The sequence below is a fragment of the Arthrobacter sp. 10T419 genome, assembly GCF_056394105.1.
This window is the reverse complement of the sequence record NZ_JBFTHF010000003.1, coordinates 222852-447353: the sequence shown is the minus strand read 5'-3', so window position 1 is coordinate 447353 and position 224502 is coordinate 222852. Positions and strand designations below refer to the sequence as shown.

General features: G+C 67.3%; 220 protein-coding genes and 4 tRNA genes (2 of these 224 running past the window's edge). 129 read left to right on the top strand and 95 right to left on the bottom strand.

The features are described 5' to 3' along the window. From AC1DBD_RS08435 to AC1DBD_RS08395, 9 genes are all read right to left on the bottom strand, one after another. Positions 1-351 carry the 5' portion of a hypothetical protein gene (locus AC1DBD_RS08435; protein ID WP_476981836.1) on the bottom strand. It extends 36 nt beyond the left edge of the window, so the window shows 351 of its 387 coding nt (coding positions 1-351); the start codon lies at positions 349-351; its stop codon lies off the left edge, out of view. A 131-nt stretch (positions 352-482) separates the two neighbouring features. Further along, positions 483-644, bottom strand: a complete 162-nt coding sequence (locus AC1DBD_RS08430; protein WP_476981835.1) for a hypothetical protein — start codon at positions 642-644, stop codon at positions 483-485. Positions 645-734: 90 nt separating this feature from the next. Then, the gene (locus AC1DBD_RS08425; protein WP_476981834.1) at positions 735-944 is read right to left on the bottom strand and encodes a helix-turn-helix domain-containing protein; all 210 of its coding nucleotides are present in this window, start codon (positions 942-944) and stop codon (positions 735-737) included. Positions 945-1110: 166 nt separating this feature from the next. Beyond that, a complete protein-coding gene (locus AC1DBD_RS08420) occupies positions 1111-1455 on the bottom strand; it encodes a hypothetical protein (RefSeq protein ID WP_476981833.1) in 345 nt (114 codons plus the stop codon). Next, positions 1452-1616 (bottom strand): hypothetical protein, encoded by a 165-nt coding sequence (locus AC1DBD_RS08415; protein ID WP_476981832.1) that lies wholly within the window; start codon positions 1614-1616, stop codon positions 1452-1454. The genes AC1DBD_RS08420 and AC1DBD_RS08415 overlap by 4 nt, the downstream gene beginning before the upstream one ends. A gap of 2 nt (positions 1617-1618) precedes the next feature. Then, positions 1619-1933 (bottom strand): hypothetical protein, encoded by a 315-nt coding sequence (locus tag AC1DBD_RS08410; protein WP_476981831.1) that lies wholly within the window; start codon positions 1931-1933, stop codon positions 1619-1621. A 169-nt stretch (positions 1934-2102) separates the two neighbouring features. Next, complete coding sequence (locus AC1DBD_RS08405) at positions 2103-2798, bottom strand: hypothetical protein (RefSeq protein ID WP_476981830.1); 696 nt, start codon at positions 2796-2798, stop codon at positions 2103-2105. Positions 2799-2948: 150 nt separating this feature from the next. Continuing rightward, positions 2949-3200 (bottom strand): hypothetical protein, encoded by a 252-nt coding sequence (locus AC1DBD_RS08400; protein WP_476981829.1) that lies wholly within the window; start codon positions 3198-3200, stop codon positions 2949-2951. Continuing rightward, positions 3197-3577 carry a hypothetical protein gene (locus AC1DBD_RS08395; protein ID WP_476981828.1) on the bottom strand — a complete coding sequence of 127 codons (381 nt, stop codon included), beginning with the start codon at positions 3575-3577 and terminating at the stop codon, positions 3197-3199. Before AC1DBD_RS08395 ends, AC1DBD_RS08400 begins: the two co-directional genes overlap by 4 nt. Before the next feature lie 259 nt (positions 3578-3836). Between AC1DBD_RS08395 and AC1DBD_RS08390 the strand changes: the two genes are divergently transcribed. The 17 genes from AC1DBD_RS08390 (at position 3837) to AC1DBD_RS08310 (ending at position 13915) form a co-directional block, all read left to right on the top strand. After that, complete coding sequence (locus AC1DBD_RS08390; RefSeq protein WP_476981827.1) at positions 3837-4217, top strand: hypothetical protein; 381 nt, start codon at positions 3837-3839, stop codon at positions 4215-4217. A 309-nt stretch (positions 4218-4526) separates the two neighbouring features. Next, a complete protein-coding gene (locus AC1DBD_RS08385; RefSeq protein WP_476981826.1) occupies positions 4527-4889 on the top strand; it encodes a hypothetical protein in 363 nt (120 codons plus the stop codon). Between the two features lie 54 nt (positions 4890-4943). Next, positions 4944-5807: a hypothetical protein gene (locus tag AC1DBD_RS08380; RefSeq protein ID WP_476981825.1), complete on the top strand. Its 864-nt coding sequence runs from the start codon at positions 4944-4946 to the stop codon at positions 5805-5807. A gap of 142 nt (positions 5808-5949) precedes the next feature. After that, entirely contained in the window at positions 5950-6561 is a 612-nt protein-coding gene (locus AC1DBD_RS08375; RefSeq protein ID WP_476981824.1) for a hypothetical protein, read from the top strand. A 5-nt stretch (positions 6562-6566) separates the two neighbouring features. Continuing rightward, positions 6567-6929 (top strand): hypothetical protein, encoded by a 363-nt coding sequence (locus AC1DBD_RS08370; protein WP_476981823.1) that lies wholly within the window; start codon positions 6567-6569, stop codon positions 6927-6929. Positions 6930-6983: 54 nt separating this feature from the next. Continuing rightward, positions 6984-7475, top strand: coding sequence for a hypothetical protein (locus AC1DBD_RS08365; RefSeq protein WP_476981822.1), 492 nt, complete (start codon positions 6984-6986; stop codon positions 7473-7475). Between the two features lie 1762 nt (positions 7476-9237). After that, positions 9238-9477: a hypothetical protein gene (locus AC1DBD_RS08360; RefSeq protein ID WP_476981821.1), complete on the top strand. Its 240-nt coding sequence runs from the start codon at positions 9238-9240 to the stop codon at positions 9475-9477. Continuing rightward, positions 9474-9767: a hypothetical protein gene (locus AC1DBD_RS08355; protein ID WP_476981820.1), complete on the top strand. Its 294-nt coding sequence runs from the start codon at positions 9474-9476 to the stop codon at positions 9765-9767. The genes AC1DBD_RS08360 and AC1DBD_RS08355 overlap by 4 nt, the downstream gene beginning before the upstream one ends. Before the next feature lie 97 nt (positions 9768-9864). Next, a complete protein-coding gene (locus tag AC1DBD_RS08350) occupies positions 9865-10362 on the top strand; it encodes a nucleoside triphosphate pyrophosphohydrolase family protein (protein WP_476981819.1) in 498 nt (165 codons plus the stop codon). Between the two features lies 1 nt (position 10363). Beyond that, complete coding sequence (locus tag AC1DBD_RS08345; RefSeq protein ID WP_476981818.1) at positions 10364-10699, top strand: hypothetical protein; 336 nt, start codon at positions 10364-10366, stop codon at positions 10697-10699. Further along, positions 10696-11265, top strand: a complete 570-nt coding sequence (locus tag AC1DBD_RS08340; protein WP_476981817.1) for a hypothetical protein — start codon at positions 10696-10698, stop codon at positions 11263-11265. Before AC1DBD_RS08345 ends, AC1DBD_RS08340 begins: the two co-directional genes overlap by 4 nt. Positions 11266-11479: 214 nt before the next feature. Next, the gene (locus AC1DBD_RS08335) at positions 11480-11695 is read left to right on the top strand and encodes a hypothetical protein (protein WP_476981816.1); all 216 of its coding nucleotides are present in this window, start codon (positions 11480-11482) and stop codon (positions 11693-11695) included. Then, positions 11692-11949 (top strand): hypothetical protein, encoded by a 258-nt coding sequence (locus AC1DBD_RS08330; RefSeq protein ID WP_476981815.1) that lies wholly within the window; start codon positions 11692-11694, stop codon positions 11947-11949. Before AC1DBD_RS08335 ends, AC1DBD_RS08330 begins: the two co-directional genes overlap by 4 nt. Continuing rightward, positions 11946-12506, top strand: coding sequence for a hypothetical protein (locus AC1DBD_RS08325; RefSeq protein WP_476981814.1), 561 nt, complete (start codon positions 11946-11948; stop codon positions 12504-12506). Before AC1DBD_RS08330 ends, AC1DBD_RS08325 begins: the two co-directional genes overlap by 4 nt. Next, entirely contained in the window at positions 12506-13441 is a 936-nt protein-coding gene (locus tag AC1DBD_RS08320; protein ID WP_476981813.1) for a phosphoadenosine phosphosulfate reductase family protein, read from the top strand. Before AC1DBD_RS08325 ends, AC1DBD_RS08320 begins: the two co-directional genes overlap by 1 nt. Further along, entirely contained in the window at positions 13438-13587 is a 150-nt protein-coding gene (locus AC1DBD_RS08315; protein WP_476981812.1) for a hypothetical protein, read from the top strand. Before AC1DBD_RS08320 ends, AC1DBD_RS08315 begins: the two co-directional genes overlap by 4 nt. Continuing rightward, on the top strand, positions 13574-13915 hold the full coding sequence (locus AC1DBD_RS08310; protein WP_476981811.1) for a hypothetical protein: 342 nt from the start codon (positions 13574-13576) through the stop codon (positions 13913-13915). The genes AC1DBD_RS08315 and AC1DBD_RS08310 overlap by 14 nt, the downstream gene beginning before the upstream one ends. A 190-nt stretch (positions 13916-14105) precedes the next feature. On the opposite strand, the gene AC1DBD_RS08305 is transcribed toward AC1DBD_RS08310, so the two are convergent. The 3 genes from AC1DBD_RS08305 to AC1DBD_RS08295 form a co-directional block, all read right to left on the bottom strand. Next, positions 14106-16085 carry a penicillin-binding transpeptidase domain-containing protein gene (locus AC1DBD_RS08305; RefSeq protein ID WP_476981810.1) on the bottom strand — a complete coding sequence of 660 codons (1980 nt, stop codon included), beginning with the start codon at positions 16083-16085 and terminating at the stop codon, positions 14106-14108. A gap of 77 nt (positions 16086-16162) precedes the next feature. Further along, positions 16163-16819: a response regulator gene (locus tag AC1DBD_RS08300; RefSeq protein ID WP_476909572.1), complete on the bottom strand. Its 657-nt coding sequence runs from the start codon at positions 16817-16819 to the stop codon at positions 16163-16165. Then, entirely contained in the window at positions 16816-18087 is a 1272-nt protein-coding gene (locus AC1DBD_RS08295; RefSeq protein ID WP_476981809.1) for a sensor histidine kinase, read from the bottom strand. The genes AC1DBD_RS08300 and AC1DBD_RS08295 overlap by 4 nt, the downstream gene beginning before the upstream one ends. 199 nt (positions 18088-18286) lie before the next feature. On the opposite strand from AC1DBD_RS08295, the gene AC1DBD_RS08290 reads away from it, so the two are divergent. Both AC1DBD_RS08290 and AC1DBD_RS08285 read left to right on the top strand, forming a co-directional pair. Continuing rightward, a complete protein-coding gene (locus AC1DBD_RS08290) occupies positions 18287-19384 on the top strand; it encodes an ABC transporter permease (protein WP_476981808.1) in 1098 nt (365 codons plus the stop codon). Positions 19385-19443: 59 nt separating this feature from the next. Then, positions 19444-20142, top strand: coding sequence for an ABC transporter ATP-binding protein (locus tag AC1DBD_RS08285; protein ID WP_476981807.1), 699 nt, complete (start codon positions 19444-19446; stop codon positions 20140-20142). Here AC1DBD_RS08285 and AC1DBD_RS08280 read toward each other — a convergent pair. The 5 genes from AC1DBD_RS08280 to AC1DBD_RS08260 all read right to left on the bottom strand — a co-directional run bounded on the left by AC1DBD_RS08280 (position 20139) and on the right by AC1DBD_RS08260 (position 26098). Further along, complete coding sequence (locus tag AC1DBD_RS08280; RefSeq protein WP_476981806.1) at positions 20139-21611, bottom strand: phytoene desaturase family protein; 1473 nt, start codon at positions 21609-21611, stop codon at positions 20139-20141. The genes AC1DBD_RS08285 and AC1DBD_RS08280 overlap by 4 nt on opposite strands. Further along, positions 21604-23085 carry a glycosyltransferase family 87 protein gene (locus AC1DBD_RS08275; RefSeq protein WP_476981805.1) on the bottom strand — a complete coding sequence of 494 codons (1482 nt, stop codon included), beginning with the start codon at positions 23083-23085 and terminating at the stop codon, positions 21604-21606. Before AC1DBD_RS08275 ends, AC1DBD_RS08280 begins: the two co-directional genes overlap by 8 nt. 149 nt (positions 23086-23234) lie before the next feature. Next, the gene (locus AC1DBD_RS08270; RefSeq protein WP_441419147.1) at positions 23235-23375 is read right to left on the bottom strand and encodes a hypothetical protein; all 141 of its coding nucleotides are present in this window, start codon (positions 23373-23375) and stop codon (positions 23235-23237) included. Between the two features lie 665 nt (positions 23376-24040). Further along, the gene (locus tag AC1DBD_RS08265) at positions 24041-24625 is read right to left on the bottom strand and encodes a histidine phosphatase family protein (protein ID WP_441419146.1); all 585 of its coding nucleotides are present in this window, start codon (positions 24623-24625) and stop codon (positions 24041-24043) included. Continuing rightward, positions 24626-26098, bottom strand: coding sequence for a CCA tRNA nucleotidyltransferase (locus AC1DBD_RS08260; RefSeq protein WP_441419145.1), 1473 nt, complete (start codon positions 26096-26098; stop codon positions 24626-24628). It abuts the gene before it with no gap. 170 nt (positions 26099-26268) lie between these two features. On the opposite strand from AC1DBD_RS08260, the gene AC1DBD_RS08255 reads away from it, so the two are divergent. The 5 genes from AC1DBD_RS08255 (at position 26269) to trxA (ending at position 32266) form a co-directional block, all read left to right on the top strand. Next, positions 26269-26817: an NUDIX hydrolase gene (locus AC1DBD_RS08255; protein WP_441419144.1), complete on the top strand. Its 549-nt coding sequence runs from the start codon at positions 26269-26271 to the stop codon at positions 26815-26817. Positions 26818-26934: 117 nt separating this feature from the next. After that, complete coding sequence (gene murJ / locus AC1DBD_RS08250) at positions 26935-29028, top strand: murein biosynthesis integral membrane protein MurJ (protein WP_476981906.1); 2094 nt, start codon at positions 26935-26937, stop codon at positions 29026-29028. A 171-nt stretch (positions 29029-29199) separates the two neighbouring features. Further along, complete coding sequence (locus tag AC1DBD_RS08245; protein ID WP_476981804.1) at positions 29200-30756, top strand: ABC transporter substrate-binding protein; 1557 nt, start codon at positions 29200-29202, stop codon at positions 30754-30756. 189 nt (positions 30757-30945) lie between these two features. Next, on the top strand, positions 30946-31902 hold the full coding sequence (trxB, locus tag AC1DBD_RS08240; RefSeq protein ID WP_476893475.1) for a thioredoxin-disulfide reductase: 957 nt from the start codon (positions 30946-30948) through the stop codon (positions 31900-31902). A gap of 37 nt (positions 31903-31939) precedes the next feature. After that, positions 31940-32266, top strand: a complete 327-nt coding sequence (gene trxA, locus AC1DBD_RS08235) for a thioredoxin (protein WP_441419141.1) — start codon at positions 31940-31942, stop codon at positions 32264-32266. Positions 32267-37726: 5460 nt separating this feature from the next. Here the strand turns inward: trxA and AC1DBD_RS08230 are convergent. From AC1DBD_RS08230 to rpmH, 8 genes are all read right to left on the bottom strand, one after another. Further along, complete coding sequence (locus AC1DBD_RS08230) at positions 37727-39049, bottom strand: ParB/RepB/Spo0J family partition protein (RefSeq protein WP_476909580.1); 1323 nt, start codon at positions 39047-39049, stop codon at positions 37727-37729. A 67-nt stretch (positions 39050-39116) separates the two neighbouring features. Next, complete coding sequence (locus AC1DBD_RS08225; protein ID WP_441419139.1) at positions 39117-40184, bottom strand: ParA family protein; 1068 nt, start codon at positions 40182-40184, stop codon at positions 39117-39119. Between the two features lie 85 nt (positions 40185-40269). After that, on the bottom strand, positions 40270-40920 hold the full coding sequence (gene rsmG, locus AC1DBD_RS08220; protein ID WP_441419138.1) for a 16S rRNA (guanine(527)-N(7))-methyltransferase RsmG: 651 nt from the start codon (positions 40918-40920) through the stop codon (positions 40270-40272). Positions 40921-40937: 17 nt separating this feature from the next. After that, positions 40938-41549, bottom strand: coding sequence for a Jag family protein (locus AC1DBD_RS08215; protein WP_476909581.1), 612 nt, complete (start codon positions 41547-41549; stop codon positions 40938-40940). Then, entirely contained in the window at positions 41549-42523 is a 975-nt protein-coding gene (gene yidC / locus AC1DBD_RS08210) for a membrane protein insertase YidC (RefSeq protein WP_441419136.1), read from the bottom strand. The genes AC1DBD_RS08215 and yidC overlap by 1 nt, the downstream gene beginning before the upstream one ends. 16 nt (positions 42524-42539) lie before the next feature. Then, positions 42540-42947, bottom strand: coding sequence for a membrane protein insertion efficiency factor YidD (gene yidD / locus AC1DBD_RS08205; protein ID WP_476981803.1), 408 nt, complete (start codon positions 42945-42947; stop codon positions 42540-42542). After that, positions 42940-43350: a ribonuclease P protein component gene (gene rnpA, locus AC1DBD_RS08200; RefSeq protein WP_476909583.1), complete on the bottom strand. Its 411-nt coding sequence runs from the start codon at positions 43348-43350 to the stop codon at positions 42940-42942. Before rnpA ends, yidD begins: the two co-directional genes overlap by 8 nt. A 41-nt stretch (positions 43351-43391) precedes the next feature. Further along, positions 43392-43529, bottom strand: coding sequence for a 50S ribosomal protein L34 (gene rpmH / locus AC1DBD_RS08195; protein WP_003800212.1), 138 nt, complete (start codon positions 43527-43529; stop codon positions 43392-43394). Positions 43530-43995: 466 nt separating this feature from the next. Here rpmH and dnaA point away from each other — a divergent pair, with 466 nt between their 5' ends. The 12 genes from dnaA (at position 43996) to AC1DBD_RS08135 (ending at position 57350) form a co-directional block, all read left to right on the top strand. Next, positions 43996-45417 carry a chromosomal replication initiator protein DnaA gene (gene dnaA, locus AC1DBD_RS08190; protein ID WP_441419134.1) on the top strand — a complete coding sequence of 474 codons (1422 nt, stop codon included), beginning with the start codon at positions 43996-43998 and terminating at the stop codon, positions 45415-45417. A gap of 589 nt (positions 45418-46006) precedes the next feature. Continuing rightward, a complete protein-coding gene (gene dnaN, locus AC1DBD_RS08185; protein WP_175323034.1) occupies positions 46007-47131 on the top strand; it encodes a DNA polymerase III subunit beta in 1125 nt (374 codons plus the stop codon). A 126-nt stretch (positions 47132-47257) separates the two neighbouring features. Then, positions 47258-48142, top strand: coding sequence for a phosphogluconate dehydrogenase (NAD(+)-dependent, decarboxylating) (gene gnd, locus AC1DBD_RS08180; protein ID WP_476981802.1), 885 nt, complete (start codon positions 47258-47260; stop codon positions 48140-48142). 22 nt (positions 48143-48164) lie between these two features. Continuing rightward, positions 48165-49367: a DNA replication/repair protein RecF gene (recF, locus tag AC1DBD_RS08175; protein ID WP_476981801.1), complete on the top strand. Its 1203-nt coding sequence runs from the start codon at positions 48165-48167 to the stop codon at positions 49365-49367. Further along, positions 49364-49921 (top strand): DciA family protein, encoded by a 558-nt coding sequence (locus tag AC1DBD_RS08170; protein ID WP_476909585.1) that lies wholly within the window; start codon positions 49364-49366, stop codon positions 49919-49921. The genes recF and AC1DBD_RS08170 overlap by 4 nt, the downstream gene beginning before the upstream one ends. Before the next feature lie 421 nt (positions 49922-50342). Further along, complete coding sequence (gene gyrB, locus AC1DBD_RS08165) at positions 50343-52430, top strand: DNA topoisomerase (ATP-hydrolyzing) subunit B (protein ID WP_441419130.1); 2088 nt, start codon at positions 50343-50345, stop codon at positions 52428-52430. Positions 52431-52488: 58 nt separating this feature from the next. Then, positions 52489-55197 carry a DNA gyrase subunit A gene (gene gyrA / locus AC1DBD_RS08160; protein ID WP_441419129.1) on the top strand — a complete coding sequence of 903 codons (2709 nt, stop codon included), beginning with the start codon at positions 52489-52491 and terminating at the stop codon, positions 55195-55197. Beyond that, the gene (locus AC1DBD_RS08155; RefSeq protein ID WP_441419128.1) at positions 55194-55820 is read left to right on the top strand and encodes a DUF3566 domain-containing protein; all 627 of its coding nucleotides are present in this window, start codon (positions 55194-55196) and stop codon (positions 55818-55820) included. Before gyrA ends, AC1DBD_RS08155 begins: the two co-directional genes overlap by 4 nt. Positions 55821-55918: 98 nt before the next feature. Beyond that, positions 55919-55992, top strand: a tRNA-Ile gene (locus tag AC1DBD_RS08150). A gap of 32 nt (positions 55993-56024) precedes the next feature. Continuing rightward, the gene (locus AC1DBD_RS08145) at positions 56025-56168 is read left to right on the top strand and encodes a DLW-39 family protein (RefSeq protein ID WP_175322972.1); all 144 of its coding nucleotides are present in this window, start codon (positions 56025-56027) and stop codon (positions 56166-56168) included. Positions 56169-56239: 71 nt separating this feature from the next. Beyond that, a tRNA-Ala gene (locus tag AC1DBD_RS08140) sits at positions 56240-56315 on the top strand. A 120-nt stretch (positions 56316-56435) separates the two neighbouring features. Continuing rightward, the gene (locus AC1DBD_RS08135; protein ID WP_476981800.1) at positions 56436-57350 is read left to right on the top strand and encodes a DMT family transporter; all 915 of its coding nucleotides are present in this window, start codon (positions 56436-56438) and stop codon (positions 57348-57350) included. A gap of 42 nt (positions 57351-57392) precedes the next feature. On the opposite strand, the gene AC1DBD_RS08130 is transcribed toward AC1DBD_RS08135, so the two are convergent. Together AC1DBD_RS08130 and AC1DBD_RS08125 are read right to left on the bottom strand one after the other, a co-directional pair. Further along, positions 57393-58268 carry a glycosyltransferase family 2 protein gene (locus tag AC1DBD_RS08130; protein ID WP_441419126.1) on the bottom strand — a complete coding sequence of 292 codons (876 nt, stop codon included), beginning with the start codon at positions 58266-58268 and terminating at the stop codon, positions 57393-57395. A gap of 155 nt (positions 58269-58423) precedes the next feature. Continuing rightward, complete coding sequence (locus AC1DBD_RS08125) at positions 58424-59362, bottom strand: hypothetical protein (RefSeq protein ID WP_441419125.1); 939 nt, start codon at positions 59360-59362, stop codon at positions 58424-58426. A 154-nt stretch (positions 59363-59516) separates the two neighbouring features. Here AC1DBD_RS08125 and AC1DBD_RS08120 point away from each other — a divergent pair, with 154 nt between their 5' ends. Further along, positions 59517-60062, top strand: coding sequence for a peptidylprolyl isomerase (locus tag AC1DBD_RS08120; protein ID WP_441419124.1), 546 nt, complete (start codon positions 59517-59519; stop codon positions 60060-60062). Between the two features lie 8 nt (positions 60063-60070). Beyond that, positions 60071-60964 (top strand): rhomboid family intramembrane serine protease, encoded by an 894-nt coding sequence (locus tag AC1DBD_RS08115; RefSeq protein WP_441419123.1) that lies wholly within the window; start codon positions 60071-60073, stop codon positions 60962-60964. 1003 nt (positions 60965-61967) lie between these two features. Here the strand turns inward: AC1DBD_RS08115 and AC1DBD_RS08110 are convergent. Both AC1DBD_RS08110 and AC1DBD_RS08105 read right to left on the bottom strand, forming a co-directional pair. Further along, a complete protein-coding gene (locus AC1DBD_RS08110) occupies positions 61968-62573 on the bottom strand; it encodes a DNA-3-methyladenine glycosylase I (protein WP_476981799.1) in 606 nt (201 codons plus the stop codon). A gap of 129 nt (positions 62574-62702) precedes the next feature. Continuing rightward, positions 62703-62957, bottom strand: a complete 255-nt coding sequence (locus AC1DBD_RS08105) for a cell division protein CrgA (protein ID WP_441419121.1) — start codon at positions 62955-62957, stop codon at positions 62703-62705. Between the two features lie 180 nt (positions 62958-63137). Here AC1DBD_RS08105 and AC1DBD_RS08100 point away from each other — a divergent pair, with 180 nt between their 5' ends. Both AC1DBD_RS08100 and AC1DBD_RS08095 read left to right on the top strand, forming a co-directional pair. Then, complete coding sequence (locus AC1DBD_RS08100; RefSeq protein ID WP_476981905.1) at positions 63138-63953, top strand: class E sortase; 816 nt, start codon at positions 63138-63140, stop codon at positions 63951-63953. 170 nt (positions 63954-64123) lie between these two features. Continuing rightward, positions 64124-64765, top strand: a complete 642-nt coding sequence (locus tag AC1DBD_RS08095) for an anthranilate synthase component II (RefSeq protein WP_476981798.1) — start codon at positions 64124-64126, stop codon at positions 64763-64765. Between the two features lie 13 nt (positions 64766-64778). On the opposite strand, the gene pknB is transcribed toward AC1DBD_RS08095, so the two are convergent. From pknB to AC1DBD_RS08060, 7 genes are read right to left on the bottom strand one after another with little or no spacing between them, the layout of a single operon-like run. Beyond that, entirely contained in the window at positions 64779-66764 is a 1986-nt protein-coding gene (pknB, locus tag AC1DBD_RS08090) for a Stk1 family PASTA domain-containing Ser/Thr kinase (RefSeq protein ID WP_476981797.1), read from the bottom strand. A 6-nt stretch (positions 66765-66770) separates the two neighbouring features. Beyond that, a complete protein-coding gene (locus tag AC1DBD_RS08085; protein ID WP_441419117.1) occupies positions 66771-68594 on the bottom strand; it encodes a protein kinase domain-containing protein in 1824 nt (607 codons plus the stop codon). Next, positions 68591-70048 (bottom strand): peptidoglycan D,D-transpeptidase FtsI family protein, encoded by a 1458-nt coding sequence (locus AC1DBD_RS08080; RefSeq protein WP_476909592.1) that lies wholly within the window; start codon positions 70046-70048, stop codon positions 68591-68593. Before AC1DBD_RS08080 ends, AC1DBD_RS08085 begins: the two co-directional genes overlap by 4 nt. After that, a complete protein-coding gene (locus AC1DBD_RS08075) occupies positions 70045-71502 on the bottom strand; it encodes an FtsW/RodA/SpoVE family cell cycle protein (protein ID WP_476893468.1) in 1458 nt (485 codons plus the stop codon). The genes AC1DBD_RS08080 and AC1DBD_RS08075 overlap by 4 nt, the downstream gene beginning before the upstream one ends. Next, a complete protein-coding gene (locus tag AC1DBD_RS08070; RefSeq protein WP_476981796.1) occupies positions 71499-73166 on the bottom strand; it encodes a PP2C family protein-serine/threonine phosphatase in 1668 nt (555 codons plus the stop codon). Before AC1DBD_RS08070 ends, AC1DBD_RS08075 begins: the two co-directional genes overlap by 4 nt. A 2-nt stretch (positions 73167-73168) precedes the next feature. Then, positions 73169-73651, bottom strand: a complete 483-nt coding sequence (locus tag AC1DBD_RS08065; RefSeq protein WP_056736728.1) for an FHA domain-containing protein FhaB/FipA — start codon at positions 73649-73651, stop codon at positions 73169-73171. Further along, positions 73648-74391, bottom strand: coding sequence for an FhaA domain-containing protein (locus AC1DBD_RS08060; RefSeq protein WP_476981795.1), 744 nt, complete (start codon positions 74389-74391; stop codon positions 73648-73650). Before AC1DBD_RS08060 ends, AC1DBD_RS08065 begins: the two co-directional genes overlap by 4 nt. 386 nt (positions 74392-74777) lie before the next feature. Here AC1DBD_RS08060 and AC1DBD_RS08055 point away from each other — a divergent pair. Beyond that, positions 74778-74860, top strand: a tRNA-Leu gene (locus AC1DBD_RS08055). 111 nt (positions 74861-74971) lie between these two features. Here AC1DBD_RS08055 and AC1DBD_RS08050 read toward each other — a convergent pair. Continuing rightward, positions 74972-75661, bottom strand: coding sequence for a TetR/AcrR family transcriptional regulator (locus AC1DBD_RS08050; protein ID WP_476926362.1), 690 nt, complete (start codon positions 75659-75661; stop codon positions 74972-74974). 168 nt (positions 75662-75829) lie between these two features. Here AC1DBD_RS08050 and AC1DBD_RS08045 point away from each other — a divergent pair, with 168 nt between their 5' ends. The 4 genes from AC1DBD_RS08045 to AC1DBD_RS08030 all read left to right on the top strand — a co-directional run bounded on the left by AC1DBD_RS08045 (position 75830) and on the right by AC1DBD_RS08030 (position 80353). Next, complete coding sequence (locus AC1DBD_RS08045) at positions 75830-77215, top strand: flavin monoamine oxidase family protein (protein WP_476893466.1); 1386 nt, start codon at positions 75830-75832, stop codon at positions 77213-77215. 74 nt (positions 77216-77289) lie between these two features. Then, positions 77290-78204, top strand: coding sequence for a universal stress protein (locus AC1DBD_RS08040; RefSeq protein WP_476981794.1), 915 nt, complete (start codon positions 77290-77292; stop codon positions 78202-78204). Further along, entirely contained in the window at positions 78201-79730 is a 1530-nt protein-coding gene (locus AC1DBD_RS08035) for an APC family permease (protein ID WP_441419109.1), read from the top strand. The genes AC1DBD_RS08040 and AC1DBD_RS08035 overlap by 4 nt, the downstream gene beginning before the upstream one ends. A gap of 140 nt (positions 79731-79870) precedes the next feature. Next, entirely contained in the window at positions 79871-80353 is a 483-nt protein-coding gene (locus tag AC1DBD_RS08030; protein WP_476981793.1) for a pyridoxamine 5'-phosphate oxidase family protein, read from the top strand. Positions 80354-80389: 36 nt separating this feature from the next. Here AC1DBD_RS08030 and AC1DBD_RS08025 read toward each other — a convergent pair whose 3' ends face one another. Together AC1DBD_RS08025 and AC1DBD_RS08020 are read right to left on the bottom strand one after the other, a co-directional pair. Next, the gene (locus AC1DBD_RS08025; protein WP_476893464.1) at positions 80390-81028 is read right to left on the bottom strand and encodes an NADPH-dependent F420 reductase; all 639 of its coding nucleotides are present in this window, start codon (positions 81026-81028) and stop codon (positions 80390-80392) included. Next, the gene (locus tag AC1DBD_RS08020; protein WP_476981792.1) at positions 81025-81642 is read right to left on the bottom strand and encodes a hypothetical protein; all 618 of its coding nucleotides are present in this window, start codon (positions 81640-81642) and stop codon (positions 81025-81027) included. Before AC1DBD_RS08020 ends, AC1DBD_RS08025 begins: the two co-directional genes overlap by 4 nt. Positions 81643-81776: 134 nt before the next feature. Between AC1DBD_RS08020 and AC1DBD_RS08015 the strand changes: the two genes are divergently transcribed. Further along, a complete protein-coding gene (locus tag AC1DBD_RS08015; protein ID WP_441419105.1) occupies positions 81777-82154 on the top strand; it encodes a VOC family protein in 378 nt (125 codons plus the stop codon). Positions 82155-82240: 86 nt separating this feature from the next. Here the strand turns inward: AC1DBD_RS08015 and AC1DBD_RS08010 are convergent, their stop codons facing one another. Beyond that, positions 82241-82645, bottom strand: a complete 405-nt coding sequence (locus AC1DBD_RS08010; protein ID WP_138767873.1) for a DUF5997 family protein — start codon at positions 82643-82645, stop codon at positions 82241-82243. 133 nt (positions 82646-82778) lie between these two features. Between AC1DBD_RS08010 and AC1DBD_RS08005 the strand changes: the two genes are divergently transcribed. Then, positions 82779-83516 (top strand): LysR family substrate-binding domain-containing protein, encoded by a 738-nt coding sequence (locus tag AC1DBD_RS08005; protein WP_476909597.1) that lies wholly within the window; start codon positions 82779-82781, stop codon positions 83514-83516. Positions 83517-83550: 34 nt separating this feature from the next. Here the strand turns inward: AC1DBD_RS08005 and AC1DBD_RS08000 are convergent, their stop codons facing one another. From AC1DBD_RS08000 to chvE, 4 genes are all read right to left on the bottom strand, one after another. Beyond that, a complete protein-coding gene (locus AC1DBD_RS08000; protein ID WP_441419103.1) occupies positions 83551-83886 on the bottom strand; it encodes a hypothetical protein in 336 nt (111 codons plus the stop codon). Positions 83887-84019: 133 nt separating this feature from the next. Continuing rightward, positions 84020-85327: a multiple monosaccharide ABC transporter permease gene (gene mmsB, locus AC1DBD_RS07995; protein ID WP_476981791.1), complete on the bottom strand. Its 1308-nt coding sequence runs from the start codon at positions 85325-85327 to the stop codon at positions 84020-84022. Positions 85328-85332: 5 nt separating this feature from the next. Then, entirely contained in the window at positions 85333-86862 is a 1530-nt protein-coding gene (gene mmsA, locus AC1DBD_RS07990; protein WP_441419101.1) for a multiple monosaccharide ABC transporter ATP-binding protein, read from the bottom strand. A 103-nt stretch (positions 86863-86965) separates the two neighbouring features. Beyond that, on the bottom strand, positions 86966-88090 hold the full coding sequence (gene chvE, locus AC1DBD_RS07985) for a multiple monosaccharide ABC transporter substrate-binding protein (protein ID WP_441419179.1): 1125 nt from the start codon (positions 88088-88090) through the stop codon (positions 86966-86968). Positions 88091-88363: 273 nt separating this feature from the next. Here chvE and AC1DBD_RS07980 point away from each other — a divergent pair, with 273 nt between their 5' ends. The 8 genes from AC1DBD_RS07980 (at position 88364) to AC1DBD_RS07945 (ending at position 97438) form a co-directional block, all read left to right on the top strand. Then, positions 88364-89386: a LacI family DNA-binding transcriptional regulator gene (locus AC1DBD_RS07980; RefSeq protein WP_441419100.1), complete on the top strand. Its 1023-nt coding sequence runs from the start codon at positions 88364-88366 to the stop codon at positions 89384-89386. Positions 89387-89520: 134 nt separating this feature from the next. Continuing rightward, positions 89521-91236 (top strand): ribulokinase, encoded by a 1716-nt coding sequence (araB, locus tag AC1DBD_RS07975; RefSeq protein WP_476917291.1) that lies wholly within the window; start codon positions 89521-89523, stop codon positions 91234-91236. Next, a complete protein-coding gene (locus AC1DBD_RS07970; protein ID WP_476981790.1) occupies positions 91233-91943 on the top strand; it encodes an L-ribulose-5-phosphate 4-epimerase in 711 nt (236 codons plus the stop codon). Before araB ends, AC1DBD_RS07970 begins: the two co-directional genes overlap by 4 nt. A 36-nt stretch (positions 91944-91979) precedes the next feature. Further along, positions 91980-93500 (top strand): L-arabinose isomerase, encoded by a 1521-nt coding sequence (araA, locus tag AC1DBD_RS07965; protein WP_441419097.1) that lies wholly within the window; start codon positions 91980-91982, stop codon positions 93498-93500. Beyond that, positions 93497-94399 carry an aldose 1-epimerase family protein gene (locus tag AC1DBD_RS07960; RefSeq protein ID WP_441419096.1) on the top strand — a complete coding sequence of 301 codons (903 nt, stop codon included), beginning with the start codon at positions 93497-93499 and terminating at the stop codon, positions 94397-94399. Before araA ends, AC1DBD_RS07960 begins: the two co-directional genes overlap by 4 nt. 90 nt (positions 94400-94489) lie before the next feature. Then, entirely contained in the window at positions 94490-95632 is a 1143-nt protein-coding gene (gene galT, locus AC1DBD_RS07955; RefSeq protein WP_441419095.1) for a galactose-1-phosphate uridylyltransferase, read from the top strand. Further along, on the top strand, positions 95629-96810 hold the full coding sequence (gene galK / locus AC1DBD_RS07950; protein ID WP_441419094.1) for a galactokinase: 1182 nt from the start codon (positions 95629-95631) through the stop codon (positions 96808-96810). Before galT ends, galK begins: the two co-directional genes overlap by 4 nt. A 100-nt stretch (positions 96811-96910) precedes the next feature. Beyond that, positions 96911-97438 (top strand): hypothetical protein, encoded by a 528-nt coding sequence (locus tag AC1DBD_RS07945; RefSeq protein ID WP_476893460.1) that lies wholly within the window; start codon positions 96911-96913, stop codon positions 97436-97438. Positions 97439-97468: 30 nt separating this feature from the next. Here AC1DBD_RS07945 and AC1DBD_RS07940 read toward each other — a convergent pair whose 3' ends face one another. Beyond that, complete coding sequence (locus AC1DBD_RS07940) at positions 97469-98155, bottom strand: GntR family transcriptional regulator (RefSeq protein ID WP_476926361.1); 687 nt, start codon at positions 98153-98155, stop codon at positions 97469-97471. A gap of 108 nt (positions 98156-98263) precedes the next feature. On the opposite strand from AC1DBD_RS07940, the gene AC1DBD_RS07935 reads away from it, so the two are divergent. From AC1DBD_RS07935 to AC1DBD_RS07915, 5 genes are all read left to right on the top strand, one after another. Beyond that, complete coding sequence (locus AC1DBD_RS07935) at positions 98264-99037, top strand: LamB/YcsF family protein (protein ID WP_476893459.1); 774 nt, start codon at positions 98264-98266, stop codon at positions 99035-99037. A gap of 95 nt (positions 99038-99132) precedes the next feature. Continuing rightward, entirely contained in the window at positions 99133-100494 is a 1362-nt protein-coding gene (locus AC1DBD_RS07930; RefSeq protein ID WP_476981789.1) for an MFS transporter, read from the top strand. A 30-nt stretch (positions 100495-100524) separates the two neighbouring features. Then, the gene (locus tag AC1DBD_RS07925) at positions 100525-102231 is read left to right on the top strand and encodes a 5-oxoprolinase subunit B/C family protein (RefSeq protein WP_476981904.1); all 1707 of its coding nucleotides are present in this window, start codon (positions 100525-100527) and stop codon (positions 102229-102231) included. Further along, positions 102231-104012, top strand: a complete 1782-nt coding sequence (locus tag AC1DBD_RS07920) for an acetyl/propionyl/methylcrotonyl-CoA carboxylase subunit alpha (RefSeq protein WP_476981788.1) — start codon at positions 102231-102233, stop codon at positions 104010-104012. Before AC1DBD_RS07925 ends, AC1DBD_RS07920 begins: the two co-directional genes overlap by 1 nt. A gap of 211 nt (positions 104013-104223) precedes the next feature. After that, a complete protein-coding gene (locus AC1DBD_RS07915) occupies positions 104224-104520 on the top strand; it encodes an antibiotic biosynthesis monooxygenase family protein (protein WP_476981787.1) in 297 nt (98 codons plus the stop codon). Between the two features lie 14 nt (positions 104521-104534). On the opposite strand, the gene AC1DBD_RS07910 is transcribed toward AC1DBD_RS07915, so the two are convergent. The 3 genes from AC1DBD_RS07910 to AC1DBD_RS07900 all read right to left on the bottom strand — a co-directional run bounded on the left by AC1DBD_RS07910 (position 104535) and on the right by AC1DBD_RS07900 (position 106856). Beyond that, positions 104535-105134 (bottom strand): DUF6919 domain-containing protein, encoded by a 600-nt coding sequence (locus AC1DBD_RS07910; protein WP_476981786.1) that lies wholly within the window; start codon positions 105132-105134, stop codon positions 104535-104537. Between the two features lie 221 nt (positions 105135-105355). Then, entirely contained in the window at positions 105356-106366 is a 1011-nt protein-coding gene (locus tag AC1DBD_RS07905; protein WP_476981785.1) for a bile acid:sodium symporter family protein, read from the bottom strand. Between the two features lie 70 nt (positions 106367-106436). Beyond that, positions 106437-106856 (bottom strand): MerR family transcriptional regulator, encoded by a 420-nt coding sequence (locus AC1DBD_RS07900; RefSeq protein WP_476909607.1) that lies wholly within the window; start codon positions 106854-106856, stop codon positions 106437-106439. 174 nt (positions 106857-107030) lie between these two features. Between AC1DBD_RS07900 and AC1DBD_RS07895 the strand changes: the two genes are divergently transcribed. Further along, on the top strand, positions 107031-108554 hold the full coding sequence (locus AC1DBD_RS07895; protein ID WP_476981784.1) for a SulP family inorganic anion transporter: 1524 nt from the start codon (positions 107031-107033) through the stop codon (positions 108552-108554). Between the two features lie 24 nt (positions 108555-108578). Here AC1DBD_RS07895 and AC1DBD_RS07890 read toward each other — a convergent pair whose 3' ends face one another. Continuing rightward, positions 108579-108872: a DUF4287 domain-containing protein gene (locus AC1DBD_RS07890; RefSeq protein ID WP_441419084.1), complete on the bottom strand. Its 294-nt coding sequence runs from the start codon at positions 108870-108872 to the stop codon at positions 108579-108581. Between the two features lie 128 nt (positions 108873-109000). On the opposite strand from AC1DBD_RS07890, the gene AC1DBD_RS07885 reads away from it, so the two are divergent. Next, positions 109001-109441, top strand: a complete 441-nt coding sequence (locus AC1DBD_RS07885; RefSeq protein ID WP_476893453.1) for a protein-tyrosine phosphatase family protein — start codon at positions 109001-109003, stop codon at positions 109439-109441. A 37-nt stretch (positions 109442-109478) separates the two neighbouring features. Here the strand turns inward: AC1DBD_RS07885 and AC1DBD_RS07880 are convergent, their stop codons facing one another. Further along, positions 109479-110585, bottom strand: coding sequence for a GTP pyrophosphokinase (locus AC1DBD_RS07880; protein WP_476893452.1), 1107 nt, complete (start codon positions 110583-110585; stop codon positions 109479-109481). 206 nt (positions 110586-110791) lie between these two features. Here AC1DBD_RS07880 and AC1DBD_RS07875 point away from each other — a divergent pair, with 206 nt between their 5' ends. The 4 genes from AC1DBD_RS07875 (at position 110792) to nhaA (ending at position 115183) form a co-directional block, all read left to right on the top strand. Beyond that, positions 110792-111586, top strand: a complete 795-nt coding sequence (locus AC1DBD_RS07875) for an alpha/beta hydrolase (RefSeq protein ID WP_476981783.1) — start codon at positions 110792-110794, stop codon at positions 111584-111586. 79 nt (positions 111587-111665) lie between these two features. Beyond that, complete coding sequence (locus AC1DBD_RS07870; RefSeq protein ID WP_476981782.1) at positions 111666-113057, top strand: TrkH family potassium uptake protein; 1392 nt, start codon at positions 111666-111668, stop codon at positions 113055-113057. Beyond that, positions 113050-113745 (top strand): potassium channel family protein, encoded by a 696-nt coding sequence (locus AC1DBD_RS07865; protein ID WP_476893449.1) that lies wholly within the window; start codon positions 113050-113052, stop codon positions 113743-113745. The genes AC1DBD_RS07870 and AC1DBD_RS07865 overlap by 8 nt, the downstream gene beginning before the upstream one ends. A gap of 76 nt (positions 113746-113821) precedes the next feature. Further along, positions 113822-115183 (top strand): Na+/H+ antiporter NhaA, encoded by a 1362-nt coding sequence (nhaA, locus tag AC1DBD_RS07860; RefSeq protein WP_476981781.1) that lies wholly within the window; start codon positions 113822-113824, stop codon positions 115181-115183. Positions 115184-115200: 17 nt separating this feature from the next. Here nhaA and AC1DBD_RS07855 read toward each other — a convergent pair whose 3' ends face one another. Beyond that, positions 115201-116394, bottom strand: coding sequence for an MFS transporter (locus AC1DBD_RS07855; RefSeq protein WP_441419177.1), 1194 nt, complete (start codon positions 116392-116394; stop codon positions 115201-115203). A 174-nt stretch (positions 116395-116568) separates the two neighbouring features. Here AC1DBD_RS07855 and AC1DBD_RS07850 point away from each other — a divergent pair, with 174 nt between their 5' ends. From AC1DBD_RS07850 to AC1DBD_RS07830, 5 genes are all read left to right on the top strand, one after another. Next, positions 116569-117534 (top strand): carbohydrate kinase family protein, encoded by a 966-nt coding sequence (locus AC1DBD_RS07850; RefSeq protein ID WP_441419080.1) that lies wholly within the window; start codon positions 116569-116571, stop codon positions 117532-117534. Positions 117535-117543: 9 nt separating this feature from the next. Then, positions 117544-118041, top strand: coding sequence for a YbhB/YbcL family Raf kinase inhibitor-like protein (locus AC1DBD_RS07845; protein ID WP_441419079.1), 498 nt, complete (start codon positions 117544-117546; stop codon positions 118039-118041). A 138-nt stretch (positions 118042-118179) separates the two neighbouring features. Further along, positions 118180-118998, top strand: coding sequence for an HAD family hydrolase (locus AC1DBD_RS07840; protein ID WP_476981780.1), 819 nt, complete (start codon positions 118180-118182; stop codon positions 118996-118998). A gap of 111 nt (positions 118999-119109) precedes the next feature. Continuing rightward, positions 119110-119355: a hypothetical protein gene (locus tag AC1DBD_RS07835; RefSeq protein ID WP_441419077.1), complete on the top strand. Its 246-nt coding sequence runs from the start codon at positions 119110-119112 to the stop codon at positions 119353-119355. Between the two features lie 46 nt (positions 119356-119401). Beyond that, entirely contained in the window at positions 119402-120202 is an 801-nt protein-coding gene (locus AC1DBD_RS07830) for a glycerophosphodiester phosphodiesterase family protein (RefSeq protein WP_476981779.1), read from the top strand. A gap of 36 nt (positions 120203-120238) precedes the next feature. On the opposite strand, the gene AC1DBD_RS07825 is transcribed toward AC1DBD_RS07830, so the two are convergent. Continuing rightward, the gene (locus AC1DBD_RS07825) at positions 120239-121132 is read right to left on the bottom strand and encodes an NAD(P)H-hydrate dehydratase (RefSeq protein WP_476981778.1); all 894 of its coding nucleotides are present in this window, start codon (positions 121130-121132) and stop codon (positions 120239-120241) included. Beyond that, positions 121116-121886, bottom strand: a complete 771-nt coding sequence (locus AC1DBD_RS07820; protein WP_476917277.1) for a histidine phosphatase family protein — start codon at positions 121884-121886, stop codon at positions 121116-121118. The genes AC1DBD_RS07825 and AC1DBD_RS07820 overlap by 17 nt, the downstream gene beginning before the upstream one ends. Before the next feature lie 154 nt (positions 121887-122040). Between AC1DBD_RS07820 and AC1DBD_RS07815 the strand changes: the two genes are divergently transcribed. After that, the gene (locus AC1DBD_RS07815; protein ID WP_476981777.1) at positions 122041-123165 is read left to right on the top strand and encodes a glycerate kinase; all 1125 of its coding nucleotides are present in this window, start codon (positions 122041-122043) and stop codon (positions 123163-123165) included. A gap of 25 nt (positions 123166-123190) precedes the next feature. Here AC1DBD_RS07815 and AC1DBD_RS07810 read toward each other — a convergent pair whose 3' ends face one another. Together AC1DBD_RS07810 and AC1DBD_RS07805 are read right to left on the bottom strand one after the other, a co-directional pair. Further along, on the bottom strand, positions 123191-123853 hold the full coding sequence (locus AC1DBD_RS07810) for a DUF6766 family protein (RefSeq protein ID WP_476893444.1): 663 nt from the start codon (positions 123851-123853) through the stop codon (positions 123191-123193). Positions 123854-123904: 51 nt separating this feature from the next. Next, positions 123905-124396, bottom strand: a complete 492-nt coding sequence (locus tag AC1DBD_RS07805) for a DUF6328 family protein (protein WP_476981776.1) — start codon at positions 124394-124396, stop codon at positions 123905-123907. A 224-nt stretch (positions 124397-124620) separates the two neighbouring features. Here AC1DBD_RS07805 and AC1DBD_RS07800 point away from each other — a divergent pair, with 224 nt between their 5' ends. Further along, positions 124621-125151: a hypothetical protein gene (locus tag AC1DBD_RS07800; RefSeq protein WP_441419070.1), complete on the top strand. Its 531-nt coding sequence runs from the start codon at positions 124621-124623 to the stop codon at positions 125149-125151. Positions 125152-125243: 92 nt separating this feature from the next. On the opposite strand, the gene AC1DBD_RS07795 is transcribed toward AC1DBD_RS07800, so the two are convergent. From AC1DBD_RS07795 to AC1DBD_RS07780, 4 genes are all read right to left on the bottom strand, one after another. Then, the gene (locus tag AC1DBD_RS07795; RefSeq protein ID WP_441419069.1) at positions 125244-126599 is read right to left on the bottom strand and encodes a uracil-xanthine permease family protein; all 1356 of its coding nucleotides are present in this window, start codon (positions 126597-126599) and stop codon (positions 125244-125246) included. Between the two features lie 58 nt (positions 126600-126657). Then, positions 126658-127071, bottom strand: coding sequence for a class I SAM-dependent methyltransferase (locus AC1DBD_RS07790; protein WP_476981775.1), 414 nt, complete (start codon positions 127069-127071; stop codon positions 126658-126660). Between the two features lie 72 nt (positions 127072-127143). After that, positions 127144-128379, bottom strand: coding sequence for a multicopper oxidase domain-containing protein (locus tag AC1DBD_RS07785; protein WP_476981774.1), 1236 nt, complete (start codon positions 128377-128379; stop codon positions 127144-127146). Positions 128380-128606: 227 nt separating this feature from the next. Beyond that, on the bottom strand, positions 128607-129623 hold the full coding sequence (locus tag AC1DBD_RS07780; protein WP_476981903.1) for an NAD-dependent epimerase/dehydratase family protein: 1017 nt from the start codon (positions 129621-129623) through the stop codon (positions 128607-128609). Positions 129624-129715: 92 nt separating this feature from the next. On the opposite strand from AC1DBD_RS07780, the gene AC1DBD_RS07775 reads away from it, so the two are divergent. Together AC1DBD_RS07775 and AC1DBD_RS07770 are read left to right on the top strand one after the other, a co-directional pair. Beyond that, positions 129716-130501 (top strand): GNAT family N-acetyltransferase, encoded by a 786-nt coding sequence (locus AC1DBD_RS07775; RefSeq protein ID WP_476981773.1) that lies wholly within the window; start codon positions 129716-129718, stop codon positions 130499-130501. 40 nt (positions 130502-130541) lie between these two features. Then, complete coding sequence (locus AC1DBD_RS07770) at positions 130542-131174, top strand: class I SAM-dependent methyltransferase (RefSeq protein WP_476981772.1); 633 nt, start codon at positions 130542-130544, stop codon at positions 131172-131174. Between the two features lie 60 nt (positions 131175-131234). Here the strand turns inward: AC1DBD_RS07770 and AC1DBD_RS07765 are convergent, their stop codons facing one another. Next, positions 131235-132863, bottom strand: a complete 1629-nt coding sequence (locus tag AC1DBD_RS07765) for an HNH endonuclease signature motif containing protein (RefSeq protein ID WP_476981771.1) — start codon at positions 132861-132863, stop codon at positions 131235-131237. Positions 132864-132950: 87 nt separating this feature from the next. After that, on the bottom strand, positions 132951-133421 hold the full coding sequence (locus AC1DBD_RS07760) for an N-acetyltransferase family protein (protein ID WP_476981770.1): 471 nt from the start codon (positions 133419-133421) through the stop codon (positions 132951-132953). 168 nt (positions 133422-133589) lie between these two features. On the opposite strand from AC1DBD_RS07760, the gene AC1DBD_RS07755 reads away from it, so the two are divergent. From AC1DBD_RS07755 to AC1DBD_RS07735, 5 genes are all read left to right on the top strand, one after another. Further along, complete coding sequence (locus tag AC1DBD_RS07755) at positions 133590-134153, top strand: flavodoxin domain-containing protein (RefSeq protein ID WP_476981769.1); 564 nt, start codon at positions 133590-133592, stop codon at positions 134151-134153. Between the two features lie 218 nt (positions 134154-134371). Then, positions 134372-135112, top strand: coding sequence for a phosphotransferase (locus tag AC1DBD_RS07750; protein ID WP_476981768.1), 741 nt, complete (start codon positions 134372-134374; stop codon positions 135110-135112). Positions 135113-135239: 127 nt separating this feature from the next. Further along, a complete protein-coding gene (locus AC1DBD_RS07745) occupies positions 135240-135845 on the top strand; it encodes a malonic semialdehyde reductase (protein ID WP_476981767.1) in 606 nt (201 codons plus the stop codon). 82 nt (positions 135846-135927) lie between these two features. Continuing rightward, positions 135928-136455 carry a 2'-5' RNA ligase family protein gene (locus AC1DBD_RS07740; RefSeq protein ID WP_476981766.1) on the top strand — a complete coding sequence of 176 codons (528 nt, stop codon included), beginning with the start codon at positions 135928-135930 and terminating at the stop codon, positions 136453-136455. A gap of 138 nt (positions 136456-136593) precedes the next feature. Then, positions 136594-137727, top strand: a complete 1134-nt coding sequence (locus AC1DBD_RS07735; RefSeq protein ID WP_476981765.1) for a GGDEF domain-containing protein — start codon at positions 136594-136596, stop codon at positions 137725-137727. 20 nt (positions 137728-137747) lie between these two features. On the opposite strand, the gene pgm is transcribed toward AC1DBD_RS07735, so the two are convergent. Then, positions 137748-139409 carry a phosphoglucomutase (alpha-D-glucose-1,6-bisphosphate-dependent) gene (gene pgm, locus AC1DBD_RS07730; protein WP_441418163.1) on the bottom strand — a complete coding sequence of 554 codons (1662 nt, stop codon included), beginning with the start codon at positions 139407-139409 and terminating at the stop codon, positions 137748-137750. A 132-nt stretch (positions 139410-139541) separates the two neighbouring features. Between pgm and AC1DBD_RS07725 the strand changes: the two genes are divergently transcribed. After that, a complete protein-coding gene (locus AC1DBD_RS07725) occupies positions 139542-140006 on the top strand; it encodes a DUF4190 domain-containing protein (protein WP_476981764.1) in 465 nt (154 codons plus the stop codon). On the opposite strand, the gene AC1DBD_RS07720 is transcribed toward AC1DBD_RS07725, so the two are convergent. From AC1DBD_RS07720 to AC1DBD_RS07705, 4 genes are all read right to left on the bottom strand, one after another. Continuing rightward, complete coding sequence (locus AC1DBD_RS07720) at positions 139996-140856, bottom strand: phosphotransferase (protein WP_476926047.1); 861 nt, start codon at positions 140854-140856, stop codon at positions 139996-139998. The two genes, AC1DBD_RS07725 and AC1DBD_RS07720, sit on opposite strands and share 11 nt — an antisense overlap. Before the next feature lie 5 nt (positions 140857-140861). Then, positions 140862-142331 (bottom strand): peptide MFS transporter, encoded by a 1470-nt coding sequence (locus AC1DBD_RS07715; RefSeq protein WP_476908863.1) that lies wholly within the window; start codon positions 142329-142331, stop codon positions 140862-140864. Positions 142332-142457: 126 nt separating this feature from the next. Next, positions 142458-143570 carry an alcohol dehydrogenase catalytic domain-containing protein gene (locus AC1DBD_RS07710; RefSeq protein ID WP_441418159.1) on the bottom strand — a complete coding sequence of 371 codons (1113 nt, stop codon included), beginning with the start codon at positions 143568-143570 and terminating at the stop codon, positions 142458-142460. An 83-nt stretch (positions 143571-143653) separates the two neighbouring features. After that, the gene (locus AC1DBD_RS07705; RefSeq protein ID WP_476981763.1) at positions 143654-145123 is read right to left on the bottom strand and encodes an amidase; all 1470 of its coding nucleotides are present in this window, start codon (positions 145121-145123) and stop codon (positions 143654-143656) included. Positions 145124-145232: 109 nt separating this feature from the next. Between AC1DBD_RS07705 and AC1DBD_RS07700 the strand changes: the two genes are divergently transcribed. The 3 genes from AC1DBD_RS07700 to AC1DBD_RS07690 all read left to right on the top strand — a co-directional run bounded on the left by AC1DBD_RS07700 (position 145233) and on the right by AC1DBD_RS07690 (position 146865). Further along, the gene (locus AC1DBD_RS07700; protein ID WP_175323936.1) at positions 145233-145559 is read left to right on the top strand and encodes a rhodanese-like domain-containing protein; all 327 of its coding nucleotides are present in this window, start codon (positions 145233-145235) and stop codon (positions 145557-145559) included. 14 nt (positions 145560-145573) lie between these two features. Further along, positions 145574-146554 (top strand): prephenate dehydratase, encoded by a 981-nt coding sequence (gene pheA / locus AC1DBD_RS07695; RefSeq protein WP_476981762.1) that lies wholly within the window; start codon positions 145574-145576, stop codon positions 146552-146554. A 92-nt stretch (positions 146555-146646) separates the two neighbouring features. Next, a complete protein-coding gene (locus tag AC1DBD_RS07690) occupies positions 146647-146865 on the top strand; it encodes a hypothetical protein (protein WP_175323934.1) in 219 nt (72 codons plus the stop codon). A 25-nt stretch (positions 146866-146890) separates the two neighbouring features. Here AC1DBD_RS07690 and AC1DBD_RS07685 read toward each other — a convergent pair whose 3' ends face one another. After that, positions 146891-148018, bottom strand: coding sequence for a diacylglycerol/lipid kinase family protein (locus AC1DBD_RS07685; protein WP_476926044.1), 1128 nt, complete (start codon positions 148016-148018; stop codon positions 146891-146893). A 78-nt stretch (positions 148019-148096) separates the two neighbouring features. Between AC1DBD_RS07685 and serS the strand changes: the two genes are divergently transcribed. Both serS and AC1DBD_RS07675 read left to right on the top strand, forming a co-directional pair. Further along, positions 148097-149377 (top strand): serine--tRNA ligase, encoded by a 1281-nt coding sequence (gene serS / locus AC1DBD_RS07680; RefSeq protein WP_476981761.1) that lies wholly within the window; start codon positions 148097-148099, stop codon positions 149375-149377. Between the two features lie 93 nt (positions 149378-149470). Beyond that, complete coding sequence (locus AC1DBD_RS07675; protein WP_441418154.1) at positions 149471-150319, top strand: HAD family hydrolase; 849 nt, start codon at positions 149471-149473, stop codon at positions 150317-150319. A 36-nt stretch (positions 150320-150355) separates the two neighbouring features. Here the strand turns inward: AC1DBD_RS07675 and AC1DBD_RS07670 are convergent, their stop codons facing one another. Then, entirely contained in the window at positions 150356-150955 is a 600-nt protein-coding gene (locus AC1DBD_RS07670; RefSeq protein ID WP_441418153.1) for a hypothetical protein, read from the bottom strand. A gap of 186 nt (positions 150956-151141) precedes the next feature. On the opposite strand from AC1DBD_RS07670, the gene AC1DBD_RS07665 reads away from it, so the two are divergent. Then, on the top strand, positions 151142-153559 hold the full coding sequence (locus AC1DBD_RS07665) for a phosphoketolase family protein (protein ID WP_476981760.1): 2418 nt from the start codon (positions 151142-151144) through the stop codon (positions 153557-153559). 20 nt (positions 153560-153579) lie between these two features. Here the strand turns inward: AC1DBD_RS07665 and AC1DBD_RS07660 are convergent, their stop codons facing one another. From AC1DBD_RS07660 to AC1DBD_RS07650, 3 genes are all read right to left on the bottom strand, one after another. Then, positions 153580-154341, bottom strand: coding sequence for a DUF429 domain-containing protein (locus tag AC1DBD_RS07660; RefSeq protein WP_476981759.1), 762 nt, complete (start codon positions 154339-154341; stop codon positions 153580-153582). Positions 154342-154397: 56 nt separating this feature from the next. Further along, positions 154398-155720: a carboxylesterase family protein gene (locus AC1DBD_RS07655; protein ID WP_476981758.1), complete on the bottom strand. Its 1323-nt coding sequence runs from the start codon at positions 155718-155720 to the stop codon at positions 154398-154400. A 138-nt stretch (positions 155721-155858) separates the two neighbouring features. Then, the gene (locus AC1DBD_RS07650; RefSeq protein WP_441418149.1) at positions 155859-156347 is read right to left on the bottom strand and encodes an inorganic diphosphatase; all 489 of its coding nucleotides are present in this window, start codon (positions 156345-156347) and stop codon (positions 155859-155861) included. Between the two features lie 153 nt (positions 156348-156500). Here AC1DBD_RS07650 and dacB point away from each other — a divergent pair, with 153 nt between their 5' ends. The 14 genes from dacB to panC all read left to right on the top strand — a co-directional run bounded on the left by dacB (position 156501) and on the right by panC (position 170199). Then, on the top strand, positions 156501-158015 hold the full coding sequence (gene dacB, locus AC1DBD_RS07645) for a D-alanyl-D-alanine carboxypeptidase/D-alanyl-D-alanine endopeptidase (RefSeq protein WP_476981757.1): 1515 nt from the start codon (positions 156501-156503) through the stop codon (positions 158013-158015). A 148-nt stretch (positions 158016-158163) separates the two neighbouring features. Beyond that, the gene (locus AC1DBD_RS07640) at positions 158164-159300 is read left to right on the top strand and encodes a zinc-dependent metalloprotease (RefSeq protein WP_476981756.1); all 1137 of its coding nucleotides are present in this window, start codon (positions 158164-158166) and stop codon (positions 159298-159300) included. A gap of 98 nt (positions 159301-159398) precedes the next feature. Next, the gene (gene tilS / locus AC1DBD_RS07635; protein WP_476893012.1) at positions 159399-160436 is read left to right on the top strand and encodes a tRNA lysidine(34) synthetase TilS; all 1038 of its coding nucleotides are present in this window, start codon (positions 159399-159401) and stop codon (positions 160434-160436) included. Positions 160437-160465: 29 nt separating this feature from the next. Beyond that, complete coding sequence (gene hpt, locus AC1DBD_RS07630; RefSeq protein ID WP_146336115.1) at positions 160466-161017, top strand: hypoxanthine phosphoribosyltransferase; 552 nt, start codon at positions 160466-160468, stop codon at positions 161015-161017. Between the two features lie 212 nt (positions 161018-161229). Next, a complete protein-coding gene (gene ftsH, locus AC1DBD_RS07625; RefSeq protein ID WP_441418144.1) occupies positions 161230-163296 on the top strand; it encodes an ATP-dependent zinc metalloprotease FtsH in 2067 nt (688 codons plus the stop codon). A 9-nt stretch (positions 163297-163305) separates the two neighbouring features. Beyond that, positions 163306-163962 (top strand): GTP cyclohydrolase I FolE, encoded by a 657-nt coding sequence (folE, locus tag AC1DBD_RS07620; protein ID WP_476981755.1) that lies wholly within the window; start codon positions 163306-163308, stop codon positions 163960-163962. Positions 163963-163974: 12 nt separating this feature from the next. After that, entirely contained in the window at positions 163975-164922 is a 948-nt protein-coding gene (gene folP, locus AC1DBD_RS07615) for a dihydropteroate synthase (protein ID WP_476908872.1), read from the top strand. Between the two features lie 12 nt (positions 164923-164934). Then, a complete protein-coding gene (gene folB, locus AC1DBD_RS07610; RefSeq protein WP_476893009.1) occupies positions 164935-165294 on the top strand; it encodes a dihydroneopterin aldolase in 360 nt (119 codons plus the stop codon). Beyond that, positions 165291-165845 (top strand): 2-amino-4-hydroxy-6-hydroxymethyldihydropteridine diphosphokinase, encoded by a 555-nt coding sequence (folK, locus tag AC1DBD_RS07605; protein WP_476981754.1) that lies wholly within the window; start codon positions 165291-165293, stop codon positions 165843-165845. Before folB ends, folK begins: the two co-directional genes overlap by 4 nt. Next, positions 165842-166366, top strand: a complete 525-nt coding sequence (locus tag AC1DBD_RS07600; RefSeq protein ID WP_441418139.1) for a DUF3180 domain-containing protein — start codon at positions 165842-165844, stop codon at positions 166364-166366. The genes folK and AC1DBD_RS07600 overlap by 4 nt, the downstream gene beginning before the upstream one ends. Further along, entirely contained in the window at positions 166347-166859 is a 513-nt protein-coding gene (locus AC1DBD_RS07595; protein WP_476981753.1) for a PH domain-containing protein, read from the top strand. The genes AC1DBD_RS07600 and AC1DBD_RS07595 overlap by 20 nt, the downstream gene beginning before the upstream one ends. 74 nt (positions 166860-166933) lie before the next feature. Beyond that, a complete protein-coding gene (locus AC1DBD_RS07590; protein ID WP_476981902.1) occupies positions 166934-168397 on the top strand; it encodes a PH domain-containing protein in 1464 nt (487 codons plus the stop codon). Then, a complete protein-coding gene (locus AC1DBD_RS07585) occupies positions 168390-169310 on the top strand; it encodes a Rossmann-like and DUF2520 domain-containing protein (RefSeq protein ID WP_476981752.1) in 921 nt (306 codons plus the stop codon). The genes AC1DBD_RS07590 and AC1DBD_RS07585 overlap by 8 nt, the downstream gene beginning before the upstream one ends. Position 169311: 1 nt before the next feature. Then, a complete protein-coding gene (gene panC / locus AC1DBD_RS07580; RefSeq protein WP_476981751.1) occupies positions 169312-170199 on the top strand; it encodes a pantoate--beta-alanine ligase in 888 nt (295 codons plus the stop codon). Here the strand turns inward: panC and AC1DBD_RS07575 are convergent. Beyond that, positions 170196-170651: an SRPBCC family protein gene (locus AC1DBD_RS07575; protein ID WP_441418135.1), complete on the bottom strand. Its 456-nt coding sequence runs from the start codon at positions 170649-170651 to the stop codon at positions 170196-170198. The two genes, panC and AC1DBD_RS07575, sit on opposite strands and share 4 nt — an antisense overlap. A gap of 270 nt (positions 170652-170921) precedes the next feature. On the opposite strand from AC1DBD_RS07575, the gene AC1DBD_RS07570 reads away from it, so the two are divergent. Next, the gene (locus tag AC1DBD_RS07570) at positions 170922-172424 is read left to right on the top strand and encodes an MDR family MFS transporter (RefSeq protein WP_476926034.1); all 1503 of its coding nucleotides are present in this window, start codon (positions 170922-170924) and stop codon (positions 172422-172424) included. 11 nt (positions 172425-172435) lie between these two features. Here AC1DBD_RS07570 and AC1DBD_RS07565 read toward each other — a convergent pair whose 3' ends face one another. From AC1DBD_RS07565 to AC1DBD_RS07555, 3 genes are read right to left on the bottom strand one after another with little or no spacing between them, the layout of a single operon-like run. Then, positions 172436-173269 carry an alpha/beta fold hydrolase gene (locus AC1DBD_RS07565; protein WP_441418133.1) on the bottom strand — a complete coding sequence of 278 codons (834 nt, stop codon included), beginning with the start codon at positions 173267-173269 and terminating at the stop codon, positions 172436-172438. Between the two features lie 46 nt (positions 173270-173315). After that, positions 173316-173942 (bottom strand): thymidine kinase, encoded by a 627-nt coding sequence (locus AC1DBD_RS07560; RefSeq protein WP_441418132.1) that lies wholly within the window; start codon positions 173940-173942, stop codon positions 173316-173318. Between the two features lie 45 nt (positions 173943-173987). Beyond that, a complete protein-coding gene (locus tag AC1DBD_RS07555) occupies positions 173988-174986 on the bottom strand; it encodes an alpha/beta fold hydrolase (RefSeq protein WP_476981750.1) in 999 nt (332 codons plus the stop codon). Between the two features lie 77 nt (positions 174987-175063). On the opposite strand from AC1DBD_RS07555, the gene lysS reads away from it, so the two are divergent. The 4 genes from lysS to AC1DBD_RS07535 all read left to right on the top strand — a co-directional run bounded on the left by lysS (position 175064) and on the right by AC1DBD_RS07535 (position 180103). Then, positions 175064-176593 carry a lysine--tRNA ligase gene (gene lysS, locus AC1DBD_RS07550; RefSeq protein ID WP_175323910.1) on the top strand — a complete coding sequence of 510 codons (1530 nt, stop codon included), beginning with the start codon at positions 175064-175066 and terminating at the stop codon, positions 176591-176593. 2 nt (positions 176594-176595) lie between these two features. Further along, entirely contained in the window at positions 176596-176784 is a 189-nt protein-coding gene (locus AC1DBD_RS07545) for a hypothetical protein (protein ID WP_441418130.1), read from the top strand. A gap of 137 nt (positions 176785-176921) precedes the next feature. Further along, positions 176922-177248 (top strand): histone-like nucleoid-structuring protein Lsr2, encoded by a 327-nt coding sequence (locus AC1DBD_RS07540; RefSeq protein ID WP_175323908.1) that lies wholly within the window; start codon positions 176922-176924, stop codon positions 177246-177248. Between the two features lie 362 nt (positions 177249-177610). Beyond that, complete coding sequence (locus AC1DBD_RS07535; protein ID WP_441418128.1) at positions 177611-180103, top strand: ATP-dependent Clp protease ATP-binding subunit; 2493 nt, start codon at positions 177611-177613, stop codon at positions 180101-180103. 138 nt (positions 180104-180241) lie between these two features. Here the strand turns inward: AC1DBD_RS07535 and AC1DBD_RS07530 are convergent, their stop codons facing one another. Further along, positions 180242-180685, bottom strand: coding sequence for a Rieske (2Fe-2S) protein (locus AC1DBD_RS07530; protein ID WP_476893002.1), 444 nt, complete (start codon positions 180683-180685; stop codon positions 180242-180244). Between the two features lie 125 nt (positions 180686-180810). Between AC1DBD_RS07530 and AC1DBD_RS07525 the strand changes: the two genes are divergently transcribed. The 5 genes from AC1DBD_RS07525 to dhaM all read left to right on the top strand — a co-directional run bounded on the left by AC1DBD_RS07525 (position 180811) and on the right by dhaM (position 186215). Further along, positions 180811-182937 carry a S9 family peptidase gene (locus AC1DBD_RS07525; RefSeq protein WP_476981749.1) on the top strand — a complete coding sequence of 709 codons (2127 nt, stop codon included), beginning with the start codon at positions 180811-180813 and terminating at the stop codon, positions 182935-182937. Between the two features lie 69 nt (positions 182938-183006). Further along, the gene (locus tag AC1DBD_RS07520) at positions 183007-183516 is read left to right on the top strand and encodes an amino-acid N-acetyltransferase (RefSeq protein WP_441418125.1); all 510 of its coding nucleotides are present in this window, start codon (positions 183007-183009) and stop codon (positions 183514-183516) included. A gap of 397 nt (positions 183517-183913) precedes the next feature. Then, the gene (dhaK, locus tag AC1DBD_RS07515; protein WP_441418124.1) at positions 183914-184915 is read left to right on the top strand and encodes a dihydroxyacetone kinase subunit DhaK; all 1002 of its coding nucleotides are present in this window, start codon (positions 183914-183916) and stop codon (positions 184913-184915) included. Between the two features lie 2 nt (positions 184916-184917). Continuing rightward, on the top strand, positions 184918-185544 hold the full coding sequence (gene dhaL / locus AC1DBD_RS07510) for a dihydroxyacetone kinase subunit DhaL (RefSeq protein WP_476892999.1): 627 nt from the start codon (positions 184918-184920) through the stop codon (positions 185542-185544). Continuing rightward, positions 185541-186215, top strand: a complete 675-nt coding sequence (gene dhaM, locus AC1DBD_RS07505; RefSeq protein WP_476981748.1) for a dihydroxyacetone kinase phosphoryl donor subunit DhaM — start codon at positions 185541-185543, stop codon at positions 186213-186215. Before dhaL ends, dhaM begins: the two co-directional genes overlap by 4 nt. A gap of 17 nt (positions 186216-186232) precedes the next feature. Here the strand turns inward: dhaM and AC1DBD_RS07500 are convergent, their stop codons facing one another. Then, on the bottom strand, positions 186233-187069 hold the full coding sequence (locus AC1DBD_RS07500; protein WP_476981901.1) for an HhH-GPD family protein: 837 nt from the start codon (positions 187067-187069) through the stop codon (positions 186233-186235). Between the two features lie 255 nt (positions 187070-187324). Here AC1DBD_RS07500 and AC1DBD_RS07495 point away from each other — a divergent pair, with 255 nt between their 5' ends. Next, the gene (locus AC1DBD_RS07495; protein WP_476981747.1) at positions 187325-188017 is read left to right on the top strand and encodes a hypothetical protein; all 693 of its coding nucleotides are present in this window, start codon (positions 187325-187327) and stop codon (positions 188015-188017) included. Positions 188018-188115: 98 nt separating this feature from the next. Here AC1DBD_RS07495 and disA read toward each other — a convergent pair whose 3' ends face one another. Continuing rightward, entirely contained in the window at positions 188116-189192 is a 1077-nt protein-coding gene (disA, locus tag AC1DBD_RS07490) for a DNA integrity scanning diadenylate cyclase DisA (RefSeq protein ID WP_441418120.1), read from the bottom strand. A gap of 332 nt (positions 189193-189524) precedes the next feature. On the opposite strand from disA, the gene AC1DBD_RS07485 reads away from it, so the two are divergent. Next, entirely contained in the window at positions 189525-191138 is a 1614-nt protein-coding gene (locus AC1DBD_RS07485) for a peptide chain release factor 3 (protein ID WP_476981746.1), read from the top strand. Between the two features lie 192 nt (positions 191139-191330). Continuing rightward, positions 191331-192689, top strand: coding sequence for a protein kinase domain-containing protein (locus AC1DBD_RS07480; RefSeq protein WP_476981745.1), 1359 nt, complete (start codon positions 191331-191333; stop codon positions 192687-192689). Positions 192690-192726: 37 nt separating this feature from the next. Here the strand turns inward: AC1DBD_RS07480 and AC1DBD_RS07475 are convergent, their stop codons facing one another. Continuing rightward, positions 192727-193929, bottom strand: coding sequence for a PucR family transcriptional regulator (locus AC1DBD_RS07475; RefSeq protein ID WP_476908876.1), 1203 nt, complete (start codon positions 193927-193929; stop codon positions 192727-192729). 98 nt (positions 193930-194027) lie between these two features. Here AC1DBD_RS07475 and AC1DBD_RS07470 point away from each other — a divergent pair, with 98 nt between their 5' ends. Both AC1DBD_RS07470 and AC1DBD_RS07465 read left to right on the top strand, forming a co-directional pair. Beyond that, positions 194028-195101: a ferredoxin reductase gene (locus AC1DBD_RS07470; protein WP_441418116.1), complete on the top strand. Its 1074-nt coding sequence runs from the start codon at positions 194028-194030 to the stop codon at positions 195099-195101. A gap of 14 nt (positions 195102-195115) precedes the next feature. Further along, positions 195116-196318 (top strand): fatty acid desaturase family protein, encoded by a 1203-nt coding sequence (locus AC1DBD_RS07465; RefSeq protein ID WP_441418115.1) that lies wholly within the window; start codon positions 195116-195118, stop codon positions 196316-196318. Between the two features lie 32 nt (positions 196319-196350). On the opposite strand, the gene AC1DBD_RS07460 is transcribed toward AC1DBD_RS07465, so the two are convergent. The 7 genes from AC1DBD_RS07460 to AC1DBD_RS07430 form a co-directional block, all read right to left on the bottom strand. After that, the gene (locus AC1DBD_RS07460) at positions 196351-197061 is read right to left on the bottom strand and encodes an EAL domain-containing protein (RefSeq protein ID WP_441418114.1); all 711 of its coding nucleotides are present in this window, start codon (positions 197059-197061) and stop codon (positions 196351-196353) included. A gap of 193 nt (positions 197062-197254) precedes the next feature. Next, positions 197255-197827: a class I SAM-dependent methyltransferase gene (locus AC1DBD_RS07455; protein ID WP_476981744.1), complete on the bottom strand. Its 573-nt coding sequence runs from the start codon at positions 197825-197827 to the stop codon at positions 197255-197257. Between the two features lie 67 nt (positions 197828-197894). After that, positions 197895-199991 carry a copper-translocating P-type ATPase gene (locus tag AC1DBD_RS07450; RefSeq protein WP_476926026.1) on the bottom strand — a complete coding sequence of 699 codons (2097 nt, stop codon included), beginning with the start codon at positions 199989-199991 and terminating at the stop codon, positions 197895-197897. Positions 199992-200104: 113 nt separating this feature from the next. Then, positions 200105-201598, bottom strand: coding sequence for a multicopper oxidase family protein (locus AC1DBD_RS07445; protein ID WP_476917268.1), 1494 nt, complete (start codon positions 201596-201598; stop codon positions 200105-200107). Next, entirely contained in the window at positions 201598-201933 is a 336-nt protein-coding gene (locus AC1DBD_RS07440; RefSeq protein ID WP_441418110.1) for an SHOCT domain-containing protein, read from the bottom strand. The genes AC1DBD_RS07445 and AC1DBD_RS07440 overlap by 1 nt, the downstream gene beginning before the upstream one ends. Before the next feature lie 95 nt (positions 201934-202028). Next, positions 202029-203402 (bottom strand): DNA repair protein RadA, encoded by a 1374-nt coding sequence (gene radA / locus AC1DBD_RS07435; protein ID WP_441418109.1) that lies wholly within the window; start codon positions 203400-203402, stop codon positions 202029-202031. Positions 203403-203464: 62 nt separating this feature from the next. After that, positions 203465-204592 (bottom strand): FUSC family protein, encoded by a 1128-nt coding sequence (locus AC1DBD_RS07430; protein WP_441418108.1) that lies wholly within the window; start codon positions 204590-204592, stop codon positions 203465-203467. A gap of 260 nt (positions 204593-204852) precedes the next feature. Between AC1DBD_RS07430 and pstS the strand changes: the two genes are divergently transcribed. The 4 genes from pstS (at position 204853) to pstB (ending at position 208976) form a co-directional block, all read left to right on the top strand. After that, positions 204853-205971: a phosphate ABC transporter substrate-binding protein PstS gene (gene pstS, locus AC1DBD_RS07425; protein WP_476892992.1), complete on the top strand. Its 1119-nt coding sequence runs from the start codon at positions 204853-204855 to the stop codon at positions 205969-205971. A 136-nt stretch (positions 205972-206107) separates the two neighbouring features. Then, positions 206108-207040, top strand: coding sequence for a phosphate ABC transporter permease subunit PstC (gene pstC / locus AC1DBD_RS07420; protein ID WP_441418106.1), 933 nt, complete (start codon positions 206108-206110; stop codon positions 207038-207040). Continuing rightward, positions 207041-208150: a phosphate ABC transporter permease PstA gene (gene pstA, locus AC1DBD_RS07415; RefSeq protein WP_476908880.1), complete on the top strand. Its 1110-nt coding sequence runs from the start codon at positions 207041-207043 to the stop codon at positions 208148-208150. A 46-nt stretch (positions 208151-208196) separates the two neighbouring features. After that, positions 208197-208976, top strand: coding sequence for a phosphate ABC transporter ATP-binding protein PstB (gene pstB / locus AC1DBD_RS07410; RefSeq protein ID WP_441418104.1), 780 nt, complete (start codon positions 208197-208199; stop codon positions 208974-208976). A 17-nt stretch (positions 208977-208993) separates the two neighbouring features. Here pstB and AC1DBD_RS07405 read toward each other — a convergent pair whose 3' ends face one another. The 3 genes from AC1DBD_RS07405 to AC1DBD_RS07395 form a co-directional block, all read right to left on the bottom strand. Continuing rightward, the gene (locus AC1DBD_RS07405) at positions 208994-210010 is read right to left on the bottom strand and encodes an inorganic phosphate transporter (protein ID WP_441418103.1); all 1017 of its coding nucleotides are present in this window, start codon (positions 210008-210010) and stop codon (positions 208994-208996) included. Between the two features lies 1 nt (position 210011). After that, positions 210012-210629 (bottom strand): DUF47 domain-containing protein, encoded by a 618-nt coding sequence (locus AC1DBD_RS07400; protein WP_476892990.1) that lies wholly within the window; start codon positions 210627-210629, stop codon positions 210012-210014. A 386-nt stretch (positions 210630-211015) separates the two neighbouring features. Continuing rightward, positions 211016-211672 (bottom strand): hypothetical protein, encoded by a 657-nt coding sequence (locus tag AC1DBD_RS07395; RefSeq protein ID WP_441418101.1) that lies wholly within the window; start codon positions 211670-211672, stop codon positions 211016-211018. Between the two features lie 203 nt (positions 211673-211875). On the opposite strand from AC1DBD_RS07395, the gene AC1DBD_RS07390 reads away from it, so the two are divergent. From AC1DBD_RS07390 to AC1DBD_RS07375, 4 genes are all read left to right on the top strand, one after another. Then, positions 211876-211948: transfer RNA gene (locus AC1DBD_RS07390), tRNA-Lys, on the top strand. Between the two features lie 147 nt (positions 211949-212095). Next, complete coding sequence (locus AC1DBD_RS07385) at positions 212096-212599, top strand: MarR family winged helix-turn-helix transcriptional regulator (RefSeq protein ID WP_476926024.1); 504 nt, start codon at positions 212096-212098, stop codon at positions 212597-212599. Positions 212600-212705: 106 nt separating this feature from the next. Then, positions 212706-213008, top strand: a complete 303-nt coding sequence (locus AC1DBD_RS07380) for a hypothetical protein (protein WP_441418099.1) — start codon at positions 212706-212708, stop codon at positions 213006-213008. Then, positions 213005-213928 carry a serine/threonine-protein kinase gene (locus AC1DBD_RS07375; RefSeq protein ID WP_476926023.1) on the top strand — a complete coding sequence of 308 codons (924 nt, stop codon included), beginning with the start codon at positions 213005-213007 and terminating at the stop codon, positions 213926-213928. Before AC1DBD_RS07380 ends, AC1DBD_RS07375 begins: the two co-directional genes overlap by 4 nt. A gap of 123 nt (positions 213929-214051) precedes the next feature. Here the strand turns inward: AC1DBD_RS07375 and AC1DBD_RS07370 are convergent, their stop codons facing one another. After that, entirely contained in the window at positions 214052-217108 is a 3057-nt protein-coding gene (locus tag AC1DBD_RS07370; protein ID WP_476981900.1) for an alpha-amylase family glycosyl hydrolase, read from the bottom strand. A gap of 305 nt (positions 217109-217413) precedes the next feature. On the opposite strand from AC1DBD_RS07370, the gene AC1DBD_RS07365 reads away from it, so the two are divergent. Beyond that, a complete protein-coding gene (locus AC1DBD_RS07365) occupies positions 217414-218244 on the top strand; it encodes a putative protein N(5)-glutamine methyltransferase (protein WP_476917266.1) in 831 nt (276 codons plus the stop codon). Positions 218245-218254: 10 nt separating this feature from the next. Here the strand turns inward: AC1DBD_RS07365 and AC1DBD_RS07360 are convergent, their stop codons facing one another. The 5 genes from AC1DBD_RS07360 to AC1DBD_RS07340 form a co-directional block, all read right to left on the bottom strand. Beyond that, positions 218255-218776 carry a hypothetical protein gene (locus tag AC1DBD_RS07360; RefSeq protein ID WP_476917265.1) on the bottom strand — a complete coding sequence of 174 codons (522 nt, stop codon included), beginning with the start codon at positions 218774-218776 and terminating at the stop codon, positions 218255-218257. Between the two features lie 121 nt (positions 218777-218897). Then, on the bottom strand, positions 218898-219161 hold the full coding sequence (locus AC1DBD_RS07355; RefSeq protein ID WP_175322464.1) for a GlsB/YeaQ/YmgE family stress response membrane protein: 264 nt from the start codon (positions 219159-219161) through the stop codon (positions 218898-218900). 205 nt (positions 219162-219366) lie between these two features. Further along, positions 219367-220338: an aldo/keto reductase gene (locus AC1DBD_RS07350; protein ID WP_476917264.1), complete on the bottom strand. Its 972-nt coding sequence runs from the start codon at positions 220336-220338 to the stop codon at positions 219367-219369. Positions 220339-220356: 18 nt separating this feature from the next. Beyond that, on the bottom strand, positions 220357-220566 hold the full coding sequence (locus tag AC1DBD_RS07345; RefSeq protein WP_175322466.1) for a dodecin: 210 nt from the start codon (positions 220564-220566) through the stop codon (positions 220357-220359). 89 nt (positions 220567-220655) lie between these two features. After that, a complete protein-coding gene (locus AC1DBD_RS07340; protein ID WP_441418180.1) occupies positions 220656-221477 on the bottom strand; it encodes an SGNH/GDSL hydrolase family protein in 822 nt (273 codons plus the stop codon). A 201-nt stretch (positions 221478-221678) separates the two neighbouring features. On the opposite strand from AC1DBD_RS07340, the gene AC1DBD_RS07335 reads away from it, so the two are divergent. From AC1DBD_RS07335 to AC1DBD_RS07320, 4 genes are all read left to right on the top strand, one after another. After that, positions 221679-221936 carry a metal-sensitive transcriptional regulator gene (locus tag AC1DBD_RS07335; RefSeq protein WP_138767747.1) on the top strand — a complete coding sequence of 86 codons (258 nt, stop codon included), beginning with the start codon at positions 221679-221681 and terminating at the stop codon, positions 221934-221936. A gap of 120 nt (positions 221937-222056) precedes the next feature. Further along, positions 222057-223388 carry an acyltransferase family protein gene (locus AC1DBD_RS07330; RefSeq protein WP_476981743.1) on the top strand — a complete coding sequence of 444 codons (1332 nt, stop codon included), beginning with the start codon at positions 222057-222059 and terminating at the stop codon, positions 223386-223388. Continuing rightward, on the top strand, positions 223385-223729 hold the full coding sequence (locus AC1DBD_RS07325) for a GNAT family N-acetyltransferase (protein ID WP_441418093.1): 345 nt from the start codon (positions 223385-223387) through the stop codon (positions 223727-223729). The genes AC1DBD_RS07330 and AC1DBD_RS07325 overlap by 4 nt, the downstream gene beginning before the upstream one ends. 83 nt (positions 223730-223812) lie before the next feature. Then, on the top strand, positions 223813-224502 hold the 5' portion of the coding sequence (locus AC1DBD_RS07320; protein WP_476917263.1) for a hypothetical protein. The gene runs 120 nt beyond the window's last position; 690 of the gene's 810 nt are visible here — the first part of the coding sequence; its start codon is at positions 223813-223815; its stop codon lies beyond the right edge, outside the window.

The following is a 224502-nucleotide window of genomic DNA, read 5'->3' as shown; positions in this document are numbered from 1 at the left end:
GGCGAGGTGGTCAACGCAGAAGTCGATGGTCTGCTCGCAGGCCAGCTTCAGGGCCTCGCGGTTGGAGTCCGTGTTAGGGACATCGAACCAGAACTCCAGGTCACCTTCATCGACCCGGGCCGCTTGGGCGTAGGCCCCGCACAGCTGGTCATAGGCGCCGGACGGGACATCGGTATCCAGCATGTGTGCCAGCCAGTGCTTGGCCGGTGAGCCGCCGTCTTCGAGGTAGCGGTCTCCGGTGGCCCGGACCAGCAGGGCGACGCGCTCCCTGGTCATCGAGCCGATTACTTCATCTGCCGGGCCGGGCTGCGCCTGCTGGGCTGCCCTCCGTGCCAGTGTTGCTGCACTCATCGGTTGCTCCTAAGTGTGTGTGGTTGTGTGGATAAAGACCACTCTACACACCCCTGTAGGAGAGTCAACGGTTTTTCAAAAATAAAGGGCCGAGCACCTTTCGGTACTCGGCCCTGTTCACCCTGCCGGGACTACGCTGCCATCAACATCTGCCCTCCGGCGACACCGTAGACAACGGACATCTCGATCCGCTGGACCTCGATGTCCTGGACGAAATGCCCGGCCCCGTAGGAGGCCACCTTCTCCGATTCCTGAAGAACGAGGTAGCCGTCCCCGAGGTCTTCGAGGATCACACCCTCATCTTCGCTGACCCATGCGCCACTGGCACACGGAGCCACCCAAACAGACTGTCCAGCGGTGAAACGCCCCATGATTCCCCATTGCTATCTCTTGCGGGAGACCAGCACCTTCAGGCTGACACCGAGAGCTACTGCATAGCGTTCGATGGTCGAGAGGCGGAAGTCTCGGTTGTGGTATTCGATGTTTTGCACGAGGGACTGCGAGCAGGCCATTCGCTCAGCGATGCACTTCTGGGTGAGACCCTGGCGCTCCCGTTCGGCTTTGAGGGCTTCTCCGAGCTGCTGTGTAAGCATCCTATGTCCTGTCTCTGTCATTTTGTCTACTTCTGGGAAAAATTATGAATCTGTGACTAGCAATGCGGAAATCCTGCGCTGATGTCGGGACTTTAGGCCCTAGACGGCCCGATTCTCGATGCTCATGCCCGGGACGTGCATTGCACGGATGCGCTCGGCCACGTCCTCACGGACGTTGATGGCGGCGTAGATGCCTGGTGGGCAGCGTCTCAACCGAGGTCACGCCCAGCATGATCGGGGTCGGCTCCTTGGTCCCGGTCTGGGTGAGCAGCTGGGCATCGTCGGGCTCCCAGCCCTCCACCTCGCTGCCGCAGTCCTCGCAGACACCCTGGGTGTCCGCCTCGGCGTGCTCGCAGGTGGCGTCCTCGATGGGCGCAACATACGAGGGCTCCAACAAGCCTGCCCGAACTACGCGGGCGAAACTGGCCTCCGCTTCCTTGCGCAGATCGGCCTCGGCCTGCTCGGGGTGATCCCCGGCCCAGTCTGCCCAGTCCTCGTAGTGCTTGCTCATTTGAAGCTCACCACTTTCCAGTTCTCGTTGCCTTCGCTCACGAGGCTGTGCGCGAACGCCTTCACGTCCTCACGCAGCCCTTCGGATACGCCGTAGTCCCTCAGCCAGCCCTCTTTGTCCACTTCGAGGGTGACAGCGATGGTGACCCTGACCTTCGCCATGCCTACAGCCCTCCCTGGTCCACGATGGCGGCAATGCGGTAGTCCCAGTCGATGCCAGCCTCCTGGCAGTCCTTGTTCCACTTCTCAGCGTCCTCGATGGCTTCCTGCTGAGTGGCGAAGTTGGTCTGGGTGAGCCTGCCGTCCTGCCCCACCAAGGTGTAGCCGTAGACGGTCATCTCCTCCTGCTCGACCTCGGGCGCCTTGGGGATGAGGGCGAGGAGTCCCTTGATGACTTCCTTGTGGTGAGCCTCGACGGCGTTTGCCGCCTCGCTGTCCACGGCTGCGTTGGCCTCTGTCAATAGCTCCTGCTTGTTCATGCTCTGCTCCTTGTGTGGTTGGTGTCTTGCCTTACTCCAGACAGTACACCCGTATTCGAGGGTGTGCAAGACTTTATTTCCACAGACTTCTCAACAGGCCTACAGACCTGTGGGCAAAGGGAAGCCCCGCATCCTTCTGGGGGTTGAGGATGCGGGGCTTCCGGCGAGCCTAGCTGGTGTAGGGGTTGTCCACCAACTTGACGCGCCCGGTGTAGGTCTCATCGAGCAGGGATTCCAGGAGCTTCACCTTCCTGGTTATCTCGCCCTTGGGGGTCTCGTCCAGCAGCTCTTGGCTGCCAGCGATCAGGAGCCTCTTGGTGGAGTAGTCCGTGACAAACCACTGACCCTCGAAGTCGGAGCCCTCGGCCCCGTAGCGCTTGACCAGCGTGCGGTCATCGGAGATGAGCCAGCCGATCACACCCTGGTGGTTGTGGGACAGCCACTTCACCCCGCTGAGGTCCGGCCCCTGCTCGGGCTCCGGCTCCTCGGATTTCTCGGAGGGGGTGTAGGTGTTGACGTTGACCTGCTCCGGCAGCGCTCCGGCTGCCTGCAGCTGGCCCCGCAATTCGTAAATCCAGACCGTGTTGTTGGAGCCGAGCTCCCGCAATATGGACTGCGCCGAACGTCCTTCCGGGCCGGACATGGCTGCCTTGACTGCCTCGTCCCGTGCCTGCTGAAGGTTGATCTTGTCCTGGCGCCACTTGTCATCGAAGTCGGAATTCCTCTTGATGATGGCTTCCCGCAGCCGTGCTATCTCTGCGTTGTCCCTGTCATCCTGCTCCTGAATGATGCGCTTGGCCTTGGCCCTATCAGCAGAAAACGCCCTCCAACGCCTCTGCAGCTCGATCATGCTGTTACCGGACATACTCTGTGTGCTCCTTGGTTGTCTCCTTGGTTGTATAGCTTCTGGTTTCTCGATATTGGCACACGCTCATAGACATAGCAATGGATTTTACCGGCAAGTAATCGATTTTCTGTGATTGAGTGGAAATTATCAGAGGGGGTGTGGGTCTGCTCAGTGGTTGGCGCAGCCCATTGCCTTGGCCAAGTCGCGGGGCTCGAAGCCCGCGAGGGCAGCGTTGCCCATTGCCTCGTAGAGGACCGAGTTCGCGGCCCAGATGAACGGGTTGTGCTTGGCGGCGAGCTCTGCGGTCGCCTTCTCCACGTCCGCGCTGTAGAGACGCAGCGCTTCCTCGTAGGCCTTGTGTGCCCGGTCCAGTTTCAGGAGGACATCATCGTCGGGTGTGATTTCCGGCATGGCGCTCATGCCTGGGCCTGCGCTTTGCGGATCGCGCTGGACAGGGCATCGGCGGTGCGCGTGTCGAGCTCGTAGATGGCGCTCTCGGGGACTCCGGCCATGAAGGCGAAGTAGACGGCGTGTTCGAGTTCGGCGGTGAGCTCTGCCTCCTCGGCTGCCATCTCGCGCTCGAAGCGTTCCCTGCGCTGGGCGAGCTCCAGTCGCTTGACGCAGTGCTCGCTGGCCAGTGCCTCGACCTCCTCGATGAGGAGGGAGTTGCTGCACGGCGTGACGTTCAGGACTTCGGGCTTGCGCAGGTCAGTGCGAAGTTCACGCTCCAGGTCGCCCACGGCAATGCGGGTGGCCCGACGTGCGCGGTGCTTGTCGATGCTCGTGACTGTGTTCATTTGTAATTACCCCTTTTGTAGTAAGTGAGACCTTACATGTGGTTGCTGCTTGCATCTGTACTCTCTCACACGAAAACACGAACGTACAGACCCCACGCGCCACAATTTTCCCCCGCTCCCCGCCTGCCCCGATTTTCCCCCCACATTTTTTGCCCGAGACCTTCTTTACCCCACCGGCCCCGTTTGGCCTGGAGGCCTCCTGCGGCGCCCTGGACCCACCTGGCCGACCTGGACCACTAATGAGAACCATTCTCACCTCATGCCTGCCGATTTTGCTAATGAGAATCATTCTCAATTAGCAAAATCGGCCTGGTTGGTGGCCTGGCTGCCTACCTGTGCATGGTTATGCAATTTGCTCGCTTGGTCGGTAGCCAGCCAGGAAAACATGGGTACACAGGAAGCGCTTTTGATGCTTGACTGGCCTCACGTTCTCCCCTTCAAACCGAAAGGCCTGGCCATGTTCCAGAAATTCGCAACCGCTCCCAGCTCCGCATCGGCCCAGATCAGCGAAACTGATTCCTTCATTGCGAAGGCCTGGGGAATCACTTCGGAAGGCTGGCAGCTCCTCACCCATGAGGAGCGCATCAGCTACCGTCTCCGCGTTTCCCGCGCTCCCTACCTGCACACCTCGGCATCATGACCGAATATGGCGCCAGGCTCCCCAAGTCAGGAAATGTCTACATGACAGGAACGCTGGCAGCAGTGGCAGCCTGGCTGGCAGAATTTAGCAGCGTGGCGAGCTTGGAGCTCGTGGCACGAGAGCGCAGCGAGTCAGGCTCAGGAAGCTGGCAGCATGTCTAGCGCTCGGAGCAGGGCAGCTGTTCGGAGCTTCTGGAATCGGCCCAGCGTGGCACGATTGGCGAGGCTTCTGGATTGGCTCGCAGCCTGCGCAGGTGTGCTAATCCTTCTCACTCTCGGTTCTCTCAACTTCTAACGAAAGGCAGGCATCATGCCACGCAATATGAATTGGTCAGATCAGGAGCGCGTAGCGCTTTGGCTGTCAGCACGAGCCACGCGAAACCCTATTACCGAGTATTTGCGAGATGGTTTCGACTTCGGAGACTGCTACGGCTCGACAGTCACCGCGTTGTTTGCCATCGCTGATGTGATTACCGAAATTGACTCGGCTCTAGTTCCGAGTGAATGGGAATTTCGTCAGTCAATGGCTGGCAGTGATACCGAGTCGAGCGACTACCAAGCCATCATTGAAGCCATGCGCAACGAGGGAGCAACGCTTGAAGACCTGCTACACGCTGGCAAGGTCTTCTCTCGGCTCGACAGGCTAAACAGGCTCGCTGGCCTCGACTACTGATCTACCGACCAACCACACAACCACACAACCACACAACCAACAGGAGCAAAAACCGTGAAAGATGACAGCAGCGCAACGCAGGCCAACGACATCGCAGGCTATGAATACCGAGGGCAGCTGTACTGCTCCGAGCACATCATTTCCCAGCTGCCGATGGGAGAAGGCCAGGAGTTTGATGGCTGGCAGCTGGCGCCAGGTATCACGATGGCAGCCGAGCAGCAGCTCTCAGAAATCCGCGCATCGTTCTATTTCGCTACCGATCCGGCAGACATCAGCAGCGATGATTTCCCCAAGGCCATCACCACAGCAGCGATGCCTTGGGACAGCGTTTGTGCTGTCTGCGCTGGGGAGCTCGAAGCAGTCCAGTCGTTGCCTGATTTCCTGGACTTCGATGGTGTTGCATCGTTCAACGCTGCCGAGCTGGGTCTGGAAAGCCTCGGCATGGTTTCGATGGTGGATGTCTCCAAGATCGAAGATGAGCCAGGCCAGATGCCAGGAGACCTGCCCAGGCTGGCTGTTACGGTCTACGTCTCCGAGGAGCTGCAGTTTCATGGGGAGCTCGAAGCAGACAGGCTGGCCAATGGCTGGAAGGCCTATAGCGAGCTTGGGCGCCTGTTCACTTCCAAGGATGGGGAAACCTGGGAAACCACTGAAGCAACCTGGGCCGACCTCGTGCCGATCCTCGAAACGCGCTACGGTGCTGAGTCAGTAGAGGAGGAAGGCGGAGTGCTGCGCTTCAATCTGCGCTTGACTGTCTCCGAGTCGCTGCCCTTGGATCAGCTCGGCGCCGCCATCTGGGAGGAATCCAAGCTTGTGCAGTTCAGCAACGAAGCAGATCCAGGAACGTTTGGTTCTCCCTACCTTTTCGGCTCGGTACTCTCCGAGGCTCGGAAGGCTGGGGAAACCGATGCTTCCTGATTTCAAGGCCATATGCGGCGTTTTCTTCCTGCTCCTGTGTTTTCTTCTCCCCTTTTTCAGCTAAACCCTTCACACTCGAATTCGAGTGTGCTTAGATGTAGGTAGTTAGTTTCGATAGCTTGACCAAACAGGAGGAAACACAGTGAACCTTTACCAGATTTTCAAGGATGGCGAGCCGATCACAGGAGCGCTGAGCTACGAGGAAGGCATGAGGAAGCTCGCCAGCTTCAAGCGAGCCGATGGCGAGAACGCAACTGCCTACACTCTGGAAATGTGGATGCCCAACCGAGCGAAGGCAGCAGAGGAAGCCTCAGAGCTCGAAGGCCTGGCCACCATCGAAGGCAGCCTCGAAGATGGCGAGCTCACCAACCACGAGCAGCGCAGCAACGCTGCCACCTATTGGGAGATGGAACTCGGAGGCCTGGCAACCACAGGCGCCGATGATGTTGTGAAGGTTGCCTTCCGGACCAAGTACACAGATACGAAATGGCTGCGCCTCACTCCGGAGCAGTACGAAAAGCTCGAAGCCTTCCTGCTGTCCATCGAAGGCGCCGAACCGACTCCCGAGCGCTTCTCGAAGTACGCAGCAGTACAGGGCAGCATCAAAGCTGGCCTGATGACTGGCGATTTCATCGCTTGCACAGGCAACAGCGAAACGGGAGAGTTTCGCATCACAACCACAGGGGAGCCGTTTACGGTTCGCCTAACTCGCAACGCAGACCGAAGCATCACAACTACCAAGATTGAAGGCTAGAGACCATGAGCAAAGCAAGCGAAGCGAAGGCAGCGAAGATCGAAGCGCGGGAACAGTTGGTTTCTCGCTGGCGAGATGAGCTCTTGAAGCCTTCCACACTGCTGCAAATCCGTACTGAGTACGGAAAGGGAGAGACCGATTACATCGAAGTTCACTGCTACTACATCGGCAGCGAGGGCAAGCTGTGCCACTTCGATCTAACCTCCCTGACTGCCAAGGCCTGGGGAATGAAGCTCAGGGAAACCAACTACCGGCGCCAGATTGTCGAGGGAGGCGGAGGCGTCTCGAAGTCTTACAAGATCGGAACCATGCTGTTTCAAGTCCTCGGCATCGAACATCGGGAAACCGACATCAATTGGGAATACTGAGCAGTTCCCAGCAGCAACCACAGCAACCACCAACAGCCAGGAAGGCTAGAGACCATGAGCAGCTTCACTTTTCAGACAGCGACAGACAACCACAATCCGAGCCGAGCCTACGCAGCTGGCACACTGTCCACAGGCCAGGGAGCCGAGGGGAAAACCACGGTTCTCGAATGGGCAGAAGGCCAGGAGCCGAAAGGCTCCCAGGAAGCTGTTTATCTGCTCGACACTGGCAGCGCTGTGCAGGTTCTCTACGTTGCTGGCTGGTTTCCTGCTGGCCATGCGGAGGCAGGCAAGCTGTTTTTGCAAGCCTTCCCTACCAACCACATCGGCGCCGATGGACAGCCTGTGGACTTCGGTAACTGGCAGCTGGGACCGCGCAAGGCCTTTCACTTGAAGGCCAGCATCACAGAAGGCGCCGAGAGCAGCGCTGATCCCTGGCAGCACGCGCGCGAGCATTTCGCAGACTATGAAGACTGGCGCTATGAAGTCCGGAATCAGGAGACGCTCCTCAGCTTCGCTGCTTGGCTGGCTTCTCGGCAGCAAGGTTAGGCCAGCCAGTCATGAGCCGAAAGCCTGTACTGTCTCCGAGCTTCTGCGCTTGGGTCTTCTCCCTCCCCATCAGCACAACCACGAAAGCGAGTAACTAAGATGCCTGCTCCCAAAGCCACCAACGGCGATCCACTCTCCACAGGCTCATGGTCGATCAAAGACGCTGGCGCCTTCCGGGTCGGTAAGTCCCAGACGATCCACAAGCCTAAGAGCTTTCCCACAAGTGCCACAGTGATCGGCGCCTGTGGAGTCATGGGGAGAACTGCCCATGATGAGGACAGCAGCAGAGATGCTGATTGGGCAGCTGGCGCAATCAACTGCCCTACCTGCCAGGAGCGCTGACCAGTGAACCACTCCGAGCGCGTTACCTTCCCCAGCAGGCCTGCTGCTGGCCTGGTCCCTCGTGGCCTGGTCGGTACTGAGTACACATCCGGCCGGATCGTCTGGGGAGCCAGCAGGGGAGACCTGATCCAAGCGCATCGGCGCCACATCGCTACGGCTCGGTACTTCCGTACCTACCATGCCTACCTGGGCAGCGCTGGGAGCCTCGAAGCGCTCGAAGACGCAGCCACCATTCGGCGCCTGCTCTCCCCTGCCAAGGCTCGGAGCATTCTGCCTATCATCCGAGAGCAGGCCTAGGCCATGCCTAACTGGGCCGATCCTGCGCCTTGGCTGCATACCCAAGGGGAAACGGTACGCAGTACCGACCCAGCGGAGGGAGCTATCTACGCTCCCAGGAGCAGGAAGGACTACTGCGCAGACACAGAGCAGCCTTACCCAGAGGAGGCAGACCAGCGCTAACCACAACCAAACAACCCAGACCCAGCCAACCAGCAGGGCAGCAGCTCACCTAGAGCAGCTGCCCTGCTTTTGTGTGTCCGGAGCTCGGCCCAGGGTGGGCAGTGTGCTATATGCCCTGCCCTGTGGAGGCTGGTCTCTGCTGTGTCCCTTGCCTGGGCCGGTATGGGCAGCAGCGAGGGCAGCGAGGAGGGCAGGAGAGGCTACCGAGGGCAGGCTGGGCAGGAGTGGCTGGGAGGGAGGGCAGGAGCTAAGAGCAGGCAAGGAAGGCCAGCCACAGGGGAAGGCCTAAAACCCTGTGTTTTGTGTGGATGCTGGGGAGAAACATAGGACGGATGTGTGTCATCCGTAGGGATACGTTACAAAACGGCATGTTTACGAGGTCCATTCTCTAATTTCTATCTATGTGTCTATGTCTGTATCTCTGTCTGTACTCCCGAAAAGATACAGGGGTCGGTACAGACAGGCCGATTCCGTCGAAACGAGACTAGGCCACTTGAAAACAGGCCGTTTTGAAACACATTCCTCCGAATGGAACGCATCCTTCCTGTGTTTCCCTCGGGAGCTCGGCAGATATACAGGCCTGCCCTGCTGCTGCCCTCCTGGGTCTGTCTGCCCTCCCTCTACATACTGGGTATGTCACAGCTTGGTAACGATTGTGATGCATAGGCATACGCACCCATGCATGGACCTGTGGAGGTTGTGTAGGCTGCGCAGCCTCTCCGCTTCACCAGGGCAGGCCGGAAACCTGGGCCGACTGAATCAGTTTCAGTGAATGGGCCGTAACCCGAATGGGTGCGCCTTCGACATACTTTGACCGCCCCACTTTTTTCCCCCAGGTCCAGCCTCCCCCGATCCCGTTCCCAAAAATCGCGGCGCTCAAATTTCGGCCAGGTCGCGCCTTCCCCTGTAGTTACATTGGTGATATTCTTTTCCTACACACCAACACACGAAGGAGCACGACATGGCAAAATCAACAGGGCCGATCACCGTCAAGGTGGAACTGCCCGATCTGACAAAGAAGTTGCTGGGCGCCGTCAAGGCGGTCATGAAGCTTCCCAAGGAATGGACCAACGAGGCCACGATCACGGTAGGGGAACTCGCCACCGCTGTGGGCAAGGCGCTGCTGCCGGACGGAGAGCACAACGAGGAAGTCTGCTCCACCGGCATCGCGGTCTGCGAAGAATGTGTGACAGCCCAGTGAGCGCCAACCCGCACTACGAGGCCGCACGGAACTGCTTCGGCGCCGCCAACTCGAACGCCGAGAAGGAGTTCAACGATGCCGTCCGGGCCGACGCACTGATCCAGGCCACCCTCGCCGTGGCATGGGAGACCGGGCGGCTGGCCGACGAGCAGCGCACCGCCAACCGGATTGCCTCGCTGCAGCCCGTCAAGGTCGGCCCGACCCGGTTTGTCCACAGCAAGGAAGCAATCGCCATCGAGCGGCTGGGCGCCCTCAGCGATGAACTTTTCCCCGAAGGAGCAGCCCAGTGACCTGGCTGCGCGGCTTCATCGCCCGCCACATCATCGACACCGACCCCAACCCGCAGTATTCCCGCCTCGACCTACTCGACCTTCAAGGAGCAACCAAGTGAAGACCAATCAGCAGCGCACCATCGAAGACGGCCTCGGAGCCCTCGTCCACGCCGCAGGCACCAATTCCCGGGACCACGGCTTTCACGACGACTGGCCGACCGAGGAGCGGCGCGACTTCGACAAGGCCAGCTACGACCGGGAGCTCGGGCTTGCCGTCACCGAGAAGCTGGCCCTGATCCACGAGGAAATCTCGGAGGCGCTGGGTGAAATCCGCTCCGGCCACGTCCCCACCGAGGTCTACTACACCCGGACCACCAAGGATTCCGTTGGGCAGATTATCGAGAAGTTCGAGGAGCAGGTCTACGAGATTCTTGAAGGCTCCGATGTGCCTGTCCCGTTGCTGAAGCCGGAAGGCTTCGGGGTCGAGCTGGCCGACGCGGTGATCCGCATTGCCGACCTGGCCTACCTCACCGGCATCAACCTCGGCGCCCTCGTGATCGAGAAGGCTGCCTACAACGCCACCCGCCCCCACAAGCACGGACGGAAGTTCTGACATGGGAGCCTTCAAGGAGCCGCAGCCGCGCAAGAAGTCTGTCGAGAAGGACGCCGAGAAGGTCATCGGCGGACAGTGGCCCCCGTACCAAAGGCTCGGGGACGAAGCCCGCTGGGACGCACGCAATGAGAAGGCCAATGCCGACCTCGCGGAGGCCCGCGTGTGGGAACCGGAGCAGGCCCCCATCATGGTGGTCCCGGACTACAGCCCCTTCGAGCTCCGCAAGGCCGCGCTGGAGGCAGCCTGCGCGCTGTATGTGGGAAGGAACGACTTCGACTCCTTCTGGCCCAACATCGAGACCTTCGAGGACTACCTGCGGGACGGGACCAAGCCGTGAACGTCCAGACAGCAGAGCAGAGTATGGGGAAAGCTTTGGCCAATGCCAGTGCGCCGGATCGGAGTGCCACAGACTTCTTCCCCACACCAGCCCCGGTGACCGAGGCATTGTTGCGGTTCCTTGACCTGCCTCCTCTAACAATATGGGAGCCTGCGTGTGGCGAAGGGCACATGTCCAGGGTCTTGGAGGCAGCAGGGCACGAGGTAATTTCCACCGACCTCTATTCCTCGGACTACACCGAAGGCGGGGTTGATTTTCTGGCAACACACCGCAGTGACATGGACATGGTGATAACCAACCCACCGTTCAAGGCTTCAGAGGCCTTTATTCGCCACAGCTTCGATCTAGGCGTTCCGTTCGCCATGTTGCTGAAGTCGCAGTATTGGCACAGCAGCGGCAGGCGGCGCCTTTTTCATGACAGGACGCCTCGATTTGTTTTGCCTCTGACATGGAGGCCTGACTTCCACTTCGGGTCCAAGGGAGGTTCGCCAACTATGGAAGTGCTCTGGACGGTATGGAACGCGGACCCATCTGAAACAACATTCGTCCCTCTGGAGCGCCCGTGACGGAGAAGAAAAACCCCATCCACCGCCCCGGCAAATGCGGGAAAAACGCAGGCTGGAACCTCCACCAGAAGAACGGTGAGGCCCAGTGTGCCCCGTGCCAGCAGGCACACACCGACTACATGCGGGACTACCGGCGCAAGACAGGCCGGACCAAGAGCACGCTCGTACCACTCACTCAGGAGGAGAAATGCACTTTTTCGGGCAGGAAGCAACAGTGTCCGCACCACCCACGGCGGTGGAGAGGCCGATCAGGAAGTTCACCTTCCTCGACCGGGAGGGCCAGAGGTGCAGCGTCGAGGCGCAGTTCATCGAGTTCAAGCCGGATCACGTCGCGTTCTGGCGTGAAGGCCCGGACCCGGACTTCCAGGGCACGCTCATCCTGGCCGAAGCCAATTCCAACGTCAACGAGCTGAAAGAGGTGCAGCGATGATCGGCACCCCCGTCAAGACCTACATCCGGGCCATCCCCAAGGGCACCGGCTGGCAGCTCCCCGGAGGGCAGGCTGGTCCCGGCGAGCAGTTCTTCGACCTGACCAACATCCCGTGGAAGGACCAGCAGGCGATCCGTGAGGAGCTGGACTTCCAGGGCTTCTACGTCCAGGACATCCACTTCGCAGACCCCATGCCCATCCAGGTGGGCATGGAAATCCGCCAGCGTTACCAAGCAGAGCAGGAGCAGAAATGAGTCACACAGGAATTGCCGTCGTTTGGCCCGCCTACTTCGACGGATCGACCGACCCGGAAGCGCACGTCACGGCCCTGTTCCTTGGGAACACCGAAACGGTCGAGTTCACCAAGGAGGACGTGCTGGCAGCCATCACGCCCGTCGTCCGCTACGGCAGCTGGGGTGACTTCAACACCAAGGGCACCGCGATGTTCGGCAAGGACAACAACGTCCCGGTCATCCTGCTGCAGGACGGCGGGCTGGGGGTGGCCGTCAAGGAGTTGACCAGGCGGTTGACGCAGAAGGGGATCATGCCCTCGACGGCCTACCCCTTCAACCCCCACGTCACGGTCCCCGAGGGAAGCGTCATCCCGCTGACGGTCCATCTCGCGGTGCCAACGCTCTGGTGGGGCGACGAGCGGGTCATCCACCCCAAGCACGCCAAGCGCGAGGCAGCGGTGGACGCCGCGATTGCCGCCGTCAAGGACGAGCACGGCGAGTGGTACGCACACCTGGCCGAGTGCTACCGCCCGGTGGTGGTCAGCGCGGTCAACGCAGCCCTGAAGTCGGTGGCGTAGTGGAGGCAGGGCTCAGCCTGAACCTGCAGGCCAAGATTGCCGACGCCGAGCGCATCCTGAAGGAGGCAGTGAGCACACACCTCGGGGACAAGCACGATCTGGTGGCCAACTGCGTCCTGTTCTCGGGCGGCAACGACTCCAGCACCCTGGCGGACCTGATGGTGCGTCTGGGTGTGGCCACCCATGCCGTCCACGCCAACACCACCATCGGGATCGAGGCCACGAGACAGTTTGTCCGTGATCGGTGTGCTGCGCTCGGGCTGCCGCTGCTGGAGAAGACCCCGGAGAAGTCCTACCGGGACCATGTTCTGGCCCACGGATTCCCCGGGCCGGGGCAGCACTTCAAGATGTACCAGCAGCTCAAAGAGCGCGGCCTGCGCATGGCCAGGCGGGAACTGGTCTCGAACGGGCGCAAACAGCGCGTCCTGTTCATCGCCGGGCGCCGCAAGGCCGAATCGACCCGCCGCAACAGCATTCCCGAGCACGAGCGCGTGGATTCCGTCATCTGGGCCTCGCCCTTGGCCAACTGGACCAAGGCTGACCTGGAGGAGTACCGCGAGCACTTCGCCGTTCCCCGCAACACGGTGGCCGACGAGCTCGGGATGTCGGGCGAGTGCCTGTGCGGAGCCTTCGCGGAGGTTGGAGAGCTGGAGCGCATCGGCCACCTGCACCCGGAGGTGGCAGCCGAAATCCAAGACCTGGAGGTCGAGGTGCTTGCAACCGGCAACGTGGCCGAGGAGCGGTGCATGTGGGGATGGGGGGCCTACCGGGGCGACGAAGCGCCGTCCAAGACCGGGCCGCTCTGCTCCTCGTGTGATTTCCGCTCCGATCCGGCTAAGCGTGTCGAGCTGACGCCGGAGCAGCAGTCCAACGTCAGCGATGCCTTCCAGCGCATTCTGGCTCGCCGGGCAGCCCGGGAACTGGAGGCGGCATGAGCGCGGGATCAGCCTTCAGGAAGCTGGTCACCGAGGCAGCCTGCAAGGTGCTCACCATCCGAGACCTCGAAGACCTCGACAATGCCGATCTGAGGGCTGTTTCTGAGGCTCAAATCCCGGTAAAATCGGAAGATGAAGCGGCTTAGGAAAGGCCACAAGCCGGTGCTGGTGGACGCCTCGGGACACCCCCGGGACGCCACCGGCCACCGGACTGACCTGCCTCCGACCTATTCGACCACCGGGCAGAGGCTCTGGCGGGCCGAGGAGTTGCTTTACGCCCTCGGTGAGAGGGTCAAGGCGTCCCGCGCTCATCACAGGATGGCTTTGGGGGAGGGCGGGACCATCATGCAGGTGCCCGAGTTCGTCCGGCGCGAGTATCTGGTCCTGCCGGACAGCCTGATGCACCAGTTCCTTCGGACCAGGAGCGGGGAGTTCCTGTCCCGGATGCCCGAACACTGCCTCCAGCGGGAGTGATAGAATCATAGGGCAGCAATCCGCTGAGATTGCCGCCTTGCGTTAGGCCCCTGTCGGTGAAATCCGCATCACGGTGACAGTCCGTGACAGGGGCCTTCTTGCTGCCCTCAAAAAGTAGTCAGTTTGAAGGCAGGAACGTCAATATGAGCCACACGGCAATCTTCCCACGGCCCTTTCGGACCGTCCGCCGTTAGCCGGCGGCGGAAGTCAGGAATTCCTTGAGCAGCGGCCCGGAGGTAGTGGCGCCGAGGCCGCCGTCTTCCACGAACACGGCGACCGCGAGGTCTCCGTGCACGGCCACGATCCAGGCGTGGGTCTTCGGCGGGTTGTCCTTGCCGAATTCGGCGGTCCCGGTCTTGGCGCCGACGGGGGCACCGGGCACCGAGGCGAGGAAGCCGGCGTGGCCCGAGGTCACCACGGCGCGCATCATGTCCGCCAGGGACGCCGCTTCCGCGGCGGTCACCGGTTTGCCGGACGACTTTGCGGGTGCCGGGGCGGACGACGACGGCGCCGCCGTCGGTCCCTCAGAGGGTGCCGGACTTCCCGCGGCCGCCGCGTTCGGGTTGAGCACGAGCTGCGGCGACACCGGCGCGCCCTTGGCGACGGACCCGGCCATGACGGCGGCCGCCAGCGGGGAGAGCAGTACCTTGCCCTGCCCGATCATGGAGGCGGCGTGTTCGGTGCCTTCAGCCTCGCCCGGGACCGATCCCAGGAAGGCCGCAGCGCCCAGCGATGGCGCCTCCACGGCGACACCGAGGGAGGTGGCCGCAGACTCGAGCTGGGCCTGGCTGACCTTGCCCCGGGCGTTGATGAAGGCGGTGTTGCAGGAATGCGCGAAGGCGTCGCGCAGGGTTACCGACCCCAGCGAGGAGGCGGGGTAGCCCTCGGCGTTCTTGAAGGTCCGGCCGTCTACGGTGAGGGTGGGCGGGCAGTCCACTTTGGAGTCCGGGGTCATCCCGTTGCGGAACATCGCGAGCGAGTCCACGATTTTGAAGATGGATCCGGGGGCGTACTGGCCGAGCAGGGCGGTGTCGTAGCCGTTGCTGCCGGGGCCGGAGGCGGCGGCCAGGACCGCGCCGCTGGAGGGGCGGAGGGCGACGACGGCGGACGCCGGACCGACGTCGGCCAGCACATCCTCGGCCAGTTGCTGCAGCCGCGGGTCCAGGGTGGTCTTGAGCGGGGTTCCGGGCTTCATCGGCTCCTGGAACAGGACGCGGCGGCCGTTGTTGAGAAGTTCCTGCCGTTGTTCCGCGGTCAGGCCCTCGGTCTGGGCGAAGACCTGGATGCCGCTGGTGCCGCGCAGTTGGGCGTCGTACTGCTGCTGGAGGCCGCCGGTGCCGGTGGTGTCTCCGGCCCGGAGTGCACCGCCGGACTTTTCGATCTGCTCGGCACTGGCCTCACCCACGGTGCCCAGCACGGCGCGGGCGAAGCCGCGCGTGGGCGCGAGTGGCAACGAGTCCGGGATGGCCCGGGCGCCGGGAATCGCGGCGATTTGTTCATCCGTGATGGTCCGGCCGGCCTGGCGCAGCGTGATCGCCGCGACGAAGGCCGACGGTCCGGAGTCCGTGACCTGCTTGGTGTAGGCGGCGGGGTCCACGCCCACCAGCCGCGCCAGTTTGCCCGCGGGGCCGGCCGGATCCGCGGCTTCCAGTTGCGCCTTGTCGATGCCGACGTGGACCACCGGCCGGTAGGTGACCAGCTTTGCGCCGCCGGCGCCGAGGATATCGGCCCGCTGCGGGGAATCGCTGGAGGTTCCGAGGACTTCAGTGTCCGCGAGGCCCGGCACCAGCAGCTCCGGGCTCCACACGGTCTGCCATTTGCCGTCCGCCTTCTTCAGCTGTGCGGACACGGTGTACTTCCACTCGCCTGCGCCGATCTTCCAGCTGTAGTCCAGCGGGACCGTGGCGGTGTCCTTCTCCAGCACCAGGTCCCCGGCGGTAACGGTGGGTTTTGCCGGGTCAAGCGCCTTGAAGACCGCCTTGAGCCGCTCGTTCGCCTGGCCGGAATCCTTGCCGTCGAAGGCCACGGAACCGACGTCGAGCGCCGCGACTGCCGAGGCCAGTTGCTTCGCCGCATCCTGGGCGCCGGAGCGGCCGTCGTCGCACGCCACGAGCGAGGCGCCAAGGACCAGACCGACAAGAGCGAGCGAGAGCTTCTGAATTTTCCCCATGGCGCCATTATGCCCCGCGGCACGGACAGCTTCGTGTCACAGGGACCAGGCCCGCAGGGCAGGCCGCCCACCTGTGGCTAGCCCCGGCGGATGATCCGCCGCTGCGCGGCCACAGCGATGGCGGCCGTTCGGTTGTCCACGCCCAGTTTCCCGTAGATGTGCACCAGGTGCGTCTTCACCGTCGCCTCGGAAATGAACAGCTGCCTGGCGATGGCCCGGTTCCCCAGGCCGGTGGCCAGCAGCTCGAGCAGCTGGATCTCCCGGGCGGAAAGGGCCGGCTCGGGGTTCCGGATCCGCCCCAGCAGCCGCGCGGCTACTTCCGGCGCCAGCGCTGTCTGGCCCGCAGCGGCAGCCAGGACCGCCTGGCGGATCTGCTCCGGCGGCGCGTCCTTGAGCATGTACCCGCTCGCGCCCGCCTCCACGGCAGCAAGGATGTCCGCGTCGGAATCAAAGGTGGTGAGGATCAGCACGGGCGGCCCTGGCGTCCCGGCCTCGCCGGCTTTGATCCTGCCCGTCGCGGTGACCCCGTCCATGCCGGCGCCCATCTGCAGGTCCATGAGTACGACGTCGACCGGCTCGCCCAGGGTGCGCAGGCGCGCCAGCGCAGCCAGGGCGGCGGCTCCGTCCGCCGCTTCCGCGGCGACGGTGATGCCCTCGAAGTCCGTGAGCATGGCCCGCAGGCCGGCGCGGACGACGGGGTGGTCGTCGACGAGGAGGACGCGGATTTGGTTCACGGTTCTTCCTTCCCGAGCGGCAGCCGGATGGCCACTACCGTGCCGTCCCCGGGCGCGGATTCGAGGTCGATGGTCCCGGCCAGCGCTGCAACCCGGTCCCGCAACGATTTCAGCCCGTAGCCGGATCCGTCGGCCCGGTCCGGCACCGCAGAGGGGTCAAAGCCGTCGCCGTCGTCGAATATGTCCATGGCCACTTCGGTGCCCAAAAAGGACAGGGTTACGACGGCGGTGCGGGCGTCTGCGTGGGCCCACACGTTGGCGAGGCTGGCCTGCGCGGCGCGAAGCAGGGTGGTCCGGTACGGGTTGGGGAGTTCCGCCGGGGTTCCGTCGATTTCCAGGCGGCAGCGCAGGGCCTTGCCCCGGGCGGCCGCCTCTGTTTCGGTCTGTTCGCACAGCCGGCGCAGGCTGTCCACGAGCGGGTTTTGTTCAAGCTCGGGGGGCTGCAGGCCGCGGACAAAGTTGCGCGCCTCGGCCAGGTTGGCGGCCGCGGTTTCCTGGACGGTCCGGAGCCGGTTCCGGGCCGTCCCGGTGTCTCCGGCTTCCAGCGCCTGCTCGGCCGAGCGTCCCATCAGGATGATGCTGGAGAAGCCCTGGGCCAGGGTGTCGTGGATTTCGCGGGCCAGGCGGCTCCGTTCCGCCAGGGTTCCGGCGTCGTGCTGGCTGCGGGCAAGCTCCGCGCGGGTGCGGCGCAGTTCCGCAGCCGCGAGACGCTGATTTTCTGCCTCCGAGTACAGCGCACGGTAGGCCAGGCCGGTGACGACGGCGAATGCTGCTCCGAAACCCGGTCCGAGCAGCATCGGCAGCTGCAGGGCGTTCCCCGGACCGCCGTTGTGGAACCAAAGCGACGTGACCACCAGCAGCGTGCTGGCGGCGATTGCGGCCAGAGCCGGACCCCTGGGCAGCAGGTGCAGCTGAAGGAAGAACAGCGGGAAGGCGAGCCAGACGAAGTCTGCGCTGCCCCAGACCAGCAGCAGCCAGAGCAGGCAGACAGCAGCCAGCCACCAGGTGGAATAGGGCCGCGGATCGAAGCGTCCCGGCCGGACCGAGTGGCGTTTCTCCAGCGCCGTGCCCGCAAGGTAAACACCGGCAAGGCACAGGACCAGGCCCAGGCTGAGCCAGCCGGCGCCGTGGATCCCGGCCGCCAGCAGCCTGACCAGCGCCACGAGCAGCAGCACGGCGAATCCCACGTGCAGGCTGACCCGCAGGACCCGCAGGATGACGGCCGCGTCCGTGGGGTTCCCCTCCGCCCCGCTGCTTCTGCCGTCCATGCTTTCAGCCTAGCGCCGGGCGGCCGCCAGTTCCCCGGAAACGGGCCGGGACCGGGGCCCGGCGGGCCAGGATCAACCTTTTGGTTGACTGCCGGATCAACCCGACGGCCGCGGCGGACCATCCCCAGGCCTGATGGCACGGCCGCCCCGCGCCGGGAGAGTGGAAGGGAGGCCAACAACCACCAGAAAAAGGACACCCATGTTTCTCGCCATCCGCGACATCCGCTTCGCCAAGGGCCGCTTCGCCCTGATGGGCGCCGTCGTCGCCCTCATCACCCTGCTGCTGGTGATGCTCTCCGGACTGACCGCCGGGCTCGGCAACCAGTCGACCTCCGCCATCGCGGGGCTGCCCGCGGACCAGCTTGTCTTCGGCGCACCCGCCGGCAGCAGCCCCGAGGCCTCCTTCACCGAATCCGAGGTCACCGGCGCCCAAGTTGCCGGCTGGTCTGACCGCGACGGCGTCAGCAAGGCCGAGCCCCTGGGCATCAGCCAGGGCCGGCTGCAGGTCCTCGGTGCCGGGGGAGTCCCGGCCGGGACGGCGAATGTGGCCGTCTTCGGCACCGGCGCCGGCAGCAGCCTCTCCCCGGCCCCGGCGGCCGAGGGCACCGTGGCCGTCGGGGCCGCTCTGGCCAAGGAGCTCGGCCTCACCGTCGGCAGCCGGGTCGCGGTGGGCGGCACCGAACTGTGGGTATCGGCCGTGGTGCCGGAGCAGTGGTACTCGCACACCGGCGTCGTCTGGACCACGCTGGCGGACTGGCGGAAGCTGGCCCACCTTGCCGGGAAGGAAGCCCTCGGCACCGTGATCGCGGTCAGCTTCGACGACGGCGCCGACGTCGATGTCGCCGCAGCCAACCAGGCCGCCGGAACAGTCAGCGCCACCCGGGAGGGCTCCTTCCAGGCGCTTGGCGCCTACCGCAGCGAGAACGGTTCGCTCATGCTCATGCAGGCATTCCTCTACGGCATCTCCGCGCTGGTGATCGTGGCCTTCCTGACCGTGTGGACTGTGCAACGCACGCGGGACATCGCTGTGCTCAAGGCCCTGGGCGGTTCCTCGAACTATGTGCTGAAGGACGCCATGGTGCAGGCCGCGGTCGTCCTCGTGGCCGGGGCAGCCGCCGGAGGCACGGCGGGTGCACTCGGCGGCCTGCTCGCCGCGCGGGCCGCCCCGTTCCTCACCACACCGCAAACCACCTTGCTGCCGATCGCCGGGATCGTCGTCCTGGGCCTCGCGGGCGCCGCGCTGGCGGTGCGGGGCATCACCCGCATCGACCCGCTGCTGGCGCTCGGCGGCAACTGAAAACCCCGGCGCACACCGCCCTTCCCCGAGCACACGAACATTCCTTGAAAGGCATATGTATGGAAACCGCACTGAAGCTCAGCAACGTCACGCTGGAGTACCCAGATGGCGAGGGGGTCCTGCGGGCCCTCGACGACGTCAGCCTGGAGGTGCACCGTGGCGAATTCGTCTCGCTGGTGGGGCCCTCGGGTTCGGGAAAATCGTCGCTGCTGGCCGTGGCCGCCACCCTGGTCCGGCCCACGGCCGGGTCAGTCATCGTGGCGGACCGCGACGCCGGCGCCGTTCCGGATGCGGGGCGGACCGCACTGCGACGGGACAGCATCGGCATCATCTTCCAGCAGCCGAACCTCCTGCCGTCCCTTACCGCGGCCGAACAGCTCGTGATCGCCGCCCACCTGCGGGCCGAGCCGCTCCGCGCTGCGAGGATCAGGGCCGCGGAACTGCTGGGACGGGTGGGCCTCGGATCCGTGCTCGACAAACGCCCGCACCAGCTCTCCGGCGGCCAACGCCAGCGCGTGAACATTGCCCGTGCCCTGATGGCCGACCCCGCGGTGCTGCTGGTCGACGAGCCGACGGCGGCGCTCGACCACGAGCGGAGCGCGGAGATCGTCCGGCTGCTCCGCCAGGTCACGGATGAGTTCGGCGTGGCGACCCTGATGGTCACGCACGACACCGGGATGATTTCCTACACCGATGCCGTGGCGACGATGCGTGACGGCCGCCTTTCGGCCGCCGGAATGCTCGCGCCGGCACCCTAGGCGGGGTCGGCCGGGCCCTGACTGGCCTCTTGGCGGCCCAGCCCAGGGACCGGCATCCCGAAGATGTCTTTCAAGGCGTGCCTGGCGGCGTGGAGGCCGGGCATGCCGGTCACTCCCGGTCCGGGCGGCGTCGACGAGGAACAGAGGTACAAGCCCGGAACTGGGGTCCGCCACGGCACCGGGCTGAGCACCGGCCGGCGGAACATGCCCCGCAGGTCCATCGCCCCGGCACTGAAATCGCCGCCGACATAGTTCTCGTTGTACTCGGCGAGTCCCGCCGCCGTCGTCACGCGGCAGGCCACCACCAGCTCCCGGAAGCCGGGGGCGAAGCGTTCCAGCTGCGCGGTGACGGCCTCGCCCATGTCCACCGTGGACCCGGCCGGAACGTGGCAGTAGCTCCAGAGGATGTGCCGGCCGGCGGGGGCGCGGCCGGCATCGAAGCGGGAGGGCTGCGAGACCAGGACATACGGCCGTTCCGGGTGCCGGCCGGCGGCCACAAGGTGTTCCGCCTCGGCGGTTTCGGCCCGGGTGCCGCCCACGTGGACGGTGCCGGCGTCGGCGAGTTCCGCAGCGGCCCACGGAACCGGACCGGAGAGGATGAAATCGACCTTGCACGCGGCGTTGCCGAAGCGGAACGACTCAAGGGCGCGGGTATAGCCGGGCGGCAGGCGGTTGCCGGCAATCCGAAGCAGTCCGGGCGGTGCCACGTCCAGCAGGGTGGCCCGGACCGGAGGCAATTCCGCCAACGAGCCGATCCGCACCCCGGTCTGCACCACGCCGCCGTGGGCCTCGATGTCCGCCACCATCGCCCGCGCGATGGCTGCGGATCCGCCCACCGGGATCGGCCAGCCGCCAGCGTGCCCCAGCGCACCCAGCAGCAGGCCTGCGCCGGCCGCGGGCAGCGTCGGCAGGGGGGCCACGGCATGCGCGGCGACCCCGCTGAGCAGGGCCGGAGCCAGCTCGTCCCGGAACCTCGCGCCCCACCAGCGGGTACCCTGCTCGAGGGTGCGTAGTCCGAACATGCCGGCCGCCACCGGCTGCCGCGGTATCCGCAGCAGCTGGTTCAGCGTCAGATCGGCAACGCCCTCGAGCCGGTCCACCAGCGGGGACATGAGCCGCCGGTAAGCTTCGCCGTCGCGGCCCAGGGCCGCCACCGTCCGCTCCAGCGAGCGGTAACCCAGCGCCGCCCGGCCGCCGTCAAGCGGTGCACCGTGGGAGAGTTCGGGTACCTCCAGCCGGATCCGCCCGGACAGCTCGAACTCGCGGAAGAAGGGCGAGGCCAGGGCCATCGGGTGCACCGCCGAGCACACGTCGTGGAAGTGTCCGGGCTCGATGAGTTCCGTGGTCCGGAGGCCGCCGCCAACGGAAGGAGCCGCCTCGTAGACGTGCACCGCGAGCCCCGCCCGGGCCATTGTCACTGCTGCGGCCAGCCCGTTGGGACCGGAACCGACGACGGCGACGTCAGGCACGGGACTCAGCGTCCGCATGGGCGCGCCGCCACGGCAGCACGGACGCTGCGGGGCGCCGCACGTCCAGCCGCAGCCAGTCGGCGGCGCCGTCGAAGGGGCCACCGTGCGGGTCATCGGTGCCGCCGCGGCGGACGACGTCGTAGCTCGGGTCGAGGATGTCCCACACCACACGCGCCATGAGGTAGCCGGTGGCGAGCATGTGGGCGAGGACGGCAAGGACGTAGTACGGCATGTCGATGTTGTGCTGTGTGGCGCCGCCGCTGGTCACCTGGCCGAGGTACATCCAGATGGCGGCCCAGTGCAGGCCCTCAATGGACTGCCAGATCAGGAAATCCCGCCATCTGGGCCGTGCCAGCGCCAGCAGCGGGATCAACCAAATCACGAACTGCGGTGAATACACCTTGTTGGTGAGGATGAAGGCGGCCACGATCAGGAACACCAGCTGGGCCAGCCTCGGCCTCCGCGGCGCCGCGAGGGCAAGGGCGGCGATCAGCACGCAGGCGACCAGGAAGAGGTTGAGGGCCAGGCCGTTGATGACCTCGGCTTCCAGCGGCTTCCAGCCCAGGCGTCCGGCCACCAGGTTGTAGGCGAACCAGGGTGAGCTGTAGCCCGCCGGGCGTGATTCGGTGAACTGGTAAAAGTACTTCCAGCCGGCCGGGTCGCCCGCGGCGGCCGGGATGTTAACGGCCAGCCAGGTCGCGACGGCGGCGCCGGCGGTGACCAGGAAGGCGCGAATTTTGCCGGTGCGGAGCGCCAGCAGCAGGACCGCGCCCAGGATCAGCAGCGGGTAGAGCTTGGTCGCGGTGCCCAAGCCAATGAATAGGCCGGCAAGAAGCAGCTTGTTCCTGGAGAAGAAGTACATGCCCAGGGCCAGTAGCGCGACGGCCCACATGTCCCAGTTGATGAAGCCGGCGAGGACGATGCCCGGGGCCAGGGCCACCATGGCGGCGTCCCAGGACCGGCGTCGGGCGGTGCGGGCGGTGGCCAGCACGGTGACGATCCAGACGGCGGCGATCAGGGTCGCGTTGACGTCGAAGTAGGCCAGGACGCGGGAATTGCTGACGCCCTCACCGGGAACCAGGAGTGCAGTGGCGCCGGCGATGAAGCCCATCAGCACGGGATATTCGAAGAAGCTGCCTGCGGTGACAAAAGGGAAAGCCCCGTCGCCCAGACCGCGGTTCTTGAACAGCTCGGGGAAGTCCGAGTAGCAGGTCGCGTAGAACTGGCCGGGGGATTCCCAGCCCTTGCTGCGGCAGTACCCCTTCAGCAGCAGCCCCGCCAGGGCGGCCAGGACGGTGAGCAGGACGAGGACCCGTTCCACGGTGAAGAGCCCGGGGGAGACGACGCCGGGGGCCGTGCGGCGGCCGAGCGGGCCACCGATGAGTTCGGTGAAATTCCGCAGCAGCAGGTCGCTGCGGCTTGGGACTACCAGTCGGGTCCGCTTGCGGTTCTCCGGCGGCATTGTCTCCTGCATGCCTCGAGCTTACCGGGGCCGCCGTACTGTGCGGCGGCAGGACCCGGATGCAAGTCCGCGGATGGCCACGGCGGCAAGAACGGCGGTTAAATGGGGGAGCCCACGCGTCGCCGCGTGGGCTCCTTGCGGATCGGTTCCGATGCTTGTCATCAGCGGATCAGTCCCATCTGGTGCATGGCGAGGAAGATGTCTTCGCGCCGCTGCTCAAGCAGCTGGGCGTTGAACTGCGTCTTGTCCTTGCGCACCGGGTGCGAGTTGAAGATCAGTACGTCCTGCAGTTTTCGGATCATGGTGGTCACCTCCCCTCGGAAGTCATGGTGGAGACGTTGGTTCCGCGGGCCCCGACGGGTGGCGGCGCGGGCGGTGGAGCTCGTTGCGATAGTCACGGTTGACCTTTCGTTGCTTTCGGAAATGGAAAGTAATTGGGCATGACAATTAAGGCCCCTGGAAATGGAAGAATAAGACCCTAATTAGGCAAAGAAATGCCCGGCATTAATTGAGGGATCCCGCAAAGCGGAAGAATGGCCCCTGGACGCATGGCGCCGCAACCCCAACAAGAAGCTGGGTTCCGAACTATGGGGATGTTGCGCAACCGCGTGGTTCCGCTGGGTCAGACCGTTCCGTACAGGCCACCCCGGAGGGATGGACCTGGCAATCCTTCTGCGCCGGCTTCAGGCCGGGAGCGCGGAAATCAGCAGGCGGGCAGTCCGACTTTCGGGCGCGCGGCAACGACAGAGGCCGGGGTGGCGGTGAAGGTGTACATCCATCCGCTAGTCAAAGTAATCATTTTCCCAACCTCCTTTTCTGTTCTGCCGTGGCTCCGGCTGACTGGCCGGGCGACGCGCGCCGTGACCCCGGCAAGTCGCTCTGGGGTCAGGAATAAAAATACATCATGAATGTGCCCGTTGGCCACAGAATTCATAAAGATTCTGCAAAAACTTTTCCAAGCGGGGTTTTATAGTCCCCATCTGACGACGGCAGGTGTCTTTTTGTCCCAGCCAAGCGTGCAGACTTTCGCGGTTCCAAGCACAAAGTGCCGGCCCTCGTGGGCGTCGAGTCCCAGCCAGCGGGCGGTAAGGATCCGGGAGAAGTGTCCGTGCGCCACGATCAGCACATTGTCCAGGCCGGACTCGAGCACGCGGGCCACGATCTTGTCAGCGCGGGCGGCTACGTCGTCGAGGGACTCCCCGTTGGGAACCCCGTGGGTCCAGATCAGGTAGTCGGGATTGTCCTTGCGGATCAGGTCGGAACTGATGCCCTCGTACTCGCCGTAGTCCCACTCCACGGCCAGTGGCTCCTGCTGGGCATCCGGGAATCCCGCGAGTTCCGCGGTCCGTCGTGCCCGGCGCAGCGGCGAGGTCAGGACGAGGTCGAAGTCGACGGCGTCGAGCACCTTCCGCGCCTCCACGGCCTGTTGCTCGCCTTCCACCGTGAGCGGAAGGTCGGTCAGGCCGGTGTACTGCCCGCTCTTGGACCACTCCGTTTCGCCGTGGCGCAGGATCCAGAGCTGCGGGCGGGGGGCGTTGGAAGGTGCAATCACTTAGGACTCCTCTGTTGGGGAAACGTCGACGGCGGCAGCTTCCGGCTGCGCCGCCCACCATTCGTGCAGCTTGGCTTCGGCCACGGCTGGCTCCAGCGGTCCGTGTTCCATCCGTTCCTCCAGCAGGAACTTGTAGGCCCGCCCCACCACGGGCCCCGGTTTGAGCCCCAGCAGCGCCATGATCCGGCCGCCGTCGAGGTCGGGGCGGACGGCCTCGAGGGACTCCTGCTCGCGCAGGGCGGCGATGCGCGCCTCAAGGTCGTCGTAGGCGAAGGCGAGCCTCTCGGCCTTGCGCTGGTTGCGGGTGGTCACGTCCGAGCGGGTCAGCCGGTGCAGGCGCTCCAGCAGCGGGCCGGCGTCGGTGACGTAGCGGCGGACCGCCGAGTCGCTCCAGCCCGCATCGCCGTAGCCGTAGAAGCGCATGTGCAACTCCACCAGCTTGGCCACAGCCTTGATGGTGTCGTTGTCGAAGCGGAGCGCCTTCATCCGCTTCGAGGTGAGTTTGGACCCCACCATGTCGTGATGGCGGAAGCTCACCGCCCCGCCGGGCTCGAAGCGGCGCGTGGCGGGCTTCCCGACGTCGTGCATGAGGGCAGCGAACCGCAACACGAAGTCAGGGCCGGGCACCGGCCCGTCAGCCTCCGATTCCAGCGCCGCGGCCTGTTCCAGGACCTGCAGGGAGTGTTGGTACACGTCCTTGTGGCGGTGGTGCTCATCGGATTCGAGGCGCAGGGCGGAGACCTCGGGCAGCACGAATTCCGCCAGCCCCGTCTCCACCAGCAGGTCCACGCCGGTCCGGGGCCGGGCGGCGCAGATGAGCTTGACCAGTTCGTCCCGCACGCGCTCGGCGGAGATGATCTTGATCCGCTCGGCCATTTTCGTCATCGCCTGGCGCACGTCCGGGTGCACGCTCACGCCCAACTGGGCGGCGAAGCGGGCGGCGCGCATCATCCGCAGCGGGTCATCGGAGAAGGAGTCCTCCGGCGAGCCGGGAGTCGCGAGCGTGGAGGAGTGCAGGTCCCGGACGCCGCCGAACGGATCCACCAGCTCCAGCGTCGGCAGCCGCAGGGCCATGGCGTTGATGGTGAAGTCGCGGCGCAGCAGGTCATCGGTGAGCGAGGATCCAAACGCCACCACGGGCTTGCGCGATTCCGGATCGTAGGCCTCCGCGCGGTAGGTGGTGATCTCGATCTGGAACCCGGCTTTGCGCATGCCGATCGTCCCGAAGGCGCGCCCGATCTCCCAGTAGTTGTCCGCCCACTTCTTGATCAGCGCAACCGTCTGGTCCGGCGTCGCGTCCGTCGTGAAGTCCAGGTCCGGCGAGACCCGGCCCAGGAAGAGATCGCGGACGGGTCCGCCCACCAGGGAGAGTTCGTGACCGGCGTCGACAAAGCGCTGCCCAAGCTCGAGGACCACCGGATCTACCTGGAAATCGACAGTGTGGGAGTCAGTCTGGTGATGTGCGTGCGCCATAGTCTCTTAAGCTTGTCAGAAATCCCGGCCAGCACCACACCATGGCGGTCCCCGATCCGCCGGTGGCCACGGTGCGAAGAGGCGGATGCGTCAATCCAGTTTTCCGCCCGGCCACTTTCCTGTCATGTTTAGGTCATCAAGTCCGGGCAAGAGTCGTTAGAGTGGACTTCATGGCCCATCCCGTACCGAGCGCTCCCGGCAGGAGGACAAACGCACCGTTGCCATCGGCAATCGGTGCCAACGTCGCGCCTGCGCAGCACCCGGGACAGGCTTCCCTGCCGACCGTCGAGGAAATCTCCGCCGGCGGCGTCGTGGTGGACACCTCCGACGCCGAGCTGCGGGTCGCCATCATCGCGCGCCTCAACCGGGGCGGCCGCCTCGAATGGTGCCTGCCGAAGGGCCACCCGGAGGGCAAGGAAAGCAACGAGGAAGCCGCGGTCCGCGAAATTGCGGAGGAAACCGGGATCGAGGGCAAGATCCTCGCACCGCTCGGCAGCATCGATTACTGGTTTACCGTCAGCGGGCACCGCGTCCACAAGACCGTCCATCACTATCTGCTGCAGTCCACCGGCGGGGAACTGACGATCGAGAACGATCCGGACCAGGAAGCCGTGGACGTCGCCTGGGTCCCCATCCACGAGCTCGCCCGCAAGCTCTCCTTTCCGAATGAGCGCCGCATCGCGGACCTCGCCCGGGAAGTCCTGCCCGAACACCGCTAAGGCTTCCGGCTGCGGCCTCTCCGCGCCGGACCACCGGCGGCCGGACGGCCGGCAACCCGCGCCGCCCGGGAGTCCGGATTACGCACAAAGGCGCGCCCGGGTGAGACGATGAAGATAATGTCTGCCGCCAAGCCCCATTCCGAAAAGTCCGTCACCTCCGGTACTGCCGCCCCTCAGGCCGCCCACGCCGGAGAGGCGCGGTCCAGCGCCGTCATGGCCGCCGGAACCTTGGTTTCGCGTTTCCTGGGCTTCGGCAAGACCTGGATGCTGGGAGCCGCCCTGGGCCTCGGCTCCACGGTCACCGACACCTTCATCAACGCCAACAACCTGCCAAACCTGATCTTCCTGCTGGTGGCCGGCGGGGTGTTCAATGCCGTCCTGGTGCCGCAGATCATCAAGGCCAGCAAGGCGCCGGACCGCGGGGCGGACTACATCAGCCGCCTGCTGACCCTGGCCGTTGTCGTGCTGCTTTCCCTGACGCTGCTGGTGACCCTCCTTGCGCCGTGGGTGATTGAACTGACCACACAGGGCTATTCGCCGCAGCAGAAGTCGCTGGCTGTGGCCTTTGCGTTCTGGTGCCTTCCGCAGATCTTCTTCTACGGCCTGTACGCCCTGCTCACCCAGGTACTCAACGCCAACGGCGCCTTCGGTCCGGCCATGTGGGCGCCGATCCTGAACAATATTGTCGCGATTGCCGGCCTGGGCATGTTCATCGGAATCCTTGGCGCCAACGAAATAAATCCGCACACGCTCGACAACTGGGGCTCTTTCCAGACCTTCCTGGTGGCGGGGTTCTCCACGATTGGCGTGGTGGCGCAGACCGCTATCCTGCTGGTCCCGGTCTTCCGGCTGCGGCTGGGCCTGCGGCCGCGTTTCGGCTGGCGCGGGGTGGGCCTGGGCCAGGCAGCGAAACTGAGTGTGTGGACGCTGGCCACCGCGGCCGCGGGGCAGCTGGCGTTCCTCTATGTCATGCGCATCGCCACGATCCCGGGTGCCGAGCGGCTCCGGCTGGAACGCGCGGGGGACCACGCCACGGCGGCAACCCTGCCCGGCAACGCCGTGCTCGAAGTGGCCAGCCAGCTTTACCTGCTCCCGCACTCCATCATTGCGCTCTCGCTGGCCACGGTGCTGTTCAACCGCATGACCCGCGCCTCCCAGGACGGCAACCGGGCCGAGCTCCGGCGGGCCCTGTCCCATGGCCTGCGCACCATGGCCGTCGCCACGGTCTTCGGCGCACTGGCGCTCTTCGCCCTCGCGGGACCGCTGGGCATGTTCTTCTCGGGTGGCCACAAACAGGACGGCGTCATGCTGGCCCAGACGCTCACCATCCTGGCGCTCAGCACCCCGTTCATGAGCGCGAACTTCATGATGTCCAGGGTGTTCTACGCGAACGAGGATGCGCGGACCCCGTTCTTCATCCAGCTGGTGCTGGCCCTGGTCAACGTGGTGTCGGCGTTCTTCATCCAGTTCCTGCCCTTTGACCAGATCATCTTCGCGATCGCGATTCTCTACACCGGCGGCAACATCCTCTCGGTCATGGTCAGCGCCTTCTTCCTGCGCCGGCTCCTCGGGCACCTCGACGGTCCGCGTGTGGCCAGCTCCTATATCCGCATGGGCTACGCCGCGCTCGGCTCGGCCATCGCCGGCGCTGGCGCCCTGTGGCTGATGGGCAGCTACCAGGCCGACGGCTTCGCCTGGAGCAGCCGGCCCGCAGCCCTGGTGACGGTCGTCGTCGTCGGGCCCGTCATGCTGGCCGTCTACTTTGTCCTGCTGAAAGTCCTCCGGGTTACGGAACTGCAGGACCTGCTGCAGCCGCTGCTGGGCCGCCTGCGGCGCACTCCCGCCGCCCCCGGCCCGGAAACCGCGCCGGAGCTTGGAGCCGAAGCGGGCGCCGGTGAAGCCGTCGCGCGCGAAGTTCCGGCACCGCCCCGCCCGGCGCCGGAACGCGCCACCACATCGGTGGATACCGGCCTGATTCCCCGGATCTCGGGCGAATTCGACGCCGCCTCCTTCCGTGCCGGCCCCGACCTGGGTAGCGGGGATGTCCGGGGCTGGGCGGCCGACGGCGGTTACCTTCCCGAGGAGGAACTCCCCGGCACCGCCCAGGGCAGCCAGGGCCGTGCCGAAATTCCGCTGCCGGGGCGCCGGACCTACCAGGGCCAGGCCGGTCACAACCCTTACTTCCCGTTCGACCGGCGAAGGAAGAAATGACGCCTTTCATGCGCCCGGCGCCGGGATCACGCGGCGCGGACACTGCATCGGCTAGGATCGAAGACTAACAAGGGGAGTTGCAGACCAAGGGTCAACCGGCTTTACCGGGGGCCTTAGGTGACTGACGAAGTCGCCGAGGCCGGCAGTTCCCGGACAGTCTAGGAGGAGCCCGTGTCCCACCCGATCGATGTCGGATCAGTACTTGGCGGCCGCTACAAGGTCACTGCCATGGTTCTGACCTCGCATGACCAGGATCTGGTGCTGGACGGAGTGGATCAGGTACTGAATCGGCCGGTGAGCATCCTCGTAGCCGGCCCGGGCAACGCCGACCAGGTCGCCCAGAGCGCCCGCGAAGTGGCGACCGGCGAGCGGCCCGGCCACGTCCAGATCCTTGACCTTGGAGTCAGCGACGCTGCCACCTACCTGATCACCAACCACACTTCGGCCGCGGACCTGCTGGACCTCGTGGTGAGTTCCAACCCGCCCTACGTCGAGCCTTTCTTCACCGACACGCTGGGCAGCGAAATCTTCGGCCAGCCACGCTCCAACGAACCTGAGACCTACGACGGACTCTACGACGACGAGGAAGTCGACGCCGGGTACATCAACTACGGAGAGCAGCAGCGCCAGGCCGGGCAGCTGCCCCCGACGCCGGCGGCGCCCGCGCAGCGCGTTCCTGCTCCGCCGACGGCCTCGCCGGCCGCCGGCGCCCGTGGTGCCGGAGCGGCAGCTGCCGGGGCCGCCGCCGGTGCTGCCGGTGCTGCCGCGGCCAACGCTTCGAGCTCCCCGAAGACTGCGCCGCAGGAAGCTACAGCGCAGCCAACGGCCGCCCAGCCCGTTCAGGCCGCACAGCCCGTCCCGAGCAAGGCCGCCCCCGAGGCGCCGAAGGTCTCCCGCTGGGAGGACGACGACTACGACGACGCCCAGCCTGATCAGCGGACGATGGCGATGCAGGCAGCCAGTGCGAAGGGCGCCGGCGAAGGTCGCGCGGCGGGAAGTTTCCCGGCTTTCGCGAAGAAGAGTGCCTCCGAGGACCGCTACGACGACTATGACAACGATGATGACGACGACGCACCCCGGCGCGAACCGCGGTCCCTGCGCTGGCTCGTCGGCGCCCTGCTGGCCGCCGTGCTGGTCATTGGCTTGATCTTCGCCGTCACCAACCTTGGCGGCCTCTTCAAGGGCAGCACGCCCCAGGCCGCCAAGACCACGGCGTCCACCAGCGCGCCTACGAAGTCGGACACGCCCTCCGCCACCCAGAGTGCGCCGCCGGCCGCGGTTCCCCCCGCTATCGAGTCAGTCACCCGGCAGGGCAACTTCGACTTCGCCGCTACCTACGACGGCGACCTGGTCAAGACCTACGACGGCAACGCCGCCAGCTACTGGTCCGACATGGAATTTGCCACCGACGGCTGGGGCGGCTTCGCTCCCGACGGCGTGCCGCTCGTCGTCAAGCTGAAGGGCCCGGCCCAGATCTCCTCGGTGACCTTGAGCCAGCTCGGCGCGTCCGGCGGCAACATCAGCATCTTCACCAACGACCGTCCCACGCTCGACGGCGCCAAGCAGGTGGGCAGCAACAGCTTCACGTCCCCGGAGCTCACCATGCCGCTGCAGGAACCGGTCAAGGCACAGTACGTGATCGTTGCCATCAAGAGCCTGCCCAAGCTGGCCGCACCCAAGACCCGCTACGGCTACGGCCTGCGCCTGGCCGAGATCAAGATCCAGTAACTGCCCCACGTCCCAGGCCGTAACCGCGGGAAAGCAAAGGGTCCAAACCCGTGGCTACCGGTACCCTGAGTGGTGGGCGCGGCTGTGCCGCGCCCGGTGTGGGTGGAATATTCAGCTGCCCACATTAGTTGTGCCATGTGGCCGGCCACCCAGGCGGGCGCATCGACAAAGGAAGAGGTTCACCGTTTAGTGAGCAACGCAGAAAACACCGCGTCCGAAGTACGTGATGTCATCATCGTCGGCTCCGGGCCCGCAGGCTACACCGCCGCGGTCTACACGGCGCGCGCCAACCTGAAGCCGCTGCTCCTGGCAGGTTCCGTCACCGCCGGTGGAGAGCTGATGAACACCACCGACGTCGAGAACTACCCCGGCTTCCCGGATGGCATCATGGGCCCGGACCTCATGGAAAACTTCGAAAAGCAGGCCGAGCGCTTTGGCACGGAAATCCAGTTTGAGGACGTCACCGAACTGGATCTCGAGGGCGACATCAAAACCGTGACCATCGGCACGGGGGAGACCTTCCAGGCGCGGTCCATCATTCTGTCGACCGGCTCTGCCTACCGCGAGCTTGGCCTTCCGAACGAAAAGCGACTCTCGGGCCACGGCGTGAGCTGGTGCGCAACCTGCGACGGTTTCTTCTTCAAGGATCAGGACATTGCCGTCATCGGCGGCGGTGACTCGGCAATGGAAGAGGCGCTGTTCCTGACAAAGTTCGCGAAGTCCGTCACTGTGGTTCACCGCCGCGACACCCTCCGCGCTTCGAAGATCATGGCCGACCGCGCCCTCGCCCACGAGAAGATCAACTTCATCTGGAACAGCGGCGTAGAGGACGTGTTGGGAGGCGACAAGGTCACCGGCCTGCGGTTGAAGAACCTCATTGACGGCACCGAAACCGAGCTCGCCGTGACTGGAGTCTTCGTTGCGATCGGGAATGATCCCCGCACTGACCTCGTCAAAGGCAAACTGGATCTTTCACCCGAAGGCACCATTGCCGTCCAGGGCCGTACTTCCAAGACGAGCGTCAAGGGGGTCTTCGCTGCCGGTGACGTCATCGACCCGACCTACCGCCAGGCCATCACCGCTTCGGGTTCGGGCTGTGTCGCCGCGCTCGACGTCGAACACTACCTCGCAGACCTCCCCGCCTGATCGGCGAACGGCAAGCATCTAAGAGAAAGACAAGGTTATGAGCAACGCTAAAGATGTAACAGACGCTAGCTTCAGCACCGACGTGCTGGGAGCCGACAAGCCCGTCATCGTGGACTTCTGGGCCGAATGGTGCGGTCCCTGCCGCAAGCTTGGGCCGATCCTCGACGAGATCTCGGTCGAGTACAGCGAGAAGGTCAACGTCGTCAAGGTGAACGTCGATGACAACCCGGCCATCGCTGCTGAGTACGGCATCACCTCCATCCCGGCCGTGTACCTGTTCCAGGGTGGGGAAGTGAAGAGCACAGTCATCGGCGCCAGGCCGAAGCAGTTCTTTGAAAAGGAATTCGCAGACGTGCTGTCCTAGCCTGTAACGAACGTCCTGGCCGGCCCGATTATGGGGCCGGCCGTAACGCTGGCCTCCACTCACTGAGTAGGGGCCAGCGTTTTTTGGTTCCCGGCACCGCGGGGCTCCGCACTGTCCTGTGCCGGCCAGCCGGATTGAAGGGCCGAAGCTCGGGAGGCCGCGCCTGACGGGGTAACCCACTCTGCGGCTGCGTGCCGGACGGAACAATTACTTGGGTGCATGCGGCGATCAAGATCCTGGGCTTATGCCACGGAGTCTTGGCGGCAGGTAGATGCCCGGGCGGGCGGGGAGTGGGCGGACAGAGGACCAGGTCGGCCGTTGGATGGCCGGGCCGAGTCTGCACCAGGCCTAGTCCGTCGGGCTGACTAGGCGGCCAGGCGGACTAGGCCGCCGGGTGCATGCCGGAGTTGGGCAGGGTTGCCTGCCGCCGCCGGAGCTGCCCCTCTTGAGGAGTTCGCCTGTGTACCTCCGGACCGGCCCGGGCCTGTTCCACGCCACCTCCGTGAAGATCTTTGGGCCTACTGCTGGAAAGCAACATTATCCCGTTGATTGATGCGGTGGTTTTAGCCTAAACAGCACGCGAATCTGTGCACGTGCCGGCCCAACCAGGGGTAGGCGCGATATTGCTGTTCGAATGGTTCATCCGGGGGGCCGGCAGTGGCTGGCCGACCGCGCGGGCTCGGAATCCCAATGTTGTGTCGGCGCCTCCGACCCCGAGCTGCGCGACGTCAAGCTGCGGCATCCTCCGGCTAGATCAGCAGTGTGCTTGGTGACTCGTGTGAATGGAGCGCTTCCCGCATTGCGCGGTACGAATTCGTGCGCCGTGGGCAATGTTTCACGTGAAACACGACCTTCACGTGCCGGTGGGGCGGGTGTGGTGCAAAAGAAACCAATCCGGGTCGGGATTGGCCCCTTTGTACCGATCTTCATAGCTGTATTGGGTCGAAGATCTAAACTTGCGCGGTCCCCGCCCTTCCTGATGTGCTACCGCCGCCGGGCATGGTCATGTTTCACGTGAAACCGTTGACCGGTTGCTGGTTCCGAGAGGTTCCGTGTTTGCGCGTCTTCGCCAGCGCCACCTTCGAAACCGTGCATTGCAGGGCCCCTAGTGCACAGGGCCCCAGGACGTTGGAAGGGGACAGAGATGCTGTCCAAAATTGCCGCAGCTGCATCTCAACACAGTGTCACCGCACGCGAGCATTCCGCCGGTTGGAGCGTGGATAGGGCGATCTGTATCCCTGATGAAGGTGTTGATAGACGATCGCACAGGACCGAGATCCTAGCGCCGGGCCCATTTACTGCATCAATGCACGTTCCACGCCGCCGCATCATGTTTCACGTGAAACATGATCCTTCGGACACGTCGAACAATCTATCGCCGCTACCCCAGAACGAGAGCAACCCTACATCCTTCCGCTCTTCTGTTTGAGCTGTAACGGTAGTTCACTATCAATACCCCGCTATGGGGCCCTCGGGCGCGTGGTGGCACCGTACGCTCACCCGCAATGCAGCTCTTAGCCAGCCGCCGTCTCGCGGTCCCGTTCCATGAGATGCCGCTAAACGCCAGCGAAACAAGAAACACGCAGCGTAGGGACCCGTCTACGCAGCAAACTGGCCATCGACCTTCCTTCCCTCCGCGCTGCGGAAGTACCTCAGCGCCCATCACAGGCATCCCACCGCTTCCCAACCCTCAGCCCATCCGACGATGTTTCACGTGAAACGCCCGCTCGCCCGCCCCTCTACGACCGCCTAGGAACCCCTTAGCAGTTCTTTTCCGCCCATTAGGTCTCCGCCAGGGCAGTGACAAGTAGCCGCTATGGGTCCGCCAGCAAACGCATTCCACGACACACAGCCTCTACGATGAATCGCCGAAAAGACTTTCCGGCTACCGGTCAGCTTCGGGGTGGTAGCGCTCAAGCGACCGCCCTACGTTCGACACCTCCTAAGCTCCTTGGATAGGCGGATGAATATCTTGCCGGGAAGGCACCTGCCCTCGGCGCCAGGGGACTACGGGCAGTTCGGTCCCATTCCTGCGCAGCACCATCCGCACCCTGGCAGGCGCTACGTTCACCGCAAGGCTATCGATGGGGATATGACGCTGGCCTGCCACTCGGGCAGCAAACTCTGGGGAAGGCCCGCTGACAGGACGGACATGATCGGAAGGCGGGGGGCGCAATGATTTCCGGCGACACTCCGGAGAGCGGGCCGTGGTGGCTGCGGAAGGCATTTTTGGCGCTTGGCTACCTGCGTTCGCAAGCACCGTGAGGGATCCGCGGTCTGACTCAAACCAATCGACCGGCCGTTATAGTCCGACGATCTATACCAAATCTCGCAGCCAGAATCTGGACTCAACGAAGAAGACTATGGCCACTACCGGGAGCCAGGCCCGAAAGCTCACCAGGACAAGTGCAGGCCCGGATCGCTCTCGTCAGCTGGGCGACTGCGGCCCTCCGGCACGGGCCCGGACGCCAGCCCGACGACGTGCATTGAATTGCTCCCGGAGGACTTCTGTACGGCGAAGCAACAGCGCAGGCATCGCCCAGTGCGCCCTCGCGTACGCGGCCGGCACGGGACTCACATGCTCCTCGGGAAGCAAGTACACGACGCCAGACACTGGGGAGGACGTCATCCTTGGGCGGAAGCCGTAGCAACCCCTCCGCCAAATGGCCAGCCCAGAGAGGTACGAGCGCAGGAACCGTGCTCGAGGGCTGGAGTGTCCGTGTGCAGTAGGACCCATGGCGAAGCGACCGTTCCTGCCGGGCGGGGTCCCACGATCTGTCATAGCCCCTACGGGACCGAGAGCGTCCCTACGATCGAATTGGGACAGCAGCTGCGGACGCTGTCCTACCTGGCTGGGCCTGCCCATGATCTTGAGATCCCGATCGCTGTAGTACTCACCGGGTGTTGAGTGAGAGGGAACGAGCGAGTTCACAGCTTCTTCCCCACAGAAGTTATGCACACAGTTATCCACAGAGCACTGAGACATTACGCACAGCGCTATCCACAGGGCCTTTGGCACCAGCCTCTGGGCTGTCAAGGCTCAAAAGTAGGCGTCGACAGGCACCCTGCTTTCAGCACGCCAGATCCGGAGACATCGGACGGCCTGCTTCACCACTCAGCATTGCGCTGGACGGCCGTAAATTTAACCAGACTATGTGGATTTTATAAGCATTTTCGGTCTTCATCCGTGGCGACCGCATGTGGAGCGCTGTGTTTCACGTGAAACAATATGGCCAAACACGGCGGGCCATCGACCGGCGCGTTATGTGGCCAAGACGCAGACCTGCCTCCAGGTCCCACTGTCCACTGACGCCGGGAACTAATCCACAAAGTTATCCACAGCGATATCCACCGCTCCAGTTACAGCCTGCGACGAGTGCCGGTGCACCGCCAGCAGTGGAATCTCCGACCGGAGAGCTATCAAGTAGAGCACTAGCCCTGCCGGCAACGGCATTGGGGAGAGTGGACCTACGATGGCTTCGCAGCCCGCATCGAGGAAAGCCGACCGACTCACAGCGGATATACCCGATCCAGGAATATGCCCGGCCGTGCCAGGAGGGTGTCTAAGAGATGCATTGCTCCCGCTCCGGCCGGATGCCACATTGACGCTCGACCCGGCGTCGCGGCTGGTCGACGGGACAGTCTACGGTGCGAGGGGGAGGACGGGGGAGTCAATAGCTACTGCCCCGCACACCGCGCAGCATCGTCCCACACATCCAGTCTGTGCCGTCACCACGGGTCGCCACTGCGCCTGGGAGGCTCAGCTGCTGCCTGAATCCGGGCATCTCCGCCTGCCGTACTGGACGATCCAGCGAAGTCAGCAGCCACCTGCCGTCTACCGGCGGAGTGGGGAGCTTTGTCATGGCCAGGAAGAGCACGCGGTAGGGCCGGTGAGGTCTCACGACACGCGCGACCCCATACCGCCGAAAAGCTTTTCCGGCGGCGGGGTTCGTTCGGCGCCACGCACGCACCTCCTACCACCGGGTCCTTGGGCCGGCGCAAATGCATCTCCCAAGGCCGGGTCCGTGGGTTGGCGCATGTCTAATGCGGCCAGCCAAGAGGTCGCAGCCCAGGCGCTTGGGCGCCACCTCGACGGATTGAGCCATGCTCACCGACATTCGACGAACACTAACGCATACCCAGGTTCCGGTACGGGAGGGGGAGTGCAGACGCGATTGAGCACGGTACCCGGCCCCAATGCGGCATCGGGGCCCTTTCTCGGCTGAGCTCGGGCCGCGCTAAGTCCAAACCGCCCTCAACGTGGTGCCACTCAGACTTGCGGGGATAGCTTCCGTTGGCGTGATTCCATCAACCGACACAATGTCGTCGGCGAACCTGATCCAGCCCTCGTTATTGGGAGTCCGCACCCTCGGAATGTTTCACGTGAAACACCCGAAGATAATGGAGCGACGGCGGCCAACGTCCGATCCCCTCCGCGGCGCTCCTACCGTGCTGTGACTGCCGGCGAGAACGACCGCGGCTCACTACTACTGCGGTTAGGAGGCTGCGCCAGCCGCCCAACGTGGACCGAGCAACGCAACGGAGATGCCCAAGTTGGGCTGCTAGGGGAACAACAGCAAGACAATCAAACAGGCAAGCCGCTGCGGTTGAGCCCCCATCATGGCATCCATCGGGAGGCCAAAACAAGCTCGTAGGGACGGCAGGACGCCGATCCGGCCATGTGATCGGCTCGTAGCTACCACACCGGGGCCGTTGGTGCGACTTGGGCGTATCCAACTATTGCCACCCGCCCACACAGGACTTGCTAGCGTTGCGACATACTGCCGAAAGTGCCACCAAAGCGGTACTTTTGGTGGTCCGCCTTGCCCCGTTCGTCCCACACTGCGGGACTGCGCGCATCGCGGCTACATTGCCCGTCTCGTCCCACGTGGTTTCACGTGAAACATTCTGTATGGGCCCGCGAAAATACGTAAACCCTCCACCTGCCAGCTGAGGTCATTGCGGCACGTTGCTGTGCATGCAAGGGGACAGCCTCCTGGCCGGCGCGCTCGACAACCGGGCCCGATGAACGACCGAAGGCGCTATAGGGACCATCACTCGCGCCCCGCAAGCGCTTTAGGTACGTTGCTCCGCTCTGCAATGCATCCTGCGTTCTGCAGCACCTTGGCCCGTACTTGAGACCATCCCAGAGCACAGACCACCCCGGAGCACCCTCTAGGGCAATGGAGACGTCCCAGCTGCCGCCGAGCACACGCGGGGCTCCACAAGCGGAACCGACGGGCCCTGCGGGGCCACGGGAGGGCCGAGAGGGGTCCGCGGGCCGGCCCCGCCAGCGTCGGCAGGTATCTGTGGGTGGACGATCCGTACCTCGAACACCGAGTGCGCACAAAACGAACGGTTGCCCCGAAAGGAGTCTCGAGCAACTGAATGCCGGCAAACACACAAAAAAGGGCCTGTTTCACGTGAAACAGGCCCCATCTTGAGCAAATGTGCTGAGAGTTAGCTCGGTGCCCCAGGGGTGAGAACGTCCATGATCCGGTTCAGATCCTCGACGCTAGCGAATTCGATGCTGACGCGGCCCTTACGGGCCCCCAGGGAAATCTTCACATTGGTGTCCAGGCGGTCGGACAACGAAGACGCCAGGTAATCGAGTCGTTCGTGGCGTGCCCCCGGACGGGGGATGTTGTTCTTCGTCGGCGCAGCGGGGCTCTGGTACAGCGTCACAGCCTCTTCCGTGGCGCGGACCGACATACCCTCTGCCACGATCTTCTGGGCAAGCCGTTCCATCGCAGCGGCGTCAGGAAGAGCAAGGAGGGCACGAGCGTGGCCGGCCGAAATCACGCCGGCGCCTACACGACGCTGAACAAGCGGCGGGAGTTTCAGCAGGCGGAGGGTGTTCGAGACCTGGGGCCGGGAGCGGCCGATCCGATCAGCAAGCTGCTCATGGGTGGTTCCAAAGTCCTCCAGCAGCTGCTGGTACGCCGCAGCCTCTTCCAGGGGATTCAGCTGGCTGCGGTGGAGGTTCTCGAGCAGGGCGTCACGAAGCAGGTCATCATCAGTGGTGTCGCGGACAATCGCCGGGATGGTGTCGAGTCCGGCGGCCTGTACGGCACGCCAGCGGCGCTCACCCATGACGAGCTCGTAGGGTTCGCCACCTTCTTCGGTTGATGTACGCACCACAATTGGCTGGAGCACGCCGATTTCACGAACCGAGTGCACCAGCTCCGCCATATCGTCCTCATCGAAGACGGAGCGCGGCTGTTTGCGGTTGGGGTGGATGTCCGAAACAGGGATTTCCGCGAAACGGACGCCAGGAACTTCAATCAGATCAACGCCGTTGTCATCGGCAACCGCGTCCGCCGCGGGCATCGGCCGGGAGTCGGTCTTACCCGCAGTCGGGGAGTCGTTCCGGGCTGCGGAGTCCTTGGGCGCTGCGGCCTTCTTCGCAGCCGCGCCGCCGGTCTGGGCCGGGCCAGGCTGGTTCTTTGTCGCAGGCTTCGTCGCAGTCTTCGTCCCGGAGCGAACCGGCTCAGGCTTTCCAGCCGGCGCAGCGGTTTTGTCCGTGCCGGCAGTTTCGTCCGGGGCAGCCGTAGCCGCGGCAGCGGTCGCAGAAGAAGACGCCGTCGTCTTGTCTGCAGCGGCTTCCGTCGCTTCCGGGGTCTCTTCCGTCAGCATTGCGTCGGGGGTCCGCTTCCTGGCCTCAGGAAAAAACAGATCCACCGGCCGGGACGGGGCAGAACCGCTTCCGGAGGCGTTAGCCGAGGCGGAACTTGGAATCAGTGCGCCAAGTCCACGGCCAAGGCCGCGTCGCTTATCGCTCATGGATAAATCCCTCCAGTGGAAGAGCCCGGCTTTACCCGGCTCTGGCTAGTGCAATGTTGAGAAGATTCTAACGTTCAGCAATTTCCGCTGCGGCTTCCAAATAGGAAAGAGCGCCGCTGGAGGAAGGATCATAGGTCATCACGGTCTGCTGATAGCTCGGCGCCTCGGAAATTCGCACCGACCGAGGAACCACAGCCCCGAGCACCTGCTCCGGGAAGTGTTCACGGACTTCCGCCGCCACCTGGGCCGCGAGGTTGGTACGCCCGTCGTACATCGTCAGCAGGATGGTGGAGACCACCAGATCGGCATTGAGGTGCTTCTGGATCATTTCAATGTTCTTGAGCAGCTGGCTCAGTCCCTCAAGGGCGTAGTACTCGCACTGGATCGGGATGAGGACCTCACCGGCCGCGCAGAAGGCGTTGACTGTCAGAAGTCCCAGGCTCGGCGGGCAATCAATAAAGATGTAGTCGAGGCGTTCCTCGCCGTTCTTGGCGCGTTCCTTGGCGTAGACATCGATGGCCCGCCGGAGGCGCTGCTCACGGGCAACCAGGCTGACGAGCTCGATCTCAGCGCCGGCAAGGTGGATGGTGGCCGGCGCGCAAATTAGTTTGTCGATGTCCGGGCACGGTGCCACGACGTCCTGCAGCGGCACATCGTTGATGAGGACGTCATAGATGCTGTCGACGTCGGCGTGGTGTTCTATACCCAAGGCGGTAGAGGCGTTACCCTGCGGATCGATGTCGATCACCAGCACATTCAGGCCAGCGGCAGCCAAGGCAGCCGCGATGTTGACCGTGGTGGTTGTCTTACCCACCCCGCCCTTCTGATTGGACACGGTGAAGATGCGGGTCTTCTCCGGCTTCGGCAGTTCACGGCCCAGCAGTCGTTCCCGACGCTTGTTCTCATGCGCAAGCTCGCGGGCAATCGGGCTGGAATCGTCGATCGAGTCCAAGACGTTGCCGACGGACGCGACGGAGGTTTCACGTGAAACGCCGGCGGCGACAGTGACGTCCGCAACCGATTTAGCTTGTTTGGACGAGATATTGTGAGCGACCGCGGGCGCGGAAAAGGCCCGTGCTGACCCCAGGGACACAAACGGGGGGATCCGTTGTGTGGAGGCTTCGCTACTGCTCACTTGACACTCTCGCTCTCATTCGGCTTTTGCTGCCGGTTACTAGCCTAACCTCTTCCTAAACAAGACCGAGGGCACCGGGCGGGTGCTACGCAATCTTTCGAGGCTTGTTCACAACGATTCGGACTACGGTCGTGGGTTCCTCGAGGAGGTCTTCGCCGACGATCACAACAGAGGTCTCCACCCCGCCGAGTTTCCGGATGACCTTGGCGGCCTTCTCGATCTCTTCGCCGGCGCTACGCCCCTTGATGGCGACGACCTCGCCCTTGCCTCCGAGCAGCGGAATGGTGAGTCCGGCGAGGTTGGAGAGGGCAGAAACAGCCCGGGCAGTGACGACGTCGGCGCTCACGTGGCCCACGGCCAGTTCCGCACGGGTCCGCATCACGGTGACGTTTTCGAGCCCCAGGTCATCGACGACTTCCTGCAGCCAGATCACCCGCCGCTCCAGCGGTTCGATCAGCGTTAGTTCCAGGTCCGGCCGCGCAATGGCCAGGCAAAGACCCGGGAGCCCGGCCCCGCTGCCGACGTCGGCAACGTGGCTTCCCTGGGCAATCTCGCGTTCAATAACGGCACAGTTAAGCACGTGCCTGCTCCACAACCTGGGCACTTCGCGGGGCCCGATCAGCCCGCGTTCGGTGCCGGACGTGGCCAGGTGCTCAACGTAGCGTTTTGCCAGTTCAAGCCGGTCGCCAAAAATAGACTCTGCGGCCTTCAGTTCGGCCGCGGTAATTTCCACCATCAAGCTACTCCGCGGATTCAGTCTGCGGAGACAACGATGTGCCGGTCAGCGCCTTCGCCTTCGGATTCGCTGACGAATCCGAGATCGGCAACGGCGTCGTGAACAATCTTGCGCTCGTACGCGCTCATCGGTGCCAGCGCGACGGACTTGCCAGTTTCCTTGACCGAAGCGATGGCGTCTTCGGCGATCTGCTGCAGGTCACCGGCGCGGTCGGCACGGTAGCCGTTGATGTCCAGCACGAGGCGGGAGCGGTTCTCCGTGGCGGAGAGCACCGCAAGGCGGGTGAGTTCCTGAAGGGCTTCGAGCACCTCGCCGTCGGCGCCAACGAGGCTCTCCAGTCCCGAGGAGTCTTCCTCGGCAACGATGGAGATATAGGTGCGGCCGTTTCGGACCTCAATATCGATGTCGCCGTCGATGTCGGCGATGTCCAGGAGCTCCTCGAGGTAGTCCGCGGCGACGTCGCCCTCTTCCTCCAGGCGGCTTGCCGAGGTGCCCTTTCCGGAACCGGCAGCGGCGTCCTGAGACTCGTCCCCGGCTTCCTGGGGGCTGTCTACCTGCACGTCGTCCTGGAAAGTGTCCTGATCGGGGGCTTCGGCGGAAATAGCGTGTTCGGTGCTCTCGGCAGACATTACTTCCTCTTCCTGTTCTTGCGCTGGGGCTGGATGCGCTGGCTCTTCGCGGCGACGGCGGCCGCCGCGGCGGCCGCTTCAGCCTCGGCGTCGGCCTTCTTGGCACCCATCAGGGGCAGGGACGGCAGTCCCTTGGCGGCACGGCGCTCGGCCAGGGCCTTCGCGGCGGGCGAGCCCGGCGTCGGCATCCGGCGGATCACGAAGAACTGCTGGCCCATGGTCCAAAGGTTCGTGGTGGTCCAGTAGATCAGGACACCGATGGGGAAGTTGATGCCGCCGACGCCGAAGACGAGCGGCAGGACGTACAGCATCATCTTCTGCTGCTTCATGAACGGGCTCGCCATGGCCTCTTCGGACATGTTCTTCGCCATGATCTGCTTCTGGGTGATGAACTGCGAGGCTGTCATCGCCAGGATCATCACGATCGAGAGGATCCAGACCGCCATCTGGTTGCCGCCACCGCCGTGCAGCAGGGATGCCGAAAGCGGAGCGCCGAAAATGCTGGATTCGTCGAACTGCACCACCTGGTCGTGGCTCAGCGCGCCGATGCCCTTGCCGGTGGTCTTGGCGTTGCTGATGCCCGACAGCACCTGGAAAAGAGCAAAGAAGAACGGCATCTGGATCAGCATGGGCAGGCAGGCCGAGAACGGGTTGGTGCCGTGCTTCTTGTACATGGCCATCTGTTCTTGCGCCATGGCCTGGCGGGACAGCTGGTCGGTCTTGCCCTTGTACTTGTCCTGGAGCTTCTTCAGGTCAGGCTGCAGGAGCTGCATGCCGCGCTGGGCCTTGATCTGCTTGACGAACACCGGAATCAGGGCGGCGCGGATAACCAGCACCAGCCCGATGATGGACAGCGTCCAGGTCCAGCCGTTGGCGGCCGGGAGGCCGATGGCGCTCAGTCCGTCGTGGAAGCCCACCATGATGATGGAAACCAGCCACTTGAACGGAAACATGATTGTTTCAAAGAAGTCCATACGATATCCCTATTCGTCAGGCCGCCGAGCGGCCTTCTCCATCAGACTGAGCAGCCAGGTATTTGTCCGGGTTGTTCAGCACAACAATTCTGGGGGTGTGGCCATCGGGCCACTCCCGATGCCCGGCGGGGACATGGTCCACACCGCCGGAATTCCATGGGTGGCAGCGCGCGAGGCGCCGGGCGGCGAGCCAGCTGCCTTTGACGGCGCCGTGCACCGTGATTGCCTCAAGCGCATACGCCGAACAGCTTGGGAAGAAACGGCAAACCTGCCCGTACAGCGGGGAGATTACCTTGCGGTAGCCCATCAGCAGCACGATCAGGATGTTGCGGGGCAGATTCCAGAGCGCCCGGCCAAGCCAGGCTGCTGCGGAGGTGAGGCGAGATCCAGGTGCAGGGACGACGGCGGCAGTCGAGTTACGCACGCGGGGTCCCTTCCTGTGTTATCTCGTAAGAAACTGTAGAAGCGGCCTGTGGAAGGCGGCTGCCCAAGCGTTTCATGGTCGTCTCCAAAGCGGCGTCATAGTCGCTGCACAGATCATCCCAGCCGGCGGCCGCAGAGGCGGGCAGTGCCCGGACCACGATAGCGAACCCGCTGGGATATTTCTGCAGCGACAAGGCGCCGGCTTCTCTTAGTCTCCTCTTAACGAGGTTCCTGACAACAGCGTTCCCAACACTCTTGGAAACGATGAAACCGATCCGGCTTGGTTCATCGGCAGCGAGAGCTGCCGTATATAACACTAAGTTCCGGCGTCCATTGCGGACGCCGGAACGTACAGTTGTTGAAAAATCGGTAGGGGTCCTCAGACGGTTCCGGGTGGCTAGCACCGTTCAACTCGCATAGGGATGGTGACCGACGAGTCAGTTATTTAGGCCGACAGCTCGGTGCGGCCCTTGCCACGACGGGCTGCCAGGATGGCACGGCCGGCACGGGTACGCATACGAAGGCGGAAGCCGTGCTTCTTGGCTCGACGGCGGTTATTCGGCTGAAAAGTCCGCTTGCTCACGTTAGTTACTCCAGTGGATCAAAGGTGCGCCCACCCGATCAAAAAAGGGGAAGAACTGGCCGACGCTAAGTTTTGTATGTGCCGCTACCCTCGACTCGCAAGACGCAGGCGTCGGGGAGAGATTCAATGAGGCGAAAAGCGGACACAAAGGACTTCACAACGTTAGGGGAAAAGCGCCCCCAGAGTCAAACCGGGAGGTGTTCGGCCGCCTGTCCCCAGCTGTGGTTAACCCGGCCGCCAGCCTGTGGATGAAGTGGCTCACGTCCCCGCATTTGGAACCACACCCGTGTAATTATCCACAGGGCTGATCCCAGCTATCTTCTAGTCTTTTCATCCCCTAGAGTGTCCCAGTAGCCGATTATCCACGGACTGTGCACAACCCTGTGGATTAAGCCGGGGCCAGCAGTCTGGTTCGGGCCTCGTGGCTGCAGGTAACGCAGGCAAGCAAGGTTTGAGGAACTGATTGATGACGGTAGACGAAGCCAACCAAGCAAACACCGTCGGAAGTTCCTGGCGGCGGGTTGTCAGCCTTCTTGAGAACGACCACCGGGTCACTCCCCGGCAGCGTGGCTTCGTGATCCTCGCCCAGGCCCAGGGGCTGATCGGCTCAACCTTGCTGGTGGCCGTACCCAACGAACTCACCCGCGAGGTGCTCCAGACCCAGGTCAAGGAAGCCCTCGACGACGCCCTGCGGGATGTCTTTTCCGACGAAATCCGCTGCGCGATCGACGTCGACACCGATCTGGTGCCACTGCATGTCGAGCCCGAACCAACGGCCGAACTGTCCCTGGTCGCCGACCCCATGGTGGAACTGAAGCCGCAGCCGATGCTGCCGAGCACTTCCCACGAATTCGGTCGGCTCAATCCGAAGTACGTCTTCGACACCTTCGTGATCGGTTCCTCCAACCGCTTTGCCCACGCGGCCGCCGTCGCCGTCGCCGAAGCGCCTGCCAAGGCGTACAACCCGCTGTTCATCTACGGGGACTCAGGGCTGGGCAAAACCCACCTGCTGCACGCGATCGGCCACTACGCCCGCCGGCTCTACAGCGGCATCCGGGTCCGCTATGTGAACTCCGAGGAATTCACGAACGACTTCATCAACTCCATCCGCGACGATGAAGGCACCAGCTTCAAGACCACCTACCGCAACGTGGACGTCCTGCTGATCGATGACATCCAGTTCCTGGCCGGCAAGGACCGGACGCTGGAGGAGTTCTTCCACACTTTCAACGCCCTGCACAACAACAACAAGCAGGTCGTCATCACCTCCGACCAGCCGCCCAAGCTGCTCGCCGGCTTCGAAGACCGCATGAAGTCCCGCTTCGAGTGGGGCCTGCTGACCGACATCCAGCCGCCGGAACTGGAAACTCGCATCGCTATCCTGCGCAAGAAGGCGCTGAGCGAAGGCCTGTCCGCCCCGGACGACGCACTGGAGTACATCGCTTCGAAGATCTCCAGCAACATCCGCGAACTTGAGGGTGCGCTGATCCGGGTCACGGCGTTCGCGAGCCTGAACCGGCAGCCGGTGGATGTGGCCCTGGCCGAAATGGTGCTCAAGGACCTGATCACCGACGACGGCGCCCAGGAGATCACCTCTGCGCAGATCCTCACCCAGACGGCCGACTACTTCAAGCTCAGCATGGAAGAACTCTGCAGCAAGTCCCGCACGCGGACCCTGGTCACCGCGCGGCAGATCGCGATGTACCTGTGCCGGGAGCTCACCGACATGTCCCTGCCCAAGATCGGCCAGGAGCTCGGCGGCCGCGACCACACCACGGTCATCCACGCGGACCGGAAGATCCGCGAACTGATGGCGGAGCGCCGCGTGATCTACAACCAGGTGACTGAACTGACCAACCGGATCAAGCAGCAGCAGCGCAATTCCTGAGTATCGGCGCCGCGCACTCTTACCTTATTAACAGGGGCCTGTGGACAACCCTGTGGATACTTAAGGGGACAACCGCGGTTAATGGGCTTAAAACCCTTAAGGCGCCTGTGGATCGGCGCAACGCCCGAAAATGTTGTCCCCATCCACACCCTGTTTAAAACCTGCTCCACCCACAGTCCATGAACAGGGCTTAACCCCGGAAACGCACGGCCAGGCCGAGTTATCCACAGTTTCCACAGCAGTTATTAACACTACTAATCCCAAGAAAATGAAATTCCCTCAAACAACAGTTTCCTTCCGACCCCCCACCGGCCACCACAGGCCCTCCGGAAGCCTGGCCCGGGAGCCCGCTCCGGAACCACACTGGTGTAACCCGGGGATGGGAGAACTAGGATCTTGGGGCTAAGCTGTCTGCAGTGCGTCCGTCCCGGACACTCTCTTGTCATTCGCAACCCGGAAACGGACAGCGGCGGAGAAAGACCTGGAGTGCATGCACTTACCTTTTTGGCGGATCCGGCAGCGCGCCGGGGTCGCCATGGCACTGTGAGTTTTAGCTTTTGTCAGCAGCAATGAAAGGCGGCACCCTTCCGTGAAGTTCAGAGTCGAACGGGACGTCCTGGCCGAAGCCGTGACCTGGACCGCCCGGTCGTTGTCTCCGCGGCCGCCTGTTCCCGTGCTTTCCGGTTTGCTCCTCAAGGCAGAAGCCGGCACTGTCAGCCTCTCCAGCTTTGACTACGAGACCTCGGCACGCCTGGAAATCCCCGCTGACATCACCACCGAGGGCACGATCCTGGTCTCCGGCCGCCTGCTCGCGGACATTTGCCGCAGCCTGCCCTCCGCCCCGGTCGAAATCGAAACCGACGGCAACAAAGTCACCCTGACCTGCCGCCGGAGCAGCTTCCACCTGGCCACGATGCCGGAGGCGGAATACCCGCCGCTGCCCGCGCTGCCCCCGATCAGTGGCACCGTGCCAGGCGATTCGTTCGCGCAGGCCGTTTCCCAGGTGATTATCGCGGCCAGCAAGGACGACACGCTGCCCATTCTCACCGGCGTCCGGATGGAGATCGAGGACGACCTCATCACGCTGCTCGCCACCGACCGCTACCGCCTCGCCATGCGCGAAGTGCCCTGGAAGCCCGCAACTCCGGGCATCTCCACCAGCGCCCTGGTGAAGGCCAAGACCCTCAACGAAGTTGCCAAGACACTCGGCGGCAGCGGCGATATCAACCTCGCCCTCGCCGATGACGACAGCCGGCTGATCGGTTTCGAGAGCGGCGGCCGCACCACGACGTCGCTCCTGGTCGATGGCGACTACCCGAAAATCCGGTCGCTGTTCCCGGATTCCACCCCGATCCACGCCACCGTGCAGACCCAGGAACTGGTCGAAGCCGTCCGCCGCGTCTCGCTTGTGGCCGAACGCAACACCCCGGTCCGGCTTGCCTTCACCCAGGGACAGCTGCACCTTGACGCCGGAACCGGTGAAGACGCGCAGGCCTCAGAAGAGCTCGAAGCCCAGCTGACCGGCGAAGACATCACCGTGGCCTTCAACCCCCACTACCTCATCGAGGGCCTGAGCGTCATCGAGACCAAGTTTGTGCGGTTCTCCTTCACCACGGCGCCAAAGCCGGCGATGATCACCGCCCAGCAGGACGCCGACGGCGAGGACCAGGACGACTACCGCTACCTGGTCATGCCGGTCCGTCTGCCCAACTAGCCCCCACCGCCACCCTCGCCTCGCAAGCTCGGCCAGGGAACCCTGGCGGCGTGGGCCCAGGCAGTTGTTGTCGTTCTGGGCCCCAAATCGACAACCGACACCCAATGCAGAAAGAGAACCCGCACTATGCACATTGGACTGATCGGCCTTGGAAAAATGGGTTTCAACATGCGCGAACGCCTGCGCAAGGGTGGAATCCAGGTCACCGGTTTCGACCGCAATCCGGATGTCACCGACGTGGCCACCGTTGACGAGCTGATTGCCGCACTGCCGGCGCCGCGTCTGATCTGGGTCATGGTTCCCGCCGGCGAGATCACCGACGCCGTCATCAGCGAACTCGGCAACAAGCTCGACGCCGGTGACCTGGTGATCGACGGAGGCAACTCCCGCTTCACCGAGGACCAGAAGCACGCGGCTGCGCTGGCCGAAAAGGGCGTCCGTTTTGCGGACTGCGGGGTGTCCGGCGGGGTCTGGGGCCTGCAGAACGGCTACGGACTGATGGCCGGCGGTGATCCTGCCGACATCGAACGGGCACTCCCGGTCTTTGACGCACTCCGCCCGGAAGGCGACCGCTCGGACAGCTTCGTGCACGTGGGCGGCGTCGGCGCCGGACACTACGCCAAGATGGTGCACAACGGCATCGAGTACGGCCTGATGCAGGCCTATGCGGAAGGCTACGAACTCCTTGCGGCGAAGGACATCGTGACCGACCTGCCCGGCACCTTCCGGGCCTGGCAGAAGGGCACCGTTGTCCGCTCCTGGCTGCTGGACCTCATGGTCAAAGCCCTGGACGAGGATCCCGGACTGGAATCCATTGACGACTACGTCGAGGACTCGGGCGAGGGACGGTGGACGGTGGAGGAAGCCATTGCCAACGCGGTGCCGGCCCCGGCCATCACGGCGGCGCTGTTCGCACGCTTCTCCTCCCGCGAAGACAGCTCGCCTGCCATGAAGATGGTGTCCGCCCTGCGCCACCAGTTCGGCGGCCACGCCACCCGGCCGGCCAAGTAGTCCCTGGCATCCTGCAACCGGCGTGTACCTCGAACAACTTTCGCTGACAGACTTCCGCAGTTATGCCCAGGTTGACCTCGGCCTGGAACCCGGTGTCACGGTGCTTGTGGGCTCCAACGGCATCGGCAAGACCAACCTGATGGAAGCCATCGGCTACTTGGCCACGCTGAGCTCGCACCGGGTCAGCACCGATGCCCCGCTGCTGCGGTTCGGCACCGAGCGTGCAATGATCCGCGCCAAACTGGTCCGCGGCGAACAGTCCACCGTGCTGGAGCTGGAAATCAACGGCGGCCGCGCCAACCGGGCACGCATCAACCGAAGCAACCCGGTCCGGGCCAGGGACATCCTGGGGATCTGCCAGACGGTTCTCTTTGCCCCGGAAGACCTCGCCCTAGTCAAGGGCGATCCGTCCAACCGGCGCCGTTTCCTGGATGAGCTCCTGGTCAGTCTCGTTCCCCGGCACGCCGCCACGCGCGGCGACTACGACCGGGTGCTGAAACAGCGCAACGCGCTGCTCAAATCCGGCCGTTCCGGCAAGTTCACCGCCGGCCACGAGGCAACGCTTGATGTCTGGGACCAGCACATGGCTCGGGCCGGAGCGGAACTCCTGCACGCCCGGCTTGAGCTGGTGGAACTGCTGCAGCCGCATCTTAAGAACGCCTACGCCCAGCTCACTGACGGGTCCAAGGAGGCCGGAGCGGTCTACCGCTCCACCTTGCAGGGGGTGCTCGACGACGACGGCGAAGCGTCAGCGGGCGGAGCCGCTGACGCCCCGGCCAGCCTCGAGGACCTCCGCCGGCTGAGTGTGGAGGAACTCACCGAACGCTACATCCAAGCGTTCGCGGCCTCGCGCCGCAAGGAACTGGAACGCGGAATCTCGCTCGTGGGCCCGCACCGCGACGAGCTGGAACTGGTCCTGGGGCAGGCACCCGCCAAGGGGTATGCCTCGCATGGGGAAACGTGGTCCATGTGCCTGTCCCTGCGCCTCGCCTCGTACTATGTGATGCTGGACGACGCACGCACCGGCGGCTCCGCGCCGATCCTGATCCTTGATGACGTTTTTGCCGAACTGGACGTCCAGCGGCGGCGTAAACTGGCGGCAATAGTATCCGGCGCGGAACAGGTCCTGGTGACCGCCGCCGTCGAGGAGGACATCCCGGCAGAATTGGCCGGACGGCGGGTGAAGGTCATTCCGGGAGGAATCGATGAGCCGGACAAGCGATGAATAAGGATACCGACGGCGGCCTGCAGCCGGGCCGCGACCCCGATGACATCGACGCCGCCCAGGCAGCTTTGAACCGGATGCGCGATGCCGCGGCAGCCCGGGGAGAAATCCGCCGGAAGGCGCCCCCAAGGCCGGGCAGCACCCAAAAGCCGGCCCGCAGTGCCGGCACCCGCGGATTCAGCCAGTTCCACGGCACCGGACGGGACCCGCTGGGGCTCGGCAAGGTGGTGGGACGGCTCGTCGCGGAACGGGGCTGGAGCTCACCTGTGGCTGTCGGTTCCGTAATGGCGCAATGGCCGGCCCTGGTGGGACCGGAAATTTCCGCACACTGCACACCGGAGAGCTTTACCGACACGACCCTCCACGTGCGCTGCGATTCCACGGCCTGGGCCACCCAGCTGCGCCTGCTCAGCTTGAGTCTGCTGGAAAAATTCCGCATAGAACTGGGTGAGGGCGTCGTGACCAGCATTCAGGTGCTCGGTCCCGCGGCGCCAAGCTGGCGCAAGGGTGCCCGGACGGTCAACGGCCGCGGCCCGCGCGACACCTACGGATAGCCCGCGGCGCGGTCCGCGGTCCAGTCAGCACCGCCGGGTATGAAGCACTTCTTCCAAGACTATTGAAAAATCCGCAAGCGCCGTGTAGGGCGCTCCAACGCCCCAGACGCGTATAGGAACCCAACCGGAGGACCCCGGGAGCCGTGCAGCCGGAGCCAACGGCCTCTCAGCGGCACTTTAGCTGCCGTTTGGGCCTCTGGAATGCGGGAATCCCTCCTATAACACGGTAGAATCGTGGTAGATAACTGGGCGCCGGTGAAACGTCGACTGAGTCCGTTTCCGACGCAATTTCTTTGCGCGGAATCGGCTGAGGCGATCCATGCAGCGGTGCCAACAGTGACGTGCCTGTTGGCGGTAACCGTTCCTCTTCGGAAGCGGCGACGGCCGGCCTTCAACGAACATAGAGGAGTCGAAAGCGCCTGTGGCTAACGACAATACAGATTTCCCGGCAGCGGACCCAGCGGCGGAAGGTGCTTCAGCGGCCACCCCTGCGGAGGCGGTGACCCCCCGCGAGTACGGCGCCAGCGACATCACGGTGCTTGAGGGTCTGGAGGCGGTCCGGAAACGCCCCGGCATGTACATCGGTTCCACCGGTCCGCGCGGCCTGCACCACCTGGTCTATGAAGTCGTGGACAACTCGGTTGATGAAGCGCTGGCCGGGTACTGCACGCACATCGAGATCGTCCTGCAGGCCGACGGCGGCGTCAAGGTCGTCGACAACGGCCGCGGCATCCCCGTGGACATGCACCCCACCGAGCACAAGCCCACGGTGGAGGTTGTCATGACCATCCTGCACGCCGGCGGAAAGTTCGGCGGCGGCGGATACGCGGTCTCCGGCGGCCTGCACGGCGTCGGTATTTCGGTGGTGAACGCGCTCTCCAGCCGCGTTGACACTGAGGTGCGCCGGCAGGGCCACGTCTGGCGGATGTCCTTCGCCGACGGCGGCAAGCCCCAGGGCAGCCTGGTCAAGGGCGAGGAAACCCAGGAAACCGGAACCACCCAGACGTTCTACCCGGACGGCACCATCTTCGAATCCACCGAGTTCGATTTTGAAACCCTGCGGGCCCGCTTCCAACAGATGGCGTTCCTGAACAAGGGACTGCGCATCACGTTGACCGACGAGCGCCGCGCGGCCGCGGAGCCGTCCGACGATGACGACCTGGATCTCGACGTCGTCGAGACCGAAGGTGAAGTCCCCGCGGAGTTCCACACCGTGGTGTACCAGTACGACGACGGCTTGCTGGACTACGTGAAGCACCTGAACTCCGGCAAAAAGGTCGACGTCGTCCACGAGGACGTCATCGCCTTCGAAACCGAGGACACGGAACGGCACATCGCCCTGGAAATGGCGATGCAGTGGACCAACGCCTATTCCGAGAGCGTCCACACCTACGCCAACACCATCAACACCCACGAGGGCGGAACCCACGAAGAGGGTTTCCGCGCCGCGATGACCTCGCTCATCAACCGCTACGCGCGGGAGAAGAGCATCATCAAGGAAAAGGACGACAACCTCACCGGCGATGACATCCGCGAAGGCCTGACCGCAGTCATCTCGGTCAAGCTCGCCGAACCGCAGTTCGAGGGTCAGACCAAGACCAAGCTCGGCAACTCCGAGGTCAAGGGCTTCGTGCAGCGCGTCGTCACCGACGGTCTCGGCGACTGGCTGGAACGCAACCCCGGCCCGGCCCGCGACGTGATCCGCAAGGCCATCTCCGCGGCCCAGGCCCGGATGGCCGCCCGCAAGGCGCGCGACAACGCGCGCCGCAAGAGCCCGCTGGAATCGTTCGGCATGCCCGGCAAGCTGTCCGACTGCTCCTCCAAGGACCCGCAGAAGTGCGAGGTCTACCTCGTGGAGGGTGACTCGGCCGGCGGGTCGGCGAAGCGCGGGCGCAACCCCGAGACCCAGGCCATCCTGCCGCTGCGCGGCAAGATCCTGAACGTCGAGCGTGCCCGGCTCGACAAAGCCCTCGGCAACGCCGAAGTCCAGTCCATGATCACCGCGTTCGGTACCGGCATCGGCGAGGACTTCGACCTGGCCAAGCTCCGGTACCACAAGATCGTCCTGATGGCCGATGCCGACGTCGACGGCCAGCACATCACCACGCTGCTGATGACGCTGCTGTTCCGATACATGCGCCCGCTGATCGAGAACGGCTACGTCTATCTGGCCCAGCCGCCGCTGTACCGAATCAAGTGGTCCAACGCCCCGCACGACTACGTCTACAGCGACCGGGAACGCGACGCGAAGCTGGTCTCCGGCCAAGCCGCCGGCCGCCGTATCCCCAAGGACAACGGCATCCAGCGCTACAAGGGCCTCGGCGAGATGGACTACACGGAACTCTGGGACACCACCATGGACCCGGACCACCGCACCCTCCTGCAGGTCACCATGGACGACGCCCTGGCGGCGGACCAGACCTTCTCCGTCCTGATGGGCGAGGACGTCGAATCCCGCCGAAACTTCATTCAGCAGAACGCCAAGGACGTTCGGTTCCTCGATATCTAGCGGCCAAGCCCCTACATATTCCAGAACCGATATATACCTGAAACGGAAAATATAGACTATGAGTGACGAAACACCCGAGGTTCCAGCCGCATCCGGTGCGGAACCCGTGCTCGAAGGCACCGTTCTTGACACCGATGTGCTGACCGACCGCGTCGAACAGGTTGACCTGCAGACGGAAATGCAGCGTTCCTACCTCGACTACGCCATGGCCGTCATCGTCGGACGAGCGCTGCCGGACGTCCGCGACGGACTCAAGCCCGTCCACCGCCGCGTGCTGTACGCGATGTTCGACGGCGGCTACCGCCCCGACCGGTCCTTCAACAAGTGTGCCCGCGTGGTCGGCGAGGTCATGGGCCAGTACCACCCGCACGGCGACACCGCGATCTACGACGCCCTGGTCCGCCTGATCCAGGACTGGACCATGCGCTACCCGCTGGCACTCGGCCAGGGCAACTTCGGTTCGCCCGGCAACGACGGCGCCGCGGCTCCCCGGTACACCGAAACCAAGATGGCACCGCTGGCCATGGAAATGGTCCGGGACATTGATGAGGAAACCGTTGATTTCCAGGACAACTACGACGGCAAGAACCAGGAACCGACCATTCTACCGGCGCGTTTCCCGAACCTGCTGGTTAACGGTTCGTCCGGCATCGCCGTCGGCATGGCCACCAACATTCCGCCGCACAACCTCCGTGAGGTTGCCGACGGCGTCCAGTGGTACCTGGCCAACCCGACCGCCAGCCGCGAAGAGCTGCTCGAAGAACTGATCCAGCGGATCAAGGGTCCCGACTTCCCGACCGGCGCCACGATCCTGGGCCACAAGGGCATCGAGGACGCTTACCGGACCGGCCGCGGCTCCATCACCATGCGCGCCGTCGTCAACGTCGAGGAACTCCAGGGCCGCACCTGCCTCGTGGTCACCGAGCTGCCGTACCAAGCCAACCCGGACAACCTGGCGATCAAGATTGCCGAACTCGTCAAGGACGGCAAGATTTCCGGCATCGCCGACCTCCGCGACGAGACCTCGGGCCGCACCGGCCAGCGCCTCGTCATTGTGCTCAAGCGCGACGCCGTCGCCAAGGTGGTGCTGAACAACCTCTACAAGCACACCCAGCTGCAGGACAACTTCGCGGCGAACATGCTTGCAATCGTCGACGGGGTTCCGCGCACGCTCAGCCTCGACGCGTTTATCCGGCACTGGGTCACGCACCAGATGGACGTCATCGCCCGGCGCACCCGGTACCGCCTGCGCAAGGCGGAGGAGGAAGCGCACATCCTGCGCGCCCTCCTCAAAGCGCTGGACGCGCTGGACGAGGTCATCGCCCTGATCCGTGCCTCCACCACCACCGAAGCGGCCCGCGACGGCCTGATGGAACTGCTGGACATCGACGAACTGCAGGCCCGGGCCATCCTGGATATGCAGCTGCGCCGGCTTGCCGCCCTGGAGCGGCAGAAGATCCAGGACCGCCACTCGGAACTCGAAGCCCTGATCGCCGAATACAACTCGATCCTTGCTTCCGAGGAGCGCCAGCGCGAGATCATCAGCACCGAGCTGGCCGAAATTGTGGCCAAGCACGGCGACGACCGCAAGACCAAGGTCCTGATGGGCTACGACGGCGACATGTCGATCGAGGATCTGATCCCCGAAGAGGAAATGGTCGTCACGATCACCCGGGGCGGCTACGTCAAGCGCACCCGCAGCGACAACTACCGGTCGCAGCAGCGCGGCGGCAAGGGCATCAAGGGCGCCCAGCTGCGCGGCGACGACGTCGTGGAGCACTTCTTCGTCACCACCACGCACCACTGGCTGCTGTTCTTCACGAACCTGGGCCGCGTGTACCGTGCCAAGGCGTACGAACTGGTGGAAGCGGCCCGCGACGCCAAGGGCCAGCACGTGGCGAACCTGTTGGCCTTCCAGCCGGACGAGCACATCGCCCAGGTGCTGGACTTGCGCGACTACCAGCACGCCCCGTACCTGGTGCTCGCCACCAAGCGCGGCCTGGTCAAGAAGACGCGGCTGGAGGACTACGACACCAACCGCTCCGCCGGCGTGATCGCCATCAACCTGCGCGACGGCGATGAGCTGGTCTCGGCACAGCTGGTGTCCGAAACGGATGACCTGATGCTGGTCTCCCGCAAGGGCCAGTCGATCCGCTTCACGGCCACGGATGAGGCACTGCGCCCGATGGGCCGGGCAACGTCCGGCGTCACCGGAATGAAGTTCCGCGAGGACGACGAACTGCTGGCGGCCGACGTCGTACAGGACGGATCGTTCGTCTTCATCGTCACCGAAGGCGGCTTCGCCAAGCGGACCGCGGTGGAGGAATACCGTCTCCAGGGCCGCGGTGGACTCGGCATCAAGGTCGGCAAGTACCAGGAAGAACGCGGACACCTCGTCGGTGCCCTGATCGTCAACGAGGAAGACGAAGTCCTGGTGGTCATGGAAGGAGGCAAGGTGGTCCGCTCCTCCGTGACCGGGGTCCCCGCAAAGGGCCGCGACACCATGGGCGTGATCTTTGCCAAACCGGACAAGAACGACCGCATCATCGCGGTGGCCCGCAACAGCGAACGCGGCCTCGAGACCGACGAAACAGCCCTCGAAAGCGGCGATGAAAGTCGGGCTACGGAGCAGGATGACGTAACGTTGGCTGGAGAGACCGGATCACACGAGGGGTCCGCAGAGACAGAATCAGTACCGGCCCCGGAGTCAGATGAGTCATCAGGCCATGCCGAGCTGGACGAAGACAATACCGGAGGTAACGCGTGAGCAATTCCGACTCATATCCCAAGTCGAGCAGCGGCCCCGGCGGGATGCGGCAGCCGGCTGCCGCCCCGCGGGTGAACGCCCCGTCGCGTCCGCAGCAGCGACCGGCCGGCGCCGTTCCCGGCCAGCGTCCCGCTGTCCCAGGACAGCGGCCGGCCGCTCCGGGCCAGCGTCCCGCAGCAGCCGGACAGCGACCGGAAGCCTCCGGCCAGCGCCCTGCCCAGGGAACTCCGGGACTGGTTAAGCCGGCGCCGAAGGCGAAAGTCCGCCGCGCGCGCCTGCTGATCAGCAAGGTCGACCCCTGGTCCGTGCTCAAGATGGCTTTCCTGCTTTCGGTGGCGCTCGGCATCGTGACCGTCGTCGCCGCGATCGTGCTCTGGACCGTCCTGGACCTGACCGGCATTTTCGACCAGGTGGACGGGCTCCTCGGAACCCTGGCCGGCTCCGAAAGCGGCGGCTTCGAACTGAAGAAGGTCGCCTCCCTCGGCCAGGTTGCCTCCTTCGCGGTGATCATCGCGGTGATCAACGTGGTGCTGCTGACGGCCCTGTCGATGCTTTCGGCGGTGCTGTACAACATCGCTGCCACCCTCGTGGGCGGCATCGGCGTCACCCTTACGGACGACTAGAACCCGTAGTTTTCCCGGATATTCTCCGGGGAAATGCCTCGATTTGAGATCGGGCCGGGATGTGCTGTAAAGTCATATCTCGGCCCGATGAGGCATCGGGGCGTATAGCTCAGGCGGTTAGAGCGCTTCGCTGATAACGAAGAGGTCCCAGGTTCAAGTCCTGGTACGCCCACGGAACCTGTACTGGTTCCTGTAAAGGTCCACGTGAAACTGGACCGGAACGGGGTGCATGTGAAGAAGTTGCTGGTTGTTGCAGCCACGATCGCAGGCGTCCTGCTCTACAGGAAGGTGCAGGAATCCGAAGCCCGGAAGGCAGTCTGGAGCGAGTCGACCGACACGGTTGATTAGCCCGGAACCCCGGCAGGAAAGCTGGCAACGGCTCTCCGGCAGCGGGGTATGATTGACGGGTTGCTTCTTATGGGGGCATGGCGCAATTGGTAGCGCACCTGCTTTGCAAGCAGGGGGTTCGGGGTTCGAGTCCCCGTGCCTCCACCATAGGAAAGGTCCCGGCCAGCGGAAACGCTGGCCGGGACCTTTTGCGTTAAGCCCTCGAGGCTTCCCGTAACGGGCCGGCGCGGAACCTGGACGCCCCCGCCGGCACACTACTGTTGGAGCGTGAACTTCTTCCTCGCCGCCCTCGGCGTGCTGGGTGTCGCCTCCTCCGGCCCGTTGATCGCCGCCACCCTGGGCGCCACGTCCGTCAGCGCCCTCGCAATCGCTTTCTGGCGCAACGCCATCGGAGCGGCCGTGATGGCCGGGCCCGTGCTGGTTCGCCAGCCCCGCCAGTTCGGCCGGGTCACGGGCAGCGAGTTCCGCTGGTCGCTGGCGGCCGCGGTGGCACTGGCACTGCACTTCGCCTGCTTCATCACGTCCCTGCAGCTGACCTCGGTGGCGGCAGCGACCGCCCTGGTCTGCCTGCAGTCGGGCTGGATCGCCGTGTTCCAGCTCTTCCGCGGGGTCCGGCACCGGTGGCAGGTCCTCGCCGGCCTCGGCCTCGCTTTCGGCGGTGTTGTGGCCATCACCGGCTTTGACATGGGCAGCTCGCCGCAGGCCCTGGTTGGGGATCTTCTCGCCGTTGCCGGGGGCGTGCTGGCGGGCATCTACACGCTGGCCGGCGGCAAGGCCCGCCAGACCATGGGCACCGGCGTCTACACGACACTCTGCTACGGCATGTGTGCCGCCGTCGTGGCGGTGCTGGCCCTGGCCACCAGGCAGCCGCTCGCGGGCTTCGACGCGACCGGCTGGCTGGGCATCCTGGCCATCACCGTCTGCGCGCAGCTGGTGGGCCACACGGCGTTCAACCACCTGCTCGCCACGATGAGCCCGTTGCTGGTTTCAATGATCATCCTGCTGGAGATCCCGGGGGCGGCGCTGCTGGCGGCGGCCTTCCTGGGCGAGACGCTGCCGGCCGGGACCTATGCCGGCCTGGGCATGATCCTGGTGGGACTCGCCGTCGTCGTGATGGGCCAGCGACGCTCCCGCGCGGTGCGGCGTGCTGCCGCCCGGCTGGCGGAGCTGGGGACGGACTGACGACGGCGGCGGCCGCGGGTGCGCCGGCGAGCCTTACGGGCCCTACTGGCCGCCGCGGCGGGCCGGCTGGGCCGTGTTGACGGTGTGGATGGCGCGCAGCAGCTTCGCCGGGAAGTACACCGAGAAGAAGACCACCATGGGCGCTTTCAGAGCCATTTTCTTGACGTTGTGCGCCTTGTAGGTGCGGTCGAAGCGTGTGACGTAGTAACGGTAGTCGCGGGGCGAATCCTCGAGCCGGCGCGCTGACATCCCGGACACCATCTGCGGCCAGTACTGGATCCGCAGCTCGTGGTCGGCAAGGTGAAGGGAGAGATCGATGTCCTCATGCATCTCATCCTTCTCATCGCGGCAGGTCTCCAGCCGAATGGTCTCCCACGCGGAACGGCGCAGGGCCATGTTGGAGCCGAAGAGGAAGTGGTACTGGTGTTTGGCCAGCTTGAGCATGAGCTGGCGCATCTTGTCGTCGGCCTTAAGGCCGAAGCGTCGCATTGGCATGTCGTAGTAGACAACGGGCCCGGTGGCGGCATGCACTGACGCGTCCGCGAAGGCCTGCTGGACCTGTTCCACCCAGTCCGGTTCCAGCACCGAGTCGGCGTCGATCCTGCCCAGGACATCCCCGCTGGCGTGGTCCAGGCCGAAGTTCCGGGTCGGGATGAGGCCCTGGTCTGTGTCCTGGCTGAGCAGGATGATCGGGCTCTCCGGGTACTCCAGCTGCATCTGGCGGACGATCTCCGCGGTGCGGTCCTTAGACATGTTGTCCACCACGATGATCTCGTGCGCCGGGACGGACTGGTAGACGGCGGCAATCAGGCACTGCCGGATGACGCTTTCCTCGTTGTACGCCGGAATAACGATGGAGACAGCCGGGGGCTGCTCAGCATCGTGTGGGGCATCCACAGAGGGTTCATCGGGTGACATCCCCCCAAATTTAGCACCTGCACCGTTCTTGCGGCCTGTTGACGGGCATCCCGGGCGGCTAAAGGCAAACCAAAAGGAGGGACCCCGCCGGCGGCGGAACCCCTCCTTGAAGTGCAGTCCTCAGGCTGCCGGCTGGTTCACCGGCAGACCAGGAGCTACTTGGTCTTGTCGTCGCCGTTCAGGCTCGCTGCGATATTGCGAACCGCGGTCTTGGCGTCGGTCGCAACCTTCGCGGAGGAATCCCCCGACTTGGCTGCAGCGGCGTCAGCGGCATCCGCCGAAGCCTCGGCCGCCTTGTCGGCTGCGGCAACCGTCGCGTCGGCGGCGTCGCTGACGCTTTCCTTCACGGTCTCCTTGACGTCGCTGACCGTAGTGGCCGGAACCGGGGCCGGAGTCACGGGCGTGACCGGGGCCGGCGTCTTCCACGGGTCCTCGATCGGCTTGGATGCCTTCCAGGCGGCGACGCCGGCGGCCACGGCCGCGGCGATGACGCCGAAGATAAGGAAGCCGCGGTGCTTGGGCTTCTGCGGCTTGCCAAGCTCACCGGTGACGGCACGGCTGGCTTCGGCGGCGGCGGCCTTGATCTGCTGGCCGGCGGACTGCGCCTGCCCCTGGATGTTGTGGACAACACCGGAGTCAACCAGCCGCTGTGCCACAGCGTCCACGTGCGCCGGTGCGCCTTCCAGGGTGCGGTGCACGGCGTCGGAGGCGTGGCCGATCTGGTCCGAAAGCTTGGGCAGGTATTCGACGACGACGCGGTCACGGGCGTTGGCGATCACCGGGGTGGCCTTGTCCAGGGCATCGTGCAGCCGGGGGGTGGCGCTTTCGACGGCATCGTGGATCTTCGGCGCCAACTGGGCCAGCCCGTCCTGAATGCGGGGGGTCACGGTGGCGACGCCGTCGGCCAGGTTGTGGGCCGCCGACTTGAGGCCCTCCTGGATCTTGGGAGAAGCGGTGTCCAGGCCCTGCTGCAGACGCGGAACAGCCCAGTCGACTGCTGCTTCGACCCGCGGGCCTGCCCAGTCCTTGGCGTTTTCTACTGCGGTGCTGACTGACTGCTCCAGCTCACGGGCAATACGATCCGTTTTCTTCACAACTACCTCCCGATTAATGTGACGGTTCTGCAGTTAGCCTACGTGTCCGGGACCCCACCGGCTATTCTCAGGCCCGATTTCGGCTGGATTTCACCCAGCGCGGAACTGACTCTGCGGCCCTGTGCGCGAACCCCTGCCGTGGAAGAATAGGGCCATGACTGCCATCGCAACCGCAAAAGCAACCATTCACACGAGCCTGGGCGACATCGTCGTCAACCTCTTCGGTAACCACGCGCCCAAGACCGTCAAGAACTTCGTCGGCCTGGCCACCGGCGAGCAGGCCTGGACCCACCCGGAAACCGGTGAGGACAAGACCGGCACGCCGCTCTACAACGGCACCATCTTCCACCGCATCATCAAGGACTTCATGATCCAGGCCGGCGACCCGCTGGGCCGTGGCGTCGGCGGGCCGGGCTACAAGTTCGACGACGAAATCCACCCGGAGCTGACCTTCAACGAGCCCTACAAGCTGGCCATGGCCAACGCGGGCATCCAGATGGGCCGCGGCACGAACGGATCCCAGTTCTTCATCACCACCATCCCGACCGGCTGGCTGCAGGGCAAGCACAGCATCTTCGGCGAGGTCGCGGACGATGAGTCCAAGAAGGTCGTCGACGCCATCGAAGGTGTCCGCACCGGCATGGGCGACCGCCCGGTCGAGGACGTCGTCATCAACAGCATTGACGTAGAACAGCTCTAGCCCACGCCATGAGCTACGGAATTCCGGCGGCAGAGCCGTCCGCGCAGATCCCGGTGTGCCCCCGGCACCCGGACCGGCCCGCCTACGTGCGGTGCCAGCGGTGCGGGCGCCCTGCGTGCCCCGACTGCCAGCGGGCGGCCGCCGTCGGATTCCAGTGTGTTGACTGTGTCAACGAAACCAAACGTACGACGCCGACGGCCCGCTCGGTCTACGGCGGCGCCGCCGCCCTGGGGAAGCCGCTGGCCACCTTAGGGATCATCGCAGCCTGCGTCCTCGTCTACGTGCTGCAGTGGATAGTTCCCAACGACGGGATCTACCAGAACTTCGCCTTCGCCACGGTCTACGCCAACCCCGCCTACGGCGCCTTCGAACCTTGGCGGATGCTGACCTCGGCCTTCCTTCACTCGCAAGGCTTCATCCTCCACATCGTGCTCAACATGTACATGCTGTGGATGTTCGGCCAGGCGCTGGAACCCCTCCTCGGGCGTGTCCGCTTCCTGGCGCTCTATCTCTTGTCAGCCGTTGGCGGATCCGTAGGCTATCTGCTGCTGACACCGGCCTACGCACCGGGCCAGGCCCTCACCGGCGTTGTCGGTGCCTCCGGCGCCATCTTCGGCCTTTTCGGCGCCATGCTGGTGGTCCAGCGCCACCGCGGCGGCGACACCAGGCAACTATGGGTCCTGATCGCCATCAACGGCGTCATTGGCTTTGTCATCCCCCAGATCGCCTGGCAGGCCCACCTTGGCGGCCTCATCACTGGAGCGCTGAGCGCCGCGGTGATCGCCTACGTTCCGCGGGGCCGTCGCCAAGGGCTCCTTCAGGCCGCCGGACTTGCCGTGGTGCTGTGCCTGCTCGTCGCAGCCACCGCCCTGCACGCCGCGGCCACCTCGCTGCCGGCCTAGGCGACCCGCTCAGCGCTACGGCTGTGGGTTTCCGCTACGGTTCCGGACGGAGGCGCCCCGGGTCCGGGATGCGCCGGTCCAAAACCGCCGCGCTTTTCCGTAAGCCCTGCCCCCGTATGTTACGCGCCATCTCCGGCGTGAAACTTTTCCACAGGGGTTATCCACATTGTTGGTAACTTACATGCCTGTAGTTCAACCGACGATGCCGGATCTGACCGCCACAGCTGGCAAATCCCGCGCAGCCCACCCGCCAGTCTCCACACCTGTGGATAACTTGCTGGGGACCGCCTGTGGTTAAGTGGACAACCTCCGGCCGGACGCAGCGCGCCCGGGGACTCTCCGCGCGGACCCGCCACAACCGTCAGCCCAGGCGGACCCGTCTCCCCCCGGCCAGCCCCTGCTCCAGCCGCTGCTGCCGCCGTCAGCCGCCAGGGCCGGAAACACCCTTCCAGGCCCTCCCAGCCCTGCACGCCAGGGGAGCCTAAGCGACTGCGATCGCGGGAGGGGTCCTATTTATCTGATTTATAGACCGTTATTCACAGGGTTGTTCACATTGTTAATAACTTGATCCTCTGAGTTTCGCCGTGGAAAACGCGCCATTCCGGGCTTTTCCGGGGCCGCCGGCCGGCGGCCAGCGGCCACTTATCCCCAGCTGTTGATAAGTTGTGGGTAGCGGCCTGTTATTAAGTGGACAAGTATCCCAAGGCACACCCGATGCAACCCGGTGCACAGAGTGGAGAGCTGGGCGACGGCGCAACCGGCCAGGCAAAGGGTCGAAGGCGGCCACCTCGGCTCCAACTGCGGTTATCCACAGACCGTCCACAGTGTTAATAACTTACAGATCTGTGATTCAGCGGAGGGACCGGGTCTCTATCCCCTGATTTGGGTGCGCGGGCGGGCCAACGCGGACCGTTTTCCCCGGGCCGCGATCCGCCTGGGCTATCAACAGGCTGTGGATAACTTTGGGCTGCTTGTGCACAGCTGTGGACCCGGTGGGCTGCGACTAGCGGAGCCAGACGCCCGAGGTGCCGCGCCGGTGGCTGTCGAGCAGATGGGTGTCGACCATCCCGATGGCCTCCATCAGGGCGTACATCGTGGTGGGGCCGACAAACACGAAGCCGCGCTTGCGCAGGGCCTTGGACAACGCGACCGACTCCGGGGAGCTCGTGGGGATTTCTGCCAGGGCCGTCGGCTCCGGGGTGTTGTCAGGCTGGAAGCCCCAGACGAAGTCCACCAACCCCCCGTCGTCCCTGAGGTCCACAGTGGCCTGGGCATTGGTGATCGTTGCCCGGATCTTGAGCCGGTTGCGGACAATGCCGGCGTCCTGCAGCAGGCGCTCGACGTCGTCCTCGGTAAAGGCGGCCACTGTCTCAGGGTGGAAGTCGGCGAACGCGGCGCGGAAGGCGGGGCGCTTGCGGAGGATCGTCGCCCAGGACAGGCCGGCCTGGAACGCCTCGAGGCTGATCCGTTCGTAGAGCCCCTGTTCGTCCCGGACCGGGAGCCCCCACTCGCTGTCGTAGTAGTCGCGCAGGAGCGGGTCTGTGGCCGCCCAGGCCGGCCGGGCCAATCCATCGTCGCCGATGATGCAGCCACTGACGTCGGGGGTCATCTGGAATCCTTTGCTGGAGAGTATGCCTTCCAGCATTATCGCCCGACCAGCCGACGCTAACGGCGCGGGTTTAACGCAGCAGGCCGACACACTCTGTGTGCCGGCCTGCTGCGAAGGGGAATGCGGGGTTCAGGAACGCCAACGCGTGGTCATCAGGAAGCCGACGATGGCGATGCCGAATCCGGCGACGATGTTCCACGACGCCCACTCCCTGACCGGGAGGGTGCCTTCGCTGATGTAGAAGGTGATGATCCACAGCAGTCCGATGATCATCAGGCCGAACATCACCGGCTTGAACCAGACGGGGTTGGGCTTATAGGCCTGCGTCGCAGAAGTCTGCTGCGCGACGCTGGCAGTCCTCTTTCGCGGCTTCGACTCGGGCACGGGTCCTCCTTGGCGGGCTGGATGAGGAGCGGGTGCCTCGGCTTGATATCCTGCAAGAAAAGGAACAGCCGGCGGTCAACGCGCTCTTGGTGGAGTTTGAAATCCTAATCGCAGCCAATTCTAGCTGTAGTTAAGGCCACACTCCGCCCGCTGCGAACGCCCAGAGGAGAGGCCACGGTGCTGCAGGAGAAGGCGGAATCCCTGGCCGCGCCTGCGCGGGGCGGCGGCGAAGTTCCGCGGAGCGCGGTGTCCCGCGCCCTTCAAGTTGCCGGGGAGTTGCTCCTGACGGCAGGGGTGGTCCTGCTGCTGTTTGTCGCCTGGCAGCTTTGGTGGACCAACCTCGACGCCGATGCCCGGCAACGCGAGGTCGTCAAGGATTTCGCGCGGGAGCTAAACGGACCGGGCGCCCCCCGGCCCAGTGGCGCGAGCACCGGCGTGGACGGTTCGGCCGGCCCTGCCTCCGCCGGCCCGGGTCCAGCCCCTGTCGCTTCCGAGCCGGCAGCCGGCGCTACGATCGGCGTCGTTTACGTGCCGCGCTTCGGCGCCGGGTACACGCGGCCCGTCGTGCAGGGAACCACGCCCGAGGTACTGGACTCGCTGGGGCTCGGACACTACGACGGCACCGCGATGCCCGGCGCGGCGGGAAACTTTGCGCTGGCGGGGCACCGGCAGACCCATGGAGCTGTCCTGGACAATATCGACTCCTTGGTCCCGGGCGACAGGATCTACGTGCAGACCCGGGAGGGCTACTACGTCTACCGGTTCCGCAACAGCGAGATCGTTCTGCCTTCCGCCACGGACGTCCTGCTGCCTGTCCCGGCGCAGCCCTCGGCCAAACCGACGGAAAGCTACCTCACCATGACCAGCTGCAACCCGCGCTTCGGTTCGCAGGAGCGGATCATCGCCTATTCCCTGCTGGAGCGCTGGCAGCCCGCTTCCGCGGGGCCACCGGCCGAAATAGCAGCCCAGGTGGCCCGCACCCTCGGGGAGGGTTAGACGATGTACGGATGGATCTTCCGCAGGCTTCCCGGACCGCTATGGCTGCGTATCGTCACATCGCTGGTGTTGCTGGCCGGCGTGCTGGTATTGATGGTTCAGTTCCTATTTCCCTGGATGGCGCAATTCAGCCCGTTCACTGATTCGACGATTGGCTTAGCAAGGCACCCATGAGCACAACCAAAATCCTGGTCGTAGACAACTACGACAGCTTTGTCTACACCCTGGTCGGCTACCTCCAGGAGCTCGGCGCGGAGACAACCGTGGTCCGCAACGACGACGTGACGCTTGCCGAGGCGATCGAGATGGCCGAAGCCCGCGACGGCGTCCTGGTCTCGCCCGGACCCGGTGCGCCGGCCGACGCAGGTGTCTGCATCGAGCTGATCAAGTGGTGCGGCAGCCACAACAAGCCCATGCTGGGCGTCTGCCTCGGACATCAGGCGCTGGCGGAGGCCTACGGCGGGCGCGTTACGCACGCCCCCGAACTGATGCACGGCAAGACCTCGCTCGTCGAACACCACGGGACCAGCGTCTTCAGCGGCCTGCCGTCGCCGTTCACGGCGACGCGGTACCACTCCCTCGCCGCCGTGCGGGAAAGCATCCCGGAGATCCTGGAGATCACCGCTGAGACGGCCACCGGCGTCGTGATGGGACTGCAGCACCGCACGGCACCGCTCTGCGGCGTCCAGTTCCACCCCGAGTCGGTGCTCACCGAGGGCGGCTACCTGATGCTCGGGAACTGGCTTGAGTCACTGGGCATGGCTGGGGCCGCGGCGCGGGCAGCGGCCCTGAGCCCGCTCATCCAGCACTGAACCCGGCGCGCTGCTAGGCGCCGGGGCCCAGCAGCTTGCCGACGCCTTCCGTGACGTCCGTCTGGGTCGGCGAAGGTGTGGGCGAAGGGGTCGGCGTCGGCGGGGGCGGAGGCGGCGGGGCCTTGGCCACGGTTACGGTAATCGCCTTGCCCTGCTCGACGGCGGCCTGCGCGGCGTCGCTTTGCGCTGTCACCTTGCCCGGCTGGACCTGCGTGTTTTCGACTTCCTTGATGATGGCGAGCAGCCCGACTTTCTTCAGTGCAGCCTGCGCCTCAGCCTTCGGAAGGCCGATGAGCTGCGGCACGGCAACCTTGCCGGTGGACACGATGAGTTCCACCGTGCTGTCCACGGCCACGGTCTGCGCCGGCGCCGGGTTGGTCGTGATGACGATGCCCGCCGGCACATTGGGGCTGTTGTCCAGGGTGGTTTTCGGGGCACCGGTCAGCCCTATCCGGCGCAGCTCGTCCCGGGCATCCGCCTCGGTCCGGCCCGGCAGGTCCGCGGGGATGGTGATCACACTGGGGCCCTCGGAGATATTGAGGGTGATCTCGGAATTGCTTTCCAGCGAGCTCCCGGCCGTGGGCACGGTGCCGACGGCGATGCCCTTGGGGACGGTCTCGTGCTGGATGCGCTTCAACTGGGGCTTGAGCCCGGCGTTGTAGAGCCTTTGCAGCGCCTCGGATTCGGTCAGCGACGTCACCGCGGGGACGTCCACCTTGGCTATGGGCGCAGGCCGCTGGTTGACCATGTTGTAGAGCCACAGGCCGCCTCCGGCCAATACCAGCAGCGTGAAGATCAGCAGCGTCGCCGTCCACATCCGGCGGCGGGACTTTTGCCGGGGGGTGGGTTCGCGTTCGGCCGGAAGGCTCAGCTCGAGACTGTCGGTGTCGGGGTGACCGTGCGGGGCCGAGCCGGACTGGGCGAGTGCCTCGTCCTCCGCGGCGGTCTGTTGCGGCGTGATGCGGCCGGAAGGGACGTCATCGAGGAACTTGGCCCCGGTCAAGGCGAAGGCGGCCGTGGGCGGCGCCTGCTCCGTGCCCGCGACCGTGTTGTTCGGGTCTGTCGGCGCCTCACTGGCCGGCAGGGCCGCCACGGCGACGCCGCTGCGGGCCGCCCGGAGCGCGCGCCGGAATGCAGCCGCGTCCTGGAACCGGTCGGCCCGGTTCTTTTGCAGGGCCTTGGCCAGCACGCTGTCCAGCGCCGCGGAAACGTCAGGGTTCAGGCTGCTGGCCGGTTCCGGAATCTCACGCACATGCTGGTAAGCGACCGAGACCGGGCTGTCGCCGACGAACGGCGGGCGTCCGGTCAGCATCTCGTAGAGCAGGCAACCGGCCGAGTACAGGTCGCTGCGCGCGTCGACTGTTTCGCCGCGTGCCTGTTCGGGAGAGAGGTACTGGGCCGTTCCCACCACGGCCTGCGTCTGCGTCATGGTCGCAGAGGAGTCGGCCATGGCGCGGGCAATCCCGAAGTCCATCACCTTCACGCTGTTCGAATCCGGGCAGAACATGACGTTGGCCGGTTTGATGTCGCGGTGCACGATCCCGGCCTTGTGGCTGTAATCGAGGGCGGCCAAAACCCCCAGCGAGAAGTCTATGGCCTGGTCGATCGTGACTTCCTTGGCCCTGATCAGGTCGCGGATGGTCTTGCCCGAGACGTACTCCATCACGATGTACGGCACCCGCACGGTGTCGTCGTGGCCACCGGGGACGGCATGGTCCCCGGTGTCGAAGACGGCGACGATGGACGGGTGGTTCAGCGCCGCGACGGCCTGGGCCTCACGCTTGAACCGGGCCTGGAACTGCGGATCCCGCGCCAGGTCCGGGCGGAGCAGCTTGATGGCCACGGTTCGTCCCAGCCGGGTATCAATCCCGCGGAACACGTCCGCCATCCCGCCGCGGCCAATCAGCTCACCCAGCTCATAGCGCCCGCTGAGGACGCGCTGGGCCGACGCCGGGCTGCTGTCCTCCCGGTGCGATGGAGTGCGGGGTGAAGTGGACACGGGCGCCTACTTGGTGGTGCTGACGCTCGGCGAGGGAGAGTCCGAGACGGGCGCCGGCGCGGTGGCAAGGTGATAGGTGACCACGGAACCGGCGGGGACCTTCTCGCCTGATCCCGGCTCGGAACTGACAAAGGTGCCCTCCTGCTGCGTTCCGTCGCCTTCGACCGGAGCACCCTTCTGCCAGCGCAGCCCGGCCCCCTCGATCGCGCGCTGGACGGCTGCCTCGCTGGCCCCCGTTTCCAGCGTCGGAACGGTAACCTTCTCCGGTCCCTTGGAGTAGCTCACCGTGATGGTTTCACCCGGCTGTACGGGGCCGGAGGGATCGATGTCGATCACCGTGTCGGGGGCGGAGGGGTCCGCGATGGGGTTGCCCTTGACCTGAAGGCCCAGGCCGTTCAGTTCCGCCCGGACATCGTTATAGGGGCGGCCCTTGTAGGCATCCGGAATCAGGTTGATGGCGGCCGGCGTCGACTCGGTTGGCGTGGCCGAGCTGCTGGAGGGGCTGGGGCTCGGGCTCTTGGACGTCGGCGCGGCGCTTGTCGTACTGGCCTTGGCGCTGGAGCTGGTGGCGGCCGGGGACGAGGGGAACAGGATCCCGGCCTGCGACAGGACCACTCCCACCAAGGCAAACAGAACGAGCAGGATCAGGGCGATCAGCGGCCAGGTCCAGGGGCTGCGGCCTTTCCGCCGTGGCTCTTCCTCTTCCGGTTCGTAGCCGTCATAGTCCTCTTCCTCAGGTATCCAGCTGCGTTCCGCGGCCAGCGCATCCGCGCGGGACAGGGCACTGCGTGCGCCGTGTCCGCTTGCCGCGGCGGCCCCGGCCGCCAGCCCGGCTGCGGCACCCGCGCCGGCGGCGCCGATCACCGGCAGCGCCGACGTCGACTTGTCCTCAGCCGCGCTGGCGCCGATGACACCCGTCGCTGCGGTGGGGACGTTCACCGGTGCGGTAATGGGGCCGGTGGCTGCTTCGAAGAGGAGCATGCCCGGAACGGCCGCGTGCGCGGCCGCGATGTCGCCGTTGCGGATGGCATCGGACGCTTCGGCGAGCTTGATCGCATCGGCCGGGCGATTCTTGGGGTCCTTGGCCAGCATCGACATCAGGAGCGCGCGGACCGGCCTGGGAAGGCTGTCCGGCAATGGCGGCGGGGCGTCGTTGACCTGGGCCAGCGCAATCGCAATCTGGGATTCGCCGGAGAACGGACGGTGCCCCGTGAGGCATTCGTAGCCGATCACGCCGAGCGAGTAGATGTCGGAGGCGCCGGTCGCGGTCTGCCCGGTGGCCTGTTCCGGGGCGAGGTACTGGGCCGTGCCCATCACCTGGCCCGTCTGCGTCAGCGGAACCTGGTCGGCCAGCCGCGCGATGCCGAAGTCGGTGACCTTGACCCGGCCGTCCGGGGTGATGAGCAGGTTGCCTGGTTTGATGTCCCGGTGCACCAGGCCCTGGGCGTGGGCGACGGACAAGGCCCGTGCCGTCTGGGAGATCATCGACAGGGTGCGGTCCGGTGAGAGCACCTGCTCATGCTCGATGATGCTGCTGAGCGGCTGTCCGGGAACGAGTTCCATGACGAGGTAGGCGGAGCCTTCTTCCTCGCCGTAGTCAAAAACGTTGGCGATGCCCACGTGGTTCAGCAGGGCGGTGTGCCGCGCTTCGGCCCGGAAACGCTGGAGGAAACCCGGGTCGCCGGTGTATTCCTCCTTGAGGACCTTGATCGCGACGATCCGGCCAAGGATCAGGTCCTTGGCCTTCCAGACTTCTCCCATGCCGCCGATCGCAATGCGTGTGGTCAGCTGGAATCTGCCGCCGAGGGTGATTCCCGATGTAGGCCTCACTTATTCAACACCGCCTCAAAAATCTTCTTCGCGTTCGGACTGGTTAGATTTGCGCCGGTGGTGATGTCCACGCCTTGCATGACAATCGTGACGGCCACTTGCGGGTCATTCGCCGGGGCGAACCCGGTAAACCATGAATTGTTCAGGCCCGTGCCGAGCTCGGCCGTGCCGGTCTTGCCTGCCACCTCGACGCCGGGCACCGCGGCGCCGCGGGCGATGCCTTCGCTGACGACGCTGGTCATCCATTCGCCGATCTGGCGGGCGATTTCCGGGCTCGTGGAGGTCCGGAGTGCCTCGGGCTTGGGCTCGTTGAGAATCCGCAGATCGGGGGACCGCAGGGCCTTGATCAGGTTGGGCTTCATCTGAACGCCGCCGTTCGCGATGGCCGCGGTCATCATGTTGATCTGCAGCGGCGTGGCACGGACATCCCGCTGGCCGATGGCCGACTGCGCCAGTCCGGCGTCGTCCAGCGGCTCGCTCGGGAAAGTGCTCTTTGCCATCTGGAGCTTCAGCTGGTCGCCGAAGTCCTGCCCGAAGCCGAACTTGCTGGCTTGTTCTTCGATCGCCTTCTGGCCCAAGTCGATAGCGATGCTGGCGAACGGGGTGTTGCAGGACTGCTGGAGGGCGAACGCGAACGAGGCGGTGTTCCGGGTGTAGCAGTTGCCGCCGGCGTAGTTCGGCAGCTTGTACTGGATTCCCGGGAACGGCATCTCGGCCGGGTTGGGCAGCACGCTGTCCTTGTTGTACTTGCCGGAACCCAGGGCCGCCGCCGTGTCGATGATCTTGAAAACGGACCCCGGAGCCAGCAGCGCGCCGGTGGGACCGCTCACTGACTGGTTCAGGTTGATGCCCGGGATCTTGTTCAGCTTGGTGATGTTCGCCGCTTCGGCGTCGGAATCCTGGGTGGCCACCAGATTGGGGTCATACGAGGGCTTGGACACCATGGCCAGGATCGCACCGGTCTTCGGGTTGGACACCACGATCGATCCGCGCTGGCCCTCGGGGATCAGGTCATAGGCAAGCTTCTGGATTTTCGGATCCAGGGTCAGCTCGACTGAGGCGCCCTTGGGCTGGTTGCCGAGGAACAGCTGGCCGACCCGGTCCAGGAACAACTGGTCCGAGCTACCGGCGAGCTGTTCGTTCATGGCCAGTTCCATGCCCGTCAGGCCGTAGTTCTTCGAAAAATAGCCGGTGATGCCGGCGTAGAGCTCCGGCTGCGCGTAGCTGCGCTGGAACTGGCAGCTCTCGCTGCCCGCCACGGACTGCGCCACCGGCTTGCCGCCGACGATGATGGCACCGCGGTCGTTGCAGTAGTTCTGCAGCAAGGTGCGCTTGTTCCACGCGTTGGCTTTGAGTTCATCGGCGCCCACCACCTGGACATAGCTGAGCGCACCGAAGATCAGCGCGAACATCGCGATCGCGGCGATCCAGGAGTTGCGAATGGCCTGGTTCACGGGAGTTTCACCGCCTCGGTGGGAGCGTCTGGACTGGTGCTGGTGCCGCGGGCCGGTGCCGTGGCAGGCTTCGGCGGCATGGCCGGAGTCTCATTCTGCAGCCCAGGATCCTGGCCCGGCGGGAGGGGCGTGGTGTCCACCGGCCCGCGTGCGGTGTGCGAGATCATCAGCAGCAGGCCAACGATGATCCAGTTCGCCAGCAGGGAGGAGCCGCCGGCCGCCAGGAAAGGCGTCGTCAGGCCGGTCAGCGGGATCAGGCGCGTGACGCCGCCGATCACCACGAAGCACTGCAGGGCGATGGCGAAGGACAATCCGGTGGCGAGCAGTTTGCCGAACGCGTCCCGGGTTCCGAGCGCGGCGCGGAAACCGCGGGTGAAGAGCAGCAGATACATCAGCACGATCGCAAAGACGCCGATCAGCCCGAGTTCCTCGCCGAAGGAGGCGACGATCATGTCGCTGTTGGCGAACGGGACGAGGTTGGGGCGGCCCTGGCCGAGGCCGGTGCCGACGAGGCCGCCGTTGGCCATGCCGAAGAGCCCTTCGACGATCTGCCGGCTGCCGCCGAATTCCCGCCCGTAGACCTCCTCGGTGAACGCATTGAGCCAGCCGTCGATCCGCAGTGCCACGTGCGAGAAGACCTTGGACGCCACGAAGCCGCCGGCCACCATCAGGACGACGCCGATGATCACCCAGCTGATCCTGCTGGTGGCGACGTAGATCATCACCAGGAACAGGCCGAAGAACAGGATCGAGGTGCCGAGGTCGCGCTGGAAGATCAGCACGCCAATGCTGACCAGCCAGGCGGTGATCATGGGGCCCATGTCCTTGAACCGGGGGAACTGAAGGGGCCCGATCTTGCGTCCGGCCAGCAGGATGAGGTCCCGGTTGGAGGAAAGGTAGCCGGCGAAGAAGATGGCGAGGGTGATCTTCGCGATTTCGCCGGGCTGGAAGGTCATGGACCCGAGTTTGATCCAGACACTCGCGCCCAGGACCTCGCCGGCGGAGATCCCCGGGACCAGCGGCAGGATCAGCAGCACCGCGCTGACCGCGAGGGAAATGTACGTGAAGCGGCGCAGGATCCGGTGGTCCTTCAGGAACCAGATAACGGCGATGGCCACGGCCATCGCCACTAGGGTCCAGCGCAGCTGGTTGTTGCCGGTGTCTTCCCCGACGCGGTCGAGGCGGTGGATCATTGCCAGGCCAAGGCCGTTAAGCGCGACGACCAGGGGAAGTATTACCGGATCGGCATATTTTGCGCGGATGCGGAGCACCAGATGGAAGGCCAGCGCCGCGGCCGTGAGCAGGCCGGACTGGAACCAGAAATCGGTGTCGAAGGCCTTCTGCCGGTCGACGCCGACGAGGGCGTTGGCACCGATCCCCACCGCGAGGGCAAGGACCAGCAGCACCAGCTCGGCGTTGCGGCGCGGCTTGGGCGTGGGATCGATCGGCGTCATTTGCCCCCCTCGCAGTAACTCGGCGACGGCGAGGGCGTCGGGGTCGGGGAAGCCGATTTGGAACGGGCGGCCGCGCCGGATGTGGCCCGCCCGGTCGCGCTGGCGCTCGGCGTGGGGGAGGGGGTCAGGCACTCGTCGGCCGGCGCCGTCGTGCCGGTGCGCTCAAGGTTCTTGACGATCCGTTGCGCGTCGTAGAGGTCCCGCGCGGGAACGGTCTGGCGTACACGCTGCTGCGAGAACTCTGGCAGGTCAGACATCCGGATATCGGTCACCGTCTCGAGGGTGGAAAGCGGAATGGGGCCCAAGCGCTGGGAAACCCCGTTGAAAATGGCAACTCGCTGATCGTGCTCCCCGATGTAGTACCGGGTCTGCGTCCAGGCGTAGCCAAGCCAGAGGCCGATACCCAGCACGGCCACGATCGCCGCGGCGATGGAGATTGTCAGCCAGCGCCGGCGCCTGACCGGCGGTTTGTACTCGTCGGCGTCTTCCCTGTCCGGCTCCGCCTTGTGCGTCAACACCGTTGCGGCCCGGCGGGCCACCGTGCGGCCAGCGATGGAGGGGATGGAGCCGGAGGCCGCGGCGGAGGCCGCCGCGCCGACGAGTTCATGCGGACGGGTTGAGAGTTCCTCACGCAGGACTTCGGCGGACAGGTGCTCGCCGAGATGCGGATCGGTGGAGGGCTCTGGCTCCTTGGCCGGGCCGGCGGCCTCCTCCGGGGTTTTGTCTGATCTGCCGGCCGAGTTGTCGTCTTTGGCGCTCTCGGAAGCCTTGCCGGCATAGGTGCTGCCGGCACTGCCGGCCGGTGGTGCGGTCTTCGATGCCAGTGCTGTCGCGGCGACAATTGCCGGGACGACCTGGACGGCGGCGGTGTTCACGTCGTCGGGCGTCTGTTCCGCGATGTCCACCATGACGACCGTCACGTTGTCCGGGGAGCCGGCCTCCAGGGTGAGGTCTACAAGCTTTTCGGCGCACTCACGCAGGCTCTTGGTCTCCCGGACCGTGCGCTCAACGACGTGGCCGGCAACGTAGTTCAGCCCGTCGGAGCAGAGCAGCCAGCGTTCCCCGGGTTCGACGTCGAGGACGTCCAGATCGAGTTCCGGGCTGGCGTCGACGTCGCCGAGGACACGCATGAGCACGTTCTTGTGCGGGTGCGTTTCGGCCTCTTCGGGGCGCAGCCGGCCCTCGTCGATGAGCCGCTGGACGAAGGTGTGGTCCACGCTGACCTGCTCGAACTTGCCGTTGCGCAGCCGGTAGGCGCGCGAATCGCCGATGTGCGCGAAGTGGAGCTTGCCCCCGGCCAGCAGCAGCGCGGTCACGGTGGTCCCCATGCCGGCGAGTTTCGGGTTCATGTGGACCAGCTCGGAGAGGAGCGAGTTGGCGGTCTGGATCTCGTCAGCCAGGACGGTGTCGGCCTCGCCGGCCTCCGCGTCGTAGTCATCGCGGTCCAAATGGATCATGTCCAGGACGGTGGCGGCGGATGCCACGTCACCGCCGGCGTGCCCGCCCATGCCGTCCGCGACGACGGCGAGGTGGCGGCCGACGTAGGCGGAGTCATCGTTTTTCGCGCGCACGCGGCCGACGTCGGAGCGCGCGGCGTAGCGCATGATGAGCGGCCGCTTCGGGGCAGTTGCTGCCTTGTCTGCGGGGGATTCGGGGGCAGCCATGGCTACGGCCTCAATTCAATGACCGTCTTGCCGATTCTCACGGGGACACCCAGCTCCACCGGAAGTGCCCGGGTCAGCTGTTGATCTGCCAGATACGTGCCGTTGGTGGAACCGAGGTCCTCGATGAACCAGCGGCTGCCCTGCGGGAACAGGCGTGCGTGCCGGCCGGAGGCGTAGTCGTCCTCCAGGACCAGGGTGGCTTCCTGTGCCCGGCCCAGCAGGATGGGGCTCGCGGCCAACGGAAGGGTGGTGCCTTTCAGCGGGCCTTCGGTGACGACGAGCTGGCGGGCCTGCTGCTTCACCGGGGCCGGGGCAGGTTCGGCCAGTGCAGGGTTCCGGCGCACCTGCCGTGCGGTGGGGGCACCGGCGGCGGCTTTGCGGCCGATCATGAGGTCGCGGCGCATGGCTGAGACGATGCTGAAGATGAGCACCCAGAGCAGGATCAGGAAGCCAAAGCGCAGGGCGGTGATGGTCAGTTCACTCACGGGCGGCCGCCCGGGTTGGCGGGCATCAGGCGGAAAATGATTTTGGTCCGTCCCATCGTGATCGTGGCGCCGTCGGTGAGTTCCGAACTGCCCACCACTTTGTGGCCGTTCACGTAGCTGCCGTTCGTTGAGCCCAGGTCGATGGCCTGCGCTGCGCCCTGGCCGGTACGGATCTCCAGGTGTCGGCGCGACACTCCAGTGTCGTCGATCAGGATGTCCGCTTCGGAGGAGCGGCCCAGGACCACCGAGGGTGCATTCAGCGAATACCGCTGGCCGTCGATGTCCAGCACCGGCTGGAGGCGGCGGGGCGGCCGGGTCGGGGCTGCGGGCATAGTGCCCTGGCCGCCGGGCTGGGCGGGGGCTCCACCGGCCTTTTCGGTCCGGGACGTGATTTCGAAATCGCCGGCCCGGCGGTCCTCGTCGCGGCGGAAGCTGATCCGCACCGGACCCTGGAGGGTGTATCCCTGGCTGCGGACGTGGTTGATGACGACGTCGCACAGTTCTTCCGCGAGCGGGGTTCCCCACTCCTGGGCCCGCTGGAAATCGTCGCCGCTGAGCAGGACATCGAAAACGTTGGGTGCAAGGGTGCGTCCCGCGGCGACGGTGAGGGCCTTGTTGTCCACTTCGCGGCGGAGGTGGCTGGCGATCTCGACCGGCTCAACCTGGGCGCGGGAACCGGTGGAGAAGACTCCGCGGACGGCCTTTTCGATGCCGCGCTCGACTTTGTCCAGCAAGCCCATGGTCCTTCTCCTTTCCTGGCAGCTGCGGGGCAGCGTTTGTTCCGGAACTCGGTTTCCAACATTCGCAGGAGTCCGCCGTAACCGGGCACTCCTACATCAGATACTACTGGGCAAGGCTGGGAATGGCCTTAATGCGGCCCGCCGCTGCGGTCGGGATATTTGCGTCTGACCGGCCCTGACGTGCGCGGATGTCCGGGAGCCCACTGCGGGTGGGCTGGCGCCGCGGGGGACTGGGCAGGCGGGTTCCGGGTGCCTTCGTTGCGGCGGTTTGGCGCCCCCGGAGTCCCGATTGGTGTTTTCCCGCAGTTGTCCGTTATGCTTGATCTCGCTGCTTTTACGAGGTTGCTGGTCCGGATTCCGGGCCTCTGCCGGGTGAAAGAAGTTGCGCGCGAGTGGCGGAACGGCAGACGCGCTGGCTTCAGGTGCCAGTGTCCGAAAGGGCGTGGGGGTTCAAATCCCCCCTCGCGCACGCAAATGAAAGAACCCCGGTCTTAGGACCGGGGTTCTTTTTTGTTTGATGCCGCGTCTCAGTCAGATTCCGGGCTTCGTTGGGCCGCCCGGCCGGTCCGGCGCCGCCGTCCTACCCCCGCAGCGCCCCGAAGCCCTCGATCAGCGCTTCGAGTCCCAGGCCGAAGGCCACGTCCGCCTGGTTCGCGTAGCCCTGCTCGCCCAGGCTGGCGACGGCGGCGGAGAAGTTCGGCGTCTCGGCCGCCAGGCTGCCGGAATCAAAGATGTCCGCCGGTGCCGTCACGTCGTAGGCGGAACCGAAGATGAAGGACTCCAGGGCCACGATTGCCGAGATGATGCGTTCCTGCGGGAACCCTGCCCGGCGGAACCCCGCGCTGACGGCCTCGTACATGGCGAGGGTCTTCGGGGCGTCGGCCACCGGAAGCACCGCAATAACGGGGATCAGCGGGGTGTGCCGCGAGAAGACGTCGCGGTAGCTCCAGGCCCAATCGCGCACCGCCTGGTCCCAAGGCTCGGTCTCGAAGGCAGACACGTCCACGAATGACGTCAGGTGGTCCTGGATGAGGACCAGCACCTCCCGTTTTGAGGACACGTGGTTGTACAGCGCCGACGGCGCCACGTTCAGCGAGCGGGCCAGGGCTGCCATGGTGAAGCCGTCGTAGCCGCTTTTGCGCACCAGTTGCAGGCCGGCCGCGGTGATGCCGTCCTGGTCGAGGACGGCCGAGGGGGGCCTGCCCACCCGGCGGCGCGGTTTGGCGTCGGGTCGGTGCGGATCCGCGGTGGCGCTTTTGGCTGCCGGCATTGCGGGCCTTTCTACTGGGCTGTCCTCTCGACTATTCCACGGATTATTCCACCGGATGCGATCTTGCGCCGGGGTCTTCCCTCTTTCCAACGTTACCTCTATAGTCGTACTAAATGAATGGCATTCATTTAGTGGTTCGCATCACTCCGCGGCCACAGAGAGGACATCATGCTGGAACTTGACCGCGACGTCGTCATCGTTGGAGCCGGGCCGGCCGGGCTGACCGCAGCACGGGAGCTGCAGAAGGCCGGCCTGAGCGTTGCCGTGCTGGAAGCCCGGGACCGGGTGGGCGGCCGCACCTGGACGGACACGATTGACGGCGCCATGCTGGAGATCGGCGGACAGTGGGTTTCGCCGGACCAGACGGCGCTGCTTGAGCTCCTCGATGAGCTCGGCCTGAAGACCTACGACCGCTACCGTGACGGCCAGTCCGTCTACATCGGTGCCGACGGCAAGCGCACGCTGTACACCGGTGACTCCTTCCCGGTCAGTGACACCACTGCCGCTGAGATGGACAAACTGACCGCGCTGCTGGACTCGCTCGCCGCGGAAATCGGCGCCACCGAGCCGTGGGCGCACCCCAAGGCCCGTGAACTGGACACCATCTCCTTCCACCACTGGCTGCGCCAGAACTCCTCCGACGAGGAAGCCTGCAACAACATCGGCCTGTTCATCGCCGGCGGCATGCTGACCAAGCCCGCGCACGCTTTCTCCGCCCTGCAGGCCGTCCTGATGGCGGCTTCGGCGGGTTCCTTCACCCACCTCACCGATGAGGACTTCATCCTGGACAAGCGCGTCGTCGGCGGCATGCAGCAGGTCTCGCTGCTGCAGGCGGCGGAACTCGGCGACGACGTCGTCCTCTCCAGCCCGGTGCGCACGATCAACTGGGAGGAGAGTGGCACCGGACACCGGGTGACCGTGGTGTCGGACCGCGCCACCGTGAACGCCCGCTTCGTGGTCATGGCTGTGCCGCCGAACCTCTACTCCCGGGTCTCCTACAACCCGCCGCTGCCCCGCCGCCAGCACCAGATGCACCAGCACCAGTCCCTCGGCCTGGTCATCAAGGTGCACGCCGTCTACAGCACCCCGTTCTGGCGCGAGGACGGACTGTCCGGCACCTGCTTCGGGGCGGACGCGCTGGTCCAGGAGGTCTACGACAACACCAACCATGAGGACCCCCGCGGCACCTTGGTGGGCTTCGTCTCGGACGAAAAGGCCGACGCCATGTTCGAGCTCAGCGCGGCGGAGCGACGCCGCGCCATCCTTGAATCAATCGCCGGCTTCCTGGGCGAGAAGGCCCTCGAGCCGGAGGTCTACTACGAATCCGACTGGGGTTCGGAGGAATGGACCCGAGGCGCCTACGCCGCCAGTTATGACCTGGGCGGCCTGCACCGCTACGGCAAGGACCAGCACGCGCCGGTGGGTCCGATCTACTGGGCTTCCTCCGACCTCGCGGCCGAGGGGTACCAGCACGTGGACGGCGCAGTGCGGATGGGGCGCCGGATAGCCGCCCGGATCACCGCCGCTGCCGACCGCATGCCGGCCGCCCGCTAGCCCCCGAAAAGCACGTCCCTTCAAATCAATCCTTGTCCCAGAACCCTATCCAAGAAGTCAGAGAGGTCGGCCAGATGCGTTACGTAGTGGGGTATTCCGCCAATGCCAGAGGCCGTGATGCCGTCAATCTGGCCGTCTCCCTGGCCCGCGGCCGTGGAGCGAGCCTGGACCTGGTGGTGGCCATCCCGGATGCCGGAGTGTTCAACGCGGCCCACGCGCCCGCCGCGGGCTATGACAGCTACCTGCACCAGCAGGCGGGGGAATGGCTCGACGAAGCCCTCTCCCTCATCCCGGCGGACGTCCCCGCCAAGGCCCATGTGCGCAGCGGGGAATCCGACGCACAGACCCTGATCGAGGCCTGCGACGAGTTCCAGGCCGACATGCTTATCATCGGGGCCACCAGCAGCGGGCTGTTCAAGCGCTTCACCGTCGGCTCCGTGGCCAGTGCGCTGCTGCACGCTGCAACGGTCCCGGTGGCCCTGGCTCCGCACGGCTACCACCGCCGGGACGCGCTTACCCGCGTCAGCTGCGGGCTCGGCAGCCGTGCCGGCGCCGAGAAGCTGCTGGATTTCGCCGTCTCCATGGCGGTGAACCGGGAGGTGCCGTTGCGCGTCGTGTCGCTGCTGACCCTGGATGCCGGTGACTCGGACGAGGCGGCAGATGCCGCCCGCGAGTACGCCAACAAGCACCTCGCGGCGGCCCTCCCGGCCGACTCGTCGGACGCCGCGCCGGCCGCGAAGGCCGACGTCGTGGTGGCCCAGGGCCGCAGCGTCGAAGAGGCCGTGGACCGGCTGGACTGGGAAGACGGCGAGATCCTGCTGATCGGATCAAGCCGCCTCGCCCGGAGCCGCTCCATCTTCCTGGGCAGCACGGCCAACCGCATCCTGCGCGCCCTGCCGGTGCCGATGATCGTGGTCCCCAGCGACTACGAGCTCAAGCACCAGAACCAATCACCGTCGATTGACACCTCCCGAGAGGCACAAGCATGAGCACTGAACACGCGACCGCCAAGGCCGCAGCACACAGCAAGCAGGACCACGGCCTGAGCGAGAAGGGACTGAAGGCCGGATCGGTGGGGCTGATCGGCGCCGTCGTCATCGGCGTCTCCTGCATCGCACCGGCGTACACCCTGACCGCGGCCCTGGGCCCGACGGTTTCCGAGGTCGGCGTCCACCTTCCGGCGATCTTCCTGGTGGGCTTCCTTCCCATGCTGCTGGTGGCCTTCGGGTACCGCGAACTGAACAACGCCATGCCCGACGCCGGCACCTCGTTCACCTGGGCCTCGCGGGCTTTCGGCCCGTGGATCGGCTGGATGGGCGGCTGGGGGCTGATCGCGGCGACCATCATCGTGCTGTCCAATCTGGCCGCCGTCGCCGTGGACTTCTTCTACCTCATGCTGGCCCAGCTTTTCGGCAACCCGGAGCTGGCGGACCTGACCACCAACCTGCCGCTCAACATCGCCACCACGCTGGTCTTCATTGCCCTGGCGTGCTGGATTTCCTACCGGGGCATGGAAACCACCAAGACCGTCCAGTACGTCCTGGTCGCCTTCCAGCTGCTCGTGCTGGGCTGGTTTGCCGTTGCGGCCTTCAGCCACGTGGCGAACGGCACGGCTTTTGACGCCACCGCCATCGCGCCGGACTGGTTCAACCCCTTCGCCGTCGAATCCTTCTCCGCCTTCGCGGCCGGCGTTTCGCTGTCCATCTTCATCTACTGGGGCTGGGACGTCACCCTGACCATGAACGAGGAGACCCGGAACCCGGAGAAGACCCCGGGCCGCGCGGCCACCGTGACGGTGCTGGTCATCGTGATCATCTACATGACCGTCGCGCTGTCCACCCTGGCCTTCGCCGGCGTCGGGACCGAGGGCCTCGGCACCGGCAACCCGGAGAACCAGGGCAGCATCTTCGCCGTCCTCGCCGGACCCGTGATGGGCCCCTTCGCGATCCTGATGTCACTGGCCATCCTGAGCAGCTCGGCCGCATCGCTGCAATCCACCTTCGTTTCCCCGGCCCGCACCCTCCTGTCGATGGGCCACTACAAGGCGCTGCCGCACAAATTCGGCAAGATCAGCCCCAGCTACAAGTCCCCGAGCTACGCCACCATCGCCTCGGCCGTGGCCGCCGCCGTGTTCTACGTCGTCACCCGGACCCTCTCCGAAAATGCGCTGTGGGACACCATCACGGCCCTCGGCATGATGATCTGCTTCTACTACGGCATCACCGCCCTGGCCTGCGTCTGGTTCTTCCGCGCCCAGGCCTTCAGCGGAGCGCACTCCTTCTTCTTCAAGTTCCTCGCTCCGCTGCTGGGCGGCGTCATCCTGCTGGTGATGTTCTTCAAGACCGCCTACGACTCGATGGACCCGGAGTACGGCTCCGGTTCATCCGTCGGCGGCCTGGGCCTGGTGTTCATCCTCGGGATGGGCGTCATCCTGCTGGGTGCGGTGCTCATGCTGGTGATGGCCAAACTCCGCCCCGAGTTCTTCAAGGGACAGGTCCTGACCCGCGGCAACTGACCAGAAGTAAGCCGGAATCCGGACAGTCGAAGGTCCTCCTTCCACCAGCCCTGCGTGTGCGCCTTGAAAAGTAAGCACACTTATCAATAGGCTGGCGGCAGGAGGACCTTCCTCCATTGGATCAAGGACGAGGTGAGCGCATGTCGGACGCACAGGACATCAGCAAGGTGACGGACATCATTAACGATTCGCGGATCGGGATGTTCACCACTATCAACGGGCAGGGCGCCCTCGTCAGCCGCCCGCTGGCCGTCCAGGACGTCCAGGACGACGGCGACATGTGGTTCTTCACCTCGGAGGGCACCTCGCAGGTGGCACACGTCAAGGCCAACCCCGCGGTGAATGTGTCCTTCGGCAAGGGCACCGAGTGGGTGTCGGTGGCCGGTACGGCGGAAGTGGTCACGGACCGGCAGGCCATCCGCGACCGGTGGAACCAGGCTGTCGAGGCATGGTTCCCGGACGGGCCGGACACCCCCGAGGTGGTACTGCTGCGCGTGGACTCCGATTCGGCCGAGTACTGGACCAGCCCGGGCGGAACGGCCGCGACTGTGCTGCAGTGGGTGAAGTCGAAGGTCACCAACAGCCGGATGAGCGTCGGCGAAAGCGGTACGGTCGAACTTTAGGCCGGCCCGGCCGGCGGCGCTGCTCAGCCGATCATCTCAGTCGATGATTTTGAGCGCCGTCCCCCAATTGAAGGATTCATAGGCCGGGTTCAGCTGCAGGCCGATCACCAGCAGCTGCATCCCCTCCAGTTCGCGGGCGTGCCGCAACGCCCCGACCTGGAGGGGCCGGAGTCCTGCCGCGGCGACAAAGGCCGCCACCTCATTGCGGGCCGCCTCTGAGTCGGAGGCGATAAAGACATCCAGCGCCATGCCCTTCGCCGAGCCCTCCGCCAGGGTGCCCGCGAACGTCGTGTTGAAGGCCTTCACCACCCGGGCTCCGGGCAGCAGCCGGGCGATCTCTTCCGCCGCCGAGGTCCCCGGTTCGACCTCCAGCGAGTCCCCGGTTTCCATATTGACCGGGTTGCTGATCTCGATCACCGTCTTGCCGCTGAGCGTGTCGCCGTAGTGGGTTGCGACTTCCTTGGCCGGTTCGAAGTAGAGGGCCAGGACCACAATGTCGCCCTCGGGCACATCGCCGAGGCCGCCCGACGTCGTAGCCGGACCCAGCTCCGCCGCAAGCTTGGCGGCGTTGTCCGGACTCCGGTCCAGGACCTGGACGGAGCGTCCGGCCGCGACCGCCCTCAGGCCAATCGCCCGGGCCATGTTGCCGCTGCCGATAATCGTGACGTCAGTCATCGTGCCCCTTCAGTGGAAACCTGCAACGCGCCGGCGGCGCGCTCTGCCTCCGCCAGTGCCTGTTCCAGCCGGTCGACGGCGGTGCTGTAGCCGCCGGGTGCCTGGCCGTCCGGGCCGGATCCGTGGCGTAGCCGTTCGGCCGCCTTCATCGCCTTCAGCATCGCGGCGGTTTCCGGCCGGGCCGGATCGCTCATGGCCGGGAAATCGATGCAGAATGCGGGATCCAGTTCGTAGCGCTGCCACCGTGCGAGGACCGCGCGGTGCCGGATGGCCGCGGCTGCATCGGCGGCTGCGGCGCCCCGGGCGGTACGCCTTGCTTCCTGCCAGCGGAACAGCCTAGGCGTCCAGCGGTAGCTGGCAGCAGCCGTCATAACGGCCACGGCTGCGAGCATGAGCCCGGTCCACGGGGAAACCAGCGATGGCAGGAGCACAGCGGGGGCGACGACCGCGATCCCTGCGAAACCGTCCCAGAACACAGCGTCCGGTAGCCCGCCGTCGGACGCCCGGTGCTTCCGGACGAGGTAGACCGTGCCGGCCACCGCGGCCGCGACGAGGAAGGCAAGGGACGCGAACTGCCACGCCCCCAGCGGGGCGGAGCCTGATAGTGACGGCATGGCGCACCTCCTGCGGAACCCGTCCCGGGCGGGTGCAGTTCCGCTGCTTCCATTGGAATCCATCCCGCGCAGGCCGTCAATGGCCGGTTCCCACGCGGTTCCCACCCGGGTGCGTCCCGGGTAGCCTAGGGCCCATGCGACTGAAGATGTGCAGTATCCACGTCAAGGACCCGGCGGCGGCCCACGAGTTCTATACCGGAATCCTGGGGTTCGAAACGCTCATGGCGCTGCCGGAACAGAACCTTTACATCATCAAGGACCCCGGCGGCGGAGAGTCCGCGGGGCTGTTGCTGGAGCCCAGCGACAACCCTATCGGCGCCGCGTACATGAATGCGGTTCACGACGCCGGTCTGCCCGCGATCGTGCTCGGCGTACCGGACGTGCGGGCGGAGTACGAGCGGCTGACGGCCAAGGGTGTCATCTTCCAGGCGGAACCTTCAGACGGACCCTGGGGTACGAGCGTGGTGCTCGACGACGGCTGCGGGAACTACGTCCAGCTGCACCAGGACTAAGCGACGGCAGCGCCGTTTCGACGGTTGTCTGCCGGCAGGGCGGTTAGCGGCGTCGAGTGGGCGCGGAACCGTCGAAACGGCAGCGGCTACTCGGCCTTGGCGCGGGCCTTCTTGGCGTCCTTCTTGGCAGCCTCGTCCTTGACGCGCTGGGCTTCGGCGCGGACCGCGGCGTGGGTGGCGCGCTCGGCGACCAGCCAGGCCGGGGGGGCCTGCAGCAGCGCGGTGATTTCCGCCGTCGTCAGCGCCTCCTCGACGCCGCCGCGGGCGAGGCCGCTGATGGAGACGTTGAGTTTCTGCGCGACAACCGGGCGCGGGTGCGGACCGGTGCGGCGCAGTTCGGCGAGCCACTCCGGCGGATTGGCCTGGAGCTCGGCGAAATCAGCGCGGGTGATAACCGAATCCTGGAACTCCTGGGGTGTAGCGGGCAGGTAGATGCCAAGCTTCTTGGCAACGGTGGCCGGCTTCATGGACTGGGAGTTTGCAGAGGTCATGCTTCAAGGGTATCCGGCGGGGCGCCCGCAGGGCACCAAAGCGGCACCAAAGCAGGACCAAAGCGGCAGCAAAGCAACACCAAGCGGCCGCCGGGGCGGGAGCATCCTGCGGCACTGACGGTACTGTGAACCTGTGCCCGCAGAAGAAGAAACAGCCCAGCCCCACGACGAATCGGTACCCGAGAGCCGGGAACTGAGGTTCGCGTATGTTGCCGGCGTGACTCCCGGTAAATGGATCCGACGCTGGGAAGAGCGGATGCCCGATGTTCCGCTGCACTCGTTCATGTCCGACGACGGCGCCCAGCTCGCGGTGCTGCGCGACGGCTCGGCGGACCTGAGCTTCGTCCGCCTGCCGGTGGAGCGCGAGGGCCTGAGCGTCATCCCGCTCTACGAAGAGCAACCCGTGGTGGTGGCGCCGAAGGGCCATGAGATCTCCGTGTTCGAGGAGGTCGCGCTGGCTGACCTGGCCGCCGAGACGTTCCTCGATGTGGCTGCCCTTGGCGGACCCGAACAGGCGCTGCAGGTGGTGGCCACCGGTGCCGGGCTGGCCATCCTGCCGATGTCCGTGGCGCGGCACTTCAACGTCAAGGACACGGTGGCCCGGAAGCTTACCGGCGCGCCAACGACCGAAATCGCCCTGGCCTGGCCCAGCGACTCAACGGATGCGGTGATCGAGGAGTTCATCGGGATCGTCCGCGGCCGCACCGCGGCCAGTTCCCGGCAGCCCTCGGCCCAGCAGGAGAAACCCAAGCGCGAGCCGAAGCCGGACCGGCGCGGGCCCGCAGTCAAGAAACCCAAGGTGGCGCAACGGTACGCGCCGAACCCGGACAAGGGCCGCGGCAAAGGATCCCGGAAAAAGGGAAAGCGCTAGCCAGCCCACCCAGCTGGCTCGCAACAACTGCCAGCTACTTGGCGCAGGCGTCCTGTAGGGCCTTGACCGAATCGGCCGGCACCTGGTCGCCCGAATCCGCGATCTGCTTCAGCGGGGTGGTGATCTCCGCAGGCACTCCGGCGCCCTGGGCACCGGCCACCAGGCCGCCAAGGGCCTTCTTGTCCTGGACGCTGACCAGGCCGTCCGCCACGAGGGAGCAGGCCTGCTTCTTGATCTCGCTGCCGGCCGCGGTCGCGACCTGGGAAGCGCCGTCGTTGACGGCCTTCTCGGCGGCCTGCTGCACCTGGCCGCAGCCGGTCAGGACAACCACGAGGACGGCAAGGGAAACAGCGGCGAGGGGACGTTTCATGTTTTCAGCCTAGCAAGCCGCCGGTGCCGGACTTTGGCGGCCGGCATTCGTCCGTGAAAATCGGGCCGCGACGCGGAAAATTCCTGCCGACCCCGGAATTCGGGGGTCGACAGGAATTTTGCGCGACGACGGGTCAGGGGGTGGGGACGGTCGCGGTCCGGGCCGGTTCCTCAGCGGCGCCGGCGGGACGTGCCGCGGGGGGAGCGGCAGTCTCGGTGGCCGGGGGAGTGGTGTTGCGCTTGAAGCGGTTCCCCAGGGCGCTGCCCCCGCCGCCGCGGTTCTTGTTGAAGATGTCGAAGCCGACGGCGATCAGCAGCACCAGGCCCTTGATGAGCTGCTGGTAGTCGGTGCCGAGGCCCAGGATGGACATGCCGTTGTTGAGCACACCCATGATGAGGCCACCGATCATGGCGCCCGCCACGGTGCCGATGCCGCCCGTGACCGCGGCGCCGCCGATGAAGGCCGCCGCGATGGAATCCAGTTCGAAGCCGGTGCCGCCGGCAGGCTGCGCGGAGTTGAGCCGCGCGGTGAACACCAGGCCGGCCAGCGCGGCGAGGACGCCCATGTTCACGAACAGGCGGAAGGTGACGGCCTTGGTCTTGATGCCGGACAGCTCCGCGGCGTGCAGGTTCCCGCCGATCGCGTAGGTGTGGCGGCCGAAAACGCTGTTGTTCATCAGGGCGCTGTAGACGATCACGAGGACCGCGAGCACGATCAGGACAATCGGGGTGCCGCGGTAGCTGGCCAGCAGGAAGGTGATGACCAGCATGAGCAGCGCAATGAACGCGGTCTTAATCACGAACCAGGTCATGGGCTCGTTCTCCAGCTCAAACTTCGCGCGGATCCTACGTTCCTTGATGGACTGGATCAACAGGGCCAGCGTGGCTCCGACGCCCAGGATGACGGTGAGCCATTCCAGCACCGAGGTCCCGCCGGAGATGTCGGGAAGGAATCCGCCGCCGAGGGCGCGCAGCTCCGCCGGGAACGGGGTGATCTGCTGGTTCTTGAGCGTGATCAGGGTCAGGCCGCGGAAGATCAGCATGCCGGCGAGGGTGACGATGAATGCGGGGATGCCGACGTAGGCAATCCAATAGCCCTGCCACGCGCCGACCAGCGCGCCGACCAGGAGGCAGGCCGGGATGGCCGCCCACCAGGGCCAGCCCCAGTGCACGATCATGACGCCGGCGACGGCGCCGATGAAGCCGGCGACGGAGCCCACGGACAGGTCGATGTGGCCGGCGATGATGACCATCACCATGCCGATCGCGAGGATCAGGATGTAGCTGTTTTGAACGACTAGGTTGGTGACGTTTTGGGGCTCCAGCAGGATGCCGTCGGTCAGGACCTGGAACAGCAGGACGATCAGGATCAGGGCGACGAAGATGCCAACCTGGCGGAGGCGGCTGGTCAGGAAGCCGAGGGATTCTCGTAGGGCGGACATGTTCGCTATTCCTTCTCTTGGGTCATGTAGTGCATGAGGGTTTCCTGGGATGCCTCGGCGATGGGCACCTCGCCGGTGACATGGCCCGCGGACAGGGTGTAGATCCTGTCGCAGATGCCCAGCAGCTCCGGCAGCTCGGAGGAGATGACGATGACCGCCTTACCCTCGGCGGCCAGCTTGGCGATGATCGTGTAGATCTCGAACTTGGCGCCCACGTCGATTCCGCGGGTGGGCTCGTCGAGGATGAGCACATCCGGATCGGAAAACATCCACTTGCTCAGCACGACCTTCTGCTGGTTGCCGCCGGAAAGCTTCCCGGTGATGGCCGCCACGGAAGGGGCCTTGATGTTCATGCTCTTCCGGTAGCCGTTGGCCACCAGGGTTTCCTTGTTCTTGTCCACCCAGCCGCCCTTGGCAAGCTTGCGCAGCGCGGCCATGGAAATGTTGCGCTTGATGTCCTCGATGAGGTTCAGGCCATAGAGCTTGCGGTCCTCGGTGGCGTAGGCGAGGCCGTGTTTGATGGCTTCGGCAACGGTGGAGGTGTTGATCTCCTTGCCGTGCTTGAACACCTTCCCGGACGTCGCGGTGCCGTAGGAGCGGCCGAAGACGCTCATGGCCAGCTCCGTCCGGCCGGCACCCATGAGGCCGGCCAGTCCCACCACTTCACCCCTGCGGACATTGAGGCTGGCGTTGTTGACCACCATGCGGCTGTGGTCCTGCGGGTGCCGGACAGACCAGTCTTCGATCCGGAGGACTTCCTCGCCGATCACGGGCTCACGCTCCGGGTACAGGCTTTCCAGGTCGCGGCCCACCATCCCGCGGATGATGCGCTCCTGGGTGACGCTGCCTTCGTCGAGGCGGAGGGTCTCGATGGTCTTGCCGTCCCGGATGATCGTGACGGCGTCCGCAACCTTGCGGATCTCGTTGAGCTTGTGGCTGATGATGATGCTGGTGACGCCCTGGCCCTTGAGGTGCAGGATCAGGTCCAGCAGGTGGCCCGAATCTTCGTCGTTTAGGGCCGCCGTCGGCTCATCGAGGATGAGGAGCTTGACCTTCTTGGAGAGCGCCTTGGCGATTTCGACCAGCTGCTGCTTGCCGACGCTGATCTGCTGGACCGGGGTGACGGGATTCTCGCTCAGGCCCACCCGGGCCAGCAGCTTGGCGGCCTCGAGGTTGGTCTTGCGCCAGTCCACCCAGCCGTTCGTGGCCTGTTCGTTGCCGAGGTAGATGTTCTCGGCGATGGACAGGTACGGGCTGAGCGCCAATTCCTGGTGGATGATGACGATGCCGCGCTCTTCGCTGTCCGAGATGTCGGAGAAATTGCAGGGTTCGTTTTCGAAGAGGATCTCACCGTCGAAGGAGCTGTGCGGGTAGACGCCGGACAGCACCTTCATGAGGGTGGACTTGCCGGCGCCGTTTTCGCCGCAAATCGCGTGGACCTCGCCGCGGTTCACCTCCAGGGTGACGTCCTGCAGGGCCTTCACGCCCGGAAAGGTCTTGGTGATTCCTCGCATTTGAAGAATGGGTGTTTTCATCGTCAATTCCCACTGACTGGTCGAAACTGGACCGCTCTGCGGTTAATAAGGGGCCTCTGCACAGCGGGTGCGGCCGGTGGCCCGGCCGCACCCGCTGGTTCGGCTATTTGACGTCGGCGTCGGTGTAGTAGCCGGAGTCGATGAGTTCCTTCTTGTAGTTGTCCTTGGTGATGATCACGGACTTGAGCAGGTAGGCCGGAACAACCTTGACCTTGTTGTTGTAGGTCTTGGTGTCGTTGGTCTCCGGCTCCTGGCCCTTGAGTACGGCGTCGACCATCTTTACGGCCTGGGCGCCAAGCTGGCGGGTGTCCTTGAAGATGGTGGAATACTGCTCGCCGGCGATGATGGACTTCACGGAGCCCTTCTCGGCATCCTGCCCGGTGACGATCGGCAGGCTGCCCTTGGCGTAGCCGCCGGTGCTGGTCAGTGCCGAGATGATGCCGATGGACAGGCCGTCATACGGGGAGAGCACGCCGTCGAGCTTCTTGCCGGAGCTGTAGGCCGCGGTCAGGATGTCCTCCATCCGCTTCTGGGCCACGGGAGCCTGCCAGCGGAGGATGGCGGCCTGCTCGAACTTGGTCTGGCCGCTCGGAACCTTCAGGGCGCCTGCATCGAGGTACGGCTTGAGCGTGTCCATGGCGCCGCTCCAGAAGAAGTTGGCGTTGTTGTCATCCGGGCTGCCGGCGAAGAGCTCCACGTTGAAGGGACCCTTGCCGTCCACCTTCTTGCCGCTCGCGTCGACCAGCCCCAGGCCGGTCAGCAGCGACGTGGCCTGCTGGACGCCCACCGTGTAGTTGTCGAAAGTGGTGTAGTAGTCCACGTTGGGCGAGCCGTTGATGAGCCGGTCGTAGGCGATGACCTTGACGTTCTGCTCCTTCGCCTTGGCGAGGACATCGGTCAGCGTGGTGCCGTCGATCGCGGCGATGATCAGGGCCTTGGCGCCCTTGGTGAGCATGTTCTCGATCTGCGAGACCTGCGTCGGGATGTCGTCGTTGGCGAACTGCAGGTCCGCCTTGTAGCCGAGCTTCGTGACGGATTCGGAGACGTTCTTACCGTCCGCGATCCACCGCTCGGAAGTCTGGGTGGGCATCGAGATGCCGACCAGGGCGCCGGCGGCATCCGAGGCCGCAGCCGACGACGGGGCGGCGGCGCCGCCGCGGCTCCCGCAGCCGGTGGCCCCGGCGGTGATGGCCAGGACGACGGCGAACGCGCCCAGGAGTTTCTTCATTCTCACGATATTCTCCTTCCGCGGACAGCACAGTCCGCGAACTGATACGGGCTCTGGAAGCGCCTGCGCAACTAGAGAGCCCAGTATGGATGAGGTCCGGTTAGCCATGTCCCGACGAGCCTAGATTATGCCCGCTTGTGTTAGCGCTAACAAGTCTGTTTGATGAACGTAGCACCGGCCCGGCTTGTGAGTCAAGTCACAGAATGGGCGCGGCCGAGGGGGCTTCGGCTCCGGCCGTAGGATGTTGACAACACATTGCACAGGGAGTGGAAGATGCCTCAGCCGGGGAACGCTAACGAACGACGTCCGCCACGACTTGAGGACGTGGCCTCGCGGGCCGGCGTGTCCCACCAGACGGTGTCGCGGGTGGTCAACAACCACCCCAACGTCAGCAAGGCCACCCGGGACCGGGTCGAGGCAGCCATCGCCGAGCTCGGGTACCGGCGCAACACCGCGGCCCGGAGCCTGGTCACCCGCCGCTCCCAGACCATCGGGGTCCTCGGCGTCGAGCTCGCGCAGTACGGCCCGGCAAACACCCTGGTGGGGGTCCAGCAGGCCGCCCGGGAGGCCGGGTACTTTGTCAGCATTGCGGCCCTCAAGGACTCCAGCGCGGATTCCATCGCCGACGCCGTCCGGCATTTCACCGACCAGGGCGCCGACGGCATCATCGTGATCGTCCCGCACGGCGGAACAGTCCAGACCCTCGAGAGCCTCAACCTCCAGGTGCCCGTCGTCGTCGTGGGCGCCGGCAGCCCCGGCCGGTTCAGCGGCGCCATGGTGGACCAGAAGCTCGGCGCCCGCATGGCGGTGGCGCACCTGATCAGCGAGGGGCACCGCCGGATCGGGCACATTTCCGGACCGCGGGACTGGATGGATGCCCACGCGCGCGCCCAGGGCTGGCGCGAGCAGCTGGCGGAGATGGGACTCGAACCGGACCTTGAACTGGAGGGCGACTGGAGTGCCGGCAGCGGGTACCGGCTTGGCCGCAAGCTCGCCGCCGACCGCACCGCCACTGCGGTCCTGGTGGGCAACGACCAGATGGCACTGGGCCTGCTGCGGGCCTTCACGGAGGCCGGTGTCAGGGTGCCGCAGGATGTCTCGGTGGTCGGCTTCGACGACCAGCCCGAGGCCGCGTACTTCACCCCGCCCCTGACCACCGTCCGGCAGGACTTCCGGGAGCTGGGGCGGCGCTGCGTGGACGTGATTCTGGCCCAGATCGAGCACGGTGCGCCGAGCGGGAATACCGTAGTGGCGCCCGAGCTGGTAGTCCGCGCGAGCACCGCCAGCATCGCCTAGTCCGCCCCGCCCGCAATCCCCGACTGCCGCCGCCGGCTGCGCACCCAAGCCGGCGCACTCCTTGACAGCCAAAGTGTTAGCGCTCACAATTGAGCTCAGCCCGCGGTCTGGCGGGCACGTAACTGGAGGATTTCATGGACGTCACAGCTGACGGCACCGAAAACTATGTCATCGGGGTGGACTACGGCACCCTCTCCGGCCGGGCCGTGGTGGTGCGGGTGCGCGACGGCAAGGAACTCGGCAGCGGCGTCTTCGACTACCCGCACGCCGTCCTGACCGACACCCTCCCCGCCGAGTTGGCCGGCGCTGACGCCGCCCGTCTGCCGGGGGACTGGGCGCTGCAGGTTCCCGACGACTACCGTGACGTCCTCCGGCACGCGGTCCCCGCTGCCGTCGCCGACGCCGGGATCGATCCGGCCGCCGTCGTCGGGATCGCCACCGACTTCACCGCCTGCACCATGGTGCCGGTCAAGGCCGACGGGACGCCGCTGAACGAACTGCCGGAGTTCGCGAACAGCCCGCACGCCTACGTCAAGCTCTGGCGTCACCACGCGGCGCAGCCGCAAGCGGACCGGATCAACGCCCTCGGCCGGGAGCGCGGCGAGGAATGGCTGCCGCGCTACGGCGGCCTGATCTCCTCCGAATGGGAGTTCGCCAAGGGCCTCCAGCTCCTGGAGGAAGCCCCCGAGGTCTACGCGGCCATGGACCGGTGGGTCGAGGCGGCGGACTGGATCGTCTGGCAGCTCTGCGGAAGCTACGTCCGGAACGCCTGCACGGCCGGCTACAAGGGCATCTACCAGGACGGCAAATACCCCTCGGAGGACTACCTGGCTGCGCTCAACCCGGACTTCAAGGATTTCGTCAGCAGCAAGCTGGAGCACACGATCGGCCGGCTCGGCGACGCAGCCGGCTACCTCACGGCCGAGGCCGCCGCCTGGACCGGGCTGCCGGCGGGGATCGCCGTCGCCGTCGGCAACGTGGACGCCCATGTCACCGCCCCGGCAGCCCGCGCAGTCGAGCCCGGACAGCTCGTCGCGATCATGGGCACCTCCACCTGCCACGTCATGAACGGGACCGAGCTGAGCGAGGTGCCGGGCATGTGTGGTGCGGTCGACGGCGGGATCGTGGACGGACTCTGGGGCTACGAGGCGGGCCAGAGCGGTGTGGGCGACATCTTCGGGTGGTTCACGGGCAACGGCGTTCCGCCCGAATACCACGCAGCGGCAGCCGGACGGGGGCTCGGCATCCACGAGTACCTCACCGAACTCGCCTCGCGCCAGGCGATCGGCGAACACGGCCTGATCGCCCTGGACTGGCACTCGGGCAACCGTTCCGTCCTGGTCGACCACGAGCTCTCCGGCGTCATTGTCGGCCAGACGCTGGCCACCCGCCCCGAAGACACCTACCGGGCCCTGCTGGAGGCGACGGCGTTCGGTACCCGCACGATCGTGGACGCTTTCCGGGACTCCGGGGTTCCGGTCCGCGAGTTCATTGTGGCCGGGGGACTGATCAAGAACCAGCTGCTGATGCAGATCTACGCCGATGTAACGGGGCTGCGGCTCTCCACGATCGGGTCCACGCAGGGCCCGGCGCTCGGTGCGGCGATCCATGCGGCCGTCGCCGCGGGCCGCTACCCCGACGTCCGGTCCGCGGCCGAAGCCATGGGCGCCGAACCGGGAGCGGTCTACACGCCGATCCCGGAAAACGTGGCAGCCTACGAGGAACTGTTCCACGAATACCGGGCCCTGCACGACTACTTCGGCAGGGGAGCCAACGAGGTCATGCACCGGCTCAAGGCGATCCAGCGCAAAGCCGCCGCCCCGCTGCTGTCCGCGGGGGTCCCGGCATGAGCTCCGGAGCGGAAGATCTGCCGGAAACCATCGCCCGGCTCCGCCGGGAAGTCTGCTCCCTGCACGCCGAACTGACCCGGTACGAACTGGTCGTCTGGACCGCCGGCAACGTCTCGGCCAGGGTCCCCGGCCACGACCTGATGGTGATCAAGCCCTCGGGCGTCTCCTACGACGAGCTCTCCCCTGACCTCATGGTGGTCACGGACCTGCACGGCAACCCCGTAACCGCGGCCGCGGGTTCCCCGGCGCAGTGGCAAAACCCGGAGCTCACGCCGTCGTCGGACACCGCCGCGCATGCATACGTCTACCGGCATATGCCGGAGGTGGGCGGGGTGGTCCACACCCACTCCACCTACGCCACCGCGTGGGCGGCCCGGGGCGAAGCGATCCCCTGCGTGCTGACCATGATGGGCGACGAATTCGGCGGCAGCATCCCGGTGGGACCGTTCGCCCTGATCGGCGACGACGCGATCGGACGCGGGATCGTCGAGACCCTGTCCGGCTCGCACTCCCCGGCGGTGCTGATGCAGAACCACGGACCCTTCACCCTCGGTGCGGACGCCCGCGCGGCCGTCAAGTCCGCCGTGATGTGCGAAGAAGTGGCCCGCACCGTGCACATCTCCCGCCAGCTCGGCGAACCGCTGCCGATCGACCAGGCCAAGATCGAGGCCCTGCACGCCCGCTACCAGAACGTCTACGGCCGCTAGGGCCCGGACCAGCCCAAGAATTTCCAGGAGAAACCCATGACCCACGCCCACAACACCTCCCTTGAGCCCTACGAGGTCTGGTTCCTCACCGGCAGCCAGCACCTCTACGGCGAAGCCGTCCTAAAGCAGGTGGCGGAGCAGTCGCAGGAGATCGCCCGCCAGCTCAACAGCTCCTCCGACGTCCCGGTCCGGGTGGTCTGGAAACCCGTGTTGACCGACTCGGACGCGATCCGGCGGACCGCCCTCGAGGCGAACTCCGACGACGCGGTGATCGGCGTGACCGCCTGGATGCACACGTTCTCGCCGGCGAAGATGTGGATCCAGGGCCTGGACCTGCTGCGCAAGCCGTTGCTGCACCTGCACACCCAGGCCAACGTGGAACTCCCCTGGGCGGAGATCGACTTCGACTTCATGAACCTGAACCAGGCCGCGCACGGCGACCGGGAATTCGGCTACATCCAGTCGCGGCTGGGCATCCCGCGCAAGACGGTGGTGGGCCACGTGTCCAACCCCGAGGTCACCCGCCAGGTGGGGGTGTGGCAGCGCGCCTCCGCCGGCTGGGCCGCGGTGCGGACGCTCAAACTGACCCGCTTCGGGGACAACATGCGCAACGTGGCCGTCACCGAGGGCGACAAGACCGAGGCCGAACTGCGCTTCGGCGTCTCGGTCAACACCTGGTCCGTCAACGAGCTCGCGGACGCCGTTCACGGCGCCGCGGAGTCCGACGTCGACGCGCTGGTGGCGGAGTACGATCGGCTTTACGAGGTGGCCGCCGAGCTGAAGGCCGGGGGAGCGCGGCACGAGTCGCTGCGCTACAGCGCCCGGATTGAGCTGGGCCTGCGGCATTTCCTTGAGGCCAACGGCTCCGCCGCGTTCACCACCTCCTTCGAGGACCTTGGCGCGCTGCGGCAGCTGCCCGGCATGGCCGTCCAGCGGCTGATGGCGGACGGCTACGGCTTCGGCGCCGAAGGCGACTGGAAGACCGCGCTCCTGGTCCGCGCGGCCAAGGTCATGGGCGCCGGCCTGCCCGGCGGAGCCTCCCTCATGGAGGACTACACGTACCACCTCACCCCCGGCCAGGAGAAAATCCTGGGCGCCCACATGCTGGAGGTCTGCCCCTCGCTGACCGCCTCCAAGCCGCGCGTCGAGATCCACCCGCTCGGCATCGGCGGCAAGGAGGACCCCGTCCGGATGGTCTTCGACACGGACGCCGGGCCCGGCGTCGTGGTGGCGCTCTCGGACATGCGCGACCGCTTCCGCCTGGTCGCAAACGCCGTCGACGTCGTGGACCTGGACGAACCGCTGCCGAAGCTTCCTGTGGCGCGCGCCCTCTGGTCGCCCAAGCCGGACTTCGCCACCTCCGCGACTGCCTGGCTGACCGCCGGCGCGGCCCACCACACCGTGCTGACCACCGCCGTCGGCATGGAGGTCTTCGAGGACTTTGCCGAGATCGCCCGCACCGAGCTGCTGGCCATCGACGAGGGCACCACGATCAAGCAGTTCAAGAAGGAACTGAACTGGAATGCGGCGTACTACCGGCTGGCCGGCGGCCTGTGACCTGGGCCGACCACCGGATCGAGGCGGACGGGTACAGTGCCGTGTTTACCGCGCGGGCCGGCGCCCTGCGCCAGTTGCGGCACGGGGACCGCGATCTGGTGCTCCCGTTCCCGGCCGGCGGCCCGATCCCGGACTTCCGCGGCATCATCGCGGCCCCCTGGCCGAACCGGATTCCCGACGGCCGCTACAGTTTCGACGGCGGAAGCCACCGGTTGCCGGTCAACGAACCCGAACGCCGCTGCGCCCTGCACGGCCTGGGCCTCGGCGAGGACTGGACAGCCGAGGCCCGGGGGGAGTCCTCGCTGGTGCTGGCCTGCACCCTCGGCCCGGCGCCGGGCTACCCCTTCGCGGTCCGGCTCACCGCCAGCTACCGGCTGGACGGGGACGGCCTGCACGCCGAGGTGACCGCCACCAACACGGGGGACCGGGCCGCGCCGTACGGCATCTGCCCGCATCCGTACCTGCTGGCCGGTCCCGCACCGCTGGACGAGTGGACCCTGGAATTTTCGGCCGACACCTTCCTGGCGGCCGATCCGGAACGGCGCCTGCCCCTAGGGCCGCAGCCGGTGCGCGGGCACGCCTTCAACTTCCGCACCCCGCGTCCCATCGGCGCGACGAAGATCGACAACGCCTTCACCGGGCTGGGCTTCGACGACGCCGGCCGCGCCCGGCTGACCGTCCGGGACCCCGGCGGCAACGGCGTCGGAATGTCCTGGGACCGGAGCCTGCCCTGGCTGCAGCTGTTCACCGGCGACACCGAGCCGCGCGCGACCGGCAGGGCCGGGCTCGCCGTCGAGCCGATGAGCTGCCCGCCGGATGCCTTCAACAGCGGACAGGACCTGGTGCGGCTGGAGCCGGGGGCCTCGCACCGGGCCTCGTGGAGCATCTTCGCCGTTTAGCGGCGGCCCGCCCGGCCCCGTTTCGCATCCCGCCTCCCCGATTTCCGCCCTCCCAATTCCGCTTCACCCAATCCGCGCAAGGACGACACCATGACCAGCAGCACCAGCCGGGAAGATGCCCCCGCATCGCTGACGGCGGTCAGCAGCACGCGCCTCGCCGACGGGCGGGAGCTGCTCTACTTCGACGACGGCGCGCGCGCCCAGCAGCGCCGCACGGAAGACTCCCGGGCGCTGCCCGAGCGGGGCCCCTCCGGTGAGCTCCGCTTCGACGCGCTGACCGGGGAGTGGGTGGCGGTGGCGGCCCACCGCCAGCACCGGACGCACCTGCCGCCGGCGGACGAATGCCCGCTCTGCCCCAGCACCCCGGACCGGCCCTCGGAGATCCCGGCGCCGGACTACGACGTCGTCGTCTTCGAAAACCGTTTCCCCTCGCTGGGGCCAGACCTCGCCGCCGCACCGTCCTCGCCCGGCTGGGGAACCCGCGGGACTGCCGGCGGCCGCTGTGAAGTGGTGGCGTTCACCCCTGACCACACCGGCGCTTTCGCCGATCTGGGCACCCGGCGGGTCCGCACCGTGATCGACGCGTGGGCGCACCGTACCGAAGCCCTCAGCGCGCTGCCCGGGGTCCAGCAGGTGTTCTGCTTCGAAAACCGCGGCCAGGACATCGGCGTGACCCTGCACCACCCGCACGGGCAGATCTACGCCTACCCGTACCTCACGCCGCGGGCCGCGGTGATGGCCAGGGCCGCCGAGGCCTTCCTCGCGGACACGGGACGGACCCTCACCGGGCACATCCTGGCCGGCGAACGGGCCGACGGCTCGCGGATGCTGGTCGAAGGCGAGCACTTCAGCGCCTATGTGCCGTTCGCGGCGCGCTGGCCGCTCGAAATCCACCTCGTCCCGCACCGCCAGGTGGCCGACCTCGCGGCGTTGAACGGTGCCGAACGCGACGAGCTGGCCGTGCTGTATCCGGACCTCCTGGGCCGCCTCGACGGTCTCTACGGCACCCCGACGCCGTATATCAGCGCCTGGCACCAGGCTCCGGTGGACCCGGTCCTGCGCCGCTCCGGATACCTCCACCTGCAGATCACCTCGCCACGCCGGGCCGCGGACAAGCTCAAATTCCTCGCCGGCTCCGAGGCCGCGATGGGCGCCTTCATCAACGACACCACACCGGAACAGGTCGCCGCCGCGCTGCGGGACACCGTCCCGGGCAGGACAGGAACGCCATGACACCGACGGAAACCGCGGGACCCGCCGTAAAGCTTGCCGACGCCTTCACCGCGCACTTCGGGCATGCCCCGGACGGGCTGTGGCAGGCTCCGGGCCGGGTGAACCTGATCGGCGAGCACACCGACTACAACGAGGGCCTGGTTCTACCGTTCGCGATCGACCGGGCGACGACGGTCGCGGTGGCCGCACGCAATGACCGCCGCGTGCTGCTGGCATCCGCCTTCGCCGGGGCGGCGCCCGTCGAGTTTGACCTGAACACCTTCGACCCCGCCACCTTCGCACCCGGGCCAGCGGGGGCTTGGTCCGCCTACCCGGCCGGCGTTGCCTGGGAGCTCGGGCGGGCCGGGGTTTCCGTCCCGGGCTTCGAGCTGTTGGTGTCCTCGGACGTCCCGGTCGGCGCGGGGCTTTCCTCGTCGGCGGCGCTGGAGTGCGCCGTCGCATCCGCCCTCGCCGAGCTCGCCGGGGCGAAGTTGGGCGCCACCGAGTTGGCGGACGTCGGGCGGCGGGCGGAGAACAACGTGGTCGGAGCCCCCACCGGGATCATGGACCAGTACGCCTCGATGCTGGGCGCCCAGGACTGCGCGGTTTACCTGGACTGCCGCGACGGAAGCTTTCGCCGGGTACCGCTGGGACTGGAGGGGGCCGGCCTGGTGTGCCTGGTGATCGACACGAAGGTCTCGCATGCCCATGCCAACGGAGGCTACGCGGCGCGGCGGGCCTCCTGCGCCCGGGGTGCCGAGCTGATGGGCGTGGGTGCCCTGCGGGACCTCGACGTCACTGATCTAACCCGCGCCGAAAGTATTCTCGACGGGGAAACCTTCCGGAGGGTCCGCCACATCGTCCACGAAAACGACCGCGTGGCACGGACCGTCGCGTTGCTGGAGAGCCGGGGCGCAGCGGCGATCGGCGAATTGCTGGACGCGAGCCACCGCTCCATGCGGGACGACTTTGAGATTTCCTGCGCGGAACTGGACCTCGCGGTGGACGCCGCCCGCGGCGCCGGGGCCATCGGCGCCCGGATGACCGGGGGCGGGTTTGGCGGCTCCGCCATCGCGCTGGTTCCCGCGGCCGAAGCCCGGGGAGTGGAAGAGGCCGTGCTGCGGGCCTTTGCCGGGCAGGGATTCGGGGCGCCGGAGATCTTTGCCGCGCGCCCCGCCGCGGGAGCCCGGCGGCTCTGAGCCGGGGGTCTGTCGCGGAACCCGCGGGGCCTTCCGGAAGCCCCTCCCCGGGCGTAACCTGTGCGCACTTGCAGGACGCTAGTTGATGGAGGTGGGCACAATGTTGGACAAAAAGCAGGTGCTGGGAGTCGGGGCAGGAGACCTGCAGTTCGCGGTTTCACGGGAGACCGCACGCATCATGCGGGAGGCCAAAGGCGACCGGCTGAAGGCAACCAAAATCATCCTGGACAAGCTCCTGGAGATGGGGCTGATCACGGAAGCGGACCTCCCGGTCCTGGTCCGGATTTGTGAGGAAGGATTTGCCGCCAGCTCCGGCAAGAAGGAGGCATCCGCGGCGTACCACGAGGTCCGGAAATCCTATGACCAATTGCTCCTGCAACCAGGTGCCAGCCCGGTAGCGCTCGCCTTCGCATCGGCGTCGGCCGGCTCCTATCTGTCCGGCGACGTTACGGAGGACGGTGGCGGAGGCAGCACCGGCGTTGTCTACAAAAAGTCCGGCGGGAACTGGCAGGAGACCTTGGCGGGGGCGGGCGCCGCGATCGGCGGCATCCTCGGGGGGGCCGCTGGTGCCGGGCTTGGCACCATCATCGGCGGAGTGGCCGGCAAGATCGTGGACGAATGCCTGTGACATCCGCCTGACGGCCGCCGCCCGGGGACCTCACGCGCCGTGGACGGCGCTCTGCTTCTGTTCCGAGCGGTCGAGGTAGGCCAGCAGGAGCTCCGCTGCGCGGTCAGGCTCGCCGGCTTCCAGTGCGGCGCAGATGTGCTCGTTGTCGTCGAGGTAGCTCCGGTAGAAGTGCGCGTCCACGGTGGCCTTGTGGAAGAACAGCCGCATCTCGGCGAGAACCTGCGACATGATCGTGTCTAGTCGGCGGCTGCCAGCCAGCGCCACGATCGCGCGGTGGAAGTGCTGGTTGGCGGTGCCCAGAGCCTCCTCGTCGTCGGCGGCCGCCGCGGCCTTGCCTTCCTCGACCGCGGCACGGACCGCGGCCACCCGCTCCGGAGTGCCTCCGCCGCGCAGGGCTGCGACCTCGACGGCGCGCCGCACCGTGTACACATCGTGGATGTCGCCGGGGGCCAGGCTGGCCACGAACACTCCGCGGTTGGGCTGCCGGACCACCAGGCGCTCCGCGGCCAGTTCGGCGAAGGCCTCCCGCACGGTGTTGCGTGAGACGCCCAGGTCTTCGGCAATCGTCGACTCGGTCAGCCGGGTGCCCGGCAGCAGCACTCCGTCGGCCAGTTGCTGGCGGAGTTCGGCCGCGACCCGGTCCGCCACGGAGGGGACGGCGATGCGCAGCCGCGCGGCGGCCGCCAGGGCGCGCGGGCTGGCTTCGGAAGTCGTCATAGTGCCGAATGTACACGATTGTCCAAAACGGGAATCGTCGGATTGTTGAACAATCCCACGGGATAGTGCATCCTAAGAGGGGGCCAAGCACTGAGACGAGGATCACAAATGGCACACACCGGGCTAAACACCATCGACCTGAACAGCGACGTCGGCGAGTCTTACGGACGCTGGAGCCTCGGTGACGACACAGCAATGTTCCGCTCCGTTTCGAGCGCCAATGTGGCCTGCGGCTTCCACGCCGGAGACCCAAGCGTCATCCGGCGGACCTGCCGCGAGGCGGTCGCCGCCGGCGTCAGGATCGGCGCCCACGTCGGCTACCGCGACCTGGCCGGCTTCGGTCGCCGCTTCCTCGACATCGATCCGAACGAGCTGGCGGACGACGTCGTCTACCAGATCGGTGCGCTGCAGGCCCTGGCCGCCGCGGAAGGCGGCCAGGTCAGCTACGTCAAGCCGCACGGCGGCCTGTACAACGCGATCGTCGCGCACACCGCGCAGGCGCGGGCCGTCGTCGACGCGGTGAAGTCCGTGGATCCGAACCTGCCCATCCTGGGCCTGCCGGGCTCGGAAGTGCTTCGCCTGGCAGAGGCGGCCGGGATCCGGGCGGTTACCGAAGCCTTCGCGGACCGCGCCTACAACCGCGACGGCACCCTGGTTTCCCGCACCCTCCCCGGAGCCGTGCTGCACGACCACACCGAGGTCACCGAACATGTCCTCCGGATGGCCACCGATTCAGCCGTCCGCACCATCGATGGCTCCATCCTGAAAATCCGGGCCGAAAGCATCTGCGTCCACGGCGACTCCCCGGGAGCCGTAGCCATGGCAGCCGCGGTTCGCGAAGCGCTTAGCGCTGCCGGCATCGGCACCGCCTCATTCATCTAGGAACACCAACAGCCTCACCGGCGCTGCGTCTTGAGCCCGGCGCGACTTCAGCACACCCACCCAGCACAGGCAGCACCCGCATCTGGAGGAACATCATGACCGCACCGCACCAGGCCGCCCCGGCCGCAAGCAAGAGGCCCGGCAAGAGGCCTGGCAAGAGGAACCTGCCCCCTGGCGCCCTCAAGGCCTACATCGCAAGCCTCACCGGCACCTCGCTGGAGTACTACGACTTCGCGATCTACTCCGTGGCGTCGGCGCTGATCTTCCCCAAGATCTTCTTCCCGGTGGGCGACGAGCTGGTCGGCCTGTTGCTGTCCTTCTCCACCTTCGCCGTCGGCTACCTGGCCCGCCCGATCGGCGGCGTCATCTTCGGCCGGCTCGGCGACAAGATCGGCCGCAAGCACGTCCTGGTGGTCACACTGATGCTTATCGGCGTCGCCACGGTGCTCATTGGCGCCCTCCCCGACTACTCCGCGATCGGCGTCGCGGCTCCGGCGATCCTGGTGCTGCTGCGCCTGGCGCAGGGCATCGGCGTCGGCGGCGAATGGGGCGGAGCCGTCCTGCTCTCCAGCGAATTCGGCGACGCCCGCAAGCGCGGCTTCTGGTCCTCGGCAGCCCAGATCGGCCCGCCGGCCGGCAACCTGATGGCCAACGGTGTGCTGGCCCTCCTCGCGGCAACCCTCAGTAACGAGGCGTTCCTGTCCTGGGGCTGGCGCGTGGCCTTCCTAGCCTCCGCCCTGCTGGTGGTCTTCGGCCTCCTGATCCGACTCAAGCTCGAAGAAACCCCCGTCTTCAAGGCCATCCAAGCCCACGGCGAGGCCCCCAAGGCCCCCATCAAAGAGGTCTTCACCAAGGAACCCCGCGCGCTGCTGGCAGCCGCCCTGTCCCGCATCTGCCCCGACGTGCTCTACTCCCTCTTCACTGTCTTCGTCGCCCTCTACGCCACCAAGCAGCTGGGCATGACCACCGGCAACGTCCTCGGCGCCATCCTGATCGGCTCGGCTTTCCAGCTCGCCCTGATCCCGGCCGCCGGCGCGCTGACGGACCGCTTCAACCGCCGCCTCGTCTACGGCATCGCCGCCGTTGGCACGGCCCTCTACATCCCGCTGTTCTTCCTGATGATCCAAGGCAAGTCCGTGCTGATGCTCACCATCGGCGTCGTAATCGGCCTTGCCTTCCACGCGGTCATGTACGGCCCGCAGGCCGCCTACATCACCGAGCAGTTCCCGGCCCGGCTGCGCTACGCCGGCAGCTCGCTGGCCTACACCCTCGCCGGCGTGATCGGCGGCGCCATTGCCCCGCTGGTCTTTACGGCGCTCTACGCCGCCACCGGCAACTGGTTCCTGATCGCGGGCTACCTCGCGGTCTCCGCCGTGGTGACGGTGGTAGGCCTGGCGATCGGCCGGAACCCGCAGACAGCCGAGGAAGAGCGGCTGCTGCAGGAAGCCCGCGCCTAAACGGCGCGGACCCTGGAGACGGCGGCAATGATGGAGACAGCAATGGAAACGGTGGCAGCGCGGCAGGCGGCCGTCCACAAAGTGAACGCGGTGCGGGCGGTGGGCACCCGCGCGGTGCTCGCAGAACTCACCGGCACCGAAGGCGTGCTGGCGCTGCAGGCGCTGCTCCTTGAGCACCCGTTGCCCGGGCAACTGGACGTGCTCGCCGCCGCCGAAACCGTCATGGTTACGGCCGACTCGCCCGTCGCCGCCCGCCGGATCGCCGCGCAGCTGCTGCAGCTCGACCTCACCGCCCCGGTGCAGCGCGACGGCGGCCTCGTGGTCATCGACACCGTGTACGACGGCGCGGACCTCGCCGAAGTGGCGGAGCTGACCGGGCTCGGGATCGAGGGCGTGATCGCCGCCCATTGCCGCCAGCAGTGGACGGTGGCCTTCGCCGGATTCGCCCCGGGATTCGGCTACCTCGTCGGGGAGAACGAAGTCCTCAACGTTCCCCGCCGCAGTTCCCCGCGCACCGCCGTTCCCGCAGGTGCCGTGGCGCTGGCCGGAACGTACTCGGCCGTGTACCCGCGCCGCTCACCCGGCGGCTGGCAGCTGATCGGCCACACCGCCGCCCGGATGTGGGACCTGGACCGCGAGCAGCCCGCCCTGGCCGCGCCCGGCCACCGGATCCAGTTCCGCGCGGTCCGGGAGACGGTGGCGCTTGCCCCGGAACCGCAGCCCGAGACCCCCGCGCCGGAGGTGACTTCGGGACTCCGGATCGTCTCGCCCGGCCTGCAGAGCCTGATCCAGGACCTCGGACGCCACGGCCACTCCGGACTGGGTGTCTCCGCCGCCGGCGCCCTGGACCGCGCCTCGCTGCGCCGCGCCAACCGCCTCGTCGGCAACGCGCCCGGCGCAGCCGGTATTGAGACAGTGGCGATCGAGACCGTCGCCGGCGGACTTACGGTCCAGGCCGTCGGGGACCAGGTCCTGGCCGTCGCCGGGGCGCCGTCGGAACTGGCCATCACCACCCCGGGCCGCCCTGACGCGGAGCCCGACCGCCGTACCGTGCCGATGGCCACGCCCTTCGCCCTGCTTGACGGCGAGACGCTCAGCATCGGCGCGCCGGAGAGCGGCTTCCGCAGCTACCTCGCGCTCCGCGGCGGAGTGGATGCCGCGCCGGTCCTCGGCAGCCGGTCCACTGACACGATGTCCGGGATCGGCCCGGCGCCGCTGGCCGCGCGGCAGCTCCTGCCCTCGGGCGGCGACTCCGAGTCCGGCGTCGTCGGCCACCCGGAACTGCAGCCCGAGTTCCCCGGCACCGGGGTGACCGTGCTCGACGTCGTCCCCGGCCCCCGCGCTGACTGGTTCGACGCCGAGGCGCTGGAGTCGCTTACCGCCCAGGAGTGGCTGGTCAAGCCGCAGTCCAACCGGGTGGGCATGCGGCTCGACGGAACACCGCTGCGGCGCACCCGGGGCGGGGAGCTGGCCAGCGAAGGGACCGTCGCGGGTGCGCTGCAGATCCCGCCCGAAGGCCTGCCGGTGCTCTTCCTGGCCGACCACCCCATCACCGGCGGCTACCCCGTGATCGCCGTCGTCGTCGACTCGCAACTGGACCTCGCCGCGCAGGTCCCGATCGGCGGCCGGATCCGCTTCCGCTGGGCGGACTCCGGCACCACCGGCCCCGCCACCTCCGACCACACCCCCGCCGACATCCCCGCCGAACAAGCCCCCGACGAAGAAGTGAGTAACTGATGCGCAAGGTCCTGATCGCCAACCGCGGCGAAATCGCCGTCCGGATCGCCCGGGCCTGCGACGACGCAGAGCTGGCGTCCGTCGCCGTCTACGCGGACATTGACGCCGATGCGGTGCACGTCTCCGCGGCGGACGAGGCCTTCGCCCTGGGCGGCAATTCGCCCGCCGACACCTACCTGAACATCCCCAAACTGCTGGCCGCGGCCGCCGAATCCGGCGCCGATGCCATCCACCCCGGCTACGGCTTCCTGTCCGAGAACGCCGAGTTCGCCCAGGCCGTCCTCGACGCCGGACTGACCTGGATCGGGCCCGCGCCCGACGCCATCCGGCTGCTTGGCAACAAGATCACCGCCCGTGAAACCGCCGTCCGCGCCGGGGCGCCCCTCGTGGCCGGCAGCGACGGCCCGGTCGGTTCCGCCGCCGAAGCCCGCGCCTTCGCCGAGCAGCATGGACTGCCGATCGCGATCAAGGCGGCGTTCGGCGGCGGCGGCCGCGGCATGAAGGTGGTCCGCGCGCTCGACGAAATCGAGGAGGCCTTCGACTCCGCCGTCCGCGAGGCCGTCGCCGCCTTCGGCCGCGGCGAGTGCTTCGTGGAGCGCTACCTTGACCGACCCCGGCACGTGGAGGCCCAGGTCCTGGCGGACACCCACGGGAACGTCGTCGTCGTCGGGACCCGCGACTGCTCGCTGCAGCGCAGGCACCAGAAACTCGTCGAGGAAGCCCCCGCACCTTTCCTCACGGAAGAGCAGACCGAGCAGATCTACCAGGCGTCCAAGGCGGTCTGCCGGGAAGCCCGCTACTCCGGCGCCGGCACGGTGGAATTCCTCGTCGCCGCCGACGGCACGGTCGCCTTTCTGGAGGTCAACACCCGCCTGCAGGTGGAGCACCCCATCACCGAGGAAACCACCGGGATCGACCTGGTGCAGGAGCAGTTCCGCATCGCGGCCGGGGAGCTGCTGCGGCTCACCGGGGACCCGGCACCCCGCGGCCACTCCTTCGAATTCCGGCTCAACGCCGAGGACGTGGGCCGCGGCTTCCTCCCCTCGCCGGGTACCGTGACCGGGTTCTCCGGCCCCACCGGCCCGGGGGTCCGGCTCGACTCCGGCGTCCGCTCCGGCTCGTTTGTCCCGCCGCAGTTCGATTCGCTGCTGGCCAAGCTGATCGTCACCGGCGCGGACCGGCAGCAGGCCCTGCGCCGCGCCCGCCGCGCCCTCGCGGAACTCAGCATCACCGGGGTGGCCACCGTGCTGCCGTTCCACCGGGCCGTGCTGGAGTCCCCGGACTTCACCTCCGAGGCCGGGCTGGGAATCCACACCCGCTGGATCGAAACCGACTTCGCTGACCGGATTCCGGCCGACCCCGGCTACAGCACCACGGCGCCCGACGGCGAACGCCGCACCATCACGGTCGAGGTCGACGGCAAGCGTCTCGCCGTCGGGCTGCCGGCGGATTTGCTGGACGGCTGGGCGCGGTCCGGCCGGGCGCTGCCTGCCGGAGTTTCGCTTGGGGGCTCGCCGGAGGGCTCACCGGGGACCGCGTCCGACGGCGGCGCTGCCGCGCCCGCGGATCCGGGGGAACTGCGGGCCCACATGGCCGGGACCGTGGTGAAGTGGCTCGTCGCGCCGGGGGCCGAGGTCGCGGCGGGAGAACCCGTCGTCGTGCTCGAAGCGATGAAGATGGAAACCCAGGTCGCCGCACACCGGGACGGAACGGTGACCGACGTCCGCGCCGAAGCCGGCGGCCTGGTCACGGCCGGAGCGGTGCTGGCGCTGATCGGGTAGCCGCGGGACATGCCCACCTCCCGGGCCGGCGGGTGGACATAGTGCCACTATGTCCAACCCCGGCGCTCAGGGCTGGGCATGCTCGTCCGTCGAGCGGGCCGCCTTCCGAGCTTTCGGCCGCACCGCCGGGCAGTCCGGCCCTACCGCCACGCGCGTCCCGGGAACATAATCGGCGGTATCAACCCCGTACGGAGAATGGAAGGCGGCAGCCATGTCTGTCTACACGCTTGGAATCTGGCTGGTCCACCCGGGACGCGAGAATGATTTTGTCCAGGCCTGGCGGGATTTGGCGAGGAAAACGCAGGAGGACTATCCCAACAACAAGGCCGTGCTGATGCACGACCATGACGTCAGGAACCGGTTCATCAGCACAGGCCCGTGGGAATCACTCGAACAGATTGAACAGTGGCGGGCATCAGCCACCTTCACCCAGGGCGTGGACGCAATGCGCGAGATGCTGGAGCACTTCGAATCGCGCACGCTCGACGAGGCAGCCAGCATCGGCTGAGGCAGCCGCCGTCGTCAGCCCAACGCCAGCGCGTCCAGCACGGCCGCCAGCAGCACACCGTCCCGGCCCCAGACGGGGTCGAAAATCTCGACGTACCAGGACTCGGCCAGCACCAGCGCCAGCGATTCGTTGGCCTCGGCGGACCAGTCTTTGAGCTGGTCCGCTTCGATCGGGCTTTCGCTGGTGCCCAGCACGGTAACGATCTCGGCGTCCCGCAGTGTCACGGGAATCGAGGCGCGGCTCATTTCCCCCGGGGCGTGTGCCACCGTCACCAGCTCCGTCCGCGAGGAGAGGTCCAGGAGGCTGCCCGCCGACTCCGGGGTGCAGTAGCCCGTCACGTAGGCCCGCTGGACGTTGCCGCCCTCGCGGAGCCCGGGCTGCGACTCCTTGGTGAACAGCCCGTTCCGGTTGAGTGCCGCCAGCTGGCCGGCGATCGCCTCCGTCTCCGCATCGATGCCGGGGGTGAACGTTCCGGGCTGGTACTGGCTCCGGCCCTCCAGCCAGCGTGCCGTCAGTTCGCCGGCTGCTGGGATCGTGGTGGCCTGCCGCCAGACCTGCCGGTCCGCCAGCAGCCTGCCGAAGCTGTCCCGTTCAGTTGTGTACTGGTCGTCCATGAGCGAGTTCCACCTCCCTGCCGTGCATTGAATCCGGTCTACTTCATCCTGCTGACCCCGGGCTTCCACCGCAAGGCAGGTTTCGCGCCGCGTCACGCAACGGCTGCCGGAGCATCGACGTCCGCTCGTCAAACGTCGATTGCTCCGTAACCGCCGTTATGAGGCTTGAAAACGGCGGTTACGGAGCAATCGATGGGAACCGGGAAGGGCCCCGGCAGGAATCAGGCGTCGCGCAGCGGGCGCCGGGCCAGCCAGGCGGCCACGATGGCGCCGGAGATGTTGTGCCAGAGCGAGAACACGGCCGACGGCAGGGCCGCCAGCGGGCTGAAGTGGGCCGTGGCCAGCGTCGCCGCGAGGCCGGAATTCTGCATTCCCACCTCGAAGGCCAGGGCGCGCCGGGCCTTGTCGTCCAGGCGTCCGAGCCTTCCGGCCAGGTAGCCCAGGCCCAGGCCGAAGCCGTTGTGCAGCACCACGGCGAGGAAGACGATGCCGCCGGCGGCCACGATCTTGTTCGCACTGCCCGCCACCACGATTGCCACAATCAGCGAAATGACCACGGCGGAGGCCCAAGGCAGCGCCGGAAGCACCTTGGCGACAACCTTCTTCAGGAACAGGCGGGCCAGCAGGCCGGCGACTACCGGCAGCAGCACGGTCTTGACGATGTCCAGCACCATGCCTGCGGCGTCGATCTGAAGGTAGGACCCGGCCAGGAAGAGCACGAGCAAAGGCGTGACGATCGGGGCGATCAGCGTGGACACGGAGGCGACGGCCACCGAGAGGGCCACATCACCCTTGGCCAGGAACGCCATCACGTTCGACGCCGTGCCCGACGGGGCGCAGCCGACCAGGATCAGGCCGACGGCGAGTTCCGGCTCAAGGTGCAGTGCCTGGGCGATCAGCCACCCGGCGCCGGGCATGATGACGTAGTGCGCCACGATGCCCAGCACCACGGCCCAGGGGCGCTTCGCCACGGAGGCGAAGTCCGGCGGGGTCAGGGTCAGGCCCATGCAGAACATGATGATGCCGAGCAGGTACGGCACGCTCGGAGCGAGCGGTTTGAAGGCGCCCGGCAGGAGGAAACCGGCGACGCCGGCCACCACCACCAGGAGCGGGAAAACGGTGACCGCAATGCGGGCGATCTTCGCCTCGGCGGCGAGGGCCGGATTATCCGGGGTGGCCGCGTCAGTGCGGGACTCCGGTGCGGACTGTGGGGATTTGGTTGCCTCAAGCATCCAAGCATGGTGCCACCAGCGTCCGCCATGCGGCCACTTTATGACCAATCGGCGGACGAGTATGTCAGATTTAAAGCCCCGGTGCCGGGCTAGCGGGGTTAGGCGACGGGGTTCGCTGGCCCAGCATGGCGATGAACTCCTCCGCCTGGCGCAGGTTGCGGGCCATCTTGGCGCGCTGGTGTTCGGCCCGTTCCAGGAATTCAGCCAGCCGGGCGTCGGCGCCAGCAGTGTCAGCGGGGCCGGCGGCCTCCGTATTTAGCAGGCCCAGGATTTCGGCCATCTCCTCGAGGGAGAAGCCCAGCGGTTTCATTTGCTTGATCAGCATCAGGCGCGCGGCGTCAGCCTCGGAATAGACCCGGAAACCGCCCCCGGTGCGGGCCGTCGCGGGGAGCAGCCCGACGTCGTCGTAATGGCGAATAGTGCGCAAGGACAGTCCGGTGCGTTCTGCCAGTTCGCCGATGTGCATGGTGCTGCGGCTTGCGTCCGTCAATGGGGCCCCTTCCTTCGTCCGATTGAAACTCTACCATCACGTTAGGGTAGGGTTTGTGGGGAGTGGTGCGACCGCCAAGGCCGGTCCCGCTCCCTGCCGGCGCAGTGCTGCGCCCCCGCATTCTTCGCAACTGAGGGGCCCTGCCGCGCCTCCTGACCCTGAACGGAGCCAGCGATGGCCGTCAAAACCGCCGGGAATTCCCCGGCCTTCACTCCCGAACAGCTGCAATCGGTCCGGGGCGCCCTGCTGTCCCCTCGGCGGCTGAAGACAGAGGTCCTGGGCGGACTCGTCGTCGCGCTGGCCCTGATCCCGGAGGCGATCGCCTTCTCGATTATCGCCGGCGTCGATCCGCGAATCGGGCTCTTCGCGTCCTTCACCATGGCCGTCACCATCTCCTTCGTCGGCGGCCGGCCGGCAATGATTTCGGCTGCGACCGGAGCCGTCGCCCTGGTGATCGCCCCGCTGGTGAAGTCCCATGGGCTGGACTACCTAGTCGCCGCGGTGATCCTGGCCGGCCTGTTCCAGATCATCCTGGGACTCTCCGGGGTTGCCAAGCTGATGCGCTTCATCCCGCGCTCGGTGATGGTGGGCTTCGTCAATGCGCTGGCCATCCTGATTTTCCTCTCGCAGTTGCCGGAGTTGATCGGCGTCCCGTGGCTGGTCTACCCGTTGACGGCGCTGGGGCTGCTGATCGTGTTCGGGCTGCCCAAGCTCACCAAGGCAGTCCCTGCCCCGCTGGTCGCCATCGTGGCGCTGACGCTCATCACGGTGTTCGCCGCCGTCGCCGTCCCTACCGTGGGGGACAAGGGCGCACTGCCCGATTCGCTGCCCGCGCTCTTCATCCCGAACGTGCCTTTCACGCTCGAGACCCTGCAAATTATCTTCCCATTCGCCCTCGCCATGGCCTTCGTGGGGCTGCTCGAATCCCTGATGACCGCCAAACTGGTCGATGACATCACGGACACCCGCTCGCACAAGACCCGGGAGGCCTGGGGCCAGGGCGTGGCAAACGTCGTCACCGGGTTCTTCGGCGGCATGGGTGGCTGCGCAATGATCGGCCAGACCATGATCAACGTGAAGGCCTCCGGCGCCCGCACCCGGATCTCCACCTTCCTGGCCGGTGTCTTCCTGCTGATCCTGGTGGTGGCCTTGGGCGGCATCGTCTCGCTGATCCCGATGGCCGCGCTCGTTGCTGTGATGATTTTCGTCTCCGTGGCCACCTTCGACTGGCACAGTATCCGTCCGCGGACCCTGAAAATGATGCCCAAGAGCGAAACCGCCGTCATGGTCGCCACCGTCATCGTCACCGTCGCCACCCACAACCTGGCGATCGGCGTCGGCGTCGGGGTGCTGGTCGCGATGGTGATGTTTGCCCGCCGGGTCGCTCACTTCGTTACCGTGCACCGCACCGTGGCAGAGGTCGACGGCGGCCCCGTCGCCACCTACCGGGTCGACGGGGAACTCTTCTTCGCTTCCTCAAACGACCTCTATACCCAGTTCGAGTACGCCTTGGACCCCCAGCGCGTGGTCATCGACCTGCATGCCTCACATCTGTGGGATGCCTCCACCATCGCGGCGCTGGACGCCATCACCGAGAAGTACCACCAACACGGCAAGGACGTGTTGGTCGTCGGCCTCAACGACGCCAGCGTCCACATGCGCGAACGCCTCGGCGGCAAGCTCGGCGCCGGGCACTAGGAACCGGGCACTAGGAACCGGGCGCTACGAGGACGGCTTGGACGCCTTCCCGTCGAGCCAGAGCGTGTCAGACTCGTCGCTGTGCGCGCCGGTGGCGCCAACGTGCTTGCTGCTGATGCCGGGGCCCTGCCGGATGACGTGGACGAGTGCCATCCCGTGGCCGCGGCCCAGCCCGTAATCCGTCTTCAGCCAGTCGAGGATCTCCCCGGCCTGCGCGGGCGCGTCCGCGAAGCCCTTCTGCCGGGCGAGCTCGAGGAGCTGGCGGGGAGTAAGCCCGGTCTTGTCCTCGATCGTGTCGAGGTACGCCTGGAATGACATCCTTGGATTCCCTTCAGCGGTTCTTGAGTTCCGGCCACTCTAAGGACCGGGATCGGTTACCGCCAGACCCGTCTGGCCCTAATTTGGGGTCCTTCAACCGGGTACCGGGAGGGGCTACGCTCGGGACTATGGCGCAGACATGGGAACCGGGTCAACCCGGTGTGCTCAGTCTTCCTTCCGGACGCCTGATCCGTGGCCGGGGCCTGCTGGCGCCGTTCCCGTCCGGTCCACGGCCCGAATTCGGCTTGTACCTGCTGGGCAGTCGCCCGCATCCGACGGAGTGGGACTCCCGCTGGGTCCGCTGGCGGGACCTGCATGTTCCCGCCGACGACGCCGATGCCCTAGACGCCTTCCGGGAGGCGTGGCGGCGCGCGGAGACGGAGCGGGTCGAGGTGGCCTGCTGGGCAGGCCGGGGCAGGACCGGCACCGCTCTTGCCTGCATCGCGGTGCTCGACGGCGTCCCGCCCGCCGAAGCTGTCGCCTTCGTGCGGCGGAACTACCGGCGCACCGCCGTGGAGACGCCCTGGCAGCGTCGCTACGTCAGGCGCTTTGGCGGGGCAGTTTCCTAAGCCGCAAACGCATCGGCGAGGCGCCGATTCCCCAGCCCTAGCCCTGCGTCAGCCGGTAGCGCTCGATCTGCTTGAGCCGGCGCAGCAGGCTGTCGCGCCGCGGGTGCGGGACGGCGTCGGCCGGTTCCGCGGTGAGGTCGATGTGCGCCGTTCCGTACTGCCACAGCAGCAGGTCGTCCAGCAGCCGGTCTGGGCCGGGGGAGTAGCGGTGGTCCAGGGCCTTACGGACCTCGGTGATCCGGTTGGCGCTGAGCAGGCCCGCGAGCTGCACGGTCTGGTTCAAGCCGTGCGCGGCCATCAACTCGGCGGCCCAGCCCCAGTCGTCGTCGACCTTGCGGTCCACGTGCGGCAGCAGTGTCCGCCAGACGTCCCGGATCCGGTTCGGGGTGAGCTGCGCGGCGCCCTCGCCGTCCATGTCCCAGTAGCTGCGGACCTCCTCGTAGCGCTCATGCAGGTCCGCGAAGGCGCCCTCCACGGTCTCCAACATGGCGGCCGTGGCGGTGAACTGGCGGTCGAAATGCGGGGTCCATGCCCGCGGATCCTCGGCCTTGAACCGGATGTCGTGCTCAATTTCGCTCCAGGCGTGCGCGAAGACCGTCCGGATCTGGCATTCGAAGAAGTAGCTGCCGTTGGGCTGCGCCTCTGGGTTGAAGGCCTGCTGGTACTCCTTGACGGCATCATTCTGGATGGTCCGCAGGATCAGGTGCCGGCTGGAGTAGCCGTAGGTTCCGGACTCGATCGAGCCGATGTCCTTCTCGCGGTCGCCCCGGCAGTCGAAGAGCTGGCGCTGGCGCTTGATCAGGTTGGCGACGACGGCGTTTTCGGCCGGGAGCTTGGTGATGACGCGGATGCCGACCATGTCATTGAGCGTGCGGAACGGGTCCGGAAATTTCAGCACCGGCGGCCCGCCCGGCTCCAGCGGTTCCTCAATGCGGGAAATCTTCTCGCGGAACGACTCCACCGTCTTGGTCCGGCCGGTCACGAACAGCGGTGTCACCTCCGTGCCCTTGAGCATGGCACGCAGCGTCAGCAGCACTTCGCGGGTGACCAGTTTCAGGGCAGGACGGACCCGCTCATAGAGTTCCACGTTGTCCTGCACGGATTCGCGCAGCGCGGGGTCAAGGCGCTCCCAGTTGCTAGCCATGGGCCTAGCTTACGGCGCAGCTGTGACAGCCAGCCCGGCCCGTCACCGTGTGGCGGCAATACAGCGCCGGCTTCAACGGCGCCGCGCGGCGCCCAAGGTAGGCTCTGCAGATGGCTGATGTGCGGCGTCGGACTCTATTGGCGGCCGCAGCGGCGGCGACACTGGGGGCGGTCGCTGCCTGTTCACCGGGCCCCAAGGAGGACACAGTGAAGCGGCAGAAGTACCACTACGGCGACGACCCGAGCCAGTGGGGGGAACTCTTCCTCCCGGACGCGGCCGAGCCCAGGGGCGTGGTCGTGGTGATCCACGGCGGCTATTGGCGTTCGCAGTACGGCGCCGAACTCGGCGAACCGCTGGCCAAGGACCTCGCTGCGCACGGCGTGGCCGCCTGGAACCTGGAGTACCGGCGGGCCGGCAACGGCGGAGGCTGGCCGCACACTTTCGCGGACATCCTCGCCGGAATCGACAAGCTGCGCGACATCGCCGACGAACACGGCCTCGGCCTGGACCGCGTCGTCGCGCTCGGCCACTCCGCCGGCGGGCACCTGGCCGTCTGGGCGGCCGGCCGCAGCCGGCTTGGCCAGCTCGGCGCCCCGGACGCGGACCGCCAGCTGCAGCGCAAGGACGACGACGGCGCGGTGCACCTTACCGGTGTCGTCAGCCAGTCCGGGCTGCTGAACCTGGCCGAGGCGGAGCGGCTCAACCTGAGCAACGGCGCGGTGAGCAACTTCCTGGGCGGTTCCTCGGAAAAATACCCCAAACGGCATAAGTTCGCCGACCCGATGAGCGCCGTGCCGCTGCGGGTTCCGGTGTACGCCGTGCACACCACCGAGGACGATACTGTGCCGATGAGCCAGTCCGAGGCCTACTCGGCCGCGGCCAAGGCCTGCGGCGCCCCGGTCCAGTTCCTCAGGGTCCCCGGCGACCACTTCGCGCTGATCGACCCGAAGGCGGCCGCCTACCGGAAATGCCGCGAGCTCGTGCAGCAACTGCTGGGCTGAACCGGCCGAGGCGGCCCCGGGGAGCGGCCACCCGAATAGGCCCGGCGAAGCAGCCCGGCGCCGGTGATAGCGTGGCCCCATGCATGTGAAAGTTCCCGCGGTGCTCCGTGCCCCCGTGGCGGGCTTCACCAGGTTCGCGCGCGCCTTCGCGCCCAGCCATCCCGCCCAGGTGATCGTCCTGGGCTTTGCCGGCGCCGTCGCCGCAGGGACCGGACTGCTGTCCCTGCCGGTGGCGAAGACCGGCGACGGCGGGGCCACCTTCCTGGAAGCCCTCTTCACGGCCACCTCAGCCGTTTGCGTGACAGGCCTGAGCACCGTGGACACGCCCGTGTTCTGGAGCGGCTTCGGCCAGGTGGTCATCCTGGTGCTGATCCAGATCGGCGGGTTCGGCGTGATGTCCTTCGGCACCCTGCTCGGGGTCCTGACCGCCCGTCGGCTGGGCCTGAAATCCCGGTTGTCCGCCGCCGCGGAGACCAAAAGCACCGGTTTCGGCGACGTCCGCGGGGTGCTGGTGGGGGTCCTCGGCATCAGCCTGATCGTGGAAACGCTGTTGGCCGCGATTCTCGCGGCCCGCTTCATGGCCGGCTACGGCTACCCGCCCGGCGAGGCCATATGGCGTGGCATCTTCCATGCGGTGTCAGCCTTTAACAACGCCGGCTTCGCCCTGTATTCGGACAACCTGATGGGGTTCGTCGGCGACCCCTGGGTGTGCCTTCCGATTGCCGCGGCGGTGATCATCGGCGGCCTTGGTTTCCCTGTCCTCTTTGAACTGGTCCGGCAGTACCGGCGCCCGATCTTCTGGGGCATGAACACGAAACTGGTCCTGGTCGGCTCGGCGGTGCTACTCACCGGCGGGACCGTTTTCCTGACCGCGGTGGAGTGGACCAACCCGGCCACACTCGGCGCGCTGCCGGCCGGTGACCGCGTGCTCGCCGGCTTCTTCCAGTCCGCCATCACCCGCACCGCCGGCTTCAACAGCATCGACATCTCGCAGATGCATCCCGTGTCCTGGCTCGGCATGGACATCCTGATGTTCATCGGCGGTGGCCCGGCCGGAACCGCCGGCGGCTTGAAGATCACCACCTTCGCCGTGCTCTTCTTCATCCTCAGCACCGAACTCCAGGGCGGCACGGCCGTGAACATCTTCGGGAAACGGCTCTCCCGGGCCGTCCACCGCCAGGCGATCACCGTGGTGCTCCTCGCGATCGCCCTGGTGGTCGGATCCACCATGTTCCTGATGCTCATTACCGACTTTGGCCAGGAGCGGATCCTTTTCGAAGTTGTCTCCGCCTTCGCGACGGTGGGCCTGTCCACGGGCATCACCGCCGCCATGCCGCCGGCCGGCCAGCTGGTCCTGATCCTGCTAATGTTCGTCGGCAGGCTGGGGCCGGTGACCCTCGGCGCCGCCCTCGCGTTGCGCGAACGGCCCCTGCTTTACGAATTCCCCAAGGAAAGGCCGCTCATTGGCTAAGAACATTTTTGCCGCCCGCACTGCGGCCGCCAGCACCAAGGCGTCCTCGGTGGTGGTCATTGGGCTCGGCCGCTTCGGCGGCTCCCTGGCCCTGGAGCTCGAGGCCCAGGGGACCGAGGTCCTCGGGGTGGACGCCAGCGAGGAAATTGTCCAGTCCTTCAACGGGCGCCTCACCCATGTGGTCAGGGCCGATTCGACTAAGGAGGAGGTGCTGCGCCAGCTGTCCGTGCACGAGTTTGACCGCGCGGTGGTGGGCATCGGCTCCGACATTGAAGCCAGCATCCTGACCACCTCGCGGCTGCTGAAATTCCAGCGCCCGCAGATCTGGGCGAAGGCAATCAGCGAGCCGCACGCCGAAATCCTCGCCCAGCTCGGCGTCGAGCACGTGATCCGGCCTGAGCATGACATGGGCAGGCGGGTGGCCCACCTGGTCCTCGGCTCCATCCTCGACTACGTGGAATTCGAGGACGATTTTGTGATGATCCGGACGGGCCCTCCGGCTATCGTCCGGGACCGCCCGCTCGGGGTCGTGGGACTGCGGGAGAAATTCGGCGTGACCGTGGTGGCCGTCAAGCGCCCCGGCGGGATCTGGGGCCACACCACGGCGCAAACGGTCCTCTATGAGGAGGACCAGATCATCGTCCAGGGTGCCAAGTCACAGGCGGAACGATTCAGCACGATGCCGTAGGCAAGTAGACTGGGATCTGGTGCGCCGGGAAGTCTGGTCGGCATAGTTCAGTCGACCCAAATTTTAGGACTTCCGCATGAGCCACACACCTCCTCCCGCGCCCCAGGCCGGCACGCCGCGCCTGACCATCTTCGGTCGCGGCAGTTACGCCGAATCCCTGCGCATCGGCGAAATCCTCCGAAAGGAAACCGTCGGCGGAGCCCTGCTCGTGTTCGCGGCCGTCGCCGCGCTGATCTGGGCCAACTCGCCGGCGTCGGAGAGCTACTTTGCGCTCCGCGACTTCAAGATCGGCTACGAACCCTGGCACCTGGACCTCAGCCTGGGGGCCTGGGCGGCCGACGGACTGCTCGCCATCTTCTTTTTCCTGGTCGGCCTGGAGCTCAAGCGCGAGTTCGTGGCCGGCGATCTTCGCCAGCTGGACAAGTCGATCGTGCCGGTCGCCGCGGCCGCCGGCGGGGTGATCATCCCGGCGGTGATCTACGCCGTCGTCAACCTCGGCAGTCCGGAAACGCTGCGCGGCTGGGCGATCCCCACCGCCACGGACATAGCCTTCGCCGTCGCGGTCCTCGCGATCATCGGCTCGCACCTGCCGAGTGCGTTGCGGATCTTCCTGCTCACCCTCGCCGTGGTGGATGACCTGATCGCCATCACCATCATTGCCGTGTTCTACTCCAGCGACCTCCAGCTTGCCCCCCTGCTGCTGGCCCTGCTGCCGCTGGGCGTGTACACCTACCTGGCGCACCGGTACCGCCGCTTCTTCGGGCTGAAGGCCCCCGCGGCGTGGTTCATCCTGCTGCCCCTCGGCCTGGCCACCTGGGCCCTGGTGCATGCCTCGGGCATCCACGCGACCGTGGCCGGCGTCCTGCTCGGCTTCGCGATCCCGGTGCTGCGCTCCCAGGCCAGCGGGGGACCGGAAGCCGGACCGGGGCTTTCGGAAATCTTCGAGCACCGGTTCCGGCCGATCTCGGCCGGCGTCGCGGTGCCGGTCTTCGCCTTCTTCTCCGCCGGCGTTGCCGTGGGCGGCTGGGGCGGGCTGGGCTCGGCGCTGGCGGACCCGGTCGCCGTGGGTGTCATCCTGGCCCTCGTCCTGGGCAAACCGGCCGGCATCCTGGGCACCACCTGGCTGCTCACCAAGGTAACCAAGGCGCGGCTGGACAACTCGTTCAAGTGGATCGACGTGTTCGGCGTCTCGATCCTGGCCGGGATCGGCTTCACCGTGTCGCTGTTGGTAGCGGAGCTCAGTTTCGGCAATGGCAGCGTCCATGACGACCACGCCAAGGTCGGCATCCTGGCGGCGTCGTTGCTGGCCGCCCTGCTGGCGAGCGTGGTGCTCCGCACCCGCAACCGGCAGTACCGGCAGGCGGAGGAAGAGGAGCGGCGGGACTCGGACAATGACGGGATTCCCGACGTCTACCAGGAGGGCGGCGCGGAGCGCTGAACCTGCGCGGGCCGGTGCTAGGCGTGGTGGTCGGTGCCGCGCATCCGTACCGCGACGACGAGCCCGGACGCCGCCGTCAAAGCGGCGACGACGGCGATCGCCACCGGAATGCCGTAGGCGTCCGCGAGTATCCCGGACAGCAGCGCGCCCACGGCGAAGCCGCCGTCGCGCCACAAGCGGTAGATGCCGACCGAACGCGCCCGCCACTGCGGGTGGGCCACATCGCCGATGGCCGCCAGCAGGGTGGGGTAGACCATCGCCGTGCCCACGCCGAGCAGGACGGCCGCGAGGAGCCAAATTTCGAAGCCATGGCCGGCCGCCACGATGGCCAGGCCCACGGCCTGGATAAACATGCCGCCCGCGATCAGCCACTTGCGCCCCAGCCGGTCTGAGGCGGCGCCGGTGATAAGTTGCACCGCTCCCCAAACCGCCGGGTATACCGCGGCGAGGATGCCGATGCGCTCGATCGAGAGGCCGGCGCCGGCGAAGAGAACCGGGAACAGGCCCCAGGCCAGGCCGTCGTTGAGGTTGTTGACCAGCCCGGCCTGGCTCACCGAGGAGAGCGAGCGGTCCCGGAAGCTGGTCAGGGTAAAGATTTCGCGGGTGCTGAGCGCCGCGCCGGCACCGCTGTGCGCGTCGACGTGGTTTGCGGCCTCGGTTTTCGCATGGTGGTGCGTTTCCTTGACGGCGAGCACGGACAGGCCGAGCCCCAGGGCGATGTAGGCGGCGCCGAGCAGGAACGGCGCCGGCCGCAGGCCGTAGGACGCCGCGAGGTAGCCGGTAACCAGGGCCGTGCCGGCCACGCCAAGGTAGCCCGCGGCCTCGTTGAATCCCATCGCGAGGCCGCGCCGGTTCGGGCCGACCAGGTCCATTTTCATGACCACCGTGGTGGACCAGGTAAGGCCCTGGCTGATGCCCAGGATCACGTTGGCGGCCACGATCCAGGACCAGCTGGTGCCGAAGATCAGCAGCAGCGGCACGGGCAGCGCGATCAGCCAGCCGGCCACCAGCACCGGCTTGCGCCCATAGCGGTCCGAGAGCGTCCCGGCGAAGTAGTTGGTGGCTGCCTTGGCCAGTCCGAAGGCCAGGACGAAAGTCAGGGCGCTCGTGTATTTGTCGAGATGGAACACGTCGCTGGCGAGCAGCGGCAGCACGGTGCGTTCCTGGCCGAGGGTGCCCCCGACGAGGGCGTTGACCGCAACGAGCAGCATGAACTGGGCAATATTCTGGCGCAGCCCCAGGATCACGGCGCCGGGCGCGCCGGCGCGGCGGGGCGAGGGCTGGGTGTCAGGGGTGGGCACTCCTTAAGGCTATACCCCTGGGGGTATCGTACCAAAACACCGGTTGGGGCGGCGCCGGGCGGCGTTCTCTGGCAGAGTATGAGCATGCTCACAGTCATTGGTGAGGCCCTGGTTGATGTTGTCCAGCGCTCCTCAGGTATCCAGGCCCACGTCGGCGGCAGCCCCTTGAACGTCGCGGTGGGCCTGGCCCGGCTGGACCACCCGGTGCAGTTCATCGGCCGCTACGGCCGGGACGCCTACGGGGAATCCGTCGCGGCGCACCTCAAGTCCAGTTCGGTGCTGCTCCCGCTGGGTCCGGACGAACTGCCGACGTCGGTGGCAACCGCCTTGATTGACGACGACGGCGCCGCGAGCTACACCTTCGACCTCGCCTGGGAGCTCCCCGGCCTCGCGGACCGGCTGCCGTTCATGCTGCAGGGCAGCACGCTGCTGCATACCGGCTCGATTGCCACGATGCTGGCGCCGGGTGCCGCGGAGGTGCTTGCCGCCGTCGAGCATGCCCATCCTTCGGCGACCATCAGCTTCGATCCCAACTGCCGGCCCAGCATCATTACCGACGCCGACTACGCCCGCCACCAGGCCGAAAAGTTTGTCACGCTCGCGGACGTGGTCAAGGCCTCCGACGAGGACCTCGAATGGCTCTACCCCGGCGTTGATCCGCTGGATTCGGCCCGCCGGTGGCTCTCGCTCGGCGGCTCGGAGGGCCCCGCCATGGTGGTGGTCACGCGCGGCGCGGCCGGACCGTGGGCCGTCAACGCCGCCGGCGAGGCGCGCGTCGCGGCCCCGTCGGTGAAGGTGGCGGACACCGTCGGTGCCGGGGATTCCTTCATGGCCGCGCTGCTCTCCGGTGTCGTGGACCTGGGCCTCAACGGAGCCCAGAACCGCAAGGAGCTGCGCGAGCTATCCGCCGGGAGCCTGCGCGAACTCCTGGGCCACGCCGCCGCGGCGGCCGCCGTTACGGTCTCCCGTGCCGGGGCCAACCCGCCCACCCGGGCCGAACTTAACCGGATGGAACTGGGCCCGGAAAGTGCGGGCCTAACCAGCAATTGAGAGGAAGCCATGGCAGCCTTCAGCCTAAGCAGCGACACTTTCGAGGACGGCCAGATCCTGCCGGCGGCCCAGCGCGGCGCCGCTACCGGTCCCGGTGGCAAGGATGAATCGCCGCCGCTGCACTGGAGCGGCGCTCCGGCCGGCACCCGAAGCTACGCCGTCACGGTGTTCGACCCCGACGCGCCGGGCCACGGCGGCTTCTGGCACTGGGCCGTGCTGGACATCCCGGCGGACGTCACCTCGCTGGCCGCGGGGGCGGGGTCGCGGCACGGCGGCGGCCTGCCGCTGGGCGCCTTCCAGCTCCGGAACGACGGCGGTTCCGCAGGCTACCTGGGGGCCGCCCCGCCCAAGGGCCACGGCCCGCACCGCTACGTCATCACGGTGCACGCCCTGAACGTGGAAAAGTCCGGGCTCGACGCCGGCGCATCCCCGGCCAAGCTGGAAGCCAAGCTCGGCCCGCACACCCTGGCCCGGGCGAGCCTGACCGGACTGTACGAACGGCACTGACCGGCGTCGTCGTACGCAGCGGAACCAGCCCACCCACGCCCCCGTTTCGACGCTTCCCTGCGCCCTCGACGATTCCAACCACCCTGCGGGCAGGGAACCGTCGAAATGGCGCGGGCGCGGCCAACGTAGACTGGCAGTATGCGGCTGGTAGCAAGTGATATTGACGGAACGATCCTGGGCCACGACGGCAAGATCAGCGACCGGACCGTGCGCGCTTTCCACGCCTGCCGCGACGCCGGGGTGGAACTCGTGTTCGTCACCGGCCGTCCGCCGCGCTGGCTGCACCCCCTGCAGGAACAACTCGGCCACACCGGAACCGTGATCTGCTCCAATGGCGCGGTGGTGTGGGACCTGGAGGCCGACCGTATGGTGTCCGCCCGGGCCCTGGAGCTCGACGCCGTCTTCGAAGCCCGCCGCATCATCCAGCGGCTGCGTCCTTCCGCGTTGTTCGCCGCGGAAACCCTCACCGGCTTCCACCTGGAACCCGGGTTCCTGGGTACCGGTTCCAGCGGACTGCTCGCCGAATTCACGCCCGCCCCGCTGCAGGACACGCTCCGCGCCGACGACGCCATCGTGAAGTTCCTCGCGGTCGTCCGGGAAGGCACCGCGGATGAGTTCCTCGCCGAGGTTTCGCCCGCTGTCGCGCATCTGGCCGCCGCCACACACTCGGCCCCCAACATCGCGCTGCTGGAGCTGTCGCTGCCCGGCGTCAACAAGGCCGTGACCCTCGCCGAATACGCGGCGTCCCTGGGCGTTCAGGCGCAGGAGGTCGTGGCCTTCGGCGACATGCCCAACGACATCGAGATGCTGCGCTGGGCCGGGCACGGCTACGCCATGGCCAGCGGACACCCGGAAGCCATCCGTGCGGCCGGCCAGCAGGCACCGCATTTCGACGACGACGGCGTGGCCCAGATCCTCGAAGCCAAGCTCGCCGAGCTGGGCGTCCGGCTCCCGTAACCCACGCCGCCCGGCGGACACGGGATTCCCAGCTGACGGACAACTGCCGTTCACCTTGGCCGCCTAGGCTGGCGTGACCGAACGGATCTCTTGACTGATGGTGGGGCAATCATGGCCAGGTACGGCAACCGACATACTGATGACCAGCCGCTCCGACGGGTGGATCCCGACGCGCATTGGAAGAGCCTGCGCCAGGGCGACCGGGTCCGGGTGCGGCTCACGCCCGGGTTCGAGACCGGCGGGTTCGTCGACGCGGTGACGCCGGACCACACCACTGTGTGGGTGGACCTCGACGGCGGCGGCCGGACACTGCTGCACTGCAGCGACGGGGTGGAGATCCTGCCCCACGGCTCCTGAGCCCGCGTTCCGGCAACGGCCGGCCCGGCTCCGGTACGCTTCAAGAGTGACCCTCCCGCACCCCTTCCTCGCCCCCGGCGGCGCTGCCGGCGCGCCCGTGGCGATGGCCCACCGCGGCTTCTCGCCCGAGGGCGCCGAGAACTCGATGGCCGCCTTCCGCGCCGCCGTCGCACTCGGTTACCGCTACCTGGAAGCGGACGTGCACACCACCGCCGACGGCGTCCTGATGCTCTTCCACGACGAAACCCTCGACCGGGTCACGGACGGCAGCGGCCGGATTTCCGAGCTCCCGGCCGAAACGGTGGCCCGGGCCAGGATCGCCGGCACCGAGCCGATCCCGCTGCTGGAGGAGCTCGTCGCGGAGTTTCCGGAGGTCCGGCTGAACCTCGACGTCAAGGACTGGAACTCGGTGGCCACCCTGGCCGCGGCGATCGAGCAGTATGGCCTGCATGACCGCGTCCTGATCGCGAGCTTCTCCGACCGCCGCCGGCGCGCCGTGCTGCGCCGCCTGAGCCGGCCCGCCGCAAGTTCCGCCGGCATGGCCTCCAACGCCCTCTTCGTGCTGCTGGGGCCGCTGCTCCCGGCGACACTGCTGCGCCGGGTGACGGCCCGTGCGCTCCACGACGTGCACGCCCTGCAGGTCCCGGTCCGTTACGGGGCCGTGCCCGTGGTGACGGCCGGGTTCGTCCGCCGCGCCCACCGCCACGGCCTGCACGTCCATGTCTGGACCATCAACTACGCGGCCGAGATGCACCGCCTGCTGGACCTCGGCGTCGACGGGATCGTCACCGACCGCGCGGACGTGCTGAAGGCCGTCCTGCAGAAACGTGGGCAGTGGCCGGACTGAGGCCCTGCCCTGACCAACGGCGGCCGCGCGCACCGCTTAACTGCTGAGTTCCACCATCAGCGCCGGCAGCTCATCGCAGAGCTCGCGCGCCAGATAGCCGAGTCCGCCCAGCCTGCTCGCCAGCCGGTCGCCGGCAGCGGCATGCAGATGGGAGCCCCAGCAGGCGGCCTGCGCATCGGTGGTCCCGCGGGCCCGCAGGCCGGCGATGGCTCCGGCCAGTACGTCGCCGCTTCCGGAGGTGCCCAGGCCGCTGTGTCCGGTGGTGATTTCCCAGAGGTTCCCGCCGGGCTCCGCGATCACCCCCTGGCAGCTCACCACCGCCTGGTACTTGTCGGCGATCCGAGGCACGTCCCGCTGAAGATCCTCAATGTCCCGGCCCAACAGGATGCCGCCTTCGGTGACGTTGGGGGTCAGGATCAGCCGGCCGGCCCAGGGCTGCAGTTCGCCGGCCAGTTCGGGCAGGCAGCCCAGTGCATAGGCATCGAGGACGACGGCGGGTCCGCGCTTCGGCCGCGACCGGCCCGGCAGCAGCAGCGCCCGCAGCAACGACAGGGTCTCGTCCTTGTCGTCCAGGCCGGGTCCGACGAGGATGGCGTCAGCGGCGCCGGCCTCGTCTGCCAGCAGCGACGCCCCGGAGCCCTTAACCGACCCGTGGCCCGTTTCCGGCAGCCCCACGACGCCGGACTCCGGGAACGCCACCGCCAGCTGCACCGCCGTCGACTCTGCCACCGCCAGGGTCAGCCGGCCGGCGCCGGAGCGCAGGGCCGCGACGCCGGCGAGGAGGGCGGCCCCCGGCGTCTTGCGGGCGCCTCCCACCACCAGCACCGAACCGCGGTCGTCCTTGCCGGAGCCGCCGCCGGGCAGCGGCCAGCCGCGCAGCAGAGTGGGTGTCAGCTGCACCGCGAGCGATGACTTAGCGCGGGTGGACATCGGCGTCCCCTGCGTGCTCGGTGACGGGAACGCCCTGCTCCGCCAGATGGTCTGCCATGTTGAAGCTCTCGAGCTCCCACGCCCCCGTCCCGTCGGTGCGGACAAAGCGGCTGACGGAGGCGTTCAGAATGCTGGTCGTGGCGGCAATGTCCAGCAGCTCGGACTCCGAGAGGCCCTGCAGAATGTAGCGGAACAGCACGATCAAGGCATCGTGGCAGACCAGCAGAACCTCTTCTCCGGCATGGTCACGATCCAGGTCGGCCAGCAGCGAGCGAAGCCGCAGCACGACGTCGGCCCATGATTCGCCGCCCGGCGGCCGGTAGTAGAACTTCCCCAGCCACCGCCGGCGCTGGGCTTCCTCCGGCAGCCGCGCCTCCACCCCCGCGGAGGTCAGCATGTCCAGGATGCCGAGTTCGCGGTCGCGGAGCCGCTCGTCCAGCCGGATCTGCACCCGCCATCCGCCGGTCTGGACTGCGAGTTCGGCGGTCTGCCGGGCGCGGGCGTAGGGGGAGGACCATACGGCGGTGCGGCCCGGCTCGGGGACGCGGGCCAGCAATCGGCCCAGCGCCAGCGCTTGTTCCCGGCCGGTGTCCGAGAGTCCGACGTCGGCGTCGCGCGCCGGGACGTTTATGACCTGGGCCCCGGCCTGATGCGCGAGGGTGGCGGCAACGTTGCCTTCACTTTCCCCGTGCCGGACCAGTACGAGTCCCGTGATGCCCGGCAAGCTGCCGCCGGTGTGTCCGATGTTGCTCACCGCTACCTCCTGCTCGCCGGCCCGCGGGGCGGGCCGGAACTGCCACGGCCGTCCGCGGGAGGATCCCGGGCGGCCCGGAAGTGCCCACGTTACTCCGGCGCTCCCGGCCTTGTCTCGGAAAGGAATTGTCGGCGCGGGCTGGCAGGATGGAGCCATGCGTATCCTGATCGCCCCTGACAAGTTCAAGGGCTCCCTGACTGCCGCCGAGGCCGCCGCCGCCATTGCCGAGGGCGCCCTGCGCGTCTACCCCGAGGCCGAGGCCGTCCAGTTCCCCGTGGCCGACGGCGGCGAGGGCACCTTGGAGGCGGCGGTCGCTGCCGGGTACGAGGAGCGCCTGAACGCCGTCGTCGGGCCGATTCTGGCGCCGATCGGCGCGGCCTGGGCGATCCGCCAGGACGCCTTCGGCGGGGCGACCGCCGTCATCGAGACGGCACAGGCGTCCGGGCTCGCACACATGGAGCCGACGCCGGCCAACGCCCTGCGGGCCCACAGCTACGGGTGCGGACAGCTGATCGCGGCCGCGCTGGACGCCGGCGCCACCGAAATTGTGCTTGGCGTGGGTGGCTCGGCCATGACCGACGGCGGCAGCGGCGCCCTGCGCGCCCTGGGCCTCAAGCCGGTGGACGCCGCCGGCAATGTGGTGCCGCTCGGCGGCGGCTCGCTCGGCGACGTGGTCGCCGTGGACCTCAGCGGACTGGATCCGCGGCTGGCGGCCGTGAAGTTCAGGATTGCAGTGGACGTGCAGAACCCGCTCTACGGCGCCGACGGCGCCGCGCACGTCTTTGGCGCCCAGAAGGGCGCCGACGCGGAGGCCGTGGAGGTGCTCGACGCCGGGCTGCGCAACTGGGCCTCGGTGCTGCGGCAGGCCACCGGCCGTGACGTCAACGTCCCCGGCGGTGGCGCCGCCGGCGGCTTCCCGGCGTCGTTCCTGGCCTTCAGCAACGCTGCGCTGGAGGGCGGCTTTGAACTTGTCGCGGGGCTAACCGGGCTTGCCGCGAAGCTCGCGGACGCGGACCTGGTGATCACCGGGGAGGGCTCCCTGGATTCCCAGTCGCTGGCCGGGAAGGCGCCGATTGCCCTGGCCGACGCTGCCCGCGACCTGGGCATCCCGGTCATCATGGTCGCCGGCCGGATTCTCGTCACCCCCGAGGACCTCGACCGCCACGGGGTGGTCGCCGCCGCCCAGTTGCTGGACGTGGCGCCCAGCGCCGCCGATGCCATCGCCAACGCCGCGAAGTACCTGGCCTGGGCCACCAGCCAGGTGCTCGAAGGGGCCTGAGCCGCGAAGCCGGAGAGCCTCCGCCCTAGGCGCCGGTTTCGTAGTGCGGCTCGGCCACTGGCTTGGACTCCGGGGATCCCTTCTCCCGCAGATACACGGAAGCGCCGACCAGCACCGCGACGGCCAGGAACTCGCTCTGCCAGTTCTGGAATGACTCGAACCAGAACCGGCTCGTCGCGAGGTAGCCCAGCACGGTGACCGGGGGCTGGCCATGGGCCTGCTGCTCCTGGCTGTACTCCTCGCTGCCGCCTACCGCGTGGAGCGCGACTGACATCAGGAACAGCAGCAGGAACATGATCGAGAGGGAGTGCTCATAGATTTTCAGCACCCAACCGCCGCGGCGCACCGGCCACGGCGTCGCCGCCTTGATCGTGGCCTGCCGCGGATCCTCGTCCTGCGGGGCCTTTTTCCCCATCGGCTTCGACTCGGAGGAACCCTTCTGGAAGAGGAAGACCGTCAGGATGACGTACATGCCCATCTGCAGGAACTCCGACTCCCAGTTCTCGAAGGTCGCCTCCAGGAACGCTCCGGTCCCCAGATACTCGAAGATTCCGACGGCGGCCTGGCCGTGGGCGAGCTGGTCCTCGCTGTAGTCGGCGGCCCCGCTGATGACCATGCCGCCGAAGAAGACGACGAAAAGTCCGATGTTCGCCAGCAGCAGTCCGTGTTCCTTGGCCCACTTGCGCATTCTTGCTCCCGATTCTGGGTGGATCGTGTGAGGTGCAGTTCCGTTCATGGCCTACCCCCGTCCGGTCTTGCGGCGGAGCCTGTTGGGAATCAGCACGAGCAGGATCAACAGTACGGCCAGCAGCGCGCCGCCGGCGGTAAGTCCGGCGGTCCGTCCCGCTGTCACGTCAAAGACCAGCGCAGAAGTACCCACGCTCAGCAGTGCGACGCCGGCCAGGGCCACTTTCGCGATCCGGTCCGCACTGGCCACGAGGGTATCCTTGAGCCCCTTGCGGAAGAGCCGGCGATGCGCGCTCACCGGCAGCAGAATCAGTGCGGTGGTTAGGGCGGCCACGACAACGTTGGTGAGGTAGAGGGTCAGCTGGAATCCGTCCAGCGTCTCGAAGCGTGATTGKAACGGCAAGGTCAGCAGGAAACCGGCCAGGATCTGGACGCCGGTCTGCAGAACCCGCAGCTCCTGCAGCAGTTCGGCCCAGTTGCGGTCCATCTTCTCGTCGAAGGTTTCGTCCCGGCCATCGTTCCGGGTTTCTTCGGCGTTGGGCATCGTCGCTCCCTTTCAAGTTTCACCTGCGACCCCCTTTGCGTGCGCCCGGCACGGGATGGCGGTCAACTTGGCCCGAAACACAAATTCAGGTCGGTACTAAGCTTACTGAGGATTTTTCGGGTACGGTGGAAAACACGGAAAGGCTGCGCTCCCGGGCGCGGCTGGACTCCAGATCCGATCATCCAGATTCGACCGGCCGAATGCCAGAAAGCAGGAGGAACGACATGACTCAGGACCAGCAAGGACGCCCCATCGAAGAGGAAGCGGGCGGCTACGGAACCCCCACCGCCGAGCAGGAACTGCCAGGCGGGGACGCGAAGACGTTTGCACAGCCCCGCGATGAAGAGGCCTTCGATGCCGCGGGCCTCAACCAGGACAGCCCGGACGGCGAAACCTACCCGGCGGGGACGCCGGACCTGAGCCAGTTCGGGGCCGAAGACCAGGACAGCGCAGGAGAACCCGGAGCCGGACGCTTCGGAGGAACAGAGGAACAGATGAACGCGGAAAACGAAAGCAGCGAAGCCGGATTCGAGCAGGGCAACGAAGCGGCAGCCGAAAGCGGCGGCGCGGTGCCCTCCTCGGACGCGGAGATGGACGCGGCCAACACGGAGGAACCGGAGCCGGGCCGGCCGTTCTCCTCGGAGTCCGGCCAGGACGCCGCCGGAATTCCGGACGGCAGCGGCACGGACCTGCCGGATGAGAAGTCACCGAAGGATCGTGACAGCGAAGACAAGGAATCGTTCGACGCCGGCTAGACCGCCGCGGACACGCCGAAGGCCGGCGCCCTGCCACCGCATGGTGGGAGGGCGCCGGCCTTTTGTGCAGCGGGTTGTGTGCCTGCCGGCGGCTAGCGGCGCTTCTTCGGAGAGCGCTTCGCCGCGGCGTTGACGGCAGCCCGGGCCGCTGCGACGGGCGCGGCGTCTTCGGTCTCCGGTTCGGCCACGGTGCCGCGGGCCTTCGCGATGGCCTTCATGCCGTGGTAGATCACCAGGGCGGCCGCGGAGCCCAGGGCGATGCCGGTGAACTTGAGGTCGCCGATGGTCCAGGTGTAATCGGCGATGCCGACAATCAGGGCCACTGCGGCGGTGGTGAGGTTGATCGGGTTGGAGAAGTTGACCTTGTTCTGCACCCAGATCTTCACGCCCAGGACGCCGATCATGCCGTAGAGCATGGTGGCTGCGCCGCCGAGCACGCCGGCCGGGACGGTCGCGATGAGTTCGCCGAACTTCGGCGAGAAGCTCAGCACGACGGCGAAGATGCCGGCCACCCAGTAGGCCGCCGTCGAATAGACCTTCGTTGCGGCCATGACGCCGATGTTTTCGGCGTAGGTGGTGGTACCGGATCCGCCGCCCAGGCCGGCGAGGACAGTCGCGGCGCCGTCGGCCATCAGTGCGCGGCCGGACACGCCGTCGAGGTTCTGCCCGGTCATGGCGGAGACCGACTTCACGTGGCCGATGTTCTCCGCCACCAGCACCAGCACCACCGGGACGAAGAGGCCGACGACGCCGAGGTGGAATTCGGGGGTCTGGAAGTGCGGGAGCCCGACCCAGGCGGCGGCGTCGACCTTGTCGAAGTTGATCTCGCCGCGGATCATCGCGACGAGGTAGCCCACCACGACGCCGACCAGGATGCTGAGGCGGCCAAGGATGCCGCGGAAGAAGACGCTGACCACGATGATCACCGCGAGGGTGACCAGGGCGGTGATGGGGGCGGCGTCGAAGTTGTTCTTGGCGGCGGGGGCCAGGTTCAGGCCGATCAGCCCCACGATGGCGCCGGTGACGATCGGCGGCATCAGCCGGTTGATCCAGCCCGCGCCGAACTTCTGCACAATGGCGCCGATGATGGCCAGCCCGACGCCGGCCAGCACCACGCCGCCCAGCGCGCCGGGAATCCCGTACTGCTGTTGGGAGGCCATGATCGGGGCGATGAACGCGAAGGAGGAGCCGAGGTAGCTGGGCACCCGGCCCTTGGTGATTACCAGGAACAGCAGGGTGCCGATGCCGGAAAAGAACAGCGTGGTGGCCGGCGGCATGCCGGTGATGATCGGCACCAGGAAGGTGGCGCCGAACATGGCGACAACGTGCTGCATGCCCACGCCGATTGTCAGGGGCCACGCGAGGCGCTCATCCGGCCGGACGACCTCGCCGGGGCGGATGGACTTGCCGTTTCCGTGGAGCTTCCATTTGGTGCCGAGCATGCTCATTGCAGCGAGCCTTTCAAGAATGTGTGGCGGGACCGGGAAGGAATCTTCCGGTGACACTTTACCGCGCCGGCCGGACGGCATTGGTGCCGGAAGCATCGATATAGTGCCGGTATGCCAGCCCTGACTGTTCCTTCTCTAGGTTTGCGCGCTGCCTGGCTTGAGGCCCACGCCGAGTGGGGGCCGGGTCTTCACGAGGATGGCTTCGTTGTGCCACCCGGACCATCCCCGGTGAGAGATCCACGCCTGTAACGTCGAGCCCCGCTTCGGCTAAGCGGACACTCAATCGTCCGGCGCCGCATCCGGCGTCGATCACTTTCCGTCCCGGGGCAGCGCGAAGCCGCGCGCAGAAGTCGTTGATCATCGCCATATCGAGCCGCGCTTCAAAGCTGGTGTCCGGGAGCGCCTCTGAATAAGCCTCGGCCACCGTGTGATATGCGGTTCTTACGCCGGCCAGGTTCTCGGAGTTTCCCATTGCCCGAGCGTACCGACCCTGGGTCTTCCCGGCGGGCCCGTCACTCTCCCAAAAACCGGCCGCGCCTGTCTGCTACGGCGTGTGGTCGGAATGGTCGCTGCTGCTGCCGCTGCCGGTGCTCGCCGCGTCCGCCACCCGGTACCGGACCGACATACCGGCGGTCAGATGGTCGTTGACGTGGCAATGAAAGAGCCAAGTACCCACGTCGTCGGGAACCATATCGGCCACCACCATGCTTGCCGGCAGCAGGCTCACGACGTCGGTGCGCATACCCAGCGCCGTTGCGGTGTTTCCGTGCCAGTGCGGTGTGTGCAGGTCCACCTCGGTACCCATGCCCATCAGGTACCAGCGGACCCGTTCGCCTTTTTTCATAGTCAGCGCATCTAACGGCAGATTGCCGTACACGTACCCGTTGATGGAGTGCATCAGATTGCTCTCGACGAACTCTTCATCAGCCGGCGCCACCGAACGCGGGTCGCCGGCGAAGCGGTCGATATTGCGCTTGAGGTACGGGCTGGCGTTTTCGTTACTGACTTTGAACTGGACAAAGAACTCGCGGTCCACATCGTTCGGGGTACCGTCCGCGCGGGCGGCGCCGGTATTGGTGATGACCATCGGACCGACTAGGCCGGCGTAGTCGTCTCCGACTTCGTCCTTGTGCGAGTGGTACATCCACATCACGGAACTCCCGTCCATCGGGCCGGGACCGGCCCGGTCCGGCACTTTGTAGCTGTAAATGTAGGAGTGTCCCGGAGGTACGGCGTCGTCCCCGTGGTCCGCCGCCCCGGTGCCGTCGTCGTACGGGGCGCCCTCGCTGGCCTTGTCGTAGAACACGCCGTGGACGTGCACGGAAGCCGGACGGTCGAGGTTGTTCTTGAAGACCACCTTGATGGTGTCGCCGACGACGCCCCGGATGACCGGGCCGAGCATGCCGAGATGCCGTTCGGCGGCGCTGCGCGGCTTGAGCTTGGTGAAGGACGCGTCCGTGTACTCCCGGTACAGCGCCTTCACGTAGGTGGCGCCAATGCGCCGGGGGCCGCGCTGGGTGAAGACGGCCGCTGTTTTGTCGAAGGCTGCGCCCGTGACCTGGTTCATTCCGGACGGCGCATAGTTCCAGTCGACCTCGTCCGCCCCGATGTAATACGTCCGGGTCTGCGGAACGTACTGTCCCTTCGCGGACGTTGCCATCGCCGTGCAGCCTGCGAGGGCAACAACCGTCGCCAGTGCCGCGGCCATTGCGGCGTGCAGCGCAACCAGAATCCTTCGCGGCCAGAAGAGAGGGCTCCGGTGCACTTGCTCCATTGCCATGAGATGACTGCCCATTAGGTGGCCCACCTTCGAATCCATGCCGAGCGGAGAGACTTGAGCCTTAGGCTCTTAAGCGTAGGACGGAGGCCACAATAAGCGTAGGGCCGGGGCCGAGGATTTTCCTTGCGGGATACCCCTGACGGAGCGTGCTGCTTTCCCTCCGGACTCCGCCAGGACGCTGCTGCGGTTTCGGTCAGCGCCTGCAGGTGCCGGGCCGGGATCGGATCCTAGCTCCGTGCGGCGAGGAAGGCGTCTTCAGCGGCGTAGTCGGTGAGGTGGTCGAAGAACGGCTCCGCGGGGCCCGGCTGGTTGGCCGGGTTGGCGAGTAGCCAGTCGATTTCCGCAGTGACAGTTTGGGCGTAGGTTCCAACGGGCTGGTAGCCGAGAGCCGTGGACGCCTGCGTGTCGAGGATCAGCGGCGGAGTGAAGTTCCAAGGGTGCGCGCCGAGGTCCTGATGGGCGTCGGAATCGAGGAGGATTTCTTCCCACTCGTGGTCAAGGCGGTCCGCGACCGTGCGGGCGATGTCCAGACCGGTAGGGGCGTCGGGGTCTGCGCTGTTGAGGATCCGTTGGCCGGGGCGGGCTGCGATCGTTTCGACCAGGGCCGCTGTGTTGACGGCGGCTGTGGTGTGGTCGCCTCCGGCCCCTTTAGAAGCCAGGAACACCGCAGGCCGTCGGTCGAGGACCCGCTTGACGAACATCCATTCCCGCGGCCGGGCAGCTCCTTCACCGTGAACCTTCGAGGCGCGGATTACAGTCACGGGATAGCCGCTGTCCAGGAGGACGTGCTCGGCAGCGACCTTGTTGGCGCCGTATCCCTCGCGGGATTCGTAGTCACCGTTCCCCGGCTGCATGGTCGCGTGGTCTTCCCTGATAGGAAGCGGGAAATTTGGCGGCACGTCGGAATTCACATGGTTGCCGGCGTCGTCGATGTAGACGGCTTTGCTGGATAGCATGACCGCCGACCCGACAGCGGCCAGATGGGGGAGTAGCAGAAGGGCGTCCGCCGCCGTGTAACAGGCGGCGTCTACCAAGAGGTCCGCTCCGTTGCCCACGGTTCGTGCAAGGTCTGCGTCGTTCCTCCGGTCGGAGGACTCGAATGTGGCCCCCGCCTCGCGCAGCACTGCCGGCATCTTCGACGCGTCCCTGCCCGTGATTTCCACCTGCCAACCGGCATCCAGCAGGCGTCGCGCGATGGCCCGTCCCAACACACCTGTACCCCCAAGAATGACAGCTCGCTTCATCACGCCAACCCTAGCGGGCGATGACCACGAATCCTGCCATCAGATCCAGTGACGCGGCCCGTAACTGCGGCGTCGCTGTAGCCTGAGGTCCGATGACGAATTTGAAACTCCTTACGGCGTACGATCAGCAACTCCGCACCGATGCGGAGACCCCTAGTGCGGTCGCCGTCGAGCGTTTGGGCCCGCTGCGGCTGGTGACCTTCGCGGGCGGCCGCGGATTCGTGACCTATCAGGATCTGGCCGGAGCCGACGCGTCGAAGATCGCGCGGTGGGTGGCAGAAACGGTGGCGTTCTACCGCGCGGATCCGGAAATCGTGCGGGTCGAATGGAAAACCCGGGGCCACGACAATGCGCCCGGGCTGCACGAGGCGCTGCTCGAGAACGGGTTTGAGCCAGACGAGACAGAATCGGTCATGATCGGGGATGCCAGCGCGCTCGACGTCGACGTGGACCTGCCGCGCGGGGTGAGCCTGCGGCGGGTTACGGACGAAACGGACATCCGCGCCATGAGCGCCATGCAGGACGAAGTCTTCGGCAGCCCCGCCTCTGACGGAAACGCTGAAGCAATCCTGCGCCGAATGGCCCGCGGCGACGGGATGGAGCTGTGGGTCGCCGAGCACCAAGGCGTGATCGTCAGCGCCGGCCGCCTGGAACCCGTGCCGGACACCGACTTCGCCGGCATCTGGGGCGGCGCCACACGCGAGGAATGGCGCGGCCGGGGAATTTACCGAGCGCTCACCGCAGCCCGTGCACGCGCGGCGATGTCGCTGGGCAAGACGCTCATCCACAGTGACTCGACCGAATATTCACGTCCGATTTTGGAGCGCTACGGCCTGGTCCGGGTGTCCACGACGACGCCGTACCGCTGGCGCCGCTGAACGGCGAAGACGTCGGCGACCGCCATGGCAGACTGATTCCGTGACCCACGGACCGGACTATGCCGCCTACGCCGCCAAGATGCGCGGCCTGGCCGTCTCTGGTTGCGACCTCCAAGTCGACGCCCGGTTCGTTGACATGCTGAGTCCAAGGGGTGCCCGCATCCTGGATCTCGGCCGTGGGATCGGGTCGGCTGTCGGTGCCCTTCGAAACTGCGGCCATCTAGCCTACGGCGTTGATCCGACCGAAGCCGTTCTGGCTGTGGCCCGCGACCTTTTCGCCCCCGGATGGTTTCGGGGCATGAGCGCCGAAGACGTTTCTGCCGCCGCGCTGCGCGATCAGGGCCTGCCCGGAACCTACGACCTCGTACTCATGTCAGGAAACGTCCCGGCCTTCCTCACGGAAGACGGCCTTGCAGGGATCTTCGAGCAGCTCCCCTCCATCCTGGACCCGGGCGGTTCCCTCGTTGTCGGCACCTCCACGGCCGCCCGAGGTGGACCGGCGCAGCAAGATCTGGTGGCCACCGGCCCGGGTCTCACCCTGACGCACCGTTTTTCTGATTGGCATCTGAGCCCGTTCACCGCGGATTCGCCTTGGTCAGTGAGTGTCTATTCAAACTCCGGCCAACGCCGCACCGCCGCCGGCCCGGACGGGATCTTCGTCCTCGGCAGCTGACCTTTGCGCGCGAGTGGCCGCGCCGCCTGCCCGTTTCACCGCCGACGTCGGGTGCGTCGTTCAGCATCTGAAGTAGTGGTTTCTTCGGGGTGTTTGGCGTGGGTCGAGGTGGGGTGGCGGGATGAACCAGGGGATCCCGGCGCGGATCTGGATGGTCCATTGTTCTTTGTGAGTCAGGTGGTGATGGTGGGAGCAGAGGAGTGTTCCGTTGTCGGTGGATGTGGTGTCGCCTGTGGACCAGTAGTTGATGTGGTGGGCTTCGCACCAGGGTGCGGGGATGGTGCAGCCGGGGAAGGAGCAGCCCTGGTCGCGGGCGGTGATGGCTTTGCGGAGGTGGGGCGGGAAGATCCGGCTGGTGCGGCCGATGTCCAGGATCCGGCCCTGGGCTCCGAGCAGGACGGGGATGATGTCCGCGTCGCAGGCGATTTTGCGGATGGTCGCGGCGGTGACGGGGCCGGTGAAGGCCAGGGTCCCGGTGCCGGTGAACCCGAGCGGGCCCGCCCCGGGGCCGTGTCCGGTGGCTTCTCCCGCACGGCCGAACTGGCCCGGTCCGGTGGTTCCGGTCCCGCTGAACTGGCCGCCGCCGCCGCTGGCCCCGTCGGCGTCGGTGTCTTGTTCGAGGCGGTGGAGGCGTTCGAGGAGGTCGCGGTAATCGATGGTGACCATCACCTGGGGCCGCAGCCCTCCGGTGGCGGGCAGTGCGCCCGAAGCCAGGGCCACTTTGCAGCCGCCGACCAGGCCGTCGAGGAGTTTCTGCGGCCTCGAGCGCCGGTCCAGGTCCGGTCCTGTCCCGCCCCGCCCTTCGTCGTCGGCGCCAGCGGCCCGGCGGGTGTTGCTTTCTGCGGTGCCAGCGGCACTGACGCCGTCCGCCGTTTGGGCGTCCGCTGCCGCGGTGCCGGTGCCGGCACCGGTGGTGCGGGGGTTGGTGGCGGTGTTCATCACGGTCAACAGGTGTTCGAACTGTTCGGTCGTGGCGAAGATTTCCAGATGTTGCAGACCGTGGCGGGGTTTGCGGACGAACGCGCCCTGTAACTGGCGCAGGACCTCCTCGGAGGGTTCGGCCCCGTCCTGGTCGATCGCGTCCGTCCAGCGCCTCGCGACCCGGGCCAGGAAATCCGGGTCGTGCTCCACTGCGGTCCGGGTCAGGGCGTGTTCCATCCGGGCGGCCGTCTCCGCATCGCACAGTGGCCGGACCCGGGCCAGGGCGAGGGTGATGATGGTCGCGGACCGGGACGGGACCGTACCGGCGGCCACGGCCGCGGCGAGCTCCTCGCGCAGGGGCGGGAGCGGCTGGCCGGTGATCCCGATCCGCGGCAACACGTCCCCGGCCAGGGCCAGCCGGCGGTGGGCCTCGACGGCGGTGATCTGGAGCCGGTCCCGCAGGAACTCACCGGTCTTGCGGTAGCCGTCATCGAGGACCGGGGCGTTCTCGGCGGCGGCCTCCTTGCGGGTCCGGTCCACCTCCCCGGCAGCAACAACCTGCAGGTATTCCAAGGCCCGGGCAGCCTCTTCGACCCCGCCGGCGAACTCCACGGCCTCCCCGAACCCGAACAGCGCCGCATCCCCGGCCGCCGTCGTACACAGGCGCCGCACTCGCGCGAGTACGTCAGCGAGTTCCGGGCCGTAGCCGTCCGCATCGCCGCCCGGCCAGCCGGCCGGACGAGCAATGAGAGCTGCACTGATTCCCATGAACTTAGTTCATCAGAGACCTCAGACATTATTAGGAGCAGCCGGTGCCGCCCAGCTGCGCGCTCCAACTACTCCTATCCGCCGCCGCTATTCGCGCAGGTCAAGAGTGAAACCCGGATAGTCCGGATAGTCGCCCGCACGATCGGCCGGGAACCCCAGCGCTTCGTAGAAGCCCACGGCAGAGGGGCTCGCCTGCCAGTCGAGAATCATCGGCTGCGGCCGTAATCTGGCCCAATCGAAGATGAAGTCCATCAACGCCTTCCCCGCGCCGAGCCGACGTGCCTCCGGATCGACGTAGAGGTCATGGACCCGGCCCGTAGTGAAGGTGGTGCGCAAACCCGGCCCGAAGTCCTGGGCCAGTCCGTAGCCGAGGAGCCGGCTGCCCGACTGGGCCACAGCAACGCACCAGGCCCCGTCTGAGAGTACGTTCGCGTAACGGCTGGCGAAGTCCTGCTGCGGCACATCCCGGGCGGCGGGTGTGAAAGCGATCGACAACCGCCGAACTTCGGCTGCATCTTCCTCCGCGCCCGGACGGACGGATAGTTCCGCAAACGTCATTCGCCGAGCCTTCCCCTAAAAGTACAGCGGACTTCCACCTACATACTGCCACTGGTCGTCCATACTGCCACTGGTCGTCGCCGGCCTGGCCTGTGCCGGGACCTATGGCAGGTTCCAACCGGCCCCAGCTTCCAACAGACTTGAGCGAGGACGGTAGGAGGTTCAACCATGAGGGTTCTCGTTGCCTACGCAAGTGCACTGGGGTCCACCAGGGAAATCGCCCAACACGTAGCCGACCGCATGGCTGTTGCGCTGGGCGAGGTCGAGTGCCGGTCCGTGGAGGAAGTTAAGTCTGTCTCCGGCTACGACGCATTCGTCGTCGGCAGCGCCATCCACAATCAGGCGTGGCTGGATCCGGCTTTGGTGTTCTTCACACACAATGCGCACGAGCTGGCCAAACGACCTGTCTGGGTCTTCAGCGTGGGGATGTCCGACGCTTTGCCGAGACTTTTTCGAAAGCGCGGTGCGGCACTACAACAGCAGCGCCTGGAACAATCCCAGTTCCAGGACGTTGAGCTTCGCGGCCACAAAGTCTTCTCGGGTGTCTACGAGGCGGCCCAGATGCCAGGGCCGCTCCGGGTCCTGTTCCGGCTCACCGGCGGCCACTTCGGAGACTTGCGGGATTGGACTGCCATCGACGACTGGACTGATGACATTACAGCCCAACTCACTAGATCTTCTGAGGGGGCGGGCGTCCAGGGTCTCCCTCCGGACCCGCCAACCGGCGCCTGAACGACGTTCCGGCGGACACCGATCTCATCGAACAGGCCAACGCCCACCGCGAGCTCTCGTCCTCCTAGCACCACGACGACGCCGATGCGCCCGGGCGCCTACGCGCCTATGCGCCCCGGCGCCCGGGGGCGCCCGGGGCGCCGGCCGCCGTCCCTCTCACCGAAGGGGCGGGCACCGAACCGCCAACCGGCGCTCACCCCGTCCCCTAGATTGGTTGGATGGTGAACGAAGAGGTCCTTGCCGGCGGTAATTCCAGCATCGTGGTGCGCGTGGGGGACACCGTCCGCCGAAACTCCGGGCCCTGGACGCCGGCCATTCACGCCTTGCTCGATGCGCTCCGCGCCAGTGGAATCACGCGCGTTCCGTCAGCAGCCGGCCTCGACGAACAAGGCCGCGAAATTCTGTCTTTCCTGCCGGGGGACGTGGTGCAGTATCCGCTTCCGGAGTGGATTTGGCATCCCTCGATCCTGCGGGACGCGGCCAGCCTGCTCCGGCAGATCCACGATTCCAGCGTCGGTTTGGCGCACGAGACGCTCAGTTGGCAATTGCCGACCCACGAACCGGTCGAGGTGGTGTGCCACAACGACTTTGCCCCGTACAACATGGTGTTCCAAGACCAGCGGTTCGCCGGAATCTTTGATTTTGACGCGGCGTCGCCCGGGCCGAGGATCTGGGATTTCGCCTATCTGGCCTACCAGTTGGTGCCGTTCATTGAGGGCGGTGGCGTCGCTGCGCCGGAGGGGCCGGAGAGAATGGGCCGCCTGGACGAACTGATTGCAGCCTACGGCTTACCGTTCCCGCGCCGGGACGTGCTGAAAACACTCGGCGCCAGGCTTGTTGAACTCGCCGATTACTCCGAGGGCCGGGCGGCCGCCACGGGACGGCCGGAACTCAACGACCACGCCGCAATGTACCGCCGCGACAGCATTCGCATGGTGCAGCTGGCGAAGGACGCATGACGGCCCGATCAGCCCGTTGTGGGCGACGTCACCCCGCGCCCCGGGAAGCTGCCGGCCCGGGCATCGGTTGAACCGAGGGACAGCAAGAGTGCCCCGGACGGGGTGGAAGCCCAGCGAAAGGGACGCGATGACTATCGCCCATGAAGAAGCAGTAATCGACGCCGCAGCAGTGGACGCCATCTTTGCCCAGGCGCGCACGGCCAACTCCTTCACCGGTGAAGTCACGGACGAGCAGGCCCGCGCCATCTACGAGCTGACGAAGTTTGGTCCGACCGCGTTCAACTCGCAGCCCCTTCGTGTCACCTATGTCCGTTCGGACGAGGCCCGCGCCACGCTGGTGGACGCCCTGTCCGCCGGCAACCGGGCCAAGACGGCTTCCGCACCGCTGATCGCGGTCCTCAGTGTCGACACCGCGTGGCACGAGCAGTGGGACAACTTCCTCCCCGGCTACAACGCCCCCAAGGCAATGTACGACGCCGCCCCGGAGCTCGCCGCGGCCACCGGCAACAACAATGCCCACCTGCAGGCCGGCTACTTCATCCTCGCCGTCCGGTCGCTGGGACTCGCTGCCGGGCCGATGACCGGTGCCGACTTCAGCAAGATCGACACCGCCTTCTTCCCGGACGGTAGCCAGAAGAGCTTCATGGTGGTCAACATCGGCCAGGCCGCCGAGGACGCCTGGGGCGCCCCGAAGCCGAAGTTCGCCTACGAAGACGTGGTCCGCACGGTCTAGGCGACCGAGGCAGCGACCGAGGCAGCGGCCGAGGCAGCCACAGGCAGGGGCGGGCGTCGGCGACCAGTGGCAGACTGGGCCCATGCGGAATCTGATTGTGGTCGCCTTCCTGGAACCCGTTACCGAGGGGATGGAGTTTCCGCGCGACGCCTGGCCGCTGCACATCACACTGGTGAAGTTCGACGTCGTCGAGCAACTGCCAGCCGACGACGGCGGGGCTGACGCCGTCCTCTCCGGCGACACCCTGGCCACCCAGGTGGCCGGGTTAATGGACGCTCCGGCCAGGGCCGCGCTGGGCAGCACCGTGACCGTGGGCGGGGAAGCGGGCTTTGGCCGCGGCGGCTCCGTCCAGGTCAGCCTGATCGAACCCAGCGCCCCGCTCCAGGCCCTCCACGAAGCCCTCGTGGCAGCGGTCGAGGCTCTTCATGGCCGGGTCGCAACCCCCGGCTACACGATGGCTGCCTTCCGTCCGCACGTTTCCCACCGGGGTGAAAAAGCCCCCCGCGCGGGCGAGCAAATGTCGCTGGACCGGATCGCCTTGGTGGACATGGCTCCCGACGGCGGCCATGCCACGCGGCGGGTGCTCAGGCTCTGGGAGGCCACATTGTGAATGAACCTCTTCATTTATGGTCCGAGGTGCAATACTGAGGTCAAATTGAGAGTTTGACTCCGAATAATACTTGGGTCACTAGGTGCGTGCTGGGGGAACCACAGGATGATGCTTGACGCCTCTACCCTGCGTGTTGCCTTGGCTGCAGTAACCCTGACGCTGCTGTGCCTGTTCTACTTCATCACTTTCAGGCGGACCCGTTCCCCGTTCAGCGGCTGGTGGTGTTCGGCGCTGTTGCTCTTCCTGACCGGATCCGCGTCCTATCTGTGGGACGGCACGGTCCACCAAGTGTGGGCAAACCCGCTGGGAAATACCTTGCTGGTCGGCGGCGCCGGAGCCATGTGGGCAGGGGCCCGGTCGCTGCGGACGAGCATTCCGAGGTTGTGGTCCTTGACGGCGGGGCCTTTTGTGACGGGCGTCGTTTCGGTGTTTGACCACCCGGCCACGAACGACTGGTCCGGCGGCCCGGTCATGCTGGGCATGATGGCGCTGATGCTGGGGCTATCGTGCCGCGAACTCTTCCTGCTCGACGTCGACTACTCCAGGGTGCACCGCCCCCTCGCCTACGGCTCAGCGCTCCTGGCCCTCTTCTATCTTGGACGCCTGACCGTTTTTGTCATTGACGGCCCCCATGGGCCGGTGTTCGTCACCTACTTCGGCTCCGTGGTGACGACCCTTCTCACCACGATGATCCTTGTGCTCGCATCCTTCACCATGGCCGAGTTGAGCAACGAACAACTGACCCGTGACCTTCGGGCGCGGGCCACGGTTGACGGGCTCACCGGGCTACTGAACCGCACCGCCTTTGTGGATCTGGCAGAGAACGAACTGCGCCGCCTGGGCAACGCCCGCACCACGGCCTCGCTGGTTCTGGCAGACCTGGACCACTTCAAGGCTGTCAACGACCAGTACGGCCATGCGGCCGGGGACGTCGCGTTGCAAACCTTCGCCGCAGCGTGCACGGCCTCGGTCCGTTCAACCGACCTCGTGGGACGCTATGGCGGCGAAGAGTTCGTCCTGCTCCTCCCGGGCGTCAGCCCGGAACGTGCCGGCGAGATGGCGGCCACTATCAGCCGCCGGTTGCAGGAGGCACAGCCGAACGTTGAGGCGCGGCTTCCTACCGTGAGCTATGGGATTGCCTCGACGGGCCCCGGCCGGGTGGACCTGCAGGCCCTGATCGCGTCGGCCGATGCCGCTCTTTACCGCGCCAAAACGCTCGGCCGGGACCGGTCGGTACTGGCCGCCAGCCTCCGCGAGGAGCAGACGGCCTGAGCCTCGGTCCACGGCTGCGGCTAGGAAATAACCCCGTCCACCAGGGCCTTGGCTTCGGCCTGCACCTGTTTCAGGTGCTCCGCGCCCTTGAAGGACTCGGCGTAGATCTTGTAGACGTCCTCGGTGCCCGACGGCCGGGCCGCGAACCACGCGTTCTCGGTGACCACTTTCAATCCGCCGATGGCCGCGCCGTTGCCGGGCGCCTCGGTCAGTTTGGCGGTGATGGTTTCGCCGGCCAGTTCCGTCGCGGTGACGTCCGACGGCGACAGCTTGCCCAGGGCGGCCTTCTGCTCGCGCGTTGCGGCGGCGTCGATCCGGGCGTAGACGGGGTCGCCGAACTTGTCGGTCAGGCCCTTGTACAGCTGCGACGGCGACTTGCCCGTCACCGCCGTGATCTCGGACGCCAGCAGCGCCAGCAGGATGCCGTCCTTGTCCGTGGTCCAGACGCTGCCGTCCATTTTGTTGAACGACGCGCCGGCGGATTCCTCCCCGCCGAAGGCACCCTCGCCGGACAGCAGCCCGGGGACGAACCACTTAAAGCCCACCGGCACCTCGACGAGCTTCCGGCCGAGGCTTTCGGCCACCCGGTCGATGATCGAGGAGGACACCAGGGTCTTGCCGATCACGGACTGCGGGTTCCACCCGTTGCGGTGCCGGTACAGGTAGTCGATCGCGACGGCGAGGTAGTGGTTCGGGTTCATCAGCCCGCCGTCCGGCGTGACAATGCCGTGCCGGTCGGCGTCGGCGTCGTTGCCGGTGGCGATGTCGAAGGGTGCGGACCCGTCCGCACCAACAGCCATGCGGTTGATCAGGGAGGCCATCGCCGACGGCGAGGAGCAGTCCATCCGGATCTTTTCATCCCAGTCCAGCGTCATGAAGGCCCACTGCGGGTCCACCGTCGGGTTCACCACGGTGAGGTTCAGGTGGTGGCGTTCGCCGATTTCGCCCCAGTAGTCCACGGACGCACCGCCCATGGGGTCGGCGCCGATCCGGACGCCCGCCTCGCGGATCGCGTTCAGGTCCAGCACCGAGGGCAGGTCATCGACGTAGCTGGACAGGAAGTCGAACTTGCCGGTGGTGCCGGCAGCCATGGCGTCCGCGATCGGAACCCGCTTGACCCCGCGCAGTCCGTTCTCCAGCAGTTCGTTGGCGCGGTTGGCGATCCAGCCTGTGGCGTCGGTGTCCGCCGGGCCGCCGTGCGGCGGGTTGTACTTGAAGCCGCCGTCGCCGGGCGGGTTGTGGCTCGGCGTCACCACGATGCCGTCGGCCTGCGGCGCGCCTGCGGCGGAGTTGTTGTTGTGGGTCAGGATGGCGTGGCTCAACGCCGGGGTGGGCGTGTAGCCGTGGCGGGCGTCGATCAGCACGTGCACGCCGTTCGCGGCAAGCACCTCAAGCGCGGAGTTCTGCGCCGGCTCGCTCAGGGCATGGGTGTCCTTGGCGAGATACAGGGGGCCGGTGATGCCCTGGCCCGCCCGGTATTCCACGATCGCCTGGGTGATCGCGAGGATATGCGGTTCGTTAAACGACGCCTTGAGGCTTGAGCCCCGGTGCCCGGAGGTGCCGAAGGCGACCCGCTGCCCGGGGTCGCCGAGATCCGGCGAAACGTCGTAGTACGCGTCCAGAAGCGCAGTGAGGTCAACAAGGTCTTGGGGTTGGGCAACTGTGCCCGCGCGGCTAGCCATGGCTCCAGCATGCCAGACGAGGGGGTGCCGCGACATGGTTTCGCCCGAATCGGACCGCTGTGACGCCGCGCGTCCGGCTGGGGGAAACGGCGCGGCGCTAATCTTGACGTACACACGTCAGAGGGGATTTCCATGACCGAGCAGCCCACGTCCGGGTATGACGAGGCGCACCGAGGCTACCAGCCGCCGCCGTATCGTCCGCCATACGGTGGCGACGGCCATGTTCCGCCGATGCCGACGGCAGCCCCGCACCTCGGCCAGCCGGCCGGGCCGTACGCGGACGCTTACGGCCAGCCGGCCGGGCCGTACGCGGACGCTTACGGCCAGCCGTATTACTACGGCGTGGCTCCCGCGCCTAGGGGCCTGAGTATCGCGAGCCTGTGCTGCGGCATCGCGTCGTTCCTCGGCTTCGGCTTCTTCCTGCTCCCGCAGTTGGCCGCCGTCGTCCTCGGCCACCTGGCGCTGCACCGCGAGCCGGGCGGCAAGGGCCTGGCTATCGCGGGACTGGTCCTTGGTTATGCCGCAATCGCCATCACCCTGCTGGTGGTTGTGATCCTGGGGGTCGCCTTCGCAAACGCGGACTTCATCACCCGGTAAGAGCAGCCACCAGCTGCTCAGCGTTGGCCTCCAGCCAGCCGCGACGGCGGAGGATCAGCCCGCCCACGCCGTCGTCCCACATCCGGGCCCAGCCGCCGCCGAGCGTGGCAGCGTTGTGTGCCATCCGTTCATAGCTCAGCGACGCGGCCTCGATGCCCAGCCCCGGCACCCGGCGTCGTTCGTCCTGGTCCCAGCCGTAGGCATCGGCGAAGATACGGAGCCGCCGGAACGGTTCCACTCCCTCCCAGCCGGGCCACACGTCCGCCGGGTCGCGGAGCGGCGTCCAGTGCATGGCAGTGTTGAAGGAATCCCTGAGCGCCGTGCTGGGCCCGGCGAGGTCGAAGTCCACCAGCCCGGCGGCCAGGCCGTCCCGGACCACCACATTCTGCGGCGTGACGTCCAGGTGGCACACGAGCTCCGCGGGGTCCTGCCTGACGGCGACCGGTGGGATGTAGCGGGGCGGAAACGGGTGGGTGGCCGGCATGAAACCGGCAGAGGCGGTGTGCAGCCGGCGCAGCAAACGGGCCACAGAAGCCAGCAGCTCCTCGGACTGGACCCAGGCCTCGGGCACCGGCCCGGCGCACTGTCCCGGCAGGAAGGTCAGCACGTCCCTGCCCTCCTCGTCCCGGCCCAGGAACCGCGGGGAGCCGTCGAATCCGGCATCTTCGAGCCAGTCGAGGTAGCCTGCGACGGCGAGGCTCTGCGGCTGGTGCGGTCGGCGGATTGTCCCGCCGACCCGCACCACGCCTTCAGTGACATCGCCCGCCGGCATGAGTTCGACGTCGGACGCCTCGCCGGGGGCCGGGACGTAGACGCGCGCCTCAACCGGCGGGCGATATCGGATGCTCATTTAGCTCAGCGTACGCCGCCCATGAGCTTCTTGATGGCCGGCGAGGCCGCAGCCAGGCCGACGGCCAGAAGCATCGCCGTGCCGCCGACGCCGATGAAGTACGGCAGTTCGTCGTCGGGGTTGTAGAGCCCCGAGAGCATGCCGGCCAGCGTGGTGCCCAGCGAGACCGAGAGGAAGAACAAGGCAACCATCTGCGTGTGGAAGGCCTTGGGCGCCAGCTTGGTCGTGACGGACAGGCCGATGGGGGAGAGGAACAGTTCCGCCAGCGTGAACAGCAGCAGGATCCCCACCAACGCCAGCAGCGGCGTCTTGCCGTCGCCGGCCAGCGGGATGAACGCCAGGAAGGCCAGGCCCATCACGAAGAGGCCGATCGAGAACTTCAGGGCCGAGCCGGGCTGCTTGCGTCCCAGGCGGGTCCACAGGGCAGCCATAACACCGGCGAAGATGATGATGAACACCGGGTTGATGGACTGGACCCAGGCGGCCGGCATTTCCCAGCCGAACAGGTTCCGGTCCAGCTTCTCCTCCGAGTACACGGCGATGAAGGTGAACTGCTGCTGGAAGAGCGCCCAGAACGCGGCGGAGGCGATGTACAGCGGGATGAACGCCGCGACCCGGCTGCGCTCGGTGGCATTGACCTTCTTGCTGCTGAAGATCAGGACGAAGTAGAGCACCGACGCGCCGATGGCCGCGTACGCCATGGACATGGCGAGGTTGTCAGCGTTGACGACGCCGGTCGCCAGCAGCACGGCGATGATCGCGGCGATCACGGCGAAGATCAGTCCGTACTTGGTGCGTTCGGCTGCGGGCAGCGCGTTGGGCACCCGGTGGGCCTCTTCGGGCAGCTTGTTGCGGCCCAGGGCGTAGATGGCCAGTCCGACGGCCATGCCGACGGCGGCGGCACCGAAGCCCCAGTGGAAGCCCTGGCTTTCCTGGAGCCAGCCGGTGACCAGCGGGCCGATCAGGGCGCCGGCGTTGATGCCCATGTAGAAGATGGAGAAGCCGGCGTCGCGGCGTTCGTCCTTCTCGCGGTACAGGCTTCCGACCAGGGCGGTGGCGTTGGCCTTCAAGCCGCCGGATCCCACGCCCACCAGCACGAGGCCGGCGATCAGGCCCGGAATCCCGGGGATGAGGGCCAGGGCGATGTGGCCGGCCATGATCATGACCGCGGAACCGAAGAGCACACGCTCGGAGCCGAAAAGCCGGTCCGCGAGCCAGGCGCCCAGGATGGTCGAGAGGTATACGCCGCCACCGTAGGCGCCGACCAGGCTGGCGGCGAGGGCCTTGTTGATTTCGAGGCCGCCTTCAGCGGCCGTGAAGTACATGTAGTAGAGGAGGATCCCCTGCATTCCGTAGAAGGAGAAGCGCTCCCACATTTCTACGGAGAAGAGGCTGGCCAGCATTTTCGGGTGGCCAAAAAACGAGGTATCGCCCGGCGTTGTAGCGGGGGGATTGGCTAAATGAGTTGTGCTCATTTACTTAATGCTGACACCGAGGCGCGCGATTGTCACATCCGCGGCGCTCCGGGGCAAGTCAATTCGAGGGTGTTTCGCGGACCCGCTTTGCCGGGAGAGTCGGCCGAAGGGGACCCCGCGGCCAGGCTAGCCGGCGTCGAACATGATGACCTGGCGGACGGCCTTGCCGTCGGCGAGCTGGTCCATGGCCTGGTTGATGTCCGCCAGCGCGATCCGGGAGGAAATGAGCTCCTCGACCGGCAGCTTCCCGTCCCGCCACAGCTGCGCGTACTTGGGAATGTCCCGGGCCGGCACGGCCGAGCCGAGGTAGCTGCCAATGATTGTGCGGGCCTCCGCAGTGATGGTCAGCGGGGAGAGTTGCGCGCGGGCGTCGGGAGAGGGCAGCCCGGCCGTGATCGTGGTGCCGCCGACGTCGGTGGCCGCGAAAGCGGTCTCGAACGCCCGCGCGCTGCCGGCGCATTCGACGACGAATTTGGCTTTGATGCCTTGTTCGGCCAGTTGCTGCGGGGTGTACGTTTCGTGCGCGCCGAGGCGGCGGGCGTGCTCCAGTTTCTCGTCCAGGGTGTCGACGGCGACGATCCGGGAGAGGCCCTGGGAGACCGCAGTGATCAGCGCGGCCATGCCGACGCCGCCAAGTCCCACGATCATGATGCTGTCCTCGGGCCGGGGTTTGGCGGCGTTCAGCACTGCGCCGCCTCCGGTTAGCACCGCGCAGCCCAGGACGGCGGCGATGTCCGCCGGGATGTCGTCGCCGACCGGCACCGCGGAGGCCCGGTCCACGACGGCGTGGCTGGCGAAACCGGAAACGCCGAGGTGGTGGAAGATCGGTTCTCCGGAGCGGCTCAAATGCATGGACCCGTGCAGCAGGGTGCCCTCGTTGTTGCTCTTGGAACCGGCGGTGCAGGGCAGCCGGCCGTCCGCTGCGCAGTTGGCGCACTGCTCGCAGCGCGGCAGGAAGGACATGACCACCCGCTGGCCGGGCTGCAGGTCGGTGACGTCGGCGCCGACCTCGACGACGCGGCCGGCCGCTTCGTGGCCGAGCAGCATCGGCACCGGGCGCACCCGGTTGCCGTCGACGACGCTGAGGTCCGAGTGGCAGATGCCGGCCGCCTCGAGCCGGACGAGGATTTCCGTCGGTCCGGGGGCGGAGAGCTCCAGCTCCGCGATACTGATCGGTTTGGACTCCGCGAAGGGCCGGGGGCGGCCGATTTCCTCCAGTACTGCACCGGTGATCTTCATCGATCCCTCTCGTGTCGTTAACCGCGTTGGCACCAGTAAACCCCACGCGGCCGCGGCCGGGGTAATCCCCGCGGGGGGGCAGCTTAGAAGCCGAGTTGCCCGGCCACCTGCAGCAGCAGCGCCTCGGATCCCATCGGGCCGACCAGTTGGATTCCCATCGGCAGGCCGGCGCCGGGCGGCCCGCCGGTCCAGTGCACCGGAATGCTGATTGCGGGAAGCCCGCAGACGTTGACCAGCGAGGACCACGGGGCAAACTCGCACTGCTTGCGGTAGTCGTCGTCCGCGTCGGCGGGCCACTCGGCGGGCCAGTAGCCGTCGCCGTGCGCGGCGCCGGTGAACCAGCCCACCGGCCGGGGCGTTTGAGCCAATGTCGGGCTCAGCACCAGGTCCCAGGCCGAGAACTGGGCAACAGTGTCCCGCTGGAACTGGCGCAGGAACCCGAGGGCCTCGTTCAGCTTCGCCGCGCTGCGCTGCTGGGCGCGCCGCCGGAAGGTGCGGGTCAGCGGGGTCAGGAGGGCCTCGCGCTGCGGCGCGATGCGGGCGCTCCCGACGCCGGCGGTCCACGCCGTCGTAAACGCGCCGGGGTAGCGGTTGTCATAGCGGATGGCGGCCTCGCCGGTCTCGTGCCCGGCCGCCTCCAGCAGCCTGATGCCGGTCTGGAGTGCATCGAGGGCTTCGCGGTCCGGGGTGTAAGGGAAGACGGCCTGCCATGGACTGTCCAGGCTGACGCCGATCCGCAGCGGGGGTGGCTCCTGGCCGGCCAGTTGCAGGTAGCTGCGCCGGCGGCCGGCTGGTTCTCCGGCCCGTTCTCCGGGTGATTGGCGGGTTGGTGGCGGCGGGACCAGCGCGTCGAGCATCAGGGCGGCGTCCGCCGCGGAACGGGCCAGCGGACCGGCGACCACCAGCCCGGCGGGGTCGCCGGTGCTTTCCCCGGCCGGGACCAGCCCGCGGCCCGGTTTCAGTCCCACCAGGCCGCAGGCGGCGGCGGGGATGCGGATGGACCCGCCGCCGTCGGATCCCGGGGCGAAGGGAAGCAGGCCGGCGGCCACGGCGGCCGCGCTGCCGCCGGAGGAGCCGCCGGAGCTGCGGCTCAGCGCGTACGGGTTGCGTGAGGGCGGGGCGATCCGGTTCTCGCTGTAGGCTGTCAGCCCGAATTCCGGCACCTGCGTCTTGCCCAGCGAGATGACGCCGGCGCCCTTCAGTGTGGCGGCCAGGGCGCCGTCGGTGGCGGCGGGCTTGTGCTCCAGGGCGGCGCTGCCGTGCGTGGTGACCACGCCGGCGACGTCGGTCAGGTCCTTGAACGCGGTCGGCATGCCGTGCAGTAGCGGCAGGGCCGCCCTGCGTTCGTCGTCCGCCGCGCGTACATGCCGGCGGTCCGCCGCGTCGGCGTCCTGGAGGGCCTGCTCTGCGGTGACGGTGATGAATGCGCCAAGGTGCGGGTTGTCGGCCGCGATGCGGTCCAGGAAGTGCGCTGCGGCTTGGCGCGCGGAGAGCTCGCCGGAGCGCAGGGCGTCGCGGAGCGCGACGGCGGACAACTCGTGGATCTCAGCCAATGGTCTCCTTTGCGCTCTCCAGAAGCGTAACCTGCCACCTGTTTGGCCCCGGCCCCGACCGCTGGCGATACGCTGGAGGCAGACCTTGATTTCAGCGGAGAGGACGACCATGAGCGACATCGACACCGTGACCGTTTCCGACATTCCCGAAGCGGCGCGGATCCTGGACGTACGCGAGGACTACGAATGGTCGGCCGGCCACGCCGAGCACGCCGTCCACATTCCCCTCGACCAGCTCCCGGCCCGGCTCGACGAACTGGATCCGGACGAGGACCTGTATGTTATCTGCCGCACCGGCGGACGTTCCTTCCGCGCTGCGCAGTGGCTCGTCGGCCATGGCTACTCAGCGTTGAACGTGGCCGGCGGCATGGACCAGTGGCTCGAGAACGGCCTGCCGCTCGTGTCCGACAACGGGCTCAAGCCCGTCATCCTGTAAACGAAAGAAGAACCATGTCCGCGTCAACTGTCACCTATACCTTCCTCGGCCCCGAAGGCACGTTCACCGAGGCGGCGTTGATGCAGGTGCCAGGCGCCGCGGAGGCCATCCGCATCCCCTCCTCGAACGTCAACACCGCGTTGGACAAGGTCCGCGACGGTTCGGCCGACGCGGCGATGGTGCCGATCGAGAATTCCGTGGAGGGCGGCGTCACGGCAACCCTCGACGCGATCGCCACCGGCCAGGAACTGCGCATCCTCCGCGAGGCCCTGGTGCCGATCAGCTTCGTGCTGGTGGCCCGGCCCGGCCTGCGGATCGAGGACATTCGCAGGGTGTCCACCCACGGTCACGCCTGGGCGCAGTGCCGGCTCTGGGTCGACGCTAATATGCCGAATGCGGAATACATCCCGGGATCCTCCACCGCCGCGGCCGCAATGGGCCTGCTGGAGGATGACCCGCACTACGACGCCGCCATCTGTGCGCCCATCGTCGCGGCCGAGCAGCCCGGCCTGGCGGTGCTGGCGGAAAACATCGGCGACAACCCCGGCGCGGTGACCAGGTTCGTGCTGGTGGGGCGCCCCGGAGTGCTGCCGGAACGGACCGGCGCGGACAAGACCACGGTGGTGGTCCCGCTGCCGGAAGACCGGCCAGGCGCGCTGATGGAAATCCTGGATCAGTTCGCCACCCGGGGCGTGAACCTGAGCCGGATCGAATCCCGTCCCACCGGCCAGTACCTCGGCCACTACTTCTTCAGCATCGACGCGGACGGCCACGTTGGCGACGCCCGGGTGGCCGACGCGCTGGCCGGACTGCACCGGATCAGTCCGGCGACACGCTTCCTTGGCTCCTACGGCCGGGCCGACGGCCAGCGCGCCGAGGTGGCGCCGCACACCTCCGACCAGGCATTCCGTGCCGCCTATGCATGGGTCGAAGACATACTCACGGGGGCATCTGTGGTTCAGGAATATAAGCCCCAGGCTTCGCCCACAGCGTAGGCAAATGCCACATGCGGCACTTCCACCCCTTGGAAACTGTGCGTATGCTTGCCTGATCTATTGGGGTAGTCCTCTACCGGAAGGAGCGGGTCATGGCTGGCACCAGCACAGAAAATGACGGCCAGGGAATGATTGTCAATCCCAAACCGACGGCCGAAAACCAGGACTGGGACGGCGACGACGCCGACCGTGCGGACCGGCTGCGCTTCGAGGAGGAGCAGGCGATGATCCGCGAGCAGTCGGAGGCACGCGCCGCCAAAGCAGCCGCGGACGCGAAGAAGGAAGCCGACGCTAAGAAGGAAGCCAGCTAAGAAGGAAGCCCGCAAGCCGGCCGGGTCATGGCAGGTGCCGGGCCTGGCTGCTGCCGGACTTGCCGGCCGCCCCGCCGCCATGGGGCAGTTCCTCGCGGGCGGGGTCCTCCCTAACCCGGACCAGCAGCGAGCGGGGGGCCACCCGGACGGTGACGGTCGTGGCCTCGCCGGACGGATCGCCGTCGACCTGTGTGGGCATCGGTTCGGCGCACTTGATCACTATCTTGCCGGAGCGGTAATACGTCATCACCGGCAAGTTTCTTTTGTGCTTCAGCACAATCTTCCAGTACATCGCCAGCCAGCCGATCGCGCTGCGCGGGCTCATCACCACCACGTCCAGCATGCCGTCGTCGATCATGGCCTGCGGGATGAAATCGATTCCGCCGGGGATCAGCCCGCAGTTCGCGAACAGCACGCTGCGGATCTTCCGGGACTGCTCCGGCTGGTCGTCAAGGGCGATGGAGACCCTCTTGCGGCGCCCGGGAAGGTGCCGCACACCGGCCTCGGTGTAGGCGAGCCAGCCCACCGCCTTCTTGAGCCCGTCGTTGGTGTCCCCCACCACCTCGGCGTCCATGCCCATCCCGGCGATCACCAAAAAGGCATGGTCCGCGGACTGCCCGGTCCGGGCGTTCTCCACCCTCATGCGGGCGGTGTCGATGAAGCGCTGGTGTCCGAACAGCGCAATCTCCACGCAGCCGTGCAGGTCCCCGATGTCCAGGTGGACGTTGCGGGCCAGCAGGTTCCCGGTGCCCAGCGGCAAGAGGCCCATGGCGATATCCGTGTGCGCCAGGACGTCCGCCACCACGCGGACGGTGCCGTCGCCGCCGCCCACCAGGACGACGTCGGCCCCGTACTCGACGGCGGCACGGGCCTGCGAAAAGCCGGGGTCCTCGGCGGTGGTCTCGAAGAAGCGGGGGGCCTCCCAGCCGGCCGCCAGGCAGGCGCTCTCGACCAGGACCCGGGCCTCCGCGGACCTGGACTTGATCGGATTCATCACGACGGCGACCTTTTGCCTGACCAGGCCCGGGTTGTGCGTTTCTTCCCAGACGGCGCTGCGCGTGTGCTTGGCCTTCAACCGGCGCACACCCCACCAGCTGGAGACGGCAAATACCAGGGCTCCAGCGATGACGAGGTAGAGCAGCCAGTCGCGCATGTTGCTCCAACACTATCCCGCGTGTCCGCCGCGGCAGGACTGCCGAAGGGCGGCCCCCGGATTCGATACTCTTATCTGGTGATCGACGTAAAAGACCTCAGCGAAAATCCGGACAAGTTCCGTGCCAGCCAGCGCGCCCGTGGCGCCGATGAATCCGTGGTGGACGCGATCATCGCCGCGGATTCGGCCCGGCGCGCGGCGCTGATCCGTTTTGAAAACCTGCGCGCCGAGCAAAACGCCTTCGGCAAGAAGGTGGCGCAGGCAAAGGGCGAGGAAAAGCAGGCCCTGCTCGCCGAGGTGAAGGTCCTTGCGGCCTCGGTCAAGGAAGCCTCGGCCGAGGCCGACGTCGCCCAGTCCGCCCAGGAGGAGCTGCTGCGCGGCATTCCCAACCTGGTCGAGGACGGGGTTCCGGCGGGCGGCGAGGACGACTACGTTGTGGTGAAGACGGTGGGGACGCCCCGCAAATTCCCCGACTTTGAGCCGAAAGACCACCTCGAAATCGGCGAACTGATCGGTGCGATCGACATGGAGCGCGGGGCCAAGGTCTCCGGTTCACGCTTCTACTTCCTGCGCGGTGTGGGCGCCCGGCTGGAAATGGCACTGCTTCAGATGGCCATGGAGCAGGCCATCGACGCCGGCTTCGTGCCCATGATCACCCCGACGCTGGTGCGGCCCGAAACCATGCAGGGTACCGGCTTCGACGTCAAGCACGACGCCGAGATCTACCGCCTCGCGGAGGACGACCTCTATCTTGTGGGGACCTCGGAGGTGGCCCTGGCCGGCTACCACGCCGACGAGATCCTGGACCTCTCCGGCGGTCCGATCCGCTACGCCGGGCAGAGCTCCTGCTACCGCCGCGAGGCCGGTTCGCACGGGAAGGACACCCGCGGCATCATCCGGGTCCACCAGTTCAACAAGGTGGAGATGTTCATCTACACCACGGTTGAAGAGGCCGCTGCCGAGCATGCCCGCCTGCTGGCCTGGGAAGAGGAAATGCTGGCCAAGTGCGAGCTGCCCTACCGCGTGATCGACACCGCCGCCGGCGACCTTGGCACCTCCGCGGCCCGCAAGTTCGACTGCGAAGCCTGGGTCCCCACCCAGGGCGCCTACCGCGAGCTGACCTCCACCTCCAACTGCACCACCTTCCAGGCGCGCCGGCTCAACATCCGTGAACGCGTGCTGAACGAGGAGGGCGCCCCCAAGGGCACCCGCGCGGTTGCCACCCTCAATGGGACCCTCGCCACGACCCGCTGGATCGTCGCCATCCTGGAACACCACCAGAACCCGGACGGCTCGGTCAACGTCCCGGCGGCGCTGCAAAAGTACCTCGGGGGCATGACGGTCTTCCCCGTCCTCTAGCCCACCCGCCGCCGGCAGTTGTTCACCGACGCTTCACGTGCCGCTGTGGCGCGCGTCCTAGCAGCTGTCGGCGGTGTCTGCTCTACTTATTGGATGACTACATTGACTGAAGCCTCAGTCGCTGGCAACGATGACCAGCGAGATGCAAACGAAAAAATGATGATCGCCCTCGACGTCGACGGAACCCTCGTCGACCATGACGGGCACATGTCCGTCCCCGTCCGGGAAGCCGCCCAGGCCGTGGTGGCCGCCGGGCACGAGGTGATGATCGCGACGGGCCGCTCGCTCAACGCCACGCTGCCCATCATCGAGCACATCGGCATTGAAAGCGGCTACGCGGTCTGCTCCAATGGCGGCGTCACGCTGCGCGTGGATTCCGGACTGGCCGACGGCTACGAGGTGCTGCACAAAGCCACCTTCGACCCCGGGCCGGCGCTCCGGGCGCTGCGCAAGCGGCTGCCCTCGGCCAAGTATGCGCTCGAGGACGAGAACGGCAACTTCCTCTCCACCGAACGCTTCCAGGACGCCAGCTTCGGCGTCGAGGCAATCGGTGTCGACTTCCAGACCATGCTGGAGGCCACCGCCGTGCGCGTCGTGGTGTTCAGTTCGGAGAACACGCCAGAGGAATTCAACGCGGCCATCCGCCACGTGGGCCTCGCCGGCGTCACCTACTCCGTCGGCTGGACGGCGTGGCTGGACATTGCCGCCGCCGGCGTCACCAAGGCCAGCGCCCTGGAACACCTGCGCGGACGGCTGAGCATCGAGGCGCACCGTACGGTCGCCGTCGGCGACGGCCGCAACGACATCGAGATGCTCACCTGGGCACGCCGCGGCGTGGCGATGGGCCAGGCGCCCGCGGAGGTGATCGCCGCCGCCGACGAGGTCACCCACTCGGTCTACGACGACGGCGCCGCCCACGTGCTGCGCAGCATCCTCCTCTAAGACACCGGCGCGGACGCCGGTGCGGGCGCGCCGGCCCTAGCGGACGTCGAGGATCAGGCCCAGCAGCCGGGCGGCGGCGGGCCGGGCCGCGTGTTCCTCGTTCCACTGCGCCCGGGCCACGGCCTTGCTGACGGCCTGCGTGGTGATGCCGAGTTCCTCGGCCACCGCCTTCTGCTGCCCGCGCACGCCGGGGGTCAGCAGGTCCAGCACCCGCCACTCGGCGGCGCTCCGGTCGTGCACAATGTGGCCCAGCAGCCGCAGCACGGCCTCGGCTTCCGCGGCCAGATCAGCGAACGGGCCTTCCACCGCCACCGGGATGCGTTCCTTGCCGTTTCTCAGCCGGTCCACGGCGCGGCGGGCGTAGACGAGCCCGTGGCCGGACGCGTCCTTGATCTGGTTCGGCAGCGGTTCGTTGACCGGGCCGACGCCGATTCCGACGTACCAGGCCCCCGTCCGCAGGGCGATCAGCGCCGCCTCGACGGCCTGACGCGGGCAGTCCAGGATGCCCTGGACCTCGTCCTCCACGGAACGGTCGAAATCCAGGCGCGCCGGAATGTGCCGCAGGTCCTTGAGGAGCTGCGGCACACGGTCGCCGTCGCGCCGGCTGTCGGTTTGGTTGATGGTCAGCGTGAACATACTGGATGCCACACTACCGCGTGGCAAACGGGAGGCAAGCCCGCAGGGTGCGCCTGATGCCGGCCACGTAACAACCCCGCCGCGGCCCCCGCCGGGACACCCGGCGGGCTTGTCTCTGGACCCGGGAGATGTTGCGATGGGGGGAGACGCTGCCGACGGCGGCACGGACCGGGGCGGAGTGCATCAGTGGGTAATGGGTTGGAACAGGGGACAGGGCAGCGGACCGCGGAGACGGCGGGCAGGGACGAACTTGACCTCGTGGACCGGTGGTGGCGGGCCGCCAACTACCTCTCGGTAGGCCAGATCTATTTGCGCTCCAATCCGTTGCTTCGTGAGCCGCTGAGCGCCGGGGATACCAAGTCCCGCCTGCTCGGCCACTGGGGCACCACTCCAGGATTGAACTTCATCTATGCGCACCTGAACCGGGTCATCCGCCGGGATTCGCAGGAGATGCTGTTCGTCGCCGGGCCGGGCCACGGCGGACCGGCCGTGGTGGCGAACGGCTGGCTGGAGGGCACCTACTCGGAGATCTACAGCAACGTGGGCCCGGACGAGGACGGGCTGGCCGAGCTGTTCCGGCAGTTCTCCTACCCCGGCGGCATCCCCAGCCACGCCGCCCCGGAAACACCGGGCTCCATCAACGAGGGCGGTGAACTCGGGTACTCGCTGGCCCACGCATACGGCACGGTGTTCGACAACCCCCGGCTGATCACCGCCGTCGTGATCGGCGACGGCGAGGCGGAGACCGGGCCGCTGGCCGCGAGCTGGCACTCCCACAACTTCCTGGACCCGGCGGCGGACGGGGCCGTGCTGCCGATCCTGCACCTGAACGGCTACAAGATCGCCAACCCGACGATTCTCGCGCGGATGCCGGAGGCCCAGCTGGAGCAGCTGCTGCGCGGGTACGGCCACAAGCCGCACTTCGTAACCGTCACTGACCCGGAGGACACCGCCGCGGCGCACCGCGATTTTGCCGCGGTGCTGGACGAGTGCCTGGCGGAAATACGGGCCATCCAGGCCGAACGGCGCGCCGGCGGCTGGAACGGTGACGACGCTCCCGCCGCCGCGTGGCCGATGATCGTGCTGCGCTCGCCCAAGGGCTGGACCGGGCCGAAGACGGTTGATGGGCTGCAGGTGGAAGGCACCTGGCGCAGCCACCAGGTGCCACTCGCCGAAGTCCGCACCAATCCCGAGCACCTGGCCCAGCTCGGGCAGTGGCTGGAGTCCTACCGCCCGGAGGAACTGTTCGACGGCGCCGGGCGGCTCCGGCCGGAGGTGGCCGCGAACGCCCCGGGCGGCGAGCTGCGGATGAGCGCCACCCCGCATGCCAACGGCGGCATCCTGCTGCGCGACCTGAAGCTGCCCGGCTACGCCGACCACGCGGTGGAGGTCGCCCAGCCGGGCCGGGAGCGGGTCAGCGCCATGATCACCCTCGGCTCCTGGATGCGGGACGTGATAGCGCTCAACCCGGAGACCTTCCGGCTCTTCGGCCCGGACGAGACCGCGTCCAACCGGCTGCAGGACGTCTACGAGGTCACGGACAAGGTCTGGCAGTACCGGATCGAGGCCGTCGACGAGCACCTGGCCCGCGCCGGCCGGGTGATGGAAGTCCTCAGCGAACACCTGTGCCAGGGCTGGCTGGAAGGCTACCTGCTCACCGGCCGGCACGGGGTGTTCAGCTGCTACGAGGCGTTCATCCACATTGTCGATTCGATGTTCAACCAGCACGCCAAGTGGCTCAAGGTGCACCGCGAGCTGCCGTGGCGCCAGCCCGTCGCCTCGCTGAACTACGTCCTCTCCTCGCACGTCTGGCAGCAGGACCACAACGGCTTCTCGCACCAGGATCCGGGCTTCATCGACCACGCGGTGAATAAGAAGTCCGAGGTCATCCGGGTCTACCTGCCGCCGGACGCGAACACGCTGCTCTCGGTGATGGAGCACTGCCTCGGTTCGCGGGACTACGTCAACATCGTGGTCAGCGGCAAACAGCCCTCGCCCATCTGGCTGGGACCGGCCGACGCCGCGCACCACTGCCAGCGCGGCCTGGGAATCTGGGAATTCGCCGGTTCCGAGGTCCCGGGCGAGGAGCCCGACGTCGTCCTGGCCTGCGCGGGGGACGTCCCCACGGTGGAGACCGTCGCGGCGGCCGAACTGCTCAAGGAAGGGGCACCCGGGCTGAAGATCCGGGTGGTGAACGTGGTGGACCTGATGCGGCTCCAGGACGCCGCCGAACACCCGCACGGCCTCTCCTCCCGGGACTTTGACGGCATCTTCACCGCGGACAAGCCGATCATTTTCGCGTACCACGGCTACCCCTCGCTGATCCACCGGCTGGCCTACCGCCGCACCAACCAGGAGGGCCTGCACGTGCGCGGCTACAAGGAGGAAGGCACCACGACGACGCCGTTCGACATGGCGATGCTCAACGGGATCGACCGCTACCAGCTGGCCATCGACGCAATTGACCGGGTGCCGGGGCTGGCCGAACGGCACTCGCTGCTGCGCCAGTCGCTGCAGGACCGGCGCATCCGGGCCCACAACCACACCAGGGAGCACGGCGAGGACGCGAAGGAGATCAGCGGCTGGACCCTCGGCGGCGAATAGCCTGCCCCGCGGTGGCGGGTCTAGGCCGGCCCGCCGGTGAGTGCGGACAGCCCGCCGGTGGGCAGATGGATCCAGCCCTCGGTCCGTGCGGCCCGGGCGTGCGCGGCGTCGGGACGGATGGTCGCGCCGAGGGCCACGGCCCGCGCGGTAAGGGACGCGATGACGGCGTCGAACATGTCGTCCGAACCGGCCAGCTGCTCCCCGTGCCCGGTCAGATCCAGCCACGGGGCGGCCTGCCTGAGCCCGCGGAGGAGATCGCCCAGCCGCTGCGTTTCCGCGCCGCCGCGCCCCTTGTAGCCGCGGGCCAGCAGGCCCCAGGACTTCAGTGACGCCGCCGGGTAGACCTCGGCCAGCCGGCCGCTGCCGTCCCGCGCCTGGGGACCGTGCTCCACGGCGATCTTGGCCTGGATGACGGCGCAGCGCATCGCCGGGTGCGCCAGCCGGTCGGCTGAGACGCTGAGCGGGATCAACCCGGTCCGGGCGGTGACGAAGCGGTCGGTGTCCCGGTAGGCCAGCAGCCGGCGGCCTTCGATTCCGTCGTGGTCAAGCACGGGGTGCGGATCCCCGGCCAGGTGCCCGGCAATGAAGGGCAGGAAGGCGTCCGGCCAGCCCACGGGGCAGTCGATCCCGGCCAGATCCGAAGCGCCAAAGAGCCGGACGATTTCGTCGTCGTCGACGTCGAGCGCCAGGTGCGCCAGGCGGGCGGTGCCATTGTTCCATTCGACGACGGCGGCCGCCGTCTTCTTCGTGGCCGCCGCGAGGTCGACGCCGAGGGTCAACATCCGCTGCCCGCCCGGGGGCTCAGCGAGGTGGACATGGCATCAACCTTTCCTGTGGCTCAAAGAGCGCGGTACCGGAACGCGCCGGGGATCCCGCCGCGGCTCTCCAGACCCTTTCCCGAGGCAAAGCGGGCCCACACGGCACGCAGGGCCCGGCCCTGGGCGTTGATTTCCTCCCAGCTGGCTCCGGCGACCAGCCCCACACCTTCCCAGGTCCGCCGGTCGCCGAACAGCAGCGGCAGGTCCACGGTGTGTGCCGCCCCGTAGAAGTTCCCCGGCGCGGCCCAGGACAGCACGTAGCGGTAGGCCGTGCCGCCCGCCCGGGTGTGGCGGCGGGCGAACCGCCTGGCGGAACGGCCGTACACCGCCTCGGTCACTGCCCAGTTGATGGCCTTGACGACGGCGGGCCCGAGCACGGGGACCTTGGCCAGGCGGCTGACCGCCCGGTTGCGCGGCAGGAACATCCGGGCTTCCTCGGACGTGTGCCCGATCAGGACCTCGATCCCGGGTGCCGTGGCGTTCCAAGCGGCCTCAATGCCGGACTCCGGCGGCAGGGGCGCATGCCCGTACTGGGTGCCGAAGGGCATGGCCGCGATCAGCCCGTACTTCCGGGCCACCTGCGACACGTGCCCCTCGATCTCCACGACTTCCATCGCGGGGGTGTCTTCGTTGACGGCCTCCGCGGCGATGCCCATGGCGCGGCTCATCTTGTCCCGGCCGCGGGTAATGCCCAGCGGCGCGCTCTGGATGATGGCGCGTTGGAACAGGGTGGGGGCCTCCGGCGTCGCCATCAGGTGGGCGACGGCGTCGCCTCCGGCAGATTGACCGAAAGCCGTGACCTTGCCCGGGTCGCCGCCGAAGGCGCCGATGTTGCGCTGCACCCAGCGGAACGCCTCGAGCTGGTCCAGCAGGCCGAGGTTGGCGGGCCGGCCGGTGCCGGTGGCCAGGTAACCGAACAGGCCCAGGCGGTACGTCACGGAGACCACGATGACGCGGTTTTCGGCGACGAGCGCCTTGGGGTCGAAGATTGCCAGGTCGCCGGAACCGGAGGTGTAGGAGCCGCCGTGCAGCCACACCATGACCGGCACGCGTTCGCCGTCGCGCAGGTCCTTCGGCATGGTGATCGAGAGCCGCTGGCAGTCCTCGCTGCCGGGGAGTTCGCCGTAGCGGGTGCCAAGAATGTCGTCCAAGAACGGGACCGGCGCCTGCGGGCAGGCGGGGGAGAGGTTCGTGGCCGCGAGGGTTTCGCTCCAGTCGGGCGCACCCGCCGGGGGCTGGAAACGCGCCGCGGTGGCGTACGGAATACCCGTGGCACGCACCACGTCGCCGTCCCGCCACCCGGAGACCGGGCCGCAGGGCGGGCTAAAGGTTGGTTCATGCATGAACCAACGATTTCACACTTTCCTGACCCACGGCTGCCAGCGGTCATCTGCGCTTAAACAGCAACGCGGGGTCACTTACCGCCCATATCCGTCGGCCGGATCGGCGGTAAGTGACCCCGCGTTGGTGCTGCGGAGGCGTTAGTGCGTGTGCGGGACGAAGCGCTTGATCGACGCTTCGAGTTCGGCCTCGGCCGCGGCGCGATCGCCCCAGCCCTCGGCCTTGACCCACTTGCCGGGCTCCAGGTCCTTGTACCGGGTGAAGAAGTGCTCGATTTCCTTGATCAGGAATTCGCTGACGTCGCTGATCTCGTTGATGTGGTCGAAGCGCGGATCGGCCGGCACGCAGAGGACCTTGGCGTCCCCGCCGCCGTCGTCGGTCATGTTGAAGACGCCGATCGGGCGGGACTCGACGATCACGCCGGGGTGCAGATCGAAGTCCTGCAGGAGCACCAGTGCGTCCAGCGGGTCGCCGTCCTCGCCCAGGGTGTTCTCGAAGAAGCCGTAGTGCGTGGGGTACTGCATGGAGGTGAACAGGACGCGGTCCAGGCGGACGCGGCCGGTCTCGTGGTCGACTTCGTACTTGACGCGCGATCCCTTGGGGATCTCGATGGTCACGTCATGCTTCATGGAATGCTCCTCGACGGATTCAGGGGGTGCGCGGCACACGTGGCGTGCAGAAAAAGCAGTGCCGGTGCCGCCGACTATTATTGAGGATATAGCGACAGGCCCTGGTTTCAGGAACTAGTGGGGACATTTCGGGACTAAAGGACCAGCAGCAGCATGAAACGCACAACGAGCCGTGAGGGTACGGCTCCGGCGCCCGGAAGGTTCGGGCGGATCGTCCCGATGCTGCTCCTGACCCTCCTGGTCATGGCGCTCGCCGTCCCCGCGGGCCTGGTGGTCAGTCCCGGATTCCGCGGCCCAGCCCTTCCCCCGGAACCTGCAGCGGCGGGCCCGTGGCAGCAGATGCCCGCCACCCTCAGCGCTCCCGACGGCGGCTCGGGAACCGCCGGAGGGATGCGGCCGCTCAGCGCCGATGCGCCGGTGCCGGATGCCGCCACCGTTGCCGCCCAGCTCACCGCCACGCTGAAGACCGACGGCGCCGGGTCCTTCAGCGGCCTGGTCCAGGATGCCCTCACCGGGAAGGTGCTCTTCGACCGGGCCGCCGACGAGGTCCGCGCCCCCGCTTCCAACATCAAGCTCCTCACCGCCGCCGCCGCGCTGCGCACCCTCGGCCCGGACCGGCGCTTCAGCACCAGGGTGGTGGCCGGACCCACGCCGGGCACGGTCGTCCTGACCGGCGGCGGAGACGTGCTGCTGGGTGCAAGGGAGTCCGCACCGGATGCCGTCCTGGGGCACGCCGGGCTCGCCACCCTCGCGCAGTCCACGGTCCGTGCGCTGCAGAAGGCCGGCGTGGCCGGTCCGGTGACCGTCCTGCTGGACGATTCCCTCTTCAGCGGACCGCCCCTGAGCCGGGCCTGGAGCCCGGACGACGTGGCGGCCGGCGAAGTGGCGCCGCTGTTTCCGCTGGCCCTGAACTCGGCCCGCTTCGACCCCGCCGTCACCACCGGACCCCGCCCCCGCGACGCCGCCATGACGGCCGCCGAGGCATTCGCGGACCGGCTCTCGGCCGCCGGCGCCGCCGCGGGACTCACCGTGGCGCCCGACGTCGCAAGGCTGCCGGCCGGGCGGAAGCCCGCCGCGGACGCCGGCGGACAGTCAGGCAAGCTCCTCGCCGAAGTCCAGTCTGCCACCGTCAGCCAGCAGGTGGACCTGATGCTGCGTACCTCGGACAACTACCTCACCGAGGTCATGGGCCGGATGGTGGCGGTGGCAAGCGGCAAACCCGCCAGCAACGACGGCGCCGTCGCCGCCGTACTGCAGCAGCTCGAGGAGCTGAACATCCCTTCGGGCACCCTCCGGGCCGCCGACCTGGCCGGGCTGACCCTGGAGAACAAGGTCTCGGCGCGGCAACTCTCCGCCGTGATCCGTGCCATGACCACCGGCACAGACACCCGCCTCCGCTCCGCCCTGGCCGGGTTTCCCGTGGCCGGGCTGACCGGAACACTCGGCAGCCGGTACATGGATACCAGCACCTCCCGGGGTGCGGGCCTGGTCCGCGCCAAGACCGGAACGCTCAACACGGTGATCGCACTCAGCGGCTACGTCGTGGACGCCGACGGCCGGCTGCTGGTCTTCTCCTTCATCGGCAACGGCCTGACGCCCGGCGCGGCCGGCAACAAGGCCGCCCTGGACCGGACAGCCTCGGTCCTGGCCGCCTGCGGCTGCCGCTGAGGCCGCGCCGTTTCGACGGTTCGCTGCGCACTCGACGACTCGAAACGCCTAACCCGCGGGGAACCATCTAACCGGCAGGTCCCGGCTGCCCGTTCGCCGCCCGACGAATTTAAGGCGCTTCCCCGCTCCGCTGTGATCTGATGGGGCTATGGAGTCCTCTTCGCGCGAGACATCTGCCCAGGCACCAGGCCAAACACCAGCCCAGGCCCTGATCAACTGGGAGCTCGCCGCGTCCACGGCCGCGCGCCTCACCCCGGCCGGTCCCTCGCTCGGGTCCGCGGAGATCGGCGCCGCCGTCGAGAACCTGCGCCTGATGGCGGACATCTCCGTTCCGCACGTGCACGACATCACGGGCCTCGAGGCCGCCCGCGACCTGCGGGACTCCTCCGTCCTGGTGGTGGACCGCGCCTCGTGGGCCAAGGCGAACACACAGAGCTTCGCCGCGATGCTGCAGCCCGCCATCGAGAAGATGCTCGAAAGCCGGCGCGGGACCGTCAGCCCGGGCGCCGCGAGCGTCGGCGGCGCGATCACCGGCAGCCAGCTGGGCGCGATCCTGGCGTTCCTCTCCAGCAAGGTCCTCGGCCAGTACGACCCGTTCTCGGCGCTGGCCGAGAATTCCACCGCCCCCGCCGCGGGCCGGCTGCTGCTGGTGGCGCCCAACATCATCTCCGTGGAGCGCGAGCTCAACGTCGCGCCCGAGGATTTCCGGCTCTGGGTGTGCCTGCACGAACAGACCCACCGCGTGCAGTTCGCGGCCGCACCCTGGCTGCGCCACCACATGCTGGAACAAATCGAGGACCTCAGTGAACACCTGCTGGGCAACGTCGACTCGATCATGGAACGTGCCGCGGCGGCCGCGAAGGCCCTCAAGGACCGGGCCGGCTCGGGCGCCGCCCCCGGCCGCGGGGCAATCCTGGACCTCCTGCAGGACCCGGCGGAACGGGCGGCGATCTCGCACCTGACCGCCGTCATGAGCCTGCTGGAAGGCCACGCCAACGTGGTCATGGATGCGGTGGACGCCAGCATCGTCCCCTCGGTCAAGACCATCCGGCAGCGCTTCAACGCCCGCGGCACGGACCGCGGCGCCATCGAGAAGTTCATCCGCAGCCTGCTCGGGCTGGACGCGAAGATGCGGCAGTACAGCGACGGTTCGAAGTTCGTCCGTGAAGTGGTGGACGCCGCCGGAATGCAGGGCTTCAACAAGGTCTGGGAGTCCGCCGACCACCTTCCCACCGAGCCCGAAATCCACGACTCCAAGCTGTGGCTCGAGCGGATGGGGCTCTAGTCCAGGTGCCGGCCCCAACCCACCCGGATCTCCCGGCGGCTTCCCGCGGACGACGACGGCCCGGCCGGCTGGCGCCCGTCGTCGGCAAGGCGCGCAAGATGCTGCAGGACGCCCTGGCCGACGCCGGCTACCCCGAGCGGGTGCTTGTGGCGTGCAGCGGCGGTCCGGATTCGCTGGCGCTTGCCGCCGTCGCGGCCTACTTCGCCCGCCGCGGCCACGTTGACGGCCACCCGATCTCCGTCGGCGCCGTCGTCGTGGACCACCAGCTTCAGCCCGGTTCCGCGGAGGTGGCCGCGGCGACAGCGGCGGCGCTGCGGGAGCTGGGACTCGCCCCCGTGCAGGTCAGGACCGTTGACGTCGCCCCCGCCGGGATGGGCCCGGAGGCCGCCGCGCGGGACGCCAGGCACGCCGCCCTCGAGGCCGCCGCCGACGATACCGGCGCCGCGGCGGTCCTGCTGGGCCATACCTTGGATGACCAGGCCGAACAGGTCCTGCTGGGACTGGCGCGCGGTTCCGGCACCCGCTCGCTCGCCGGGATGCGGCCGGTCCGCGGCCGCCTGCTGCGGCCGTTCCTGGGCCTGCGACGGGCCGACACCCTGGAAATCTGCGCCGTCGAAGGCCTGGACCCGTGGCACGACCCGAGCAACGAGGACCCCGCCTTCGCCCGGTCCCGGACCCGGGTGGAGGTGCTGCCGATGCTGGAGGAGAAGCTTGGCCCGGGGGTGGCCGAGTCGCTGGCCCGGACGGCGGCGATCCTGCAGCTCGACGCCGACTACCTCGAGGATGTGGCCAACGACACCTTTGGCCGCCTGCAGGAGCGCTCCGGGACCGAGCTCAGCCTGCCAGAGGCCGCGCTCCGCGAACTGGCGCCGGCCGTCAGGTTCCGGGTGATCGCCAAGGCCGCCGCCGCCGTCGGGGGTCAACAGCCCAGCTACCAGCGGCTGCTGGCCGCCGAAGCGCTGCTTCGCCGGCAGGGCTCCGCGGGACCCGTGGAGCTTCCCGGCGGCGTGAGCGTCTACCGGCTCTCCCTCGCCCAGCTGCTCGCGGCCGGGCAGTCCGCCCCCGCCGGCGTTCCCCGTGAGGGCGCCCGCTGTGGGAAGCTTGTATTCCGGCCTCAAAAACCGCCCCAAGAATAGTCGCACCCGCATCTACACAGGAGCCATTGGTGGATTCAAACGACGTCCAGGCAGACCTCAAGCACGTTCTCTACTCCAAGGAGCAGATCCAGACCCGGATCACTGAACTCGCTGCCCAGATCGACAAGGACTACGAAGGCCGCGATCTGCTGATCGTTGGTGTGCTCAAGGGTGCGGTCATGGTCATGGCCGACCTGGCCCGTGCGCTGCACAGCCACGTCTCGATGGACTGGATGGCCGTCTCCTCCTACGGCTCCGGCACGCAGTCCTCCGGCGTGGTCCGCATCCTCAAGGACCTCGACACCGACCTGATGGGCAAGGACGTCCTGATCGTCGAAGACATCATCGACTCCGGCCTCACGCTTTCCTGGCTGAAGACCAACCTGGAGTCCCGCGGCCCCGCCTCGGTGGAGATCTGCACCGCGTTCCGCAAGCCCACCGCCGCCAAGGTCCAGATCGACGTCAAGTACGTCGGCTATGACATCCCCAACGAATTCGTCGTCGGCTACGGCCTGGACTACGCCGAGAAGTACCGCAACCTGGACTTCGTCGGCACCCTGGCGCCGCACGTCTACGAGTAACCCGGAGACCGCACCGGCAGCTTCCCTCCGGCTCGACGCTGTGCCTGGGCTGCCCCCGCACAGGCCCCCGCTACGCCGACAGGGAACTTTTAGCCCTGACCGTGCGTGAGTTACTGCGACGGTGTATAGCTATAACCTGACGCAGCACCACACGCGCGCAGATCGGTCGCCGTGCAGCACTACCAGGAGGGACGGGGCCAGCCCCCGATCAGATGAAAGCTAAGAGTTTCTTCAAGGGCCCGGGCATCTGGATTGTCGTTGTTATCGGCATGCTCCTGCTGGCCTTTGCCACCCTGGCCCCGGGCGGCTCCGTCCGGATCGACACGGACCGGGGCCTGGCCCTGCTGGCCGACAGCGACAAGGTCGAGCAGGCCAAGATTTTCGACGCCGAGAACCGCGTGGACCTGGTCCTGAAAAACGACATCCAGATTGACGGCCAGGACAAGGGCAAGAACGTCCAGTTCTACTACGTCAACGCCCGCGCGGCGGACGTCGTCAAGGCCGTAACGGCTGCCAAGCCGCCGAGCGGCTTCACCGACCAGCCGGTCGAAAGCAACTGGTTCTCCGGCCTGTTCTCCCTGCTGGTCCCGGTGCTGCTGCTGGGTGTGCTCTTCTGGTTCCTGCTCTCCCGGATGCAGGGCGGCGGCTCCAAGGTCATGCAGTTCGGCAAGTCCAAAGCCAAGATGGTCAACAAGGACATGCCGCAGGTGACCTTCAGCGACGTCGCCGGCGCCGACGAAGCCGTCGAGGAACTCGAAGAGATCAAGGAATTCCTCCAGGAACCCGCCAAGTTCCAGGCCGTGGGCGCCAAGATCCCCAAGGGCGTGCTGCTGTACGGCCCTCCCGGTACCGGCAAGACCCTCCTGGCCCGCGCGGTCGCCGGCGAGGCCGGCGTTCCCTTCTTCTCCATCTCCGGTTCCGACTTCGTTGAAATGTTCGTCGGCGTCGGCGCCTCCCGCGTCCGCGACCTGTTCGAACAGGCCAAGGCCAACGCGCCGGCCATCATCTTCGTGGACGAGATCGACGCCGTCGGCCGGCACCGCGGCGCCGGCATCGGCGGCGGCAACGACGAGCGCGAGCAGACCCTCAACCAGCTGCTGGTTGAAATGGACGGCTTCGACGTCAAGACCAACGTCATCCTGATCGCGGCCACCAACCGCCCCGACGTGCTCGACCCGGCCCTGCTCCGGCCGGGCCGCTTCGACCGCCAGATTTCGGTCGAGGCCCCGGACCTGATCGGCCGCGACCAGATCCTGAAGGTGCACGCGAAGGGCAAGCCGATGGCTCCCGGCGTCGACCTCAAGGCCGTCGCGAAGAAAACCCCCGGCTACACCGGCGCGGACCTCGCGAACGTGCTCAACGAAGCCGCGCTGCTGACGGCCCGCTCCAATGCCAACCTGATCGATGACCGCGCGCTCGACGAGGCAATCGACCGGGTGATGGCCGGTCCGCAGAAGCGCAGCCGGGTCATGAAGGAACACGAGCGCAAGGTCACCGCGTACCACGAGGGCGGCCACGCCCTGGTGGCGGCGGCACTGCGCAACTCTGCCCCGGTCACCAAGATCACCATCCTGCCGCGCGGCCGCGCCCTGGGCTACACCATGGTGGTTCCGGAGAACGACAAGTACTCCGTGACCCGCAACGAACTGCTGGACCAGATGGCCTACGCCATGGGCGGCCGGGTGGCCGAGGAACTCGTCTTCCACGACCCCTCCACCGGTGCCTCGAACGACATCGAAAAGGCCACCGGAATCGCGCGCAAGATGGTCACCGAGTTCGGCATGAGTGAACGCGTCGGCGCCGTGCGCCTCGGACAGGGCGGCGGCGAGCCGTTCCTGGGCCGCGACGCCGGCCATGAGCGCAACTACTCGGACCAGATCGCCTACGTCGTGGACGAGGAAGTGCGCCGCCTGATCGAGGGCGCGCACGACGAGGCCTACGCGATCCTGACCGAGAACCGCGACGTCCTGGACCAGCTCGCGCTGGAACTGCTGGAACGGGAAACCCTGAACCAGAGCGAGATCGCCCAGGTCTTCACGAATATCCGCAAGCGCGATTTCCGCGAGATCTGGCTCTCCAAGGAGAGCCGGCCGATCCAGGCCGTCGGCCCGGTGGAGTCCCGCCGTGAAAAGGCCGAGCGCGAAGCCCAGGAAGAAGCCAAGGAAGCCCGGCTCGAGGAGCCGCTCGACACCCTGCCGCCGCACGCCCAGGGCGTGCCCGGACAGGAGTCCTTCCAGGACGGCGTCACGGATCTCGGGCCCGACGTCCATCCCGGCTAGGCTTCTTCTGTGACTTCCTACTTCGACGACGACGACGTTCCCGCCACCGCCGGTTCCCTCCCCACGGGAGAGCCGGCGGAGGCCGCGGGCCATCCCGGAACCAAGGTGGACCGCCCGCGGATCCAGGCGGCGGTGCGCGAGATCCTGATCGCCATCGGCGAGGACCCGGACCGCAGCGGACTGCTGGACACCCCCAAACGGGTCGCCAAGGCCTACGCGGAGATGTTTGCCGGCCTGCACCACGACCCGGCGGAAATCCTCGCCACCACCTTCGACCTGGACCACGAAGAACTGGTACTGGTCAAGGACATCCCGTTCTACTCAACCTGCGAGCACCACCTCGTGCCGTTCCACGGGGTGGCCCACGTCGGTTACATCCCCTCGCACGACGGCAAGGTCACCGGCCTGAGCAAGCTGGCCCGGCTGGTGGACATGTTCGCCCGCCGCCCGCAGGTGCAGGAGCGGCTGACCACGCAGATCGTCGAAGCCCTCGTCACCCACCTCAAGCCGCGCGGCGCGATCGTCGTCGTCGAATGCGAACACCTTTGCATGTCGATGCGCGGCATCCGCAAGCCCGGCGCGAAAACCGTCACCAGCGCGGTCCGCGGGCAACTGCATGACCCGGCCACCCGCGCCGAAGCCATGAGCCTCATCCTTGGAAGGTAACAAAAACAGACTATGGATTCCCTAGCCGCAGCCCCTGGAACAGGACCTGCCACCTCGCCGCTGCCCGTGCTGCGCAAGCCGCGCCCGGCTGCGAGTTTCAAGGACCTGCCGACGGACCGCACGCTCGTGATGGGGATCCTGAACGTCACCCCGGATTCGTTCAGCGACGGCGGCCGGCACGCGACGGCGGACACCGCGGTCGCCGCCGGCCTGCGGATGTACTACGCCGGCGCAGACATCATCGACGTCGGCGGGGAATCCACCCGCCCCGGTGCCGCGGAGGTCAGCGTCGAGGAGGAAAAGCGGCGGGTACTGCCCGTGATCGAGGCGCTGGTCAAGGCCGGCGCCCTGGTCAGCATCGACACCACGCACGCCGCCACCGCCGAGGCCGCGCTGGCGGCCGGCGCCACGATCATCAACGACGTCTCCGGCCTCACGATCGAGCCGGAGATGGTTGAGCTGGTGGCCCGGAGCAAGGCGCCCTACATCCTCACCCACCGCCGCGGCGACGCGAGCACCATGGACTCGCTGACCGACTACGGCAACGTGGCCCGGGAGGTCGCCGCCGAGCTCGCCGGCGTGCGCGACAAACTGTACGCCGCCGGCGCCTCGCCGGAGCAAATCATCCTGGACCCCGGCCTGGGCTTCGCCAAGAACGAGGCGCAGAACTGGGAACTCCTGCAGAACCTCGACGTCCTGCAGGCCATGGGCCACAAAGTCCTGGTCGCCGCGTCCCGGAAACGGTTCCTGGGCAGCCTCCTGACCGTCGCCGGAAAGGCCGCCCCGCCCCAGGATCGGGATGCCGCCACCGCCGCCGTCACCGCCATCAGCGCCTTCCGCGGCGCCTGGGCGGTCCGCGTGCACGACGTCGGCCCCAGCCTCGACGCCGTCAAGGTCGCCGCCCGGATCGCCCCGGGTCCGCGCACCGGATCGGCGCCGGCCGTGCCCGGCAACGGCTGAGACGGCCGCCCCATGGACCGGATCACGCTAAGCGGCGTTACCGCCGTCGGGCATCACGGAGTGTTTGATTTCGAACGCCGGGACGGCCAGCCGTTTGTCGTCGACGCCGTGCTGCACCTCGACTTCAGCCAGGCCGCCGCCAGTGACGACGTGCGGGACACCGCGCATTACGGCGAAGTGGCCGAGTGCATCCGCGGCTGGATCACCGGCGCGCCGCTGAACCTGATCGAGGCCCTCGCGGTGCGGATCGCCGACGACCTGCTGCTGCGCTTCCCGGTGGCCGCCGTCGACATCACCGTGCACAAGCCCAAGGCCCCGATCGAGGTCGAGTTCGGCGATGTGTCCGTCAGCGTCCACCGGGACCGGCCATGAGCCCCCACGCAGCGCCCTACACCCGCGCCGTGATCGCGCTCGGCAGCAACCTGGGGGAGCGCAACGACACGCTCTCCGCCGCCGTCGCCGACCTCGTCGACCCGCCGGAGGTGCGGCTGCTGGCCATCTCGCCGATCGTGCAGACCAAGGCCGTAGGCGGACCGCCGGACCAGCCGGGCTTCCTGAACATGGTCATCGCCGTGGAAACCTCGCTGTCCCCGGAGGAACTGCTGCGGCACTGCCACGCGGTGGAACAAAAGCACCTGCGGGTCCGTGAAGTCCGCTGGGGTCCGCGCACCCTCGACGTGGACATCATCACCTACGGCGACCTGGTGAGCTCCGACCCGGACCTGACGCTTCCGCATCCGCGCGCCGCGGAGCGTGCCTTCGTGCTCTACCCCTGGTCCCTGATCGACCCCGCGGCCGAGCTCAACGGCGAACGGGTGGGCGACCTCGCCGCCAAGGCCGCCGACTTCCCGGACCTCGCGCCGTTCGACGGCTTCGAAGACCTCAAGGGCGCGGCTGGAGCCGCGCCGGTGGAGGCCCCATGAAGCCGGTCAGTCCGCTCCTGCTCCTCGTCATTGCTGTCGCGCTCGCCGTCCTGGGCTGGCTTGCCGCCCTGATTTCCGGACGCTACAGCCTCGAGACCCCGGTGCTGCCGCTGACCGGCCTGCTCACCATGGGCGTGATCGTGGCCCTCACCCTGATCCTTGGCGTCCGTGTGCTGCGCTGGCGCAACGGCAAGAAGAAGAGAATGCTCAACCCGATCCTGGCCGCGTGGACCCTGGTCCTGGCCCAGGCCTGCGCCTACACCGGGACCGTGCTGCTGGGCTGGCACGCCGGAATTTTCCTGGACCAGCTGAGGCTATGGTCCGTGCGCAGCGGTCAGTCCATCACCTGGGAGACGCTGTCCATGGCCGGCGGCGGCCTCGTGATGGTGGTGGTAGGCCTGGTGGTGGAGCGCTTCTGCCGGATTCCTCCCGAGGACGGCGACGCCGAGGGGAGCCCCGGACTGCAGGGCAAGCGCGGCAAGCCCAAGGCTGAAGGCGAATATGCATACCGAGGCGATTGACCCGCCCGGGCTGGTCTGGCGGCGGGTGTCTCCCCGGTACGTGACCGTGCGGCTGGTGGGCTGGGCGCTGGCCAACCTGGCCGCCGTCGCGGTCCTGTCCCTGCCCCTCGTGCTGGTCCTGAACGGCGCGTGGGGCTGGCCGCCGCTGTGGATCGCCGCCGCCGTGCCCGCCGCAGCCTTCCTGCTGGCCCTGTGGCGGCTCGTGCTCATCCCGCGACAGGTGCGGTCCATCGGTTACGCCGAACGCGAGGACGACCTGCTGATCCGCCGTGGCATCTTCTTCCAGCGCGTCCTGGTGGTCCCGTACGGGCGGATGCAGTACGTGGACATCGGGGCCGGCCCGGTGGAGCGCGGCCTCGGCCTGTGCACCCTGAAGCTTCACACCGCCTCGGCCGGCACCAGCGCGGAGATCCCCGGCCTGCCCGCGGAGGAGGGGGCGAGGCTCCGCGAACAGCTGTCCGCCCGCGGCGAGGCCCGCCTGGCCGGGCTGTGACGGCCGCCGGGGACAGCTGGCGGCGCGTGCATCCGGCATCGCCGTTCGTTCGGGGCTGGGTGGCGCTGGCCGCGATGTTCTTCTTCTTTGGCCGCGATGCCTTTGAACGCCTGCTCCAGGGCGGACCCGTCATTGACGATCGGCTCGCCGGACGGGCGCCATGGCTGCTGCTTGGCGGCGGCACGGTGCTGCTGCTGACCGTGCTCGGCTTCGTGCTGAGCTGGTACTTCACCCGGTACCAGGTGGCTGACGGGTACGTGCGGGTCAACACCGGGTTCCTGTTCAAGCAGCAGCGCCAGGCCCGGCTGGACCGGGTCCAGGCAATCGACGTCGTGCAGCCCCTGCTGGCGCGGATTTTCGGGCTCGCCGAGCTCAGGTTCGAGGTCGCCGACGCCGGCCAGTCCGCGGTGCACCTGGCCTACCTGCCCCTGGCCGAGGCCCGCCAGCTCCGCGCGACCATCCTTGCCCGTGCCTCCGGCGCCGGAGGCGGGACGCCGGCGCCGGTAACGGCGGGGCAGGATCCGGGGCAGCGGGCGGCCGTCGCCGAGGAGGCGCCGGAACATGCCGTACTCACCGTGCCGCCGCCGCGGCTGGTCGGGTCGCTGGTGCTGAGCGAGCAAAGCGTCGTCATCGTCCTCGGCGCCGTGGCCTCGGTGCTGCTCTCCGCCCTCACCGAGAACCGCAGCTTCTACTTCTATCTGGTCCCGGCCGGCCTGGGCCTGGCCGCGGCGTACTGGAACTCCTTCAACAAGGGCTTCAACTTCACCGCCGCCATTTCCCCGGACGGTATCCGGCTCCGCTACGGCCTGCTGGACACCCAGGCCCAGACCCTGCCGCCCGGGCGGATCCAGGCCGTGCGCGTCAGCCAGCCGCCGCTCTGGCGGGTCTTCGGCTGGTACCGGATGCAGGTCAACGTGGCCGGCTACGGCACCGCCGGCAGCAACGGCGAGGCCTCCGCCCGGACCACCCTGCTGCCCGTCGGAACGCTGGCGGAGGTGTTCACCATGCTGTCGCTGGTCCTGCCCGACCCCGGCACCCCGGACCCCGGGCGCGTCTTCACCGCGGGGTTGAACGGGCTGGCGCCCGCCGGCGGCGCCGGTCGTTCCGCGGCTCCGGACGGCACGGACGACGCCGCTCCGTACGACGGCGGCTTCGTCACCACGCCGAGGCGGGCCCGCCTGCTGGCCCCGCTGGGCTGGCGGCGCAACGGCTTCACCGCCACGGACACCGCGTTGCTGATCCGCTCCGGCCGCTGGTGGCGCCACCTCATCCTGGTCCCGCACCAGCGCACCCAGTCGATCGCGCTGCAGCAGGGCCCGCTTGCCCGGCGCTTCCGGGTGGCGGACCTGGTCCTGCACACCACCGCGGGGCCGGTCGCGCCGCGGCTGATCCAGGCCGGCCTGGACGAAGGCCGGGCCTTGCTGGATGCGCAGGCGGCCCGCGCCCGGACCGCGCGGAAACGGCAGACCAGCGAACACTGGCTCGCCCCGGTAGAGCACCTCGTACACGCACCAAAGGAAGGTCCGCAGCATGGCTAAGCCAGGACGCCTCGGCGTCGGAATCATCGGAGCCGGCAAGGTGGGGGCCGTCCTGGGGGCGGCGTTGCGCGCCGCCGAGCACGCCGTCGTCGGGGTCTCCGCCGTCTCGGACGCGAGCCGGGAGCGCGCCGAAACCCTGCTGCCCGGCGTTCCCATCCTCGAGGTGCAGGACATCGTGGAACGCGCCGAACTGGTACTGCTGGCGGTCCCGGACGACGCCCTCGGTCCGCTCGTGGAAGGGCTCGCGAAACTCGGCGCCTGGCAGCCCGGGCAGCTCGTTGCCCAAACCTCCGGGCGATTCGGCGTCGGGATCCTGCGCCCGGTCCGCGCCGCGGGGGCCATCCCGCTGGCGCTGCACCCCGCCATGACCTTCACCGGCATGAGCCTTGACCTGACCCGGCTGCTGGACTGCAGCTTCGGCGTGACGGCCGACCCGGCCATGCTGCCGATCGCGCAGGCCCTCGTGGTGGAGATGGGCGCGGAGCCGGTCGCGATCGCCGAAGCTGACCGCACGCTGTACCACGCGGCCCTGGCGCACGGCTCAAACCATTTGGTCACGCTCGTGGCGCAAGCCTCCCAGCTGCTGCGCGAAGTGGGCGTCGAAGCCCCGGAACGCATGCTGGGCCCCCTGCTGCGCGCCAGCCTGGAAAACGCCCTCGCCTCGGGAGAGTCGGCGCTGACCGGTCCGGTGGCGCGCGGGGATGTGGGGACTGTCGCCGCGCACTCGGAGGCGCTGCGCGAACTCGACGGCGGCTCCGGCGGCGATATTCTTGAGGCGTACCTGGCCATGGCCCGGGCAACGGCCCGCCGTGCGGGTAGCCGCGGGCTGTTGAAGCCGGAGCAAATCGACGGCATCAGGCAGGCGCTCGAGGCCCCCGACGCCGGCGGCCCGATTCCTGAGGAAGGACCCTGAGATGGCAATCCAGTTGGTGACCACGGCTGCGCAGCTGCGCACTGAAAGCGCGCGGCTGCTCACCGAAAAGCGCGGCACCTCGCAGGGGCTCGTGCCCACGATGGGCGCCCTGCACGAGGGACATGCCCGGCTCGCACGCACCGCCGTCGCGGAAAACGACGTCGTGGTGGCCAGCATCTTCGTCAATCCGCTGCAGTTCGGCGAGGCGGTGGACCTTGACCGCTACCCGCGGACGCTTGAGGCGGATTTGGCCCTGCTCGAGGCCGAAGGAGTAGACCTCGCCTTCGCGCCGGCGGTGGAGGAGGTGTATCCCGGCGGCGAACCCCTGGTGCGGATCACTGCCGGTGTGCTGGCCGACAAGTGGGAGGGAGCCTCCCGGCCCGGGCACTTCGACGGCGCCCTGACGGTGGTGGCGAAGCTGCTGCACTACGGCCTGCCCGCCTTGGGACAGGTCGCCTACCGCGCCTATTTCGGCCAAAAGGACGCCCAGCAGCTGACCCTGGTCCAGCGAATGGTGGCGGACCTGAACTTCCCGGTGGAGATCATCCCGGTGCCGATCGTGCGGTCCCCGGACGGGCTCGCGCTCTCCAGCCGGAACCGTTTCCTCTCGGCCGAGGAACGCGAGGCCGCCCTGGTGCTCTCCCGGGCGCTGCGGCTGGTCGAGGAACGCGCCAACGCCCACGAACCCCTGGACCTGGACTCCGCCCGGGCGCTCGTGGAATCCCAGCCCCTCGTGGAGCTGGACTACTTCGACGTCGTGGACCCGCGCACCCTTGAGCCGCTCGCGGAGAACTGCCGCGAGACGCCGTTCCGCGGCGAAGGACTGGTTCTCATCGCGGCCAAGGTCGGTCCGGTCCGCCTGATCGACAACGTGCCGCTGGACTCCTAGCCCTTCCCCGTCTCGGCCATCAGCTTGAGGTTTGCCAGGGTCTGTTCCCTGGCGCGCTCCTGCAGCCGTTCCACCAGCACCCGGTCGGCGAACTTCCCGATCGCCGCGCCCGGGACGTTGTACTCGATTTCCGCGGTGACCCGGGTGCCGGTTCCCGAGGGCTCGTAGTCCCACGTCTGCCATCCCTTGAGCGGGCCGTCGAATTCGAGCCGGACGTGCTGGCCGCCGCTGGGGGTCGGCTCGTTTTCCAGGACGCGCGTGGTGACCGGGAACGGAACCCCGGCCATCAGGTAGCTGTGCTCGACGACGGTCCCCGCCCGGCCGTCGCCTTCGACCTTCTTCGGCTCGCTGAGGTTCACCCACCATGACGCCCAGTGGTAGGGGTCGACGGCGATCTCGGTGACGCGCCCGACCGGCGCGTCGATCTGGGTGTCGAGCTTGATGTGGCCCATGGATCATCCTCTCGTGGAATAGCCGGTGGAGTAAGTCGGTGGAATAAGCCGGGGTGCGGGCGCCCGGAGGGGAGCCTCGGCCCGTTACCAGCCAACGCCCGCCGCCGGAAAGCGGGTAGGGGACAAAGGCCCCGGGCCGAGTTTCCGTCCCGCTGCGAATCGGAATAATTTATCGCCGCCGCCGGGAATTACCGCTGCGGGGGGCGGGTTGGAATTCGTAGTGGCGACCACGTGCGCCGAAACCCACTTCAACTCCCTGAGGGAATCCCCATGCCAGCAGATGCCCCTTCCAACGTCCAGGAGAACCTGGCGCAGCCGCCCCGGACCGCAGCCCTGCCCCCGGCGCCCGTGCAGCGCGCGGAGGCACCGGCGGCCGGGCCGGAGAAGCTGTCCCGGGAGTCCGTCACCATCATCGCCACCCTGCTGGTAGCCACCTTCGTGGTGATCCTGAACGAAACCATCATGAACGTGGCCCTGCAGCGGCTGATGGTGGACCTGAGGGTCGATGCACCCACCGTGCAGTGGCTTTCCACCGGCTTCATGCTGACGATGGCCGTGGTCATTCCCACCACGGGCTTCATCCTGCAGCGACTCTCCACCCGGGCGGTCTTCATGCTGGCGATGGGGCTGTTTTCCGCCGGCACCCTGCTGGCAGCCCTCGCACCCGGTTTCGAAATCCTGCTTCTGGCCAGAATCATCCAGGCCGGCGGCACCGCCATCATGCTGCCGCTGCTGATGACCACCATCCTGACCCTGGTGCCGGTTGCGCGCCGCGGCGCCGTGATGGGCAACGTGAGCATCGCGATCTCGGTGGCGCCCGCCATGGGCCCGACGGTCTCCGGGCTGATCCTGCAGAATTTCTCCTGGCGGTTCATGTTCGTGTTCGTGCTCCCGATCGCGTTGCTCGCGTTTGCCATCGGAGCCAGGTTCCTGCGGAACATCGGCGACAACGAGAAGACCCGGCTCGATGCGCTGTCCGTCGTCCTGACCGTCCCGGCCTTCGGCGGCGTCGTGTACGGACTGAGCCAGATCGGCGGCGGCCAGGGCGGCCCCGCCACCCCGGCCGTGGCGGCGCTCGCCGTCGGCGTCGTGGCCCTGCTCGCCTTCGTCCTGCGCCAGCTCAGGCTGCAGAAGTCAGACGCGCCGCTGCTGGATCTGCGCGCCTTCAACTTCCGGATGTTCACCGTGTCCGTGCTGCTGCTGGTGGTCGCGATGATTGCCCTGTTCGGCGCCGTGATCCTGCTGCCCCTGTACCTGCAGGAAGTCCGCGGCCTGAAGTCGCTGGAAACCGGCCTCGCCCTGTTGCCCGGCGGCCTCGCAATGGGCCTGCTGGGCCCGGTCATCGGCCGGCTTTTCGACAAGTTCGGCCCATTGCCGCTGACCGTGACGGGATCGGTCCTGATGGTGCTTTCGCTCTGGCAGTTCTCCCGGCTGGACGCCCAGACGCCGGTCGGCTGGATCATCGCGCTGCATGTGACGCTGAGCCTGGGCCTGGCGCTGCTGTTCACCCCCGCGTTCACCACGGGGCTGAACCCGTTGCCGCCGCACCTGTACTCCCACGGCTCGGCCATCATGAGCACCCTGCAGCAGGTCGCGGGCGCGGCGGGCACGGCGCTGCTGGTCTCGATCTACGCGGTCGTCTCGGCGGGGTCCGGCATCGTCGCCGGAATGCACGCGGCGTTCCTGACCGCGGCCGCCATAGCGCTCGCTGCCGTGGTGCTGTCCGTGCTGATGCGCAAGACCGAAGGCGCGGCGGGCCCGGCGGCCCACTGACCCGGCAGCTGCTAGCCGGCGAAGAACTCGCTGAGTTCGGCGATGAGCTTGTCCGGGGCCTTGTTGACGCCGTCGTGGCCCATGCCCGGCAGGATGGTGTAGCTGGAGCCCGAGAGCACGTCGTGGATCTGCCCGCAGGCCACCCCGAAGTACGCCGGGCTCTTCTCGCCCACGATGATCAGGGTCTCCAGCGGCAGCTCCAGGAATGGTTCGGCCGGCATGTCGGCGGCGATGATCGCCTTGATCTCGCGGACGCCGGTCTTCATCAGCTCGCGCAGCTGCTTGCCGACAGGTGTGCCGGCGGTGAGCTTGTTCGCCAGCGTCAGCATGGATAGCGGCATCCGGGACAGCGCGCTTCCGGTCTCGAGGCCGCGGACCAGGACGGCGAGGGCCCGGTCGTCGTCGCCCGCCGCCGTCAGGCGCTCGTACTCTGCGGTCCAGTCCGCCGTGACGCTGTGGTTCACCGAAACGGCCGGGTCGTAGACGGCGAGGCGTTCCACCGGCAGGGTGCGTGCGGCATGCAGCGCCACCGCGCCGCCGAAGCTGTGCCCGAAGACGTCGGTACTGGCGGTGTGCTTCATCACGGCGTCCAGGTCGCGGATGTCCACGTCTAGGGTGTAGTCCTCCGGCTGCGGCGAGGACGAGCCGCGGCCTCGGCGGTTGAAGGTGTGGACCGGCCGGCCCAGCGCGGCGCTGAGCTTCTGCGCGAAACGGGTGTAGTCGGCCGCCGTCACCATCGAAGCCGGCACGACGACGACGCCGGAACCCGCCGCGGCAAGCTCCGCGCCCGTGCTGAAAAGCTCAAGGGTTCCGCCGTCGGGGGTTTTGATGTTCTCGCGGGTCATGCTCCGAGCCTAGCCGAGGCGCCCGGAACCGCACAGCAGGGTGCTGTCAGCTGCCCAGCCGGCCGCCGGAGATCTCGAGGTAGCAGGAGCCGCAGAGTGACTCGTACCAGGCGTCCTGCCCGTCGATGGCCACCTGGTCGCCGTCGAACACCACCTGATCGCCGATCCGGCGGGTGTTGAAGATGGCCTTGCGGCCGCACCGGCAGATGGTCTTGAGCTCCTCGAGGGTGTGCGCGATTTCCAGGAGCCGGAGCGAGCCGGGGAAGGCGCGGGTCCGGAAGTCGGTGCGGATGCCGTAGGCGAGCACGGGAACGTTGTCCAGCACGGCGATGCGGAAAAGGTCGTCCACCTGCTCGGGCTCAAGGAACTGGGCCTCGTCCACCAGCAGGCAGGCCACGGGGGGTGTGTCCACGTGCTGCAGCAACGCGTCGGGGTCATCCCCGTGCGCGTGCGCCGCGAACAGCTTCCGGGCGGACGCCCCGGACGGGATCAGGAAGTCCACCGAGCGGGTCATGCCCAGCCGGGATACGACGTCGGCGTCACCCTTGGTGTCGATGTCCGGCTTGGCGAGCACCACCCGCTGGCCTCGCTCCTCGTAGTTGAACGCGGCCTGCAGCAGGCCCGTCGACTTGCCGGAGTTCATCGCGCCGTAACGGAAGTAGAGCTTGGCCAAGGGGGTCCTTTCGACTTAGGTCGCCCCCGATTCTAGTGCCAGAAGTCAGCGGGCCGGCCGCAGCCGCCGCCGGACCCGGAGCCGCGCCGGGACCGCGTCGCCGTCGAGCAGGAACCTGGCCGCAATCAGCGCCAGCCGCCGGTTGCCGGGACGGATGGGGCCCTCGTGCAGCTGGCCCGGCACCACGGCAAACTCGATTGCCGGCACCGCCGCCGCGAGCTGCCGCCCGGTTTCGGCGAAGTAGTCCGGGCTCCACCCGCCGGTGAGCATCAGCGTGGGCATGGTGATGCCGGCAAAGTCGTCGAGCTCGGCGTCCGCGGCCAGCACCGCGCGCATCTCCTTCACGGCCGTGGGCAGCAGTTCCCGCATCTCCGCGCCCAGGCTGGTCCGGGCCGAGAGGATGCTGAGCATGCGCAGGGCGCCGAGCGGCAGCTTCGACACGGGACCGGCGGTTTCCAGCCCCTGGACCAGGTGGGCCCACGCGTGGTCCAGTTCACCGGCCGCCACCGATCGTTCCAGTTCCGGTCGCCAGCGGCTGGTCAGGTTCCCGGCGAGGGACACAGCCGCGTCGTAGGTCACCAGGCGGCGGATCGGCACGCTGCGTGCGGCCTGCAGCGCCACGAACCCGCCGTAGCTGTGCGCGAACACGTCCGTTGAGCCGGTTTGCCGCAGCACGGCGGCGAGGTCTGCAACCTCCGTGGCCGCCGAGTAGTCCGCGGGCTGCGGTGAGGACCCGGCCCGGCCGCGGCGGTTGTAACAGTGCACCGGGCGGCCCAAAAGCCGGCTCAGGCTCCGGGCGAACGAGCGGTAGAGGGCGTCCGTGACCAAGGTCCCATGTACCAGAACGACGCCGGCGCCCGCCGCCGCAGGCGCGTCCCCGGGCGCCGCGCCGACTGGCTCCGGGAAGTGCCCGGGCGCTGCCCCCGGGGCGGCTTCCGGCGCTGCTGCCGGGGCGCCCTCCGGGGCCTTTTCCGCGCTGGGCCGGAAGGTGTGCAGCTCGAGGTGCCCCTCGCCGTCGTCGGTCCGAATCGTCCACGTCTCCACAGCTGTGATTGTATTCCCGGTCCATTCCCGCGCCTGCCGCACCGGAGGGGGCCGGATGCCCGGTAAACTTGGGGATTGTGACTTCCCAAAACACCCCCGCCCCGAACACCGCCGAGCACTCCGACGCCAGCGAGCAGACGCTGGTCCGCATGGAAAAGCGCGCCAAGCTGATCGAACGTGGCATCGAGGCGTACCCGGTGGGAGTCGAGCGCACGCACTCACTGACGGAGATCCGCGAAAAGTACGCGCACCTCGTGGCCGACGAGACCACCGGCGACGTCGTCGGCGTGACCGGCCGCATTGTCTTCATCCGCAACACCGGCAAGCTCTGCTTCGCCACCCTCCAGGAGGGCGGCCTCGACGGCAAGGCCGTCCGGCTGCAGGTCATGCTCAGCCTGGCCAACATCGGCGAGGAAGCGCTCGCGGACTGGAAGTCCCTCGTGGACCTCGGCGACCACGTCTTCATCAAGGGCGAGGTCATCTCCTCCCGCCGCGGCGAGCTCTCCGTGATGGCCGAATCCTGGTCCATGGCGTCCAAGGCGCTGCGGCCGCTGCCGGTGCTGCACGCGGAGCTCAACGAGGAAACCCGCGTCCGCCAGCGCTATGTGGACCTGATTGTCCGCGACGAGGCCCGCGAAATGGTCTACACCCGGGCCGCGATCACGCGTTCCATCCGCGAAACCCTGCACCGCCAGGGCTACGTCGAGGTGGAGACGCCGATGCTGCAGCTGGTGCACGGCGGCGCCACGGCCCGCCCGTTCGAGACGCACATGAACGCTTTTGACCAGAAGATGACGCTGCGGATCGCCACCGAGCTGTACCTCAAGCGCACGGTGGTCGGCGGCATCGACCGGGTCTATGACATGGGCCGGGTCTTCCGCAACGAGGGCGTGGACTCGACCCACAGCCCCGAATTCACCACCCTGGAGAGCTACGAGGCCTGGGCCGACCAGTTCGTCATGGCGGACCGCATCAAGGAGATCATCCTGGACGCCGCCGACGCCGCCGGGGTGGGCCGCGTGCTGCAGACCGAGGCCGGCGAGATCAACCTCGACGGCGACTGGGCCTGGATGGCCGTGTACCCGGGACTCTCCGACTTCGTGGGCCAGGACATCACCCCGGAAACCCCCGTCGAGGAACTGCTGGCCATCGCCGCCAAGCACGAGGTCAAGGTCGACGCGGCCTGGGACGCCGAGAAGCTCGTGGTCGAGCTCTTCGGCGAGCTGGTCGAACCGACCCTGCTCAACCCGACTTTCGTCTATGACTACCCGCCCTCCGCGCAGCCGCTGGCCCGCCACCACCGCGAGGACAACCGGCTGATCGAAGCGTGGGACCTGATCATCGGCGGGATGGAGCGCGGCACCGCCTTCTCCGAACTGATCGACCCGGTCATCCAGCGCGAACGCCTCACCGAGCAGTCCCGCCGCTCCGCCGCCGGCGACGTCGAAGCCATGCAGCTGGACGAGGACTTCCTCCGCGCCCTCGAGTACGGCGCCCCGCCGATGGGCGGCATCGGACTGGGCATCGACCGGCTGGTCATGCTCTTCACCGGCGCCGGCATCCGCGAGACCATTCTCTTCCCGCTGCTGAAGCCCGAAGGCCACTGATCATGGAATACATTGCCGTCCTGCTCCCGTCCGTGGTGGTCGGGCTCATCTTCTGGTTCGCCATGAAGGCAATCTTCAATGCCGACAAATCCGAGCGCCAGGCCGAGGCCCGCGCCCAGGCGGAGGCGGCAGCCCGCGGGCCGGAGCAAAATCCCGCTCCCGGGACCGGGCATTCCCCCGAACAGCGCTAAAAGCTGGGGCTATTCCTTCCTGTGGACTTTCTTTGGAAGGGCTTTTCCGCTTTGACTCCCGGCCATAAAAGGATGGATACTTTTTTCAGATACATCCTGCTTTTCTAAATACTCGACCTTTTGAAAAGAGAGTTTTTATGGCACAGAAAGTTAAAATCATCCTTGTTGATGATCTGGATGGGGGATCCGCGGACGAAACTGTCCGGTTTGGCCTTGATGGCGTGAGTTATGAAATTGACCTGTCATCGGGCAACGCATCAGAACTCCGCTCGGCCGTCGAGCGGTACGTGGCCCACGCGCGCAAGACGTCGACCGGGCGGGCAACCCGGACTAAAGTTTCGAGCGGCCGCAATCAGGACTCGGCGCAGATTCGACAGTGGGCCCGGGACAACGGCTATGCGGTAAACAGCCGCGGCCGTATCCAAGCCGAAATTCAGGAAGCCTACCAAAAGGCAAATTCCTAGTACCTGCTTCCCGGAAGGGCGCGTCGGCTCGCCCCTTTCCTTCGACCATGCCCCTGCCCCCGCGGCGGGGGCATTGTCGTGTCCGGACGGCCGGTGCTGGCGGCAACTGTGCGTTCCCGCCCGGTTGCCTCCGGAAAATGCCTCAATAAGCCGAGGACACGCCGTGTCTTCAGGATTTGGGAAGAAGTAACCGGGCGGGAGCGCAGCCCTGACCGGGGCCGAGCCAGGGCCCCGGCCGGCCGGTATCCGTGGACCGCCGTGACGCCCGGGACCCGTCCGGGTTTCCCCCGTGGCGAACAAGCCACAAATCTCGAACTCCGCCACGTAGCATCAAAGTACGTCGTAGCTAGGAGTGTGGCGAAATGTTTGAGCGATTTACGGACCGTGCCCGTCGCGTAGTTGTGCTTGCCCAAGAAGAGGCACGCATGCTGAACCACAATTACATCGGCACCGAACACATCCTCTTGGGTCTGATCCATGAGGGTGAAGGTGTTGCCGCCAAAGCCCTCGAGTCCTTGAGCATCTCGCTCGACGGCGTCCGCGAGCAGGTGCAGGAGATCATCGGCCAGGGCCAGCAGGCCCCGTCCGGCCACATCCCGTTCACCCCGCGCGCCAAGAAGGTGCTGGAGCTCTCGCTGCGCGAAGCCCTGCAGCTGGGCCACAACTACATCGGCACCGAGCACATCCTGCTCGGCCTCATCCGCGAGGGTGAAGGTGTGGCCGCCCAGGTGCTGGTCAAGCTCGGAGCGGACCTGAACCGCGTCCGCCAGCAGGTCATCCAGCTGCTCTCCGGCTACCAGGGCAAGGAATCCGCCGGTGCCGGTGTTGGCTCCGGCCAGGCCGAAGGCACCCCCGCAGGCTCGGTCGTACTCGACCAGTTCGGGCGCAACCTGACCCAGGCCGCACGTGAGAACAAGCTGGACCCGGTGATCGGCCGCGAGCAGGAAATGGAACGCGTCATGCAGGTCCTTTCCCGCCGCACCAAGAACAACCCGGTGCTGATCGGCGAGCCCGGCGTCGGCAAGACCGCCGTCGTCGAGGGCCTGGCCCAGGCGATCGTCCGCGGCGACGTGCCGGAGACCATCAAGGACAAGCAGCTGTACACCCTGGACCTCGGGTCCCTGGTGGCCGGCTCCCGCTACCGCGGTGACTTCGAAGAGCGCCTGAAGAAGGTGCTCAAGGAGATCCGCACCCGCGGCGACATCATCCTCTTCATCGACGAGATCCACACCCTGGTGGGTGCCGGTGCTGCCGAAGGTGCCATCGATGCGGCTTCGATCCTGAAGCCCATGCTGGCCCGCGGTGAGCTCCAGACCATCGGTGCGACCACGCTGGATGAGTACCGCAAGCACATCGAGAAGGATGCCGCCCTGGAGCGCCGCTTCCAGCCGATCCAGGTCAAGGAGCCCTCGGTCGCCGACGCGATCGAGATCCTCAAGGGCCTGCGTGACCGCTACGAGGCGCACCACCGCGTCACGATCACCGACGGCGCCCTCGCCTCGGCGGCCAGCCTCTCCGAGCGCTACATCTCGGACCGCTTCCTGCCGGACAAGGCAATCGACCTGATCGATGAAGCCGGCGCGCGGCTGCGCATCCGCCGGATGACCGCCCCGCCGGAGCTCAAGGTCATGGACGAGAAGATCGCGGCCATGAAGCTCGAGAAGGAATCCGCGATTGACGCGCAGGACTTCGAAGGCGCCGCCTCGCTGCGCGACAAGGAGCAGAAGCTCATTGCCGAGCGCGCCGAGAAGGAACGCCAATGGAAGACCGGCGGCATGGACGACATCTCCGAGGTGGATGAGGATCTCATCGCCGAGGTGCTGGCGAACTCCACCGGCATTCCGGTCTTCAAGCTGACCGAGGAAGAATCCTCGCGCCTGCTGAAGATGGAAGACGAACTGCACAAGCGCGTGGTCGGCCAGAACGAGGCCATCAGGTCCCTGTCCCAGGCGATCCGCCGTACCCGTGCAGGCCTGAAGGATCCGAAGCGTCCGGGCGGCTCGTTCATCTTCGCCGGCCCCACCGGCGTCGGCAAGACCGAACTGGCCAAGGCCCTCGCGGAGTTCCTGTTCGGCGAGGAAGACGCGCTGATCACGCTGGACATGTCCGAGTACTCGGAGAAGCACACCGTCTCCCGGCTCTTCGGTGCCCCTCCGGGCTACGTGGGCTACGAGGAAGGCGGCCAGCTGACCGAGAAGGTCCGGCGCCGGCCGTTCTCCGTGGTGCTGTTCGACGAAGTGGAGAAGGCGCACGCCGACCTCTTCAACTCGCTGCTGCAGATCCTGGAAGACGGCCGCCTGACCGACTCCCAGGGCCGCGTGGTGGACTTCAAGAACACCGTGATCATCATGACCACGAACCTCGGCACCCGGGACATCTCCAAGAGCGTCGCCACCGGCTTCCAGTCCGGGACGGACACGCAGACCGGCTACAACCGGATGCGCGCCCGGGTCACGGAGGAGCTCAAGCAGCACTTCCGCCCCGAGTTCCTGAACCGTGTTGACGACGTGGTGGTGTTCCCGCAATTGACCCAGGACGAGATCATCGAGATCGTGGACCTGTTCGTCACCCGCCTGGAGAAGCGCCTCAAGGACAAGGACATGGGCATCGAGCTCACGCCCGCGGCCAAGGTGCTGCTGGCCACCCGCGGCTACGACCCGGCGATGGGTGCCCGGCCGTTGCGCCGCACCATCCAGCGCGAGATCGAGGACCAGCTCTCCGAGAAGATCCTCTTCGGCGAACTGCACGCCGGCGACATCGTGGTGGTGGACGTGGAAGGCGAAGGCGACGACGCGAAGTTCACCTTCGCCGGCAACGCCAAGCCGCGCATCCCGGAAATCGCTCCGAGCGTCTAGGCGCCAAGCGATAACGTTCCAAGTAAAAGGCCCCGGCCGCTTCCTTCAAGGAGGCGGCCGGGGCCTTTTTGCCGCTGGCGCCGCTTGCCGCGGGCCCTTCTTGCCGCGGGCGCTTGTATTTGACGTGGGACGGCCGTGTCAGGCGGTGACGGTGATCCATTCGCCGTCGATAGCCGCCTTCAGCCTGGCCAGCGGCGCCTGGGCCGGACCGTTGATCACGCTGCCGTCGGATCCCTTGAAGGAGGAGCCGTGGCACGGGCACTGGAAGTCTTCCCCGGCGGGGGCCACCGGGCAGCCGGCGTGGGTGCATGCCGCGTCGTACGCCAGGACGGTCTTGTCATCCGGCCGGAAGATCACCACCGTCTTGCCGTTGATTTTCCCGGTGGCCGTGCCGCCCACCGATACATCGCTGAGCTTGCCCACCTTGACCGCGGTGCCGGCCGGAACAGAGGGGCCGGCCGCCGTCGTCGCCGGGGTGCCGGTCGGCGAAGCGGTGCAGGCCGAGAGGGCCAGGGCGCTGCCGCCCAGGGCGCCGGCACCGAGCAGCAGGGAGCGTCGAGGCAGGGACTTTTCAGGGTTCATGGACTCATCATGCCAACAGTCCCTGAGAGCCCGCTGCGATTTCGGCACCTTTGAATATGAAAGCAGTGTTTCACTCTGAGTGAACGGGGTGTGATCCGGCGCACAAGGGGTGTTGAATCGGGGGCATGGCTTCTTCCGATACGCAGACCCCGGCCGAACACCCCGAGACCCCGTTCCACGACCTGGACCATTACCTCGCCATCCCGAAGGTGAGCGGCCTGGCGCTGAGCCCCGACGGCGGACGGCTCGTCACCACCGTGGCCACGCTCAACGACAAGGGCACCGAATACCGGACCGCGCTGTGGGAGTTGGATCCTGCGGGCAAAAAGCAGGCCCGGCGGATCACGCGCAGTGCCAAGGGCGAGGCCGGCGCCGTGTTCGCGGCGGACGGCAGCCTGTACTTCACTTCCGCGCGCCCGGACCCCGAGAGCCCGGATGCCGAGCCGGTCAACGCCCTCTGGGTCCTCCCGGCCGACGGCGGAGAGGCCCGCGTCGCGCTCTCCCGGGCCGGCGGCATCGGCGGCCTCCTGGCCGCGAAAGAGGCCGACGCCCTCTTTGTCACGGGGTCAGTCCTCGCCGGTTCCACCGACGAGGAAAACGACGAGGAGCGCCGCAAGGACCGCAAGGACAACAAGGTGGCCGCAATCCTGCACAGCGGCTACCCGGTGCGCTATTGGGACGCGGACCTGGGCCCCGCGCAGCCCCGGTTGTTCGCCGTCGAGCCCGGTGCGGAGCCGGAGCCCGGGAAGCCGGTGACGGTCGACGCCCTCCCGCCGGTCAAGCTGCGCAACCTGACCCCCGACGCCGGAAACGGACTCCGTGAGGCGGATATCGCCGTCAGCCCGGACGGGAAGACGGTCTACAGCAGCTTCACCCGGCCGCTCGCCAATGCCGACTCCCGCACCGTGCTCGTGGCCGTCGACGTCGCCGCCGGCACCCGCCGGGTCCTGCTCGACACCGAGGGCATGAGCTACTTCCCCGGCCCGGTCAGCCCCGACGGCCGGACCCTGGTGGTGCTCAGCGAGACAGACACCACCCCGGAGCAGGCGCCCAGGATCGCGCTGCACCTCCTCGATGTCTCGGGCGACAGCGACGGCGGCGATGCGGCGCTGACGCCGCTCGCGCAAGGCTGGGACCGTTGGGGCCACCCCGCGGCCTGGCTTCCGGATGGATCGGCCGTGCTTGTGACGGCGGATGAAGACGGGGCTTCGCCGGTGTTCCGCATCGCCGTGCCCGGCAACGCCGGCGGGGAGCCTGCGCCCGTGCGGCTGACGGCCGACGCGGCCGCCTACACCGACGTCGCCGTCTCCCCGGACGGGCGAAGCGCCTATGCGCTGCGCAGTTCCTACGAATTTCCGGCGGAAGCCGTCCGGATCGACCTCGCCAGCGGCGACGTCACCCGGCTGCCGGCCCCGGCCGGGCGCCCTGCCTACCGCGGCAAGCTCGAGCGGGTGGAGACCACCTCGGCGGACGGCAGCCGGGTGCCCGGTTACCTGGCCCTTCCGGAAGACGCATCGGCCGGAAACCCGGCACCGCTGTTGCTCTGGATCCACGGCGGCCCGCTGGGCTCCTGGAACGCCTGGACCTGGCGCTGGAACCCGTGGCTGCTCGTGGCCCGGGGCTACGCGGTGCTGCTCCCGGACCCGGCCCTGTCCACCGGCTACGGCCAGGACCACATCCAGCGGGGCTGGGGCGAGTGGGGCAAGGCTCCGTTCCTGGACCTGATGGCGATCACCGACGCCGTCGAGCAGCGCCCCGACATCGACGAGACACGCACCGCGGCGATGGGCGGATCATTCGGCGGCTACATGGCCAACTGGGTGGCAGGCCACACGGACCGGTTCAAGGCGATCGTCACGCATGCAAGCCTGTGGGCCCTGGACCAGTTCGGCCCGACCACGGACTCAGCGCAGTACTGGCTGAAGGAAATGACTGCGGAGATGGCCGCGGAGAATTCTCCGCACCTGCATGTGGAGAAGATCCGCACGCCGATGCTGGTCATCCACGGCGACAAGGACTACCGCGTGCCGATCGGCGAGGGGCTGCGGCTCTGGTACGAACTGCTCTCAAAGTCGCAGCTGGCGGCCGACGAGAACGGCGAAACCGACCACCGCTTCCTCTACTTCCCGGACGAGAACCACTGGATCCTGCAGCCGCAGCACGCCAAGGTCTGGTACGGCGTCGTCGAGCACTTCCTGGCCAGGAACCTGCTGGACAAGGACATCCCGGTGCCGGACGAGCTCGGTCTCTGAGCCGCCCGGCCCCGCCCCGGCCGGCCAAGGCCGGGCGGGGCGCAAGGGCCCGCGCCGTAGGATTGGGCTGTGACTGAGACGATCCGCATCCGCCCTGCCCGCACCGGCGACGTTGCCGCCATCAAGACCCTGGTGGCACCCTTGGCCGACCAGCGGATCCTGATGGCCAAGGAAACCGTCGCGTACTACGAAAGCCTCCAGGAGTTCCGGATCGCCGAAGCGCCCGACGGCGAGGTGATCGGCTGCGGCGCGTTGCACGTGATGTGGGAGGACCTGGCGGAGGTGCGCACCCTGGCCACCTCGGATGCGTGGCGCGGCAAGGGCGTCGGACACCTGCTGGTGGAACGCCTGCTGGAGGATGCGAAAGCGCTCGGCATCTCCCGCGTGTTCTGCCTGACCTTCGAGGTGGACTTCTTCAAGAAGCATGGCTTCGACGTGATGGCGGACCAGACGGCCGTGGATCCGGTGGTGTACTCGGAGCTCCTGCGCTCACACGATGAAGGCGTCGCCGAATTCCTGGACCTCGCGCGGGTCAAGCCCAATACCCTGGGCAACACCCGCATGATCCGGACGCTCTAGGCGCTTCCCGCAGCTGCCTGAAACGGGGTCTTCCGCCAAATCAACTTGGTGGATAAACTGATCCCGGCCCGATGGGGCGGGCCGCCAGCTTCCGGAGGCAGAAATTGCAGAATCGCGTGATTTTTCCAGATTTCTCCGCATTCCAAATGACGGTGGACGCCGTTCCGGTGCAGCCGGACTCACCCGGTGGCGACCGCTGCGGGGGCGCCGATGCCGCCGCGCGCCGGCTCCAGCCCCGGGTGGCTCTCGGTCCGGACGCCTGGCCGAGCTTCGCGCCGGAGGCTGCACCCGGGCCCTGAGCGTCCCGGCAGTGGTTGAACCCGGAGCCTACCGCTGGCAGGGCCCCGGTAGTAGGGTCTAAGCAAGCAGCCAGGACAACCATCCAGGGAGCACAGCCATGAAGAAACTCATCAATGATCCCAAGGCCGTGGTCGACGAGTCAGTGGAGGGGTTCGGGCTTGCTCACGCCGACCTTGTGACTGTCTACCCGGATCCCAAATACATCGTCCGCAAGGACGCCCCGGTGGCAGGAAAAGTCGGGCTGGTTTCCGGCGGCGGCAGCGGCCACGAGCCCCTGCATGGCGGCTACGTCGGACTGGGGATGCTCGACGCCGCGGTTCCCGGCGCAGTGTTCACCTCGCCCACCCCGGACCAGATCCTGCCGGCCACGCTTGCAGTGAACTCCGGCGCCGGCGTCGTGCACATCGTGAAGAACTACACCGGCGACGTGCTGAACTTCGAGACCGCCGCCGAACTGGCGCAGGCCGAGGGCGTGGAGGTCCGGACGGTGCTGGTCAACGACGACGTCGCCGTCCAGGACTCGCTCTACACCGCAGGGCGCCGCGGCGTCGGCGGAACCGTCCTGGTCGAGAAGATCGCTGGGGCCGCCGCCGAACGCGGCGACAGCCTCGACGCCGTCGCCGCCATCGGTGACCGCGTCAACCAAAACGTGCGCAGCATGGGCGTGGCCCTGAGCGCGTGCACCGTGCCGCACGCCGGAGTGCCCAGCTTCGAGCTCGAGGACAACGAGATCGAGATCGGCATCGGCATCCACGGCGAGCCGGGCCGGCACAAGATTCCGATGGAGCCCGTCGACGGCATCACCGACCGCCTGCTGGATCCCGTCGTCAGCGACCTTGGCCTCGCCTCGGGGGAGAAGGTCCTGTTGTTCGTCAACGGCATGGGCGGCACACCGTTGAGCGAGTTGTACATCGTCTACCGCCGGGCCGCGCAAAGGCTTGCGGATCAGGGCGTCACCGTGGCGCGCTCGCTGGTGGGCAACTACATCACCTCGCTTGAGATGCAGGGCTGCTCCATCACCGTGCTGCGCCTCGACGAGGAGATGACCGGGCTCTGGGACGCGCCCGTCCACACCGCCGCCCTGCGCTGGGGCGTCTGAACGTGGGGCTGGACGTCGGCTGGGCCGTGCGGTGGCTGACGCTCTCCGCCGAGGCAATGGCCGAGCACAGGGTCGAACTCATTGAGCTGGACCGGCCGATCGGTGACTCCGACCACGGCGAGAACATGGACCGCGGCTTCAAGGCCGTGATGGACAAACTCGCCGAAGCGCCCCCGGAAACTGCCGGGGCGGCACTGAAACTCACCGCCATGACCCTGATGTCGAAGGTCGGCGGCGCCGCCGGGCCGCTCTATGGAACAGCCTTCCTGCGGGCCGCGACGGCCCTCGGGGACGCTGCCGACATTGACGCCGCCACGCTGGCAGCGGCGCTGCAGGCGGCCCGCGACGGCATCGTGGCCCGCGGCAAGGCCGAATCCGGCGACAAGACGATGGTGGATGCCTGGACTCCTGCCGTGGATGCCTCGGCGGCCGCCGCCGGCGACGGCGACGTCCGCAAGGTCCTGGCCGCGGCGGCCGATGCGGCCGAGGCCGGCGCTGTTTCCACCGACCCGATGCTGGCCCGGAAGGGCCGCGCCAGCTACCTGGGGGAGCGCAGCATCGGCCACCGCGACCCCGGAGCCGTATCCAGTGCCCTGATCCTGCGCGCCGCCGTGGGGGCCGCCGGATGACGGTCCGGCTCGTCGTCGTCTCGCACAGCGAAAAGATCGCCGACGGCGCCGTCGAACTCGCCGCCCAAATGGCGCCCGATGTCATGATCGTGGCGGCCGGCGGCACCGACGACGGCCGGATCGGAACCAGCCTGGAGAAGGTGATGGCCGCGCTGGAACGGGCGTCCGGGGGAAGCGGCATCGTGGTGCTCACCGACCTCGGTTCCGCCGTCATGACAGCGGAATCGGCGGTGGAGTTCGCCGCCGATCCGGAGTCAATCCAGCTGGCCGATGCCCCGCTGATCGAGGGACTCGTCGCGGCAGCCGCTTCCGCCCAGACGGGGGCCGACGCCGGAACCGTGAAGGACGCGGCCGAAGCCGTCTACCGCCCGCCGGCCCACCCGCACGGGCCCGAACACGCGCACCAGCAGCCGCCGGATGCCCAGGGCGACTTCGAACTCGTCAACCAGGCCGGGATGCACGCACGGCCCGCGGCGAAGATTGCCGGCGGCCTGGCCGGGATGGATGCCGACGTCACCATCAACGGGGTCGACGGTGCATCCATGACGGAACTTATGATGCTTGGCGCCGGGAAAGGAACCGTGCTGCACATCGAAGCCAGCGGGGCGGACGCGGGCAAGGCGGTCGACTACCTGGGCGGGCTGATCAAGGCAGGCTTCGGCGAGCCCTAGGTGTAGTTGGGACCAGGTCAGCCTGGCAGCCGCAGACCGCCCGGGTGCAGCTCGGCCAGGCCGTCGCTGAGCAGCCCGGCAAGGGCCCGTTCCAGCTGCTCGGGCGCCGGGTTCAGCCGGTGCAGCGCCGCGAGCGGGACCCCGATCCCGTCGGCGTCGAAGCCTAGGTCCGCGGGGGCCTGTTCCAGCAGTTCGCGGGCCACCGGTGATTCGGCCAGGCGCAGGACGGCCATCACGGCTCCGCGCACCTGACGGTCTGTCCCGTGCCAGGCCTGCCCCTTTGGCGTGTAGGTGGGGGGAGGTTCGCCGGCGGCGAGCCAGGCACACGCGCCGCGGACGGGGCATTGACCGCACTTCGGCGCCCGGGCCGTGCAGACCAGCGCCCCCAGCTCCATCACGGCGGCGTTCCAGCGCACCGAGGCGGCATCGTCGTCGGGCAGCAGCTCCGCGGCCAGCCGCATTTCGCCGGCCGTCAGGGCCGGCGCCGGCAGCGCGGTCCCGGTGAACAGCCGAGCGTGGACCCGGCGGATGTTGGTGTCCACCACGGTCGCCCTGCGGCCGAAGGCGAACGCGGCGACGGCGGCGGCCGTGTAGCTGCCCACGCCGGGAAGCTCCAGCAATTCCGGGTAACTGCCGGGAACCGCGCCGCCATGGTTGTCCACGATCGCGGCGGCGGCCGCGTGCAGCCGGAGCGCCCGCCGCGGATACCCCAGCCGGCCCCAGGACCGGACAGCCTCCCCGGCGGGCTCCCGGGCGAGATCGGCCGGCGCGGGCCAGCGCCGCAGCCATTCCTCCCACACGGGCAGCACCCGGACCACGGGGGTCTGCTGGAGCATGATTTCGCTGACCAGCACACCCCAGGCGGAGCAGTCCGCCGCCCGCCAGGGCAGATCGCGGGCGGTGTCACCAAACCAGGAGTCCAGGGCGGCGTGCAGCTCGGCGAGCGGCACAGCCGGCACAGCCGGCACCGGCGGGAGGGCCGCGGCGGCGGGGAGGGCGGGGGAATCGGCTAAGGCTTTGATCGAACCAGCTTAATAGAGACGGGCACCATAGTGCGGCCAGCGGCGTGGTGGGCCGGCATAACCCGCGGCGTTATCTAGCCTAGAAGGATGGTCAGGCAAGGCAACTCAGGAACGCACGGTTCGGGACCGAAGGCTTCCGCCAAGGCAAAGACCAGCGGCAGGCCGGCCCGGAAACCCCTCAGCCCTGTCTACCGCCGACGCCGGCTCTTCGTCGGAGCCGCCCTGTTGCTGGTGCTTTCCCTCGCTGTCGGCGGTTTCGCTGCGATTTCCAGCGTCCTCAACGGCGAAAGACCGGCGGCCACGTCCGGTGACTCGACCCAGACGGCCAAGCCCGGCAGCACCCCCGCCAGCACGGAGGCGTCCGCCGGGGCCCCGCCGACGGCGGGAGCTGGCTGTGACGAGACGCTCCTGAAGGTCACCGCGGCCACGGACAAGGCCGCCTACGCGGCTGGCGAGAACCCGCTGCTGACCCTCAAGGTCACCAACGGCAACAAGGTTTCGTGCGAGGTCAACCTTGGGACCTCGCAGATGGAGTACCTGATCACCAGCGGCTCGGACCGGATCTTCTCGTCCCGGGACTGCCAGGCGGAGAGCAGCGACCTGGTCAAGACCATCCGCCCCGGCGGCAGCGAGACGGCGAACTTCCCGTGGAACCGCAACCGGTCCACTGAGGGCTGCAAGGTCGTGGACGCCCAGCCGGGCGGCGGCGGTGCCTACTACGTCTTCACCGCCAGGCTCGGCAACAAGACCAGCCCCAAGGCCGTCTTCCAGCTCGGCTAGTCCACTTCGACTGCTCCGCAGGTGCCGTTTTGCGGGCCGAAAAGGGCGGTTACGGAGCAGCGGACAGGGGTTATTAGGCGGGGCCCAAAGGAACCGGTCTAGAGGAACCGGTCCAGCAGGCTGGCCTCGGCCATCCGGCTCAGGCCTTCGCGGACCGTCCGGGCGCGCTGGTCGCCGATGCCGTCCACCGTCATGAGGTCATCAATGGTGGCAGCCATCAGGAACTGCAGCCCGCCAAAGTGGTCCACCAGGCGGTCGGCGACGGCTTTCGGCACCGCCTTGAGCCCGGAAAGCAGGCGGTATCCGCGCGGCTGCACGACGGCGTCGAGGTTCGCCTCCCCGCCGGCGAAGCCGACAATGCCAGCGATCTTGCCCAGGTCGATGAGCTCGGTGGGGCCCAGGTTCACCAGGGCCTTGACGGCGTTTTCGATATCCGCGGCGGAGGCGCTGGGGCCCGAGTAGTCCCGGATGATCACGTCGCTGCCCGGCCCGCGGCCCACCGTCAGTTCATCCAGCTGGAGTGAGAGCAAACGGCCGTCCTCGCCGAGTTCCAGCACATACTGGGAGATCTCCTCGGAGATGCGCCGCACCATCTCCTGGCGCTGCAGGGTCACGGCCACATCGCGGACCGTCACCATGGCCTCGATCTCCAGGGCCGACAGCGAACTGGTCACCTGGTCCAGGCGGGAGCGGTACCGCTCCAGCGTGGCGAGGGCCTGATTGGCGCGGGCCAGGACCTTCTCCGACCCTTCCAAGGTGTGGCGCAGGCCGTTGACGTAAAGCGCGATGATCTGCATCGACTGGCTCACGGAGATGACCGGAACGCCGGTCTGGATGGCAACGCGCTCAGCGGTCCGGTGCCGGGTTCCCGTCTCCTGGGTCTCAATGCTCGAATCGGGCACCAGCTGGACGCCGGCCCGCAGGATATTGCTCGCATCCTTGTCGCAGACAATGGCGCCGTCCATTTTGGCCAGTTCACGCAGCCGGGTGGGGGAGAAGTCGATGCCGATTTCGAAGCCACCCGAACAGATGGATTCGATGGTCCGGTCGATGCCCAGCACGATCAGGGCGCCGGTACGTCCGCGGAGGATTCGCTCCAGGCCGTCCCGCAGGGCCGTCCCCGGCGCCACCCTGGCCAGAGTCGCCTTAAGTGCATCCTCGGGACTCCGAGCCATAGGTATTCCCTTTCAAAGGTGCAGGCCGCAGCCCGCAAGTGCGCCGGTTTTGATGACAAATCCATCAGCGGCCGGCAAGAACAAAAGTGCCCGGTTTCCCGTATGCACCATCATAGGGGCAACGGCGGGCTGTTTCCGCACGGTCAAGCCTCAAAGTGCCCCATTTACGTCTGCCCGGGGGTCCCGCGCAGACGGCCGTCCGCCCGCCGGCGGAACCCGCGTTTTCGGCCGTCCGCCCGGGCCTGCCGCCGCCTGCGATAAACTTGATGCCTAGGGTGTACCGCGGGCTCTCCGCGCCGTGACCCGTTCCCAGCCGCAGCGAAAGTAGCACCGTGTCCCAAGAAGTCCACAGCCCCGCCAGAGTCCACGAGATTCACAAGCAGGCAGCCCGGCGCCGGACCTTCGCAGTCATCTCCCACCCCGACGCCGGCAAGTCCACGCTGACTGAAGCCCTGGCCCTGCACGCCAAGGTGATCGGCACCGCCGGCGCGTCCAGCGGCAAGGCCAACCGCAAGGAAACCGTCTCCGACTGGATGCAGATGGAGAAGGACCGCGGCATCTCGATCAGCTCGGCAGCGCTGCAGTTCGCCTACCGCGACACCGTCATCAACCTGCTGGACACCCCGGGCCACGCCGACTTCTCCGAGGACACCTACCGGGTGCTGGCCGCCGTGGACTGCGCCGTGATGCTCGTGGACGCCGCCAAGGGCCTGGAAACCCAGACCATGAAGCTCTTCGAGGTCTGCAAGCAGCGGAACCTGCCCATCATCACCGTGATCAACAAGTGGGACCGGCCCGGCCTGGACGCCCTGGCCCTGATGGATGAGATCACCGAACGGACCGGCCTGCAGCCCATGCCCCTGACCTGGGCGGTCGGCATCTCCGGCGACTTCCGCGGCGTCTGGGACCTGCGCAACGACCGCTTCGCCCAGTTCAAGCGCAACAATGCCGGCGCCAACATCGCCCTGACGGAGTACTTCGCCCCGGAGGAGGCCGCCGCCAGCCAGGGCGGCGACTGGTCCAACGCCGTGGACGAGGCGGGCCTGGTGATCGAATCCAACCTGGCGTTCGACGTCGAGGCCTTTCACGCCGGCAAGGCGACGCCTATCCTGTTCAGCTCCGCCGCGCTGAACTTCGGCGTGAAGGAAATCCTCGATGCCCTCGTGGACTTCGCCCCTCCCGCTGCCCCGCGGCCCGACGTTGAGGGCGCCGCGCGCCCCGTGGACGCCCCGTTCGCCGGGTTCGTCTTCAAGGTCCAGGCCGGCATGAACAAGGCCCACCGTGACCACGTCGCGTTCATCCGGGTCTGCTCCGGCGTCTTCGAACGCGGCATGGTGGTCACGCAGGGACGGACCGGGAAATCATTCGCGACGAAGTACGCCCAGCAGGTGTTCGGCCGCGAACGCGAGGTGATCGACGAGGCTTTCCCCGGTGACGTCGTGGGCCTCGTGAACGCCTCCTCGCTGCGCGTGGGGGACAGCCTGTTCCTGGAGCAGCCGGTGGAGTTCCCGGCGATCCCGCTGTTCGCCCCCGAGCACTTCCAGGTGGCCCGCTCCAAGGACCCCAGCCGCTTCAAGCAGTTCCGCCGCGGCATCGAACAGCTTGAGCACGAGGGCGTCATCCAGGTGCTCCGTTCCGACATCCGTGGCGACCAGGCCCCTGTGCTGGCCGCCGTCGGTCCTATGCAGTTCGAAGTGGTTGAGGACCGGATGGCACACGACTTCAGCGCCCCGATGCGGCTCGAACGGCTGCCCTACTCGCTGGCCAGGATCACGACGGCGGACGCCATGCCCACGCTCGCGAACGTACAAGGCGCCGAGGTGCTGCTGCGTTCCGACGGCGAGTACCTGGCCCTGTTCAACGACGTCTGGGCGCTGCGCCGGATCGAGAAGAACCACCCGGATCTGACGCTGGTGCCGATCGGCACGCACAACCCGGCTAAATAGCCTTCGCGAGCCCCGCCGGGGTCCCGGAAATTTCCCGCCCGCAGGTCTTCCGGAATCCGCATTCCGCGGTAACATAAGTAACCTTGCTAATTTCGCGGGCGCTTGCCGATCTGGCCGGCTTTTGGGACTGCTCTGTCCGATTCCATGTGCGGACCCGTATTGAGGGAACAAGAAAACTCGTTGACAATATCTATGGAATCCGGCCTCCTGCTCAGCGGGCGGTACCGGATCGAGGCCCTCATTGGCAGGGGAAGCCAATCAACTGTTTACCGGGCGCACGACGAACTGCTGCAGCGCGAGGTGGCGGTCAAGCTCTTCCGCAACGACGTGGACGATCTTGAGCACACCCGTCGCCAGGGCCAGGAAGTGCGGATCCTCGCGGGGATGAGCCACCACGCACTGGTGACCCTGTTCGACGCCGGCGCCGACCTCAGCAATCCGGAGTCCCGGCTGACCTACCTCGTGATGGAACTCGTCCGCGGCCAGGACCTGCGCCACCGGTCCCTGCAGGGCCCGCTCTCCGCCGCGCACATGGCCCACATCGGCTACGACCTGGCTGACGGGCTCTCCTACATCCACCACCACGGGATCGTGCACCGGGACATCAAACCGGCCAACATCCTCCTGGTGGACTACAGCAACGACGACCGCCGCCCCCGGGCCAAACTGACCGACTTCGGCGTCGCGGCCATCCTGGGGCACAACCGCGCGGACGACGACGGCGGCACCTCCGGGACCCCGGCCTACCTGAGCCCAGAGCAGGCCGGGGGTGAACCGGCCGGCCCGGCCAGCGACATCTACTCGCTCGGACTCGTGCTGCTTGAGGGGCTGACCGGCAAGATGGCCTACCCTGGCGCGCCGATCCAGTCCGCCGTCGCCCGGCTGCTCCACGACCCGCAGATCCCGGAGGAGCTCGCCCCCATGTGGGTGGCGCTGCTGTCCTCCATGCTGTCCCGCGATCCGGCCACCCGGCCGGACGCCCGCGAGGTTTCCCTTGCCCTGCGCCAGGAAGTCATCAACGGCGCCGGCCGTCACCGGCAGCACAGTGCGTCGGCGGCGAACGACGAGGACGGCCGGATGCGCGCCGTCGAGCGGTACCGGATCCTCGACACCCCGGCGGACGGCGCCTTTGACCGGATCGCGGCGCTGGCAGCCCGCGTGTTTTCGGTGCCGGTCGCCATTGTCAGCGTCGTGGACCACGACCGGATCTGGTTCAAGGCCCACCACGGCACCGAAGTCACCCAGATCGGCAGGGATCCGGGGCTTTGCGCCTCGGCGATCCTGCAGGACGGGCCCTGGATCATCGAGGACGCCGCGAGGGACGCGCGGACCCTGTCCAACCCGCTCGTAGCCGGGGAGTTTGGCCTGCAGTTCTATGCCGGCGTTCCGCTGCGCACCCCGGACGGCTTCAACCTCGGCACGTTCTGCATCCTGGACCGGCAGCCGCGGCACTTCACCGCCGAGGACACCCGGACGCTCGAGGACCTGGCCGCGATCGTCATGAACGACCTTGAAATGCGGCTGCAGAGCCGCGAGGCGATCGCCAGCTAGCGCGCGCCGGCATCGCCAGCTAGCGCTGGTCCCCGGGTCAGCGCCTGCCGGCGTGCAGCGCGAGCTCCAGCTCAAACCGCGCCACCGGGTCCTCCAGCGCGTCCCCGAACAGTTCGCGCAGCTGGGCCGCCCGGTAGCCGACGGTCTGCGGGTGGATGCCCAGTTCGGCGGCCACCGGCGCCCGCTGCCCCCAGTGCCGCAGCCAGGACAACAGGGTTTCGGCGAGCCGTTCGCGCTGCGCCGGGCGGAGCCCCTCGAGCGGGGCCAGGCGGCGGTTGGCCAGCTCGGTGATGGCGGAGGGCTCGGCGCCGAGGATCACCGCCGCGAGATGCTCATCCGCCCAGATCGGCGCGTCCTCCGGACCGTCCCGGTGCGGCAGCACCGATGCCGCCAGCACGGCCAGCCGCAGGGACTCGGGGACCTTCTCCCAGCCGCCGGCCGGACCCACGGAGGCGCCGCGGCCCCGGAGTGCCTTGTCGAGGTCCTTCCGGGCGGACTTGGAGTTGCGGACCGGGACCAGAGCCACGGCGTCGGTCTCGCGTTCGATCACCAGGGTTCCCGGGCCCAGCCGCAGCCGCAGCCCGGCGGCCCGGTCCACCGGCAGCGTCACGACCGTCATGCGCGGGGGCAGGGACCAGTCCGCCATCGCCGCCGTCTGGCGCAGCGCCGCCTCGTCCGCCTGCCCCAGCAGCAGCAGGTCCAGCAGCTCGGTGCGGCGCCGGTCCACCGCGCCGGCACGTTCGGACTGCTCAAAAGCGTAGGCCTCGGCACTGACCGCGGAGAGCTCATCGATGTAGGCCAGGATCGATTCGCCGAGGTCCACCACCACGTTCTGGCCCAGATGGTGTTCCACCGAGACCTTGGACATCTCCCGGAACGTCACGCGGGCCCCCATCCGGTAGGCGCTGAGCAGGGCATCCATGCTCCTGCCCTGCCGGAACTCGCCGCTGCCCAGGCCCGCCACCAGCTGCCGGCTCTCCTCGGAAAGCGCCGGCAGCGTGGTGCCCGGAAGCTGCAGGAAGCGGTCCAGGGCGGCCGCGACGCCGCGCCGCAGCCCCCGCCCGAAGCGGCCCTCGATCGGCCGGGCATAGGCGGGAACCAGCTGTGGCACGGCGTCGATGATGGCCTCCACGATGCCTGGCATCCTGGGCCGGAGCATGTCGCTGACCTCCTTCGGCAACGCCAGCCACGGCGGATCGTAAGCGGGGTAGCCGGAGTGGCCGGCGGGAGGAGCATCCATGACGGGTATCCCAAAACTGTTTCGTGGAGATAGTTTCTTTGAGTCGATCGTATGCCTTGGGTGAAGAATTATGACCCAACCTGACATAGGCTTGGTAGATGATCCGGCTCCGTAAGCTGGCGCGCGCCGCATCTCTACTGACCACCCCACTAGCTCCAGAAGACATTCTGTCGCTGTTCAACCCCGTGTTCTCTGCCCGCCAGTTGCGCGGCGTGGTTACCCGGGTGGTTCCAGAAACGGCCGATTCCGCCACCATTTTCTTCCGTCCCGGCCGAGGCTGGCAAGCGCACCGCGCAGGCCAGTGGGCCCGCATCGGCGTCGAACTCAACGGCGTGCGCCACTGGCGGTCCTACTCGCTCAGCGCGCCCGCCGGCGAGGACCCCGCCATCACCGTCACGGACATGGGGGCCGTCTCCGGGACCCTGGTCCGCACCACCAAGCCGGGCGACGTCCTTTTCCTCGCGCCGCCGCAGGGCGACTTCGTCCTCCCCGAACACCCGCGCCCGCTGCTGATGCTCACCGCGGGTAGCGGCATCACCCCGGTGATGTCGATGGTCCGCACGCTTGTCCCGCACCGTCCCGATGCCGACGTGGTCCTCATCCACACGGCGCGGACGGCGGCCGACGCCATCTTCCGCGAGGAACTGGCCGAACTCGCAGACCAGTTCCCCAACTTCAAGGTCACCCACTGGTTCACCGGGGAACGCGGGCGGCTCGACTTCAGCACCGCGGCGGGACTCGACGCGCTGTGCCCGGACTGGCGGGACCGCGCCGCCTACGCCTGCGGCCCCGAGGGCTTCCTCGACGACGCCGAGGCGCTCTGGGAATCCGAGGCTGCGCCCGGCACCAAGGACACGGCCGCAACCCTGACGATCGAACGCTTCAGCACCAACCTGGCCGGCGGCGAGGGGCACGACGGCGGTCTGGTGACCTTCGAAGCCTCCGACCGTGAAGTCGAAGCCGACGGCGACACCCCCCTGCTCGACGTAGGTGAGGACGCCGGCGTGCTGATGCCGAGCGGCTGCCGGATGGGCATCTGCCACAGCTGCCTCATCCCGCTCCGGGCCGGCCAGATCCGTGACCTGCGCACGGGCGAAGTCCACGGCGAGCCCGGCCAACTAATCCAAACGTGTGTCTCGGCAGCCGCCGGACCCGTTAACCTCGACCTCTGAGGAGAAACCACCACATGACCACACTTGCTGACAAGCCGGATACTGCCGAAAGCGGCAACACTGGCGCCCAGTCCGGATCCGCCGTCGTTGCCGCCGCAAAGAAGCGGCCAGGGGCGCTCGCCGAGACGGGCAGCCCGCTGCTCCGGCCGCCCGCCGCAGCGCACCTCTCGGACGAGCAGGTGGCGGAGCTGGGCCGCGAACTTGACGCGATCAAGGACGACATCCTCGCCAAGCGCGGCTCCTCGGACGCCGCCTACATCCGCCGCATGATCAAGATCCAGCGCGGCCTGGAGATCTCCGGCCGCGCTGCGCTCCTGGTCAGCAAGAACAAGGCCGCCTGGGTCACCGGCACCACGCTGCTGAGCTTCGCCAAGATCCTGGAAAACATGGAGCTGGGACACAACATCCTGCACGGCCAGTGGGACTGGATGCGGGACCCGGACATCCACTCCACCACTTGGGAGTGGGACTTTGTCACCCCGGCGCGTTCCTGGCAGCACACCCACAACGACCTGCACCACCGGTGGACCAACGTCGTCGGCAAGGACAACGACATCGGGTACAACCTGCTGCGCATGGATCCGCAACAGGAATGGAAGCCCTTCAACCTGGGCAACCCGCTCTACAACGCGCTGCTGGCGCCGGTCTTCGAGTGGGGCATCGCGATCTATGACCTCGAACTCGTGGACTACAAAGAGGGCAGGAAGTCCAAAGAAGCCCTGAACAAGGACCTCAAGGCGCTCGGCCGCAAGGCCCTCAAGCAGTTCACCAAGGATTACGCCGCCACGCCCGCCGTCGCCATGCTCACCGGCTCCGGCAAGCAGGCCCTCTACGGCACGCTGACCGCCAACGCGGTCCGCAACGTCTGGGCCCACGCGGTGATCTTCTGCGGGCACTTCCCGGACGGGACGGATACGTTCACCGAGGAAATGGTCGACGGCGAGACCCGCGGTGACTGGTACGTGCGCCAGATGATCGGCTCGGCCAACATCTCCGGCTCCAAGTTCATGCACCTGATGACCGGCAACCTCTCGCACCAGATCGAGCACCACCTCTTCCCGGACCTGCCGTCCAACCGCTATGCCGAGGTGGCCCCGAAGGTCCAGGAGATCTGCCGACGCTACGGCCTGCCGTACACCACGGGCCCGATCTGGAAGCAGGTCGGCTCCACCTGGGCCAAGATCTTCCGGCTGGCCCTGCCGCCGAAGAAGGCCTAGGCGCCCGGGTCCGCTGGGGGAGGCGGCAGACGCTAGGCGGTGCTGCTGAGAACCGACTCCTGGTGGACCCGGGGGAGCTCCTCGAAGGCGGGCTTCCCAAACCAATATCCCTGGAACAGGCGGATGCCGGTTGCCTTCAGGGCCAGGAACTCCGCTTCAGTCTCAATGCCTTCCGCGAGCACCGTGATGTCCAGCTCCCTGGCGATGCCGACGATGCCGGCGACGACGGTCTGGCGGGCCGGGCTGGAGTCGATCCCTCGGATGAGTTTCATGTCGACCTTGATCAGGTCGGGCTGGAAATCGACCAAGAGGCCAAGTCCCGCATGGCCGGCGCCAAAATCGTCGATGGCGGTGGTGAAACCGTGCTTGCGGTACTCGGTGATGATGTTCGTGAGGTGTGCCGTGTCCGAGACCTCCTCATTTTCGGTGAACTCGAACATGATCGACGACGTCGGAAAGCTGCATCGCGCGGCTGCCTGCAGCGTCGCACGAAGGCATGCAGCCGGTTCGTAGACCGCGTTGGGCATGAAGTTGATCGACAGCATCAGCTCCTCACCCGCAGGAAAGAGGCGGGATGCCAGCTCGATTGCCTTGACGCGGCAGGCCTGGTCAAAGCGGTACTTCTGCTCCGGTGAGACTTTTGACAGAACGTCATAGGCGCCCTCGCCCGACAAGCCTCTGACCAGGGCCTCATAGCCCCACACGCGGCCGGCGACGGCGTCGTAGATCGGCTGGAAAGCCATGCTGAAATCAAAGTCGAGTCTCGGAGAAGCCGTGCAGCCGTCACATGCCATGTGGGGGGTCCTTTCGATGATTACGTCCACTGTAGGGCAACAGCCGCAGCCGGGATCCCGCCGTGTCCGGGGTGAAATGCGCGTGTCGCGGGCCTCCTCCGCCGCGCTGTAACGGACCCCTGTCCCTGGTGCGGCGGCCGGCTCAGGCCTTGACCGCCACCCCCAGGACGTGGGCCAGCGGCGGATTGCCGGGCAGCACCGCGAAGCCGAAGCGGTCCAGTGACTCGACTGCCAGGCCGGCCCGGACGATGGTGGACGGAGTGTCCCGGTTAGGGTGGCAGCCGCCGGCCAGGCGGCTCCAGAGCGGTGTGAGCAGGTCCTCGGCCAACCCCAGCACGCGGTGCGTGGAGCGGACGTGCTCATAGAACAGCAGCTGGCCGCCCGGCTTGAGGACCCGGACGGCTTCGGCCAGGGCGGCGGACGGCTCGGCCACGCTGCACAGCACGAGGCTCGAGACGACGACGTCCACCGAGCCGTCCGGGGCCGGCAGCGACTCGGCGACCCCGTCCAGGACGGTGATCGGCACCGGCGCCGTCGCTGCGGCGGCCAGGGCCAGCGCCCGGAGCGTGGGGTCCGGTTCGAGCGCCAGCACCCCCGTCACCGCGGGCGGATAGAACGGGAAGGTCGCGCCGTAGCCTGCCCCGATCTCGACGACGGCGCCGTGGGCCGCTTCGACGAGGCGCCGCCGGTGGTCGGCCGCCCCGCGGGCGTCCATCCGGGCCCGACGCGGGCATACGAGCGTCCGAACGACGGGGTGTGGGCATCCATGGGCGTCCTTTGGTTCAGCGGACCTGGGCCGGATTGAGCTTAAGGCGCCGCAGCAGCTGTGCATTCAGCGCCACCACGATCGTTGAGGCGGACATCAGCACAGCTCCGGCCGCGGGGGAGAGGACGACGCCGGCGAAGGCAAGGGCGCCGGCGGCCAGCGGGATGGAGACGATGTTGTAGCCGGTGGCCCAGATGAGGTTCTGCCACATCTTGCGGTAGCTGGCCCGGGAAAGGTCCAGCATGGACAGGACGGCCCGGGGATCGTTTCCGGCCAGGACGACGCCGGCGGACTCCATCGCGACGTCGGTACCGGCGCCGATCGCGATGCCGACTTCGGCCCGGGCCAGCGCGGGGGAGTCGTTGACGCCGTCGCCCACCATCGCCACCTTCAAGCCGCGGGACTGCAGTTCGGCAACTTTCTTGTCCTTATCGGCCGGCAGGACCTCGGCGAAGACCTCGTCGATGTTGAGTTCCTCGCCAACGGCGCGGGCGACCTGACGGGCGTCGCCGGTGATCATGGCGACCTTGATGCCACGGTCCTGCAGGGCCTTTACGGCCTGCCGGGACTCGGTCCGCACGGCGTCCTCGAGGCTCACGGCCCCCAGGATTTTATCCCCGTCAATGACGTGGAGCACGGCCGCGCCGCGGTCCATCCAGGCCCGGGTGGCAGTTGCGAGTGCCTGCGGTTCTTCCGCTTCGAGGTCGCGGAGCAGGGCCGGGCCGCCGACCTGGATCGTCCTGCCGCCGACCGTGGCGCGGACGCCGCGGCCGGTCATGGACGAAAATCCTGTAGCCGCCGGAATCTGCAGGCCCTGCTGCCGTGCCGCCCGGACGATTGCACGTGCCACCGGGTGCTCGCTGTCTGCCTCGACGGCCGCGGCCAGCGCCAGGAGGCTGTCCCGGTCCACGCCGTCGGCGGTGGCGACGTCCTTGAGGGCGGGTTCGCCCTTGGTGAGGGTCCCGGTCTTGTCGAAGAGGACGACGTCGACGGTCCGCATCCGTTCCAGTGCCATCCGGTTCTTGATCAGGACTCCGGCCCGGGCGGCCTGTTCGGTGGAAATCGCAATGACCAGCGGGATGGCCAGGCCCAGGGCATGCGGGCAGGCGATCACGAGCACGGTGACGGTGCGGGTGACGGCGTCGGGAATGCTGCCCAGCAGGGACCAGACGATGAACGTGATGACGCCGGCGCCGGCGGCGAAGTAGAACAGGAATGCTGCAGCCCGGTCGGCCAGGGCCTGGGCCTTGGACGAAGAGGCCTGCGCCTCGGCCACCAGCCGCTGGATCCCGGCCAGGGCGGTGTCATCCCCGACGGCGGTGACCTGCACGCGGACCGTGTTGTCCGTGGCCACGGTCCCGGCGACGACCTTGTCTCCGGGTGAGCGGAGCACTGTCTTGGATTCGCCGGTGATCATCGACTCGTCGAACTCGGCCTGGCCGTCGACGACCACGCCGTCGGCCGGCATCCTGGCTCCGGAGCGGACCAGGACGGTGTCCCCTGCCAGGAGTTCGCTGACCTTGACGGTCTCCGTGCCCGCTGCGGTGATCCGGTCCGCCTCGTCCGGCAGCAGTGCGGCGAGGGCATCGAGCGCGCCCCGCGCCGAGCCGAGGGCGCGCATCTCGATCCAGTGCCCCAGCAGCATGATCGCCACCAGCAGGGCCAACTCCCACCAGAAGTCGAGGTCAAACCCCCCGATGCCCAGGCTCGTGACCCACGAGGCGACGAAAGCGACGCTGATGGCCATGGCGATCAGCAGCATCATGGCCGGTTTGCGGCTCTTCAGTTCATCCAGGCCGCCCTTGAGGAAGGGCTGCCCGCCATAGAAGAAGATGACGGTCCCCAGCACCGGCGGGATCCAGGCCGAACCGGGGAAAACCGGAGGCACATAGCCGAGCAGGTGTCCGAACATGGGGCTGAACAGCACCACGGGGACCGCCAGCGCCAGCGTCAGCCAGAACCTGTTCTTGAACATCGCGACGCTGTGGCCGGCATGCTGGCCGTGGCTGTGCACAAGGTGCTCATCGTCCCGGCCGGGCTGTGGCTGGACGTGGCCGGAGTGGCCGGTGCCGGCCCGCAGTTGGTCTGTCTGTCCGCTGTGCTGGTGGTCCATGGTTCCTGCCTCCGGAGAAGTCGTGGCTGTCCTGTTACCGACTTCAAACATACCCCCGGGGGGTATGTTTGGCAAGAGCGTCGTTGCATCGGCCGGGCACTCCGAACCCGGGGTCAGCGCACCTCGATGACGCCCATCATGCCGAGGTCCTCATGGTCCAGGATGTGGCAGTGGTAGACGGAGCGGCCGGTAAAATCCCGGAATGCGATCCGGACCGTGCACTGGCCGTTGGCCGGCACGTTGACTACATCCCGGAGAACCGCCGTCTCCAGGGCGCGGCCATTCTCCGCTATGAGCTGCATCGGCCACACGTGCAGGTGGAAGGGGTGGTCCATGGGGCTGCGGTTGACCAGGACCCACTCCTCAACCGTCCCGGCGGCAACGGTGGTGTCCGTCCTTCGCTCGTCGAAGACCAGGCCGTTGATGGTGAAGCCCATCATTCCCGCGCCCATTCCCTGACCCGACCCCGGCCCCATGGGAGTGGCGAGCACCAGCTGCCGGCGCGCGGCGACGGCGGCGGAGCGCAACTCAGGCGGGGCGGCCCCGGCTGAAATGACGGGGGCTGGCGGGGCCGGGTCGCCGGCCACGTCCAGCGTTGCCAAGGTGGTGCCGGCCGGATCCGCCGGCCCGTCCTGCTCCGCCGGCAGGCCCGGACCCATGCGGCGCCGGCTCATGCCGGGCATGGTCCCGCGGTCATAAGGCATCGCGCGCAGTTCGGATTGCCCGAGGGCGGCCGTGACCAGCAGATCCGCCCGGTTCCCCGGCGCCAGCAGCACTTCCTGAACGTCCGACGGCGACCGGAACCGTCCGGAGTCCATGCCCAGGAGCTGCAGCTTTTGCCCGTCCAGCCGCAAGCGCAGGTACCGGGCCACGCAGCAGTTCACAATGCGCCACCGTTCCCGTTGCCCCGGCCGCGCGCCCAGACGGGGATTGGCTTGGCCGTTCACCAGCAGGAGCGCACCCTCGCGCCCGGCCATCCGGTCCTGCTGCGAGGCCTCGGCCACGTTCCCGGCACCATCCAGGCTGGTGTCCGAGACGAGCAGTACGCGTTCGGCGCTCGCGGGCACCGGCACGGGATCTTCGACGATGATGGCGCCGAAGAGGCCCGCGAAGATCTGGTCGGAGACCCGGCCGTGGTGATGCGGGTGGTACCAGTACAAGCCCGGCGGGTGCCCGGCCGGGAGCCGGTATTCATAGTCGAAGCTGCTGCCGGGGTCAACGGCCACGAACACGTTGTCGCCGTTGCCCTGGGGCGAGACGTGGAGTCCGTGCAGGTGCAGGTTGCTGGGTTCGGCCAGCTTGTTGACCAGTTTGAGCCTGAGCACGTCCCCGGCGCGCAGCCGGAGGGTGGGCCCGGGGATGCTGCCGTTGTAGCCCAGCGCCCCCGCCTGCCGTCCGGCCAGCGGGAACTGGCCCGGGGCAGCCTGGAGGCTGGCTTCCAGGAGGCCACCCGAACTGCTGAGCGCCGAAGGCTGCTCCAGGGGCTCCCCGGTCACCGGCGACGGCCGCGAGTTGAGGGTCCACCACAGGCCGGCGCCCCCGGCAACGGTGCCGGTAAGGCCGGCCCCGCCCAGCAACAAGGCGCTGCGGCGGCTGATAGCAGGCACTACGGCCCCTCGCCGAGTTCCTTAACGTGCTCACGGTACTGCTCTGCCGTCAGTTCGCCTCTCGCGAAGCGCTCATCGAGGATGAGCCGGGCCTGGCTCCTGCCGCCCGGGGTTCCAGGGCTCCGGCCGGGCGTGCCCGGCTGGGGGGAGGGCCCGGGTTGGCCGTAGGGACTTGGTTGGCCGTAGGGACCGGGGTGTCCCGGCCCGGGTTGCGCTCCGTGGCCGGGCCCGCCGAAGATCCGGACCGCGAGCAGCACCAGGACCGCGACTCCGACGAGGAAGAGCACGCCCCACAGCCACATCCACCACAGGTTCTGCCCGTAACCCCACATCATGACTGTTCCCTTCGCCAACGGAAGTTACTGATCCCATGGTGCTCCCGCCGGGACAGTAGCGCTAGGGTCCTAAGTCGCCCTCCGACCAGGCGCCGTCAGCTGATGAGCAGGCTCAAGGCCTCGGCCAGGTGGCTGACTTCCCGGACCGAGAAGCCCGCCGGGACCGGGCCTGGCCCGTTGGGGCTGGCGGGTACCACGGCGTGCGTGAACCCCAGCCGGTGCGCTTCCTGGATGCGCTGGTTGATCCCAGGGACCGGACGGACCTCGCCGGCCAGGCCCACCTCGCCAAACGCGATCAGCCGCTGCGGAAGCGGCTTCTTGGCCTTCGCCGAGGCAACAGCCAGGGCCACGGCGAGATCCGTGGCGGGTTCGCTGAGCTTCACCCCGCCCACGGTCGCGACATAGGAGTCATCCTTGTGCAGCAGGCAGCCGGCGCGCTGCTGCAGCACGGCCAGGAGCATCGCCACCCGGGAGCTGTCCAGGCCGCTGGTGGCCCTGCGCGGCTGCGCGTTGGCGCTTTCGGCGAGCAGGGACTGGACCTCTGCCAGCAGCGGCCGGCGGCCCTCCAGCGTCACCGTGATGCACGTGCCGGACACCGGGTCCTTGGTACGGGAGACAAACAAGCCGCTGGGATCGGCCAGGCCGACGATGCCGTCCTCGTTCAGGTCGAAGCAGCCGACGTCGTCGGTGGGGCCGTAGCGGTTTTTCACCGCGCGCAGCAGCCGCAGCCGGGAGTGCCGCTCGCCCTCAAACTGGCAGACCACGTCCACCAGGTGCTCGAGCAGCCGGGGCCCGGCGATGGAGCCGTCCTTGGTCACGTGCCCCACCAGCAGGGTGGTCATGTTGCGGCGCTTGGCGGCGGCGATCAGCGAGGCCGCGACTTCGCGGACCTGGGAGACGCCCCCGGCGCTGCCTTCGACGTCGGCGCTGCTCAGCGTCTGGACCGAGTCCACAACCAGCAGCCTCGGCTCCAGTTTTTCCACCTGCCCCAGCGCCTGGCCGAGGTCCGTTTCGGCGGAGAGGTACAGCGATTCGGCGACGGCGTCGATCCGGTCCGCGCGCAGCTTCACCTGGGCGGCCGACTCCTCGCCGGTGACGTAGAGGACGTCCTGGGCGGTGCGGGCGAACTTGGCCGCGACGTCCAGCAGCAGCGTGGACTTGCCCACGCCGGGCTCGCCGGCCAGCAGGATCACGGCGCCGGGAACCAGTCCGCCGCCCAGCACGCGGTCCAGTTCGTCTACCCCGGTGGGGAGGAACGCCGCCGTCGTGGCATCCACGTCGGCGATGCGGCGGGCCGGCTCCAGGACGGTGGTCGCCGCCGTCGTCCGCGCCACGGCGGCGCCGGTCTCTTCAACGGTGCCCCAGGCCTGACACTCGCCGCACCGGCCCACCCACTTGGCCGTGGTCCAGCCGCACTCCGCGCACTTGTAGCCCGGCGCCTTGGCGGCGCGGGAAGTCTTTGTTGCCATTGCTCCACCCTAACCGGGGGCACTGACATCCAGGCCCGGGGACCGCTGGCCGGCAGCCGGGGCTAGAGGGCGGGCAGGATGTCCCGGGCCTCGTTCGGATCCATGCCGGCGGCTTCGAGCAGGTCCACCATGAGCGGGCGGAAGAGCATCACCACGGTTTCCCCCTCAAGCCGCTGCACGTCCAGCAGACGCGGGTGCAGCCGGCCCGCCGTTTCGCTCAGTTCCACCCGGGCCGTGCGCAGGTGGGCGCGGCGGACGCCGTCGTGCACCTCCGCCAGCCCCAGGCCGAGTTCGTCGATCGCCGCGGCAGTCTCCTGCAGGACCTCGGCAATGTTCTCGGTGGCCTCGTCCGAGAGCGCGGCGTGGTTGATCGCGCTGGTCAACCGGCGCGCAAACACGCGGCTGTTGCGCAGCGCGAGGTCGATGAAGTCCACCGACTGCGCCAGCCGGTCCAGCTCGTCCCGGTACCGGCGGTAGGCGGGGGCCAGGGTGGCCACCTCGCCGGAGGAGCGCAGCGTCTGGCGCATCGCATCGACCAGGGGCTGGCAGTTGCGCCCCCGGATCAGCGCATGCCAGGCCTGGGTGGAGTCACTGTGGGTCAGGGCCGAGGAGCACTCGCGCAGCACCTCCGCTAGTTCGTGGAGCAGTTTCTTCACGTCGTTGCGGGGTTCGCGCCGCGGATCCTTGGGGATCAGGAAAGTCACCAGGAGAGCGCAGACGCCGCCCACGACGGCGTCGATGCTCCGGGTGAACGGTCCTCCGGCGGGAGCCGGCAGCAGCACCACCAGCAGGGACTGCAGCCCCAGCTGGGTGGTGAAAATAGTTCCGCTGTCCAGGAAGCGCGCCAGTAGAATCGAGAAAAGGAGCACGACGGCGGCCTGCCAGATTCCCGCGCCCAGCCAGTGCAGCAACAGGTCGCCCACCACAATGCCGATGGTGCAGCCCAGGCCTACCTCCACGACGCGGCGAAGCCGCGGATCACGGGAGAAGCCCAGGGCGATCAGGGAGGAGGTGGCGGCGAACAACGGCCCGGTGTGGCCCAGGACGTACTCGGCGAAGGCGTAGGCCCCTACCGCGCAGGCCGTCATCTGGAGCGCAGGCACCAGCGAATTACGGCTCCGGACAAATCCGGTGCGGACCCGGCCGCGCAGGAATCGTGCGCTTGCGGTGAACCCAGTAGCGGAGGCCATGCCCACCAGTCTATTTGCTGTCCGCGGTGCCAAGGTTGCGGGACGCGGCCCCTACGGCTGTGACGCAGCTAACGCAAGACCGACCCGTCCGTCGTCGACCAATGGTCCGACGTCGTTAACCCTCCGTTCACTTTGGACCCCAATTCTCTTCACCTGGGGCACCTAACTTCGGTAAAGGTACAAAACGTATCCACCGTCTTTATTGCTCGGACGTCTCCGGTCCGACACGCATCTGAATAACCCTGGAAGGGGTACATCTAGTGAAGGCATCACGCTTCGGCCGCAACGCGGCCATTGCTGTTATCGCAGCCGGCGCACTCGCGCTCACCGCTTGCGGTTCGGACAACGCAACAAACACCACTGCGGGCACCCAGGCGGCCTCTGGCTCCAAGGTCACCGGCACGCTGACCGGCATCGGTTCCTCCGCGCAGGGTGCGGCCATGGACGTGTGGAAGACCAACTTCGCCTCCGCCAACCAGGGCGCGAACGTGCAGTACTCCCCGGACGGTTCCGGCGCAGGCCGCAAGGCCATCCTCGACGGCTCGGCCCAGTTCGCCGGCTCCGACGCCTACCTCAAGGACGAGGAAGTMGCCAAGGCCAAGGACCAGTGCGGCCCCGACGGCGCCATCGAGGTTCCCGTCTACATCTCGCCGATCGCCATCGCGTTCAACGTGCCTGGCGTGACGGACTTGAAGCTGGACGCAACCACTGCGGCCAAGATGTTCCGCGGCGAGATCGCCAAGTGGAACGACCCCGCCATCACCGCGCTGAACCCGGACGCCAAGCTGCCGGACCTCAAAGTCACCCCGGTCAACCGCTCTGACGACTCCGGCACCACCAAGAACTTCACCGAGTACCTCTCCGCAGCGGCTCCCGCCGTCTGGAAGGACAAGGCTGACGGTGTCTGGCCGGCTTCGCTGAAGGGCGAGAACGCCAAGGGCACCTCCGGCGTCGTCAAGACCGTCACCGACACCGCCGGTGCGGTCACCTACGCCGATGACTCGGCCGTCAGCGGCAAGCTGGGCACCGCCCAGATCAAGGTTGGCTCCGAGTTCGTCAAGATCTCCCCGGAAGCGGCCTCCAAGGCCGTTGACCTGGGCAAGCCTGTCGAGGGCCGCGGCGCCAACGACCTTGCCATCAAGCTGGACCGCACCACCACCGAAGCCGGCGCCTACCCGCTGGTCCTGGTCTCCTACCACGTTCTCTGCAGCACCTATGCCAAGCAGGAAACCGTTGACCTGGTCAAGGCCTTCGAGAAGTACGTACTTTCCGCAGAGGGCCAGAAGGCCGCTGCCGAGTCCGCCAAGTCGGCTCCGCTGTCCTCCGCCCTGTCCGAAAAGGGTGTCAAGGCGATCGAATCCATCAAGGTCAAGTCGTAAGGTTTGAATTGAACGGTCGAGTTCCCCGCCCCGCCGTATGGCAGGGCGGGGAACTTAGCCGCGTCACCCGCAGTTCCGCTACGGGCCGTTCCACGACGTTCCGTACATCCGCAACACCGACACCGAAGGGCCAGGTATGACCTCCACCTCCCTGACCAAACCCCAGGGCGCAGGCCGTGCCGGGGACAAAGTCTTCTCAGGGGCCACCCTGGCAGCGGGCTGCCTGATCCTCGCCGTCCTGTTTGGGGTTGCGCTCTTCCTCGTCATCCAGGCGATTCCCGCGTTCACCGCCCCGGCCGCCGATATCCAGGGCGGCGAGGGCTTCTTCGCCTACATCTGGCCGATCGTGATCGGGACCCTCATCGCGGCCGTCATCGCGCTGGTCATCGCCACCCCCGTGGCCATCGGCGTCGCACTCTTCATCTCGCACTACGCCCCGCGCCGGCTGGCGTCCGGCCTTGGCTACGTAGTGGACCTGCTGGCCGCCATCCCCTCGGTGGTCTACGGTGCATGGGGCGCCGCCTTCCTGGCGAAGGAAATCGCGCCCGCCTACGACTGGCTCGCGAAAAACCTGGGCTGGCTGCCGATCTTCCAGGGCCCGGCGTCCGCCACCGGCAAGACCATCCTGACGGCAGGCATCGTGCTCGCGGTGATGGTCCTGCCGATCATCACCTCGCTCTCACGCGAAATCTTCCTGCAGACCCCCAAGCTGCACGAGGAGGCCGCACTGGCCCTTGGCGCCACCCGCTGGGAAATGATCCGGATGGCCGTGCTGCCGTTCGGCCGCCCGGGCATCGTCAGTGCCGTGATGCTGGGCCTGGGCCGTGCCCTTGGCGAAACCATGGCCGTCGCGCTCGTGCTCTCCTCCGGCGCCCTCACGGCAAGCCTGATCCAGTCCGGCAACCAGACCATCGCCGCCGAGATCGCCCTGAACTTCCCCGAAGCCAGCGGCCTGAAGGTCAGCACGCTGATCGCCGCCGGCCTGGTGCTCTTCGTCATCACCCTCGGTGTGAACATGATTGCCCGGTGGATCATCACCCGGCACAAAGAATTCTCGGGAGCCAACTAAATGACCTCCACCCTGACCCCGGTGCGCAAACGCTCGGCCCTGACCAAGGGGCAGCTGCCCAAGGCCGCGCCGTACATCGTCCTGGCCCTCGCCCTCGTCATCGGTGCCGCCATCCTGGCCCTGGTCGGCTTCAACGCCTTCGGCTGGGGCATCGTCTCGGCGCTGCTCTTCACCGCCGGGCTCGTCGGCTGGAGCGCCGTAGTTGAGGGCTCGCGCAAGGCTAAGGACAAACTGGCCACCTGCCTCGTCGCCGGAGCCTTCCTTATTGCCCTGCTGCCGCTGATCTCGGTGATCTGGACCGTGCTGGTCAAGGGTCTGCCGGGACTGGTGGACCCCGGCTTCCTGACCACCTCGATGAACGGGGTCACCGGCGCCTACGACAACAAGGCCGTCGAACAGGGCGCCCCCGTGCTGGGCGGTATCTACCACGCCCTGGTCGGCACCGTGCAGATCACCCTGCTCGCCACCGTCATCTCGGTCCCGGTGGGCCTGCTGACCGCGATCTACCTCGTCGAATACGGCGAGGACCGGGCGCTGGCCCGTGCCATCACCTTCTTCGTTGACGTGATGACCGGCATCCCCTCAATCGTGGCCGGCCTGTTCGCCGCGGCGTTCTTCTTCGCCGTCGTCGGCCCGGGCACCAAGACCGGGGCCGTTGCCGCCGTCGCACTTTCGGTGCTGATGATCCCGGTGGTGGTCCGCTCCAGCGAGGAAATGCTCAAGATCGTGCCGAACGAACTCCGCGAAGCCGCCTACGCCCTCGGCGTCCGCAAGTGGCGGACCATCCTCAAGGTGGTCATCCCGACGGCGATTTCCGGCATCGCCTCCGGCGTCACCCTGGCCATTGCCCGCGTGATCGGCGAAACCGCCCCGATCCTGGTCACCGCCGGCTTCGCCACCTCCATCAACAACAACGTGTTTGGCGGCTGGATGGCCTCCCTGCCCACCTTCATCTACACGCAGATCCTCAACCCGACCTCGCCGTCCAACCCGGGTCCGTCCGACCAGCGCGCCTGGGGCGCGGCCCTGGTCCTCATCATCCTCGTGATGCTGCTCAACCTGGCCGCCCGCCTGGTGGCCCGCATCTTCGCCCCGAAGGCCGGCCGCTAAGGCCACCGCAGGCACCCGGCCCCACCACCACAAGTGAAGGAACAGCATGTCTAAGCGCATCGACGTCAAAGACCTGAACGTCTACTACGGCAAATTCCTGGCCGTCGAGGACGTCAACATCAACATCGACGCCAAGTCCGTCACCGCCTTCATCGGCCCCTCCGGCTGCGGCAAGTCCACCTTCCTGCGCACCCTGAACCGGATGCACGAAGTCATCCCCGGCGCCCGGGTGGAAGGCGAAGTGCTGCTCGACGGCGACAACCTCTACGGTCCCGGCGTGGACCCCGTGACGGTGCGCTCGCAGATCGGCATGGTCTTCCAGCGGCCCAATCCGTTCCCCACCATGTCCATCCGGGACAACGTGCTGGCCGGCGTGAAGCTGAACAACCAAAAGATCTCCAAGGGCGAGGCGGACTCGCTCGTGGAGCGCTCCCTGCGCGGCGCCAACCTCTGGAACGAGGTCAAGGACCGCCTGGCCAAGCCCGGTTCGGGGCTCTCCGGCGGCCAGCAGCAGCGCCTCTGCATCGCCCGCGCCATCGCCGTGGAGCCCCAGGTGATCCTGATGGACGAGCCCTGCTCCGCGCTGGACCCGATCTCCACGCTCGCCATTGAGGACCTCATCAACGAGCTCAAGGACGAATACACGGTGGTGATCGTGACCCACAATATGCAGCAGGCCGCCCGCGTCTCGGACAAGACGGCGTTCTTCAACATCGCCGGCACCGGCAAGCCCGGCAAGCTGATCGAGTACGGGGACACCCACACCATCTTCAGCAACCCCTCCGTGAAGGCCACCGAGGACTACGTCTCTGGCCGCTTCGGATAAGAGCAGCCGACGGGTCCCTAGAGCCCCGCGAGGGGCGACAGGGCGAGTTCCAGCACAAAGGCCGCCGCGGCGGTGACCAGCGGCGTCAGTGCCCAGAAGGCGAGGATCCGCAGCACCAGCCGGCGGTTGGTCGCTGTGTATCTCTGGTTGGTGCCCGCCCCCAGCACCGCGGAGGTCACGGTGTGGGTGGTGGAAATCGGCCAGTGCAGGCCGATCGCGCCCACCAGCAGGATGGCGCTGCTGTAGAGCTGAGCGACGAAGCCGCGCAGGGGGTCGACCCGGATCATCCGGTAGCCGATCGTGTAGGAGATCCGCCACCCGCCTGCGAGTGTGCCTGCCGTCAGCATGGCCGCGGTCAGGAGCGCCACCCAGACGGGGGTGGTGCCGCCGTCGGGGAGCCCCGCGGCCAGCATCGCCAGGATCAGCACGGCGCTGGTGCGCTGGCCGTCCTGCAGGCCGTGGCCGAAAGCGACGGCGCCCGCGGCGATGGCCTGGGCGCGCCTGGACCTGGTATTCACGACGCTCGGCGGTGTGTAGCGGGCTGCCCACGTGGCCGGCCAGACCAGCAGATAGGCGCCCGCGAAAGCGATGACCGGGGAGAGCAGCAGGGGCAGCACTACTTGGAAAAGCAAGGACTGGTCCACGCCCAGGACCGAATGTCCGCCTACCGCAACGCTGGCGACGCCGGCCCCGGCCAGGCCCCCCACGAGCGCGTGTGTCGAGGAGGCCGGGATGCCGCGCCACCACGTGAAGAGGCCCCAGAGCACGGCGCTCAGCAGGCCGGCGATGAGGATGGTCAGGCCGTTGCCGCCGGGCGGAAGAACCACCCAGGTCCGGCTGACCTCCAGCGCCAGGGCTGCGCTCAGCCCGGCGCCGATGAAGTTGAACAGCCCGGCCAGGAGCACCGCGACGGTGGGGGTCAGGGCACGCGTCCGGACGGCGAGGGCAACCGAGGAGGACGCGTCGCGGAAGCCGTTGAGAAAGGCGAACGCCCCGGCGAAGAGCACCACCAGGGCAAAGAAAACGACGGACACCTCAGGATTCCTTGACGATGATGCTGCCCACCTGGGTGGCGATCCGCCGCATGTCCTTGGTGACTTCCACGAGCTGATCCGCGATGTCGCGGTTGCGCGCGTACTGCGCCGACTTCATGTCCTTGATCATGTCCGCCACCCAGACCCTGTGGGTGCGCTCAGCCCGCTTGGTGAGACGGAGGACCTCGATCCAGTAGTCCTCCAGGTCATCGAGGTTGTTCAGCTGGCGCATGGCGTCAACGGTGAGTTCGGCCTGCCGGCTGATGATTTCCAGCTGGTCGGCCGCGCGTTTGGGCAGCCGCTCCAGCTTGTACAGGAAGACGAGGTCCGCGGCGGCGTCAAGCTTCTCCATTGCCTCGTTGAGGTAACGGGAGAGCGCATACATGTCCTCGCGGGGGAGCGGATTCAGGAAGCTGGTCCGCATGTGGGTCAGGAGGGCAAAATGCAGTTCCGCCGACTTCGCCTCGTGGTCGTGCATGTCCTCCACCAGCCGCGCATGTTCGCTGGCGGGCGCGCCAAGGATCTCCGAGAGGGTTCCCGTGGCCACGGCTATCTGGTGGGCCATCTGGGACAGCAGGTTCAGCCCTGCGGGCTCCTGGGGGAAAAGGCGCAGCTTCACGTGGGGTTACCGGTCTCCGGACGAGGCTTACACGGGCGTTGTCTGCCGGCCCTGGAACGTGACGATGGCCCGCGCATGGGGTTTACTTTACCGCTCGGACTTCGGCCGGCGGGAACGGCCGGCCGGGGCAGGCGCCGGGCCGGCCGGAACGGGCCACTGGCAACGGGCATGAAAATGGTGCCGAACCGGATACGCCTCTCGGCGGTAGGCCGCTCTAGGCGGCTAATTGTTGAAGCCCGGGGGTTTCGCGGCTCGGCACCGCCTTTAGTTTTCTACTTCGGGGGGACCAAGTCAACATTGACAGCAGGGCCCCGGCGTGCGTATTGACAGTGCCGCACGGCGGGGTTAGACGGCCGATTTCCGGCGCCCACCAGCCGCCGGAGCGCTCAGTCCAGCTCGCCCAGCCGCCAGGCGTTGGCGGCATGTTCGAGGTCCTCGGCGGTCTTGACCAGGAGGTGTGAGTTCCGCGTCAGCTTGCTCGCATGATTGGCGTTGCTGTGCTCCGCGCCGTCGGCAAGTGTGGCCTGGCCCAGCGCCACCACCCGGCAGAATGCCGCCGAGCGCTCCAGTGCGACGTCGAACTCCCCGTCGAAGGCGCCGGAGAGGATGGCGTCCGCCATCGACTTCATTTCCTCGGCGCCCGGAGGCTCGGCTGCGCCGGCCACCACGTGGGACACCTGGGCGGTGTCCTTGCCCGCTCTGAAGTAGACCGAAATCCGTTCCGGATCCCGGATCGTGGCGGCCCGCAGCGCGTAGAGCCGCCAGAGCGCGCCAGGGAGGGACCGCGCCGGGCTCTCCGCCCACATTTCGGCTATGGCATCGAGGCCCTGTTCATCAGCGAGTTTGACCAGCCGCCGCGTGACCTTGGGGTCGTCGCTGTCCCGTCCGCGGCGGACGAGCGCCTGGGCTGCGAGGTGGGCCGCCTCGGAAACCCGCGCCGGGTCCGCACCCCCGGCGAAAGGCTCAAAGTCGATCGGCGCAAAGGGCTTCGGCTTGTGGTGACGGTGCGGTCCGGGGCTGCTGGCTCCTGCTTGCTCGCTCATGCCACCACGCTACTCCTGTGCATTCCGGGAATCGAGCATGCCCCCGTGTGCGGGGACAACGCCCGGGAAGCGGACGACGGCGGCGCGTCGGGCCCGGTGACAAAGCTCGCCTGCGTCTGGGGTACAGTATTAACGTCCAGAAATGGACTGGGCCGACGCGCCTTTCAACAGCGGATTTTTCCGCCGGTTGGGGCTGTCGGCTGGGGCCTTTAGCTCAGTTGGTAGAGCATCGGACTTTTAATCCGTGGGTCGTGGGTTCGATCCCCACAGGGCCCACTCTTTTAGCGAAGAGTGGAAAAACCCCCGGCATCCTGGCGACAGGACGCCGGGGGTTTTTTGCGTCCGGGGACTGACGCGCCCGCCTGCGCCGTCCCCGTGCAGTAAGCAAGCCTGCCTAGTAGTTAGATCGGCTAGGATTATCGGATGAACTCGGACAGGGCAGCAGGCTCAGGGTACTGGTATGGGCCGGATGAGCGGCTTGACCCGCCCACCGCGGTGTTGCAGGCCCTCCGCGGCTACCGCGCCGCCGAGGTTGCCACCAGGCGCTCGACGCGGGACTCGATGGGCATGGGGGAAACCGACCTGCTGGCCCTTCGCTATCTGCTGCGCGCCCAGGCCGCCGGGGAGCGGGTGGGCCCCAAGGACCTGAGCCGGACGCTGGGCATCACGACGGCGTCCACCACCTCCCTGATCGACCGGCTCGTCGGCAGCGGCCACGTGCGGCGCGAGCCCCATCCCACGGACCGCCGCTCCCTGGTGATCGTGCCGACCGCCGCGACGGATTCGGAAGTCCGCGAGACGCTGGGGGAGATGCACCGCAGGATGCTGGCGGTGGCCGAAGAGCTCAGCGCGGAGGAGAGCCGCATCATCGTGTCCTTCCTGCGCCGGATGGCCGATGCCCTCACCGAACAGGTCGAGCGCCACTAAGCCGACAGGAACATCCGCGAAGATTATCTAGACAGCAACTAGCTAGTTGGACTAGTGATATGTATGCTTACTACTTGTGTTAGATAATCGTTTTCGTGGAGGAGTCGTGGCTGAGTTGTTGACGATCACCGGGATCCCGGGAGCCGGTGCGGCCCCTCTGGGTGCGCCGGACTCCCCGGCAGAGCCGGGCGCCGCGGCCCCCGTCCTGCCTTTGACCACCGCGAGCAAGGCACCGAGCCATTGCGGAGCTCCGATGGAGTGGACTGCCCCGGCGCTGGACGCCATGTCCGCTTACTCGTTCGACGCCGGCATCGGCTCCGCGGAGCTGCCGCCGGTGTGGCGTTGCTCCTGCGGTTTCCAGCTTGATGGCATCGTCCACACTTCCAACGCGCTGGCCGCGCTTTCGTGACCGCCCTTCCAGTGCTCGCGGTGGCACACAGCCGCCCCGCGTCCGGAGCGGCAGCAGCGTCCGCCGCCGGCCTCAATGTCAGGGTCCTGCCGCTGCCGGACGCTCCCGGCGGACGCTTCCTGGTCCACGAGCTCCTGGGACGCGGGGCGACTGCCACGGTGTTCCGCGGAACAGACCTGCTCAACGACCGTCCCGTCGCCATCAAGGTGGCCGAGGGTCCCGCCGAGAAGCACGCCAACCGGATCCACGCAGAAGCGCGCGTACTCGCCTCCCTGGATCACCCCGCCGTGGTCCGCTTCATTGCCGCCGGCACGGTCCCGCCCGGTGACCAGTGGGCGGGCCGGCCCTTCCTGGTCGAAGAATTCGCCTACGGGGGCAGCCTTGCCGAGCGGATCCGCGGCGGCGCCACCGGGCCGGAGGAAGTGGCCGGCTGGGCCGCCGCCGCTTTGTCCGGGCTGGGGCACGTCCACGCGCGCGGCCTGGTCCACCGGGACATCAAGCCCGCAAACATCCTGCTTAGTGCGCTCCGGAGGTGCTCGGTACGAATCGCCGACTTCGGGATCGCCACGCCGGCCGGGACAGCCCCTGAACCGGGGGATTCGTCGGGCACCGTGCATTACATGAGCCCGGAGCAGGCGGCCGGTCAGCCCGTCAACGCTGCCACGGATGTCTATGCGCTGGGACTGGTGCTGCTGGAGTGCCTTACCGGCGTGAAGGCCTACCCCGGGACGCCGGTCGAGTCGCTCGTGGCCCGCACCCTGCGGGGACCGGAAATTCCGGCCCAGCTCGGTGCCGGCTGGGTGTCGCTGCTGACGGCCATGACGGCGATGGACCCCGCAGCGCGGCCCTCGGCGGCGGCGGCCCACAAGCTGGCAACGCGGCTGGCCCGGGCACTCCCGCCGCTCCGTCTGGTCGGCTGAGGCGCGGACCGAGTGGCCGGCTGACCGACTCGAGGTTCGACTCCCGGTACGTCAAAAGGCCGGCCTGCACGCTCAGTGCAGGCCGGCCTTCGGCGTTCTTCCTGTGTCCGTCGGACCCCGGTGCTAGCCGGCGGTGATCAGGTGGGTGAAGTGGTCATATCGGAAGGTGACCGGGCCGCCGTCGTGCACCAGGCTGAGGTTTCCACCGCCCGGGACTCCGCCTGCGCCGTAGTTCTCGGCCCAGGAACGGTTGAGCGCGGCCTTGAACGAGTAGGTGCCGGCCGGCAGCTCCGGGAACGTCAGCTTCCAGACGAGGTCCGCCGGATCCAGCGAGAGCTGGGCCTGCGGGCAGTCCGGCATCCAGTCGCCCGGGCAGCCCAGCTCCGAATCGAGGTCCCCGGCAGCCGCCACCGTGGCCGGCTGCTGCGAGGCGTAGACCGGGCTCATCACATGGGTGCTGTTGTCGTAGCGGAAGGTCACCGCGCCACCCGGGTGGTTCAGCACGATGTTGCTGCCGTTGGGGCCGCCCCCCGCGCCGTAGTTCTCGTCCCAGGAGCCGTTAATGGCGGCCTTGAATTCGTAGCTGCCGGCGGGCAGGTCGGGAACGGTCAGGCGCCAGACCTTGTCCGCCGGATCCAGCTTGAGAAAGGCTGCCGGGCAGGCCGGCTGCCAGTCCCCGGGGCAGCCCATTTCCGAGTTGAGGCTGCCCGCAATGGTGACCGAATTAGGCTGGGGGAGGTCCCCCGCGACCACCGTGCGGACGTCGCTGACCACTTCGCCGGCGCCCGGCACCGTCAAGAGCGCGCGATAACGCAGCTGGGTCCCGTCCGGCAGTGACAGGGCCGCCAGGTCATCCATGGCGGTGTAGTCGGGGGAGGAGCTGTCCTCGCCAAACTTCGTCCAGGCCCCGCCGCCGATGCTGCGTTCGAACCGGACCACGTAGTCGGCCTTCTCCGGGCTGGCGACGGCACTGACCTCGACCTTGCCGCGGACGCTGCTGCCTTCCTTGGGGTTCACGATGCTGAGCACCGGGGACGGGACGGTGACGCTGCGGGGCTGGCTCACCGAGGTGTGCGCCCCGTTGTCCAGCACCACGGCGCGGTACTCCACGGCGGTGCCGGCTTTCAGGGCGGAGACGTCATGGAAGACCTGGTAGGGCGCCGTGTCGTCAGTACCGATTGGGGCCCATGCGCTGCCCGCCGTGCGGGCCTGGAAGGTGACCTCGTAGAAAGAGGTGCCGTCGACGTCGGCCGCGACGCGTACGCGGCTGTTGTCCGCGGCAGAGGCTGCCGGCGCCTGCAGGCTTACGGCCGGCGCTGCCTTGGAGTGCGGGATGCGGCCGGCGGACTCGTAGACGACGGCGGAGAGCGGCGGAACCGTGACCGTCAGCTTCCCGTCCGCCGCGGTCTTGGCCTCGGCGCTTGCCTCCCCGTAGATCCGGTTGAAGGTGCGCTTGCCCACGTAGGTGGGGACCGCTGCGGTCTGGACCTGCTTGCTGTTGTTGATGGAGACAACGTACTCGCGCTGGTCCTTGGCGTCGGTCCGGGAGAAGGCGTAGATGCCGGGCCCGTCGGACGCGTACCGGTTCTGGTGCGCGCCGTTGCGCAGCGCCGGGTGTTCGGTGGTCAGGGCCGCGAGTTCGCTGATGTCGCGGTACAGCGGGTGGGCGGTGTTGAAGTTGTCGCCCGCATGCGTGGCGTCGGTGCCGAGCAGGTCATCGTCGAGGTAGTCCGGGACCTTGCTGGCAAACATCGTCTGGCGGGCATCCTGGTCCCCGCCGGGGCCGGTGAAGCCCTGTTCATCACCGTAGTAGACCACCGGGTTGCCGCGGGAGAAGTACATCAGCTCGTGGGCGAGCCGGTCCCGCGCGACGCGTTCGGCGTCGTCCGCGCCTGGGTTGTCCGCGGTGATGAAGCTGCCGATCCTGCCCATGTCGTGGTTGCCCAGGAACGTGGGGAGCTCGTAGACGTTGGAGTCGGCGTCGGTGTACCAGTCATCACCGGCGAAGAAGGTCTCCAGCTCCTTGGCGCCCTGGCCGCGCGAGGCGAAGTTCCGGGCCGCCTCCTGGAACGGAAAGTCGAGCACGGCCTGCATCTTGTTACGGGTGGTGAACTGGGAGGTGAAGCTCTTGGAGGTGTCGAAGACCTCGCCGAACATGAAGAATTCGTCCTTGCCGTGCGCCTTGGCGTAGGCGAGGACGCGGGGGCCGAACTGCTGCCAGAACTCGTCGTTGACATGCTTCATGGTGTCGATCCGGAAGCCGTCCACGCCGAAGTCGCCGATCCACTTCTCGTAGATGTTGACCATGCCGTTGACCACCTTCGGGTGCTCGGTGAACAGGTCGTCGAGGCCAAAGAAGTCGCCGTAGGAGGAGTTTTCGCCCTCGAAGGTGGTGTCGCCGCGGTTGTGGTAGAGCGTGGTGTCGTTGAGCCAGGCCGGGACCTTGAGGTTCTCTTCGCCGGCCGCGAGTTTCGGCGTGTACGGGAACGAGGTGGCCGCATCCAGCTTCGGGAAGGTGCCCGTGCCGGCGTAGTCACGGTCGTCGAACGGTTCGCCCGCGGCGGTCAGGTAGGGGGCGGCGTCCTTGGACTTGTACGCCGTGCGGTCGCCCTGCTCGTAGCCGATCACGTCGGCGGTGTGGTTGGTGATGATGTCGAAGTAGACCTTCATGCCGCGGGCGTGCGCCTCGTCGATGAGGGTCTTCAGCTCGGCGTTGGTGCCCAGGTGCGGGTCGATCTGGGTGAAGTCGGTGACCCAGTAGCCGTGGTAGCCGGCCGACTGGTCCTCCGGCTGGACGGCCTTGTTCTTGAAGCTCGGAGTCAGCCAGATCGAGGTGGTGCCGAGGCCCTGGATGTAGTCGATCTTGTCCCGCAGGCCCTTGAGGTCGCCGCCGTTGTAGAAGCCCTTCTTGGTCGGGTCGAAGCCGGAGACCATTGGGTTGGGACCCAGGCCGCCGTCGTCGTTGGCGGCGCTGCCGTTGTTGAAGCGGTCCGCCATCACAAAGTAGAACCGCTCGTCGGTGACCGGCCCGCGGAGCGAATGCGCAGCCGACGGGGCGCCCGGGCCCCGGGGGTCGGGGGCGGCCTGGGCGGGGACGACGGCGACGGCGGCGGCGGCCAGCGCCGCCACGAGGGCGACGCCGGCGCGGGCGGTGTGGTGGCGCCCTGCGCCGCGCCTCAAACGGGGCGGCCTGGGCAGGCTGGAGCTGCGGGTGAACACGATGGAGACCTTCCGGGTGAGCGACGTTGCCTCGACGAAGGGACGGATGCGGAGACCGGCTACTGAGAGCCAAGTCACAATTGTAAGCGCTTGCACATGGATTTTCCAGCAAATATTCAGCCAGGGGTCCCCTGGCCGGTGCGATTCGGTTCGCGGGATATTCCGCGGGCAAGGCGTAGGGCCGCGGTGCCGCTTTGGATAGCATGGGCCTTTCAGGGCGGCTGCGGACACGGCTGCCGGAGGGCGCGGCGGAAGGGCGTGATGCCATGCGGACCATGCCCCCGCGGGCGGCGGAGGTGATCAGCCGGCTCCGTAGCGCCGGCTGCGTCTTCGCCGAAGAAGAGGCCGCCCTGCTGGTGGCCGCGGCGGCCACGGACGAAGAACTGGAGACGCTGGTCCGGCAGCGGGTCGCGGGGGTGCCGCTGGAGCAAGTGCTGGGCTGGGCGGAGTTTTGCGGCCTCCGCATCGCCCTGGACCCGCAAGTCTTTGTGCCCCGCCGCCGCACCGAGTATCTCGTCCGGCGGGGAACAAAGGTCCTGCAGGCGCGCCGGGCGGCCGGGGCAGTGGGGATTCCAGTCGTCGTCGACCTCTGTTGCGGCTCCGGTGCCGTAGCTGCCGCGCTGGCGGCTGCGGCGGGGCCGCTGGAGCTGCATGCTGCCGACATCGATCCTGCGGCGGCGGCCTGCGCGCGGCGTAACGTGCTCCCGCTGGGCGGAGAGGTCCACGAGGGCGATCTGTACGGGGCGTTGCCGGACCGGCTGCGCGGCCGGGTGGATCTTCTGGCGGTGAACGCGCCTTACGTTCCCTCCGGAATGATCGGGACCATGCCGCCCGAAGCGCGCCTGCACGAGCCGCGGACTTCGCTCGACGGCGGCCCGGACGGATTGGAACTGCAGCGGCTTGTGGCCGCCGCGGCGCCGGAGTGGCTGGCGCCGGGCGGCCACCTACTGATTGAGACGAGCCGGCAGCAGGCGCCTCAGACGGTCCGAATCTTCGCCGGGAGCGGGCTCTCCGGCCGGGTCTTCAGCTCCCGGAAGCGGGACGCCACCGTCGTACTGGGCGCGGTTGCTGCCAGACGCTCAAAGCAGGGCCGTTAGCGGGGACCCGTTAGTGCTTGTCCGGGTCGACATTGGTTGCCGGTCCGGCCGGCGTAGCGCCGCCTTCATCCGACCAGTCCTGCCCGGTCTCATCGTTCAAAGCCGGATCCGAAGCGACGTCGGAGGCCGTGTCCACGGCGGCGTGGGCGCCGCCGGAGGTCCCCAGGTTGGCCGTGCCGGGGTGGGTGCTGTGTGCGGGGATCGCGCCACCGGCCTGCGTGCCCGCTGCGGCCGGGGTCGCCGCGGACGACGTCCCCGAGGGTGCGGGGCTCCCGGCTGGGGTCTCGTCCCGGTGGACGGCGGAGCTGATGACCGTGCCCGCGCGGCGGGCGGCCTCGGTGAGCTGGCTGGAAACCTCGGGGGCCTTTTCCTTGACCGCTTCCGTCGCGGCCGCCACCTTGTCCTGGACCGGCTTGCTCTGCCAGAGGCCCGCTGCCCGCGCTTTCAGCTTTTCGTAGGCTGCCCGCCCGGAACGGGATCCAAGGACGTAACCTGCCGCGAGGCCGGTGCCGAAAAGAAGTTTGGCTTTCATGCTGTACTCCTGCTCTGTGTTCTATGGAAGGGTGCTCTTGAAGTCGTGTTGAAATGTCGACGGGTACCAAAAAACCGGCCCCAGGAAATAATCCCGGGACCGGTTTTCCGGTCACACCGTTTTAGCGGTGCGAGCGCTTGGTGATCATGCCGTAGACCAGCAGTACGATGATCGCACCGCCGATCGCCAGCAGCCACGTGGTCAGCGAGAAGAATTCCTGCAGTCCCGTGCCGAAGATAGCGCTACCGATGAGGCCGCCCAGGAGGGCGCCCACAACACCGAGGATCAGCGTGATGACCCAGCCGCCGCCCTGACGTCCCGGCAGGATAGCCTTAGCAATTGCTCCGGCAATAAGACCCAGAATAAGAAATGCGAAAAAACCCATTTTATCGGCCCTTCTCTTTCATTGAGGAGACACCCGGGTTGCCGGGTGCGCTTCATCCTTCTGCCTAAATACTAATCATGCTTACTATCAAAACGCCACTCGACACCCGGAAAAGTTTGGGAAACCCTTGTATTCACAGGGAATTTCGGGAGTGTCGGGCGGTCAAAAACGCCCGTCCCAAGCGCGCCGCCGGCCGCCGCAGTCCTCACCACGCGTAGTCCTCCGGGGCGGTCCGGTGGCCGGGGAAGATCGCGTCGAGGCGCCCCAGGGCCTCGACGTCGAGCTGCACCAAAAGGGAGCGCAGGGCGGCGCCGAGCTGCTCCCGGGTGCGCGGGCCGACGACCGGCGCCGTGACAGCCGGCTGGTGCAGCAGCCAGGCCAGCGCCAGTTCCCCCGGCTCGTGCCCGAGTTCGTCCGCGAGGTCCTCGTACCGGCGGATCTGGTTCCGGTGCTTCTTCAGGGCCTCAAGCGAGCGGCCTTCACACCGGCGGACACCCTCGTGCTCCTGCTTGAGAACTCCGCCGAGCAGGCCTCCATGCAGTGGAGACCACGGCAGGATCCCCAGGCCATAGTGCTGGGCGGCCGGAATTACCTCGAGTTCGGCGTTGCGGGTCAGCAGGTTGTAGATGGACTGCTCGCTGACCAGGCCGTTCGAATGCCGGCGGGAGGCCGCTTCCTGCGCCCGGGCCAGGTGCCAGCCCGCGAAGTTGCTGCTGCCCGAGTAGAGGATCTTTCCCTGCTGCACGGCGACGTCAACTGCTTGCCAGATTTCGTCCCACGGCGTGTTCCGGTCCACGTGGTGAAACTGGTACAGGTCGATGTAATCCGTCCGGAGGCGCCGGAGGCTTGCGTCGAGGGCGTGGCGGATATGCAGCGCGGAGAGCCGGGACTCGTTAGGCCGGTCAGCCATTGTGCCGTAGACCTTAGTGGCGAGCACCGTCCGTTCCCGGCGCTCGCCGCCTTTGGCGAACCAGCGGCCTAAAATCTCCTCGGTCCAGCCGCGGTGCGTGGAGCCGCCGTAGACGTTGGCCGTGTCAAAGAAATTGATCCCGGCGTCCATCGCGGAATCCATGATCGCGTGGGCGTCCGATTCCTCGGTCTGCGGCCCGAAGTTCATGGTGCCCAGGCAGAGGCGGGAGACTTTCAGGCCGGAACGGCCCAGCTGGGTGTACTCCATGCGCCGCCCTCCCGGACGTCAGCGCTCCAGGCGGAACCCGAGCTTGATGGTCACCTGCCAGTCGGCAACCTGGCCGTTTTCGAGGTGTCCGCGGATTTCCTTGACTTCGAACCAGTCCAGATTCCGCAGGGTTTTTGCAGCCTCGGAGATGCCGTTGCGCACGGCGGCGTCCACGCCTTCATTCGAGGTCCCGACAATTTCAGAAATGCTGTAGGTGTGATTAGACAACTTCGCTCCTCGGGATCGTCATCGGTCTGCTGTCCCCGGCCGTTGGCCGGAGGCCGTCCCTGCAGATTAGCCGACACAGCCCGGCCGTACTAGGGGTGCGCCGCGTTGGTCGGCGATCCGAAGACCGGACCCGGTTCGGGCCGCTTGGGGGCGGGAGGGGCGCTTCCGTCGCGCGGCCGGACGCGCCGCATCATCCAGGGCAGCAGGTAATGCGTGGCCCAGGCCAGGTCGCCGGCCCGGGTCTCCCGCCAGTTGCCGGCGGGCAGCGGCTTGGGCTGCAGCGGCTGCAGGCTGTGCGTGACCTGCAGGGTGTCCAGCACCATGCCGGCGATCGTGTGGTGTCCGAGCGGGGAAAAATGCAGCCGGTCCGGATCCCACATCCTGGGGTCGCTCAGTTGCCGCAAGGCCCACAAGTCCGCGATGACGCCGTGATGGCGGGCGGCGATGGTCCGGATGTTCTCGTTGAAGACGGCCACCTTGCCGCGGATGTGGCCGAAGACCGGGGTGTCGCCCCAGTCCGGCCCGGTGAAGAGCACGACGGTTGCCCCCGCGGCGGAGAGGGCCGCGACCGCTGCATCGAGGCTTACCGCGAGCCGGTCGGGATCGCGCCGGTGGAAGACCAGGTCATTGCCACCCGCGGACAGCGTGACGAGGTCCGGTTTCAGGGCGATCGCCGGGCCGAGCTGCTGGTCCACGATCTGCTGCAGCACAAGGCCGCTGACGGCCAGGTTGGCGTAGGAAAAATCCCCGCGTGCGGCACTGAATTCCTCCGCGATCCGGTCCGCCCAGCCCCTCATTCCGCCGGGGCTGAGGGGCTCGGGATCGCCCAGGCCGGCTGTGAACGAATCTCCCAGGGCGACGTAGCGTTTCCAGGGGCCCGGACCGGCGCCGGTGGCGCCTTTGCGGGCCATTACCGGATCACCGAAGCTGGCCGCGTTCACACCCCCAGAAATACGCCCGTGAGCCCCCGTCCGGTAGGTACTTACGTCCCTACCGGAGAGGATTTCGCCGCGGTTTAGGCTCGGCCAGGGGACGCTTATACCACTAGGGGTATGTGAAATACCAAGGGGGGTATATCATGGAATGTAATCCGTCTACTCCGGGAGGCACCCATGGAACTCGATCCCACCGACATGAAGTCCGTTATTAACCGCCTGCGCCGCGCCCAGGGCCAGCTCGCGGCGGTCACTCGCATGATCGAAGAGGGGCGGGACTGCAAGAGCGTCGTCACGCAGCTTGCCGCCGTCTCCAGTGCCCTGGACAAGGCCGGATTCTCCATCATTGCCACCGGTCTGCAGCAGTGCATGCAGCAGGAGGACCCGAGCCTGGACCGTGCCGAACTGGAGAAGCTTTTCCTCTCGCTCGCCTGAGCGCATCCATCACCGGAGGCCAGGACCAGCTGATGGTCCTGGCCTCTTGCGTTCCCTCCGGCTGGGCCGACAATGGAGGAAAAGCGGCCGGTTGCCCGTGCCGCGACGGTAAGGAGCGCCATGCAGCAGCCCGCAGGCGGCCCGGCACCAGCCGTGCCGGAGCGAGACCTGGTCATCGACCTGGCCCGGTTCTTCTGCCTCGCGCTGGTGGTTATTGCCCACACGATGATGGTCAGCCCGGTCCTGCATCCGGACGGCACCGTGAGCTCCGACAACACCCTGGGGAACCAGCACTGGTTCGAACCCGTGGTCTGGGTGCTCCAGGTGATGCCCCTGTTCTTCGTCGCCGGCGGCGTCACCGGACTGTATTCCTGGCGTCGCCTGCGGTCCCAGGGCGGCAGCGCCTTCGAATTCGTCCAGGGCAGGCTCCTGCGGCTGATCCGCCCGGCCGCCGTGCTGCTGTCGGTCATGTTCACCGGCCTGTGGGCCGCACGGCTCAGCGGCGTGGACCCGCAGGTGATCCAACTGCTGGCCGCCGGCGCGGGCATGCCGCTGTGGTTCCTGGCCGCCTACCTCGCGGCGCAGCTGAATCTGCCCTGGCTGGCCGCACTCCATGCCCGCGCACCGTGGCTGACCCTCGCCGCCCTCCTCTGCCTGGTGGTGGCCGTGGACTGCCTCCGCGGCGCGCTGCCTCAACTGGCCTACGCCAACATGGTCTTCCTCTGGTGCGCTGTGCAGCAGCTTGGCTTCATCCTGGCCGACGGGAAACTGCAGGGCCTGACGCCTTCGGGGCTGCTCGGCATCGTGGCGGCGAGCAACCTGACGCTCGGCGCCCTGGTGGTGCTCCGGCTGTACTCCGGGAACATGCTGGTCAACCTCAACCCGCCCAACCTGACCCTGTTCCTGCTTGCCGTCTCCCAGGCCGCCGGGCTGCAGCTTGTCCGGCCTCTCCTCGCCCGGCTGGCCGGCCTCGGGCCGGTCCGCGGGGTCCTGGCCCGGGTGGGACGGCGGTCCATGACCGTCTACCTGTGGCACCTGCCGCTGCTGGCAGCGATGTCCGGGCTGCTGCTGCTCACCGATTTTCCGCAGCCGACCGGGGGGACCGCGGCGTGGTGGTGGACCCGGCCGCTGGTGCTGTTAGGCGTCGTCGCCCTGCTGCTGCCCGTGCTGGCGCTGTTTGGGCGGCTGGAGGAGCAGCCGACGGCGCCGGGCAGCTCCCGCGCGCGGCCTGCGGCTGCCGTGGTGACGGCCGCCGTCGTCGTATTCATCCCGGTGGCCGACGCGGCACTGAACGGGCTCACGGTAGGGCTGCTCGGCGGCGGTGCGGCCTGCTTCGCGCTCGCCGTGCTGCTGCTGGGCCGCGTTCCGACCCGTAACGCCGAAGCCAGTGATTCCGGTGGATCCGGACGGCCATTGCCACACCCGCCATTACGTGCCAATCTCGAACCATGACGGAGAACTCGGCAGAAACTGAAGACACGTTCAGCCCGGACGTCTCCACCACCCGCAATGATGACCTGCACCGCTATGAGCTGCATGTTGGCGGCAAGCTCGCGGTCCAGGTGCGCTACATCGACAGGCCGGGCCATGTGGACTTCATCCACACCGAGACAGCCGAGCAATTCAAGGGCCAGGGGCTCGCCGGGGTGCTCGCGCACTTCGCCCTGGACGACGTGGTGGCTTCCGGGAAGCGGATCATCCCGCACTGCCCCTACATCTACCGCTACCTGCGCAAGCATGACGCCTACAACCAGTGCATTGACTGGCCGGATCAGGCGCCAGCCGGGGCGTAACCGCTTGTGAGCGGGGCGACAATTTCGTATGGTTTAGCTTGAGTTATGCAGTTGGCTCAAGGACGTGTCATTTGGAGAACCCCGTGAACCACAAACTGCGTGTGCTTGTCCGTGTTGATGTCGATCCCGGACACGTGACTCTGGAAGTCACCGGTTGCCTGACCCAGGCAAACTACCCCGCCCTGCTGCACATCATGCGGCGAGCCAGCCGACTGGCCTCCGGCTCGGACGTCAGCATCGATCTGCACGGCGCCTCCCACCTCGACCCGGAGATCCTGCTCTACCTCCGGCAACTCGCCGCAAACCGGGCCCCCGCGGCGCCCCAGGAGCCCGTGGCTGCCGCCGTCGGCCTTGCGGCAGGCGGTAGCGAGGGCTTCCGGCTTCTCCTGCAGGAACCGGCCGAGCTGCCCATTTGCCTGGTTCACGTCGGTTCCGACGGCGAGGTCCTGGCCGGGCTGGACGGCGAGATCACCGGGGCCGTCACCGGCCAGCTCCTTGGCGAGGTCGCCGACCTCGACGTCGAGGGACCCACGCCGGACGATGCGGGCACCGCCGCTGCGCCCGGCCCTGACCTCATCGACGGCCTTGAGCTCTCCGATTACTTCGAGGGGACACTGGATCCGGCCGCCACCGTGCAGGCGCTCTCCGACGCGGCCCTGGGTCAGCTGGCCGACGCCCTGTACCGCCACCTGGACACCCCCAGCCCCTCCTTCGGCGCCCACACCTGGTACGAGCTCGCCGCCGAAGAGCTGCAACAGCGCTACCGCGCCATG

Coding starts and splice junctions, on each gene's coding strand:
- AC1DBD_RS07920 (WP_476981788.1), top strand. CDS start 102,231: ATGCGCAAGGTCCTGATCGCCAACCGCGGCGAAATCGCCGTCCGGATC.
- AC1DBD_RS07650 (WP_441418149.1), bottom strand. CDS start 156,347: ATGAAGCATGACGTGACCATCGAGATCCCCAAGGGATCGCGCGTCAAG.
- AC1DBD_RS07880 (WP_476893452.1), bottom strand. CDS start 110,585: ATGGCTAGCAACTGGGAGCGCCTTGACCCCGCGCTGCGCGAATCCGTG.
- AC1DBD_RS07725 (WP_476981764.1), top strand. CDS start 139,542: ATGACCGAGCAGCCCACGTCCGGGTATGACGAGGCGCACCGAGGCTAC.
- rsmG (WP_441419138.1), bottom strand. CDS start 40,920: ATGGTGGAAATTACCGCGGCCGAACTGAAGGCCGCAGAGTCTATTTTT.
- AC1DBD_RS07470 (WP_441418116.1), top strand. CDS start 194,028: ATGATCCGGCTCCGTAAGCTGGCGCGCGCCGCATCTCTACTGACCACC.
- galT (WP_441419095.1), top strand. CDS start 94,490: ATGACCAGCAGCACCAGCCGGGAAGATGCCCCCGCATCGCTGACGGCG.
- chvE (WP_441419179.1), bottom strand. CDS start 88,090: ATGAAGAAACTCCTGGGCGCGTTCGCCGTCGTCCTGGCCATCACCGCC.
- AC1DBD_RS07690 (WP_175323934.1), top strand. CDS start 146,647: ATGGCTGGCACCAGCACAGAAAATGACGGCCAGGGAATGATTGTCAAT.
- AC1DBD_RS07540 (WP_175323908.1), top strand. CDS start 176,922: ATGGCACAGAAAGTTAAAATCATCCTTGTTGATGATCTGGATGGGGGA.
- AC1DBD_RS08360 (WP_476981821.1), top strand. CDS start 9,238: ATGGCAAAATCAACAGGGCCGATCACCGTCAAGGTGGAACTGCCCGAT.
- dhaM (WP_476981748.1), top strand. CDS start 185,541: ATGACGGTCCGGCTCGTCGTCGTCTCGCACAGCGAAAAGATCGCCGAC.
- AC1DBD_RS08345 (WP_476981818.1), top strand. CDS start 10,364: ATGGGAGCCTTCAAGGAGCCGCAGCCGCGCAAGAAGTCTGTCGAGAAG.
- AC1DBD_RS07525 (WP_476981749.1), top strand. CDS start 180,811: ATGGCTTCTTCCGATACGCAGACCCCGGCCGAACACCCCGAGACCCCG.
- AC1DBD_RS07535 (WP_441418128.1), top strand. CDS start 177,611: ATGTTTGAGCGATTTACGGACCGTGCCCGTCGCGTAGTTGTGCTTGCC.
- AC1DBD_RS07765 (WP_476981771.1), bottom strand. CDS start 132,863: ATGGGAATCAGTGCAGCTCTCATTGCTCGTCCGGCCGGCTGGCCGGGC.
- AC1DBD_RS07980 (WP_441419100.1), top strand. CDS start 88,364: ATGCCTCAGCCGGGGAACGCTAACGAACGACGTCCGCCACGACTTGAG.
- AC1DBD_RS07465 (WP_441418115.1), top strand. CDS start 195,116: ATGACCACACTTGCTGACAAGCCGGATACTGCCGAAAGCGGCAACACT.
- ftsH (WP_441418144.1), top strand. CDS start 161,230: ATGAAAGCTAAGAGTTTCTTCAAGGGCCCGGGCATCTGGATTGTCGTT.
- AC1DBD_RS07565 (WP_441418133.1), bottom strand. CDS start 173,269: ATGACCCGCGAGAACATCAAAACCCCCGACGGCGGAACCCTTGAGCTT.
- AC1DBD_RS08270 (WP_441419147.1), bottom strand. CDS start 23,375: ATGATCCGAAAACTGCAGGACGTACTGATCTTCAACTCGCACCCGGTG.
- disA (WP_441418120.1), bottom strand. CDS start 189,192: ATGGCTCGGAGTCCCGAGGATGCACTTAAGGCGACTCTGGCCAGGGTG.
- dhaK (WP_441418124.1), top strand. CDS start 183,914: ATGAAGAAACTCATCAATGATCCCAAGGCCGTGGTCGACGAGTCAGTG.
- dacB (WP_476981757.1), top strand. CDS start 156,501: ATGAAACGCACAACGAGCCGTGAGGGTACGGCTCCGGCGCCCGGAAGG.
- AC1DBD_RS08260 (WP_441419145.1), bottom strand. CDS start 26,098: ATGGCGCACGCACATCACCAGACTGACTCCCACACTGTCGATTTCCAG.
- AC1DBD_RS07455 (WP_476981744.1), bottom strand. CDS start 197,827: ATGGACGCCCGCGGGGCGGCCGACCACCGGCGGCGCCTCGTCGAAGCG.
- AC1DBD_RS07935 (WP_476893459.1), top strand. CDS start 98,264: ATGGCACACACCGGGCTAAACACCATCGACCTGAACAGCGACGTCGGC.
- AC1DBD_RS08305 (WP_476981810.1), bottom strand. CDS start 16,085: ATGGGGAAAATTCAGAAGCTCTCGCTCGCTCTTGTCGGTCTGGTCCTT.
- AC1DBD_RS07850 (WP_441419080.1), top strand. CDS start 116,569: ATGCTCACAGTCATTGGTGAGGCCCTGGTTGATGTTGTCCAGCGCTCC.
- AC1DBD_RS07360 (WP_476917265.1), bottom strand. CDS start 218,776: ATGAAAGCCAAACTTCTTTTCGGCACCGGCCTCGCGGCAGGTTACGTC.
- AC1DBD_RS07945 (WP_476893460.1), top strand. CDS start 96,911: ATGTTGGACAAAAAGCAGGTGCTGGGAGTCGGGGCAGGAGACCTGCAG.
- AC1DBD_RS08420 (WP_476981833.1), bottom strand. CDS start 1,455: ATGAGCAAGCACTACGAGGACTGGGCAGACTGGGCCGGGGATCACCCC.
- AC1DBD_RS08330 (WP_476981815.1), top strand. CDS start 11,692: ATGATCGGCACCCCCGTCAAGACCTACATCCGGGCCATCCCCAAGGGC.
- AC1DBD_RS08120 (WP_441419124.1), top strand. CDS start 59,517: ATGACTGCCATCGCAACCGCAAAAGCAACCATTCACACGAGCCTGGGC.
- AC1DBD_RS08170 (WP_476909585.1), top strand. CDS start 49,364: ATGAATAAGGATACCGACGGCGGCCTGCAGCCGGGCCGCGACCCCGAT.
- AC1DBD_RS07475 (WP_476908876.1), bottom strand. CDS start 193,929: ATGGATGCTCCTCCCGCCGGCCACTCCGGCTACCCCGCTTACGATCCG.
- AC1DBD_RS08425 (WP_476981834.1), bottom strand. CDS start 944: ATGCTTACACAGCAGCTCGGAGAAGCCCTCAAAGCCGAACGGGAGCGC.
- AC1DBD_RS07590 (WP_476981902.1), top strand. CDS start 166,934: ATGTTCTTCTTCTTTGGCCGCGATGCCTTTGAACGCCTGCTCCAGGGC.
- AC1DBD_RS07970 (WP_476981790.1), top strand. CDS start 91,233: ATGAGCTCCGGAGCGGAAGATCTGCCGGAAACCATCGCCCGGCTCCGC.
- AC1DBD_RS07395 (WP_441418101.1), bottom strand. CDS start 211,672: ATGAGCGAGCAAGCAGGAGCCAGCAGCCCCGGACCGCACCGTCACCAC.
- pgm (WP_441418163.1), bottom strand. CDS start 139,409: ATGGCTAGCCGCGCGGGCACAGTTGCCCAACCCCAAGACCTTGTTGAC.
- AC1DBD_RS08275 (WP_476981805.1), bottom strand. CDS start 23,085: ATGCAGGAGACAATGCCGCCGGAGAACCGCAAGCGGACCCGACTGGTA.
- AC1DBD_RS07570 (WP_476926034.1), top strand. CDS start 170,922: ATGCCAGCAGATGCCCCTTCCAACGTCCAGGAGAACCTGGCGCAGCCG.
- AC1DBD_RS07595 (WP_476981753.1), top strand. CDS start 166,347: ATGCATACCGAGGCGATTGACCCGCCCGGGCTGGTCTGGCGGCGGGTG.
- AC1DBD_RS08290 (WP_476981808.1), top strand. CDS start 18,287: ATGTTTCTCGCCATCCGCGACATCCGCTTCGCCAAGGGCCGCTTCGCC.
- AC1DBD_RS08070 (WP_476981796.1), bottom strand. CDS start 73,166: ATGGCTGCCCCCGAATCCCCCGCAGACAAGGCAGCAACTGCCCCGAAG.
- AC1DBD_RS08040 (WP_476981794.1), top strand. CDS start 77,290: ATGCGTTACGTAGTGGGGTATTCCGCCAATGCCAGAGGCCGTGATGCC.
- folP (WP_476908872.1), top strand. CDS start 163,975: ATGGATTCCCTAGCCGCAGCCCCTGGAACAGGACCTGCCACCTCGCCG.
- AC1DBD_RS08395 (WP_476981828.1), bottom strand. CDS start 3,577: ATGAACACAGTCACGAGCATCGACAAGCACCGCGCACGTCGGGCCACC.
- AC1DBD_RS08115 (WP_441419123.1), top strand. CDS start 60,071: ATGAGCTACGGAATTCCGGCGGCAGAGCCGTCCGCGCAGATCCCGGTG.
- AC1DBD_RS08285 (WP_476981807.1), top strand. CDS start 19,444: ATGGAAACCGCACTGAAGCTCAGCAACGTCACGCTGGAGTACCCAGAT.
- AC1DBD_RS08385 (WP_476981826.1), top strand. CDS start 4,527: ATGCCACGCAATATGAATTGGTCAGATCAGGAGCGCGTAGCGCTTTGG.
- AC1DBD_RS08410 (WP_476981831.1), bottom strand. CDS start 1,933: ATGAACAAGCAGGAGCTATTGACAGAGGCCAACGCAGCCGTGGACAGC.
- AC1DBD_RS08315 (WP_476981812.1), top strand. CDS start 13,438: ATGAGCGCGGGATCAGCCTTCAGGAAGCTGGTCACCGAGGCAGCCTGC.
- mmsA (WP_441419101.1), bottom strand. CDS start 86,862: ATGAAAACACCCATTCTTCAAATGCGAGGAATCACCAAGACCTTTCCG.
- AC1DBD_RS08035 (WP_441419109.1), top strand. CDS start 78,201: ATGAGCACTGAACACGCGACCGCCAAGGCCGCAGCACACAGCAAGCAG.
- AC1DBD_RS07870 (WP_476981782.1), top strand. CDS start 111,666: ATGCATGTGAAAGTTCCCGCGGTGCTCCGTGCCCCCGTGGCGGGCTTC.
- AC1DBD_RS08325 (WP_476981814.1), top strand. CDS start 11,946: ATGAGTCACACAGGAATTGCCGTCGTTTGGCCCGCCTACTTCGACGGA.
- AC1DBD_RS07430 (WP_441418108.1), bottom strand. CDS start 204,592: ATGGCCTCCGCTACTGGGTTCACCGCAAGCGCACGATTCCTGCGCGGC.
- AC1DBD_RS08400 (WP_476981829.1), bottom strand. CDS start 3,200: ATGAGCGCCATGCCGGAAATCACACCCGACGATGATGTCCTCCTGAAA.
- AC1DBD_RS07340 (WP_441418180.1), bottom strand. CDS start 221,477: ATGGCCCGCAAAGGCGCCACCGGCGCCGGTCCGGGCCCCTGGAAACGC.
- AC1DBD_RS07450 (WP_476926026.1), bottom strand. CDS start 199,991: ATGGACCACCAGCACAGCGGACAGACAGACCAACTGCGGGCCGGCACC.
- AC1DBD_RS07745 (WP_476981767.1), top strand. CDS start 135,240: ATGACTATCGCCCATGAAGAAGCAGTAATCGACGCCGCAGCAGTGGAC.
- AC1DBD_RS07495 (WP_476981747.1), top strand. CDS start 187,325: ATGGTCAGGCAAGGCAACTCAGGAACGCACGGTTCGGGACCGAAGGCT.
- dnaA (WP_441419134.1), top strand. CDS start 43,996: ATGACGGTAGACGAAGCCAACCAAGCAAACACCGTCGGAAGTTCCTGG.
- AC1DBD_RS07885 (WP_476893453.1), top strand. CDS start 109,001: ATGGCGCAGACATGGGAACCGGGTCAACCCGGTGTGCTCAGTCTTCCT.
- AC1DBD_RS08255 (WP_441419144.1), top strand. CDS start 26,269: ATGGCCCATCCCGTACCGAGCGCTCCCGGCAGGAGGACAAACGCACCG.
- AC1DBD_RS07575 (WP_441418135.1), bottom strand. CDS start 170,651: ATGGGCCACATCAAGCTCGACACCCAGATCGACGCGCCGGTCGGGCGC.
- galK (WP_441419094.1), top strand. CDS start 95,629: ATGACACCGACGGAAACCGCGGGACCCGCCGTAAAGCTTGCCGACGCC.
- AC1DBD_RS07480 (WP_476981745.1), top strand. CDS start 191,331: ATGGAATCCGGCCTCCTGCTCAGCGGGCGGTACCGGATCGAGGCCCTC.
- AC1DBD_RS07350 (WP_476917264.1), bottom strand. CDS start 220,338: ATGGAGTACACCCAGCTGGGCCGTTCCGGCCTGAAAGTCTCCCGCCTC.
- AC1DBD_RS07925 (WP_476981904.1), top strand. CDS start 100,525: ATGGAGACAGCAATGGAAACGGTGGCAGCGCGGCAGGCGGCCGTCCAC.
- AC1DBD_RS08020 (WP_476981792.1), bottom strand. CDS start 81,642: ATGCCGTCACTATCAGGCTCCGCCCCGCTGGGGGCGTGGCAGTTCGCG.
- AC1DBD_RS07715 (WP_476908863.1), bottom strand. CDS start 142,331: ATGAGCACAACTCATTTAGCCAATCCCCCCGCTACAACGCCGGGCGAT.
- AC1DBD_RS07685 (WP_476926044.1), bottom strand. CDS start 148,018: ATGCGCGACTGGCTGCTCTACCTCGTCATCGCTGGAGCCCTGGTATTT.
- panC (WP_476981751.1), top strand. CDS start 169,312: ATGGCAATCCAGTTGGTGACCACGGCTGCGCAGCTGCGCACTGAAAGC.
- AC1DBD_RS08060 (WP_476981795.1), bottom strand. CDS start 74,391: ATGGGCTTGCTGGACAAAGTCGAGCGCGGCATCGAAAAGGCCGTCCGC.
- AC1DBD_RS08405 (WP_476981830.1), bottom strand. CDS start 2,798: ATGTCCGGTAACAGCATGATCGAGCTGCAGAGGCGTTGGAGGGCGTTT.
- pstC (WP_441418106.1), top strand. CDS start 206,108: ATGACCTCCACCTCCCTGACCAAACCCCAGGGCGCAGGCCGTGCCGGG.
- AC1DBD_RS07785 (WP_476981774.1), bottom strand. CDS start 128,379: ATGGCAATGGAGCAAGTGCACCGGAGCCCTCTCTTCTGGCCGCGAAGG.
- AC1DBD_RS07355 (WP_175322464.1), bottom strand. CDS start 219,161: ATGGGTTTTTTCGCATTTCTTATTCTGGGTCTTATTGCCGGAGCAATT.
- AC1DBD_RS07750 (WP_476981768.1), top strand. CDS start 134,372: ATGGTGAACGAAGAGGTCCTTGCCGGCGGTAATTCCAGCATCGTGGTG.
- AC1DBD_RS07335 (WP_138767747.1), top strand. CDS start 221,679: ATGGAACTCGATCCCACCGACATGAAGTCCGTTATTAACCGCCTGCGC.
- pheA (WP_476981762.1), top strand. CDS start 145,574: ATGTCCGCGTCAACTGTCACCTATACCTTCCTCGGCCCCGAAGGCACG.
- AC1DBD_RS08095 (WP_476981798.1), top strand. CDS start 64,124: ATGAGCACAACCAAAATCCTGGTCGTAGACAACTACGACAGCTTTGTC.
- AC1DBD_RS07775 (WP_476981773.1), top strand. CDS start 129,716: ATGACGAATTTGAAACTCCTTACGGCGTACGATCAGCAACTCCGCACC.
- AC1DBD_RS08045 (WP_476893466.1), top strand. CDS start 75,830: ATGCTGGAACTTGACCGCGACGTCGTCATCGTTGGAGCCGGGCCGGCC.
- AC1DBD_RS08415 (WP_476981832.1), bottom strand. CDS start 1,616: ATGGCGAAGGTCAGGGTCACCATCGCTGTCACCCTCGAAGTGGACAAA.
- AC1DBD_RS07940 (WP_476926361.1), bottom strand. CDS start 98,155: ATGACGACTTCCGAAGCCAGCCCGCGCGCCCTGGCGGCCGCCGCGCGG.
- AC1DBD_RS08050 (WP_476926362.1), bottom strand. CDS start 75,661: ATGCCGGCAGCCAAAAGCGCCACCGCGGATCCGCACCGACCCGACGCC.
- AC1DBD_RS07815 (WP_476981777.1), top strand. CDS start 122,041: ATGCGTATCCTGATCGCCCCTGACAAGTTCAAGGGCTCCCTGACTGCC.
- AC1DBD_RS08075 (WP_476893468.1), bottom strand. CDS start 71,502: ATGACGCCGATCGATCCCACGCCCAAGCCGCGCCGCAACGCCGAGCTG.
- AC1DBD_RS08015 (WP_441419105.1), top strand. CDS start 81,777: ATGCGACTGAAGATGTGCAGTATCCACGTCAAGGACCCGGCGGCGGCC.
- AC1DBD_RS07600 (WP_441418139.1), top strand. CDS start 165,842: ATGAAGCCGGTCAGTCCGCTCCTGCTCCTCGTCATTGCTGTCGCGCTC.
- AC1DBD_RS07760 (WP_476981770.1), bottom strand. CDS start 133,421: ATGACGTTTGCGGAACTATCCGTCCGTCCGGGCGCGGAGGAAGATGCA.
- gnd (WP_476981802.1), top strand. CDS start 47,258: ATGCACATTGGACTGATCGGCCTTGGAAAAATGGGTTTCAACATGCGC.
- AC1DBD_RS07835 (WP_441419077.1), top strand. CDS start 119,110: ATGGCCAGGTACGGCAACCGACATACTGATGACCAGCCGCTCCGACGG.
- radA (WP_441418109.1), bottom strand. CDS start 203,402: ATGGCAACAAAGACTTCCCGCGCCGCCAAGGCGCCGGGCTACAAGTGC.
- AC1DBD_RS07385 (WP_476926024.1), top strand. CDS start 212,096: ATGAACTCGGACAGGGCAGCAGGCTCAGGGTACTGGTATGGGCCGGAT.
- AC1DBD_RS08000 (WP_441419103.1), bottom strand. CDS start 83,886: ATGAAACGTCCCCTCGCCGCTGTTTCCCTTGCCGTCCTCGTGGTTGTC.
- AC1DBD_RS07810 (WP_476893444.1), bottom strand. CDS start 123,853: ATGCGCAAGTGGGCCAAGGAACACGGACTGCTGCTGGCGAACATCGGA.
- araA (WP_441419097.1), top strand. CDS start 91,980: ATGACCCACGCCCACAACACCTCCCTTGAGCCCTACGAGGTCTGGTTC.
- AC1DBD_RS07640 (WP_476981756.1), top strand. CDS start 158,164: ATGGAGTCCTCTTCGCGCGAGACATCTGCCCAGGCACCAGGCCAAACA.
- tilS (WP_476893012.1), top strand. CDS start 159,399: ATGCTGCAGGACGCCCTGGCCGACGCCGGCTACCCCGAGCGGGTGCTT.
- AC1DBD_RS07530 (WP_476893002.1), bottom strand. CDS start 180,685: ATGAACCCTGAAAAGTCCCTGCCTCGACGCTCCCTGCTGCTCGGTGCC.
- AC1DBD_RS08110 (WP_476981799.1), bottom strand. CDS start 62,573: ATGACCCCCGACGTCAGTGGCTGCATCATCGGCGACGATGGATTGGCC.
- AC1DBD_RS07740 (WP_476981766.1), top strand. CDS start 135,928: ATGCGGAATCTGATTGTGGTCGCCTTCCTGGAACCCGTTACCGAGGGG.
- AC1DBD_RS07795 (WP_441419069.1), bottom strand. CDS start 126,599: ATGAGCATGCTCGGCACCAAATGGAAGCTCCACGGAAACGGCAAGTCC.
- AC1DBD_RS07325 (WP_441418093.1), top strand. CDS start 223,385: ATGACGGAGAACTCGGCAGAAACTGAAGACACGTTCAGCCCGGACGTC.
- mmsB (WP_476981791.1), bottom strand. CDS start 85,327: ATGTCCGCCCTACGAGAATCCCTCGGCTTCCTGACCAGCCGCCTCCGC.
- AC1DBD_RS07910 (WP_476981786.1), bottom strand. CDS start 105,134: ATGGACGACCAGTACACAACTGAACGGGACAGCTTCGGCAGGCTGCTG.
- AC1DBD_RS07700 (WP_175323936.1), top strand. CDS start 145,233: ATGAGCGACATCGACACCGTGACCGTTTCCGACATTCCCGAAGCGGCG.
- AC1DBD_RS08010 (WP_138767873.1), bottom strand. CDS start 82,645: ATGACCTCTGCAAACTCCCAGTCCATGAAGCCGGCCACCGTTGCCAAG.
- trxA (WP_441419141.1), top strand. CDS start 31,940: ATGAGCAACGCTAAAGATGTAACAGACGCTAGCTTCAGCACCGACGTG.
- AC1DBD_RS08365 (WP_476981822.1), top strand. CDS start 6,984: ATGAGCAGCTTCACTTTTCAGACAGCGACAGACAACCACAATCCGAGC.
- AC1DBD_RS07670 (WP_441418153.1), bottom strand. CDS start 150,955: ATGTTCACGCTGACCATCAACCAAACCGACAGCCGGCGCGACGGCGAC.
- AC1DBD_RS07780 (WP_476981903.1), bottom strand. CDS start 129,623: ATGAAGCGAGCTGTCATTCTTGGGGGTACAGGTGTGTTGGGACGGGCC.
- pstA (WP_476908880.1), top strand. CDS start 207,041: ATGACCTCCACCCTGACCCCGGTGCGCAAACGCTCGGCCCTGACCAAG.
- AC1DBD_RS08130 (WP_441419126.1), bottom strand. CDS start 58,268: ATGTCACCCGATGAACCCTCTGTGGATGCCCCACACGATGCTGAGCAG.
- AC1DBD_RS07545 (WP_441418130.1), top strand. CDS start 176,596: ATGGAATACATTGCCGTCCTGCTCCCGTCCGTGGTGGTCGGGCTCATC.
- AC1DBD_RS07755 (WP_476981769.1), top strand. CDS start 133,590: ATGAGGGTTCTCGTTGCCTACGCAAGTGCACTGGGGTCCACCAGGGAA.
- AC1DBD_RS07840 (WP_476981780.1), top strand. CDS start 118,180: ATGCGGCTGGTAGCAAGTGATATTGACGGAACGATCCTGGGCCACGAC.
- nhaA (WP_476981781.1), top strand. CDS start 113,822: ATGAGCCACACACCTCCTCCCGCGCCCCAGGCCGGCACGCCGCGCCTG.
- AC1DBD_RS07845 (WP_441419079.1), top strand. CDS start 117,544: ATGGCAGCCTTCAGCCTAAGCAGCGACACTTTCGAGGACGGCCAGATC.
- AC1DBD_RS07905 (WP_476981785.1), bottom strand. CDS start 106,366: ATGCTTGAGGCAACCAAATCCCCACAGTCCGCACCGGAGTCCCGCACT.
- AC1DBD_RS07890 (WP_441419084.1), bottom strand. CDS start 108,872: ATGTCATTCCAGGCGTACCTCGACACGATCGAGGACAAGACCGGGCTT.
- AC1DBD_RS07710 (WP_441418159.1), bottom strand. CDS start 143,570: ATGAAGATCACCGGTGCAGTACTGGAGGAAATCGGCCGCCCCCGGCCC.
- AC1DBD_RS07675 (WP_441418154.1), top strand. CDS start 149,471: ATGACTACATTGACTGAAGCCTCAGTCGCTGGCAACGATGACCAGCGA.
- AC1DBD_RS07460 (WP_441418114.1), bottom strand. CDS start 197,061: ATGGCTTTCCAGCCGATCTACGACGCCGTCGCCGGCCGCGTGTGGGGC.
- AC1DBD_RS07825 (WP_476981778.1), bottom strand. CDS start 121,132: ATGTCCACCCGCGCTAAGTCATCGCTCGCGGTGCAGCTGACACCCACT.
- murJ (WP_476981906.1), top strand. CDS start 26,935: ATGTCTGCCGCCAAGCCCCATTCCGAAAAGTCCGTCACCTCCGGTACT.
- AC1DBD_RS08215 (WP_476909581.1), bottom strand. CDS start 41,549: ATGTCTGCCGAGAGCACCGAACACGCTATTTCCGCCGAAGCCCCCGAT.
- AC1DBD_RS07720 (WP_476926047.1), bottom strand. CDS start 140,856: ATGAGCATCCGATATCGCCCGCCGGTTGAGGCGCGCGTCTACGTCCCG.
- AC1DBD_RS07790 (WP_476981775.1), bottom strand. CDS start 127,071: ATGGGAAACTCCGAGAACCTGGCCGGCGTAAGAACCGCATATCACACG.
- AC1DBD_RS08370 (WP_476981823.1), top strand. CDS start 6,567: ATGAGCAAAGCAAGCGAAGCGAAGGCAGCGAAGATCGAAGCGCGGGAA.
- AC1DBD_RS07440 (WP_441418110.1), bottom strand. CDS start 201,933: ATGATGTGGGGTTACGGGCAGAACCTGTGGTGGATGTGGCTGTGGGGC.
- AC1DBD_RS07915 (WP_476981787.1), top strand. CDS start 104,224: ATGTCTGTCTACACGCTTGGAATCTGGCTGGTCCACCCGGGACGCGAG.
- AC1DBD_RS08025 (WP_476893464.1), bottom strand. CDS start 81,028: ATGACTGACGTCACGATTATCGGCAGCGGCAACATGGCCCGGGCGATT.
- AC1DBD_RS07365 (WP_476917266.1), top strand. CDS start 217,414: ATGCGGACCATGCCCCCGCGGGCGGCGGAGGTGATCAGCCGGCTCCGT.
- AC1DBD_RS08295 (WP_476981809.1), bottom strand. CDS start 18,087: ATGGACGGCAGAAGCAGCGGGGCGGAGGGGAACCCCACGGACGCGGCC.
- folB (WP_476893009.1), top strand. CDS start 164,935: ATGGACCGGATCACGCTAAGCGGCGTTACCGCCGTCGGGCATCACGGA.
- AC1DBD_RS07660 (WP_476981759.1), bottom strand. CDS start 154,341: ATGTTGACCCTCGGCGTCGACCTCGCGGCGGCCACGAAGAAGACGGCG.
- folK (WP_476981754.1), top strand. CDS start 165,291: ATGAGCCCCCACGCAGCGCCCTACACCCGCGCCGTGATCGCGCTCGGC.
- AC1DBD_RS07585 (WP_476981752.1), top strand. CDS start 168,390: ATGGCTAAGCCAGGACGCCTCGGCGTCGGAATCATCGGAGCCGGCAAG.
- AC1DBD_RS07800 (WP_441419070.1), top strand. CDS start 124,621: ATGACTCAGGACCAGCAAGGACGCCCCATCGAAGAGGAAGCGGGCGGC.
- AC1DBD_RS07855 (WP_441419177.1), bottom strand. CDS start 116,394: ATGCTGCTCGTTGCGGTCAACGCCCTCGTCGGGGGCACCCTCGGCCAG.
- yidC (WP_441419136.1), bottom strand. CDS start 42,523: ATGGACTTCTTTGAAACAATCATGTTTCCGTTCAAGTGGCTGGTTTCC.
- AC1DBD_RS08310 (WP_476981811.1), top strand. CDS start 13,574: ATGAAGCGGCTTAGGAAAGGCCACAAGCCGGTGCTGGTGGACGCCTCG.
- araB (WP_476917291.1), top strand. CDS start 89,521: ATGGACGTCACAGCTGACGGCACCGAAAACTATGTCATCGGGGTGGAC.
- AC1DBD_RS07930 (WP_476981789.1), top strand. CDS start 99,133: ATGACCGCACCGCACCAGGCCGCCCCGGCCGCAAGCAAGAGGCCCGGC.
- gyrA (WP_441419129.1), top strand. CDS start 52,489: ATGAGTGACGAAACACCCGAGGTTCCAGCCGCATCCGGTGCGGAACCC.
- AC1DBD_RS07655 (WP_476981758.1), bottom strand. CDS start 155,720: ATGCATGAACCAACCTTTAGCCCGCCCTGCGGCCCGGTCTCCGGGTGG.
- AC1DBD_RS07895 (WP_476981784.1), top strand. CDS start 107,031: ATGGCCGTCAAAACCGCCGGGAATTCCCCGGCCTTCACTCCCGAACAG.
- AC1DBD_RS07330 (WP_476981743.1), top strand. CDS start 222,057: ATGCAGCAGCCCGCAGGCGGCCCGGCACCAGCCGTGCCGGAGCGAGAC.
- pstB (WP_441418104.1), top strand. CDS start 208,197: ATGTCTAAGCGCATCGACGTCAAAGACCTGAACGTCTACTACGGCAAA.
- AC1DBD_RS08390 (WP_476981827.1), top strand. CDS start 3,837: ATGCCTGCCGATTTTGCTAATGAGAATCATTCTCAATTAGCAAAATCG.
- AC1DBD_RS08230 (WP_476909580.1), bottom strand. CDS start 39,049: ATGAGCGATAAGCGACGCGGCCTTGGCCGTGGACTTGGCGCACTGATT.
- AC1DBD_RS08030 (WP_476981793.1), top strand. CDS start 79,871: ATGTCGGACGCACAGGACATCAGCAAGGTGACGGACATCATTAACGAT.